This window comes from Trichocoleus sp. FACHB-591 (genome assembly GCF_014695845.1).
Classification (GTDB): Bacteria; Cyanobacteriota; Cyanobacteriia; order FACHB-46; family FACHB-46; genus Trichocoleus.
In genome coordinates, this window is sequence record NZ_JACJPA010000121.1 from 1 (window position 1) to 230,686 (window position 230,686).

192 protein-coding genes, 3 tRNA genes and 1 pseudogene (1 of these 196 cut by a window edge) are annotated in these 230,686 nt (G+C 49.1%); 123 read left to right on the forward strand and 73 right to left on the reverse strand.

The features are described from left to right. Positions 1–113 (reverse strand): annotated as a pseudogene (locus tag H6F90_RS27780) (photosystem II D2 protein (photosystem q(a) protein)); the annotation flags it as partial. A 350-nt stretch (positions 114–463) separates the two neighbouring features. Between H6F90_RS27780 and H6F90_RS27785 the strand changes: the two are divergent. From H6F90_RS27785 to H6F90_RS27805, 5 genes are all read left to right on the forward strand, one after another. After that, on the forward strand, positions 464–727 hold the full coding sequence (locus H6F90_RS27785) for a hypothetical protein (protein ID WP_190437869.1): 264 nt from the start codon (positions 464–466) through the stop codon (positions 725–727). Continuing rightward, a complete protein-coding gene (locus tag H6F90_RS27790) occupies positions 724–1,446 on the forward strand; it encodes an energy-coupling factor ABC transporter ATP-binding protein (RefSeq protein WP_190437872.1) in 723 nt (240 codons plus the stop codon). The genes H6F90_RS27785 and H6F90_RS27790 overlap by 4 nt, the downstream gene beginning before the upstream one ends. A 140-nt stretch (positions 1,447–1,586) precedes the next feature. Continuing rightward, positions 1,587–2,156, forward strand: coding sequence for an NYN domain-containing protein (locus H6F90_RS27795; RefSeq protein ID WP_190555238.1), 570 nt, complete (start codon positions 1,587–1,589; stop codon positions 2,154–2,156). Between the two features lie 80 nt (positions 2,157–2,236). Further along, positions 2,237–2,308 (forward strand) — tRNA-Asn (locus H6F90_RS27800). Between the two features lie 28 nt (positions 2,309–2,336). Beyond that, positions 2,337–3,518 carry an aminotransferase class V-fold PLP-dependent enzyme gene (locus tag H6F90_RS27805; protein ID WP_190555239.1) on the forward strand — a complete coding sequence of 394 codons (1,182 nt, stop codon included), beginning with the start codon at positions 2,337–2,339 and terminating at the stop codon, positions 3,516–3,518. A 30-nt stretch (positions 3,519–3,548) separates the two neighbouring features. On the opposite strand, the gene H6F90_RS27810 is transcribed toward H6F90_RS27805, so the two are convergent. Then, positions 3,549–4,754 (reverse strand): glycosyltransferase family 2 protein, encoded by a 1,206-nt coding sequence (locus H6F90_RS27810; protein ID WP_190555240.1) that lies wholly within the window; start codon positions 4,752–4,754, stop codon positions 3,549–3,551. 263 nt (positions 4,755–5,017) lie between these two features. Between H6F90_RS27810 and H6F90_RS27815 the strand changes: the two genes are divergently transcribed. Beyond that, complete coding sequence (locus H6F90_RS27815) at positions 5,018–5,758, forward strand: response regulator transcription factor (RefSeq protein ID WP_190555432.1); 741 nt, start codon at positions 5,018–5,020, stop codon at positions 5,756–5,758. Positions 5,759–5,863: 105 nt separating this feature from the next. On the opposite strand, the gene H6F90_RS30940 is transcribed toward H6F90_RS27815, so the two are convergent. Both H6F90_RS30940 and chlP read right to left on the reverse strand, forming a co-directional pair. Then, positions 5,864–7,234 carry a tetratricopeptide repeat protein gene (locus H6F90_RS30940; RefSeq protein ID WP_190555241.1) on the reverse strand — a complete coding sequence of 457 codons (1,371 nt, stop codon included), beginning with the start codon at positions 7,232–7,234 and terminating at the stop codon, positions 5,864–5,866. 214 nt (positions 7,235–7,448) lie between these two features. Continuing rightward, positions 7,449–8,672 carry a geranylgeranyl reductase gene (chlP, locus tag H6F90_RS27825; protein WP_190437885.1) on the reverse strand — a complete coding sequence of 408 codons (1,224 nt, stop codon included), beginning with the start codon at positions 8,670–8,672 and terminating at the stop codon, positions 7,449–7,451. Between the two features lie 334 nt (positions 8,673–9,006). On the opposite strand from chlP, the gene H6F90_RS27830 reads away from it, so the two are divergent. Both H6F90_RS27830 and H6F90_RS27835 read left to right on the forward strand, forming a co-directional pair. Continuing rightward, positions 9,007–10,023 carry a sulfate/molybdate ABC transporter ATP-binding protein gene (locus H6F90_RS27830; RefSeq protein ID WP_190555242.1) on the forward strand — a complete coding sequence of 339 codons (1,017 nt, stop codon included), beginning with the start codon at positions 9,007–9,009 and terminating at the stop codon, positions 10,021–10,023. Between the two features lie 287 nt (positions 10,024–10,310). Beyond that, positions 10,311–11,960 (forward strand): ABC transporter substrate-binding protein, encoded by a 1,650-nt coding sequence (locus H6F90_RS27835; protein WP_190555243.1) that lies wholly within the window; start codon positions 10,311–10,313, stop codon positions 11,958–11,960. Between the two features lie 45 nt (positions 11,961–12,005). Here H6F90_RS27835 and H6F90_RS27840 read toward each other — a convergent pair whose 3' ends face one another. Further along, positions 12,006–12,800, reverse strand: a complete 795-nt coding sequence (locus H6F90_RS27840; RefSeq protein WP_190555244.1) for a glycosyltransferase family 2 protein — start codon at positions 12,798–12,800, stop codon at positions 12,006–12,008. 196 nt (positions 12,801–12,996) lie between these two features. On the opposite strand from H6F90_RS27840, the gene H6F90_RS27845 reads away from it, so the two are divergent. Continuing rightward, the gene (locus tag H6F90_RS27845) at positions 12,997–14,022 is read left to right on the forward strand and encodes an ABC transporter permease (protein ID WP_190555245.1); all 1,026 of its coding nucleotides are present in this window, start codon (positions 12,997–12,999) and stop codon (positions 14,020–14,022) included. A 201-nt stretch (positions 14,023–14,223) separates the two neighbouring features. Then, positions 14,224–14,670, forward strand: a complete 447-nt coding sequence (locus H6F90_RS27850; RefSeq protein ID WP_190437897.1) for a pentapeptide repeat-containing protein — start codon at positions 14,224–14,226, stop codon at positions 14,668–14,670. Between the two features lie 55 nt (positions 14,671–14,725). On the opposite strand, the gene H6F90_RS27855 is transcribed toward H6F90_RS27850, so the two are convergent. Further along, a complete protein-coding gene (locus H6F90_RS27855; protein ID WP_190555246.1) occupies positions 14,726–16,030 on the reverse strand; it encodes a tetratricopeptide repeat protein in 1,305 nt (434 codons plus the stop codon). Between the two features lie 425 nt (positions 16,031–16,455). On the opposite strand from H6F90_RS27855, the gene purD reads away from it, so the two are divergent. Together purD and nblS are read left to right on the forward strand one after the other, a co-directional pair. After that, positions 16,456–17,748 (forward strand): phosphoribosylamine--glycine ligase, encoded by a 1,293-nt coding sequence (purD, locus tag H6F90_RS27860; RefSeq protein WP_190555247.1) that lies wholly within the window; start codon positions 16,456–16,458, stop codon positions 17,746–17,748. A gap of 217 nt (positions 17,749–17,965) precedes the next feature. After that, positions 17,966–19,921: a two-component system sensor histidine kinase NblS gene (gene nblS, locus H6F90_RS27865; protein ID WP_370588113.1), complete on the forward strand. Its 1,956-nt coding sequence runs from the start codon at positions 17,966–17,968 to the stop codon at positions 19,919–19,921. Positions 19,922–19,984: 63 nt separating this feature from the next. On the opposite strand, the gene H6F90_RS27870 is transcribed toward nblS, so the two are convergent. Together H6F90_RS27870 and H6F90_RS27875 are read right to left on the reverse strand one after the other, a co-directional pair. Then, positions 19,985–20,350, reverse strand: coding sequence for a zinc ribbon domain-containing protein (locus H6F90_RS27870; RefSeq protein ID WP_190555248.1), 366 nt, complete (start codon positions 20,348–20,350; stop codon positions 19,985–19,987). A gap of 82 nt (positions 20,351–20,432) precedes the next feature. After that, complete coding sequence (locus H6F90_RS27875; RefSeq protein WP_190555249.1) at positions 20,433–20,741, reverse strand: TIGR03792 family protein; 309 nt, start codon at positions 20,739–20,741, stop codon at positions 20,433–20,435. A 285-nt stretch (positions 20,742–21,026) separates the two neighbouring features. On the opposite strand from H6F90_RS27875, the gene H6F90_RS27880 reads away from it, so the two are divergent. Both H6F90_RS27880 and H6F90_RS27885 read left to right on the forward strand, forming a co-directional pair. After that, a complete protein-coding gene (locus H6F90_RS27880) occupies positions 21,027–21,350 on the forward strand; it encodes a phasin family protein (protein ID WP_190437905.1) in 324 nt (107 codons plus the stop codon). A gap of 119 nt (positions 21,351–21,469) precedes the next feature. Continuing rightward, a complete protein-coding gene (locus H6F90_RS27885; RefSeq protein WP_190437907.1) occupies positions 21,470–22,033 on the forward strand; it encodes an FKBP-type peptidyl-prolyl cis-trans isomerase in 564 nt (187 codons plus the stop codon). A gap of 124 nt (positions 22,034–22,157) precedes the next feature. Here the strand turns inward: H6F90_RS27885 and H6F90_RS27890 are convergent, their stop codons facing one another. After that, positions 22,158–23,339, reverse strand: coding sequence for a glycosyltransferase family 4 protein (locus tag H6F90_RS27890; RefSeq protein ID WP_199296233.1), 1,182 nt, complete (start codon positions 23,337–23,339; stop codon positions 22,158–22,160). A gap of 40 nt (positions 23,340–23,379) precedes the next feature. Next, complete coding sequence (locus tag H6F90_RS27895) at positions 23,380–23,586, reverse strand: hypothetical protein (RefSeq protein ID WP_190555250.1); 207 nt, start codon at positions 23,584–23,586, stop codon at positions 23,380–23,382. Positions 23,587–23,847: 261 nt separating this feature from the next. On the opposite strand from H6F90_RS27895, the gene gloB reads away from it, so the two are divergent. The 3 genes from gloB to dnaB all read left to right on the forward strand — a co-directional run bounded on the left by gloB (position 23,848) and on the right by dnaB (position 26,795). Continuing rightward, positions 23,848–24,621: a hydroxyacylglutathione hydrolase gene (gene gloB / locus H6F90_RS27900; protein ID WP_190555251.1), complete on the forward strand. Its 774-nt coding sequence runs from the start codon at positions 23,848–23,850 to the stop codon at positions 24,619–24,621. Between the two features lie 182 nt (positions 24,622–24,803). After that, complete coding sequence (gene rplI, locus H6F90_RS27905) at positions 24,804–25,262, forward strand: 50S ribosomal protein L9 (protein WP_190437916.1); 459 nt, start codon at positions 24,804–24,806, stop codon at positions 25,260–25,262. 177 nt (positions 25,263–25,439) lie between these two features. Further along, entirely contained in the window at positions 25,440–26,795 is a 1,356-nt protein-coding gene (dnaB, locus tag H6F90_RS27910; RefSeq protein ID WP_190555252.1) for a replicative DNA helicase, read from the forward strand. Positions 26,796–26,815: 20 nt separating this feature from the next. On the opposite strand, the gene H6F90_RS27915 is transcribed toward dnaB, so the two are convergent. From H6F90_RS27915 to H6F90_RS30950, 4 genes are all read right to left on the reverse strand, one after another. After that, positions 26,816–27,808 carry a pentapeptide repeat-containing protein gene (locus H6F90_RS27915; RefSeq protein ID WP_190555253.1) on the reverse strand — a complete coding sequence of 331 codons (993 nt, stop codon included), beginning with the start codon at positions 27,806–27,808 and terminating at the stop codon, positions 26,816–26,818. A 55-nt stretch (positions 27,809–27,863) separates the two neighbouring features. Next, the gene (locus H6F90_RS27920; RefSeq protein WP_190555254.1) at positions 27,864–29,582 is read right to left on the reverse strand and encodes a hypothetical protein; all 1,719 of its coding nucleotides are present in this window, start codon (positions 29,580–29,582) and stop codon (positions 27,864–27,866) included. A gap of 256 nt (positions 29,583–29,838) precedes the next feature. Further along, positions 29,839–30,111, reverse strand: a complete 273-nt coding sequence (locus H6F90_RS30945) for an amidohydrolase family protein (protein ID WP_242024664.1) — start codon at positions 30,109–30,111, stop codon at positions 29,839–29,841. Positions 30,112–30,229: 118 nt separating this feature from the next. Continuing rightward, complete coding sequence (locus H6F90_RS30950) at positions 30,230–30,619, reverse strand: amidohydrolase family protein (protein WP_242024665.1); 390 nt, start codon at positions 30,617–30,619, stop codon at positions 30,230–30,232. Positions 30,620–30,895: 276 nt separating this feature from the next. Here H6F90_RS30950 and lepB point away from each other — a divergent pair, with 276 nt between their 5' ends. Continuing rightward, positions 30,896–31,498, forward strand: coding sequence for a signal peptidase I (gene lepB, locus H6F90_RS27935; protein WP_190555256.1), 603 nt, complete (start codon positions 30,896–30,898; stop codon positions 31,496–31,498). Positions 31,499–31,502: 4 nt separating this feature from the next. On the opposite strand, the gene H6F90_RS27940 is transcribed toward lepB, so the two are convergent. Beyond that, complete coding sequence (locus H6F90_RS27940; RefSeq protein WP_190555257.1) at positions 31,503–32,768, reverse strand: dihydroorotase; 1,266 nt, start codon at positions 32,766–32,768, stop codon at positions 31,503–31,505. A 13-nt stretch (positions 32,769–32,781) separates the two neighbouring features. Further along, on the reverse strand, positions 32,782–34,155 hold the full coding sequence (locus H6F90_RS27945) for a histidine phosphatase family protein (protein ID WP_370588114.1): 1,374 nt from the start codon (positions 34,153–34,155) through the stop codon (positions 32,782–32,784). 338 nt (positions 34,156–34,493) lie between these two features. Between H6F90_RS27945 and H6F90_RS27950 the strand changes: the two genes are divergently transcribed. The 5 genes from H6F90_RS27950 to H6F90_RS27970 all read left to right on the forward strand — a co-directional run bounded on the left by H6F90_RS27950 (position 34,494) and on the right by H6F90_RS27970 (position 40,508). Next, the gene (locus H6F90_RS27950; RefSeq protein WP_190555258.1) at positions 34,494–36,110 is read left to right on the forward strand and encodes a CPBP family intramembrane glutamic endopeptidase; all 1,617 of its coding nucleotides are present in this window, start codon (positions 34,494–34,496) and stop codon (positions 36,108–36,110) included. A gap of 152 nt (positions 36,111–36,262) precedes the next feature. Further along, positions 36,263–38,740 (forward strand): cation-translocating P-type ATPase, encoded by a 2,478-nt coding sequence (locus H6F90_RS27955; protein ID WP_190555259.1) that lies wholly within the window; start codon positions 36,263–36,265, stop codon positions 38,738–38,740. Between the two features lie 194 nt (positions 38,741–38,934). Then, positions 38,935–39,375 carry an FHA domain-containing protein gene (locus tag H6F90_RS27960; protein WP_190437935.1) on the forward strand — a complete coding sequence of 147 codons (441 nt, stop codon included), beginning with the start codon at positions 38,935–38,937 and terminating at the stop codon, positions 39,373–39,375. A 94-nt stretch (positions 39,376–39,469) separates the two neighbouring features. Then, positions 39,470–39,910: an FHA domain-containing protein gene (locus tag H6F90_RS27965; protein ID WP_190555260.1), complete on the forward strand. Its 441-nt coding sequence runs from the start codon at positions 39,470–39,472 to the stop codon at positions 39,908–39,910. Between the two features lie 169 nt (positions 39,911–40,079). Beyond that, positions 40,080–40,508 carry an FHA domain-containing protein gene (locus tag H6F90_RS27970; RefSeq protein WP_190437940.1) on the forward strand — a complete coding sequence of 143 codons (429 nt, stop codon included), beginning with the start codon at positions 40,080–40,082 and terminating at the stop codon, positions 40,506–40,508. Between the two features lie 66 nt (positions 40,509–40,574). Here the strand turns inward: H6F90_RS27970 and H6F90_RS27975 are convergent, their stop codons facing one another. Further along, the gene (locus H6F90_RS27975) at positions 40,575–40,922 is read right to left on the reverse strand and encodes a hypothetical protein (protein ID WP_190437942.1); all 348 of its coding nucleotides are present in this window, start codon (positions 40,920–40,922) and stop codon (positions 40,575–40,577) included. A 432-nt stretch (positions 40,923–41,354) separates the two neighbouring features. On the opposite strand from H6F90_RS27975, the gene tmk reads away from it, so the two are divergent. Both tmk and H6F90_RS27985 read left to right on the forward strand, forming a co-directional pair. After that, entirely contained in the window at positions 41,355–42,035 is a 681-nt protein-coding gene (gene tmk, locus H6F90_RS27980; protein ID WP_190555261.1) for a dTMP kinase, read from the forward strand. Beyond that, positions 42,008–42,961: a DNA polymerase III subunit delta' gene (locus H6F90_RS27985; RefSeq protein ID WP_190555262.1), complete on the forward strand. Its 954-nt coding sequence runs from the start codon at positions 42,008–42,010 to the stop codon at positions 42,959–42,961. Before tmk ends, H6F90_RS27985 begins: the two co-directional genes overlap by 28 nt. A gap of 42 nt (positions 42,962–43,003) precedes the next feature. On the opposite strand, the gene H6F90_RS27990 is transcribed toward H6F90_RS27985, so the two are convergent. After that, positions 43,004–43,720: a hypothetical protein gene (locus tag H6F90_RS27990; RefSeq protein ID WP_190555263.1), complete on the reverse strand. Its 717-nt coding sequence runs from the start codon at positions 43,718–43,720 to the stop codon at positions 43,004–43,006. An 11-nt stretch (positions 43,721–43,731) separates the two neighbouring features. Further along, on the reverse strand, positions 43,732–44,883 hold the full coding sequence (locus H6F90_RS27995) for a quinone-dependent dihydroorotate dehydrogenase (RefSeq protein ID WP_190555264.1): 1,152 nt from the start codon (positions 44,881–44,883) through the stop codon (positions 43,732–43,734). A 402-nt stretch (positions 44,884–45,285) separates the two neighbouring features. Between H6F90_RS27995 and H6F90_RS28000 the strand changes: the two genes are divergently transcribed. Continuing rightward, positions 45,286–48,111 (forward strand): GAF domain-containing sensor histidine kinase, encoded by a 2,826-nt coding sequence (locus H6F90_RS28000; RefSeq protein WP_190555265.1) that lies wholly within the window; start codon positions 45,286–45,288, stop codon positions 48,109–48,111. A gap of 97 nt (positions 48,112–48,208) precedes the next feature. On the opposite strand, the gene secA is transcribed toward H6F90_RS28000, so the two are convergent. Together secA and H6F90_RS28010 are read right to left on the reverse strand one after the other, a co-directional pair. Further along, complete coding sequence (gene secA, locus H6F90_RS28005) at positions 48,209–51,001, reverse strand: preprotein translocase subunit SecA (RefSeq protein WP_190555266.1); 2,793 nt, start codon at positions 50,999–51,001, stop codon at positions 48,209–48,211. Between the two features lie 308 nt (positions 51,002–51,309). Further along, complete coding sequence (locus tag H6F90_RS28010) at positions 51,310–51,942, reverse strand: diheme cytochrome C (protein ID WP_190555267.1); 633 nt, start codon at positions 51,940–51,942, stop codon at positions 51,310–51,312. Between the two features lie 512 nt (positions 51,943–52,454). Between H6F90_RS28010 and H6F90_RS28015 the strand changes: the two genes are divergently transcribed. Next, a complete protein-coding gene (locus H6F90_RS28015; protein ID WP_190555436.1) occupies positions 52,455–52,919 on the forward strand; it encodes a GNAT family N-acetyltransferase in 465 nt (154 codons plus the stop codon). A gap of 37 nt (positions 52,920–52,956) precedes the next feature. On the opposite strand, the gene H6F90_RS28020 is transcribed toward H6F90_RS28015, so the two are convergent. From H6F90_RS28020 to H6F90_RS28035, 4 genes are read right to left on the reverse strand one after another with little or no spacing between them, the layout of a single operon-like run. Then, on the reverse strand, positions 52,957–53,790 hold the full coding sequence (locus tag H6F90_RS28020) for a sensor histidine kinase (RefSeq protein WP_190555268.1): 834 nt from the start codon (positions 53,788–53,790) through the stop codon (positions 52,957–52,959). A 21-nt stretch (positions 53,791–53,811) separates the two neighbouring features. After that, positions 53,812–54,441, reverse strand: coding sequence for an L-threonylcarbamoyladenylate synthase (locus H6F90_RS28025; protein WP_190555269.1), 630 nt, complete (start codon positions 54,439–54,441; stop codon positions 53,812–53,814). Positions 54,442–54,489: 48 nt separating this feature from the next. Continuing rightward, on the reverse strand, positions 54,490–55,407 hold the full coding sequence (prmC, locus tag H6F90_RS28030) for a peptide chain release factor N(5)-glutamine methyltransferase (RefSeq protein ID WP_190555270.1): 918 nt from the start codon (positions 55,405–55,407) through the stop codon (positions 54,490–54,492). A 50-nt stretch (positions 55,408–55,457) separates the two neighbouring features. Further along, positions 55,458–56,237 (reverse strand): Tic22 family protein, encoded by a 780-nt coding sequence (locus tag H6F90_RS28035; RefSeq protein ID WP_190555271.1) that lies wholly within the window; start codon positions 56,235–56,237, stop codon positions 55,458–55,460. A 619-nt stretch (positions 56,238–56,856) separates the two neighbouring features. Here H6F90_RS28035 and H6F90_RS28040 point away from each other — a divergent pair. Continuing rightward, positions 56,857–58,197 (forward strand): ABC transporter substrate-binding protein, encoded by a 1,341-nt coding sequence (locus H6F90_RS28040; RefSeq protein WP_190555272.1) that lies wholly within the window; start codon positions 56,857–56,859, stop codon positions 58,195–58,197. A gap of 55 nt (positions 58,198–58,252) precedes the next feature. Here H6F90_RS28040 and H6F90_RS28045 read toward each other — a convergent pair. Both H6F90_RS28045 and H6F90_RS28050 read right to left on the reverse strand, forming a co-directional pair. Beyond that, positions 58,253–58,326: transfer RNA gene (locus tag H6F90_RS28045), tRNA-Pro, on the reverse strand. A 145-nt stretch (positions 58,327–58,471) separates the two neighbouring features. Beyond that, the gene (locus H6F90_RS28050) at positions 58,472–59,047 is read right to left on the reverse strand and encodes a GNAT family N-acetyltransferase (protein WP_190555273.1); all 576 of its coding nucleotides are present in this window, start codon (positions 59,045–59,047) and stop codon (positions 58,472–58,474) included. A gap of 252 nt (positions 59,048–59,299) precedes the next feature. Here H6F90_RS28050 and H6F90_RS28055 point away from each other — a divergent pair, with 252 nt between their 5' ends. Together H6F90_RS28055 and H6F90_RS28060 are read left to right on the forward strand one after the other, a co-directional pair. Then, positions 59,300–60,013, forward strand: a complete 714-nt coding sequence (locus tag H6F90_RS28055) for a hypothetical protein (RefSeq protein ID WP_242016986.1) — start codon at positions 59,300–59,302, stop codon at positions 60,011–60,013. A gap of 111 nt (positions 60,014–60,124) precedes the next feature. Continuing rightward, entirely contained in the window at positions 60,125–61,069 is a 945-nt protein-coding gene (locus H6F90_RS28060; RefSeq protein ID WP_190555274.1) for an alpha/beta fold hydrolase, read from the forward strand. A gap of 29 nt (positions 61,070–61,098) precedes the next feature. On the opposite strand, the gene tsaD is transcribed toward H6F90_RS28060, so the two are convergent. Further along, positions 61,099–62,139: a tRNA (adenosine(37)-N6)-threonylcarbamoyltransferase complex transferase subunit TsaD gene (gene tsaD, locus H6F90_RS28065; protein WP_190555275.1), complete on the reverse strand. Its 1,041-nt coding sequence runs from the start codon at positions 62,137–62,139 to the stop codon at positions 61,099–61,101. Between the two features lie 167 nt (positions 62,140–62,306). Between tsaD and H6F90_RS28070 the strand changes: the two genes are divergently transcribed. From H6F90_RS28070 to H6F90_RS28080, 3 genes are all read left to right on the forward strand, one after another. Continuing rightward, entirely contained in the window at positions 62,307–62,855 is a 549-nt protein-coding gene (locus H6F90_RS28070; RefSeq protein ID WP_190437980.1) for a Photosystem I reaction center subunit III, read from the forward strand. 95 nt (positions 62,856–62,950) lie between these two features. Continuing rightward, positions 62,951–63,076 carry a Photosystem I reaction center subunit IX gene (locus H6F90_RS28075; RefSeq protein WP_190437982.1) on the forward strand — a complete coding sequence of 42 codons (126 nt, stop codon included), beginning with the start codon at positions 62,951–62,953 and terminating at the stop codon, positions 63,074–63,076. A 248-nt stretch (positions 63,077–63,324) separates the two neighbouring features. Further along, entirely contained in the window at positions 63,325–63,846 is a 522-nt protein-coding gene (locus H6F90_RS28080; protein WP_190437983.1) for a photosystem I reaction center subunit XI, read from the forward strand. Positions 63,847–63,998: 152 nt separating this feature from the next. On the opposite strand, the gene gmk is transcribed toward H6F90_RS28080, so the two are convergent. Together gmk and remA are read right to left on the reverse strand one after the other, a co-directional pair. Beyond that, positions 63,999–64,571: a guanylate kinase gene (gene gmk, locus H6F90_RS28085; protein WP_190555276.1), complete on the reverse strand. Its 573-nt coding sequence runs from the start codon at positions 64,569–64,571 to the stop codon at positions 63,999–64,001. A 121-nt stretch (positions 64,572–64,692) separates the two neighbouring features. Continuing rightward, complete coding sequence (gene remA / locus H6F90_RS28090; protein WP_190437987.1) at positions 64,693–64,959, reverse strand: extracellular matrix/biofilm regulator RemA; 267 nt, start codon at positions 64,957–64,959, stop codon at positions 64,693–64,695. A gap of 235 nt (positions 64,960–65,194) precedes the next feature. Here remA and H6F90_RS28095 point away from each other — a divergent pair, with 235 nt between their 5' ends. Together H6F90_RS28095 and H6F90_RS28100 are read left to right on the forward strand one after the other, a co-directional pair. Continuing rightward, positions 65,195–66,949 carry an NFACT family protein gene (locus tag H6F90_RS28095; RefSeq protein ID WP_190555277.1) on the forward strand — a complete coding sequence of 585 codons (1,755 nt, stop codon included), beginning with the start codon at positions 65,195–65,197 and terminating at the stop codon, positions 66,947–66,949. Between the two features lie 302 nt (positions 66,950–67,251). Continuing rightward, on the forward strand, positions 67,252–68,127 hold the full coding sequence (locus H6F90_RS28100) for an oxygenase MpaB family protein (RefSeq protein WP_190555278.1): 876 nt from the start codon (positions 67,252–67,254) through the stop codon (positions 68,125–68,127). A 44-nt stretch (positions 68,128–68,171) separates the two neighbouring features. Here the strand turns inward: H6F90_RS28100 and H6F90_RS28105 are convergent, their stop codons facing one another. After that, the gene (locus tag H6F90_RS28105; RefSeq protein WP_370588115.1) at positions 68,172–69,146 is read right to left on the reverse strand and encodes a methylenetetrahydrofolate reductase; all 975 of its coding nucleotides are present in this window, start codon (positions 69,144–69,146) and stop codon (positions 68,172–68,174) included. A gap of 78 nt (positions 69,147–69,224) precedes the next feature. Further along, complete coding sequence (gene trpS / locus H6F90_RS28110) at positions 69,225–70,235, reverse strand: tryptophan--tRNA ligase (protein ID WP_190555279.1); 1,011 nt, start codon at positions 70,233–70,235, stop codon at positions 69,225–69,227. 344 nt (positions 70,236–70,579) lie between these two features. Here trpS and H6F90_RS28115 point away from each other — a divergent pair, with 344 nt between their 5' ends. From H6F90_RS28115 to H6F90_RS28135, 5 genes are all read left to right on the forward strand, one after another. Continuing rightward, positions 70,580–71,473, forward strand: a complete 894-nt coding sequence (locus H6F90_RS28115; RefSeq protein ID WP_242024666.1) for a metal ABC transporter permease — start codon at positions 70,580–70,582, stop codon at positions 71,471–71,473. A gap of 283 nt (positions 71,474–71,756) precedes the next feature. Next, positions 71,757–72,935, forward strand: coding sequence for a glycosyltransferase (locus tag H6F90_RS28120; protein WP_190555280.1), 1,179 nt, complete (start codon positions 71,757–71,759; stop codon positions 72,933–72,935). A gap of 64 nt (positions 72,936–72,999) precedes the next feature. Next, the gene (locus tag H6F90_RS28125) at positions 73,000–73,704 is read left to right on the forward strand and encodes a sugar transferase (protein WP_190555281.1); all 705 of its coding nucleotides are present in this window, start codon (positions 73,000–73,002) and stop codon (positions 73,702–73,704) included. A gap of 361 nt (positions 73,705–74,065) precedes the next feature. Then, the gene (gene gmd, locus H6F90_RS28130; protein WP_190437997.1) at positions 74,066–75,139 is read left to right on the forward strand and encodes a GDP-mannose 4,6-dehydratase; all 1,074 of its coding nucleotides are present in this window, start codon (positions 74,066–74,068) and stop codon (positions 75,137–75,139) included. Positions 75,140–75,182: 43 nt separating this feature from the next. Beyond that, positions 75,183–76,124, forward strand: a complete 942-nt coding sequence (locus H6F90_RS28135; protein ID WP_190555282.1) for a GDP-L-fucose synthase — start codon at positions 75,183–75,185, stop codon at positions 76,122–76,124. A gap of 199 nt (positions 76,125–76,323) precedes the next feature. On the opposite strand, the gene H6F90_RS28140 is transcribed toward H6F90_RS28135, so the two are convergent. Further along, a complete protein-coding gene (locus tag H6F90_RS28140) occupies positions 76,324–77,613 on the reverse strand; it encodes a Glu/Leu/Phe/Val dehydrogenase (RefSeq protein ID WP_190555283.1) in 1,290 nt (429 codons plus the stop codon). Positions 77,614–77,822: 209 nt separating this feature from the next. Between H6F90_RS28140 and H6F90_RS28145 the strand changes: the two genes are divergently transcribed. The 3 genes from H6F90_RS28145 to H6F90_RS28155 all read left to right on the forward strand — a co-directional run bounded on the left by H6F90_RS28145 (position 77,823) and on the right by H6F90_RS28155 (position 81,496). Beyond that, positions 77,823–78,398, forward strand: coding sequence for a DUF924 family protein (locus H6F90_RS28145; protein WP_190555284.1), 576 nt, complete (start codon positions 77,823–77,825; stop codon positions 78,396–78,398). A 49-nt stretch (positions 78,399–78,447) separates the two neighbouring features. Further along, positions 78,448–80,685 carry an ATP-dependent RecD-like DNA helicase gene (locus H6F90_RS28150; RefSeq protein WP_190555285.1) on the forward strand — a complete coding sequence of 746 codons (2,238 nt, stop codon included), beginning with the start codon at positions 78,448–78,450 and terminating at the stop codon, positions 80,683–80,685. A gap of 214 nt (positions 80,686–80,899) precedes the next feature. Further along, positions 80,900–81,496: a DUF4126 domain-containing protein gene (locus H6F90_RS28155; RefSeq protein ID WP_190555286.1), complete on the forward strand. Its 597-nt coding sequence runs from the start codon at positions 80,900–80,902 to the stop codon at positions 81,494–81,496. Between the two features lie 76 nt (positions 81,497–81,572). On the opposite strand, the gene hemH is transcribed toward H6F90_RS28155, so the two are convergent. Next, on the reverse strand, positions 81,573–82,736 hold the full coding sequence (hemH, locus tag H6F90_RS28160; RefSeq protein ID WP_190438006.1) for a ferrochelatase: 1,164 nt from the start codon (positions 82,734–82,736) through the stop codon (positions 81,573–81,575). 242 nt (positions 82,737–82,978) lie between these two features. Between hemH and H6F90_RS28165 the strand changes: the two genes are divergently transcribed. After that, positions 82,979–84,157, forward strand: a complete 1,179-nt coding sequence (locus tag H6F90_RS28165; protein ID WP_190555287.1) for a site-specific integrase — start codon at positions 82,979–82,981, stop codon at positions 84,155–84,157. A gap of 16 nt (positions 84,158–84,173) precedes the next feature. On the opposite strand, the gene argJ is transcribed toward H6F90_RS28165, so the two are convergent. From argJ to H6F90_RS28185, 4 genes are all read right to left on the reverse strand, one after another. Further along, on the reverse strand, positions 84,174–85,514 hold the full coding sequence (argJ, locus tag H6F90_RS28170) for a bifunctional ornithine acetyltransferase/N-acetylglutamate synthase (protein WP_190555288.1): 1,341 nt from the start codon (positions 85,512–85,514) through the stop codon (positions 84,174–84,176). 322 nt (positions 85,515–85,836) lie between these two features. Next, the gene (gatB, locus tag H6F90_RS28175; protein ID WP_190555289.1) at positions 85,837–87,321 is read right to left on the reverse strand and encodes an Asp-tRNA(Asn)/Glu-tRNA(Gln) amidotransferase subunit GatB; all 1,485 of its coding nucleotides are present in this window, start codon (positions 87,319–87,321) and stop codon (positions 85,837–85,839) included. Between the two features lie 249 nt (positions 87,322–87,570). Then, positions 87,571–87,999 (reverse strand): peptidylprolyl isomerase, encoded by a 429-nt coding sequence (locus tag H6F90_RS28180; RefSeq protein WP_190438017.1) that lies wholly within the window; start codon positions 87,997–87,999, stop codon positions 87,571–87,573. A gap of 565 nt (positions 88,000–88,564) precedes the next feature. Then, on the reverse strand, positions 88,565–92,116 hold the full coding sequence (locus H6F90_RS28185) for a PAS domain S-box protein (RefSeq protein ID WP_190555290.1): 3,552 nt from the start codon (positions 92,114–92,116) through the stop codon (positions 88,565–88,567). Positions 92,117–92,756: 640 nt separating this feature from the next. On the opposite strand from H6F90_RS28185, the gene H6F90_RS28190 reads away from it, so the two are divergent. The 3 genes from H6F90_RS28190 (at position 92,757) to H6F90_RS28200 (ending at position 97,765) form a co-directional block, all read left to right on the forward strand. Continuing rightward, positions 92,757–95,255 (forward strand): protein phosphatase 2C domain-containing protein, encoded by a 2,499-nt coding sequence (locus H6F90_RS28190; RefSeq protein WP_190555291.1) that lies wholly within the window; start codon positions 92,757–92,759, stop codon positions 95,253–95,255. Positions 95,256–95,350: 95 nt separating this feature from the next. Next, positions 95,351–97,063 (forward strand): CHAT domain-containing protein, encoded by a 1,713-nt coding sequence (locus H6F90_RS28195; RefSeq protein ID WP_190555292.1) that lies wholly within the window; start codon positions 95,351–95,353, stop codon positions 97,061–97,063. A gap of 87 nt (positions 97,064–97,150) precedes the next feature. Next, positions 97,151–97,765, forward strand: coding sequence for a hypothetical protein (locus H6F90_RS28200; protein ID WP_190555293.1), 615 nt, complete (start codon positions 97,151–97,153; stop codon positions 97,763–97,765). A 127-nt stretch (positions 97,766–97,892) separates the two neighbouring features. On the opposite strand, the gene H6F90_RS28205 is transcribed toward H6F90_RS28200, so the two are convergent. The 5 genes from H6F90_RS28205 to H6F90_RS28225 form a co-directional block, all read right to left on the reverse strand. Then, positions 97,893–99,275, reverse strand: a complete 1,383-nt coding sequence (locus tag H6F90_RS28205) for a PrsW family glutamic-type intramembrane protease (protein WP_190555294.1) — start codon at positions 99,273–99,275, stop codon at positions 97,893–97,895. A gap of 47 nt (positions 99,276–99,322) precedes the next feature. Beyond that, positions 99,323–99,517 (reverse strand): hypothetical protein, encoded by a 195-nt coding sequence (locus tag H6F90_RS28210; protein ID WP_199296234.1) that lies wholly within the window; start codon positions 99,515–99,517, stop codon positions 99,323–99,325. A gap of 253 nt (positions 99,518–99,770) precedes the next feature. Next, a complete protein-coding gene (gene def / locus H6F90_RS28215) occupies positions 99,771–100,334 on the reverse strand; it encodes a peptide deformylase (protein ID WP_190438033.1) in 564 nt (187 codons plus the stop codon). Between the two features lie 245 nt (positions 100,335–100,579). Continuing rightward, on the reverse strand, positions 100,580–104,719 hold the full coding sequence (locus H6F90_RS28220) for a cadherin-like domain-containing protein (protein WP_190555295.1): 4,140 nt from the start codon (positions 104,717–104,719) through the stop codon (positions 100,580–100,582). A gap of 195 nt (positions 104,720–104,914) precedes the next feature. Next, positions 104,915–112,762: a tandem-95 repeat protein gene (locus H6F90_RS28225; protein ID WP_190555296.1), complete on the reverse strand. Its 7,848-nt coding sequence runs from the start codon at positions 112,760–112,762 to the stop codon at positions 104,915–104,917. 250 nt (positions 112,763–113,012) lie between these two features. On the opposite strand from H6F90_RS28225, the gene H6F90_RS28230 reads away from it, so the two are divergent. Both H6F90_RS28230 and H6F90_RS28235 read left to right on the forward strand, forming a co-directional pair. Then, a complete protein-coding gene (locus H6F90_RS28230; RefSeq protein ID WP_199296235.1) occupies positions 113,013–113,843 on the forward strand; it encodes an ABC transporter permease in 831 nt (276 codons plus the stop codon). Between the two features lie 8 nt (positions 113,844–113,851). After that, positions 113,852–114,712: a DUF3598 family protein gene (locus H6F90_RS28235; protein WP_190555298.1), complete on the forward strand. Its 861-nt coding sequence runs from the start codon at positions 113,852–113,854 to the stop codon at positions 114,710–114,712. A 10-nt stretch (positions 114,713–114,722) separates the two neighbouring features. On the opposite strand, the gene H6F90_RS28240 is transcribed toward H6F90_RS28235, so the two are convergent. After that, entirely contained in the window at positions 114,723–116,432 is a 1,710-nt protein-coding gene (locus H6F90_RS28240) for an ATP-binding protein (protein WP_190555299.1), read from the reverse strand. Positions 116,433–116,720: 288 nt separating this feature from the next. On the opposite strand from H6F90_RS28240, the gene H6F90_RS28245 reads away from it, so the two are divergent. Continuing rightward, positions 116,721–118,871 carry a GAF domain-containing sensor histidine kinase gene (locus H6F90_RS28245; RefSeq protein ID WP_190555300.1) on the forward strand — a complete coding sequence of 717 codons (2,151 nt, stop codon included), beginning with the start codon at positions 116,721–116,723 and terminating at the stop codon, positions 118,869–118,871. Between the two features lie 35 nt (positions 118,872–118,906). Further along, positions 118,907–119,506: an SRPBCC family protein gene (locus H6F90_RS28250; protein ID WP_370588116.1), complete on the forward strand. Its 600-nt coding sequence runs from the start codon at positions 118,907–118,909 to the stop codon at positions 119,504–119,506. On the opposite strand, the gene H6F90_RS28255 is transcribed toward H6F90_RS28250, so the two are convergent. Then, positions 119,495–120,373 carry an S-methyl-5'-thioadenosine phosphorylase gene (locus H6F90_RS28255; protein ID WP_190555301.1) on the reverse strand — a complete coding sequence of 293 codons (879 nt, stop codon included), beginning with the start codon at positions 120,371–120,373 and terminating at the stop codon, positions 119,495–119,497. The two genes, H6F90_RS28250 and H6F90_RS28255, sit on opposite strands and share 12 nt — an antisense overlap. 498 nt (positions 120,374–120,871) lie before the next feature. Between H6F90_RS28255 and H6F90_RS28260 the strand changes: the two genes are divergently transcribed. From H6F90_RS28260 to H6F90_RS28305, 10 genes are all read left to right on the forward strand, one after another. After that, positions 120,872–121,648: an RNA polymerase sigma factor SigF gene (locus tag H6F90_RS28260; RefSeq protein WP_190438057.1), complete on the forward strand. Its 777-nt coding sequence runs from the start codon at positions 120,872–120,874 to the stop codon at positions 121,646–121,648. A 512-nt stretch (positions 121,649–122,160) separates the two neighbouring features. Further along, a complete protein-coding gene (locus H6F90_RS28265; RefSeq protein WP_190555302.1) occupies positions 122,161–123,093 on the forward strand; it encodes a hypothetical protein in 933 nt (310 codons plus the stop codon). A 403-nt stretch (positions 123,094–123,496) separates the two neighbouring features. After that, a complete protein-coding gene (locus H6F90_RS28270) occupies positions 123,497–124,012 on the forward strand; it encodes a DUF6391 domain-containing protein (protein ID WP_242024667.1) in 516 nt (171 codons plus the stop codon). A 104-nt stretch (positions 124,013–124,116) separates the two neighbouring features. Continuing rightward, a complete protein-coding gene (locus tag H6F90_RS28275) occupies positions 124,117–124,491 on the forward strand; it encodes a photosystem I reaction center subunit IV (RefSeq protein ID WP_190438065.1) in 375 nt (124 codons plus the stop codon). 26 nt (positions 124,492–124,517) lie between these two features. Further along, positions 124,518–125,411, forward strand: coding sequence for a DNA-formamidopyrimidine glycosylase (locus H6F90_RS28280; RefSeq protein ID WP_190555304.1), 894 nt, complete (start codon positions 124,518–124,520; stop codon positions 125,409–125,411). Positions 125,412–125,516: 105 nt separating this feature from the next. Then, positions 125,517–125,732 (forward strand): NAD(P)H-quinone oxidoreductase subunit O, encoded by a 216-nt coding sequence (locus tag H6F90_RS28285; RefSeq protein ID WP_190438071.1) that lies wholly within the window; start codon positions 125,517–125,519, stop codon positions 125,730–125,732. A gap of 76 nt (positions 125,733–125,808) precedes the next feature. Continuing rightward, positions 125,809–126,780, forward strand: coding sequence for a malate dehydrogenase (gene mdh / locus H6F90_RS28290; RefSeq protein WP_190555305.1), 972 nt, complete (start codon positions 125,809–125,811; stop codon positions 126,778–126,780). 66 nt (positions 126,781–126,846) lie between these two features. Continuing rightward, positions 126,847–128,442: an apolipoprotein N-acyltransferase gene (lnt, locus tag H6F90_RS28295; protein ID WP_190555306.1), complete on the forward strand. Its 1,596-nt coding sequence runs from the start codon at positions 126,847–126,849 to the stop codon at positions 128,440–128,442. 363 nt (positions 128,443–128,805) lie between these two features. Further along, a complete protein-coding gene (locus H6F90_RS28300) occupies positions 128,806–130,623 on the forward strand; it encodes a hypothetical protein (RefSeq protein ID WP_190555307.1) in 1,818 nt (605 codons plus the stop codon). 264 nt (positions 130,624–130,887) lie between these two features. Further along, positions 130,888–131,760, forward strand: coding sequence for an alpha/beta fold hydrolase (locus H6F90_RS28305; RefSeq protein ID WP_190555308.1), 873 nt, complete (start codon positions 130,888–130,890; stop codon positions 131,758–131,760). A gap of 97 nt (positions 131,761–131,857) precedes the next feature. Here the strand turns inward: H6F90_RS28305 and H6F90_RS28310 are convergent, their stop codons facing one another. After that, positions 131,858–132,781 (reverse strand): histone deacetylase, encoded by a 924-nt coding sequence (locus H6F90_RS28310; RefSeq protein ID WP_190555309.1) that lies wholly within the window; start codon positions 132,779–132,781, stop codon positions 131,858–131,860. A gap of 281 nt (positions 132,782–133,062) precedes the next feature. Between H6F90_RS28310 and gyrA the strand changes: the two genes are divergently transcribed. Beyond that, complete coding sequence (gene gyrA / locus H6F90_RS28315; protein WP_190555310.1) at positions 133,063–135,630, forward strand: DNA topoisomerase (ATP-hydrolyzing) subunit A; 2,568 nt, start codon at positions 133,063–133,065, stop codon at positions 135,628–135,630. Between the two features lie 63 nt (positions 135,631–135,693). Here the strand turns inward: gyrA and tsaE are convergent, their stop codons facing one another. After that, the gene (tsaE, locus tag H6F90_RS28320; protein ID WP_190555311.1) at positions 135,694–136,215 is read right to left on the reverse strand and encodes a tRNA (adenosine(37)-N6)-threonylcarbamoyltransferase complex ATPase subunit type 1 TsaE; all 522 of its coding nucleotides are present in this window, start codon (positions 136,213–136,215) and stop codon (positions 135,694–135,696) included. Positions 136,216–136,238: 23 nt separating this feature from the next. Next, the gene (gene yvcK, locus H6F90_RS28325) at positions 136,239–137,606 is read right to left on the reverse strand and encodes a gluconeogenesis factor YvcK family protein (protein ID WP_190438105.1); all 1,368 of its coding nucleotides are present in this window, start codon (positions 137,604–137,606) and stop codon (positions 136,239–136,241) included. 481 nt (positions 137,607–138,087) lie between these two features. On the opposite strand from yvcK, the gene H6F90_RS28330 reads away from it, so the two are divergent. The 3 genes from H6F90_RS28330 to H6F90_RS28340 all read left to right on the forward strand — a co-directional run bounded on the left by H6F90_RS28330 (position 138,088) and on the right by H6F90_RS28340 (position 140,981). Further along, positions 138,088–138,918 (forward strand): ABC transporter ATP-binding protein, encoded by an 831-nt coding sequence (locus H6F90_RS28330; RefSeq protein ID WP_370588117.1) that lies wholly within the window; start codon positions 138,088–138,090, stop codon positions 138,916–138,918. Between the two features lie 66 nt (positions 138,919–138,984). Beyond that, positions 138,985–140,298, forward strand: a complete 1,314-nt coding sequence (locus H6F90_RS28335) for an MlaD family protein (RefSeq protein WP_190555312.1) — start codon at positions 138,985–138,987, stop codon at positions 140,296–140,298. Continuing rightward, entirely contained in the window at positions 140,295–140,981 is a 687-nt protein-coding gene (locus tag H6F90_RS28340; RefSeq protein WP_370588118.1) for a cadmium resistance transporter, read from the forward strand. Before H6F90_RS28335 ends, H6F90_RS28340 begins: the two co-directional genes overlap by 4 nt. A gap of 39 nt (positions 140,982–141,020) precedes the next feature. Here the strand turns inward: H6F90_RS28340 and H6F90_RS28345 are convergent, their stop codons facing one another. Next, on the reverse strand, positions 141,021–141,314 hold the full coding sequence (locus H6F90_RS28345) for a DUF3288 family protein (RefSeq protein ID WP_190555313.1): 294 nt from the start codon (positions 141,312–141,314) through the stop codon (positions 141,021–141,023). Positions 141,315–141,730: 416 nt separating this feature from the next. On the opposite strand from H6F90_RS28345, the gene H6F90_RS28350 reads away from it, so the two are divergent. Both H6F90_RS28350 and H6F90_RS28355 read left to right on the forward strand, forming a co-directional pair. Then, positions 141,731–142,276, forward strand: coding sequence for a hypothetical protein (locus tag H6F90_RS28350; RefSeq protein ID WP_190555314.1), 546 nt, complete (start codon positions 141,731–141,733; stop codon positions 142,274–142,276). Between the two features lie 54 nt (positions 142,277–142,330). After that, positions 142,331–144,262 carry a penicillin-binding protein 2 gene (locus H6F90_RS28355; protein WP_190555315.1) on the forward strand — a complete coding sequence of 644 codons (1,932 nt, stop codon included), beginning with the start codon at positions 142,331–142,333 and terminating at the stop codon, positions 144,260–144,262. Between the two features lie 151 nt (positions 144,263–144,413). Here the strand turns inward: H6F90_RS28355 and H6F90_RS28360 are convergent, their stop codons facing one another. Further along, positions 144,414–146,489: a thioredoxin domain-containing protein gene (locus H6F90_RS28360; protein WP_190555316.1), complete on the reverse strand. Its 2,076-nt coding sequence runs from the start codon at positions 146,487–146,489 to the stop codon at positions 144,414–144,416. Positions 146,490–146,634: 145 nt separating this feature from the next. Here H6F90_RS28360 and clpP point away from each other — a divergent pair, with 145 nt between their 5' ends. Then, positions 146,635–147,264, forward strand: a complete 630-nt coding sequence (gene clpP, locus H6F90_RS28365) for an ATP-dependent Clp endopeptidase proteolytic subunit ClpP (RefSeq protein WP_190555317.1) — start codon at positions 146,635–146,637, stop codon at positions 147,262–147,264. Between the two features lie 98 nt (positions 147,265–147,362). Here the strand turns inward: clpP and H6F90_RS28370 are convergent, their stop codons facing one another. Next, positions 147,363–148,484, reverse strand: a complete 1,122-nt coding sequence (locus tag H6F90_RS28370; RefSeq protein ID WP_190555318.1) for a hypothetical protein — start codon at positions 148,482–148,484, stop codon at positions 147,363–147,365. Positions 148,485–148,701: 217 nt separating this feature from the next. Between H6F90_RS28370 and H6F90_RS28375 the strand changes: the two genes are divergently transcribed. From H6F90_RS28375 to H6F90_RS28405, 7 genes are all read left to right on the forward strand, one after another. Further along, positions 148,702–149,436 carry a TerC family protein gene (locus H6F90_RS28375; RefSeq protein WP_190555319.1) on the forward strand — a complete coding sequence of 245 codons (735 nt, stop codon included), beginning with the start codon at positions 148,702–148,704 and terminating at the stop codon, positions 149,434–149,436. Positions 149,437–149,616: 180 nt separating this feature from the next. Then, positions 149,617–150,795: a sulfate adenylyltransferase gene (sat, locus tag H6F90_RS28380; protein WP_190555320.1), complete on the forward strand. Its 1,179-nt coding sequence runs from the start codon at positions 149,617–149,619 to the stop codon at positions 150,793–150,795. Positions 150,796–150,976: 181 nt separating this feature from the next. Next, positions 150,977–153,448 (forward strand): caspase family protein, encoded by a 2,472-nt coding sequence (locus H6F90_RS28385; protein WP_190555321.1) that lies wholly within the window; start codon positions 150,977–150,979, stop codon positions 153,446–153,448. 132 nt (positions 153,449–153,580) lie between these two features. Next, complete coding sequence (locus tag H6F90_RS28390; protein ID WP_190555322.1) at positions 153,581–153,805, forward strand: hypothetical protein; 225 nt, start codon at positions 153,581–153,583, stop codon at positions 153,803–153,805. Between the two features lie 191 nt (positions 153,806–153,996). Further along, positions 153,997–155,028, forward strand: coding sequence for an amino acid ABC transporter substrate-binding protein (locus H6F90_RS28395; RefSeq protein WP_190555323.1), 1,032 nt, complete (start codon positions 153,997–153,999; stop codon positions 155,026–155,028). A 9-nt stretch (positions 155,029–155,037) separates the two neighbouring features. After that, entirely contained in the window at positions 155,038–156,198 is a 1,161-nt protein-coding gene (locus tag H6F90_RS28400) for an amino acid ABC transporter permease (protein WP_190555324.1), read from the forward strand. Between the two features lie 8 nt (positions 156,199–156,206). After that, complete coding sequence (locus H6F90_RS28405; RefSeq protein ID WP_190555325.1) at positions 156,207–157,406, forward strand: amino acid ABC transporter permease; 1,200 nt, start codon at positions 156,207–156,209, stop codon at positions 157,404–157,406. On the opposite strand, the gene psaX is transcribed toward H6F90_RS28405, so the two are convergent. Beyond that, positions 157,403–157,615 (reverse strand): photosystem I protein PsaX, encoded by a 213-nt coding sequence (psaX, locus tag H6F90_RS28410; RefSeq protein ID WP_190438157.1) that lies wholly within the window; start codon positions 157,613–157,615, stop codon positions 157,403–157,405. The two genes, H6F90_RS28405 and psaX, sit on opposite strands and share 4 nt — an antisense overlap. Before the next feature lie 1,299 nt (positions 157,616–158,914). Between psaX and H6F90_RS28415 the strand changes: the two genes are divergently transcribed. Next, positions 158,915–159,637 carry an amino acid ABC transporter ATP-binding protein gene (locus H6F90_RS28415; protein ID WP_190438622.1) on the forward strand — a complete coding sequence of 241 codons (723 nt, stop codon included), beginning with the start codon at positions 158,915–158,917 and terminating at the stop codon, positions 159,635–159,637. 18 nt (positions 159,638–159,655) lie between these two features. On the opposite strand, the gene H6F90_RS28420 is transcribed toward H6F90_RS28415, so the two are convergent. Together H6F90_RS28420 and ribD are read right to left on the reverse strand one after the other, a co-directional pair. Next, on the reverse strand, positions 159,656–160,318 hold the full coding sequence (locus H6F90_RS28420; protein ID WP_190555326.1) for a hypothetical protein: 663 nt from the start codon (positions 160,316–160,318) through the stop codon (positions 159,656–159,658). A 194-nt stretch (positions 160,319–160,512) separates the two neighbouring features. After that, positions 160,513–161,856, reverse strand: coding sequence for a bifunctional diaminohydroxyphosphoribosylaminopyrimidine deaminase/5-amino-6-(5-phosphoribosylamino)uracil reductase RibD (gene ribD, locus H6F90_RS28425; RefSeq protein ID WP_370588119.1), 1,344 nt, complete (start codon positions 161,854–161,856; stop codon positions 160,513–160,515). 40 nt (positions 161,857–161,896) lie between these two features. On the opposite strand from ribD, the gene H6F90_RS28430 reads away from it, so the two are divergent. The 3 genes from H6F90_RS28430 to glgP all read left to right on the forward strand — a co-directional run bounded on the left by H6F90_RS28430 (position 161,897) and on the right by glgP (position 167,013). After that, a complete protein-coding gene (locus H6F90_RS28430) occupies positions 161,897–163,780 on the forward strand; it encodes a mechanosensitive ion channel family protein (RefSeq protein ID WP_190555327.1) in 1,884 nt (627 codons plus the stop codon). Positions 163,781–164,051: 271 nt separating this feature from the next. Continuing rightward, positions 164,052–164,285 carry a hypothetical protein gene (locus H6F90_RS28435; RefSeq protein WP_190438167.1) on the forward strand — a complete coding sequence of 78 codons (234 nt, stop codon included), beginning with the start codon at positions 164,052–164,054 and terminating at the stop codon, positions 164,283–164,285. A 160-nt stretch (positions 164,286–164,445) separates the two neighbouring features. Then, positions 164,446–167,013, forward strand: a complete 2,568-nt coding sequence (glgP, locus tag H6F90_RS28440) for an alpha-glucan family phosphorylase (protein WP_190555328.1) — start codon at positions 164,446–164,448, stop codon at positions 167,011–167,013. On the opposite strand, the gene H6F90_RS28445 is transcribed toward glgP, so the two are convergent. Then, positions 166,967–167,731, reverse strand: a complete 765-nt coding sequence (locus H6F90_RS28445; RefSeq protein WP_242024669.1) for a DUF429 domain-containing protein — start codon at positions 167,729–167,731, stop codon at positions 166,967–166,969. The genes glgP and H6F90_RS28445 overlap by 47 nt on opposite strands. A gap of 170 nt (positions 167,732–167,901) precedes the next feature. On the opposite strand from H6F90_RS28445, the gene H6F90_RS30955 reads away from it, so the two are divergent. Beyond that, positions 167,902–168,528, forward strand: coding sequence for a molecular chaperone DnaJ (locus H6F90_RS30955; RefSeq protein ID WP_242024670.1), 627 nt, complete (start codon positions 167,902–167,904; stop codon positions 168,526–168,528). Between the two features lie 2 nt (positions 168,529–168,530). After that, positions 168,531–169,538, forward strand: coding sequence for a hypothetical protein (locus H6F90_RS28455; RefSeq protein WP_190555329.1), 1,008 nt, complete (start codon positions 168,531–168,533; stop codon positions 169,536–169,538). Positions 169,539–169,566: 28 nt separating this feature from the next. On the opposite strand, the gene H6F90_RS28460 is transcribed toward H6F90_RS28455, so the two are convergent. Next, the gene (locus tag H6F90_RS28460; protein WP_190555330.1) at positions 169,567–170,931 is read right to left on the reverse strand and encodes a cytochrome P450; all 1,365 of its coding nucleotides are present in this window, start codon (positions 170,929–170,931) and stop codon (positions 169,567–169,569) included. 360 nt (positions 170,932–171,291) lie between these two features. On the opposite strand from H6F90_RS28460, the gene H6F90_RS28465 reads away from it, so the two are divergent. Both H6F90_RS28465 and H6F90_RS28470 read left to right on the forward strand, forming a co-directional pair. Beyond that, entirely contained in the window at positions 171,292–171,750 is a 459-nt protein-coding gene (locus H6F90_RS28465; RefSeq protein WP_190555331.1) for an FHA domain-containing protein, read from the forward strand. A 53-nt stretch (positions 171,751–171,803) separates the two neighbouring features. Then, entirely contained in the window at positions 171,804–172,529 is a 726-nt protein-coding gene (locus tag H6F90_RS28470; protein WP_199296236.1) for a glutathione S-transferase, read from the forward strand. 333 nt (positions 172,530–172,862) lie between these two features. Here H6F90_RS28470 and H6F90_RS28475 read toward each other — a convergent pair whose 3' ends face one another. From H6F90_RS28475 to speA, 3 genes are all read right to left on the reverse strand, one after another. Then, positions 172,863–173,744 carry a metal ABC transporter ATP-binding protein gene (locus H6F90_RS28475; protein ID WP_190555332.1) on the reverse strand — a complete coding sequence of 294 codons (882 nt, stop codon included), beginning with the start codon at positions 173,742–173,744 and terminating at the stop codon, positions 172,863–172,865. A gap of 5 nt (positions 173,745–173,749) precedes the next feature. After that, positions 173,750–174,739: a metal ABC transporter substrate-binding protein gene (locus H6F90_RS28480; RefSeq protein WP_242024671.1), complete on the reverse strand. Its 990-nt coding sequence runs from the start codon at positions 174,737–174,739 to the stop codon at positions 173,750–173,752. Between the two features lie 213 nt (positions 174,740–174,952). Then, positions 174,953–176,980 (reverse strand): biosynthetic arginine decarboxylase, encoded by a 2,028-nt coding sequence (gene speA / locus H6F90_RS28485; protein ID WP_242024672.1) that lies wholly within the window; start codon positions 176,978–176,980, stop codon positions 174,953–174,955. Positions 176,981–177,191: 211 nt separating this feature from the next. Here speA and ndk point away from each other — a divergent pair, with 211 nt between their 5' ends. Next, the gene (gene ndk / locus H6F90_RS28490) at positions 177,192–177,641 is read left to right on the forward strand and encodes a nucleoside-diphosphate kinase (protein WP_190438638.1); all 450 of its coding nucleotides are present in this window, start codon (positions 177,192–177,194) and stop codon (positions 177,639–177,641) included. 70 nt (positions 177,642–177,711) lie between these two features. Here ndk and mnmA read toward each other — a convergent pair whose 3' ends face one another. Continuing rightward, complete coding sequence (mnmA, locus tag H6F90_RS28495) at positions 177,712–178,788, reverse strand: tRNA 2-thiouridine(34) synthase MnmA (protein ID WP_190555333.1); 1,077 nt, start codon at positions 178,786–178,788, stop codon at positions 177,712–177,714. Positions 178,789–178,941: 153 nt separating this feature from the next. On the opposite strand from mnmA, the gene H6F90_RS28500 reads away from it, so the two are divergent. After that, the gene (locus H6F90_RS28500) at positions 178,942–179,769 is read left to right on the forward strand and encodes an SPOR domain-containing protein (protein ID WP_190555334.1); all 828 of its coding nucleotides are present in this window, start codon (positions 178,942–178,944) and stop codon (positions 179,767–179,769) included. A gap of 45 nt (positions 179,770–179,814) precedes the next feature. Beyond that, the gene (locus H6F90_RS28505; RefSeq protein WP_190555335.1) at positions 179,815–181,374 is read left to right on the forward strand and encodes an NAD(P)H-hydrate dehydratase; all 1,560 of its coding nucleotides are present in this window, start codon (positions 179,815–179,817) and stop codon (positions 181,372–181,374) included. A 118-nt stretch (positions 181,375–181,492) separates the two neighbouring features. Here the strand turns inward: H6F90_RS28505 and H6F90_RS28510 are convergent, their stop codons facing one another. Next, positions 181,493–182,308 carry a hypothetical protein gene (locus H6F90_RS28510; protein WP_190555336.1) on the reverse strand — a complete coding sequence of 272 codons (816 nt, stop codon included), beginning with the start codon at positions 182,306–182,308 and terminating at the stop codon, positions 181,493–181,495. Next, positions 182,308–182,958 (reverse strand): ParA family protein, encoded by a 651-nt coding sequence (locus tag H6F90_RS28515; RefSeq protein ID WP_190555337.1) that lies wholly within the window; start codon positions 182,956–182,958, stop codon positions 182,308–182,310. Before H6F90_RS28515 ends, H6F90_RS28510 begins: the two co-directional genes overlap by 1 nt. A 287-nt stretch (positions 182,959–183,245) precedes the next feature. On the opposite strand from H6F90_RS28515, the gene H6F90_RS28520 reads away from it, so the two are divergent. Continuing rightward, positions 183,246–185,063, forward strand: coding sequence for an aspartate kinase (locus tag H6F90_RS28520; protein WP_190555338.1), 1,818 nt, complete (start codon positions 183,246–183,248; stop codon positions 185,061–185,063). Positions 185,064–185,126: 63 nt separating this feature from the next. Here the strand turns inward: H6F90_RS28520 and H6F90_RS28525 are convergent, their stop codons facing one another. Then, complete coding sequence (locus H6F90_RS28525; RefSeq protein ID WP_190555339.1) at positions 185,127–185,831, reverse strand: biopolymer transporter ExbD; 705 nt, start codon at positions 185,829–185,831, stop codon at positions 185,127–185,129. 27 nt (positions 185,832–185,858) lie between these two features. After that, positions 185,859–186,575: a MotA/TolQ/ExbB proton channel family protein gene (locus tag H6F90_RS28530; RefSeq protein WP_190555340.1), complete on the reverse strand. Its 717-nt coding sequence runs from the start codon at positions 186,573–186,575 to the stop codon at positions 185,859–185,861. A gap of 217 nt (positions 186,576–186,792) precedes the next feature. Between H6F90_RS28530 and H6F90_RS28535 the strand changes: the two genes are divergently transcribed. The 8 genes from H6F90_RS28535 to H6F90_RS28570 all read left to right on the forward strand — a co-directional run bounded on the left by H6F90_RS28535 (position 186,793) and on the right by H6F90_RS28570 (position 195,026). Next, on the forward strand, positions 186,793–187,122 hold the full coding sequence (locus H6F90_RS28535) for a YkvA family protein (protein ID WP_190438198.1): 330 nt from the start codon (positions 186,793–186,795) through the stop codon (positions 187,120–187,122). A gap of 271 nt (positions 187,123–187,393) precedes the next feature. Continuing rightward, positions 187,394–190,090: an ATP-binding protein gene (locus H6F90_RS28540; protein WP_190555341.1), complete on the forward strand. Its 2,697-nt coding sequence runs from the start codon at positions 187,394–187,396 to the stop codon at positions 190,088–190,090. A gap of 174 nt (positions 190,091–190,264) precedes the next feature. Next, positions 190,265–190,711: a response regulator gene (locus H6F90_RS28545; protein WP_190438204.1), complete on the forward strand. Its 447-nt coding sequence runs from the start codon at positions 190,265–190,267 to the stop codon at positions 190,709–190,711. A gap of 184 nt (positions 190,712–190,895) precedes the next feature. After that, the gene (trxA, locus tag H6F90_RS28550; RefSeq protein ID WP_190438208.1) at positions 190,896–191,219 is read left to right on the forward strand and encodes a thioredoxin; all 324 of its coding nucleotides are present in this window, start codon (positions 190,896–190,898) and stop codon (positions 191,217–191,219) included. A 783-nt stretch (positions 191,220–192,002) separates the two neighbouring features. After that, positions 192,003–192,734, forward strand: a complete 732-nt coding sequence (locus H6F90_RS28555) for a hypothetical protein (protein WP_190555342.1) — start codon at positions 192,003–192,005, stop codon at positions 192,732–192,734. 60 nt (positions 192,735–192,794) lie between these two features. Then, on the forward strand, positions 192,795–193,295 hold the full coding sequence (locus tag H6F90_RS28560; protein WP_190555343.1) for a YtxH domain-containing protein: 501 nt from the start codon (positions 192,795–192,797) through the stop codon (positions 193,293–193,295). Between the two features lie 328 nt (positions 193,296–193,623). Further along, positions 193,624–194,217: a hypothetical protein gene (locus H6F90_RS28565; protein ID WP_190555344.1), complete on the forward strand. Its 594-nt coding sequence runs from the start codon at positions 193,624–193,626 to the stop codon at positions 194,215–194,217. Between the two features lie 242 nt (positions 194,218–194,459). Continuing rightward, positions 194,460–195,026, forward strand: coding sequence for a hypothetical protein (locus H6F90_RS28570; protein ID WP_190555345.1), 567 nt, complete (start codon positions 194,460–194,462; stop codon positions 195,024–195,026). 92 nt (positions 195,027–195,118) lie between these two features. Here the strand turns inward: H6F90_RS28570 and H6F90_RS28575 are convergent. Continuing rightward, positions 195,119–195,191: transfer RNA gene (locus tag H6F90_RS28575), tRNA-His, on the reverse strand. 149 nt (positions 195,192–195,340) lie between these two features. On the opposite strand from H6F90_RS28575, the gene H6F90_RS28580 reads away from it, so the two are divergent. From H6F90_RS28580 to H6F90_RS28660, 17 genes are all read left to right on the forward strand, one after another. After that, a complete protein-coding gene (locus H6F90_RS28580) occupies positions 195,341–195,751 on the forward strand; it encodes a DUF4359 domain-containing protein (RefSeq protein WP_190438220.1) in 411 nt (136 codons plus the stop codon). A gap of 139 nt (positions 195,752–195,890) precedes the next feature. After that, positions 195,891–197,450, forward strand: coding sequence for a serine/threonine-protein kinase (locus H6F90_RS28585; RefSeq protein ID WP_190555346.1), 1,560 nt, complete (start codon positions 195,891–195,893; stop codon positions 197,448–197,450). A 252-nt stretch (positions 197,451–197,702) separates the two neighbouring features. Continuing rightward, entirely contained in the window at positions 197,703–198,263 is a 561-nt protein-coding gene (locus tag H6F90_RS28590) for a Dps family protein (RefSeq protein ID WP_190555347.1), read from the forward strand. Positions 198,264–198,593: 330 nt separating this feature from the next. Continuing rightward, complete coding sequence (locus H6F90_RS28595; RefSeq protein ID WP_190555348.1) at positions 198,594–199,475, forward strand: sirohydrochlorin chelatase; 882 nt, start codon at positions 198,594–198,596, stop codon at positions 199,473–199,475. A gap of 164 nt (positions 199,476–199,639) precedes the next feature. Further along, a complete protein-coding gene (gene cobA / locus H6F90_RS28600) occupies positions 199,640–200,455 on the forward strand; it encodes a uroporphyrinogen-III C-methyltransferase (RefSeq protein WP_190555349.1) in 816 nt (271 codons plus the stop codon). Between the two features lie 136 nt (positions 200,456–200,591). Continuing rightward, on the forward strand, positions 200,592–201,557 hold the full coding sequence (locus H6F90_RS28605; protein WP_190555350.1) for an RluA family pseudouridine synthase: 966 nt from the start codon (positions 200,592–200,594) through the stop codon (positions 201,555–201,557). A gap of 566 nt (positions 201,558–202,123) precedes the next feature. Beyond that, positions 202,124–202,642, forward strand: a complete 519-nt coding sequence (locus H6F90_RS28610) for a phycocyanin subunit beta (RefSeq protein WP_190438236.1) — start codon at positions 202,124–202,126, stop codon at positions 202,640–202,642. Between the two features lie 83 nt (positions 202,643–202,725). After that, positions 202,726–203,214: a phycocyanin subunit alpha gene (gene cpcA, locus H6F90_RS28615; protein WP_190438238.1), complete on the forward strand. Its 489-nt coding sequence runs from the start codon at positions 202,726–202,728 to the stop codon at positions 203,212–203,214. Positions 203,215–203,342: 128 nt separating this feature from the next. Beyond that, complete coding sequence (locus H6F90_RS28620; protein ID WP_190438240.1) at positions 203,343–204,215, forward strand: phycobilisome linker polypeptide; 873 nt, start codon at positions 203,343–203,345, stop codon at positions 204,213–204,215. Positions 204,216–204,341: 126 nt separating this feature from the next. After that, positions 204,342–204,575, forward strand: a complete 234-nt coding sequence (locus H6F90_RS28625; protein WP_190438242.1) for a phycobilisome linker polypeptide — start codon at positions 204,342–204,344, stop codon at positions 204,573–204,575. A 127-nt stretch (positions 204,576–204,702) separates the two neighbouring features. Then, entirely contained in the window at positions 204,703–205,038 is a 336-nt protein-coding gene (locus H6F90_RS28630) for a phycobilisome linker polypeptide (protein ID WP_190555351.1), read from the forward strand. 50 nt (positions 205,039–205,088) lie between these two features. Beyond that, the gene (locus H6F90_RS28635) at positions 205,089–205,943 is read left to right on the forward strand and encodes a HEAT repeat domain-containing protein (RefSeq protein ID WP_190555352.1); all 855 of its coding nucleotides are present in this window, start codon (positions 205,089–205,091) and stop codon (positions 205,941–205,943) included. A gap of 86 nt (positions 205,944–206,029) precedes the next feature. Beyond that, positions 206,030–206,698 (forward strand): HEAT repeat domain-containing protein, encoded by a 669-nt coding sequence (locus tag H6F90_RS28640; RefSeq protein WP_190555353.1) that lies wholly within the window; start codon positions 206,030–206,032, stop codon positions 206,696–206,698. A 62-nt stretch (positions 206,699–206,760) separates the two neighbouring features. Then, positions 206,761–207,606, forward strand: a complete 846-nt coding sequence (locus H6F90_RS28645; RefSeq protein ID WP_190555354.1) for a phycobilisome rod-core linker polypeptide — start codon at positions 206,761–206,763, stop codon at positions 207,604–207,606. Positions 207,607–207,671: 65 nt separating this feature from the next. Continuing rightward, positions 207,672–208,415: a phycobilisome rod-core linker polypeptide gene (locus tag H6F90_RS28650; RefSeq protein WP_190438257.1), complete on the forward strand. Its 744-nt coding sequence runs from the start codon at positions 207,672–207,674 to the stop codon at positions 208,413–208,415. Between the two features lie 125 nt (positions 208,416–208,540). Further along, positions 208,541–209,299 carry a phycobilisome rod-core linker polypeptide gene (locus H6F90_RS28655; RefSeq protein ID WP_190555355.1) on the forward strand — a complete coding sequence of 253 codons (759 nt, stop codon included), beginning with the start codon at positions 208,541–208,543 and terminating at the stop codon, positions 209,297–209,299. Between the two features lie 197 nt (positions 209,300–209,496). Then, positions 209,497–210,492 carry a CBASS cGAMP-activated phospholipase gene (locus H6F90_RS28660; protein WP_190555356.1) on the forward strand — a complete coding sequence of 332 codons (996 nt, stop codon included), beginning with the start codon at positions 209,497–209,499 and terminating at the stop codon, positions 210,490–210,492. 48 nt (positions 210,493–210,540) lie between these two features. Here H6F90_RS28660 and psb29 read toward each other — a convergent pair whose 3' ends face one another. The 3 genes from psb29 to hemF form a co-directional block, all read right to left on the reverse strand. Then, positions 210,541–211,263, reverse strand: coding sequence for a photosystem II biogenesis protein Psp29 (psb29, locus tag H6F90_RS28665; RefSeq protein WP_190555357.1), 723 nt, complete (start codon positions 211,261–211,263; stop codon positions 210,541–210,543). Positions 211,264–211,526: 263 nt separating this feature from the next. Further along, positions 211,527–211,886 (reverse strand): STAS domain-containing protein, encoded by a 360-nt coding sequence (locus tag H6F90_RS28670; protein ID WP_190438263.1) that lies wholly within the window; start codon positions 211,884–211,886, stop codon positions 211,527–211,529. Positions 211,887–212,154: 268 nt separating this feature from the next. Next, positions 212,155–213,201: an oxygen-dependent coproporphyrinogen oxidase gene (gene hemF, locus H6F90_RS28675; RefSeq protein ID WP_190555358.1), complete on the reverse strand. Its 1,047-nt coding sequence runs from the start codon at positions 213,199–213,201 to the stop codon at positions 212,155–212,157. A gap of 587 nt (positions 213,202–213,788) precedes the next feature. On the opposite strand from hemF, the gene H6F90_RS28680 reads away from it, so the two are divergent. The 6 genes from H6F90_RS28680 to H6F90_RS28705 all read left to right on the forward strand — a co-directional run bounded on the left by H6F90_RS28680 (position 213,789) and on the right by H6F90_RS28705 (position 220,074). Further along, positions 213,789–214,259 carry an SRPBCC family protein gene (locus tag H6F90_RS28680; RefSeq protein WP_313930222.1) on the forward strand — a complete coding sequence of 157 codons (471 nt, stop codon included), beginning with the start codon at positions 213,789–213,791 and terminating at the stop codon, positions 214,257–214,259. 132 nt (positions 214,260–214,391) lie between these two features. Beyond that, on the forward strand, positions 214,392–215,459 hold the full coding sequence (locus H6F90_RS28685; RefSeq protein ID WP_190555359.1) for an Mrp/NBP35 family ATP-binding protein: 1,068 nt from the start codon (positions 214,392–214,394) through the stop codon (positions 215,457–215,459). A 77-nt stretch (positions 215,460–215,536) separates the two neighbouring features. Then, positions 215,537–216,805, forward strand: a complete 1,269-nt coding sequence (gene rodA / locus H6F90_RS28690; RefSeq protein WP_190555360.1) for a rod shape-determining protein RodA — start codon at positions 215,537–215,539, stop codon at positions 216,803–216,805. A gap of 169 nt (positions 216,806–216,974) precedes the next feature. Then, positions 216,975–217,172 carry an NAD(P)H dehydrogenase subunit NdhS gene (locus tag H6F90_RS28695; RefSeq protein WP_190438286.1) on the forward strand — a complete coding sequence of 66 codons (198 nt, stop codon included), beginning with the start codon at positions 216,975–216,977 and terminating at the stop codon, positions 217,170–217,172. A gap of 5 nt (positions 217,173–217,177) precedes the next feature. Beyond that, positions 217,178–217,846: an HAS-barrel domain-containing protein gene (locus tag H6F90_RS28700; protein WP_190438288.1), complete on the forward strand. Its 669-nt coding sequence runs from the start codon at positions 217,178–217,180 to the stop codon at positions 217,844–217,846. 125 nt (positions 217,847–217,971) lie between these two features. After that, a complete protein-coding gene (locus tag H6F90_RS28705; protein WP_190555361.1) occupies positions 217,972–220,074 on the forward strand; it encodes a cation:proton antiporter in 2,103 nt (700 codons plus the stop codon). On the opposite strand, the gene H6F90_RS28710 is transcribed toward H6F90_RS28705, so the two are convergent. After that, positions 220,071–220,448 (reverse strand): hypothetical protein, encoded by a 378-nt coding sequence (locus tag H6F90_RS28710; protein ID WP_190555362.1) that lies wholly within the window; start codon positions 220,446–220,448, stop codon positions 220,071–220,073. The genes H6F90_RS28705 and H6F90_RS28710 overlap by 4 nt on opposite strands. 217 nt (positions 220,449–220,665) lie before the next feature. Then, the gene (locus tag H6F90_RS28715) at positions 220,666–221,235 is read right to left on the reverse strand and encodes an NUDIX hydrolase (RefSeq protein ID WP_190555363.1); all 570 of its coding nucleotides are present in this window, start codon (positions 221,233–221,235) and stop codon (positions 220,666–220,668) included. 291 nt (positions 221,236–221,526) lie between these two features. On the opposite strand from H6F90_RS28715, the gene H6F90_RS28720 reads away from it, so the two are divergent. From H6F90_RS28720 to H6F90_RS28730, 3 genes are all read left to right on the forward strand, one after another. Then, complete coding sequence (locus H6F90_RS28720; protein ID WP_370588120.1) at positions 221,527–223,647, forward strand: FAD-dependent oxidoreductase; 2,121 nt, start codon at positions 221,527–221,529, stop codon at positions 223,645–223,647. 94 nt (positions 223,648–223,741) lie between these two features. Then, positions 223,742–224,068, forward strand: coding sequence for an ATP-dependent Clp protease adapter ClpS (gene clpS / locus H6F90_RS28725; protein WP_190438295.1), 327 nt, complete (start codon positions 223,742–223,744; stop codon positions 224,066–224,068). An 85-nt stretch (positions 224,069–224,153) separates the two neighbouring features. Further along, on the forward strand, positions 224,154–224,447 hold the full coding sequence (locus H6F90_RS28730) for a DUF2103 domain-containing protein (RefSeq protein WP_190555364.1): 294 nt from the start codon (positions 224,154–224,156) through the stop codon (positions 224,445–224,447). Positions 224,448–224,483: 36 nt separating this feature from the next. On the opposite strand, the gene H6F90_RS28735 is transcribed toward H6F90_RS28730, so the two are convergent. Beyond that, positions 224,484–224,807 carry a hypothetical protein gene (locus H6F90_RS28735; protein ID WP_242016994.1) on the reverse strand — a complete coding sequence of 108 codons (324 nt, stop codon included), beginning with the start codon at positions 224,805–224,807 and terminating at the stop codon, positions 224,484–224,486. Positions 224,808–225,027: 220 nt separating this feature from the next. On the opposite strand from H6F90_RS28735, the gene H6F90_RS28740 reads away from it, so the two are divergent. Continuing rightward, entirely contained in the window at positions 225,028–226,167 is a 1,140-nt protein-coding gene (locus H6F90_RS28740; RefSeq protein ID WP_190555365.1) for a tRNA (guanine-N1)-methyltransferase, read from the forward strand. A gap of 147 nt (positions 226,168–226,314) precedes the next feature. On the opposite strand, the gene H6F90_RS28745 is transcribed toward H6F90_RS28740, so the two are convergent. Together H6F90_RS28745 and H6F90_RS28750 are read right to left on the reverse strand one after the other, a co-directional pair. Beyond that, on the reverse strand, positions 226,315–226,818 hold the full coding sequence (locus tag H6F90_RS28745) for a molybdenum cofactor biosynthesis protein MoaE (protein WP_370588121.1): 504 nt from the start codon (positions 226,816–226,818) through the stop codon (positions 226,315–226,317). Positions 226,819–226,927: 109 nt separating this feature from the next. Next, positions 226,928–227,917 carry an aspartate carbamoyltransferase catalytic subunit gene (locus tag H6F90_RS28750; protein WP_190438303.1) on the reverse strand — a complete coding sequence of 330 codons (990 nt, stop codon included), beginning with the start codon at positions 227,915–227,917 and terminating at the stop codon, positions 226,928–226,930. Positions 227,918–228,323: 406 nt separating this feature from the next. On the opposite strand from H6F90_RS28750, the gene H6F90_RS30960 reads away from it, so the two are divergent. Further along, a protein-coding gene (locus tag H6F90_RS30960) for a PAS domain S-box protein (protein WP_242024673.1) crosses the window boundary here: on the forward strand, positions 228,324–230,686 show its 5' portion. The gene runs 1,174 nt beyond the window's last position; the window shows 2,363 of its 3,537 coding nt (coding positions 1–2,363); the start codon lies at positions 228,324–228,326; its stop codon lies beyond the right edge, outside the window.

Below are 230,686 nucleotides of genomic sequence, written 5' to 3' on the forward strand. Positions count from 1 at the left end.
AACAGCAGCAAGCCGGACCAGCCAACGAAGACGAAGCGATCGCGTTTCAGCCAGTCGTCGAGGGCGTCGAACCACCCCCGCTCTGCCTGCGCGCGTCCCATTGCTATGGTCATAGCGCAAATCTCCAAAGATTAAGTTATGAGTACTTAAAGAAAGCACTTTACTAACAAATCAACAGTTCCTATCTAAAAAATGAAAGCAGCAACGTTGAAATGTGAGTAGAGTTTACTTTTCTTTACTATGCATTTCATTATATGAGTAACTTTTTGAAATTTCATCCCCCTGTTGCTGAGAGCTGATCCCCATTTTTCTTAAATCCGGACTCTATTCATCCCGGATGGCCCTAAATCTAGTCTCTAAGAAAATCTAGGCAAAAGCTGTAATTGCCCTGATATCTCACCTAATCCGGAATCTGTCTATAGTTGAGATACTGAAGTCAACTTTCCATTAAATTCTGAATTACATGTTCATCATCGATTTGATTCTGAAAAACACACCCCTAACGCTGTCCATCCAGCGTAAGTCAAGCGAGGATGCTGAGACTACTTACCGACAGGTCCTGGACGCAATTAAATCTGGGAGTGGTCAAGTGCTGGAATTGTCTTGCGATCGCCAGCCAGATAAAAAGATTGCTGTGCTCAGCAGCGAAATCTCCGGTGTCCAGATTTCGGAAAAATCCGGTGCAGGTTCGGGTAAAACCCCTGGTTTCTTTGCGATCGCTGAATGAACGCAGCTACTCAGCCCGAAACAACGGATGCAGCCGTAGTTGTTGAGCAGCTCGTCTTCAAATGGCCGAAAGGGGATACGGTGCTACAAGGTTGCTCGCTAGCAGTACCTGAAGGCGAATTTTGGATGCTTTTGGGTACCAATGGCAGTGGAAAATCGACCTTGCTGAGATTGCTGGCAGGTCTACTCAGCCCTCAGTCAGGCGAGATTCGCACCGCACAACCTGTGGGCTTTGTGTTTCAAAATCCTGACCATCAGTTGGTAATGCCAACGGTTGGAGCTGATGTTGCCTTCGGCTTAGTAGAAGAAAGGCTTTCGCCGATGCAGGTGCGTCAACGGGTGGAAGAGGCCTTGACCGCGGTTAATTTGTTGGCGTTCCAGCGCCGCCCCATCTATGCCTTGAGTGGTGGACAAAAACAAAGGGTTGCCATTGCAGGCGCGATCGCCCGGCATTGTGAAGTGTTGCTACTCGACGAACCAACGGCATTACTCGATCCAGATAGTCAACTGGATTTAGTCATTCAAGTGCAACGCTTGGTCAAAAGTCGAGGGCTAACGGCTTTGTGGGTGACGCATCGTCTAGATGAATTGAATTATTGCGATGGTGCCTTTCTGCTGGACCAAGGCAGCGTGATTGATGCGGGTGAGCCGGAGCGCCTCAAGCAGCGTCTAATGCAAATTCAGGAAGTTGCCTCTGAAAGCAACCGAGTCAGCAATTAGTTTTGCTGGTCAAATATGAATCAATAGTCAGCGGCGATAGAAGTGATTCTGTCGCCGTTTTTGCAACAGAACGCAACAAAAAATGCCATGATTGGCAGTACGGACTATATATTTATGCAAACCTAAAACTTTTTTCAACAATGCCCCGCTCTTTGCTGCAGGCTGTTTTATTAGTGGATGGCTACAACGTAGTCGGAACTTGGCCTGAGCTGAAACAAGCGCGTGATTGTGATGGCTTAGAGGCGGCCAGATGGAAACTGATTGAAGCTTTAACGAACTACAGCGCTTTTCAGGGCTACGACACCCAAGTTGTCTTCGACGCTCAATATCGCGATACCGCCAGTAACTGCGAAATTGTCACCCAAAATTTATCTGTTCACTACACAGATTTTGGTCAGACCGCAGATACTTTTATCGAAAGAGCCTGTGCTTTGTTTCGCCATGATATTCGTAAATTTCATAGTCGGCTGATTGTGGCGACTTCTGATCGGGCTCAACAGTTGACAGTGGTTGGGTATGGAGCGGAATGGATGTCGTCGCAACAGTTAGCTTTTGAGGTGGAGACGGCTGCCCGTCGCATTCATCGCAAGCAACGTAACACGCAGCGATCGCCTCAGCGGTTTTTGGCTAATTCCCTCGATCCCGCTGCTCAACAGCGTTTAGCGGAGCTACGCATGGGTGTGAAACCGAAAAAATTCAGAAAATTCTAAATTTTCCCAAAAAAAGTTTTCAAAAGGGGTTGCAAAGATAGGAACAGTCTGGTTATTATAGGTTTCGCGCGCTGAAACGTTCCTCAGTAGCTCAGTGGTAGAGCGGTCGGCTGTTAACCGATTGGTCGCAGGTTCGAGTCCTGCCTGGGGAGTTTAATCAAAGATAGGACATATATCTAGGTGAGACCTGAGCCTGACAAAGATTGGTCTAAGTTCTGGTGGTTGGAACCGGATGTTACCTTTCTGAATCATGGAGCCTTTGGAGCTTGCCCTAAACCAGTCTTAGAAGTCCAACAGCAATTTCGCTTGAGCCTGGAGCAACAGCCGTTGCGGTTTCTGGCTCAAGATCTAGAAGGTTTATTGGATTCGGCTCGGCAGGTATTAGCTGAGTTTGTTGGCGCAGACCCGTTAGATCTGGTGTTTGTGCCGAACGCTACGACAGGCATCAACACAGTTTTGCGATCGCTTCATTTCACGCCTGACGATGAGCTGCTAACGACAAACCATGAGTACAATGCTTGCCGTAATGCCTTAGATTTTGTCGCAGCTCGTTCTGGCGCTCAGGTAGTAGTGGCAGAAATTCCTTTGCCCATCGAATCACCGCAGCAAGTGATTGAAGCAGTTGTCGCTAAGATTTCGCCTAAAACTCGGCTAGCGCTACTAGATCATGTGACCAGTCAAACAGGCTTGGTGATGCCGATTCAGGCATTAGTAGAAGAATTAAGCAAACGGGGAATCGATACGCTCATAGACGGGGCGCATGCGCCAGGAACCATACCACTGAGTTTGCCCACAATTGGGGCTACGTACTACACCGGAAATTGCCATAAATGGTTGTGTGCGCCCAAGGGAGCCGCATTTCTCTATGTACAGCGCGATCGCCAAGTTCAAATTCGCCCCCTGACCATTAGTCATGGAGCCAACTCTTCCCGCACCGATCGATCGCGGTTTCGTTTGGAATTTGACTGGCCTGGTACCTACGATCCGAGTGCCTATCTGTCTGTACCTACAGCGATCGAATTCCTGGGGGGATTGCTGCCTGGAGGATGGCCAGAATTGATGGCTTGCAATCGGGCAAAGGCTCTGGCAGCGAGAAAGATTCTATGTGAAGCCCTAAATGTCTTGCCACCCTGCCCAGATGAAATGATTGCGGCTTTAGCTGTGGTGCCGCTACCGGATGGCTCTTACCAGGCGTTGCAAATCTCTCTCCTTAACCAATACGGCATCGAAGTGCCCATTGTGCCTTGGCCTGGGGGACAAAAGCGCTTAGTCCGGGTAGCTGCGCAGATTTACAATACAGTGTCGCAATATGAATATTTGGCTCAGGCGCTAGTAAAGTTGCTAGCAGCAGAAGCAGGATAAAAGGACAGCAGCCTTTGGCAAAGGAAAAGTTTAAGAAATAGGTTCTTCGGGCAACTGCAATACGCGACCTCGCCAGGTCCAGCCCCAGCCTGTTTCGGTCTTAATAATTGAGCCAATGGCGATCGCGGCCACTAAAGCACCGCCCACCCCGCTCAGCCACCAATACTGGGTCGAGCTGCCCGACACTTGGCTACCAATGCGCCGTAACTGATACTGGAGCGCAATGATGATGAGGGCTAAACCAATGTCTACATAAGGCAGCCAAGTGTAGGGGGTACTCCAGGCTTGGTAAAGGGCGATCGCGAGTCCTAGCCAGGGTAGCGAATAAACTACTAGAACAATCAAAGCCAGATACAGCATCAACCCAACGCTACGGTGTGCTCCTAAATACAAATTCTTGGTCCAGCCTTCCCACAAAGCGGCCCAAGAGCGATACATCCGCACTTTGACGATATTGGTACCAATCACATATTGCAGCTTCAGCCCACTTCGTTTGGTCAGACGAGCCAGCTCCACATCCTCAACGATTTGATTCGCCACGGCTCGATGGCCACCAAGCTGCTCGTAAGCCGTGCGACGAAACAACATGAATGGCCCCGCTGCAAATGCTGCTGTTGCGGCTGGATCGTTGACCTCGGCGAAGTTAAAAGCAGCAATGAGTTGGTTAAACATTAAGGGTTGCACCAGCCACTCTGCCAAGCAACCACAGATTAAACCAGGACCACAACTTAACAAGTCAGTCTGCTCTTGAACTGCGGCTTGGAGGGCTGTCTCGATGCCGTTTGGCTGCAAGCGAGTATCAGCATCAATGAATAATAAGAAGTCTCCGCTTGCCTGCTCAACGCCTTGAGTGCAAGCCCAGTTTTTGCCAGCCCACACTTCCCCATTTGGCCGAGGCTGCCCCGCTAAAACTTTGAGCCGGGGATCGCCCAAACCCTGCAACTGAGCTTGGGCGATCGCAAGCGTATTATCGGAAGATTGGTCATCTACCACCCAGAGTTCAAATTGCTCTAGGGGCATCTGAGTGCTGCTTAGCACTGCCGTAACGCAATCCTGGATGTTTTCTGCCTCGTTATAGGCAGGGATGATGACTGAGAGGCGCGGTAGTTGCTCAGTAGCGATCGCGTCGGTTGGTAGAACTGAGAGCTTTGGCGCAGCCTCAATTGATTGCCGAAATTTTGATGAAAAAAGAATAATTCCTACCAAAGATAGGACTAGCAGCGCTGACAATATCAATGTTTTACCTTCCTAAAAGGCGCTCACCTATCATTTCATCTTAGTTATCGCGAATTTAAGGAAAATTTAGGATTAAGCCGCGCCGAGCTGAGATATGCAGCTAAATTGCGAAGTTCACTCTAGAAATAATTGTTGAGAAGAACTTACATCATCCTTTAGGAAGGATTTAGAATCCTTGCTTATAATCTGTACAGGAATCTTCGCATTCCTCAAGTGGTTCGTATGGAACCTTAAAAAATCACTGTAGAGAAGACTTCTTAATGATGCCCCGGATACTTGTTATTGATGACGATCCTGCGATTTCAGAGCTAGTGGCAGTCAACCTAGAAATGGCTGGGTATGACGTCAGCCAAGCGCCGGATGGCATTAAAGGTCAAGCTTTAGCTCTGCAATTGCAGCCAGATTTAATCATGCTGGACCTGATGCTACCTAAGGTAGACGGGTTTACAGTGTGTCAGCGGTTGCGCCGAGATGAACGCACTGCTGATATTCCAGTGCTGATGCTGACTGCTTTGAGCCAAACTCAGGATAAGGTAGAAGGCTTTAATGCAGGGGCTGATGATTACCTGACGAAGCCATTTGAGCTAGAAGAAATGCTGGCAAGGGTGCGGGCCTTGCTCCGCCGGACCGATCGCATTCCCCAAGCTGCTAAGCACAGTGAGATTCTTAACTACGGCCCTCTTACGCTTGTACCGGAGCGGTTTGAGGCGATTTGGTTTGACCACACCGTCAAGTTAACTCATTTAGAATTTGAACTATTACATTGTTTGTTGCAGCGTCACGGCCAGACGGTTTCTCCCAGCGAAATCCTCAAGGAAGTTTGGGGCTATGACCCGGATGATGACATTGAAACAATTCGGGTGCATGTGAGACATCTGAGAACCAAACTGGAACCCGACCCTCGCCATCCGCGCTATATCAAAACTGTCTATGGCGCAGGCTATTGCTTAGAGCTACCCGGTAATGAAAAGTCAGAAAATTCAGAGGAACTGTTGGTGGAGTAATTCCCGGCAGTTCTGAAAATTATTCTGCCACTGATAACAGCTCAGCCTGCAATCGCTCCTCACTCAATGCAGGCTAGCTTTTGTTTGGTGTTGCGACTGCTATTCTTACTCATGATTTCTAGCCCACTCACACTGGTTCCAGCGTTGATGAAGTGCTTCTTGGCTAGGTTTGTAAGTTGTAGCTGAAGGAAGGCGCAACTTTTTCTGATGCAGATCGCTATAGCTGCTTTGGCGAAGGCTAGGGTGAAGCAATACTGTATGAGTTTCTGGCTCTATGGCAATTAAGTTGAGGTCAAAAAGCGTGTGTAAATCACCTCTTAGCAATAGTCCATTCACAATTTGATTGCTGCCATTATCGCTATAAGGAATAATGTGAGCTGCTTCTAAAGCCTCTTCTACATCACAGTTTGTTATGGCACATCGGCTGTCATATACATCAATCAAATTTTGTCGAAATAGAGACTGCCCTTGCCGTCGAATAATAGAAACAAGAATTTTTCTTTTAGCCTCTTGAAGATTCTTGGCTACCCCAGGAGCATCGATAATATGCTTTCTTATACGAGAAAGCTCACTAACTTCCAGCGTTTTACTAGAAGCTAATATCTTAATTTTCTCCCCTGCGTTTTTAGAGTTAACTAAATCTGATTTGTCCAGAAATAGTTTTTGAGCTACGGTAAAATCTTCTATAGCTTTTTGTTTGTTGCCTAACTCAGCATGAATAATTCCTCGTTGGTAATAAGCAACTGAATTATCAGCAGGCTCTATTTGAGTTGCTTCAGTGTAGTTTTGCAATGCTTCATGCTGTTTTCCTAGCTTTTGATATGCATTGCCTCGACCGATATATGCTTTGGTTAGGTTAGGGTTGACGTGAATTGCTTGCGAGAATTTGTCAATAGCTTCTACATATAGTTTTTGGTTGATACTATCTTGTCCTGCTCTGTAGAGGGCTTCTGCTAAATGCACCCCAAATCCTTGCCTTGACAGATTTAAAGCATGTTTTTCCCAATACTCATTTAATAAGGTGATGCATTCTTCTCTAAAACTTCCTCCAGACCCCTGAAAATGGAAGTTGGCTTTTGAAAACTGTGGATCTTGCTTGAGCCGTTTGATTTCTAGAGGTTGGTTGTAATCAACAACTGAGTACCATTCATGAGCAACAGCTAAAATTACATTTCCTTCCTCGTCATAGCATGCTTGATATGCTTCACTGACATTGCTGTAGTCTTTTTCTAAAAGCCTGAGTTGATACTCTTTTTCAGCAGCAACAATGCGTCCGTATGCAAAGAAGCCTAGAGGTTCACTGCCTACTCTTTTGAAGTAAGCGGCATCATTGACTTCTATGGACTTAACACTGCCACAAGTCCATACACCTCGATGAACTTTACCTCTGGACAATAATTCTTTTGCTTCTTTTATTTCATCCTCAACACCGTGATACCAGGTTTCTCTATTACACAAAAATACTCTCGTTGGCATCCAGATCTCCTAGCTGATATTTCTCTGTCTCACAAAATAGTTTTCCCAATTGTTACAATTTTTAGTGGTTAGATTTTGTGAAGGTAAGTTTTGAACTTAATTTCACAAAATCTAAGAAATATTTTTAATTAGCATAAAAAACGATCGCCCAACTATTAAGTCAAGCGATCGCGATTGGAGTAATTGCGAATTGAGAAACTTAGCGCTAAATCAGTTAGGGAGCGAGGGCGTTACCGCGCAGCAAGCTACCAATCGTTTTAGCCGTGATTTTGAGTTGTACCAAGGGATTAGCAGGCACAACGGTTTTGTAGAGGTAGCTGTCGAATGTGAGCTTCTGCACATCCATGTCGGCGCACATTTCTACAAACGCTTCGCGGGTTGCATCCGAGCGATAGAAGACAGATTGTAAAATGTCCAACACCTTATAGGTGAGGCCGTACATTTTATCCCAACGCTTGATGTACACCTTCAAATCAGCTTCCGTGGGAATCCGTTGGCCCTGGTTAGAAAATTCCACAATGGCTTCAGCGCACATCCGAGCTGACTTCGCCGCGAAGTAGATTCCTTCACCCGAAGACTTGGTGACAGTACCCGCAGCATCCCCAACCAGAGCCACACGACCAACGACCCGGCGAGGTCTGGGGTGCTCAGGAATGGGGTGAGCTTCTACCTTGATGATTTCACCACCTTCGAGACGCTTAGCAGCACGGGCGCGAATCCCTGCTTGCAGCTTCTTGATGTCAGCTTTGTTCACGTGCATTGTGCCCGTGCCCACGGCTACGTGGTCGTATTTGGGGAAAACCCAAGCGTAGAAATCGGTAGAAACGTCGTCACCGACATACATTTCTGCTAGGTCTTGGTAGTAAGCCATTTTGTCTTCCGGCAAGCGAATCCGCTCTTGGAAGGCGATCGCATAGTTGTAGTCTCCTGCGTCAATGGCTTTGGCAATCCGGGAGTTGGCCCCATCTGCCCCCACGACCAAGTCAACTTGCAAAGTCTTAGCAGTGCCTTCTAAGCTGCCATCCGAGTGGTCAGCATAGTGCAGTGTGTAAGGGTCCTTGTTGTTGCTGGGAATCTCAAGTTTATGAACAGTGCCATTAATTAGCTTCGCGCCTAGCTTTTCAGCGCGATCGCGCATGAAACCATCGAGGACTTCCCGACGGCACATGCCAATGTATTCGCCTTCCTTAAGCGTGCTGCCAATGCTGACCTCAACGTTAGACGGTGAGATCATTTTCATTTTTCTCACCTGCCGATCAATGATGTTGAGAGGCAGGTCAAATTCCTCCACCATGCAGAGGGGAATGGCTCCACCGCAGGGTTTGGCGTTATCTAATTTGCGCTCGAATAAATAAGTTTCGATACCAGCTTTTGCTAATGTCTCAGCAGCGGAAGAACCTGCTGGACCGCCTCCAACAACAGCAACCCTTAGTGCCAAAGGTCTTTCTCCCAATCTCTTCTACGGCTACAAGAGGAGATGGTATCACGGACTTTTTCTCTCCAGCAGACTCAGCAGAAGAGATATGACTGAAATGCAACAGACCTTAATATACCGACATGAATTTGAGTGGTTTGACTCATGTCCTGAAGCACTTTTGCAAAAGCTTAGTTCGTAACAGACTTATCTGTAATCTGCGGAATTTAAGTACAGAATTTAAGTGAATTAGATACAGTTCATGGTATAAAACTACAGTAATCTCATCGGTGAACCGGGATTTTAAGCGCGACGCATCGCTGATCCTGTCGCTTTCACCCTTCCTAGGTCAGTAGCAATGGGCATTGTAGTCGAAAACGTATCTAAGCAGTTCGGTAGCTTTCAAGCGGTAGATCAGGTGAGCTTGGAAGTAAAAACTGGCTCATTGGTGGCTTTGCTGGGGCCATCAGGGTCAGGCAAGTCCACGCTACTGCGCTTGATAGCAGGGTTAGAAACGCCAGACAGCGGAAAAATTCTGCTAACGGGTAGAGACGCGACCTATCAAAGTGTCCAAGACCGCAATATTGGCTTCGTGTTTCAGCACTATGCCTTGTTCAAGCATCTGACCGTCCGGAAAAATATTGCTTTCTCTTTAGAGATTCGCAAAACTCCCAAGTCAAAGATTACAAATCGGGTTGAGGAGCTGCTAGAGCTAGTTCAACTCAGAGGGCTAGGCGATCGCTATCCGTCACAACTCTCTGGGGGCCAACGGCAGCGGGTTGCTTTGGCAAGGGCGTTAGCGGTGGAGCCGCAAGTGCTACTGCTAGATGAACCTTTTGGGGCGCTAGACGCCAAGGTGCGGAAAGATTTACGAGCCTGGCTGCGGCGACTGCACGATGAAGTGCATGTGACGACAGTATTTGTCACCCATGACCAAGAAGAGGCAATGGAGGTCTCAGATGAGATCGTAGTGATGAATAAGGGCCGTGTTGAGCAAATGGGCTCACCCGCCGAGATTTACGATCATCCTGCTAGCGCCTTTGTCATGAGTTTTATTGGTCCGGTCAATGTGCTGCCCAGTAGTTCTCGGATTTTCCAAGACAATGGTTTCGACTCAGCTCACCCAGAAGTATTCCTGCGGCCTCAGGATGTGCTGATTGAAACGTCCCCGAATGGCGTGACGGCAGCTGCCAGAGTCAGTCGCTTAATTCACTTGGGTTGGGAAGTTCAAGCCGAGCTGACCTTGGATGATGGCCAAGTGGTGACGGCGCACCTAACACGAGAGCGCTTCAATGAATTGAACCTGGAACCTGAGCAACGGGTCTACGTGAAGCCTAAGGAAGCAAAATCGTTCCCCATTTACTACTCCATCTAAATTTTGCGGTTGTAAGGCTTTGAGTTTGCACAAGTAATTGCTCAAGTGATTGCCTAAGTAATTGCCTAAGTAATTGCTCTGAACTGAGCTTAAGTTCAATCAGTCAACCTATCCGAAACTTTCCTGATTCACTGTGGCGATCGCGAAGGGATGCAGTGGTGGTCCTCAGTACCTCACCTGATGGTCCTACTTTCGGCTTTAATCTAAGAGGGCTAATAGTGATTGCTACTAGAGAGTGGCAGTGCTAGGGTGCCTATCCTACGCCTCATAACTTGGAATCGTACGCTATGAACTGGTTGAGTTTGTCCGTCCGGCAGTGGCGATCGCTGGGCAAGTTTTTGGGTTTGTTCAGTTTGTGTTGCTTTCTCGCCATCAGTTGTGCTTCCCGACAAGCCACTCAGCCAACTGGTTCTCCTGCGGCCAATAGCACTGGCGATCGCATCGTTTTAGGGACGACTGCTAAAGTGCGGACCCTCGACCCAGCCGATGCTTACGATATTTGGGCGGGCAATTTACTCTACAACTTAGGCGATCGCCTCTATACCTATGAAGCGGGGACGACCAACCTGAAGCCGCAACTGGCAACTGCCCTGCCTCAAGTGAGTGAAGATGGCCTGACCTACAAGATTCCTTTGCGGCAAGGCGTGGTTTTCCACGATGGCACCCCTTTTAACGCCGAAGCGATGGCTTTCTCGCTGCGTCGCTTTATTGAGAATGGGGGACAGCCTTCCTTTTTACTCAGTGACACGGTGGAGTCAGTCACAGCCACAGGAGAAAGTGAGCTAACCATTCAACTGAAGAAGCCTTTTGCTGCTTTTCCTAATTTACTTGCCTTCTCAGGGACGGTGGCTGTATCCCCAAAAGCTTACGAGGTCGGCCAAGGCAAATTTAAGCCAGCCACTTTTGTCGGGACTGGACCTTATAAATTGGCTCAGTACGGCACCGATTCCTTAAAGCTGGATGTATTTGACCAATATTGGGGTGAAAAGCCTGCGAATCAAGGCGTAGATATTCAGAATCTTTCGAGCCCAGCCAATTTATATAACGCCTTTCAGACAGGATCGGTGGATGTTGCTTACCAAAACCTGGACTTAGATCAGGTCCGGAGTTTGCAACAGGGGGCACAGCGATCGGGTTGGCAGGTGATTGAAGGCCGAGGTGATGGCATTTACTACCTAACTTTGAACTTGCAAGATAAACCGCTGGATCAAGCCTTGGTCAGACAAGCGATCGCTGCCCTAATTGATCGCCCGCTTTTGCAACAACGGGTGTTTCAAGGCCAGGTGGAGCCACTTTACAGTTTGATTCCTACCACCTTAGATTCCTACAGCCCTGTGTTTCAACAGGCTTATGGGGATGGCAATATTGCAAAAGTTCAGGAGTTGTTGACAAAAGCAGGCTACTCCAAAGACAAGCCGCTGCAACTAGAACTTTGGTATCGTTCTAACCTGACCAGCAACGAGTTGGTTGCTACCACCCTCAAGGCTTTAGCCGCCCAAAAACTGGGTGGAGTCATGACGATTGAGCTAAAAAGTGTCGAGTCGGCAACTGCTTACCAAAACCTGGATAAAGGCGCTTATCCGATGTTTATTTTGGACTGGGCTCCTGACTTTTTGGATGCAGATAACTATATTCAGCCCTTCTTAGCTTGTGCTAAAGGCTCAGAAACCACAGGTTGCCAAGAGGGTGCTAGCAAGGGCCAAGGCTCTTTCTACTACAGCGATCGCATCAATCAACTAATTGACCAAGAGCGCCAAGAACGAAATCCCCAGGCCCGCCAAAAAATCTTTGGAGAAATTCAAGAGCTTTTGGTGAAGGACGTACCCTTTATTCCCCTTTGGCAAAATAAAGAGTACCTATTTGTTCAAAAAGGCATCTCAGGAGCCCGTCTAGAAGCAACCCAAAAAGTTCCGTTTAGCTCCCTTAAAAAAGGGTAATTCCGTTAGTTAATTGTTTTACCCTAGTTCAAGCTACTAGCAAGACTAATGGATTGGATACAAACCAAATTCGTCGCGAATTGAGTTTGTTAACAATTGAGATGCTAGTAGCTTGCCTGCTCGCTTGGTACTACGTAGGAAGAAGCTATCGGAATTATGAGCTTTTCTAGGATTGTTGGGATCGCTTAGATTTTTCTGATAATAAATGTTTTCTCCATTGAAAACATTGTAGATTGCTCCAGAAAACGGTAAAGGATCAATAGGCATATCTCTTTTTTTCATAGATTTCTCTACATTTCTATGCCCAATCCAATAGGCCTGCTCTTTAGCGTCTCCAGAGAGTTTTGATGGCTTATAGGCGCTGTATTTAATGATATTTGAAGTGCCACATTTAAGATGAAAGCTGCTGCGATTTCGATAGATTAATCGGCTCCCATTTTCATACTCGTAACCTTGATTGATAAACCAGCCGTTAGCTTGAGGATTCTGGCTCACAAAAGCTGATAAGTGCTTGCTCACACAATCATCAGCATCTACAAGCATGGTGTGTGAGGGGTCAAATTTCTCAGCGTAGGTCAACCCAAATGAAACCTTTTGTAGCTTATCTCGAAGTTTGTCATCCAAAACATCCAATCTGGGTGGATCAAAGCTTACTGGCACATATTCAATGCTACTATGGCTAAACTTAATGTCAGGAATCTCATGGCAAGCAATCACCACTTTGAAGTTGGGTGATGTTTGGTTGCAGATTGATTTTATACATCTTTCAAAAAGATGGGAAACTCTTTCCCACGAATTAGAAACGCTTGAACTTTTGAGAGGAACAACAAAAACAAGCATAAGAACTTAGTTTTCTAAGTGGCATCTCTTAAAACCAGCACCCGGTGTCAGCTTTCTGCTTGTTAACTGTAGTTTTTAGGCAGCGATACTGATTATTAAAGAGCAAACCATTTAAAAAGTTTAGTTGCCCTTGTTACATTCTCGATTTATGTTCAGTATCAACCCACAAAACTCTGGTACCTAGTACTAAATCTCTATGTCTCGCTCGAAAGCGCTGCAATATTACGTTGCTGCTCGTTTGTTTTTAGCTCCTTTGATGCTCTGGACCATCACTACAGTTGTGTTTCTGTTGCTACGGGCTACTCCTGGTGATGCCGTAGATGTGATTTTGGGGCCGAGAGCACCAGAGGCCGCAAAAGTAGCCTTACGGCAACAGTTAGGGTTGGATTTGCCTCTTTGGCAGCAGTATCTCAACTACTTAGGCGATTTGCTACGTCTAGATCTGGGCACTTCGTTAACCGTCCGAGGCCAATCGGTATGGGAAATTATTCAAGCTTATTTCCCCGCCACTGTAGAGCTGGCGGTCTTTAGCATGGCGATCGCGTTGCTAGTTGGCGTCAGCGTTGGCATTCTCTCAGCTTCCAAGCCGGATACTGTGTTTGATGCGGGTGGGCGGCTCTTCGGCATCATTACCTATTCGGTGCCCCTGTTCTGGGCAGGCATGTTGTTGCAACTTATTTTTGCAGTGCAACTCCGTTGGTTTCCGATTGGAAGCCGTTTTCCAATCACGGTTCAAGTACCACAAGGGCCAACTGGGCTCTACACGGTGGACAGTCTTCTCAGCGGCAACCTCGCGCAGTTTGGAGTTGCGCTTTACTATCTCACTTTGCCTTGCCTCACCTTAGGAATTTTACTCAGTGGCATTTTTGAGCGGATGGTGCGAGTAAATCTCAAGCAAACTCTGAAGGCGGATTATGTGGAAGCTGCCAGAGCTAGAGGGATTTCTGAAGGCAAAGTTTTGTGGTCACATGCCCTCAAAAATGCCTTGATTCCTGTGATTACGGTCTTAGGATTGACTCTTGCTGCGATGCTGGGAGGTGCCATTTTGACAGAAGTGACGTTCTCTTGGCCAGGGTTAGCCAACCGCTTGTACGAGGCGATCAATCAGCGAGATTATCCTACGGTGCAGGGCATTGTGGTATTTTTTGCGGCGATCGTCGTCTTGGCTAGTATCGCGATCGATCTCTTGAATGCCTATGTTGATCCTCGGATTCGCTACTAGGGTTTGTCTGAGTTAAGAATCTCCGTCAAAGGGCTGAACTGAGTCGAATTAGATTTACAACTAAGGTAGGTAGGAAGATCATTCTGCCAGGTCGAGACCGCAGTAATTTCACCCTTGCAGCTCGTCCTGTTGCAGGAGGCAAGAGTTTAGCAGTTAAGCGAGATTAGATATAGAGCCAAGCGTTCCTTGGAGGCAAGGAATATGAAACGAGAACTGTTAGCAGCCACTGCATTATTGACAACTTTGTGGATGGCTATGCCAGCGCAAGCTGAAGACCCTGACCATGTTAAGCAACTCCTAAGCACCAAAGTTTGCAGTGGGTGTAATCTCACAGGTGCTGACTTGAGAGGCGCTAATTTGACAGGCGCTCATCTACTAGGCGCTGATCTAAGAGGTGCAAACTTACAAGGGGCATTGCTGAACCGTGCCAATTTGGAAGGGTCTGACCTCACAGGCGCTAATTTGCAAGGAGCTAACTTGGCAGGAGCCTTTGCTAGTGATGCTGTCTTTGACCAAGCGAATCTGAATCTCGCGAACCTTGCCAGTGCTCAGCTCCATCACGCCAACATGCAAGGTGCCACGATTAATGGAGCCAACTTAGCGGGTACGCAGCTCTTTGGCACCAACCTCAACATTGGTGGTGAATAAGGCAAACCTCAATCAGGTTAGTCGTTTGCCAACCCTAGTTCCTCATGCCTTAGCCTTACGGATTCGTTTGTGATTCAGGTTGAGGCTGATTAGCTAGCTCGATTTGTTTAGTGAAATAATCTTGCTGGTGGTTAAGTTGCTGAGCTAGGGTGAGACCTTGCTGGAAGGCCGCAACTGCTTGGGCGTATTCTTTACGAGCTGTGTGAATTTGGCCCAGCTTGTCGTAAGCATTCATTCTGCCGTAGACATTGTAGGATTGGGCTTCTACATCTACTAAAAACCCGTAGATACGTAGGGCTTTGTCTAGCTGATTTTGCGCTTGGTAAAGTTCACCCAAACGTTTCAGAGCTTCGCTGGCATGAGCGAATTGTTGTAGGGATTGGGCTAGAAGATAAGTGGCTTGATAGTTTTCTATGGCTTGATTAAGTTGCCCTAGAGCTTGATAATTGGCAGCGATCGCCAGCTTTAACCTGGGTACTTGAGTGGCATCTTGAGCTTGGTAGAGATTAATCAGTTCTTGCTGAACAGCGATCGCAGGCTCTGGTTGTTTGCCTTGTTCGTAGATGTAGGCAAGCTGCTGGAGCAGGCTAGTTTCAGTTAAGTTTTTGTTGGGAGTGGCTCCTGGGAGGGTTCCTCGATTGCGAACCAAAGTCAGGAGTTGTTGATAGGTAGTAGCTGCATTGTTGTAGGAAAACCAGTTGACGTGAAGCTGACCAATAGTATCGAGGGTACTAGCTTCTGCCGCTAAGTCTTGCTGCTGGCGCACGATCGCCAAAGTTTGTTCGTACACAATCACAGCTAAATCTTTTGCTCGCAGCTGCTGATAAGCTTGCCCCAGCGATCGCAAAAGCTCCAAATTGTTAGAAGATTGAGCTTGCTGTTGAATGGCTTGCAGTCGCTCAGAAATTTGTCTGACATCGGTGGTGCGGTTCTCCTCCCAAGCAATGCTACCCACTCGGCTCAATGCTGCCACTTCTTCCGATAGGCCCAATGCTCGTCGCAGCCGTAACTCTCGGTACCAGATTTCAAAAGCGCTTTCTAGTTGTCCTGAGCGGAACTGCGCGGCAGCTTGAGCGTTAAGTTCATCCAGGGCCGTCCTTAGGGTTTGCTGTTCCTGAGCCGTCAGGGGGCGATCGCTCGTGGCTGCTGGTAACAAAGGATCAGCAAGTTTCAGTTCCAAAGGATTCGGCGGAAATTCATCAGGCTGGGTCGCTTTCTTGGCGGCGCCACTGGGGGCATAGCTACTCAGACCAAGCACAACTAGAGCTGCAATGATGCTGCCACGCTGCAATAGTTTGGGCGATCGCAGCCATACAGTAAGGCTGGCTAACCGCTTGAGGGAACCGAAGGGTAAAGTCATGGCTGAATTGTGTTGCCGCATCCTAAGTTAAAGCACGCATCTATATAAAGAGCAGAATCTAATTTTGGCCTGAAAGTTTCAGCTTTGGCACTTGATTCAATCCGGAGACAGCTAAATTTAGCGTGGTTAAGTTCAGCTATCTTTAGGTAAGCTGTAGGAATTTTTAACAAAACGCCTTAAAGTGCTGGAATGGCATGGGATAATGGGCACTTATTCGTGCTACAGGTCATGCTATTTCCTGAAGAGTTGAAATCCTTGACACCCTAATCGCTGAGGACTACGACTCAAAGACCTGGATAGATAATCCACGAATGCAGATATAGTTACCATCCGTAAAGGTAGTTGTCAGCGCTCTAGGACGGGTGCTTGACTTAAACCCTGAAAATTTTGGTTGCACACATACAAGCGTGGCGAGTGAGGATAGCGTGAAGATTTTGATTGTTGGCAATGGGGGGCGTGAGCATGCCTTAGCCTGGAAACTCTTGCAATCTGACCGTGTGAAGCAGATTGTTTGTGTTCCCGGAAATGGTGGTACTGCGACCTTAAATCGTTGTCAAAATCTGCCCTTGCAAGTAGAGGACTTTGCGGGGATGGCTCGCTTTGCGCTAGTTCATAATATTTCTCTGGTGGTAGTGGGTCCTGAACTGCCCTTATCTTTAGGAATTACAGATTATCTACGACAACAAAATATAAAGGTATTTGGGCCGACTCAGGCAGGAGCCCAAATTGAATCGAGTAAAGCTTGGGCCAAAGATTTGATGGCCGAGGCAGGCATTCCAACCGCGCAGGCGGCTGTATTTACGGAAGCAGAACCTGCCCAGGCCTATGTGGCGGCTCAAGGTGCCCCGATTGTGGTCAAGGCAGATGGTTTGGCAGCAGGGAAAGGAGTCACGGTAGCCATGACTGTCGAGGAGGCTCAAGCCGCGATCGCCGCAGCCTTTGATGGTCAGTTTGGCGCGGCGGGTCATCGCGTCGTGATTGAAGAATTTATGACAGGGCAAGAAGTCTCTGTGTTGGCCTTAACCGATGGCTTGACGATTCGGCCCCTGCTCCCGGCGCAAGACCATAAGCGCATTGGGGATGGTGACACTGGAGCGAATACCGGAGGCATGGGAGCCTACGCCCCAGCGCCAATTATGACTCCAGAATTGATGCGCCGAGTTCAGCAAGAAGTTTTGGAGCCTGCGATCGCCACTCTGCGGCAACGAGGCATTGACTACCGAGGTGTGCTCTATGCGGGGTTGATGATTACCCCTGAAGGCGAACCTAAGGTGGTGGAATTTAATTGCCGCTTTGGTGATCCAGAAACTCAAACGATTCTGCCACTGTTAGAAACTCCCCTAGAAGATCTGCTGATGGCTTGTGCTCAGCAACGCCTGCGAGAGATGCCTCCGATCGCTTGGAAGTCTGGTGCTTCGGCCTGTGTCGTGATGGCGGCGGGGGGTTATCCGGGTACCTATCAAAAAGGCCAAGTGATTACTGGAATGGATGACGCCGAAAGCATCGGAGCCGTGGTCTTCCATGCAGGTACCCAACTCAAGCACCAAAAAATCTTGAGTGATGGGGGTCGGGTCTTGGGGGTGACGGCGATTGGGGACACCTTTGATCAAGCGATCGCGAATGCCTACGAAGCGGTAGAGCGGATTCAATTTGAAGGAGCTTACTACCGTCGCGATATCGGGCATCGGGTCCGCACAGCTAGCTCTTCACTGAGCTAATAATTTCCCCAATTTCAGTCTGAGAAATCTGGCTGGGGGCAGAGCTACCTTGAGAAACAGATCTCCTCAAGGAACATGTATAAAATATAGGTACTTGAGCGCTTTTATTAGAACTGTAGCTGTGAAGACAGGAGGTTCTGGGAAGCCTTAAAGAGTGCTACTGTCCTCGTTGCGTAGATTAACCTTGCTAGCGCTTTGTAAAACGATTAGAGAAGTCTTGGCTCGCTGGTGGTCTGAGTTCACGCTCCAGACCAAACTGATGGCGGCGGCTACCTTGGTGGTGTCACTGATTATGAGTGGCCTCACCTTCTGGGCAGTAAATACCATTCAGCAAGATGCCCGGTTGAATGATACTCGCTTTGGTCGGGATTTAGGGCTATTACTGGCAGCCAACGTTGCGCCTCTAATTGCAGACGATAACCGGACAGAGCTGGCTCGCTTCACTCATCGCTTCTACAGCAGCACTTCTAGCATTCGCTACATGCTCTACGCCGACGAGGATGGCAATATCTTCTTTGGCATTCCCTTTTCTGAATCGGAAGTGCAAAATTCGCTGACCATTCGGCGACGCATTCAGTTACCCGATAACTATGCTGAACACTCGGAACTTCCAATGGTGCGTCAACACCTCACCCCTGACGGGGAAGTGACCGATGTCTTTGTGCCGCTGTTGCATGAAGGCAAATATCTGGGAGTTTTAGCGATCGGCATTAACCCTAACCCAACCGTAGTGGTTTCTTCCAATCTGACTCGCGACGTGACGATCGCGGTCTTTGTCTCGATTTGGGTCATGGTGATTTTGGGAGCGGTTTTTAATGCCCTCACCATTACAAAACCCATTAAAGAATTGCTAGTGGGTGTCAAAAATATTGCAGCTGGCAACTTTAGGCAGCGAATTGATTTGCCTCTAGGCGGGGAGCTGGGTGAATTAATTCTCAGCTTCAACGACATGGCAGAGCGCTTAGAGTGCTATGAAGAACAGAATATTGAGGAGCTGACAGCCGAAAAAGCGAAACTGGAAACCCTAGTTTCAACCATTGCCGATGGCGCGGTTCTGCTCGATTCCAGTATGCATGTCGTCCTAGTGAACCCTACAGCTCGGCGCATTTTTGGTTGGGACAGCAAAAATTTGATTGGGGCCAATGTGCTGCACCATTTACCAGCGTCGGTGCAAGTTGAGTTAAATCGGCCTTTGTATCAGTTGACGGCAGGCGATCGCGAAGGAGCAGAATTCCGCATTACCCTACTAGAGCCAACTAGCCGTACCGTTCGGATTTTGCTTACGACTGTCTTTGATCAATATCGTGAGACTGTCAAAGGGGTAGCGATCACGGTTCAAGACATTACCCGTGAAGTGGAGCTGAATGAAGCTAAGAGCCAGTTCATCAGCAACGTTTCTCACGAATTGAGAACCCCCCTATTCAACATCAAATCGTTTATTGAAACCTTGCATGAGTACGGGGAAGAACTCACCGAGGAAGAGCGGTGCGAGTTCTTAGAAACTGCTAATCGAGAAACCGATCGCCTGACTCGTTTGGTCAACGATGTGTTGGATTTATCGCGTCTAGAATCTTGTAAACGCTATCACTTCGAGGCTGTAGATGTCAGTCAACCCATTGAGCAGACCCTACGAACTTATCAGCTCAATGCCAGAGACAAAGGCATCGAACTCAGCCACGAAATTGAACCAGACCTGCCAGCAGTTGTGGGTAACTACGATTTACTGCTGCAAGTGTTTGCCAATCTAGTTGGTAATGCACTGAAGTTTACTGAATCTGGTGGCAAAGTCGCGATTCGGGCTTATGTGCTTCAGCCGCAGTTCCGGTTGAAATCAGTCGCCTTACAAAACCAACCTCGGACTGTTCGGATTGAAATATCTGATACGGGAATTGGCATTGATCAAGAAGATCAAGAGGCAATTTTCGACCGTTTCTTCCGGGTTGAAAACCGAGTTCACACTCTAGAAGGGACAGGTTTAGGGCTGTCGATTGTGCGAAATATTATTGAAAAACACTACAGCGCCGTACATTTGGTGAGTGAAGTCGGGGTGGGGACGACCTTCTGGTTTGACTTAGCTGTTTTTCAAGAAGCAGCCTCGTTACTTGAAAGCTTACCGGCGATGGACCACGCGACTGATGCAAATGTGGCATCTGTACCGGCGACTCTACCTTAAACTCCGTCCTGGGGCTACGATAAGCGTGCTGTCCGTAGAAACATGAATTCAATCTTGAATCACCTACAAAGCCAGGAGCAAGCTAACCACCACTAAACCAACGAGTGCTAACCAGCCAGCATTGCGCTTGATCCAAGTTTTGAGCTGGCTGAAACCAGAGGTTTGATTGGTATAGCCTTTACCTGCGCTCAGATTGGCATAGCTCTGGGCGCGATCTTGATAGAGTGTGCACTCTTTCGCATAGGGTCGTTGAGGAAAATTGCAAGTGTCATCGTCGTGATAAGTGCAAGTGCCACATAAATAAGTAGCTTCATCAGCTCGATATAACGGAATCCCAGGATGTCCGTGAGCTTTCAACGCCAGGTGGCATTGAGGACAGGTGATAGCTTGTGAACTAACAGTTTGATGACAGCGAGGGCATTCAGGCATTAGAGCAGAGAAGGTTCGGGTCTTCTTCGTATGCTAGCCTAAGCGCTACAGCGCCTTGAGGGAATTCGAAGGAGATCGTCTCTTATGACTGCGGAAATTTCCGCACCTGATACTCCCCCGCTTCAATGATGGGGTAGCTGCCAGCTAGTTGTTGGGCGAATTGCTGCTCTATGGCTGCTAAGCGATCGCTAGGCACAGATTTCCAAGCCTCTCTATTAGCCCAGCGGATCACCAAAATAACTTCGGTAGAGTTATCTGGATTAATCCAAACTTCCTTGCCTAAAAACCCAGGATACTCAGAGAGGAATGCAGTCCAAATTTCGGCATCTTTTTGGATGTACTGCTCTCGCATTTCAGGAGCAACCTTGATTTTGAGCCACTCGATCACCATAAACACGCCAGTCTAATGTTTCCTGTAGAGTAATTCAACCAATTTAAGTTGTCGTTGATGGCCACAAAGTAACGAGTGAGTCTAGCAAACCCAAGTACCATAACCCATGCCTACAGACGGCAAGTAGTTTTTTGTTGGCCAAAGCAGGTTAGGAACGCTTTAGATTTGACAGAATAAAGCTGTAGGCTGGGTTCAGTCAGGTTTGAAGAATAACACTAAAACTTCATTAATTACACTAAAGCCTACATTTACGACTGTTGCAATCGCACAACTCTGAGAAATCGCATGGACAACAATAATTTCATTAAGCAACTACTGATGATTGGAGTAGGTACAACCTCTCTAGTAGCAGAAAAACTAAGGGAGGTCAGCGATGAATGGGTGAGAACAGGACAACTCAATCCTGAACAAGCCAAGAGGTTTGCAGATGACTTGATGACTCATCTCAAGTCGGAGCAGGGCAATTTAGACGCTCAGATGCAGCGACAGCTTCGTAACGTTTTACAGGATCTGGGTGTGCCCAAGCAATCCGAAATGGATGAGCTACGGGGGCGGCTTGATCGCTTGGAGCGGCAAGTGCGGGATTTAGAAAATAAGTCGTGGCGCTAAAACGGGCGATCGCAGTATTCAACTCAGAGCTTAAACTGAAAAGCATACGCTAACCTGAAACAGCACTGGATGCTGGCTGTAAAGTTAGTTGTATTTTCGATGCTAGGAGGAATTGAATTTTGCGAGAGATTTTAATTAGCTTGGGACTGATGCTAGCTTGCTGTGTACTGCTAGTCGTCACGCAGATTAGTGGTCGCAGTTCCGCGATCGCTGGGGAGTTGCAAAACACTCAACCCCAACCAGCAGTATCACAAACAGTGAGCAGCAGCTTAATTGCGCAGAACCCCCTATCTAACAACGCAGAGAAGTCCGAAAATACTGAGGTGGTAATGGATAGTAATGATGTCGTCACAACTCCTTCAGGGTTGCAGTACACCGAAATAGAAGCAGGAACTGGAGCAACTCCTCAGACTGGACAAACTGTCGTAGTGCACTACACAGGCACTTTAGAAGACGGCACAAAATTTGATAGCTCTCGCGATCGCGGTCAACCCTTCCGCTTCAAAATTGGAGTTGGTCAAGTAATCAAGGGTTGGGATGAAGGCGTAGGCACCATGAAGGTCGGTGGCCGTCGCAAACTCGTGATTCCCGCTGAACTAGGTTATGGTGCTCGTGGTGCTGGCGGCGTGATTCCTCCTAATGCCACCTTGATTTTTGATGTTGAGCTGCTGAAAATCAGCTAATTCTTGGCAAGTTTTTTCATTTGAGCTGACCTCTTCCCAAATCTCCCTCAAGCTGAAAAGCGTGTCGAGCCTAGGGGAGGGGTCGGGGGTTAGGTTTTAGGTTTCGAGGAACTGTCGGCCTCCATCACTTCAGCTGTCCAAGCAATTTCTCTAGAGTAGATGCCATTGCATCGGTGCTGTAGTGTTCTACGCATTTTTGCCGCGCCTTCAAACCTAATTGGCAAGCTGACTCCCAGTCCTGAAAGATGGCTCGAAGTTGCTCAGCAATTTGTTCTGGAGAATTAGGCTCAACTAGGTATCCGACTCCAGCCAAAATAGTCGGAATATCACCAACCTTGGTAGACAAAATTGGCTTTGCCATTGCCATACCGTCGGTTAGCTTGAGTGGGAATTGCGCCTTTGCCGTTGGTGTATCCCGCTGTGGCACCACTACTACATGAGCTGCCGCAACAATTTCAGGCATTTGCTCAACTGGGTATCTCGGCAATTGAATAATCCATTGTCCCCAGCGCTCAACCAGTTGGCGATCGTAGTCGTCTGGTCTACGGCCACCCACCATCACGAGTCTTAGATCTGGCTCGTTCAACTTCTCTAAAGCCAGCAGAACATCCTCCAAACCTTTGTGAGGACGGGGTGTTCCAGGAAACATCAACACTCGGTAACCTGACAGACCGTAGCGCTCCCGGCTCGTCTCAGGGTCAAATTTTTCGGGATTAAATAAAGCCGTCTCTTTCCCATTGGGTAGGTAGGTGCCGCCAAACCGATTTTGGAGAAATTGAGTGTCTACAGTAATGGCATTCGCCCGACTGACCAGATTCTCGCTCCACTTCAAATACAAGGGGTGTTCTGGCTGTCTTAATGCCCCTTCCGGTTTCAACACATCCCTCGCTAACTGTTTCACCGTAGGACGGTAGGCCCATTTGTCACCGCCATACCAGCTTAGCTCCCAGTCATCAATATCTAAGACGACTGGACGCTTAGAAAATAATTGCTTCAATAAAGCCATACCAAAGCTGGTGGGCCTGGGCTTGACGGCGTAAATAATATCCCCATTCACCTGATCAAGCAGTTGCTTGGCTGGACTCAGTAGCCTTGGATAATTACAGCCAGGAAATGCATGAACTGGGAGGCCAATGGGTGGATTGGGGTAGATGGATGGACCAAAGAGAAACCCAACAACTTCTACGTCATAATCAAGTTTTTGTAGAACTTGGCTCAACAAATAAGCCCTTGTCACTCCACCCCCTGATAGGTCGGGTGTAATGACAGAAATTTTCTGGCGATTTTTAGCGGGTTGGGGGCTCAAGAGTGTAGAAGGATGGAATACAGTGATGCTACCAGAAGATTTAGTCGGCTAGTTTGAGGCGACCCGTTTGCAGATAATCAAAAATTAAGTTAATCTGCCGTCGGTCTTCAGAAGAAAGCTTAGAGTCGGAAAGAATTACAGAAGTTAATTGCAAATGCTCTCGGCGGCTCAGCTGTCCAGCTTGAATAATTTGCTCTGTAATTGTTTTTATGCTTAGGCTTGATTTACTTTGCGCTGTCCACACCATGAGTATGACTTGTCCTGATACGTCTAATAACGTTTGGCTGAGGCAGTCCTCATAAAGCTATTGTCATAGCTTTATCTCAGCGGTTTGGCAAAGCTGCAATGAGCACACAATGAAGACTTAGTGAATTTGTGTAAATCTCTCTCATCAAGGTGTGAGTTGATTGCCGCCCATCGCTAAGTAGTCAAATTCCTTGAGTCGCTTGAGGGAGACTTAAGCCTAAAGTGTCGTTCAATTCTGGGAAACCAATGAGAAAATGGACTGATGCAAGTTTATCGACTCCCAGCCCTCTCCGATAATTATATTTTTGTCCTGCATGCTCCTGCCCAGGGGATAGCAGCAGTGGTAGATCCAGCAGAGTCGCAGCCAGTTTTAAAGTGCTTGGCTCAGCTTGGTGCAGAATTAGTAGCGATTTTTAATACTCACCATCACGGGGATCATGTGGGTGGAAATGCAGAACTGCTACGCAAATTTCCCACCTTAACCGTGTATGGGGGGGAGGGCGATCGCGGACGCATTCCAGGACAACACAAGTTTCTGCAAGAAGGCGATCGCGTTCCATTTGGAGACCAAGAAGCAGAAGTGTTGTTTGTGCCAGGGCATACCCGCGCCCACATCGCCTATTACTTTCCACCTACCAACCCCGAGGACGCAGGAGAGCTATTTTGTGGGGATACACTTTTTGCAGGCGGTTGTGGTCGCTTGTTTGAGGGGACTCCGGCGCAAATGGTGCAATCTTTAAGCAAGTTGCGAGCTTTGCCAGACAACACCAGGGTTTGGTGCGCCCATGAATATACCCTAAAGAATTTACAGTTTGCCTTAAGCGTGGAGAGCGCTAACTTAGATTTGCAAACCCGCTTAGCTGAGGTCGAAGCAATGCGTCAGCGTTCAGAAGCGACTGTACCCTCAAATTTGGGTTTGGAAAAACGCACAAATCCTTTCCTGCGCTGGGATGTGCCCCGTATTCAACAAGCCGTCAAGATGGCTGAGCAAGTGGAAACTTTTGCGCGTTTACGGCAACTTAAGGAGCAGTTTTAGAGAATAGTGGCACCTGTACTAAAGGTGACTGGGCAAAACGAAATGTGAGGGGATGCTAGGAGTTGACAGAAATTAGATGGTCGCTAAACTTGCGATCGCTCCTCACATTTCGATACGATAAAGTGTTCTGACGACAGCGACAACACCTCCCAAGGTACGCACAGTTAATCACAGGAAAGATCATGGCGAAACGTGTTCAGTTAGTTTTAAATCGGGATGTTAGCAAGCTAGGGAGAACAGGTGATCTGGTAGAAGTCGCTCCCGGCTACGCCCGCAATTACTTGATTCCTCAAGGCTTTGCTGTTAAGACCAACCCTGGCATTCTTAAGCAAGTAGAGCGTCGTAAAGAGAAAGAGCGTGTGCTATTGCTGGAACAAAAGCAGCAAGCTGAAACGCAAAAAGCAGTTCTAGAGAAGGCAACTCGCCTCACCATTCAGAAGCAGGTGGGTGAAGGCGATGCCATCTTCGGTACGGTTACAGCTCGTGAAGTCGTAGAAGCAATTCAGGCAGCGACAGGTGAAGATGTCGATCGCCGCGAAATTTCTCTACCCGACATTAATAAAGTTGGAACTTACAGAGCAGAAATCAAACTGCATCCTGATGTGAGCGCTGTAGTAGAGATTGAAGTCGTTGCTAGCTAATTCTGGTTAGTTAATTCTTGCCGCTTGGCGTCGGTAGAATTCTGATATACATAACAGGCTAGTGTGTGAGGCCCCATAGAGGCTGCAACTGACCAGTTTTGTTCTTCAGTGTAGGACGGGTGAGTCAGCTACTCATCCGTCTCATTTGATCCAAACCTTTTTACAGTTGTCCCTGTTATGGTTCACGACTTAAGTTTCCAACCGCTGAGCGATCGCCTGCCCCCGCAAAACATTGATGCGGAAGAAGCCATCTTAGGTGGTATCTTGCTCGACCCAGAAGCTATCAATCGAGTGATTGATATTCTGCGGCCTGAGGCGTTCTACATTAGTGCGCATCAAGAAATCTATCGAACAGCGGTCACGCTCCATAGCCAAGGTAAGCCGACTGACCTCATGAGCCTCACAAGTTGGCTGCAAGATCACAGCCTGCTAGAAAAAGTGGGTGGGCAAAGCCGACTCGCTCAACTAGTAGATCGCACGATCAGCGCCGTCAACATTGACCAGTATGCCTCGCTGGTCATGGATAAGTATTTGCGCCGTAAGCTGATTCAGGTTGGCACTGAGATCGCCCAGCTTGGTTATGAAACCAACAGTGAACTAGTGAAGATCCTCGATCAATCTGAGCAAAAAGTTTTCAGCATTACTCAAGACCGTCCGCAAGAAGGTCTAGTCCCCACTTCGGATATTCTCACAGACACCTTTTCCGACATTGAAAGCCGCTCTTTAGGCATGGTGATGCCAGGGATCGCCTGCGGCTTCTATGATCTGGATGCCATGACCCAAGGTTTCCAGCGATCGGATTTGGTGATTGTGGCGGGTCGTCCGTCAATGGGAAAAACCAGCTTTGTTTTGAACATTGCTCGGAACATCTCGGCATTTCACAAGTTACCCGTAGCAGTTTTTAGCTTGGAGATGTCTAAGGAGCAGTTGGTTTACCGCTTACTTTCTAGCGAGTCTCGCATTGAGAGTGGTCGCCTACGCTCTGGACGGATCAGCCAGACCGAATGGGAACCTCTGGGACACGCTATCAGCACGTTGTCACAGCTAAATGTTTATATCGACGATACGCCGGACATCAGTGTGACCGAGATGCGCTCCAAGGCCCGTCGCTTGCAAGCAGAGAACGGAAAACCTTTGGGACTCATCTTGATCGATTACTTACAGTTAATGGAGGGCAGCGGCTCAGACAACCGAGTTCAAGAGTTGTCGAAAGTAACTCGTGGCCTGAAAGGTTTAGCACGGGAACTCGGTGTTCCAGTGATTGCGCTGTCGCAGTTAAGTCGGGGCGTAGAGTCTCGGACTAACAAGCGACCCATGATGTCCGACCTGAGGGAGTCGGGGTCGATTGAGCAGGACGCGGATTTGATTATGATGATTTACCGGGATGAGTACTATAACCCAGATACGCCCGATCGCGGAATTGCTGAGGTGATTATTACCAAGCATCGTAATGGTCCGGTGGGAACTGTAAAGCTGTTGTTTGAGCCGCAGTTTACCTGTTTTCGTAACTTGGCTTCACCAAACCGCCCGTAAGGACAACTATTCTAGTTAAGTTAGCTATTAACTTTGCCGTCAGGCATTTTAGCTCCCTTGAGGTTGGCATTCATTAAATTGGTGCTACTGAGCTCGGCTCGGACCAAGTTGGCATCAGTCAGATTGGCGTAACTCAAATCGGCTCTCGCTAAATAGGCATCAATCAAGTTAGCGTCAGTCAAGTTAGCATGGCGAAGGTTGGTACGGCTTAAGTCGGCTCGACTCAACTTCGCAGCAGTGAGATTAGCTTGCTCTAATTTAGCCTTGCTCAACTTGGTATCAGGCAAGATGGCGTTGTGTAAATTCGCGCCTGTTAGATCAACGTCGCATAATGTAGCTCGCTCCAGTTTGGCGTTGACCAAGTTTGCTCCGACTAGAATGGCACCGCTGAGTTGAGCTTCTGTGAGAAAAGCGCCACTAAGAATAGCACCTGTGAGATCTGCTTCACTCAGATCAACGTCTCTTAACATAGCCTCGCTCAAGTTTGCGCCGCGCAGGTTCACTCTTGCTAGGTCAGCACCTGTTAAATTAACACCTCTCAGATCGGTTTTAGCTAAGTTTGCGCCTCTCAGATTAGCAACATATTGACGGTTCTCTTGGCGAAAATTAGCTCCTCGTAAACAGGCACCTGTGAGATTCGCACCGCTTAAGTTGGCATTGCGTAGATCCGCGTCGATTAGATTGGCATCGAGTAAATTAGCCAAAGTAATGTCAGCACTGCGTAGATCCGCAGCTTGCAAGCTAGCACCATGCAGATCAGTATCATGAAGGTTGGCGCGGTGTAGATCTGCTTGATTGAGGTTAGTCCCACTCAGCTTTGTACCTATTAAGTTGGCTTGACTTAAATTAGCTCGACTGAGGTAGGCAAAAATGAACGATGCACCCTGTAAATCACTTTTAGAGAGGTTGATTCCAATTAAATCAGCTCCGTTTAAGTTAATGCCGCTCAGACTCAAGGTGTCAAAGTCAATCTCACCAGCAGCATATCGCCCAATTAATTCATCTGCATTCATAGAAGTTACTTGTAATTATTTATGCTAAAGCCTCATCTTAATCAGCAATTTTATTTCAGCTTTGAGCTGATATTTTGGGAGTTAATATAGACGATAGTTCGCAGGTTTGGTCTAAGTCATCCAGCGATCGCGCTTCATCCTTAAAAACGGGTTTCGCAGTAGAACCAAACTGGCAAGTCTGCTCGGTCTCCACCTCGATATCGATACCAGCATGGCCAGAAGTTAAGAGGGTTTCTTCAAAATTGAACTTAATCCTGGTTTGCTCAGGGGAGAAATGCTCTGAGTAAATTGGTGATGATATAGACGCAGCTAAACTAAGTTTCGGCTGGCGTTGTATGAGTGGATAAAAGGGTTTAACGCACTGAATGATGACTCCCGCTGCCTGATTGTACTCATAGGGATCTTCTAAACAGCTGGCAATGATTTCTAGCCGAGATTCAAGGGTGGACAGGGTTTCACACTGTTCAAATAGTTGTTGTAGTAAATAATCAAATTCACAAGCTTTGAGAGCTGACCAATCAGAAGCGCTAAAAGAGAACTTATGCTGAAGTACTGAAAAGAGCAAAATTTTGGCTCGAAGAGGATTGGTATATTTCATGATTTCGAGCCGTAGTTCAAAAGGAGCATACGCACTTTGCGCTAGCTCTGTCTCTATTCCTGACGATCGCGCTACCTGAGAAGCTGAATGTTGATCTATCGGTTGGGTGAAACTAGCTTCAGCTTGGTTACTTGAGGGCAGAGCTACTGGGAATGAATTAATGGATTGGCAGTAGAGAGCTTCAAGAGACTGAGTGATTGTATCGGCAATTAAAAAGTATTCTGCTTTCCGGTTTAAGGTATTAACAACATTGCTTAAAAGTAGTTTTAGATCAGTGATAGTTGTAGCGATCGCATATAGCTCGGCAATTAAAATTTCTAGGGGTATTGCTTGTAGCTTGCTTGGATCATTCTCCCAATAATTCCTACAGACGCAAAGAATTAGCTTTTTGATCCGAATCTTCTCCGGTTGAGCTTCTAGATGGGAGGAAACTTGTGTGTAACAAGTTAACTCTGTGGAATAAGCTTTTTGAGTTGGTTGAGGCTCAACCACTAAATTTGTCTGCTCAGTGTGAATAACTATTTGTGTATCGCCGTTGTCACTCATTAACTGAGTTGAAGCTGACTTCTCAGGATATAAAGTACTGAAACAATTAATAATACTACTCGCAACCAGAGAATATTCGGTTTGGCGATTAAGGGTTCTTACAATACTGTTAAGTACTAGCTCTAGATTCTCTAGAGTTGGTGCTAGCTCCAAAGACTCTTCGATTAACTCTTGCCAGTGGTATTGCTGGAGCTGATCTAAGTTATTCTCCCAGATATTTTTGCAAATATAAGTGAGGATTTTTTTGATTCTAATTGAGTTTTTGTCTTGAGCAAGCCTTTCAGCGACTCTAAGTGCCTCTTGCTGCTTTGAGGTAATATTTGACTCTAATGAAATCTCAGAATAAAGACTTTTGATTTTTTGAAAAATAAGATTGGCAATTAAACTGTACTCTGCTGGTTTGCTCAAACCTTGAGCGACCCTGTTTAGATGAGAATTGAGAACGCTGGAAGTCGGATGAAGGCTAACTAATTCTTGAATGAGATTTTTTAGAGAATGAGAGTTGATAATATCTAAATTGTTTTCCCAAACATTTTTGCAAATATAAAAAATTAGCTTTTTAATCCGAATTGAGTTTGGATGCTGTTCTAGGTCATGGGCGATCGAATGTAGCAGCTCTGTATTTGCCATGATTTCTGTTTGGAAAAATGCACCTAAGCGAGCCGAGACAGCTCAAGGGAAAACTTTAACGGAATTCTTTACCTTAAGCATGCCCAGTTACTTAGATGAACTTGGTACGTCACCAATAGGAGTTTATCTGGAATTAACTCCAGCTTTAGCAGTTGCAGTTTGACTACACCATCTCTTTAAAGTTTCCAGGGTTGTGCAAACCGCAACTACTGAATTTGTGGCTTCCTGTCCTGAGTTTAGACTGTTAGTGAATTCTTCAAGTTTCGCTGAAGGTCAATGCTTGACCCCGGACTTCTGTGTTCAGCTTCCCGTGGTCATAAACCACTTGGCCTCCCACAATAGTCGTTACAGGCCAGCCTGTTAACTCCCAACCTTCAAAGGGACTCCAGCGACACTTGGTTTGAAGGGTTTCACGCCGTACTGGAGCGTAGTTTTCGAGGTCAACAAGTACGAGGTCAGCATCGTACCCTGGAGCGATCGCGCCTTTTTCGGAATGCCATAAGCCTTGGCAACGGCTGTGGACATCCAATGAGCCACTTGAGCCACGGTGCAACGTCCCGCTTTAGCTTGAGTCAACATCAGAGGCAGCGAGGTTTCAACTCCTGGCATGCCTGAAGGTGTGTTGGGGTAGGTTTGAGCTTTTTCTTCTAAGGTGTGCGGGGCGTGGTCAGTAGTAAATCTGTGAGGTTGTCACCCGTTGCCCCGATAAAAAAGCCGTAATTCACCAAACACTTTTCCGCCGCTCGGCGCAGTTTATCGTCTAGCGCGGCTTGGTTGGTGGTTAGTGGGCGGGTGTTGGGCATTTCCAAGAAAGAAGTAACGCCTCCCTGGGCACAGGCACAACTGGCGGTAAATAAATCTTCCTTGTGCTCCAAACCTGGTTCGAGGAAGTGAACCTGCGGGTCAATCACTCCTGGCAACAAAGTGAGTCCTTGAGCGTCTATTATTTCCTGGCTGACTGAGCTATTGGTCGTATCGGAGAGGTCGGGTGCAACCTGAACAATAGTCCCTCCCTCGATTTGTACATCTCCTACCATGAGTTCACCACTGGGTAGGAGCTACTTGGGCCTGACGAATGAGTAGATGAGAGGCAGAATGCATGGCGCTAACCGTTTGTGAGATAAGCAACTGGCTAAGATAACGTAAATTGATGCGTGTCTAAATATCGATTTTTATGTCAGAGTTTTACAAGCTCCCCATCGTTACATGGCAGTATCAAACCCATTTGTTGGATTGAATTGATAGGCTGGTAGTCTGAGTAACGCTTATAACTCTGAATTGATACCGCTCTTTTCCTTGGTAAGTAAACACCTATGACTCGTGTGCAGAATCAAGCGTCTGACGAAAATACCCAACCACAAGTTGAAAATCCTTGGTTAGAGGGACTCAAAACCATTGGGCTGAGTGTCATTTTAGCTTTGGGAATTCGCACTTTCGTCGCTGAAGCGCGCTATATCCCATCCGGGTCAATGCTACCAACGCTACAAATCAACGATCGCTTGATTGTAGATAAATTAAGCTACCACTTCCATAGCTTAGAGCGAGGCGATATTGTCGTGTTCTCTCCAACTCAAACCTTAAAAGACCAAGGCTTTAAGGATGCATTCATCAAACGGGTGATTGGTCTACCGGGTGAGAAGGTAGAAGTTAAGGGAGGGCGAGTCTATATCAATGACCAACCGTTGCGAGAAGAGTACATTGACGAGAAACCCAGCTATCAGTGGGGACCAGTGCAGGTAGCGTCTGACTCTTATTTAGTGCTGGGCGATAACCGCAATAACAGCTATGACAGCCACTACTGGGGGTTTGTCCCTCGCGATCGCATCATTGGTCGAGCTGTAGTGCGTTTCTGGCCTCCTAACCGAGTTGGAGAGTTAGGCCAAGAGCCAGCTTACGAACTTAAGTCTGTTCAGTAATTCTTTAAAGACTAGGACACCAGGTTTTCACAATCTGACCAAGCAGCTCTTGACCCAACCAAGGTGTGTTAATAGATAAAGACTTAAGAGACTGCCCGTTCACCACCCAAGGCTGGCTGGGGTCAAACAAAGCCAGTTCAGCAGGTTGGCCAGGTGCGACTGTGGCGACAGGCTGTTGCAGACATTTGGCTGGATTGCTGCTGAGTACGCGCCAAAGCTCTAACGCTGTCCATTCACCACTAGCGACAAAGCGCTGCCATAACAGAGGAAGTGCTAACTCTAATCCGATCGCCCCTGGAGGAGCCTCGGCAAAAGCCACTGTTTTTTCTTCGTAGGCGTAAGGAGTGTGATCGATCGCGATCGCATCTAACACGCCTTGCTTCACCCCATCGATTAGAGCGGCCTGATCCGTTGGGTTGCCTAGCGGAGGTTCGAGCCGTAAGTTGGGGTCGTAGCTTTGAATCGCCTGACTATTGAGCAACAAATGCATCCAGGTGGTGCTAGCCGTAATGAGCAGACCCCGTTCCTTAGCTGCTTGAATTAGTTCGATGCTACGGGCCGTCGAGACTCGCATGATATGCACAGGCGTACCGATCGCTGCAACGAGTTCGAGGAGAGCCGCGATCGCAGTGGTTTCAGCGATCGCAGGACTTCCAGGCAAGCCAAAGCGAATTGATTCCGGTCCCTCTCGCATCACCCCATTCCCTGTTAGCTTGGGATCGCAAGGCCATAGGGCCACAGGTTTTTGCAATGGCTGGAGATATTCCAAAAGTCGCCGCAGGAGTCCATAACTGGATAAAGCTCGACCATCAGCAAAACCCACGACACCCGCAGCTGCTAGTTCAGCTAGCTCGGTCATTTGTTGTCCTTGCACCCCCAGGGTTAAAGCGCCCCATGCCTGCACTTGGACTGGAAGCTGAAATTGCCGTTTGTCTTGCAACCAGGCGAGTCCAGCAGGATTATCTAAGGCGGGAGTCGTGTCAGGCAGGATATTTAGGCGCGTGAAGCCACCCGCGATCGCGGCCTGCTGTAAAGAACGTAGGGTTTCCCTGTCCTCAAACCCGGGTTCGCCAGAGTGGCTATACAAATCGACTAACCCTGGCCCTAAGATCATGCCTCGGCTATCTCGGACCTGAGTATTGGCGGGCCACTCAGAGATAGAGTCTGCGATCGCCTCAATCTTGCCATCGACAATCAAGACATCGGCCACGCGATCGGTCATCGCCGCAGGATCTAAGACCCGGACTTGTTGGAGCAGTTCATTAGTCATGATGCCTTCGTACTTACAAAGCTCCTGCTGCCGTTTTGTCTAAAACTCCACCTGCTAGGTGAGACGTAATATTCATCGCTTGCAAGACAGGTTGCCCTGCTGGGCCTTTGGGGTAGTCAATCACGCTCACCGCACCATTTCCTTGCTTGAAGTTCCAGAAGTTTTCTGGCCCTAAACCCGTCACATGACACAAAATGGCTTTGTTGATGGCATCATGAGCCACCACCAATACGGTCTGGGGGGTGGGGGATGCAGCCGCTGTTTCGACAATGGCGTTCCAAGCTGCGATCGCCCGATACCAAACCTGTTGCAGGTTCTCACCCTCAGGCATCTGTACGGCTTCTGGAGTAGCTTGCCAGCGTTGCAACTCACCCGGAAACTCTGCCTCAATCTCTGACTCTAGCTTGCCTTCCCACAAACCATGACTGATTTCTTGCAAGGTATCGTCGAGCTTTAATTCAATAGCGGGGTGGTGTTGCAGAATAATTTCTGCTGTTTCTTTGGGCCGCTGCATTGAGCTACTCACTGCCGCATCAATGCTAATGGAGCGCAAAAACTCTGCTGCTTGTCGAGCTTGCTCGCGCCCATTGTCGTTGAGTGGGACATCAATTTGACCTTGGAAGCGCTTCTGCCGATTCCATTCTGTCTCTCCGTGTCGCACTAGCAAGAGGCGGGGTCCCTTTTGTCCAGAGCGACGCTTTGGCAACGGTTCGCCAAAGTGAGCTGTCAAGTTCAAAGACTCTACCTGCACAGGCGCGTCTAAGCCACCTGCAAAATTCAAGACTGTAATGCCGCAGTTAGATTGCTGCAAAGATTGGTAGCGATCGCAATCTAGACCAATGGCAGTGCTGATCAAAGCTCGATTAATACCGCTGTGAGCGACGACCAGAATGGTTTGGTCCCCATGCCGAGGTAAAACTTCTTGCCAAAACTGTCGAGCTTGTTCGTAAAGCGCTGGGACTGGAAAGAAATCAACTGTGCCGTTCGGTCCAGGGATTTCCATCCGTAGTTTATGCGGTTGGTCTCGCCACAACTGGATATCCTCGGGGAATTTGGCTTCGACCTCATCAAACAATATGCCTTCCCAGAGCACCAGATTAATTTCCTTGAGGTTGTCGGTTAGCTGGATTTCGGGAGGATAATGAGTAGCCGTCGGAAAGCAGGAAAGCGCTAGCTGAGCTGTTTCTTTCGCTCGTTTCAGCGGACTGCTATACACTGCATCGAAGGTGAGGCCACTCAAAGCTGCCCCAACTTTTTGAGCCGCAGCACGACCTGCTTCAGTTAAGGTTGATTGGTCACAGTGACCCTGAACACGGCGCTCAACGTTATAGCTACTCTCACCGTGGCGCACAAGAATGACACGAGTACTCAGGGCTTTATCCTCCAATCAAATCAGGGCAGGGGTGTCAGAAATAGAGCGAACGATCGCCAATAATGCAGAGTCTTTATAAAGACCCATACAAAAGAGACCAGAAGAATTTTACCCCGTCGAGGAGACGCGCTGGATCACGAAAGATACGGTCTATGCTGCTGTTTGTACTAGCCGCGATCGCCTATCTCTCCTGAGAAGCTGATGGCTCTAACTGCTGATAGGCCACCGAGCAGGACTAGCAATGAGATAATGCCTTTGAGGCTGATTAACATTGCACTCACATTGATCGAGCTGAACGGGTTCATCACTCCAAATTTGGGGTGAAATCACTGTACTTGCTGCTGGGGAAGGGAATGAAACTGAAGCAATTGATTTTAGGGGTCCTGACGATTATTGCGATCGCTTTTATTGGCTTATCTTTAGTCCAAAGCTGGAGCCAGCCTCAAGTTCAGAGCCGTCTAGAACTCTATCAAACCAATCTGTTGCTGCACGCTTCCGAGTGGCAAGGCGATGCCAATAGCGATGTGGATCTCAAACGCGCACGGGATAAATTGATTGGGGATGAACCCGTCAAAGCCGCTTTGAAACAGTACCAAGAAGCTCGGCAATCGGTGGCAGGCACTTTAGATAAGTTGGTAACGCGATCGCAGCCTACATTAGAAGACCGCCCATTAGCCCGCACCTTGAAGCCAGAAACGCAGCCTAAAGTTGCTCCAGCCACAGAAACACCCGCTCCCAAAACCCAGGCCCAACAAAGCCAAGAACCCATCACTCAGATGACTCGCCTCATTCATGAGCTGGACTTGCGGTTAGGGGTTTTGCAAGCTCAGCAGGGACAGACTGATGCAGCTCTAGCAACTTGGAACCAGTTGATTGACACGACTCAACCTAGTAGCCAATTCAGCAGTCTAGGTAAGACAGCAACGGCTTTAGTAGGTTTGTGGAGTACTCCTTCCAGCCTTCTACCCGATGCTGAACTGCAAATCAAACAAGAATTAGATGGCTGGTTTCGCTACCAAGCCCTGACGCGATTGTACAAACTGCAACAACGCCAAACGAGTCTCAGCGAATTGCAAACTACCGAACAAGACCTGGCTCAGCAAGCTGCTTTGAAGTTGTTACTCATTGCTGGGATTCCAGTGTTTGGCTTTTTGATTGGCATTGGCATTTTGGTCTATTTAGTTGTGCAATGGCTCGTGAAAGGTAAGCAAGCCTTGTTAGTGCAAAATGGAACCTTGAGTTGGCCGACTTCTTGGGGTGGCGAAACTATTTGGCAAGTTTTAGTCCTCTTTTTCGTAGGGCAATTTTTTGTCGGTCAAATTGCCTTGCCCTTGGGGTTGCAACTTTTAGGCATCAACCCTGCTAGCTTTGACAGTCGGACGCAAGCCATTTATATTCTGGCTGTGTATGCCTTGCTGGTAACTGTCGGACTTCTGGTTCTCTACAGCTCTTTGAAGCCATTCTTACCCTTGCCTGATGAAGACTACGAAGACTGGTTTCGCATCAATGGCGGAGGCAACTGGTTTTGGTGGGGGTTGGGCGGTTATTTCATGGCTCTACCTCTAGTAATTTTGGTGTCGTTGATCAACCAACAGTTTTGGCAAGGACAGGGAGGTAGCAATCCCATTTTGCCGATTGTGTTAGAGGGCCGAGATAATGTGGCCTTGGTAATCTTTTTCCTGACCGCCTCGGTCGCGGCTCCTTTGTTTGAAGAAGTGATGTTCCGGGGCTTCCTGCTGCCATCCTTGACCCGCTACGTGCCTGTCTGGGGAGCGATTACTATCAGTGCTTTTCTATTTGCCTTGGCTCACCTAAGCCTGTCAGAAATATTACCGCTAATGGTTTTGGGGATGGTGTTGGGGTTTGTCTACACGCGATCGCGCAATCTCCTTGCTCCCATGCTGATGCACAGCCTTTGGAATAGCGGCACTTTGCTGAGTCTCTTTATTCTGGGCAGTGGCTCAACTTAGGCTGAAGCATGCGGCTGAGCAATTAAAATTCCCAATTTGGGCTTGAGAGCAAAAAACTTAGCGGCTTTACGGCAATTTTTGGAGTCTTCGCCTACCCTCAAAGAAGAGATGCCCATTTAGGTATCCCGTGATGGCGGTAGATCGAAAAGCTTATGCAACTGACTCCAGACCAAATTGTTGCAACTCCAAACTCCTCAGAAATTGTAACTTTAGAAGTTGAGGGGATGAAGTGTGCAGGCTGCGTCCGAACGGTAGAACAGCAACTTAGCCAACACCCTGGAGTGATTTCTGCCTCAGTCAACTTAGTAACTGAAGTCGCAACAGTTGAGTGTGCAGCAGGCATTGCTGATCCTGCTATTTTGGCTCAAGCAGTGACCGAGGCAGGCTTCCCGACACAACCGAGATTTGTAGCCGCAGAGAATGATGCTACTCCCGGGGTTGGTTCTACCTCGACAAGCTTTAGAGAACGACATCAACTCGAAATTCAACAACAAACCCGCCGAACTGCGATCGCAGGTTTACTCCTACTGCTGTCTGGGTTAGGCCACGTTGGACAGTGGGGCTGGTTAACCCTTCCCATCCTCAGCAATATTTGGTTCCATTGGGGACTGGCAACAATAGCACTGGTAGGGCCAGGGCGGTTCATTTTGGTCGAAGGCTGGCGAGGGCTACGACGCAACGCCCCCAACATGAATACGCTCGTTGGTTTGGGCACCTTCACTGCTTACACCGCTAGTTGTATTGCTCTGTTCTTTCCCAGCTTGGGCTGGGAGTGTTTCTTTGATGAACCCGTGATGTTAGTGGGGTTTATCTTGTTAGGCCGTACGCTGGAACAGCGAGCTAGAGGCCGAGCCGTTGCCGCTTTTGAGGCTTTGATCGCGCTTCAACCGCGCGTTGCTCGCCTGATCCCCCAACCCACCATTGATCCGGGCAATCAAACTGCGATCGCCTCACAGACCTGTGTAGAGATTCCGGCGGAGCGAGTGCGCGTAGGGGAGTGGCTGCAAGTGCTACCGGGAGAAAAGATGCCTGTAGACGGCAAATTGGTGGCTGGGCAAACCACAGTCGATGAATCGATGCTGACCGGAGAAGCTTTACCCGTGCTCAAACAGCCTGGGGAGCTGGTCGCAGCAGGCACCCTGAATCAATCAGGGGCGATCGCCATCCAAGCCACGCGCACAGGCAAGGACACGACGCTGGCGCAAATCATTGCTCTGGTAGAAACGGCTCAAACTCGCAAAGCCCCGATCCAGCATTTAGCTGACACTGTGGCTGGGTATTTTACCTATACAGTCATGGCGATCGCGGCTGTCACCTTTGTCTTTTGGTACGGGATTGGCACTCACGTTTGGCCTGAAGTGCTAAGCCACCACATCGCGATCGCGTCCCTCACGACTCATGCTCATCTGATGCAGCAGAGCCACTTAGCAGACTTGCCGGCTCAAACCTCACCGTTACTATTAAGCCTCAAATTAGCGATCGCCGTGTTGGTCGTTGCCTGTCCTTGTGCTTTAGGTTTGGCAACTCCAACCGCGATCTTGGTAGGTTCTAGCTTGGGCGCTGAGCAAGGGCTGTTGATTCGTGGCGGAGATGTTTTGGAGCAAGTCCATCACCTCGACACCATCGTGTTTGATAAAACTGGGACTCTGACTGCGGGTCAGCCGACTGTTACTGATTGCTTACCTCTAGTTACTGCTAACGCCAATCTTGAACCGCTCTCTCCTCAAGATTTATTACAGTTCGCTGCCACTGTGGAAAGTGGAGCCCGTCATCCCTTAGCTGCCGCAATCTTGCAACAAGCCCAAACTCAGAAGTTAGATCTTTTACCCGCTAAAGATTTCTACACGGAGCCAGGACGGGGAGTTTCGGCTTTAGTCAGCGATCGCTTAGTGGTGTTGGGTAATGCCGATTGGCTGAGACACCAAGGGATTGTGGTGAGTGACGTTGCTCAGGCTCAAGCAGAAGTATTAGCGCAAGCTGGCAAAACTGTGGTCTATGTTGCGATCGCAGGCACACTAGTTGGCTTAATTGCTGCTGTTGATCCTCTGCGGCCTGATGCCCATGCCACTGTCAAACAGCTACAACAAATGGGCTTGCGGGTTCACCTCTTAAGTGGCGATCGCCCCGAGGTTGCGGCTCTGATTGCTAAATCTGTGGGCATTGCTGCGGAAAACGTACAGTCTGGAATTCAGCCTGCGGAAAAAGCTGCCGCGATCGCTCAATTACAAAAACTCGGCCATCAAGTTGCAATGGTAGGCGATGGCATCAACGATGCTCCGGCACTGGCCCAAGCTGATATCGGTATTTCTTTGTATTCCGGTACAGATGTGGCTGTCGAGACCGCCGAAATTGTGCTGATGCGCGATCGCCTGATGGACGTTGTAAAATCAATTCGACTGAGTCGCGCCACCTTTAAAAAAATTCGTCAGAACTTGTTCTGGGCTTTTGCCTACAACATCCTAGGGATTCCCCTCGCTGCGGGTACTTTCCTAGTGGTAACAGGATTTGTTCTGAGCCCAGCGGCGGCGGGAGCAATGATGGCTTTTAGTTCTGTCAGTGTGGTGACAAATTCACTTCTACTTCGTTACACCCAGTCTCCCCTTAAGAATGAAACGGGTGGCAAAGCTTAATTGAATTCTGATATTACAAGCGATTGTTAAAAACCTGAAATGTTTGTTTAAGAGCCATCAACCTCTATCTATTGATTCAAATGGGTAAACTAATTAAGACATGGCTACTATGAGTAATTTTTAGGCACAAACCTCTCAAACTTTCGTCAGGCTCTGCATTATAAGTTTTTTCTAGTTATTTGAAATTCAGCGTTATGGCTTCAGAACCTAAGCAAAATCATCTTTTGATTATTGAAGACGACAAGGGACAAAGACACTTCACCCTTGATGGCTCGGTATACACGATTGGCAGAGATGTTAAATGTGACATCTGTCTTGCTTCACTATTTGTATCTCGACGGCACGCCACCTTAGTAAAGCTGCCAAAGGAAAATGGTAGCTACTTCTATCGGATTCAGGATGGCAGTCTTAAAGGCAAGCCTAGCGTAAATGGGTTGTTGGTCAATGGCCATAAGTTACAGGGACACGACCTGCAAAACAAAGACGTAGTGGTGTTTGGTCCTTCGGTTCGGATCATTTACTTTGTTTTGGAAGAAGATGCACTAGCCAACTTAGACCCTGACGATCTAGAGATCCCGGAATTTGACGTGACGCTGATTGATCCTAGGATGGTAGGCGTTGCTTCTGAAGATTGACGGCTAACTCCAAACCCTGCCACTTTGAATGGACCTGGCGTCATTTGCCAGTTATAACTGAAATAAGTTCGCCCACTGCACCCACAACTTGGCGATGGCACCAGAACCGATCCAAAATCACTTATTAATCATTGAAGACGGCAAAGGTCGGCGCAAGTTTGTTCTTGGTAAATCTCTTTATTCAATTGGTCGAGATGTCGGGTGTGATATCCGTCTCTCTTCCTTATTTGTAGGCCGTCATCATGCGAACTTGATTCAAAAATCCCATGAGGATGGAAGCTATTACTATCGAATCGTAGATGGTGATTTTGACGGTAAGCCTAGTGTGAATGGATTGCTGATCAACGGCCACAAGCTTCAAGGCCATGACCTAAAAAACGAAGATGTGGTTGTTTTTGGCCCTTGCGTCCGTGTAATCTACTTCATCCTAGAAGACAGCACGATCAACACTTTTGATCCCGATACTTGGGACATCCCTGAATTTGATATCACTTTAATTGATCCCAAAATGGTGGGTGTTGCTCCTGAAGATTGAGAGGCGATCGCTGCTGTAGCTCGCATAAATTGGCTGCGGTGACTCGTTATAGTTGCAGCATGCTTAAAGACCTATTACGACTCAATTAGGTCGATAATTAGGGAAAATAGGCTAGGATACAGGCACAATCCTGACTTATTCACTTGTTCACGGCACCACTTACTTGGCAATGGCACCAGAACCGCCCCAAAATCATTTATTAATTATTGATGACGACAAAGGCCGCCGAGAGTTTGTTCTTAATAATCCCATTTATTCAATTGGTCGAGATGCTAAGTGTGACATTCGCTTGATTTCGCAGTTTGTCTCTCGTCGTCACGCCACTTTGGTGCAGCTACCCCATGAAGATGGCACTTATTATTATCGAGTGGTTGATGGCAACCTTAAAGGCAAACCAAGCGCCAATGGTCTCTTAATTAATGGTCGTAAGCTACAAGCTCATGATTTGCGAAATGAAGATGAGATCGTATTTGGGCCACAAGTCAAAGCCGTTTATTACCTACTGAAGCAAGATGGGATGTCAACTGTGCCCCCCGATGAGTTTGACATTACACTGATTAGTCCTGGCATGATCGGTGAACCAGAAGAGCTGACTTAGAGCCGAGTCTAAGTTGTAATGGACTAATCAGGGCGTTTAATTTGGGGTTGGCCGCTCTAAGAAAAGCTACCCAGCAACGGCTTCAATTAACTGCCAATGCCGATTTTCCGCTACAGCTCGGCTGACAAGCTCATACATTTGGTGGCAGTGATTGTCGAGGTGCAAGGGTAGTTCTTCGTTCTTGATCACAAAATTCAGGCGAATTTCTCGCTCGGCAGCGACCGACTTATCAATTAGAACTTCTACCGTTACTAATTTAGAGAAGGAAACATGACCAGGGACTTCACGAGCCATCATGTAATCCCCAGTGTCATAAATGATGTCAAGATTGCAGGATTCCAGAATCTCAATCAGCAGATGCTGGAGATTGTTAACAGGAACTTCAACGGTAAACAGACAAGTATAGCGAGCCATAGGCAACCCCAGGCGTGGCAGTTTTAAGACCTTCTTATCATAACGTTCGCTAAGCATGGCTAAGTCATACTTAGGTTAGTAGCTATAACAAGACTCAAGCATAAAGGCCAATCGGGCTATTCAGATTTCAGGCTGCGTAAAAGCGAGAAGCTTTGTAGTGAGCCCAAATGTGAATTGGTTTGGCCTTTACCAGCTTCTAGCATACCAGCCTCCGATCCGGACAGAATGGTTCTAATTCAGAAAGTCGAGGTTAGGCGAAGCAACATCAAATCAATTTTTTCTGATGGAATGATCTTGCGTGCGCTGTCGGTCCCCAATTTCTGTTAGAGTGCGTCGGGGCAAGAATCAATGAATCAATTCGTGGAGTGGTCCTGCCAGTAACACTTCGAGCGGAATCTGGGTGCGGAGTCAGGAGTCGTTCAATAGCAGCTTATGCAAGGTCGATTAATTGTTTTTGAAGGAGTTGAAGGCAGTGGAAAAACCACTCAAATGCTGCGATCGCAAGCATGGCTGCTGGAGAATCAATGTTTCCAGTCACTCAAAGAAGATTTAGCTCCACCCATACTGGTAACGCGGGAGCCAGGAGGGACAGAGCTGGGATTAGAGTTGCGGCAGTTATTGCTGGGCTATCAAGGTCAAGAAGCAATCCAAAATCGAGCCGAGTTGCTGCTGTATGCCGCCGATCGCGCTCAGCATGTAGATGGCTATTTAAGGCCGCAGTTGGCTCAAGGAGCCGTGATCTTATGCGATCGCTATACCGACTCCACGAGCGCGTATCAAGGGTACGGGCGAGGGTTGGATTTAGCTTTAATTGACCAACTCAACCAAGCTGCAACGGGTGGACTGGAGAGTGATTTGACTTTATGGTTGGATGTGGATGCCGAACTAGGCTTGGCTCGGATGCGACAGCGAGGTAAAGCCGACCGGATGGAGCAAGCTGATTTAGCCTTTCATCAGCGGGTGCAGCAGGGCTTTCAGGCTTTACATCAGCAGTACCCAGAGCGGATTGTTCGCATTGATGCTAGTCAGAGTGAACAGGCAGTCGCCCACCAGATTCAACAGGTTCTCAGTCAGCGCTTAACGCAATGGTATCAACCGCTTTTGCACCCCTAATTGGACAATCGCAGGCTATAGAATTGCTGCATCAAGCGGTGCTCCAGCAGCGAGTCGCTCCTGCTTACTTGTTTTCAGGCCCTTCGGGCGTGGGGCGCAGCTTAGCGGCTCGGTGTTTTCTGGAGTCGTTGTTAGCGCTAGATGTACTCCCCGCTAAAAAACAAGGCTTGCAAAATCGGCTAGAACAAGGGAATCATCCTGATTTACTCTGGGTGCAGCCAACTTATCTGCATCAGGGAAAATTGTTGTCAGCAGCGGAAGCCGCCGCAGCAGGGCTGAAACGCAAAGCCCCTCCTCAAATTCGCCTCGATCAAGTGCGTCAGCTGGCTCAATTTTTGGGGCGTCCGCCGATGGAATCAGCTCGCTCGGTTGTGGTGATTGAGCAGGCAGAAACGATGGCAGAAGCAGCGGCAAATGGCTTGCTGAAAACGCTAGAAGAACCAGGGCCAGCGACGCTGATTTTGATTGCGCCGGGAGCCGAAGCGCTATTGCCGACGTTGGTTTCTCGTTGCCAGCGGATTCCCTTTTACCGGCTGAGCCCGAAAGCACTAGCGCAAGTATTAGAACAGGCGGGCTATGCCGAGATTTTGCAGCATCCAGAATTATTGGAGATTGCCCAAGGAAGCCCTGGAGAAGCGATCGCCAGTTGGCAGCAGTTGCAAGCGATTCCTCCAGACCTGCTAGCCACCCTGACTCAACCCCTGCGCGCAGCACGTGAAGCTTTAGAGTTGGCTCGGCGTTTGGATAAAGCCTTAGATACAGAGGCGCAACTCTGGTTGATAGACTATTTGCAACATGCGCTTTGGCGATCGCGGCGGCAACCCCAACTGTTGCAACATTTAGAGAAAGCTCGTCAAGCTCTCCTCAGTTATGCTCAGCCTCGCTTGGTTTGGGAAGTAACCCTAATGGCGATCGCGCAAGCGTAAGATTGAGTCGATGTAAAAGTTTGCCTGAAAAAATACAGGGAGCTAACTAAGTTTTTTAGCTTGCAGGTTGAAGTAATGATGACGTTGCTTCAGTAGAAATAAAACCAAGCCTTGCAACGCAATACTCTCTCCTAATAGTTCTGAAGACTCTTCCACTGTATTTTTTAGAGTTGAGAAAGTGGCGCGATCGCCCCGCCCCATGTGCCAAAGTAGCGGCTGTAAGATTTGATGGTTAAAAATTTCAGTACCGAGACCTCCAACTATAAACAAAGCAATGCCTAGGCAAATCATTAATGCCCCTTGAGGGTAAAAACGCCAAAGCTTGGTAAGGTCGCGAAAGCCAACAGTAACAATGAGTAACTGGATGAATAAGTAAAAAAGTATCCAGGCTCCCCCTCCTGCGGGGAGGCTTGGCATCCAATCGGGAAGCTGCAACAGATGATGAAATTTGAATAGCTTGTCTGTTGAGAGATACAAAAATCCTGCTCCCATGGTTAGCAGGAGATAGCGAGAGGAGCGCTGAAATAAGCAATATTTCCAAAGAGCTGAGGTGACTAAACAGCAGCCGATCAAAAATAGCTTAATAGCGGCATAGACAACCGGAATCGTAAATTTCTGCTCAAAGCTAAATAAAGGCAGTGCCTGATTCTGAAGCAGGCTACTAACCAGGTAAATTAAGGTGAAACCAACATCTGCCGTTGCTAAGTAAAGTAAGAGCCAGTAGGGGTGACTAGCGATCGCTTTAGGTAGAAACGGCATTTTTCACATCTCTAGGCTTCTTGTCCAACTGCATCTGCTAGAGTAGCTAGTCCGTGTTGCTCTAGCTTTTGCCCCAACCCTGTCAAAATTCGCCGTACCATCCACGGGCCTTCATAAATCCAGCCTGTGTAAACCTGCACCAAACTAGCTCCGGCGGTAATTTTCTCCCAAGCATCCTCTGCGGTAAAAATGCCCCCCACCCCAATGATGGGCAACTGACCTTGAGTTTGCTGATAGATAAAGCGAATCACTTCTGTAGAGCGTTGCCTGACTGGAGCACCACTAATGCCGCCTGCTTCGTCTTGCACTGATTTACCTGTAGCTTCCAGCACTTCTGTCTTGAGGCCCTCCCGGCGGATGGTGGTGTTGGTGGCAATGATCCCAGCTAAGTGATGTTTTTGTGCCAAAGCGATCACATCCGCGATCGCCTCCCATTCCAGGTCAGGCGCAATCTTGATCAACATCGGCTTTTGTTGCTGGTTTTCTTGCTGCAAAGCCGCCAAAATCGGTTCTAGTTGCTCGGTAGCTTGGAGCGATCGCAAGCCTGGAGTATTTGGGGAGCTGACATTAACCACAAAATAGTCACCCCAATCCTTGAGCAACCGGAAACTGCCTAAATAATCTGCGGCTGCTTCCTCCAAGGGCGTAATTTTAGACTTGCCCAGATTGATGCCGATAGGAATTTTGAGCTGAGAAGCGCCTGGCTTTTGTGTTTGTCGCTGACTTCTCGCCTTAAACATTGCCGCCATCGCCGCTGCGCCTTGGTTATTGAAACCCATCCGGTTTAAGGCCGCCTGATCTAGAGGTAAGCGAAACAAACGCGGCTGAGGATTTCCAGGCTGAGCCTGAAACGTCACAGTGCCAACTTCGGCAAACCCAAAACCCAAACTAGGCCAAACGCCGGCGGCCACACCATCTTTATCAAAACCGGCGGCCAACCCAACAGGATTAGGGAAGCTTAACCCCCACAGCGATCGCGCTAGTCGAGAATCCGAGAAGCCACAAGATTGCTGCAATCGAGCTTGAACCCAACTAGCAGGTGGACGGTTGCCCGTATGGTCTAGCCAATCCAGAAGTTGAAGCGCTTGCCGATGCAACTGTTCCGGATCTGCTTTCAGTCCAGAGAAAAGAAGGGGACGTAAACCAACTTGATAGATATCCAATTTTGGGTGCAATTGTCAGGGATCGAACGACAAAAATAAATAGGGACGAGTAAAATTGCCAGCTTAGGAGCGAACGCAAACACTCATTAATATTATGGGCATCCTAGATATTACAGGCTCTCTTGAATAACTGGTTGAGTAGATCTATGAGGAAAAGGGGCATCACCAGATAGAATTTTGAGAGCTTGAGAAAATAATTCTTTTTGTTGTCTACCAACTGGCTCGTTGTCAGCCATCGATCTTATCGACCATGGGTTGACTATCCGTCGCAACGTGATAAATGAGTTAGAAATATGGTGATCCAGGCTGCAAATACCCTTTTAGGTCTAAAGGTGCCTAGGATCTCTCTTCCCATCCTTTGTGCAAAAAGCATAAGCTGCCCGGAACCGGAGTCCAAATAACATGGGTCAGCAGAAAGAGCCGACAACCTACGAAAAACAATTAGTTGCTTTAGGTCGTGTCCTCCAGACCCTGCGGGAAGAGGAAAGCGTCGATGTTTTAATTGAAACCACGCTCAATTATCTACAAGATGAATTCGACTATAGCTTGATTTGGATTGGGCTTTACGATCGCTTAGAGCATCGTCTGTTCGGTAAAGGCGGTGTCATGCCCAATGGCGACAGTTCGTTTCTACGGCAACGCTTCGTGCTGTCTCCTGGCGATCTTTTGGAGCAGGTGGTGATTCAGCAACGTCCCGTAGGCGTGCCAGATTTGCGGGAAGAAACAAGAGCCGGAGAGTGGCGGAAGGCGGCTCAGAAATTCAATATTCAAGGCACGATGCTCTTTCCGATTCGCTATAAAGATCGCTGCTTTGGCGTGTCTTTATTAGGGTCAACGCTTTGGGGGGTTTCTCCTCGCTCCGACGAAAAAGCGCGACTCTCAATGATTTTTGGCGGATTGGCCGCAGCGCTTTATCAAATCGAAGCAGATTGGCAGCGACAGCAAACTAAGCGTCCAGAACAGCCATTGTTGACCCTCCTGTCTAAGTTGCGGCAGTTGCCAACTTTGGGACAACGCCTAGAAGCAATGGTGGAAGAAACCCATCAATTTATTGGCCCTTCCCGCACAAATATTTACTGGTTTGAGCGAGAACGGCGCTATTTTTGGCGGCGAATCAGTAACCGTCAGAAAACAGCAGGGTTTAGTGATGCGAATCAAATCGCTTCTGGCATCACGGTTCAAGAGATTAGTGGTTTTTATCAAGCCCTGGCAGCCGATCAACTGGTGTCGATTGGGGAAGCTCACAGCTCACTTAAAGCCGATACGACGAGTCGATTGATGCAGCAAATCAAGGCGCGCTCGCTCTTGGCAGCACCAATCCTATTCCAAAATGAACTGATGGGTTTCCTCGCGGTAGAAGGCAATGAAGCGCGAATTTGGGAGGAGGAAGAAAAAAGTTATGTGCGAGGCGCAGCCCAACTAATTGCTTTGACAGCTCCTCTAGAAGAGATGGAGGAGATTATTCAGCAGACGCGATTGGATCAAGCACTCACCGCTGAAATCACCCATGCCATCTACAGCGATGAAGATTGGAAGAGTACGTTAAAAAATTGTGCAGATAAGCTCTGCCAACGGTTGCGAGCGGAGCGTTTCCTAGTTTTGCTCTACGACAAAGACCAAGAGAAGTTTGAAATTTGCTACCAAAGTCAACCAGCGAATCGTCGGCCTGCAACCACACCGCTAAATATGCTGAACGATGTTGATTGGCAAATGCTGGAGCGCAGCACTGAGGCGGTGGGCATCGAGAACTTAGAAGAAGACTTAAAGCTGATGGCTTGGCAGGATGTCTTCCTGGAAATTGGCGTGCGATCGCTGCTCATGTGCAGTACTTCGATTGGCCATCCTTTAGAAGGTTTAGTGGTGATTTGCCATGAAGCCACTCGTACCTGGAGCCGTCCAGAGCGAGAGATTCTCCGCGTGGTGAGCCAACAAATTGGTTTGATTTTGCACCAATGGCAACTCCAGCGACAAACCGAACAGCAACAGAAAATCTCTCAAACGATTCAGTGGGGCCTCACCACCATCCAGCAAACCTACCAACCAGACCGACTGGAGCGCTCAGCTTTACAACATATTGCCCAAATTCTTCAAGTACCTTTTGCCATGATGGTAACTTGGCTACCAGGGCGACGAGGCGGGCGGATTGTGGCTCCAGTGATGGCGAACAGTCAGTTCATGCTCAACACAGAAATAGTTGTGCCTGTGCAGACAGATACGCTGGTGCAATGGGCGCTTCAAGCCGACGGGCTGTTGCCTTTGATGGTGGATGACCTGACCGCAGAAACTCGGCAGTGGCTCTCTGGATCTGGAATCGGTCAAATTTTAGTCATAGCATTGCGTACAGCTCCAGAGCATGAACCCACCGGGATTGTGATTGTTGCGGATGAGCGATCGCGGCATTGGCCAGAGCGGCACTTGAATGCTTTGGGTACCCTGGTCAGCCAGTTAGCCTGGTCACGCCGTAACTTGTTACTCACTGATAGCTTGAAAGCCCAGCGCGAAAGCTTAGAGCGACTCAACTGGTACAAACAGCGCCGCATTGAAGAACTGTATCGTTCGCTCAACTTGACCCTTAAGCGCTTGAGTGAACTCTCGACGCAGAAAGATCCCTTGGTGAGCACTCGCTTGCAACAAAACCTCCGCCAGATGGGAGATGCCCTTAATACTGTCGGTCAACTGATTAAAGATGAACCGTGGCGGTTACGGGCCTATTACGAAACAGTGCCTCTGGCTACCCTGCTTAAGCGATCGTTAGAGCGGGTTGATTACTTAATCAAGCAACGCCAGCTTTGGTCGCAGGTACATAACAACGAAGGCAACCTCACGATCGCTGGAGATATCACCAAAATTGAGGCAATTTTGTATGAATTACTGGTGACGGCTTGCTATCGCTGTCAACCTAGTGGGCGCATTGATATCTGGTGCCGCACTTTAGAGGAGCGTTGGCTAGAGCTATCAATTACCGATAATGGTGTAATTGAGCCGAGGTTGGTGGCAGAGTTGCAAACCGGACGCTCTGTAGACCTACTGGCTCCCTCGACGCTCGATCAGCCCCCTGGCTTACATTTGCTAGTTTGCCAATCTTTGATCAAACAAATGGGGGGTGAATTCAACCTCTACAAGCTGGAGGATGGTCGCGTTTTGAGTCGTTTGGTCATTCCCCTTGCGGCTGCGACGCCCACAGATAAAACCTACGCTAGCCGAGGCAATACCACTGGTTTCTTCTAAAACAGAATCCTCCAAGCAGCTCTAAAAGTTAAGGGACAGGTGTTTAAACCTGTCCCTTAACTTTTAGTCCAGTGATGTAATGGTTTAACCCATTGCTTTAAACCATTTCGGTAGGTGCCTCAACCGCAGGTTGAACTTGCGGTTGGAATTGGAATAGAGAGTAAACCACGTTACGGCGAATATCGGTCATCATTTCCAAGAAGAGTTCATAGCCTTCGCTCTTGTACTCGATCAAGGGGTCTTTCTGACCGTAGCCACGCAGTCCCACAGATTCTCGCAATGCGTCCATCTGCTGGAGGTGTTCCCGCCATAGGGTATCAATTTGCTGCAAGATAAAGAAGCGCTCAGCTTGCCGCATCAAACCGGGTTGAATTTGATCGACTTGGGCTTCTTTTAAGTCGTAGGCAATCCGCACCTGTTCGTGAAGAAAAGTTTTGATTTCCCCAATGTTTAGGTCGATCAACTGGTCAGGCTCTAAGTCAGACAGCAGGTTGACGAACTCCTTCACCTTGCTCACCATGCTGCCAAGATCCCACTCTTCAGAAGGAAGATCAGGGTTGACGTAAGCTTCCACAATGTCATCCATCGTGCGCTCGGCGTACTTAATCACCTGTTCTTTCAGGTCTTGCCCTTCGAGAACGCGGCGTCTTTCGGCATAGATCGCTCGACGCTGGTTGTTCATCACCTCGTCGTATTCGAAGACCTGCTTCCGAATGTCGTAGTAGTAGGTTTCAACTTTCTTCTGTGCCCCTTCTAGCGATCGCGTCAGGAGGCCAGATTCAATCGGCATGTCTTCTTCGACGCGGAAGGCGTTCATCAAACCTGCCACGCGATCGCCACCAAAGATCCGCAGCAAGTTGTCTTGCAAGCTGAGGAAGAACTTGGTAGAGCCAGGGTCACCTTGCCGTCCTGCCCGACCACGCAATTGGTTGTCAATCCGGCGAGACTCGTGACGCTCGGTACCAATTACATGCAGACCACCCAAACGAATTACTTCTTCGTGTTCGCGTTCGGTGAATTGTTCATATTCTTTGCGGATTAAGTTGTAAACTTCCCGCAGTCGCTGAATCGCTGGGTTGTCAGTGGGCGCTTTCTCAGACGCCACCGCAACCAGATCTTCTGCTTCTAGTTCTGGCAGCGATCGCTCCCCATACTGCTGCACCGCAAAGTCAACTGCGGCTCGCAGCTTTTGCTCGGCTTCCTTCGACAGTTGGGTGGGGAAAATTTGTGGTGAAGCCTTCCAGGTTTTGACTTTCTTGCCTGGGACAAAGCCTTGGCCGCCGCCTCGACTCTCACTCGCACCTGCAACTCTGGTGACATCAAAAGTATCTTCATCCTCAGGCTGCACAATCCGGGGCATGAAGTACTCACGTACTTTCAGACGGGCCATGTAGTCCGCGTTACCACCCAAGATGATGTCTGTGCCTCGACCTGCCATGTTAGTGGCAATAGTCAGGGCTCCCTTGCGACCCGCTTGCGCAACAATTTCTGATTCTCGCTCGACGTTTTCTGGCTTCGCATTCAGGAGGTTGTGAGGAATGCCCTGCTGATGCAACAGATGAGACAAAACTTCTGATTTTTCTACGCTGGTCGTACCAACCAGGATTGGACGACCTAACTGGTGGATTTCGGCACATTCAGCCGCAACCGCCTTCCACTTTGCTTCTTCAGTTTTGTAGACTACATCAGAGACGTCAGCCCGACCCGTTCTACGGTTGGTGGGAACGATCGTGACTTCGAGTTTGTAAATCTTTTCAAATTCCACTTCTTCCGTCTTGGCGGTGCCAGTCATGCCTGCCAGCTTGGGATAAAGCAAGAAGAAGTTTTGATAGGTAATTGTGGCGAGGGTCTGAGTTTCGGGCTGAATTTCGACGTGCTCTTTAGCTTCGATCGCTTGGTGCAAGCCGTCACTCCAGCGACGACCCATCATAATCCGTCCCGTAAACTCATCCACAATCACGATTTCGTCATCGCGGACGATGTAGTTTACATCTTTAATAAAGAGTTCTTTAGCTTTAATGGCATTGAAGATATAGTGCGCCCAAGGATCTTTGGGGTCAAACAAATCCTGAACCCCTAAGGCTTTTTCTGCTTCAATAAAGCCTTCGTCGCTTAATAGGACGTTGCGGGCTTTTTCATCTACTTCATAGTGGGTCTCTGTTTCCAACCGAGTGGCCACTTCAGCCGCCCGAATATACTTTTCACTGGGTCGTTCTACTTGACCCGAAATGATCAGGGGAGTACGAGCTTCATCGACTAGCACCGAGTCCACTTCATCAATGACGCAATATTGGAATGGCCGCTGCACGACATCAACCATTGAGGTGGCCATGTTATCGCGCAGATAATCAAAGCCCAACTCACTGTTGGTGGCGTAGGTGATGTCGCAGTCATAGTTGCGTTTCCGCTCGTTGGGGGTCATGGTCTGCTGAATCAGACCGACACTCAAGCCCAAGAACCGGTGTACCTGCCCCATCCACTCTGCGTCCCGACGAGCCAGGTAGTCGTTAACGGTGACGACGTGAACACCTCTACCCAGGAGAGCGTTTAGGTAAGCTGGCAATGTAGAAACCAGGGTCTTACCTTCCCCAGTTTTCATCTCGGCAATCTGGCCGTCGTGGAGAATCATGCCGCCCAAGAGCTGGACATCGAAGTGGCGCATCCCTAGCACACGCTTACCAGACTCTCGAACAACGGCGAAGGCTTCTGGTAGAAGGTCGTCAAGGGATTCCCCTTTTTCAACCCGCTGTTTAAACTCTGCTGTCTTACCACGCAACTCTTGGTCAGAGAGCCCTTGGATTTCTTCTTCGAGCAGATTGATCTCGGTAATAATGGGTTGATATTTTTTGAGCTTGCGTGCGTTGGGATCGCCTAGCAGATTCTTAAGCATGGCAGGAGGGAGAGATATTTCCTTGAAAGCGCTTTGTTAACGAGATAAAAGTCCAATGTAACAAAGCTAGGTCTGGGAGTTTCAACCAACCTGTAAGTTAACGGCTGATTGAGTGAATAGAAGCAGCAGAACTATGCAGCTAAGCAACCGATGTGCTTATAGACTCAGATTGCCGACCCAAATCATTATTTATCGTATCATTTTGGCCCTGCCTGAGGCGGGATAGCATGGCGCGATCGCCGTCTGATTTGGTGGTAATCTCAACCCTTTATCAACTAGTCCGCGTTTAGAGATGATTTCCTGAGAAATTAGGGCGAATTTTCCCACTCTGGCGTCAGGCGGCGGAAGTTGAACTGAGCGGCAGCAGGGTGGCAACTGGCACAACTAGCCATCGTCAGCGATCGCGGCAACTGGACTCGCGGATGCAAAGCCTTGAAGTAGCGGGAGTCAGCGATGCGATAAGGTGTTTCCTCTTCTCGATCTTGGACTCTAGAAAAGGTACGTAAGTAGTCCCAAACCAAGAGACGGGGCGGGTCAACGAGGGGTTTAATCTGCTGGCCGTAGTGTTGGCGGTCTTGCAATATTTGCCGCCAAGTTTCTGTGGGCAGAACCGCAGGGGACAAGCCAATATGGCAGGTAGCGCAGTTTTCTAGATAGAGTTCTTGGCCGAGTTGGTATTTGGCGGGTACTGGGTCTACCGTACCCACGGGAGTTGCGGCAGGCGTGAGCCTTTCGACGCTAGGGGTAAATTGAGCGAGTTGAGCCGCTTGGGGCGTTTCTGTTGCTTGGGCTAAACCCCATCCCAATGCCACGCTCCACAATAGAACTAACACCAAGAGAATCACGGGCGATCGCCTGCGGAGTCGTTGCTTGGAGTTTGGCTTCTCCTCCAGAGTGGGATGAGATTCTCTGGCATCGGTTGGTTGAGAAGGGCGGGACATGCTTATGAACTCACTACCAAGAACTTCAGGATGTTAACAGTTGTCGTGACGTTATCTTTAACTCACAGGTGCCTAGACTGCCTCAGCCCGGAACCTCAATTAGAGTAATGTGGCGGGCTAGAGAAGGAAATGATCTCTGCTATCGGCCTGAAAACTAACCTACCAAAAGGCCGGGATGATTTCTACCGAGAGCTATAGATAGCTTAAGCAGAGCGATCGCTAAAATTAAATGCAAAACTTAATAAAGTGGCCGTCAAATTAGGGCCACCAAATTAGGGCCGTCAAATTAGCGCAGCACGATTGGCTTGTCAGCATTTCTCCACGGAATTAGGAATCGCCCCGCATCAGATTGGGGAAATAGGCATTATCTTTTTGATTAAGCATTCGTGCTTAAGTCAGCAAGGTGTCTGCCTTGTTCAGCAGTCGTACCCAAGCAGCGGAGGCCACTACCGTTCTTGCAGGCGCTACAGAACCACTACTTATTTCCCTAAGGGAGAGGAAATTTAGTTGTGATGGATTGTCGTCATATTCAGTTTTGCCATCAGCGGTCTCGCATTGATTTGCATCAACTCCAAGCATTGTTTCAAGCCGCAGCTTTCTGGGCCAAGGACCGACGGGTTGAAGAGCTAGAGATCGCGATCGCCAACAGTGACCCCGTGATTAGTGTTTGGGATCAAGACCAAATGGTCGGCTTTGCTCGTGCCACCTCTGATGGCATTTACCGCGCCACGATTTGGGATGTGGTGATTCATCCTGACTATCAAGGAGCAGGCTTGGGTCGGAAGTTAGTCGAAACTGTCTTAACTCATCCCCGGATGAATCGGGTGGAGCGAGTGTACTTGATGACAACCCATCAACAGCAGTTTTACGAGCGGATTGGATTTCAGCTCAATGCCACTACCACAATGGTTTTGTGCAATCAGCCCATGGAGCAACCGCCTACTCCTGCAGTTGTAGAAATGCCTCAAACCTCGTAAGTGCTTGATCTCTGGATCTATATGCTCTGATGAGCAATTAGGCTAAATCAGTTTCTGGCATCACCAGGGGCATCAGGCATTGAATACGAGTAGATTCAGTCGCGTCTGTCGGATTTGCGTTGCTGTCTGGTTCACTGGGCAAAGCGATGATTTCCAAACGACCTTGCATGCGCTCAATCACGCTTTGGTGCATCAAGAGAGCAAGACCGGGTGACAAAGCTGCTGGGGTATTGGGCGCTGTTGGTAAAGCCTGATTCGATAAAAGCTGGGCAGGTTCACTCCAGAGGCTTACAGCGTAAGGAGCCTCAATGCAAATCGTAACCTGCTCTGTTTCTGGCTGGACTGTCGCTGACAGCGAAATGGTGCCTTCAGGCGTTAAACGAATGGAAGTGTCCAGCAAACTCACTAATGTTTGCTGCAACCACTTGGGATCAGCCTGGACATAAATGTCTTCCTGAATTGGCAAGAGCTTCAAGCGAATATTGCGATCGCGTGCTTGCAAATGAGTCAGGTTGTAAACTTCTTGGAGGATTTGACCTAGTTTTAGCGGCTGAAGCTGTATCTGCCGAGAGCCATGCTCTAATCGAGCCACATCCAAGATTAAGTCCAGTAGCTGCATCAGGTTTAGGGCAGACTGATTTGCTTGGCCAAGGAAGTCTCTTTCTTCCGCTGGGTCATCGCAGAGGTCAGACAGGATCAGTTGATGCATGCCAATTAAGCCGTTGAGGGGCGATCGCAGTTCATGGGAGACTCTAGCCAAAAATCCAGACTTAAACTGGTGCATCTCTACTGCCATTTGATAGGCCAGTCGTGTTTGCTCCAGTTCTTGTTGCAATGCTGCAATTGTTTGGCTACTCTCTTGGTTTGCCATCGACGTGCCCTGCTGACTGACTTAAAGTTCTAGCTTAACCGCTCCAGAGCGAAGAACTTGCCAGGTCGAATCACTCCACTTGATGACGGTGGAAGGGACGCCAGAAGCTGATTCGCTCCAGTGGTTCGCGGCAGCCTCGCCCGTTGGGATCAGGTGGGCCAGTTCCTCCGGTGAGAGCAGCAGCACTTCTGGAAACTGAGCGGCGATCGCGTTCATGGTTTCTAGAGGAGGCTGACCCGATAAATTAGCGCTGGTTGTCGCCAAGGGACCCGTTTGGGCCAAAATCGCTTGGGCGACTGGATGGTTAGGTACTCGCAGGCCAATACTCGTCGAGTCCTGAGGATGGATGGCGCTGGGAACGCGATCGCTGGCAGGCAAAACGAGCGTTAAGGCTCCAGGCCAATATCGGGTGGCTACTTCTTGCCAAATTTGCTGCGCCTCTGCCTCACCCTCAACGAACGGCCATAAATCATTTGGTGTTGCTGCCATCAAAATCAGTGGTTTCTCTTGACTCCGTTGTTTAGCGGCAAAGATTAAATCAGCACGGTCTGGACGAACGGCTAAAGCTGGCACTGTATCGGTCGGAAAGCTAATCACGCGATCGCCCGCTTTGGCACGGTCTACTAAAGCGGTTAAGGAAACTTGAGGCATGTCGTGGAGGGGTGGGCTACGAGGAACCCTGAATTACAATGAGTGACATTAGCGACGATGAGCTAAGACAAAGCGATCGATTCCTGCCAAGTCAGCATGAACTTGAATGCGATCGTAGTCGCCCTGCCTTTCTAATAATTCCACGACTTGCTCTGCCTGTCCTGCCATCATCTCGATTAGCCAAATTCCACCTGGCTTGAGATAAGGGGGGGCTGTTGCTACCAAATGGCGAATGCAGTCTAACCCATCCTCCCCGCCGTCTAAAGCCAAATGCGGTTCATGCCAAGCCACTTCTGGTTGCAGACTAGACACCATCGCACTGGGAATATAGGGAGGGTTTGACACCATACCCCGCAACTGACCTTCTAAGCCAGCCAGAGGTTGGAACCAAGCACCTTGGCGAAACTGCACGCGATCGCTCAATCCGAGATCAGTTGCATTTTGTTGGGCCACAGCGATCGCGTCAGGACTACAATCTACGGCATAGACCGTCGCTTTTGGAAACGCGGTTGCTAGACCAATCGCGATCGCACCGCTACCTGTGCCTAGGTCAGCCCAAATCTCTGCTGCCGAACTGCCAAGCTCAGGACTAAAGGACTGGGCTGCAACAACTGCTAAGTCAATAATTAGTTCTGTCTCTGGGCGTGGAATTAGAACCGCTGGAGACACTGTTAAATTGAACTGTCGCCAAGGTGCAGTTCCAGCCAAATATTGAACTGGAACGCGAGCCTCAATTCGCTTCTGCCACAGTTCTGTGAGTTCTGGTAAAGATAGCCGCAATTGAACTTGTGGCCAATGCTTGAAAGACTCTAGACGCAAGGTTAAACGATCTAACCCAGCCAACTCTTGCAGCAGCCAGTCTACTTCGGCAGACGAAATTGCCGCAGCGTGAGCTGCGGCACAAGCTTCATCCCGCCATTGCCAAAGTTCCTGCCCTGAAACCGCCCAAGTCTTGGGGGAATACATGCTTGTCACGGAACAATCACAATCGAGGGAAGGGTGTTGAGATTGAGAGGTTATTTAGCTTTGGGCCTAGCTTGACCCTGGGCTGGCTGGAGCGATCGCAAAAATTCAATTGACTCTTGCGGTGCCACAATAGCGATTTCTTCCAGCTCCTTGTTATTGCTATCTGTCAGAGTCTGGATCACACCTTCAAGGTTGACCACCTGAATATCCACGCTGGATGCCAAGTCAGGTTGCTGTTGCTTGAGGCGCTGCACCATATTTTGCAATTCCTCTTTTTTGAGGAACAGAGGAATAATCTGTTGATTACCCCGCTTGACAGTCAAATATCCTTTGTTTTTCCCGCCTCTAGCAATAAAGACAGGCACGCCATTAAAGCGCTCTACCTTTTGGCCACTCTGCTTCAAGAGGGCCACGGCTGAGGCAACTTGCTGTTGAGTGGGTACAAAGGCAAAGTTGAGGCCATTAGGCTTATTTTTGTTGGCTAGACCCAATTCATAAACTTCTGCCAACGAAACGGGCATCACCTTCACATTCTTAGCTAGCTCAGGATTCTTGCTTTTCAATCGGTCCAAAAAAGCTTGAGCATCTTGCTGGCTGACAAAAACCCCTGCCACAGGCGCATTCTTTTGACCATTCGCAGCATTGGGGGGAGAAGCAACTAGGGGTGCTCCCTGAGCGTCAGCGATCGTGAACATGGGCACTGCACTAAGTTTTTTCAAAACTTGGTCTTTAGGCAGTGCTAGGGCTTGCATATTTCCTGCAATAGAGGGGCCCAGTAATGCACCTCCAACTAGACTCAGGATTGCACTCCAACGGACAAAAGACTTCATTAGTTGCTCCTGGAAAAAGATTGTAAAGGAGTTAATATTTACGCTTTTAAGTAGCGTTTGCGAGTGAGAAATCGAGATGCGGCTTATAGTTTGCTCACTTACCAATTGTCATGAATTAGTTTGCTAGCTGTTTACTAATTATGCAATTGCAAGTTCACTGAATCTGGGGTGTCTTTTATCACTGGCACCACCCAAATTTCAAGCTAGAGATCGGGCAAAGTTATCGTTTCTCAGTTAGCTTCACAGATTAGTTCTACACTAATTCACTCCATGAGAAGAAATGGTTGAACCGGAAGCATTGATGAATGATCCGCGTGGTCCTAATGTCATTTACAGGTGACTTCGCCTTAGAGAAAATGGTTCCAGGGGAAGTAAGGAAACGGCTCTATCGGTTCAATAAGCCTTTTTCTTGGTACGAGCCAGCGGGCTTGTAGGATACTAACACAAACTGAGTTAGGTCTTTGACTTGGTTAAACGTCTAACTTAACTTATGTAGTGTGATGTTTGATCAGTGCACACTTGTTAAATACATAACTTTCGTTTAGTACTACTGTACAGTTTGAATTCTAATTGGGGTTAGCAATTAAATTTTTACCAACACAAACCTCAGATTAACCCTATGAATTTTACCTGGTTAAGCTTTGAGCGCTCCTATCGCAAGAAGTCTAAAATTAGGCGGGTCGCAGATGAGATACGACATGGGTCTGTAAGCAGAATTATACAAGCCCAATTTGCGATCGCTCTATTGCTGACTTTATCGAGTTGTCAGTCTCCCACTCAATCCAGCAACGGTCTGAAACTGGGCACGTTGCTACCAATTACAGGGGACTTGGCCCAGTATGGTTCACCTATGCAAGACAGTGCTCGGTTGCTGGTGAAGACGGTCAACAACTGTGGTGGAGTCTTAGGCCAGCCAGTAGAGCTGATCTCAGAAGATGACCAAACTGAACCTGCGGCTGGTGCTTCAGCCATGACTAAATTGGCCGAAGTCGATCGAGTGGCTGGTGTCGTGGGAGGCGCATCAAGTGCTGTTTCGAGTGCAGCAGTTGATATTGCTGTTCGGAATCAAGTGACACAAATCTCGCCTGCTAGCACGAGTCCTGTTTTCACGGAACGAGCTAAAAACGGTGACTTTCAGGGGTTTTGGTTTCGTACGGCTCCACCCGATACCTTTCAGGGGCAAGCACTAGCCAAATTGGCGAAAGATCAAGGGTTCCAAACGGTGTCGATTTTAGCCATTAATAATGACTACGGCAATGGCTTGGTGGCATCCTTCATTCCAGCTTTTGAGGCGTTGGGCGGCAAAGTAGTCTCAGGCAAACCCACGCGCTATCCGCCTGATGCCGCCACCTTCGAGTCGGAAGTGGGCGCTGCATTTAGTAGTAATCCAGATGCAGTCTTGTTGATTGCTTATCCAGAGACAGGCAGCCTCATCTTGAAATCCGCTTATCAGCAGGGGTTGTTGAACAAGAAGACGAAAGTGCTGGCGACCGATGGCCTGAAAGATCCCGCGATCGCTAACCTAGTCGGCAAAAATCAGGCAGGCGAATTTATTGCCAATGGATTAATTGGGACGGCTGCCAGTGCCGGAGGACCTGCGATCGCCACCTTTCGTCAGCTTTACAACGCTGAGTACAAGCGTCAGCCTAGTGTGTATGATCCCAACACCTGGGATGCTACAGCTTTAATGGTTTTAGCCGCCGAATCCGCTAAAGCAGCCACAGGTCCTGCCGTTAAAGACAAGATTCGAGAAGTGGCAAGCGCACCGGGGCAAGAAGTCACCGATATTTGCCAAGCCTTAGACCTCGTCCGCCAAGGGAAAGATGTGAACTACCAAGGTGCTAGTGGCACACTAGAACTAGATGCCCAAGGCGATGTTGTCGGTAGCTACGATATCTGGACTATTCAAGAAAACGGCGAGTTAGCAGTTAAAGGTCAGCTCAGCGTTGGCGGCTCATAAAATGCCAAAAGCTCAGAGCCCGAAAGTTCTGAGCTTAAGTAAAAATTTGTTTGAATCGGGATGACAGGATTCGAACCTGCGACATCCTGCTCCCAAAGCAGGCGCGCTACCAAGCTGCGCTACATCCCGTTAACGTCACTTAGCTAGTATACCCTACTCTCAAGCATCCGTGAGCAAAAAATTTAGCTTTGCGTCAACAAACCTAGAAGCAAGGTAAGGACTGCTTCAGAGTTGGGGAATACTGCTTAGAGAAAGTGCGAGGTGCTAGCTTCGGTTAGTCGGGATACCAGAACATGCCCTTAATGCCTTCTGGGTCAGCCATAAAGCCCAAGTTCTGATAAAAGTTCACCACTTGAGGATCAGCGAATAGGGTAATGTTGCTGATATCTTCACTCCGCAATTTCTTGATCACGTGTTTCATGAGAGCCTTCCCGAATCCTTTACCCTGGAAGTCTGGATGAACCACAACGTCCCAAAGCGTGGCGTTAAAGGCATGATCAGAGGTGGCTCGGGCAAAGCCAATTAGGCGTCGCTGTACACCTCGCTGCTCCCACATAGTAACGACGAGAAAGCTGTGCTGGATTGCTTTCTTGACCTTGCGTAGAGGTCGCCGCGACCAACCCACCGCATCGCACAGTTCCTCTAGTTCGTAGAGGTCAATGTCTCGATCGGTGCTAAAGAAAACGCGAGAACTACTGCGGCTTCGGGCCGCTGAGCTACTTAAGCTAGGATCGCGTGGTGCCTCAGTGGGTAGGCTGTTTTCATCCTCAGCAATATATCCCTCAACAGCAGTGGGCTTAGAGCTGGGGGTAGTGTCAGAACCACTAAATAAACTTTTCCAGAAACCCATGTAGGCGTGGTTAAGGTAAGTAGGAGTTAGAAGACAGTACTAGCTAGTATATCTTCCGAACTTGATTCTCATCGTTGCACTTATTCATCAGATTGATCGAGTTATTGGGAAAATCATCTGAGGAAATAAAAGTTGAACAATGAAAATTTGTGAGAAATTGACCTAAGGTTGAGTTTTGCACCTTGGCGATCGCTCTCTCGTCTAGGCTTCCGTTGTAGCAAGTGAGTTGTACTCCCCGTTATGGCCTCGGGTTTGAAATCGTCCACACTAGAACTGCTGAAGCGCTTCAACCGAGCGTTTCCCCAGTTTTATGAGCAATTTGTCAGTAGCGAAATTCAGTTACAAAACCTGAGGCTGGCTTACCAGCTTTATAAAACCAAGCAAGCGGTGATTGAACTGAAACCGGAAGGTAGTAAGAGCGCGCTACATTTTGCCTACCGTAATCAGTCTTTTTTGCTCAGCGATATTTTTGGAGTTTTAGCAGCTTACGGGCTAACCATTCATAGCCTCAGCTTGTATGGGCAGATTTATCCACCCATGCTGGTTTTCATCAAGCTGGTTGTATCACGAGGCGGCAAGACTTTAACCGAGAAAACTGCGGAGAATGTCTGTCGGGCAGTGCGAGAGGCATTGGCAGGACGATTTGAAGTGGAAGAAATGCTGGCAGTAGAGTTTAATCTAGACGCTGGCTTGGAGCAGGTAGAGACGGAGTTTTATGTAGACCCAGTGTTTCACCTGCCAGCCTTGCTAATTGAGGCCGACAACCAACCTGGCTTGTTTTACAAAGTCATGTACGCCATTTGGCAAGAAGATTTGCTAGTGGTCAATGCCAATCTTTTGGTGTGGCGAGGCCGAACCCGGTTAATTTTGTACTTGCTCGGCCCTAACGAGAATTTGATTCCAGAGTATCTTGGTCAGAAAATTGCTGAGGGAGTCCGACAGCGGTTGTTAGGACGACGACACTAAATTCAGCTTAGAGAGTGACTCGATGCCCAAGACCTGTTGCTGTAAGGTCGGCTGCAATGTCGGCTGAGGCCCCTAGGGCGTTTCGGTTGAACTTCGGGCTAGGATAAAAGTATGACCAGCATTAATGTCCTAGGAGTTCCGCACGCCTACGATTTGACGGCGGCTACTGCATCTCCCTCTGTCCTTGTTTTTATTCATGGTTGGCTCTTGAGCCGTCGATATTGGCAACCGTTAATTGAGCGGTTGTCGCCGGATTATCAGTGCTTGTCCTATGATTTGCGTGGGTTTGGCGAGTCGCAATGTTCTAGCTCCTATCACCAGCCCAGTTTGTCTACTGCGACTGCGGAGTTGAGGGATAGCGCGATCGCTCCACCTAAAGCTTCAAGATATACACCTGCTGCCTACGCTCAAGATCTAGCCGTTTTATTGAAACAGCTGAATATTTCTAACGCTTGGTTGGTGGGTCATTCTCTGGGTGGCAGTATTGCGCTCTGGGCAGGCCATCAGCTACCCGACGCTGTGAAGGGCGTGATTTGCTTGAATGCGGGGGGTGGCATTTACCTCAAAGAGGAATTTGAACAGTTTCGCTCGGCAGGAACCAAGATCCTAAAATTTCGGCCCCGCTGGTTTGCACAACTGCCATTGATTGATTTGCTGTTTAGTCGTGCCACTGTCGCTCGTCCGATTGAGCGGTTTTGGGGACGACAGCGCGTGATTGATTTTGTCGTGGCCAATCCTCAAGCCGCTTTAGGAGCCTTGCTGGATTCGACCACCGAAGCAGAAGTGCACCATCTCCCTCATGTGGTCTCCCGTTTGCAGCAACCCGTGTATTTTATGGCTGGGGCGGAAGATACGGTGATGGAACCCAAGTATGTGCGGCACTTAGCCAGTTTTCACCCAACTTTTCGAGTCTGTGGCGATAACGTGATTGAGATTCCCAATTGTGGGCACATGGCGATGGTGGAGCAACCTGATACCGTGGTGGCTCAACTGCGTGCGATTGTCGCTCGACACGAAGTTCAGGAGCAAGTAACTCCCCGCACGGCGACTGGGTGATTGGAGAATTTAATCGGTACTTTCAGGCGTTATTGATAAAGCTGCATGACGTTGGCGATCGCTAGCCGTGACTGTGCCCCTAGTGTGAGGGGTGACGTATGACCCTGGTTGAGATGATCGGCGGCAGCACAGCCAATCATGGCCGCATTATCGGTGCAAAACTTCAGGGGTGGAAACAGCACCCGGAGATTATGCGTTTCGGCAGCGGTTTGTAAGTGACGGCGTAGGCTGCTGTTGGCGGCAACTCCTCCCCCAATCGCGATTGTGGTGAGGCCATAATCGCGGGCACAGGCGATCGCCCGCCGAGTCAGCGATCGCGCCACAGTTTCTTGGAAGCTGGCAGCGAGGTCGGCAACGGGTAGTTGGTTGCTTTCTTGTTGAAGCTTTTGGGTTAAGCGCAGCACGGCAGTTTTTAGGCCACTGAAGCTGGAGTCGTAAGGATGATGACCCCCTTCGAGCCGCGAAACATTGCCTTCGGGCAAGGGAAAGGCTTGAGGATTGCCTTGAGTGGCAAGGCGATCGATCGCTGGACCACCGGGATAACCCAAGTCGAGCAAACGAGCTACTTTGTCAAAGGCTTCTCCTGCGGCATCATCGCGAGTTTGGCCTAAAGTTTCGTAGTGGCCACAAGCTTTGACGTAAATCAGACTGGTATGCCCACCTGAAACCAGCAAACAGAGAAAAGGTGGCTCTAGCGATGGTTCGGTGAGGTAAGAAGCGTAAATATGGCCTTCTAGGTGATGAATGCCAATAAAGGGCTTTTGATGCACTAGGGCCAAGGTTTTAGCGGCTGTGAGACCGACAAGTAGGGCACCCACTAACCCAGGGGCACAAGTAGCGGCAATGCCATCAATCGCAGACCAATCGAGCGATGCTTCCTGAAACGCTTGAGCGATCGCTAGATTAATCATCTCTACATGATGACGGGAGGCAACTTCTGGTACAACGCCTCCATATTGTTGATGAATATCAATCTGAGAAGAAACAATACTACTTAAAACTTGACGATTTTTAACAATCGCGACCGCTGTTTCATCACAACTTGTTTCAAGTGCTAAAACCGTTGCCATTCGCTGGTAATTTTTTGAATGAATGAGCTACTTCTAGTAACTTAAAACTTTACTGGGTCTACTCGGAAGAGTATGATTGCTTCCAAGTTCAGCAAACTTTCCTGTACAAATAGCGTAATCTTTTTGTACAACAAACTTTGAGTTTTGTAACAAAAGGAAATGATTCCATGCAACGACTGTTTGCTTTAGTTCTCATTGTTTGCCTCTGGCTAGGCATGGCCCCCCCTGCCTCAGCAGATGTAGCTGGGTTAGTTCCCTGCGGTGAGACTCCTGCTTTTCAGCAACGTCTAAATAACACTGTGAGAAGCCAAGAGGCTCGCTTACAAAAATATGATCCCAACAGCGATTCTGCTGCAATTATCAAAGGCAGAATTGATCGGGCTCGGGAACGGTTTGCACGCTATGAAGGGATGCTTTGCGGCCCTGAAGGTCTGCCCCGTTTGATCACCGATGGTCGCCCTAGCCACTGGGGTGATTTCCAATATCCTGGGCTGCTTTTCTTGTATCTAGCTGGCTGGTTAGGTTGGTCTGGCCGTAGCTATATCAGGACTGTGAAAAAGAGCGAATATCCAGAATACAGCGAAATTCAAATCAATGTACCTCTGGCGATTCAATGCTTTATTGGTGGGTTGCTGTGGCCTTTGGCAGCAATAAAAGAATTGATTAGTGGAGAGCTAGTTGAAAAAGAGGAAAACATCCCTGTTTCTCCTCGCTAAAACAGTCCTCTAAACTCCATTGCAAGAGTTTAGGTGATTCTCTCTTCGCTTTCCTTTTCGTAATTTCTCCTTTAGCTTGTTCTTAGGAGTTTGGTATGAACGATTTTGTCAAGTATCTGTCTAATGCTCCTGTGTTAGCAGTGTTGTTCGTGAGTGGTGCCCTGACAGCGTTTATTCTGATCAATAAAACGTTTCCAGACGGTCTTTTTCTGTCTCCTTAGGCTGCACTAAGAATTTCTTTTTCCTAGAATTCTTGCTTTGCTAAAGTTAGGCAGCCTTGGTTCTAGAAAGATCAAGGTTTTTAACTTGAGAAACTCGCGATCGCCCTTTTGAAGTCGCGAGTTTCCTAGCCGAACCAAGGGTGACCGAAGTGTAAAATTAATTTTTTTTAAGTGCACTTTGGTCCCAGGAGTGAGAATAAATTTCTCACCTAAAATAGGGCTACAACGTTATTAACTAAAAGAGCAATATGGTACCCGTAGACGCGATAGATAGATCAAAAGATCGCTTAGGCGATCCGAGAAACCGGGAAGTCGTTCGTCCAGCAGGCGGCGACCCTCAAACTGGTAATTTGGAAACCCCAATTAACGCCTCAGGTTTCACAGAAGCTTTCATTAATAACCTACCTGCTTATCGCCGTGGTCTTTCTCCATTACGGCGTGGTCTAGAAGTGGGGATGGCTCATGGTTACTGGCTCATTGGCCCCTTTGCCAAGCTAGGCCCCTTGAGAGATACAGATGTGGCAAACTTAGCTGGTTTGCTGTCCACAGTTGGCTTAGTTGTTATCTCAACTATTGCCCTGTCCTTGTACGCAAACAGCTGCCCTCCTGATCCAACCAAAACCATTACTACTCCAAATCCTCCAGCGGCTTTGACTACCGCAGAAGGATGGAATGAGTATGCTAGTGGCTTCCTGATTGGTGGAATTGGCGGAGCAGCTTTTGCTTACGCCTTACTCGCCAATATCCAGCTGCTACAAAATCTGTTCTAGTAATTCTTGACCAGAATCTAGAATTATTCCTAAGGCAGTCAATCGTTCACTTCTAGTCTCCAAAGTTGCCAGCTTGATAATTTACTTCGCTGGTACCTTTAGTAGGAATGGAAGTGTGATTGACTGCCTTAATTTATGGCTTTAACTGCAAGCTAGGCGCTATAGCAGTGAACGGGGGCAAGCAAAGCCGCCTCAATCTCAGTTAAAGCTTTTTCAAAATCGTCGTTGATGATTTGAATATCGAACTCGCTGGCGGCATCGATTTCGGCTCGTGCCCTCTGCAACCGTCGAGCGATCGCGTCTTCTGAGTCTTGCCCGCGATTACGAATGCGAAACTCTAGTTCATTCAAGGAAGGTGGCAGGATAAAGATACGAAAGGCGGTTGGAAAGGTTTGCCGAACTTGTCTAGCTCCTTCCAGCTCGATTTCTAAAATCACGCACTTGCCTTGCTGAACTTGTTGCTCTACAGCTAGGCGGGGCGTGCCATAATAATTTCCCGCAAATTCTGCCCACTCTAAAAGTTCACCACCAGCGACCATGCGCTCAAATTCGGTGCGATTCACAAAGTAGTAATGCTGCCCATCCACTTCATCAGGACGGGGAGCACGAGTCGTGACTGAAATAGAAACATAAAGATCTGGATGGCGTTGTAGAAGCGATCGCAGTAAGGTGCCTTTTCCAACTCCACTCGGCCCAGTCAATACAACCAACTTGCCTGCTTGCATGCTCCTACTACCCGTTCGACTTACGTTGCTTAAACCTCTTAGGGTAGCACTATCTATAGGCGATCGATTCAACGGTTTGAGCCGCAGGGATTAGGATTGTAGCGGGAGCTTGACATGCTTGCTATTCGTCGTTGCCCGCTCCGTCTTTACTGACAATGAAGCGGTTGGCAACAGTCTCAGGCTGAATGGCAGAAAGGATAATATGGCCTGAATCGGTGATGATGACCGCTCTGGTGCGCCGCCCATAGGTTGCGTCAATCAGTTGCCCCCGGTCTCTAGCATCCGTAATGATTCGTTTGATGGGTGCGGACTCTGGGCTGACAATGGCAACCACTCGGTTGGCAGACACAATATTGCCAAAACCGATATTGATCAGCTTAATATCCATACTGAACGGCGGCTTGACCGCGTGAGGGGTTCATAAGTATTTAATTTCAATGGTATCTACAAAAATTTGGACTAACAAGGCTAAAATTCGCAGCATAACAGAGTTTTTTGGCTTGCTAAGAAGCTTTCTATCTTTGGGTATAGATCTGACTCATTAATCCCTTAGCTCGGTGATCGATCCGGTGCAATTAGCGTTAGACTGGGCAGCGATCCTGTGACTTGTACGATTTCTCACTTTGCAACCTGTTGACTTTACTACGCTAACTGCTGCCTGCTGTGAACTTCGAGCTGATTGGCTGCCATCCCGACTGGAGCAGGTCTATCAGCGCGATCGCTTTACCCTTGCCATTGCCTTGCGAACTCTGAAGCACCGGAGTTGGCTAACTATTTCCTGGCACCCGCAAGCCGCTCGGCTTTGTATTGGCGATCCCCCACCCCGCACCCCTGACACATTTACCTTTAGCCAACAACTGCAACATCAGCTAGGAGGCTTGGCCCTAGTTGCCATCGAGGCGATCGCCCCTTGGGAGCGGGCTTTGGATTTGCAGTTTGCTCGACGACCTGGAGACCCTCCGTTGTGGCACTTGTATGTCGAAATCATGGGCAAGTACAGCAATGTGATTTTGGCGAACCAGGAGAACTTGATTGTCACAGCGGCTCATCAGGTTAGTGCCCAGCAATCTAGCGTTCGCCCGATTCTGACCGGACAACCTTATGAGTTACCGCCTGCTCTTACCGATCCCGCTCCCAGTTTAAGTGAGTCTTATGAGCGCTGGCGAGAACGGATTAGCTTAGTGCCTGGGGCTTTACGCCGTACCTTAATCAAGAATTATCGTGGCTTAAGCTCAGCCTTAGTGTTGTCAATGTTGCAGGCCATCGAACTTGACCCAGAGCAATCAACAGAGGAGCTAAGCGAGTCAGAGTGGCAGCGGTTGTTTGCAACTTGGCAAACTTGGTTGCGATCGCTAGAAAGTTGTGAGCTGAATCCAGGCTGGACTCAGCAGGGATATACCGTTTTGGGCTGGGGCAAAACGCAAGCGGTAGAGAGCGTACAAATCTTGCTCAACCAGTACTACACCGCGCAACTGAATCGCCAAGAGTTTGTCCAGCTCCACCATCAATTGACCCAAAAAGTCAATAATGTTTTGGCGAAAGTGCGCCTCAAGGCTGACTTGTTTCGGCAGCGCTTAGCCCAATCGGACCAAGCCGATCAATACCGGGAGCAAGCAGACTTGCTGATGGCCCATTTGCAAGAGTGGCAACCCGGAATGAAAGTCATGACCCTGGCAGATTTCCATACTGAGCAACCTGTAGCGATCGCCCTCGATCCAGAAAAAAATGCGGTACAGAATGCTCAGTCTCTCTACAAAAAACACCAGAAACTCAAGCGAGCCCGTCTGGCAGTAGAGCCATTGCTGGCCGAGGTGCAAGTGGAAGTGGATTATCTGGAGCAAGTAGAAGCGGCCTTAGTGCAAATGGCTAGCTACCAAGCACCCGCAGACCTAATCGCTTTAGAAGAAATTCGTGATGAGTTGATTCAGCAGCAATATTTGGAGTCGCTGGAGTATCGCAGCCGCCCGGAGAGCAAAGCTAGTACAGAATTTTACCGCTTTCAAACGCCCAGCGGGTTTGAGCTGCTGATCGGTCGCAACAATCGCCAAAACGATCAGTTAACCTTCCGACTCGCGGGCGATTATGACCTGTGGTTTCACACCCAAGAAATTCCCGGCAGCCATGTCCTCTTGCGTCTAGATCCAGGAAAAGTGCCAGAAAAATCAGACCTGGAATTTACGGCTGACTTAGCTGCCTATTACAGTCGTGCTCGTCAGAGTGAGCAAGTTCCTGTGGTCTACACCGAGCCAAAACATGTCTATAAGCCCAAGGGGGCAAAGCCAGGAATGGCGATTTATAAGCAAGAGCAAGTGATTTGGGGGCAGCCTCAGCGAGCCTGTCTTTATTTATCTGCGTCGAACGAATTAAGCAGGCAATGAATGGTAATATATCATCCTGCTTTAGCGCACGAATGATGCAGATGCTGAAAAACTGCTGTAAACATTCATGACGAAAAGTTTGTGTATCTTGTTACAATACTTTCGGAGTAGGGAACAATAACCCTATACCCGCTGCAAGTGTGGGAACGCGCAGCTTGGGTTCCTCCAAAGTGAGAAGACAACGTCATTAAAAATTAATAGTAGCCAGCTATGGGAGCTGGCTTTTTTTGTGCCTAATGTTGGCGGATTTGGTGCCGTACAGGTTAATAGTTTCTGTAGAACTTAAGTTACAGCAGGGATGTATGAAGCGCCACCAGAATCTACATCAAATTCAGCAATTGGACCCTATCCAGGATCATCAGGAAATTTGCCGCCTCATGGCAGGCTACGAATTTCCGTGGGATATTAATCGAGCTCTAGAAATTGCGCTGTTTCGGACGTTTTGTGTGCCAAGTATTTCAGCCCTGCTCGACAAAACTGGAGAGTTTCATCAGCGCCCGCAAAAACGTTATGACGATACAGCTCTGACTGTGGCTGAAATTTTGAAATGGGGGTATGACAGCGATCGCGGTCAAGAAGTCATTCGCCGCATGAATCACATGCATAGGTGCTTTCAGATCAGCAATGCCGATTTCTTGTACGTGCTTTCTACATTCATCTATGAGCCTGTACGTTGGCTCGACCGTTTCGGCTGGCGACCTATGTCTGAGAACGAACGCTTGGCTTCCTTCTATTTCTGGCAGGCAGTGGGTCAGCGAATGCAGATTCAAAATATTCCTGACACCTACGAAGCCTTTGAGCGCTACAACGTTGAATATGAGCAACAGCACTTCCGCTATGCCACAACGAATCGCTTGGTAGGTGACTCCACGCAAAACTTGATGCTGAGTTGGTTTCCGAACTGGTTGCGACCTTTAGTAAGACCGAGCGTTCACAGTTTCTTAGATGAGCGAATGCTAGAAGCTTATGGATTCACCGCTCCACCTGCTTTCCTGCGACAGGCGATCGCGTACAGCTTGACATTGAGAGGCCGGGTTCTCCGCTGGCTGCCACCCCGGAAACAACCAAAGTTCTACACCGATGCTGATCACCGGAGCTATCCCAACGGTTACCAGCTTACGCAGCTTGGCCCGCCGCAGATGCTGGAGTCACTCAATCACGGTACGAAGTCTGAATAGGCTTTTTGACCCAAGCCCTGCTGAACTAAATTGAGCGATCGCCCTTAGCTTCCCGCAGGCTGAAAGGCAGGAGCGGCTTGCGTGATGGGCGGAATCCCAGCTAAATCGAGAATTTGGGGAATTAAGTCTTCTCGGCGCACAGCCATCATATGCACGCCTTGGCAAAGTTCTCGCGCCAACTTGACTTGCTCAGCCGCGATCGTAATGCCTTCCTGTAACGGATCTGCGGCTCGCTCTAAACGCTGAATGATTTCATCTGGGATGGAAACGCCTGGTACATTGCGGTTAATGAATTGAGCATTTTTAGCTGACTTAAGCAGAAAAATTCCTGCTAGAACGGGCTTATTGCTGCCTACCGCAATCTGGGTCATGAACTTTTCTAGCCGCTCAAAGTCGCAGATTAACTGACTTTGAAAAAATTGCGCCCCAGCCGCTAACTTACGATCAAAGCGCCGCTGCAAACCTGACCAGCTATTGAGTTGCGGGTCAACCGCTGCACCCACCAGCAAATCGGTGGGGCCATCAGGCATCAGTTTGTCGTTGCAGTCGAAGCCTTGATTCAACTTGGAGATCAGTTGCAGCAGCCGTACCGACTCTAAATCAAATACGGCACGGGCATCCGGGTGATCGCCCGCTTTGACGGGGTCTCCGGTTAAAGCCAAAATATTACGGACGCCTAAGGCATGGGCTCCCATCAAATCAGCTTGTAAGCCAATGCGGTTGCGATCGCGGCAAGCCACCTGGCAAATTGGCTCAATGCCATGCTGAAGCAGAATGATTGAGGCTGCTAGCGAACTCATGCGCAGCACAGCTCGACTGCCATCAGTGATATTGACGGCATGCACTCGATCTTTGAGTACTAGGGCCATTTGCAGCATGTGAGCCGCATTGCCCCCTTTGGGCGGAGCCACTTCAGCCGTCACTAAAAACTCACCTGACTGAAGCGCCTGACGAAAGCAAGAAGGAGATGGAAATAGAGATGAATTAAGCATCGCGAGATTGTTTTGACCGTTATCCATCACCTAATTAACCTCACCATCGTCACTTCATCTGGCATTCCATATTCCTGCTGAGCAATGAGCTGTGGAGTATCCGTTTTATAAAGGCAAGGCATAGCCCAAGGCTGATTTCGCCTGGTGCAGAGTTTGGTTGGCGATCGCGGCAGCGGCTTCCTGTCCTTGGCGCAGCACCGATTCCAAATAGCCCTTGTCCGCCATGATGTCGTTGTATTTGTCTTGGATAGGCTTGAGAGCGCTGATCGTAGTTTCAGTCAATAAAGGCTTGAACTGACCCCAACCCATATCCTGACACTCTGCCGCTACCTCAGCCTTAGTTTTGCCTGACAACAGCATATAGAGCGTCAGCAAGTTGTTGCACTCAGGCCGTTCTGGGTTGTCAAACTCCAACCCTCTGACCGGGTCAGTTTTGCAGCGTTTGATCTTGTTTTGGATCTGCTCAGGGGCATCTAAAACATTGATCCGACTCAAGTCTGAAGGATCAGATTTAGACATTTTGCGAGTGCCGTCGGTCAAGCTCATGACTCGCGCACCTGCCGCCCGAATCAATGGCTCTGGTAGCTTAAAGGTCGGAGATTTGTCTTTGCAAAACTGATGATTAAACCGTGCAGCAATATCACGAGTTAGCTCTAGGTGCTGCTTTTGGTCTTCTCCCACCGGAACTTTGTCAGCTTGGTAGAGCAAAATATCGGCAGCCATCAGCACGGGGTAGTCAAGCAAACCCACATTCACATTCTCGCCTTGCCGCACCGCTTTTTCCTTGAACTGAATCATGTCTTCGAGCCAGTTCAGGGGTGTGATGCAGTTCAGTAGCCAAGTTAACTCACTGTGAGCGGGAACGTGGGACTGCACGAAGATGTGGGCGTGCTGCAAGTCGATGCCACAAGCCAAATAGATAGCTGCGATCGCGTAGGTGTCAGCCGCTAGCGTAGCTGGATTGTGGGGTGCAGTAATGGCATGGAGATCGACGACACAGAAAAAATTTTCGTATTGGCTTTGGCCTTCCACCCAATTGCGAATGGCTCCCAAGTAGTTACCTAAGTGGAGATTGCCCGTTGGTTGAATGCCAGAAAGAACCCGCTGCTTAGCCATAATTTTCAAATGATCACATGCCAAAGCTGTCCTAGAGCGCAAGCAAGGCCCAATTGCTGCTGTTAGTCACAGTTGCCTATGTCAAAAGCAGGGACAGTCTAAAACCAGAGTAAAGCTTTACGATGCAAAGATTAACTTTTCTTTATGTAAAATCAAGAACGATTACAAAGCCTGGGTTCTGAAATCATCGAAGTTATTTATCTCTAAGCCTTTTCAGCCTTTCCCAATTATGGCGCAGTCTGATCAGAATCCGGTGGGCCAACTCAAGGCTTGCCTGTCTCTTTCCTACGGCCTCCCCAATAAGCGCAGTAGAGAACAGTAGCAGCAGGTTGTACAGTCTATTCATGCTTTTTACCTTCATCATGCTCCTAGACTGTCTACCTTGGCTTCAGGTTGACCAGTTTGCGGTCACGCAACCCCAACAACTCTTTGACCTCCTACAATTTCCCTTCATGCAACGGGCGATCGCAGGTGGGATTCTCATGGGTGTGTTGGGTGGGCTACTGGGTTGCTTTGTCACACTGCGGCAGTTGTCGTTCTTTAGCCACGCTGTCGGTCATGCGGCTTTGGTCGGAGTCGCTCTAGGCGTTCTGCTACAGCTCAACCCCACTTGGATGCTGCTCCCTTTTACCCTGCTGTTTGGTCTAGCAGTGCTCTACCTGATTGACCAAACCGATTTGTGGAGTGACAACATCCTCAGCATTGTGCTCTCAGGCGCTTTAGCGATCGGGGTGATTTTGACTAGCTTTATTCAAGGCTACCGAGGCAACTTAATGGGGGTGTTGTTTGGTGACATCCTGGCCATCAACCGTACCGACCTACTGCTGACGCTGTTGTTGTTGATTGTCAGTGCTGTTTTTTTACTATCGACGCTACGACAACAAATTTTGCTAACTCTGAATCAAGCAGTGGCGCAAGTGCAAGGGATTCCAGTCCAACTGCATCGCTATTTGTTTGTAGTCTTGCTGTCTTTGGCAGTTGCCGTTTCCATCAAAGCGATCGGGATTTTGCTAGTGAATGCCTTTCTGGTCATTCCAGCCTCAACTGCCAAACTGCTGAGTCAAAGATTCACTCGCTTCTTGCTGCTATCGGTAGCGATCGGAGCACTGAGCAGCATTTTGGGCATGTTGGTATCTGGAGCACTGAATTTTGCTTCTGGCCCTAGTATTGTGTTAGTTCAGTTTGTGCTCTTTCTGCTTGTGCTGAGCTTGACCAAGCTGAAAGCATTACCAACCTAAGTTGTAGCGTTTTCTAGCCTAAGGATTATGCAGCAATTTCCTGATTGTGACCTGAGGAATCGTAAAGATCTAAAAGTGTTTGAGATTTAGCGAGATCGAATTTCTTTCAGCCTCAAAGGCTTGGTGAGCGGGGTGCATGTTTTACTTTTCCCCGCATTTTGACTAAAGAAGAGTTGGGGTTAGAAAATAATTCATATTTTCATCAACTTTTTATCCCAGAGTGTGACAAACTCGGCGATAACGTCCTTAAGCACCTCTAATCTCCCTAATCTCTAAACTGACTGTGCAATTAAAGTACGCGCTGGTTCATGAATGGTTGACGCCAAAAGCAACAGGTGGCTCGGAACTAGTCGTGCAGGAGATTTTGCAGCATATCGATGCAGATCCCTACGCCCTAATTGATTTCGAATCCACAAATCCAGAGAGCTATTTGTTTCAGCGTCAGATTGGCACGACTTTTTTGCAGTATTTTCCAGGTGCTCGCGGGGGTGTGCAGAAATATTTGCCCTTGTTGCCTTTGGCGATCGAGCAACTAGATTTACGCCCGTATGATGTGATTCTTTCTTCTTCCCACGCGGTGGCTAAAGGAGTCCTGACTGGCCCCCATCAGTTGCACATTTGTTACTGCCATACTCCTATGCGCTATGCCTGGGATTTAACCTTTGACTACTTACGCAGCAGTGCCTTGGGGCGTGGGGTCCTAGGCTGGGCAACACGTTGGCTGCTGCACTATCTGCGACAATGGGATGTTTTATCTGCGAATCGGGTAGATTATTTCATCGCCAATTCGCAAAATACAGCCCGTCGCATTTGGCGCTACTATCGGCGACCCGCCACGGTAATTTATCCGCCTGTGCATACGGAGCGATTTCCTTTTCAAGCTCAGAAGCAAGACTTTTACCTCACAGTTTCTCGCTTGGTGAGCTACAAAAAAACCTCGCTGATTGTGCGTGCTTTTAATCAGTCAGGGCGATCGCTGGTGGTGATTGGCAGCGGTCCAGAACTGCAAGAGCTACGCAAAATCGCTAAACCAAATATCCAAATACTGGGATGGCAACCAGATACCGTGGTGGCAAAATATATGGCTGAAGCTAAAGCATTTGTTTACGCAGCCCATGAAGATTTTGGTATCGCTCCCGTAGAAGCTCAAGCCTGTGGTACTCCTGTGATTGCTTATGGAGCCGGAGGAGCTTTAGAAACGGTGCGAGATGTGCGTCAGTACTCGGATACTGCCACAGGAGTTTTGTTCTCAACTCAATCGGAGGTGGCTTTAATTGAAGCAGTGGAGTATTTTGAAACTCATGCCCAAGCGTTTAATCCTGAGGTGGTGCGATCGCATGCCTTAACCTTTGACGCTAAAGCGTTTGCGCGACAATATCTCAGTTTTGTGGAACACTGCTGCCAAGAATTTAGGTCTAGCGATCCCAGTGAAGTACTGGCTTTTAGGCCTAAATTGCTGTAGAAGCTGTTTCTGGCTTTATGATCAGGACTGTGTGTGGTGTGAGTTTGTGAGTTGAAGGAGTACAATGACTGCCGAAAGTCAACTTATCTCCGGCAAGACAATTCGGGCTATTTTCAAGCGGGGCTTGCCGCCAGTCACGTTAGTTAGTCTAGACGGAGAGTTTTCCAAGCGGTTGTTTGATATTGGATTTTCGCTTGCGGTTTTGATTTTGTTCTCTCCGGTTTATTTGCTCCTGGTCCTGTTGATTGCCTTTAGCTCTCCAGGACCGATTTTTTATGTGCAAGAACGGATTGGCAAAAATCGTCAACCTTTTGGTTGCATCAAATTCAGAACGATGGTCGAAAACGCTGACGAAGTACTACTTAAGTTGTTGGAAACCTCCCCTGATGCCCGGCAAGAATTTGAAGAAAACTTCAAACTGAAATACGATCCTCGGATTACCTGGATTGGTCGGTTCTTGCGAGTCACCAGCTTAGATGAGTTTCCCCAATTTTGGAATGTGCTTAAAGGTGACATGAGCGTCGTAGGTCCTCGGCCTCTTGTAGAGGAAGAATTGCCAAGGTACGGCAGATATATGGACCGGATTTTGACGATTCAACCTGGAATCACAGGCTTGTGGCAAGTTTCTGGACGCAATGATATTCCTTACCATCGACGGGTCTTGATGGACCTTTACTACGTTAACTGCCGCAGTTTTTCGATGGACCTATGGTTGATTGTTAAAACAATCGGCGTTGTGGTCTTTCCAAGTAAAAATGGTGCTTATTGAAGCTTCTCTCTCACTTATAGAGGGGAAACTTCATTTGTTTTTGTGTCCAATTATACGGTATTGGCTGATTGGCGTCTTCTGGAAGCGCTAGCTGCAATCTTTGACAAAAATATACAGAGGCTACCAATTCTTTGCAGACACTACATAGTTTTTTGATGTTTTGTTGAGAGTTTCAGGCTAACGTATGGATTGACTCTTAACAAAAATGGGATGTATAGAGGTGTAGCGGCTAGGCACAAGCTTGAAATTGCATCTGTCTGCTCCAGACTCTCAGGGGAATTGCTTGGAGTTGTGACTAGCTTAAACCGCTAAAACTTATGTTTCCCCAGCCCCCATGTCAGCCACAGAAGGAACTTTTCAAATGACCCAACGGAAGCGAGCGCTAATCACAGGTATTACAGGTCAAGATGGCTCTTACCTCAGCGAATTGCTGTTAGAAAAGGGTTATGAAGTTCATGGCATTATCCGACGAACTTCAACTTTTAATACAGACCGCATTGACCATGTATACGAAGACCCTCATAAAGAGGGAGCGCGTTTGTTTCTGCACTACGGCGACTTGACGGATGGGACAACGTTGCGCCGCATCCTAGAAGAAGTGCAGCCGCAAGAAATTTATAACTTGGGGGCTCAGTCGCATGTGCGAGTCAGTTTTGACTCACCTGAGTACACCGCAGATGCAGTAGGGATGGGCACACTCAGACTGCTGGAAGCTATTCGTGACTACCAACATCGAACTGGCTTAGAAGTGCGGTTTTACCAGGCAGGTTCCTCAGAGATGTTTGGCAAGGTGCAGGAAGTACCTCAAACCGAAACCACACCCTTCTATCCTCGTAGTCCTTATGCCTGCGCTAAGGTCTATGCTCATTGGCAGACTGTAAACTACCGTGAATCTTACGGTATGTTTGCGTCCAACGGAATTTTGTTCAACCATGAGTCTCCGCGTCGAGGTGAAACCTTCGTCACTCGCAAAATTACCCGAGCGATCGCGCGAATTGTGGCAGGCAAGCAGAAGAAGATCTACTTGGGCAACTTAGATTCCAAGCGGGACTGGGGATACGCCAAAGATTATGTGCGGGCAATGTGGTTGATGCTGCAACAAGATCAACCCGATGACTATGTAGTGGCAACGGGTGAAACGCACTCAATCAGTGAGTTTCTAGATTTGTCCTTTAAGTGTGTCAACCTGGATTGGAACGACTACGTTGAGTTTGACGAGCGTTACCTACGTCCCGCAGAAGTTGATCTGCTGATTGGAGATCCTGCTAAAGCCAAGCAGAAGCTGGGTTGGGAACCCTCTGTGACTTTTGAGCAGCTTGTCGCCATCATGGTGGAAGCTGATTTGCAAGCCTTGGGACTTACTATGGAAAATGGTAGAGGTGCGTCTTTGGAACACGCTACCATTCGCCACGAAGTCAGCAATGTAATGAGCTAATCTCTGAGCATTTCTGATTTATTTCAACAGAGATAAAAAAGCCATGACAACGCTGGATCTCAGAGATAAACGGATTTTGGTGACGGGAGGTGCTGGCTTCCTGGGGCGTCAAGTGATCGACCAGCTCCAACGGGCAGGTGCTGATTCCCAAAAGATTACGGTGGTGCGATCGCGGGATTATGACCTACGTTTCCTCGATCACTGCCAACGAGCGGTTGATCAGCAGGATGTGGTGATTCACTTAGCGGCCCATGTGGGTGGGATCGGGCTGAACCGAGAAAAACCAGCCGAACTGTTCTACGACAACTTAATGATGGGTACGCAGTTGATTCATGCGGCCTATCAAGCGGGGGTCCAGAAGTTTGTCTGTGTGGGTACCATTTGTGCTTACCCTAAGTTCACCCCGGTGCCGTTCAAGGAAGAAAATCTTTGGGATGGCTACCCTGAGGAGACTAATGCCCCTTATGGCGTGGCTAAGAAAGCTCTGTTGGTCCAGCTGCAATCCTATCGCCAGCAGTATGGCTTCAATGGCATCTACTTATTGCCAGTGAACTTGTATGGGCCTGAGGATAACTTCGATCCTCGCAGTTCCCACGTCATCCCAGCGTTGATTCGTAAGGTTTACGAAGCTCAGCAACGGGGAGACCAGCAACTCCCTGTCTGGGGTGATGGCAGTCCGACTCGTGAGTTTCTCTATTCTGAGGATGCGGCCCGTGGCATTGTGATGGGCACCCAGTCCTACAACGATTCTGAGCCTGTGAATCTGGGGACTGGCTACGAAATCACAATTCACGATCTGGTAACTCTGATTTGTGAGCTGATGGGCTTTGAAGGCGAGATTGTTTGGGAAACCGACAAACCTAATGGTCAGCCACGCCGCTGCTTGGATACAGAACGAGCCAAGCAGTTTGGCTTTACGGCTCAAATGGAATTTAGGCAAGGGCTGAAAAACACAATTGAGTGGTACAAACAGCACGCTAGCTAAGCCACAACTTAGACATCATCTGTAGGGGCGGGTTTTGTAGTTCAGGTATCGCGATAATGCGAATCCTGCTACTAAACCCGCCCCTATGTCCATTGCGACTCCTATAACAATGAGAGACAAGAAGCGATCGCCATCTTCTCTTCAATTCAGGCAATGGCGATCGCTAAAACCTCAATCCTCAAATAGTGGGGATAGAGAATTAGGGATAGAGACCGCGATCGCTGACAGCTTGGGCCACACGACCCACAGCCAGAGTATAGGCTGCTAAGCGGAGTGGAACTTGGCGATTTTGTGATTGCTGCAAGACACGCTGGAAGGCATGCACCATCAAGCTTTCCATTTCGCGGTTTACTCGTTCTTCGTCCCAGAAGACATAGGAAAGCCCCTGCACCCATTCCAGGTAACTCACGACGACTCCACCTGCGTTAGCGAGAATATCAGGAAATACCGTAACACCTCTCGCTTCCAGGGCTTGGTCTGCGGCTAATGTCACTGGGCCATTGGCTGCTTCTACGATGATCTGAGCCTTGATTTGAGCGACATTAGCTTCAGTAATTTGGTTTTCTAAAGCGGCTGGAATCAAGACATCGCAGGGAAGGAGCAAGAGATCGTCATTGCTAATCGGCGTGGAACCGGGAAATCCAACTAAGCTCTTATGGTTTTCGGCGGCATAGGTTAGCAAGGCTGGAATATCCAGGCCAGCGTCAGCAAACAGACCGTTGGTACTGGTGGAGACCGCTAGAATTCTAGCGCCAGCTTCGTATAGCAACTGGGCGGCGGATCGGCCAACATTACCAAATCCTTGGATGACAATCCGGGCACCTGCCAAAGACTTGCCCTGAGCTGCTAGTGCCTCCCGGACCGTGATCATTACGCCTCGACCTGTAGCCATTTCTCGTCCGAGAGAACCACCAATTGAGATCGGTTTACCTGTCACTACTCCGGGGACAGCGTGGCCTACGTTCATGGAGTAGGTGTCCATCATCCAGGCCATTTCCCGCGCGGAGGTGCCAACATCGGGCGCAGGAATATCTACAGAGGGTCCAATATCTTTGATTAACTCGTTGGTGTAGCGGCGAGTAATTCGTTCTAGCTCGCTGACACTGTAATCGTTAGGATTAATGGCAATTCCCCCTTTCGCACCTCCATAAGGAATGCCTAAGAGTGCGCACTTCCAGGTCATTAGCATGGCTAGAGCCGAAACTTCCCGTAAAGTCACGGCGGGATGATAGCGTGTACCGCCTTTATAGGGACCGAGGACATCACAGTGCTGAACTCGGTGCCCCGCCAGAACTTGTACAGTACCGTTATCCAGTTTGATGGGGATGGAAACGGTGACGACTTTACGAGGATGGCTCAAGATAGCTTGTAAACCAGCATCTAGTTGAAGTTCTCTAGCGGCTTCGTCCAGATAGCTACAGGTTTGATCTAAGGGACAAATGTGGGCAGGTGAAGCAGGTTCTAGAGGCAGGAGTGATGGTGAACCCATAACATTACTCTCACAATCGCAGTCTCTCTGCGAACTGGGTATCTATCCGTAGCCTAGCCTTCTGAATGGGGATCACTCTGGATTTTGGTAAAATTCGTTACATTTTCCCTGGAGCAAAAGTGATAGGTGGTGGCTACCAAAACATAGGTGGTAGCGATCGCTAGAATTTTGATTAGGGCAAGTTTGGGTAAGCCACAAAAGTAGGCAGCATGTTACGCATTGAGCAAATCCTAAATTTCTGGTTTGGCAGTCCAGAATCAAGTAGTTATGGCAAGAGCCGCAAGATTTGGTTCGCAAAGGATCCAAATTTTGATCGAGACATCAGCGATCGCTTTCTATCCAACTACGAAGCAGCGGTGGCTGGTCACTACAATGGTTGGACAGCTTCCCCTGATGGTTGTTTGGCCTTGATATTGTTGTTCGATCAGTTTCCGCGCCATATCTTTCGGGGCGATCGCCGAGCTTATGCTACGGATGCTCAAGCTTTAATCACCGCTCAGCAAGCGATCGCGCAGGACTTTGACCAAGCTTTGTTGCCTGTGCAGAGGATGTTTATTTACTTACCCTTTGAGCACAGTGAGAATTTAGAACACCAGCGCTTATCAGTAGAACTGTTTCGGCAGTTGAGTGACGATCCAGATGCTGGTGATATGTTTCCCTATGCGGTTCGCCATAAAGAAATTATTGAAGGATTTGGGCGCTTTCCCCATCGCAATCAAATTTTGGGCCGTACAACAACTCCTGAAGAAGCGGAGTTCTTGAAGCAACCGGGTTCATCGTTTTAAGTGTTTGAAATTTTGATTTGGTAGCTGTTGACAAGGTTATCGGGTTACTATGTCCACTCCTTCACCATCCTATGGCCCAGCGAATGCCGCCCCATCGGCTCAGACCGAGCAATTGCAAGGAGTGGTAGAGCGCCTGACCTTTCATTCTGAAGAGTCAGGTTACACAATCGCTCGACTCAAGGCACCGCGAGCCAGAGACCTAGTCACAATTGTCGGTAACTTCTCCAGTATTCAAGCGGGCCAAACACTTCAAATGCAAGGGATCTGGCGAGAGCATCCCAAGTTTGGGCCGCAGTTTGAGGTGACTTATTACCGAGAAACTAAACCTGCAACCCTGACAGGCATTGAAAAGTATCTAGGGAGTGGCCTAATTAAGGGGATTGGTCCTGTAACTGCCAAGCGGATTGTGGCGCACTTTGGCCTAGAAACCTTAGAGGTAATCGAAAATCAGTGCGATCGCCTAGGAGAAGTGCCCGGAATTGCCAAGAAGCGGGTCAAAATGATCCAGGCGGCTTGGGAAACTCAGAAGGCGATCAAAGAGGTGATGCTGTTTCTGCAAAGTCACGGCGTTTCTACCACTTATGCCGTCAAAATCTATAAGCAGTATGGCGCAGAAGCGATCGCCACAGTCACCAACAACCCTTACCAACTGGCAACCGATGTGTATGGCATTGGTTTCGTGACGGCAGATGCGATCGCCCGAAATCTCGGCATTGCCCCAGATTCAGAATTTCGCTACCGCTGCGGCTTGTTGCATGTTTTGTCGGAGGCGAGCGAGGAAGGCCATTGCTTTTTACCCCAGCCAGAGTTGGTAGAGCGAACGGTGCAGCGCTTAGCCTTGAGCGATCATGAGCCAGATCCAGAGCAAATTTCGGCGATCATGACCCAAATGGGTTTAGAAGATCAATTGGTGATGCAAGGTGGCTCTGGCGAGTTACAAGGTCAATTCATTTGCTATAAGCCTGCCTTTTTCCAAGCAGAGACCAATATGGCAGAGCGGTTGCGGCAATGGTTGCAGCGTCCAGTCACAGTGGATTTGCCCAGAGTCCAAGCCTGGATCGACCGCTTTACAGCCAAAACTGGATTGGCACTTTCCGAGCAACAACGCCAAGCCGTAGAAATGGCAGCCACTCAGCGGGTATTGATTCTGACTGGAGGCCCAGGTTGCGGCAAAACCTTTACGACTCGGACCATTGTGGCGCTGTGGAGAGCAATGGGAAAGGCGATCGCGCTGGCTGCCCCCACCGGACGGGCCGCGCAACGACTGAGTGAGATGACTGGACAGGAAGCCAAAACGCTACATCGCTTGTTGGAGTTTGACCCGAAGACCTTTGGCTTTAAGCGCGGCTACGACAATCCTCTAGAAACCCAGGCTGTGATCGTAGACGAATCCTCAATGTTGGATTTGTTTCTTGCCAATTCCTTGATCAAAGCTGTGCCACTGGAGGCCCAGATGTTGCTAGTCGGCGATATCGATCAGCTACCCAGTGTCGGCCCAGGCAATGTGCTGCGGGACTTGATTCGATCTGGACAAGTCCCGGTAATTCGGCTAACTAAGGTGTTTCGGCAAGCTCAGGCGAGTTACATTGTGCAAAATGCTCACCGGATTAATCAAGGACAGGTGCCACAACTCGAACCCGTTTCTGCTGTGCCTCAAACCGATTGTCTCTGGTTAGGAGCACCGCAACCAGAAGACGGTGTTCAGGCAATTCATGACCTGATTAACGACTTAATTCCACAGTTGGGTTTTGTCCCTGCCCAGGATGTGCAAGTCCTATGTCCCATGACGCGCGGCGAAGTAGGGACTCGGAATCTCAACACCGTGTTGCAACAGTTAATCAACCCTCCCTACAGCGGCAAAACCGAGATTGCCAGAGGCGGCATGACTTTACGAGTTGGCGATCGCGTGATTCAACAAGTCAATGACTACGACCGGGAAGTGTTTAACGGGGACTTAGGAGTCATTGCCGCGATCGACCCAGAAGAGCAAGAAGTAACGGTGCGATTCGGCGATCGCCTCGTCAACTACGATCGCGCTGACTTAAATGAAATTACGCTGGCGTGGGCTGTCACAATTCATAAAGCCCAAGGCAGTGAGTATCCGGTGGTGATCTTGCCCTTATATTTGCAGCACTACATGATGCTCAGCCGCAACTTGCTTTATACCGGACTGACTCGGGCCAAGCAACTTGCCTTTCTAGTCGGACCGAAAAAGGCGATCGCGATCGCCGTTAATCAAGTTAAGGACCAACAACGTTACACAGCCTTAGCGCGTCGTTTAAGGTAGTAGCAAGGCTCAATTCGCTGAACTGGTTTTTCTAAGGACTAGAGAAACTAAATTGCCGTAAAAACTTCCGGTCTGAGAAAACTCTCAAGGAAAATTATTTAGAGACAGAGTCAAAAACATGTCAATCTGATTACAAGGCTCTGACTACAAATCTCCTAAACTAAAAAACGAACCTTGAGGGCTGTTAGGTTTTAGTGCAGGCTAATTTGTCATTATGATTGAGATTCTAGCCGCGCTCTCCGCTTCTTCAGCGGCAGGTTTAAGAATTGCTTTGCCGCTATTGATTATTGGGTTGCTGCAAGGCGAAGACTTGTGGTCTCGTGTACCAATCTTGTCTCAGGTGCCGCCGCCTGTCGTGATTGGCGTGTTGGTGAGCTGGTCGCTATTAGAAGTCTCGATTTCGAAGCGACAGTTAGGGCAGCGGGCTTTACAAATTATTCAAGTGATTTTTAGCCCCATTGTCGGAGCCTTGATGGGGATGGCGATCGCTCGCGTGGCCGCAATGTCGCCTTGGTTGGTAGGGCTGATTGGTGTCGTGGGTGGTCTGTTAGCGTTAGTTTTACAGTTAGTGCAAATCGGCTGGTTTTACCGCCTCCGCAAACTGCCGCTTTGGATGATTTTTGCCCAAGATAGTTTGTGCATTATTCTGGTCTTTTTTGCTTTTGATGCGCCTCGCCAAGGTGGACTCATCGCCTTACTGCTGCTGTGGCTAGCCATCCGGAGTTCTAAAGAATGGCGACGCTGGTATGCCGAGCAAGCACATCCTCGCGATTGCCAGCAACCCCGGCGGCATAAGCAAGAACCAGATTGACAAGACTCGCTAGATAAAAGCGCGAGAGCCTAATGAGTCAGGTTATCCCGCGCTTCCACACTCGCTTAAAGCCAACTTATAGCAATCCCACAAAGTGCAGCGGCCCACGACCGCTGAGCAGTTCGATCATCAGCGCAATAAAGCCCAGCATGGCGATTCGGCCATTCCAAACTTCCGCCGCAGTCGTCATACCCCACTCCCACCGCTCTTGGGGGTACATCTTCACCATCTTCTTCATTTGGGTGACTTGAGACAAGGCGATCGGGGGAGCTTCCAATGCCTCAACGACGAGATCGGCCAAGTCCTCAATAAAACCAGGATGGGTATCGAGAGCGGGAACCCGCTGAAAATGATGAATTCCGGATTCTTCTGCTAACTCGCGGTACTCAATATCAATTTCTTGCAAGGTTTCAATATGTTCTGAAACGAAGCTGATGGGAACGATGGCTAAATCTTGAACACCTTGAGATCCTAATTCTGCGAGCGCATCCTCTGTATAGGGCTTTAGCCACTCTACTGGACCCACTCGGCTTTGGTAGGCCAGTGTATGAGCGTTGGGCCGATTGAGGGTTTGCATGATCAGCGCCGTGCATTCCTCAATCTCTTTCTGGTACGGATCGCCCGCTTCTTCGACATAGCTGACAGGAACGCCGTGAGCACTGAAGAAGATATGCACCTGGTCAGGGTTAGGAAATTTATCCAGTTCCTGAGCAATTAACTGGGCCATTGCCTGGAGGTAACCAGGGCGGTTGTACCAGGACGCTACCGTTGTATATTCAACCTGGTTGAGAGCAGGGTCTTCTTGCCAAAGCTTCTCGAGTAAACGGAAGCTAGAGCCACTGGTACTAATGGAAAACTGAGGGTATAGGGGCAGGATTACTAGCTTTTCAATTTGGTCGCGCTTAATCCGGGCGATCGCTTCCTCGGTGAAAGGATGCCAGTAGCGCATGCCAATGTAGACCGAGGCATCATGGCCTTTTTGCCGCAAGGAAGCTTGAATTGCTTGGGCCTGAGCTTCTGTAATACGTCGTAGAGGGGAGCCACCACCAATCTGACGATAGTTTTCCTGAGATTTCTTGGCTCGGCTCGTGGCGATAATCCAGGCTAGCGGCTTCTGCAGCCAAGGAAATGGTAGACGAATGATTTCTGGATCAGAGAATAGGTTAAACAGGAAGGGACGGACGTCCTCCAGTTGATCAGGCCCACCTAAATTGAGCAATAGAACGCCAGTACGACCCATTGTGGTCACGATCCCCCTACCCTCTCATGTTTGTTACTGATTTTAACAATTAATTTCCTAAATCCGTTTGACATCATGGTGCTAAATACCCAACTTTAATTACTAAAGTTATGTATGGCGATCCCCAATGGGTTGTGAAAGATGCACCTCTCACAAGCCGCCAGTTTCATAAATTATTTAGGACTGCTATATATTTCAAGTTCTTAAAAGATTTAAAACTCCTGTTAACTATTAAGTTTGCCATGACTGATGCCAATCAAGCGCTTGATGCGAAAATTCTTCAAGTAAATCAACGCCTCAAAGCGGCAAAGTTGGGACTGCAAATTGAGCGGCGGGGACAGAAGTTAAATTTGCGGGGCACTCTGCCACCTCGACCGGATAGTTCACGTCTGCGTCCTCACCAACAACGACTGGTTTTGGGACTATCCGCTACCCCAAGCGGGTTGAAGCAGGCAGAACAGGAAGTTAAGGTGATCGCGGCTCAACTCATTCAAAAGACGTTTGATTGGCGGCACTATTTAGCTGTCTCCGGTGGAGGCCGATTGTATGACCTAGATTTGCCAGAACAAATTCAGGTCTTTGAAGAACATTTTTTGATGCAGCCGCAGCGAATAAAAAACTCAGCCTCCGCCAAGACTACCTGGCGCTTCACTTATGCGCCGTACCTGCGAAAATTAGTTGCGATCGCCCAAGAGCATCCCAAATTTAGTTTGGCCGAAGCGATTTACGCTACGGTGCGCTCAACCGATGACCAGTCTCGCAGTCGTCAAGCTTGCTGTACCGCACTAAGTGCCTTGGCAGAGTTTCTCAACTTAGAGTTGCCCATTGACCTAAAATCCCTCTGGGGCAGCTATAGCCCGAATCAAACTCAAGCGCGAGAACTCCCGTCTGATGAGCTGATCGTCAAAACGTTTGAGCAAATTCCCAACCCAGCGTGGCGATTTGTCTATGGCATTATGGCGACCTATGGGTTACGAAACCATGAAGTATTTTTCTCTGATTATTCCGGTTTAAGCCAAGGGGATGCAGCGAGCACGATTCAAGTCTTGTCTACGACCAAGACTGGAAGTCATGAAGTCTGGCCGTTTTTCCCTGAATGGATCGAGCAATTCGATCTCCGCAGCATTTGCTTGCCTCCCGTAGACACTAACCTCAACCGCACGACACTGCAACGAGTTGGGCAACAAGTGACGACCCAATTTCGCCGCTATCAAGTGCCCTTCTCACCCTACGATTTGCGCCACGCCTGGGCGGTCAGAACAATCCACTTTGGTCTGCCAGATACTGTCGCAGCTCGGATGATGGGGCACTCCGTCACGGTACACACCCGTACCTACCATCAGTGGCTGACGCGACGTGACCAACAGCAAGCGGTAGAAGCAGCCCTCAGCCGTACTCAGCTCAAAGCGCCACTACGTTAATTCCCCCACTCAACAGTTAGGTGGTGTACTCGGCGTTGATCTTCACGTAATCGTAACTGAGGTCGCACCCCCAAGCGGTGCCAGCGCCAGATTCATTGCCGATGCTGACGGCGATTGTGACGACGTTTTGAGCTTGGCTTTCGCTGGTAGTCATGCGGCGAAAGGGAACTAGCTCGCCATTTTTCATCACCATCAAGTCATTACTTAACTCGGTGCTGACCACATCGGGCGGTAGTATCTCTTTGGCTGTTGCTTGTTTCAGGTAAGCACTCGCAGCCGCGCGATCGAACTTCAGCGGCTGGCCTTGCTCCATCAGCAAAAAGTCACCTAACTTGATTTGCAGATTTTCCTGACCAAAAGAAACTCCCGCACGACCTGCAGCAGCAGCAATGCGGCCCCAGTTCGGGTCATGGCCGAAAATAGCTGATTTCACTAAGGAAGAACCGGCGATCGTGCGAGCGATTTGCCGAGCCGAGCTGTCGTCAGGCGCACCGGAGACTTGCACCTCCATTAAGCAAGTCGCTCCTTCCCCATCGCGGGCGATCGCCTTAGCCAAATAGACACAAACCTCGGTCAACATGGCTTCTAGCTTGTCCGCATCGGGGCCAGGTTCGGTAATGGCAGGTGTGCGCGACTGACCGTTGGCCAGCGCTAAGAGCGTATCGTTGGTGCTGGTGTCGCCATCAACTGTGATTTGGTTGAAGCTGCGATCGGCGGCGCGACTCAGCATGTCTTGCCAAAGGGGTGGGGAAACAGCAGCATCACAGGTAACGAACGCCAACATCGTCGCCATGTTGGGGTGAATCATGCCAGAACCTTTGGCAATACCCCCGATCCGTACCGGACGACCGTGCAGGGTCGTTTCTAGGGCGATCGATTTAGTCACAAGATCGGTCGTAGCGATCGCTTGAGCCGCATGGTCCGAGCCTTGATCGGAAGCAGCAGCGATCAGATGCGGAATCGCGGCTTTCAAGGCTGCCATGGGGATGCGCTGACCGATCACCCCAGTTGAAGCTAACAAGATCGAGTCTGAAGAAATATTTAGGGCTTGGGCTAAACTTTGGGCACTCTCGATCGCGTCAATCCAACCTTGGGAGCCAGTAGCGGCATTCGCTTGACCTGCATTACAGAGAATGGCTTGGGCACTTCCCTTCACTTGTAAGCGCTCTCGGCAGTAATCCACACAGGCGGCTCGAACTTGAGTTGTAGTAAAAACGCCTGCCGCGATCGCCTCCGCCTCCGACAAAATCAAAGCTAGGTCGGGCAGGCCAGAAGGTTTCAATCCAGCGGCTATTCCCGCAGCCCGATAGCCTCGCGGCGCTGTGATTCCACCGGGAATTTTTCGCCAATCTGACATTGTTCCTCCTCCCACCACTGAGACGCTTGAAAGGGGATTATATCAACTGGCCGCTATTACTTCACTACATTCGGCAGGTGCAGAACTTGTCTGCTAGGGTGCAAAATTCAGTGCGATCGCCCCTAAATGGTTAACAATGACAAATTGCTTAAGAAAAAGGGAGAGTCTGTAGCGACTCTCCCCGCCATCAGGGTGCATCTACTTATCACATTATGCCATCAAGGGGGTGCGGGGTGACACCCCTCATCAAAATTTCATCCAAAAAAACACCAGGGTCTAATCCGACGCGGACGATCCCTGGTGAGTTCCGTTGAACAGAGGGTTATGGGTTCAGCTTTTGAGCGAGCAACTGATTAGTTAGTTTAGGGTTGGCCCGTCCACTCGTCTTCTTGAGCACCTGACCCACGAAGAAGCCTAACAGCTTGGTCTTACCACCCCGGTATTGCTCTAGTTCTTTGGGGTTGGAAGCAATCACTTCATCAATAATGGCCGCGATCGCATCAGGGTCAGAGAGTTGAGCTAAGCCGCGCTCCTCGACAATTTTGGCGGGAGAACCCCCATTAGCCAGTAGGTCGGGCAGAATTTCCTTCCCGGCGTTGTTACTGATGGTGTTGTCTTCAATCAGCTTGACGAGTTCTGCCAGGGCCTCTGGTTTAAAGCCAATTTCGGTAATGCTGAGCTTGTTGGCATTGAGGTAGGCGGCAATATCGCCCATGATCCAGTTGGCCGTTGGTTTGGGACTGGCCTGAGCGGCGATCGCGGTTTCAAAATATTCAGCCACGCTGCGATCGTCGGTCAGAACTCGTGCGTCGTAGGCAGACAAGCCCAACTCGGTTTCGTAGCGATGCCGCTTTTGAGCAGGCAGTTCTGGCAGTTCTGAGCGCCATTGCTCTAGCTGTTCCGTGGTGACTTGGATCCCAGTCAGATCGGGTTCGGGGAAATAGCGGTAGTCGCTGGAGCCTTCTTTGACGCGCATACTAATGGTGCGCTGAGAGCCTTCTTCCCAGAGACGCGTTTCTTGAACAATTCGCTCTCCAGTGGCTAGCGCTTCAGTTTGCCGTTCAATTTCGTACTCAATCGCCTTTTGAATGGCACTGAAAGAGTTCATGTTCTTGATCTCGACCTTGGTGCCGAACGCTTCCTGCCCTACTGGACGGATGGAAACGTTGACATCGCAACGCAGGGAGCCTTCCTGCATATTGCCGTCACCCACGCCGAGATAACGAATAATGCGGCGGAGCTCTTGAGCGTATTCAGCCGCTTCTTGGCCTGTGCGTAAATCTGGCTCAGAAACAATTTCTAGGAGAGGAACTCCGGTGCGGTTGTAGTCAACCAAGGAGAAACTAGAACCCGCCAGGCGATCGCTGCCGCCGTGGACCAGTTTACCCGCGTCTTCTTCCATGTGCAGTCGGGTAATGCCGATGCGCTTACGGGCTGGGTTGCCGTCTGAGTCTACCAGCTCAATTTCTAGCCAACCATGCTCAGCGATTGGTAAATCGAACTGAGAGATTTGGTAGTTTTTGGGCAAGTCAGGATAGAAATACTGCTTGCGATCGAATTTGCTAAAGGGAGCAATTTGGCAGTTGAGCGCCGTGCCTGTCTTAACCGCGTACTCCAGCACTTTCTGGTTCAGTACTGGTAGCACCCCTGGCATACCCATGCAAATTGGACAAATTTGGCTATTGGGGTCACCGCCAAATTCGGTGGAGCAGTTGCAAAAGATCTTCGTGTCAGTTTTGAGTTGACAGTGGGTTTCAAGGCCAATAATCGCTTCGTACTGAGTTTTAACCGGAGCAGCAGTCGTCATGGGATACAGATTGCAGCGATGCAACAATTTGGCTCTATTGTAGCCCCGCAGCGCCTCACTCGGCGTTTTGCCAGAGCTTTTGTCCTAGATCAATGGTCGTGCAGACCTCTCCCCAAACCTCTCTCCGGAGCAGAGAGGGACTTTGAATCTAGCTCCCCTTCCCTCGAGGGAAGGGGTTGGGGGTTAGGTCTCTTGTCTAAAGAGCAGGAAGGGCGAGGGAAGTCTGTCTAAACCATTAGGATGACGAGCTTAGGCAATATTTACCAGTTGAATATCGAAAGTTAACTCCTCGCCCGCCAGAGGGTGATTAGCATCTAGAGTCACAGTGCCGTCGTTGACATCTGTAATCACTACTGGAATCACACCCCCGGTTTCTTCGCGAACTTGCAACTGTTGACCCACCTCAGGCTCTAAATCTTCCGGCATCTGCTGGCGATCGATCTCTACGACCATTTCTTCGCGGTAAGGGCCATAAGCTTGCTCGACTGGAATTTTCTCGGTTTTAGATTCTCCGGGGGCCATGCCAACAACGGCTTTCTCGAAACCAGGAATTAGATCGCCCTGACCAAGGGTGAATTGTAGTGGATCACGATTAGTCGAGGAATCAAATACAGTGCCATCATCTAGACGACCTGTGTAGTGAACAGTTACGGTATCACCAATTTTTGCTTGTGTCATTTTTTAATCTCGCGTTTCTAGTCTTGCAGTGCCAATAAGGAGGGGCTAACACTGTTTTTATCCAGGCTGGAACTTTGCTCCTTGGGCTTAATTTCCAACGTTAGCGGATGGAGTGGTTAATCGGCTTCATTTTAGGGTCAATTTAATAATTAAATCGGTACTTTTTAAGAGCCGAGGTTGCTGAATCCGTTTCGGATCAAATCGCAGCCTAAGCTAAAGAAATTTTGTCAGAATTGATTGATTTGTGTTACTAGGTGCCGTTTTACTCAGGTGGCCCAGAATTTTTTGGTTCCTTTTATGTCGTGGCAACCTCTTGGGAAGCTATCTTGAGTGTGTATAAAAGCTACTTGTCGCAACTAAAGCTCAAAAAGTTGATTTACAGTTTAGCTTGTTATTAAAGTTACAAAGAAATACAGGGATTTTGATTTCTCAAAGAGGAATTGCTGGGGCACAATCTATTTAATAATTTAGATATTTCACTGCGATCGCTGCCTTAAGTACCTATCAAGATTTCTATCAATTCTTGGGTGGCTTCAGCCTGGTTTCAGAGACTTAGCAAATTGACTCAAGACGTGACAGTTCGACCGAGTAGATTCGCGAGAGCGCTAACGAGAGAAGTTGGCTCTACAGGCTTAGCAAAATGCATTTGAAATCCCGCACTCAATGCCTGAGCCTGGTCTTCTTCTCTGGCGTAAGCGGTTAAGGCGATCGCAGGCATCGGTTTGACTGGGTGATGTTCCAGGGTCTTGACTCTATGAATCAGGGCATAGCCATCTTCCCCTGGCATGGCAATGTCACTAATCAGAATGTCCGGTTGGAGATTTTCGTAAGCGGCGATCGCTTCGGCGACAGAAGCAACAGCAGTCACATTGGCTCCAGATTGCTCCAAGATCGTTTGTAGCAGTTCTCTGGCATCATTCTCATCATCAACGACTAAGACACTCACGCCTTTTAGCAGGGAAGACTCCAAGGCATTGGCGATGCCCTCCAGCAAACAGTGCGTGGAAGGCGGAAGTTCTGGGTCGGAGGCTGACAGAACTAGAGGCGGCAGCTTGACTGTAAAAGTTGCGCCTTGTCCTTCTCCAGGGCTTGCAGCGCTGACTGTTCCTCCCTGCAACTCGACCAGGTGCCGCACGATCGCCAAACCCAAGCCTAAACCGCCATGCGATCGCGTACTGGTACTGTCTGCTTGTCGAAAGCGATCGAAGACGTGGGGCAAAAATTCCGCCGGAATACCTTGACCTGTATCTTGGACCCGAATTTGAATGCAGGAGTCTATCAGCTCCAGACTAATCTCTACCTGACCACCCCTGGGAGTGAACTTAATTGCATTGGCCAACAGATTCCAGACAATTTGTTGCAGGCGATCGGGGTCTCCTAACACTTGAGTTGCCGCCTCGTTTAGCTTTGGCTCCAAGCTGATGCCTTTAGCCTCTGCTGCGGGACGCACTGCATCAGTCGCCGCCGTGATGACTGTGATTAACTCTACAGGGCGAACCTGTAGTTGTAGCTTGCCTTGCACAATCCGCGAAACGTCCAGAATATCTTCAATTAGTTGAGCTTGAGATTTGGCATTGCGCTCAATGGTTTCCAAGGCTTTCGCTGTAGTGACTTCATCAAATTTGCGGCTTCCCAGTAACCGGGACCAACCCAAAATCGAGTTCAACGGAGTGCGTAACTCGTGAGAAAGCGTGGCGAGAAACTCGTCTTTCATCCGGTTCGCATCTTGAGCCTCTTGATAAAGTCTGGCGTTGTCCACGGCTAAGGCTGCCCGCCGAGCTAAGTCTTCCGCCAGGGTGAGGTCAACCGAGTTATAGTGTCGCTGAGATTCGGAAATGGTGAAAGAAATGACCCCAATGGTGCGCCCAGCCGCGATCAAGGGCACAATCATGACCGACTTGGGGTGCAAGGAGCGGATCAGCCGTAGGTAATCAGCATCGGTGGTGGAATCAGCGATCGCCGCTTCCGACACCTCAGCCAGTAGTTGAGATTCTCCCGTCTGTAGAGCTTGGAGCACAGGGCGCAAGTGGCTGAGCCGCAGCGGATAATATTGCTGGAGTTGGCGAGCTAAATCTTCTTTGGCAGGGTCAATGTGAGCCACCGTCAGAGGCCGCAGCGACTCCCCATCCTCCACCATGTCGATGACACACAAATCGGCTAGATAAGGCACTGCCAACCGAGCTAGGCTGATCAGCGTGGCTTCGTAATCCAAGGAGGCAGATAGGACCGCGCTGGCCTCGGCTAAAAATGTCGAGCGTTGTTCTGAGGCTTCGGCTACGGCGCGGGCTGCTTGCTCACAAATCAGTTGGGCTCGTTCTTCCTCGGCTTGCTTGCGTTCCGTAACATCCTGAATCTGAGCAATAAAATGTACAGGTTCGCCTTGGGAATTATGCACCAGCGAAACGTTCAGTAATACCCAAACAACGCGTCCCTGCTTGTGGAGATACCGCTTCTCCATCTCATAAGCCTGAATCTCTCCAGTCAGCATCTGACAGACAAAAATTAAGGTTCTGTCTAAGTCGTCTGGGTGGGTGACGGCTTGAAAGTTGGTATTGAGCAATTCTGAGTCTGAATAGCCCAGCATTTGGCAAAGGGAACGATTCACTTGCAAGAAGCGACCATCTGTGGCGATCAGGGCCATTCCTACCGCCGAATCGTGGAAGGCTCCCTTAAAGCGCTCTTCACTTTCACGCAGGGCAGCTAGCGCGGTCGTGTGTTCTACCACCATCGCTTGGCGGGCTTCAAACTCAGCGGCATGCATTACTGCTGCTGCAATAAAGCCTGCCATCAGGCGGAGCGTGTGGGTATCTTGCTCACTAAAAGCATTGACGTTAGGAGATAGAACCTTCAGTACCCCGGCAATTCGGCGTTCGTAGCGCAAAGGGACTGCAATCATCGAGCGAGCTCCTACCCGCCGATAAACCTCTGGACTGATTCGGGGATCAGTTTCAGCGTCATCACATCGTAGAATTTCTCCGGTGTGAAAACATTGCCCAGAAAAGCAGGTGTCAGCTTTAACGCGCAAGCCCACGTAAGGCGCTGCCGTTCCACTGGCAACTCGATAGACCATGTCTTCGCCGTTGGGTAGCAAAATGACCGCGCCTGTAGCTGAGGTAATCTTTTGCGTTCGCTCGGCAATTAAGTTCATGACGCGCAGTAAATCTAGCTCTGCGGTGGCGATGTCATGTTGGGTATCAATAATGGCTGTCAGCCGCTCAGCGTCATCGCGCAACCAAGCTTCTGTGCGTAAGCGCTCTGAAATTTGCTCTTTTAGGGCTGAGTTAGCAGTGGAAAGTTCAGCCGTTCGTTTAATTACTTCGGCTTCTAGCTGGTCGTGGGCTGCCTGAAGGGCTTCCTCGGTGCGTTTACGCTCGGTCATGTCGCGCATCAGTTTCGAGAAGCCCCGTAAGCGCCCAAAGCGATCGCGTAAGGCCGTAGTAATGCCACTGGCATAAAAACGGCTACCATCTTTTCGCACATGCCAGCGTTCGTCTTCGGCTCGGTCTTCGGCGATCGCTTGCTTAATCTCTTGGTCTGGCTTGCCCTGCTGCACATCCTCAGCCGTAAAAAAGCAAGAAAAATGCTGCTCTAGAATTTCAGCTTCCTTGTAGCCTAAGATCCGCTCGGCTCCTGGATTCCAGCTCGTAACTCGGCCCCGCGTATCCAGCATGAAAATGGCATAATCTTTGACATTTTCGATTAGCAGCCGATACCGTTCCTCGCTACGGCGCAGGGTTTCCTGGTGCTGCTTCGATCTCAGCCAAAAAACTTCTGTGCCCTTCTGGGCTTTGTGGAGAGCGGCGCTCAGTAGGCTAATTAAAACTCCCTCCACCGCAAAGAGCCCCAGCGCAAAAGCCTGCTCTGAAGACGGCGATGTCAAGGAATCAAACGGGGCAACGTAAAAATAAGCGCAGCCCAAGGTAGCTAGCAGAGTGGCGACCATTCCAGGACCGAAGCCACCATACCAAGCGCTGGCTATGACAGCGCTAAATAGTAATAAAAATGGAACTTGGGATTCTAATAAATCAGCTAGGGGAGATTGCAGAAGTAGAGCCAATGCTACTCCTAGGACAGCAATCCCATAGCGCAGGAATAGTGAACGGTAGACTGGCAGCATGGTTCTGTACAGGCGGTAGCAGGGGAAGTTGAATCATTCCAGAAGCACCTTCAAAGGTATAGACGATTTGTGAGGTCACAAAAGTCATAAAAGGTTGACCACTGCTCTATAAGACAAGCCAATTAGAGTTAGAGCTAATCTCTCAAACTCTCCTGATCCAGCCTTTAAGGTGGAGTCAGCTCAGGATTGAATAGAAATAGCTCAGGGCGCTAACTAGATTGGCTGTAGAGTTGTCAGCGATGGAAGTAAATTCGTTGCTACCAGTTAAGCCAGTCAGTCAGTTGGTTGTTCATTGTCTTTAATTAATGAGTTATTCATCATGTTTTTAATATCTAAGTAACAAGGTATAAACTGAGGCGGGCCTTGTCTTCTGTCTTTAGTGAAGTCCTATGGAACTTAACTCTCATCCGCTAGTTCATACGTAGTCAGGGTTTCTACCCAGATTGTTTAGCACTAACGCCTCAACAGGTAAGCTCATTTAAGCTCACTCCCTCTTGATCCGGGCAAGATGGTGAGATGACAGCGCTGTTCGCATCCCTGAACCAGCTAATGTAGTGAACAGCAAACGTTACAATCCATAGCAACAGTTAGCCTCGCAAATTATGGCTGCGCCCCTTTGGTGGCTCTGGTAGGACCATTCATGAATCATGTTACGGCACCCATTTATTGCCCCATTTGTCAGACGCTCAATACGGAGGCGTACAACTTTTGTCAGCAATGCCGCTCCTCGCTGCCCAAACGGTATCTCTGGGCTGTCGGGGCAGGAGTTGATGCCTATCAAATCGGAGATGTCTTAGGCGATCGCTATGTCTTAAAAAGCCGCCGAGTTTTGTTCGACACTAAACCAGGGCTGCTCCCCGATCTACCCAGTGATATTTCCGACGCGATCGCCCCTTATCTAAGGTTGTTTCCGTATCAACTGCATATTCCCCAGGTATATGGGCAAGTGCAAACGGAAAAGGGCGCTCCAGTGGTGCTGCTAGAGCAAGTTCCGCTAGAGACGAGGCGTTGGAGCCAGAGTGCAGCCGAATTATCGCATCCCCTCTTCCCTGCCTTGGCTGATGTGTGGCCAGAGGCCCCAGCAATCCGACAACTGAATTGGTTATGGCAAATCTCGCAGTTATGGCAGCCGTTTAGTAGTGAAAGGGTAGCAACTAGCTTAGTCGAGCCGCAACTGTTGCGAGTGGAAGGGCCACTGGTGCGCCTGCTGGAACTACAGAGCGATCGCAAATCCGCTCCTACTTTGAGGGAACTCGGACAGTTATGGTTGCAGTGGGCACCGACGGCCCAGCCTGAAATTGCGCGTTTTCTAGCAGCCTTGTGTCATCAAATGATTCAAGGGCAGATTCGTACGCCCGAACAACTGACTGCTCAACTAGACCGAGGCTTGGTTGTTTGTGGGCGATCGCAAGCTCGTTTGGCCCAGATTGCTACGCGCACCGACCAAGGCCCCAGCCGCCAACGCAATGAAGATGCCTGCTACCCGGCGAGCGGTACTACTTTTTCAGTGCCATTGCATCCTGGGGAAACGCCCAAAACCCTGACCTTGGTTTGTGATGGCATCGGTGGTCATGAGGGAGGGGACGTTGCTTCTAACCTTGCGATCGCTGCCGTTCAGGAACGAATTCAGGCTCTAGAACTGGACGTAGCTCTGCAACACCCAGATAGCTTAATGGCAGAACTGGAGCAGGCTGTCTGTCTTGCCAATGATTTAATTTGTCAGCGCAACGACCAAGAGCGACGGCTAGAGCGCCAACGCATGGGCACCACTTTAGTCATGGCGTTGGCCCGTGGTCATGAAGCTTATATCACTCATATTGGCGATAGCCGCGTCTATTGGATTACCCGAACTGGTTGTTATCAGCTCACAGTAGATGACGATGTCGCTTCGCGGGAAGTGCGCTTGGGCTATGCCTTATACCGAGATGCGGTACAGCAACCAGTTGCAGGTTCGCTGGTGCAAGCTCTAGGCATGAGTAGTTCAGCTACGCTGCATCCGACTGTGCAGCGTTTGATTCTGGATGAAGCGGGTGTCTTCTTACTTTGTTCGGACGGCTTGACTGAGAACGATCGCGTTGAGGAATGCTGGGAGACCGAAATTCTGCCAATTTTGGACGGTAAGGTGGATGTGGCCACTGCTTGCCAACGCCTGGTCGAAATTGGCAACATGCGGAATGGGCATGACAACGTTACTGTCGGTCTGCTCTACTACCAAGTGACGCATACCGAAGCGATCGCAGAATTGCCAGCGTCTCTGTTGACGGAGTCACCGGATCTAGACCTCCTTCCAACTAGGCAGCCCACGGCGATCGTGACTGACACACCCACTCAGGTGCTGAATGCAGCTCCGTCCACCCTAAAAACTCAAATCTTACCGCCACGACGTTCTCCGAATGGAGCCCTACTGCTGCTAGGCATTCTGTTGTTGGTTGGTCTAGGTGGCGTTCTTGCTTATCTGCTTTTGCCTGGGGTTAGTCGTCGCATCGATCCACTACTGGGTCGAGCTCCCCAACCAGATGGAGCGCAAGTAAACCCTGGTACGCCTATTTCTACCCTGCCTTCACCGAATCCCTCGCCCCTTGTCTCGTCGCTCACCTTGGCCCCAGGGACTTTGATTCAAATTCGTCAACCCACTTCAGGGCTTGCTAGCGATCGTGAAACCGGATCAATTCAATTGCAACCTCAGCCGGGCAGTTCTACAACTGCACCTGCTCCCGAATCAGGCGTTGCATCCAGTCTTGCATCAGGCGATCGCACTCCTAAGGCTGCAACGGCTCAGTTAGTTCCCGCAGGGGGACTACTGCAAGTCTTGAGCAAGCAAGTCATTCCCGCTCAAGGCAGTTGGGTCAAATTAAAAGTTTGCTCCATTCCTAGTGGCACGAACGCTCAGGAATCACCGTCTCCAAGAACCACAACTCCCACTCCTACCGCCTCGCCTTCCAACCGCGCGGCAACCCCGTCACTCAGCGATCGCTTTTTGCAACCTGGAGCGAGTGGCTGGATTGAAGAAGCAGTTTTAATGCCCTTGATTGAGCCTGATTCGCCCTCGCCAAATCAATTAGGAGCTTGTAGCAATCCCCCATTAACTCCGACACCCACGCCTACCACTGCACCCAGCCAATCACCAGCTCCAGAATAATTGGGCTCTGCTGTCAGAACTCAACTCTTCCAAGACCAGATAGACTGATAGGAAAACTAGCGATCGCTCAGATTCTTACAACTTACGGTTTTTGAATGCCTGTGTCAGAAACTCCTTGCCTTAGCCTGTCCATTCAGCGTTTGGCAGCTTCAGGAACAAATCGATATGTAATCTGGGTTATCAATGCCCCCTACCCGAGTGGGTACGTCTTACACGATTGCGTTTGGCCTGACACGCTAACGCAAGCTTGGCAAGCTTGGCAGGAAATGTTTTCTCTGCGCGGTCTGCCGCAAGTGCCTCATGTCTCTTCGGTGCCACCAGCGACATCGCCTCCAGCCTCTACACCAGAACCCAACGCCCTACCCTATGGGGCTCGCTTGATGCAGAACTTAGGTGTCAACTTGTGGCAATGGCTATTTGACGGCCCGGTAGAAGCTAGCATCAATCGTAGCCAAGGTATGGCTTTTGGGCTAGGCACACCGCTGCGATTGCGTTTAGAGATTCGCGACCCTGAATTGATTGCCTTGCCTTGGGAAATCATGCAATCCCAGATGGGCCGATCAGTGATTTCGATCGCTAGTGATCAGATTTTGTTTAGCCGCACGACCAGTGAGGTAGAGTCGCTGCCAGCTTTACGGATGGAGCAATCCCTCAAGGTGCTTTTGGTTTTAGGACAAGGCATAGATACAGCCTCTAATCAGTCTGAAAATGTTGGGGCTGGGGCTGCATCCCCGCAACCAGCAACGCTGAATCTAGAACAAGAAGCTGCTGCATTAGAAGAAATTCTGACCAATCATGAGGTTTCAGATACAGGCAACCAGCAAACAGTAGCAGTGCGTTCCCAAGTAGACACTCTGATCCAGCCCACTCCCGCACAGCTAATTGAGCATCTAGAAACAGGAAAATACAACATTTTCTTTTACGCAGGGCATGGTGTACCTGCACCTGATGGTGGCTTGCTCTTGTTGGGTCCGGGAAACGCGCTTAATGGCACCGAATTAGCTCAAGTTTTGACTCGTTGCCGCGTTACTCTCGCAGTATTTAATGCTTGCTGGGGTGCTCAGCCAGATCACACTAATGACCAACCAATTCCACGCAGCAGTCTGGCAGAAGTCCTAATTCATCATGGAGTTCCTGCGGTTCTGGGCATGCGCGATTCCATTACAGACCAAGAAGCGTTGAGTTTTATCCGCTCCTTCGCCCAAGCCTTGAGAAAAAGTGAACCGATCGATCGGGCAGTAGCTTTGGCAAGACAGCATCTTTTAATGCTGTACAAATTTAATCAGCCTGCTTGGACCTTGCCAGTTCTCTATATGCATCCACAATTTGATGGTCGATTGATCCACACGGAGGGTGGTATCCAGTTTGGGCAGGACATTAAAGAAGATAAAGGCAACAACACCATGCTGCCGCCAGAAGGATTTCCTAGCGACATCAGACCGCGAATTCCAATGGCTTCTTTACGCTTAACCGGACTTCCACCTAAAGCTTGGCCAATTCGAGACGGAGTAATTCGGGTGGGTAGCCAAGGAGATAATGATTTGGTTTTACCAGAAGCTGGAGTTTCTCGGTACCATGCCAAAATTTTCTATAGAAATGCTTCAGATCAGCCAGATAACCAGCCAGCTTACATCCTGCAAGATGTGTCTCGATATGGAACTTTCATTTTAGGGTCAAATGGCTGGCGAAGAATCCACCAACAGGAAGTCTCTTTGCACTCTGGAGTTCAGCTAAAATTTGGCAATCCTAATGGGCAAGCGTTAGAGTTTTTGATCGAGCGCCCAACTTCTGAGGAAAACCACATCTAAGCCAATTGGCCTAAATTTCAATTGCTTGCGGAACTTCCAAAAATCGGCGTGTAGCTACCCACGTCAAATGCAATCAGGAGTAGCACGATGAGAAACGGAACTATGCACTCAGACTATTTCGAGCACTCTCAATTCCAAGTTGAACTAGATGATTTACTAGAGGCTACTCTGAGCATCGATACTCCTTACCCTTGGAACATCGCAGACCCGGAAGCAGCGTCCTATCTGGAAAAGCTAGAGCAAGGATTTTCTCTAGATAACTGGCCTGAGGATGAAGTAGCAGCGCGATCGCAGGACTTCTTCGCTCGCCTAGATGGAATTTGGGCACAAAATTCTCTATCGCAGCGTTTTGCTACCTGGGCTCCTCAAAGTGTTTTAAACGCGATTGTGCAGCAAGCTCAAAAGGTGGTTGCTAGCAATTTGTCTCTCGCTGAGCAGCTAGTTCAGTGCGTGCAGCAAAGCTTACCTAATTGGGATGCTGATGACCTGCAAGTCTTAGCACGTCCGCTGGCTTATGCGATGCGGGGTGTAGAAGCAGAAACCACTGAAGTTGTGGAATCTACGCTTAAGGCAGTGCGACCCGTAAGTTGGGAAGAGCTATCAGAACTGGAGCAGGCCCGTCTGAGCCTGTCGATCGCCCGTTGTGCTTTGGCTCAGCTGCATCAAACTGACAGCGCTCAAACTGATGAGAGTTGTGAATGATGAGCTAGGCATTGATAGTCTCCGTTGAGTTTTAGGTATAAAAGATTGCTTTCAATGATTCTATTCAAGCATCCTCTGAGAACTGCATCATCGCCCAACTGGGCGAACTGAGCTAAAAGTTCAAAGGCTAAGGAGACTTGGAAAGCCGCGTAGCAAAGTTTTGAGAGCGTGTCGGTGACAGTTGTCGAGCCTTGAGGATTGCTGCTGCCAAAAAAGCATAAGAGACAACTCCAACAATCATCAGTAGTAGAGCGTTAATGGTACCAGCTGCATTCCATAAAGCATGCAGGATCGCTGCGGTAAGATAGCCGATGCTGAGAATGAACCAACGTTTTCTAGGCTTGAGCACAGTGAGGCCCACAAAATAACCTAAGTAGCCACTGTAAGCAATATGACCAGCCACAGAGCCCAGAACTCGTGGAATTAAGAGCTGGAGTCCTTCTAGGGAACTAGACTGCTGCTCAATATCTGGAACGTATTGTCCCAAAGTTTCTACTAGCGTAAATCCAGCGGCGGCAGCGGTGCCCAGCAAAATGCCATCTAGAGGTTCCCAAACGCCAATTTGTTCTCGCCAGGGCGATCGCAGACAGCGACCGAGCCAGTAAGCTAGCAGGACGGGCAGAGCTTTTAGCAGCTCCTCCATCAAGCCAGCCCCAAAGAACATGCTAGTGATGAGCCTGAGAAAACTAGTAGACTCATCTGGAATTGGTAAATGACCGGGAAGCACTTGGCGAAACAGCACAATGAAAGTCGATAGAATGGGACTCCGCAAAATGAGCACCATGACGCCTAGAGCCCCTAGTAGTACCCACCACGGCTTTCTTTTACCGCAGAGCTGATAAACGAGATAGTAAGCTCCCCCGACTAGATAGGTAGCAAGCAGCAGATTAAAGGCGACTGGCTGACCCACAGCGGCAAACATGAGCACGACAAAGCCGACTGTGACGATACCAGGAACTAAGTAGGCTTTGTGCGCTAGCTCTCTTCCAGTCGAAAGAATAGGAAATAGTTGCGTTAAAGTGACCGAATCTGGTGCTACTAACCGAGGGCTTCTTAATGGCGGCACGGTGGCAGCAGACTGGAAGGGCACGGCATGGCTAGGCTGTGGCACCACTGCTAAATGGAAAGCGGCTGAAGGCTCGACTAAATGACACTCAAAAATAAATTCTGGGCCGTTACCACCGAGCACAATGCGATCGCCGATCTGCAAAACTTGGCACCCCTGTAAACGTTGTCCATTTAAGTAAGTGCCATTGGCGCTATTAAGGTCGCAAATTTCCCAGAGCGGTTCTTGAACTTGAGTTTTGAAGTTGAGGATGGGACGGATTTGAGCATGCCGTCGTGACACCATCCCAAACAAATTTGAGTCTAAGACAATCTGGCAGTAAGTATCTCGTCCAACCGTTATTGATTGGGTGCGCGACAACGGGTAGCAAGGAGAATTCCGTTCTATAGAAGTTGAAGAAGGAACTTGCCAGAGGAAGGCGACGTAAGGAGCCTGATCCGTCATCGTCACGAAGGCTGGATTTTAAAAGCTAGGCTTATCTTGCCACACTTTCACTGGTTTGCCCTGGCATCTCGAACCGCTGCCAAGAAAAAGATCACAGTCAACGGGATGCTAATGGCCAGAATAATTCCGGTGACTAGTCCACCTAGATCTGGTTTTCCAGAAGATAGCTCAAATACAGAGCCAACCGCAGCGATCGCGGCTACACAAGAACCGCCCAAGAATACACCACTTTTCGGGGTCAATGCTATTCAACCTTTAATCAAGCAACAATAGTAAAGAATAGATGCAATCAGTCACTAATGCTTAAAGAATGTAGGGCTGATCTATAAATAGCCCTTCAAATAGCCCTTCGGTCAATCACTAACTCAGCAACACTCTGGGCTTGGTCCTGTGATTACGATTAACCTCTATGAGAGATTTGCAGGTTCACGTACAAGCTCACGTAGAAAACTCTCATAGAGGCTACAGCGTCATTTCCGAATTTAGCCAATCGCCCTAAGCAACAGGCTTCACAGCCTGAGCCGAAAACCCATACTTAGCCAACTCTTGATTGAGTGCTAGGCCATTCTCGACTCGGTCTACAAATAACACACCGTTTAAGTGGTCCATTTCATGCTGAATCGCCCGAGAGAGTAGTCCAGTTGCAGTTAGTTTCTGTGGCCGTCCATACTCGTCTTTATAAGACACCTCGACTGCCGCAGGCCGTTTGACATCTAGATAAACCCCCGGAATGCTGAGGCAGCCTTCTTGAGCTACACAAATATCGCGGCCCATGTGCTTGACACTGGGATTGATCAAGATCAGTGGTTGATTAGTGGGGTCATCTGGTTCGCAATCTATAACAATCAGCTGTTTCTGCACCGCTACTTGGGGGGCAGCTAACCCAATGCCATCGGCGCTGTACATGGTTTGGAGCATTTCACGTACTAAATCGCGGATTTCTGCATCCACTTTATTAATTCGCTTTGCTGGCTGACGTAAGACGCGATCGCCAAGATGGTGAATTTCCAGAGGCGGATTATCTAACTTTTTCTTTTCGACAAGAACCTCAGAAGTCATGAACGTATGCTCGCAATTAGGGCTAAATTCCGGAATGATTCCGCTTTACATTCATCTTATCAACCCTTGCTCTGGATTGCCTGGGTAGAAAATGCCTAATTTGCGATCGCACCCGGCTGAACTAGGATTGCTTTAAAGACAAAAGAGGTGTGGTAGGCCACACCTCTTCTCAATTAAAACTAGTTGTCCATTCAACCTTTACTCAAGAGCAGGTTGAAATCAGCTTGGTTTCCAGTGGCCTCGCTCTAAACTGTGAAATGGTTTTCGATGGAAACATTGAGCGTGTAACTATCATTCGCCGTGAGCGGTGTACCCGTGATTCCGCTGCCAATGGTGTTGGTTGACTCAACCTTGGCAACTCCAATAACGTAACGCCCTGGGGCATTAAAGTTATAGGTCAGATATGAATCATTCAAGGACGAACTACCAGCATCAGGGCTACCAGCATCATCATTTGTTGCTAAGAGAGTCCCCCTGTTGTCAAAGAGGAATATCTCGGTATCCAAAGCCGCAGTACCACCCTGATCGGCAAAGTCAATATCAAAGATACCTTGGACAGAACCTTGCCCTGAGGCACTACCAATAATAAACGAGTAGTAGTCAAAAGAGCCATCTCCCCTAACTGAGACAGAGGTGTGTGGAATGGTGGTAGCAGCAGTGATGTTTTCGTTGGCGGCTAAGGAGAAATTAGAATCAATGCTCTGAGCCACGATCAGATTTACTGTAGCTGTCGCATTGCCGCCTGCACCATCAGTTACCGTGTAAGTGAAGCTATCACTGCCATTAGCGCCACTAGTAGCGTTATAGACATAGGTACCATCAGGTCTAGCCTCCAAGCTACCACGGGTTGGCTGGGTGGTACTGGCGATCGTTAGGGTTCCCTCAACATCCGTATCATTGGCTAACAAGATACTAGGAGTGATGGTGGTTGAAGTCGTAGCATCTACTACTAATAGGTCAGCCGAAGCTTTGGGCAGGTCGTTGACAGCAGCGACCGTGATATTGACTGTGGCAGAAGCAGTTCCCCCATTGCCATCACTGATGGTGTAGGTGAAGCTATCAGAGCCGTTGAAGTTGGTCGTCGGGGTATAGCGGAAGGTACCGTTGTTGCTGATAACGGAGCCGTTCGCAGGATTGGTATTTCCGGTAATTGACAGAGTGTTGCCCTCAACATCAGTGTCATTCGCTAGGGCTGCGATCGTGACTACTGTGTCTTCGTTAGTTGTGACCGTATCACTGTTGGCAATCGGAGCATCATTGACTGGGGTGATGGTGACATTGACCGTCGCCGAGGCAGAACCGCCATTGCCATCACTGATGGTGTAGGTGAAGCTGTCTGTGCCATTCGCATTCGCATTGGGCGTGTAAGTGAAGACGCCGTTGTTGTTGACCACAGAGCCACGGGTGGGATTGACAGAGACCCCTGTAATCGAAAGGGGATTGCCTTCTACATCGGTGTCATTGGTCAGGACAGGAATGTTGACCTGTGTGTCTTCAGGGGTGCTTGCCGTATCGCTGATGGCAATCGGAGCATCGTTGACTGGGGTGATGGTGACATTGACCGTCGCCGAGGCAGAGCCGCCATTGCCATCACTGATGGTGTAGGTGAAGCTATCTGTGCCATTCGCATTTGCATTGGGCGTGTAAGTGAAGACGCCGTTGTTTTGGCTCAGGCTGCCTTTGGCCGCCAGCGAGAAATTACTAACACTCAGAACATCGTTTTCTGCATCGGTGTCATTGGTCAGGACAGGGATGTTGACCTGTGTGTCTTCAGTGGTGCTTGCTGTATCGCTGATGGCAATCGGAGCATCATTGACCGCGTTAACCGTGATGTTGACTGTGGCAGAAGCAGAGCCACCGTTGCTATCAGTAATAGTGTAGGTAAAGCTATCTGTGCCGTTGAAATTGGTGTTTGGGGTGTAGCGGAAAGTGCCATTTCCCTGATCAATTAGTTGACCATTCGTAGCTGAGGTACTGCTGCTGAGGAAAAAGGTATCACCCTCAATGTCACTGTCGTTGGCTAGGACATTGACAATTGTGACTTGTGTATCTTCATTAGCACTGGCCGTATCGCTATTGGCAATGGGCAGGTCGTTCACCGCGTTAACCGTGATGTTGACGACGCCAGTAGTACTGCCTCCCCTGCCATCACTAATGGTGTAGGTGAAGCTATCAGACCCGTTGAAGTTAGGATTGGGTATGTAATTAAACGAACCGTTGTTGCGGCTGTCTACTGTACCGCTACTAGGCTGAGTGAAGCTGATAATTGCGATCGCGTCTTGGTCTGCATCTCTATCGTTGGCGAGTACATTAGTGATTAAAACCAACGAATCTTCATTCGTGGTCACTGCGTCACTACTCGCAACAGGAATATCGTTAACTGACGTAACATTGACGTTGACCGTAGCAGTTGCGGTTCCACCACTACCATCTGTAATGGTGTAGGTGAAGCTATCAGAACCGTTAAAGTTAGGGTTTGGAGTGTAAGTAAAGGTTTGATTGCCGTTATCTCTGATAGCGCCATTTAATGCTGGACCAAAGCTATTGATTAGCAGTTGCTGTTGGTCTGCATCACTATCGTTTCTCAGGAGCTCATTAGGAGTAATGAGTAACTCTGTGTCTTCACTGGTCGTGAATGCATCATTGTTGGCAACAGGAATATCCTGAACTGAGTTGACGACTAGGGTGACAGTAGCAGTCGTAGAACTACCTTTGCCATCAGTAACGACATAAGTAAAGCTATCACTGCCACTAAAGTTGGCGATAGGTGTGTATGTAAGACTCCCATTACTACTCGCTAGTACTCCCCGTCCCGGTTGGGAGAAGCTAGTAATTAATGGGGTATCTTGGTCAGCATCGCTGTCATTAAGTAACAGATTGGCCTGAGTAAAGGTAACCGATGTATCTTCGTTTGTCGTAATAATATCGTTACCCGCGATCGGTGCGTCGTTGATCGCGTTAACGTTCAGAGTTACAACAGCAGTTGTATTACCACCGCGACCATCTGTAATGGTGTAAGTGAAGGTATCTGTGCCGTTGAAGTTGGACTTGGGGGTATAGATATAGGAGCCGCCAAGATCAACGAGCCTACCGTTTAGAGGCTGAGTAAAGCCTGTAATTAAGATAGGATTGCCATCAGCATCCGTGTCATTGCTTAACAGCGTAGCTCGACTGAAACTGACTTCCGTGTCTTCGTTGGTACTGAAAGTATCGTTGCCCGCTATGGGGACATCGTTGACGGAACGAACAGTGAGGTTGACGGTGCCAGCGACTGTAGTACCATTACCATCTGTAATGGTGTAAGTGAAGCTATCTGTGCCGTTGAAGTTGGACTTGGGATTGTAGATAAAGGTGCCGTTGCCCAAGCCCTCGACCGTGCCATTGGCAGGTTGCACGAAGTTATCGAAGAAGAAGGTGTCTCCCTCAGGATCAAAATCGTTCCTCAGTAGCTCGGTGCTAGTGAAGCTAAGCGCAGTGTCTTCGTTGGTAGTAAACGCGTCATTACCTGCGACCGGAGTATCTGGGCTGGGATTAATGGTAATGGTGACAGTACTACTCGCTACACCACCATAACCATCACTCACTGTGTAGGTGAAGCTATCAGTTCCCTCATAGTTAAGCTCTGGGGTGTAGGAGAATGTCCCATCCGTATTAGTCGTCAGCGACCCATGAGCAGGACTAGTGAAACCTGCAATGACCAATGGATCGCCATCGCGATCGCTGTCATTGGCCAAGAGACTAGGGAGGAGTGTAAGAGTATCTTCATCGACAGTAAAGCTCTCACTACCAGCAACCGGAGGCGTATTTATCGCAGTTCGTCCCTCCTTAATCCCGAAAAAGACGAAATGTCGGAAGCCACTGGCAAAAGAGCCACTCGCAACAGCTGCCGCGACGTCTGAGTTGTGTTCTAGATAGAATCGCTCGTTATAAAAAATACTTGGATTGCGAGTCTGAGTAGTATCAGCCTCGAACTGACCAAAACGAATAAAGTGCTCGAAGCCACTATTAAAGACGCTTGCCTTAACTGCTGAGAGGACATCTGGGTTATTGGCCAGATAATATGCTTCATCAAACAGAAAACTGGGAGAACGAGTTGGACTGTTCCCAAGCTCAAACTGACCAAACTGAATGAAGTGCTGAAACCCGTTAGGAAAGAAGCCTTGCCGAACAGCCTCTGCTACATCTGGGTTATTGGTTAGATAAAACGCCTCATCGAATAAAGGGCTAGGGTTGCGGCTAGGGCTGTTGACAACTTCAAACTGACCAAATTGAATAAAGTGTTCAAAACCGCTGCTAAAAAAACCTTGCCGGACAGCCTCTGCTACGTCCGGATTATTCACGAGATAGAAGCTCTCATCAAATAGGTCGCTAATACTCAAACTCATGCAATTTACCTACTGAAGCGTGAAGTGAAGACGAAGCGCTCCATCAAACTCTAGCGATAGTTGGAATTTGCGATGGAGCGCCAGAAATGCTAGTTCGCGATCCGGATGAATGACGTAACTAGCTAGGAAACACTGCCCCTTCCGCGATCGCAGTTGAGGCAGTGTTACAGCTATAGAGTGATAGCCTCCAGATTATTAGACAAACGGATGACCTTCAACAGAAACTTGCAGGGTATAAGTTTGCCCAGGATTTGGCGGATTACCAAATAACTGACCACCAGAGAAGCCAGCTCCAGATTGGCTAACCCCCACAATGTAGACTTGGTTCGCAGTCAGGTTAGTTGCTTTGATGTAAGCATCGGCTCCAGAGGCACTACCAAGGCCACCATTACTGGTTGACGCATTGTCATTCTGTACTACTAAAGCTCCTGTCTGATCAAAGAGGAAGAGTTGTGTATCGATTGACCCTGTTGCTTTCACACCAAAGTCAATGTCCAGAATCGCGGTCGGACCTCCTGCTGTAAATGAGTAGTAATCAAATGTCCCATCTCCTGTAGCAGAGACGGTTGCGTGAGGAATTGTCGTCGAATTCTCGATATTGTTATCGGAACTCTTCGAGAAGATGAACGGGCTATCTAGGTTGCGAGCTACCACAAGATTGACAGTACCCGTAGCAGTACCACCCTGAGGATCGCGAACGATGTAGCTAAAGCTATCGTTGCCGTTGAAGCCTGACCTTGGTGTGTAATTGAACCCACCATTCCCACGAGTGATAGTGCCGTTCACAGGTGAGCTAGCGAGACCAACAATCCTCAAGCTGCTTTGTAGATCATCATCATCAAAGTCATTGGCTAGGAGATTCGTATCGCTGAGCGTACGCGACGCACCTTCTCCCACTACAAAGTAGTCAGTACTCGTAATCGGCAAGTCATTCACAGGCGCGATCGCGACATTGACTGTGGCAGTCGCCGAGCCACCACGACCATCCGAGACCGTGTAGGTGAAGCTATCTGTGCCACTGAAGTTGGGATTGGGATTGTAGCTAAAGGTGCCATCGCCGTTGTCAGTAACAGCGCCGTTGCTGCCCTGTGTAGAACCAGCGATCGTGAGGAAATCACCGTCTACATCCGTGTCGTTTGCTAATACGTTAACGGTGACAGCCGCATCCTCATTAGTCGTAACAGCATCGTTCACCGCGATCGGTAGATCGTTAACTGGGCTAATAGTGATGTTGACCGTAGCCGCCGCAGTACCACCGTTGGCATCATTCACCACATAAGTGAAGCTATCGGAGCCGTTGGCATTGGCATTCGGAGTGTAAGTGAAACTGCCATTCCCTGCACTTGTGATACTCCCCTTACCAGGGTCAGTGAAGTTAATCACAATGAGCGAATCACCATCGGCATCAGTGTCATTAGTAAACACATTAAATGTCGCCGGGGTGTCCTCATTAGTGGTCACACTGTCGTTGCCCGCGAGCGGAGCGTCATTCACAGGATTAATCGTGACATTCACAGTACCGGTTGATGTGCCACCTCTGCCATCTGTAATGCTGTAGGTAAAGCTATCTGTACCGTTAGCATTGGGATTTGGTGTGTATGTAATGGTGCCGTTGTTATTGCGCACCACACCCCGACTAGCTGGACCAAAATTGAACAGCGTGATTGGGTCACCGTCAGCATCCGTGTCATTGGTAATGACATTGATCGTGCCAGAAGCATCCTCATTGACGGTCAAGACATCGTTGACAGCCACTGGTAAATCGTTGACAGAGGCGATGTTGATCGTGACCGTGGCAGAAGCAGAGCCACCATTGCCATCATCAACGACGTAGGTGAAGCTGTCGCTGCCGTTAGCATTCGGGCTCGGCTGATAGCTAAAGGCGCCGTTGTTGAACGTCAATGCTCCCTTGGTGGTCTCCGTGAAGCTAATCACCGTCAGCGTATCCCCATCAGCATCTGTGTCATTGGCCAGGATATTGATAGGAGTAGCCGCAGCATCTTCATTGAGGCTGAGGGTGTCATTGCGAGCAATAGGAGCATCGTTAACCGAGTTGACCCCGACGCTGACCGTGGCCGTGGCAGTGGCACCAGCAGCATCACGAATGGTGTAGGTGAAGCTGTCAGAGCCGTTGAAGTTGGTCAGCGGCTGATAGGAGAAGTTGCCGTTGCCGAGGTTCCTCACCGTACCGCGACCCGCTTGAGTGAAGCTGAGGACGCTAAAGGTGCTGTCAGCATCCGTGTCATTGGCAATGACGTTGATTCTGCCTAGGGTGTCTTCGTCCAGCGTCAAGCTGTCGTTCACCGCGAGCGGAGCGTCATTGAGGGAGCGAATGACAATGTTGACCGTGGCAGAAGCAGAGCCGCCTTGACCATCATCAACGATGTAGGTGAAGCTGTCGCTGCCGTTGGCATTCGGACTCGGCTGATAGGTGAAGGTGCCGTTGGCGTTGTCGGTGAGCGTTCCTCGGGTGGCATCTGTGAAGCTGACGATGGTGAGGGGGTCGCGGTCTACATCGGTGTCATTGGCAATGACATTGATGAGAATCGCTGCGTTGTCCTCGTTGATTGTCTGACTGTCATTGCGAGCAATGGGAGCATCGTTAATCGAGTTGACTCCAACACTGACCGTGGCCGTGGCAGTGGCACCAGCAGCATCACGAATGGTGTAGGTGAAGCTGTCAGAGCCGTTGAAGTTGGTCAGCGGCTGATAGGAGAAGTTGCCGTTGCCGAGGTTCCTCACCGTACCGCGACCCGCTTGAGTGAAGCTGAGGACGCTAAAGGTGCTGTCAGCATCCGTGTCATTGGCAATGACGTTGATTCTGCCTAGGGTGTCTTCGTCTAGGGTTAGCTCATCATTGACGGCCAGAGGAGCGTCATTGAGGGAACGAATGACGATGTTGACCGTGGCACTCGCAGAGCCGCCTTGCCCATCATCGATGACGTAGGTAAAGCTGTCAGAGCCGTTAGCATTGGGATTCGGCTGGTAGCTGAAGGTACCATTGTCGACGAGTAGCGTCCCCTTGGTGGTCTCTGTGAAATTAATCACAGTCAGCGCGTCCCCATCAGCATCGGTGTCATTGACCAGGATGTTGATAGGAGTAGCCGCAGCGTCTTCGTTAATCGTCAGGGTGTCATTGCGGGCAATGGGAGCATCGTTAACCGAGTCGACAGTGACATTCACTGTGCTTGTGGCAGTAGCGCCTCTGCTATCACGAATGGTGTAGGTGAAGCTGTCAGAGCCGTTGAAGTTAGTCAGTGGTTGGTAGGAGAAGTTACCATTGCCGAGGTTTCTCACCGTGCCACGGCCCGCTTGAGTAAAGGTGAGAACACCAAATGTATCGTTATCAACGTCGCTATCATTAGCTAGGACGTTGATGGTGCCTAGGGTATCTTCGTTGGTAACTAGGTCATCACTAATGGCTGTTGGAGCGTCATTGCCAGGCCGAATGGTGAGATTGACAGTTGCTGTGGCTGTGCCTCCGCGACCATCATCAATGACATAGGTGAAGCTATCAGAGCCATTGAAGTTTTCATTGGCTTGATAAGTGAAGGTGCCATCAGCATTGGGTGTCAGGGTACCATTGGCAACTTCAGTAAACTCAGCTACATTGAGCGGATCACGTTCAAGGTCAGTGTCGTTAGCTATCACATTAAAGGTGAACGCTGTGTCTTCATTACCTGTGAACCTGTCATTTCTAGCAACTGGTGCGTCGTTGACGTCCTCTACGGTAATGTTAACGGTGGCTAGAGCGGTGCCGCCTCTGCCGTCATTGACTCGGTAGGTAAAGCTATCGCTGCCGAAGAAGTTGAGCCTTGGTGTGTAAGTAAAGACGCCGTTGTTGTTGTTGACAACGGTACCATTTCTAGGATTAGTCCCTACAGAGAATGCTAGTGAGTCACCATCGACATCGCTGGCATTATCTAGCAGGTTAATGGCGATCGCGGTTTCTTCACCAGTGCTGACATCTTCATTTGTTGCGACAGGCCGATCATTAACAGGTGTGACTGTTAGCAGAACCGTTGCTTCAGCTGTACCCCCTTGCCCATCATCAACTACATAAGTGAAGCTGTCAGTGCCGCTAAAGTTAGTAGTTGGTGTGTACGAGAACGTACCGTCACCGTTATTAACAACAGTGCCGTTAGTTGGGTCAGTGTTGCTTGATACGGAGAGGGGGTCACGATCAACGTCACTGTCGTTGGCTAATACATTTGGAATCGTGACAGATCCAAGGACTGGGTCTTCACTGGTGGTGAAGCTATCATTCCGGCCTACTGGAGCATCGTTGACATTATCAACAGTAATTGAAACCCTAGAAGTAGCCGTTCCTCCCCTACCATCGCTGACCGTGTAGGTGAAGCTATCACTGCCAAAGAAGTTAACATTTGGTGTGTAGTTAAAAGTTCCATCACCGTTGTTAGTAACCGCTCCATTTCTAGGATTGGTTGCAGTAGCAAACGTGAGAACATCTCCATCAACATCACTGGCGTTATCAGTGAGGTCAATTGTGATTGCTTCTTCCTCATTCGTGGTAACTGCATCAGGCGTTGCTGTAGGCCGATCATTAATTGGGTTGACCGTCATGATGACCGTAGCTGAACTGATGGCACCGGTTGGATCAGCAACGGTATAGGTAAAGCTATCTGTCCCACTAAAGTCAGTGGGAGCCTGGTAAGTGAAGCTGCCATTGTTATTGACAACGACAGTTCCGCCTTGGGCGCTGTTAGTGTCAGAAACACTAACAATCAGGCGATCGCCATCAATATCAGTGTCGTTTCTGAGGACGCCATTCGTAGCAGTGATCGAGAGCCGAGTGTCTTCATTAACGGTGTAGGCGTCATTCCGCGCTGTAGGAGCATCGTTAACGGGCGCGATCGTAAGATTAACAACGCCATTTGCGGTACCACCTCGACCATCACTAATCGTGTAGGTAAAGCTATCTGTCCCACTGATGTTGGCATTTGGTGTGTAGAGATAGGTGCCATCTCCTTGATCTACCAGTGAGCCCCGACCTGGTTGAGCAAAGCTGGTAATAAACGGGATGTCTCCGTCTGGATCAGAATCATTACCGAGCAACGTCGGATCAATCGTGATCAGAGTTTGAGTGTCTTCATTGACAGCGATCGCATCGTTGCCTGCAATGGGAGCATCATTAGTCGAATTGACAACAATGTTAACCGTTGCGCTAGCTGTGCCGCCGTTAGCGTTATCTCTAATTGTGTAGGTAAAGCTATCACTACCGTTAAAGTTGGCATTAGGCGTGTATGTGAACGTCCCACTGCCATTACGGCTTAGACTGCCTTGGGTAGGTTGGCTAAACGTATTGATGCTAAACGGATCGCCGTCACCATCATTGTCATTCGCCGTAAGAAGATTACTGCCGAAACTGAGTTGTGCATCCTCATTAGTTGCGATCGTATCGTTATTGGCAACCAGAGGATCTTGAATAGAGTTGACGATGATGCGAACAGTCGTTGAAGCTACGCCACCGTTGCCATCACTGATGGTGTAGCTGAAGCTATCCGAGCCATTGAAGTTAGCCCTAGGCGTATAAACAAACGTGCCATCACCTGCGCTAGTTAGTGATCCATTGGCTGGCTGCGTGTTACTAAGCAGCGTAATTAGATCACCCTCAGTATCGGTGTCGTTGGCAAGTACGTTAAAGCTAGCGCTAGCTGTATCTTCATCCGTCGTGACACTATCAGCATTAGCAACCGGAGGTCCATCGTTAACTGAATTAATAGTCAGATTAACGACTCCCAAGGCAGTACCACCGTTGCCGTCGCTGACAACGTAGGTAAAGCTATCCGTGCCGTTGACATTGGCGTTCGGTGTGTAGGTAAAGGTGCCGTTGTTGTTGGTTAGCGACCCCCTAGAGGGCAAACCTACGCTTGTAATCGAGAGGATATCACCTGGGTCTGGATCGCTGTCATTTCTCAGAAGCGCCGCACCGCTGATCAGAACTGCTGTGTCTTCGTTCGTGGTAAAGGCGTCATTACCAGGTACGGGAGGTCCATCATTAACTGGAGCAACTGTAAGGTTGACTGTGGCACTAGCAGTACCACCTTTACCGTCGGTGATGGTGTAGGTAAAGCTATCCGTACCACTGTAATTAGGGCTAGGCGTATAGGTCAGGAATCCATTGCCGTTGTCAATAACTCGACCGTTCCCTGCTTGCGAAAATCCAGTAATGATCTTTGGATCTCCATCGGCATCGGAATCATTCGCTAATAAATTAGCAGTGCTAATGGCGAATGCCGTATCTTCAGTCGCACTAACAGCATCATTGGTTGCTACAGGGACGTCGTTAATGGAATTAACGATTAGCCTAACTGTGGCGGTTGCACTGCCACCTGCACTATCCTGAATCCTGTAAGTAAAGCTATCAGTGCCGTTAAAGTTAGGTCCAGGGTTGTAAGTGAAGGTCCCATCCCCATTGCCAACGACGCTGCCTCGGCTAGGTTGAGTAAAGCCGTTTAGGAAGATTTGATCGCCATCTGGATCAGTATCATTCCTCGTTAAGTCAGTAAACCTGAATGGGAATGGTGTGTCTTCATTAGTAGTGATTGCATCATTAACTGCGATCGGTGCGTCTTGGATTGAGTTGACAGTAATATTGACTGTGGCAGTCGCTGTTCCTGTGCGCCCATCGCTAACGACATAAGTAAAGCTATCGTTGCCGCTAGTATTAGCGTTCGGTGTGTAAGTTAGGGTGCCGCCGTTGTTAGTAACAGTACCTTTGCTAGGTTGACCAAAACTAACCAGGGTCAGTGGATTACCATCTGGGTCACTGTCATTGGCCAAGGGATTGACTGTGCCCGGCGTATCTTCGTTGATCGTCAGCGCATCATTGTTTGCGACTGGGTCTAGGTTAACTAAGTTAACGGTTAAGTTAACGGTGGCAGCGGCGGTTCCTCCTTTCCCATCACTGACGAGATAGGTAAAACTATCAGTACCAAAAAATCTGGCTGTAGGGTTGTAAGTAAAAGCACCATTGTTGCTAGTGATCGTGCCGTTACTAGGCTGACGACCGACCCCTGTTACTAAGAGAGTATCCCCATCCCCATCACTGTCATTGATGAGTAAGTTAGCAAAGCTAAGAATGAGAGGTGTATCTTCATTCCCTGTGGCAGTATCGTTTCCAGCAGTAGGAACATCATTGACTGGATTGACTGTGAGGGTGACTGTACTGCTCGCTACTCCACCAAAACCATCACTGACTGTGTAGGTAAAGAAATCAGTGCCGCTGAAGTTGGGGCTAGGAGTGTAGGTAAATGTGCCATCTCGGTTGTCAACCAACGTCCCATTAGCAGGGAGCGTGAAACCTGCGATCGCAAGTGCGTCTCCATCGCGATCGCCATCGTTTGCTACCAGGACAGGCGTGATCGTGACACTATCTTCGTTTGCAGTAAAACTATCCCCATTAGCAACTGGCGGCGTATTAATAGCAGCGCGACCTTCTCGCCGACCAAATAGGATGTAATGCCGGAAGCCACTCTCAAAGAATCCACTTGTAACCGCATTGGCTACATCTGGGTTGTGGGCTAAATAGAACTGCTCATTGTAGAGAAGACTAGGATCGCGGGTGCCGACTGTATCAGTCTCGAACTGACCGAAGCGAACAAAATGTTCGTATCCACTACTGAATTGCCCGCCTTGAACCCCTGAGGTGACATCTGTGTTATTGGCTTGGTAGAAAGCCTCATTAAATATAGGACTGGGAGAGCGCGTGGAGGGAGCTTCTACTGATCCAGGATTTTGGCCCAACTCAGATTGCCCAAACTGAATGAAGTGCTGAAACCCACTCCTAAACACTCCTGCTTGAACAGCTGCTGCAATATCTGGATTGTTGGCTAGATAATAACCTTCATCATAGAGAGGGCTAGGAGCACGACTAGGGCTGCTACTTAACTCAAACTGGCCAAACTGAATGAAGTGCTCAAAACCACTGCTAAAAAATCCTTGGCGAACGGCTTCTGCGACATCTGGATTGTTGAAGAGGTAATAACTCTCCTCGAACAGGTCGCTGATACTCAGGGTCATGCAATTTACCTACTACTGAAGCGCGAAGTTAAGATGAAAAGCTGAAATACAAAAAAACTGAAAATTTTTAAAGAGGCACCAATATGAATCAGGATGGACAGAATTGGTGTCAAAATTAACACTGTGACGATCTAAAAATTATTTCGAATTGTCAGTAACTCCAAAGGCGTAGGGAAATGTGTTTCGATTTCTAACGAAGTTGGACTATTTATTGCGAGAGACACTGCTTGGCCTTCGTCGGGGAGGGTGGATGAACTGGGCTGCGGTCAGCACAGTAACGGTGTTGCTCTTCCTGTTTGGCATTAGCTTACAAGCTTCCTGGCAATTGGAAGGCCTGTTGGGTCAATTTGGTAGCCAGTTAGAGGTGTCGGTTTACCTGAATACAGGGGTAGAGGCAACAACACTGGAACCTATTGTGGAGGCACTGCCAGAAGTAATTGCTGTAAAAGCAATTTCTAAAGAGGAGGCTTGGGCCGCGTTAGTCAAAGAAATGGGAATCTCAGACATTGCAGGTGCAACGCAGCAGTTAAACGGCAATCCCCTTGTAGATGAACTCAAGGTGAAAGCCCGCACCTCTGAGGGCGTACCAACTTTAGCCGAGCAATTGAGAAAATTGCAAGGTGTTGAAGAAGTTCGATACGTGGATGAAGCCGTTAAGCGTATTGCTCAACTCAATCAGGGATTGAATTGGATTAGCTTCACGATTACAAGCGTATTAACACTGACTGCGATCGCCGTAATTACAACCACGATCCGCCTAATTGTGATGGCAAGGCGACGGGAGATCGAGATCATGCAGTTGGTAGGAGCCACTACAGCCTGGATTTATCTACCCTTTATCTTGCAAGGGATTACTTTTGGCATTGCTGGTGCAGTTGTGGCTTGGGGTTTGATTAGCGCTGTTCAGCATTTCCTTGGAAACCTGTTAGCTCAACAACCCGACCTGATCCAGTTTCTGACAGGTGGCGTACAACTCAGCCCTATTAAGCTGCTCTTATTGCCGCTAGTCCTCCTCAGCTTCGGCGGGTTAGTTGGTCTCATGGGTAGTTTATTTGCGGTGCGTCGCTTTGCTGTTCGCTAAGGGTGAAGATGAAGTCTCAGTGGGAATGCTTGCTAGAAAATCTAGGGGAGTGGCAGGGATCATTTACCCAGCTTGGGCCTGATGGAGAAATCTTAGCGAATACGCCTACCCTGGTTGCCTTTGAAGGGATTAACAATAATCAAACGATGCGGCAATTGGTGCGTCGTTTTCTGCCAAGTCAAGACGCTTCTGGAAAGCCAGAAATCCAGGACAAGATTTTAGAATACAGCTCTCTCAACCGAGGGACCCTCTTCTTTGAGAATGGTGCTTTCTCCCAAGGCTCCATGCAGTTCGGGCCGTTGGCTGAGTTTGGTGCTGAGTTAGGTCTAATTGCTGGGGACCGACGATTGCGTCTGGTGCAGTTATTTAACCGAGATGCAAATTTCCATCAGTTAACTCTGATTCGAGAAACCCGAGCTGGAACGGAGGTGGTTGAGCGGCCTCTGCTACAGTTGCCTGAGCTGTTGGGGGAATGGCAAGGAGAGGCTGTGACCATTTATCCGGATTGGCGATCGCCTGATACCTATCCCACTCGCTTAAAACTGCATCAAGAGAGTCCTAAGCAACTAGTACAGCAATTAACTTTTGGGGTAGGAGATACAGCTCGTACCATCACCTCAACAGCAAGGATTGATGGGTCTATCCTTCATTTTGACCAAAGTGCTCAGGCAGTAAGGGTTTTGTTGTTATCTAATGGGGCTTCTTCTAATTGTCCTCAGCACCTGCAAGTAGGGCAGCCGTTTGTCCTAGAGGTTGGCTGGTTAATTGAGCCTGATTTGCGTCAACGCATGGTCCGTCGCTACGATGCCCAGGGAGGTTGGAGCAGCCTCACCTTAGTGACTGAGAAAAAAATTTCGGCTACCAACTGACTTGGCTGAATCAGTCGATACTGACGCCTCTAAAGGTTGTTGGGCGTTTGCGTCCTACCACAGGCGCAACCTCAACTTCACGCTCTTGAACTCGATGGGGCTGGAAGTACTTTTGCCACATATCGGGAGCATTCAAAGTTTCTCCACCGTGAGATGTGAGGCGTTGCCGCACTTTACAGAGTACTGGCGTATTGATGCAAGCTCCTGAAATAATCACTTGTCCCTTAGTCAGGGCAGGTAACTCCTTAAGTAAGTCTCGGCCTGCTGCTTCAACGCCGTACTTCAAACTTTCCTGATCTACTGGGTTGACAATCCGCATCAGAAACTGACTCATACATTGAGACAGAACGTCAGCATCCAACTTGCCAGGACGCTGCGTGATCAGCCCTACCCCTAAGCCAAACTTGCGCCCCTCGCTCAAAATTGTGCGCAAGACAGCTTTACAACGAGAAGGCTCGTGAGCTGGAGCAAAGCGATGAGCCTCTTCGATCAAAATAAACACAGGGTAGGGCAAATAATTTTCGTCTTCAGGTGTCAACAGTTCCTTCTGCGTGTTCATGCGAGCATGATTAGCTTGACGTAAGACAGCCGCACAAATCACCTGTTGTTCTTCTTGGCTAATCTCGTTCATTTGCAACACAGTGACTTGTCCGGGGGCAAACAAATCTTTAGGAGTCAGGTGCTCGAAGGCATGAAAATAGGGCGATCGCTCTAGTCGCTCTAACTTCCACTCCAGAGCAGGGGCTGAAGAACCTGCTTTCTCATTTCCTTCTTCATCGGTTTGTTTATCTGCTTCGTAGACCGCAGCAATCAAGTCTTGTACATCCCAGCGGTACTCCCCGCGTTTATGCCGTTTGACTAAGTTGAAAGCTTTGTTCAAAATTGACTGCTGGCGATCGCTCATCTCTGGCAACAACATCAAAATGTCGTAATAGTCCAAAGAAGAAATGCGAATTCGGATACTATCGGGCCGTAAAATCTTCACTTCAGGTGAGTAGCCATCGGCAGCAAAGGCAGGATGGCCGCGCATTTGCTCCAGTGTGCTGTATTCACCGTGAGGATCGAAAATCAGTACCGCTGCTCGATTATAGGGCCGCAACAATTCCTCAACGAGCACCCCAGCAGTGTAGGACTTACCAGATCCTGTACCCGCTAGAATCGCCATGTGCGTGCTCACCAACTCTTTCACATCTAGCACGATCGGCACCGCTTCACCTTCGCGCAGCAAAATTGAGCCGATCTGGGCTGCTCCAATGTCATCAGGCTGCTTTTTGTTGAGAATTGTTTGAAGTAGTGCGTCGCTGGCTAAATGAACTTTGGCCCCTGGATCAGGGCTTTTACGAGGATTCATGAACCCCAGATTACGATCGAAGTAACCAATGACTTCGACAGTTACCTCGTAAATCTCGGGATTGGGATAGGCAAAGCCCACCAAAGCTGCGATCGCGTCTGGACTAATTTCTGTATCGGCAAAAATGCGATCTGGTAGGTGGTCAATCAATCGCAGAGCAGCAATTTTGCCCAAAATTTGAAGCGTGATTTGTGCCTTATCCCCGGCTGCTTTAAGTGTGGTCTCATAGTAGACAAACTCACCAATCTTGACCTGCTGATTATCCGTAGTGATAAACACGTACTGATTCCCATTCTCCCCTGGCCCTTTTACTGTTCCAATTACGTTGGGGATAGGCTGCATAGCCGAAGAAAGTTGTTGTGAGTTCATACGGAGTCTCTACAGCAAGAGCAGTTCTTATGTATCAACATAACGGTAAAGCTGGCAATATTTGCCTCTAATCAAAAATCGCCGCGAAATCACGGTTACTTTTACCACTGAGGCCAGGGTAATCTGAGCGAGCGGAATATTAAGAACAAGCAAAGAATAAGCCCGAAAAACAACTCCTGACTTGCTCTAAATTAATCAAGCCAACCTGCTAGAGACTAAGTGCAGATGGGAACCTTAACCTTAAGCGGGGTGGCTACGTAGGTAAAGCTAGCTGAGAATTTGTAGTTCATGATGGACTCCCAGGAAACAAGAGAATTCGCCGCGCAGCACTCAGCAAGTGTTTCCAAGCATCATGGAACTCAAAGCCAACTCCGGCATGCTCCACCTTTAGAAACGTTACTACCTGTAGAATCGCAAGTTCTTGCTAATAGAACAGGTGCTTTGCGATCGCCTGATTCAACGAACCTGGTTTTGGCGCAGGACACCCTGTCTCTATCCATGCCCCATGTTGTAAGCTACGTTCCCCTTCTGCAAAAGCTAAGTCATATTTTGGTGACTGCCGCTGAACCAGAAGTGATTTTACAGAAAATTACCCAAACTTTAGGTCAAGCATTTGAGGCAGATTGTTATCTGGCTGTTTGTCCCAATAGCCAATTCTTGCCTCACTCCATTTATTGGTGGCAGGCAGCAGAGGACATAGTTGTCTACCAGCCTCAAGCTCGGCTGGCTAAACATCCAGCGCTAAAGACTATTCTTGGCAGTAGCTCCACTGAGTTATGTAATATTTCTGATTTAGCAGCCATTCCATGTGAGACGGGTGCCAAGAATCAATGGGATGGCCCATCAGTTCGGGCTCTTTTAGGCAGTACAACTCAATTTCACGGTCAGCAAAATGGGGTGATTGGTTTAGTTCGATCGCAAGCTCACCATTGGACAGCTACAGAAATGGCGAATTTGAATGGCGTGTTACCCCAAGTCGCGATCGCTATTTCCCAATTTTATACTCAACATCAAATTCAACAGCAAAACTGTCGGCAAGCCTTGATTGAGCAGTTGACTGTAGCCGTTCGCAATGCTCTAGAACTAAATCAAATTCTAAAGTTAGCTACTGAGGGAGCTGCCCAAGCTCTACAGGTAGACCGCAGCTTGCTATTAATGCTCAAATACTCTGACCCAATGGTCAAAAGCCGATCCCTAGAGCGATCGCTCAGAGTTAAAGCTTCAGTTGTGTGTGAGTGGCTGAACCCTACTCCAAACAGTCATAATCAGTCACCTGGTTTAGCTCCAGTACTGAATGAAGGATTCTGGATTCCGGAATGTGCCCTGAGCCAGCAAGCATTTTCCGATCCCAGCAAGCTAGTAGTAGTAACCAACGGATACGAATCTTACCTCACAGCTCCTCCAGAGGCCGTGGCTTCAGTTTTTGCCCCAGAGACCTTCCCTGCTCTCGTGATGGTGCCTTTGGAAAGCCAAGGAACGATTTTGGGATTTTTGGTTTTACAGCATAGCCAACCTCGTAATTGGGAACCCGAAGAATTAAAATTGCTGGAGTTGGTCGGGGCGCAAGTGAGCACCGCCATTATTCAATCTCAGACTCTGCGACAAGTACAAGCTTTAGTAGAAGAGCGCACTGCGCAATTAAAGCGGAGTCTAGAGGTTCAAGCGAAACTTTATGAGCGAACTCGCAAACAGATTGACCAACTGCGCCAGCTCAATCAGCTTAAGGATGAATTTTTGAGCACCATGAGCCATGAGCTGCTCACTCCTTTAACCAGCATGACTTTAGCAATTCGGATGTTGCGGCAAGCAGAGCTGTCGCCGGAGCGCCAAAATAAATACCTTGATATTCTGGAGCAGCAATGTAACCAAGAAACAAACTTGATCAATGACCTGCTAGCCTTGCAAAAACTAGAGTCTAATCAAGCTTCTGTTTATCTGCAAAAAGTTGACTTCAAAAGTTTGATTGGTGAACTAGTAGAATCCTTTGAAGAAAGGTTGGCAAGTAAAGGCTTAACCCTCACTACTGACTTACCGAAGCGATCGCTAATCTTACAAACCGATTACGACAGCTTAAACCGTATCTTAGTAGAACTGCTAACCAACGCTGGCAAGTACGCAGAGCCTAACAGCATCATTCATCTAGTTGTCGCCCATCCATCTGAGTCGTCAAACAACCAAATAGTCTTAACCTTGTGCAACACAGGTCCTGGAATTGCAGAGGAAGAACTGCCCTACATTTTTGATAAGTTCCGTCGAGGCCAAGGCGTAACCCAACGGGCAGTCCAGGGGACAGGCTTGGGGCTTGCTTTGGTGAAATGTCTAGTCCAACATTTGAATGGTGCGATCGCAGTCGCCAGTCATCCTCTGCCCGCAACAGACAGTTGCGAAACTTGCTTTACATTAACTTTGCCGCACACTTTCAATAGTGCTAATCCCTAATCTTCTCAAACTTGTAGTTTTGATCGGAAAAACTTGTGATTAATGAATTCACTTCCAACTTAGATCCTGACTTATCAGCAAATGCTGAAGTTCAAGCAGCAATGCTGAACCTGACCACCGAAGTTGTTGACCTAGCACTGCTTCAAGCCGTAGAAGTTAAGACTGAGCAAGTTGAAGGAAGAAAGCGAAGAATCTCTGCCAAAATATCCATTCCTCGTCAAGTGGAACAAGTTTGGCAAGTTCTGACTGACTATGAAGCCTTGGCTGAATTCATTCCTAATCTAGGTAAAAGTGAGCGCTTAAAGCATCCTCAAGGCGGAATTCGCTTAGAACAGATCGGTACTCAACGTCTGCTACGGGTTAACTTCTCAGCTCGGGTTGTCTTAGATATTGAAGAAGTATTTCTGCAAGCAATTCACTTCAATATGGTTGAAGGAGACTTTAACGCATATTCAGGCTGTTGGCGGCTGGAACCTGAAACGAAAGAAGATGGGTCAGGTACCAGCCTTAGCTATACCGTATTAGTCTGGCCTAAACGGACAATGCCGATTGTCTTTTTAGAGCGCTGCTTACAGCACGATTTGCCGTTAAATCTCTTAGCTATTCGTCAGCGAGTTGAAGAGTTATTTAGCTAAGTACTTGCAGAGCAATAAATCAAGCTTACTTTTAGCAGCTTCTGAAATTTTATCTAGAGGTGTGAGAATGGCATACCTCAAGGCTGAGTGGGCGTCAGAAGTTGGTGGATTTTCACTAAGACGACGTACCGTTTCCTGAATCACTCGCTGAGCGTTAACTGCATTGCGTTGCAAGTTAGCAATGACCATATCTACCGTCACACTGTCGTGATCTGAGTGCCAACAATCATAATCTGTAACCAGCGCTAGGGTCGCGTAAGCAATCTCTGCTTCTCTCGCCAACTTTGCTTCTGGCAAGTTGGTCATCCCAATGACAGTAGCATCCCAGCTGCGGTACAAATGCGATTCAGCTTTGGTAGAGAATGCGGGCCCTTCCATACAGACGTAGGTGCCGCCTTGGTGTAGGGTTACATCTGGCAAATTCAAGCTATTGACACCATCTGCTAAAACTTGAGCAAGGCGCAGACAAACTGGGTCGCCAAAGGCAATATGAGCCACGATGCCATCGCCAAAAAAGGTAGAAATACGGTTTTTAGTGCGGTCAATAAACTGGTCGGGCACCACCATATCTAGCGGTTTGACTTCTGCCTTTAAGGAACCAACAGCGGAAGCTGAGATTAAATACTCTACGCCCAAGCTTTTCATGGCGTAGATGTTGGCTCGAAATGGGAGTTCCGATGGTAGAAGATGATGGTTTCGGCCATGACGCGCCAGGAATGCAACGCGAGTTCCTTCTAAGCTTCCTAAAATGAGTGCGTCTGAAGGCGGGCCAAATGGTGTTTCTATATGTAACTCTTCTACATCCTTCAAAGCTTCCATCTTGTAGAGGCCGCTTCCACCAATGATGCCGATCTTTGCCTGAGCCATTTTTATTTCCCTGTATTTCCCAAGTAGCATCGCCAAGCTATTCTACTGGCAAGAGGGACATTCACTATATAAGTACAGCCTATGTTTTTAGGTGAAATCATAAAACGATTTTATGAAACGTTCTGATTCCTGCTAAGTTTGTGGTGCATCAAGATAATTCTTATGAGCATGTCTAGTGACCCAAAATCAGGTTCCGTAGAAATGCAGTTGTTGGGGATTCAGGATAAAGAATAACTTTAATGTGCAACTGTAATAGCCCAACCAAAAGACAAAAGTTATATAGATTGACTCACGAATAGAATAATTTGTTTTGAGCTAAATCTAGTTTCTCTGCCCTGTACAAGCTTTTAGTCTTTTACCTCAATGATGGAAAACTATCGCAAGGGTCGCAGTTAAATATGCTACATATCACAGCCCTAGCTGCGAGGGGCTGGTAAGACTAAAGAAGACTTTATCTGGTGCTTATCAAGTTCACTGCTCTACCACCTGAATCTCGTCATGCAAACTACCGCCACCAATGAACTCAAGAGTGAAAGCTTACAACTGTTGCGAGAGTACCAGAAAAACCCCTCCGCGAAACTTCGGAACCAACTAGTTCAACTCAATTTAGGACTTGTTAGGAGAGAAGCACATCATTGGATTAACCAATGTACAGAAAACTATGAGGACTTACTTCAAGTTGGCTCTATCGGTTTAATTCGGGCGATCGAGCGATTTGATATGTCAAAGGGGCATGCGTTTAGTTCCTTTGCTATTCCTTACATTCGAGGTGAGATTCAACATTATCTGAGAGATCGGGGTTCTTCGGTGAGAATTCCTCGTCGTTGGCAAGCATTACAAAAACAAGCGGCTTGGGCAATTCAGAATCTGCAAACTCAACTTAACCGCCAACCAAGCGATGCAGAGGTGGCTACAGAATTAGAGATTTCAGTATCAGAGTGGCAGGAAATTAAATTAGCTCTAAAAAACCGTGCACCTCTAAGCCTTGATGCACCTGTACGGGACGAAGATGAAGGGTCTGCCTCTCTAGGAGAACTCGTTCCTGATAATCGTTACCGCAGCTTCCAACTGGCTCAGGAAGATCAAATTCGCCTACATCAAGCTTTGTTCCAATTAGAAAGTAGAACTCGTGAGATTTTAGAGTTTGTTTTCTTGTATGACTTGACTCAAAAAGAAACTGCTGAGCGTTTAGGAATCAGTGCTGTTACGGTTTCTCGGCGAGTCAAGAAAGGACTGCACTTACTTAAAGAATCAATGGCTACTGTGGAAGAGTAAGTTGGCTTCAATCTATTGATTGTTTCTTTGCTTTGGGTTGGTTTAGGAATATGAAACTGTAGGCCAATCGCTGATTTTCAGAGCTTGCCTTTGATGGGGTTGACTCGTAAATCGTGTTAGTAAGCGGTAGTTAATCCAAAAGATTAAATTGGCGATCGCCGAGTAGTTTCATTAACCAAACCATACGCATTCTCAAATAATGAAATTTGAGCTTCTACTACAAAAAGCATCTGTCGAACGAGAGCTTTAGGGTTGAAGAAACTTTCAAATAGCAAGTTATTTAGTGCTGTTGCCGAGCTTACCCATTTTCTCGCTGGATCTTACTCTCTTCTTGAAACTTTACGTTAAAAACGGACAAGTTGATTGGCTACTAGGCGGAAAGTAATCAACAGTAGGTAGTGTTCAAAGATCTTAGCAAAAGTAACATTATTTCTAGTATGATTTCAGTCGAATCCTTAGCACAAAACAGTGCAAGTAAGGCTATTCTGTAAGAAAGTTTTGGGGAATTGGCGATGCGTCAAGTTAAAGTGATTGCATTTACAGGGATGCTGGCTCTTTTAATGAGTGGGTGTGCCGGAGAGGGAGGTGACGAGCAAGCTGCTTCGCCGACCCCTTCTGTTGCCCCTACAGTAGTGACACAAGCTCCTGCCAAACCCTCCCCCAAAGCACAGCCTTTCTCAGCTAAGAAACCACCGTTAATTGCGCAAAAGCCGAGAACTGGCACTGCTGCCCCTGCTTTGATTCAGTCAACTAATCCTGATGAACGGGCTCGTCAGGTACAGCAGGGTCGTCAAGATCCGTTTGCTTTGTTGCCGCTCCCCCCAGTTCCGGTTATTTCTCCAAATGCAACTACACCGACTGCTGCTCCACGCGCCGTTCCTCAGGTCCGAACCCTCCCAGGAGCCTCTCCAGTAGCCTCAAGGCCCAATACAACTAATCCAACTAATAGATCTCCTGGTGCTACTCGTAGGTCTCCAGGAACGACTGCTGGTGCAGGAAGCCCTGGAAGAACAAACACGGCAGGAGCCCGGCCAGGCAGCAGGCCTACAGTGGCAGGAGCGACACCCATTCGGCCAGGAACTTTGCCTCGGTCGATACCTCCTGCAATTGCGGCTTTGCCACCATTACCGCAGCCAGCTCTAGCTCAGGCAGTTGAGGTTTCAGGGGTGGTTCAAGTTGGTGAACAAGCTCAGGCAATTATTAAGGCACCTAACGAAAATACTAGTCGTTACGTCAGCGTGGGGCAGCGACTCGCTAACGGTCAAGTGTTAGTGAAGCGGATTGAAATGAATGAAGGCTCTGATCCAATTGTGATTTTTGAGCAATACGGAATTGAAGTTGCTAAAAGAGTTGGAGAGAGAGTGCAACCCGCAACCGGCACGCCAACAGCAGCTATTTTCAATGCTCCTTGGCTCAGTAATGGCGGGAGCGCTGCTATCTCGTAGCCCTATCACTCAGATCGGAAAGAATCTACCCCAACACGTTGAAAATCTTCAGTGGAGAAGCTAGGCGATCGCTCTGCTTCTCTATTTGTTTTGTATAGCTAGAGTGTGCTCTTCAGCTTTGCTTGACTGGATAGCGCTGATCACGAATTGCTTTCTAGGGTCATGGTTTCTAACTAGGCAACAACAAAATTTTTAACTCTTTCTAGGTAGGAACGTTAGAGTTGAAGGAGACTGCTATTGCTAAATTGGTCAGTTAAGTTGGGGTGTTATGGCCGCCTTTGCTTCTGAAAAGAATAGCGAATCTCTGAGCTTTTGGAACCCTGAACTCCTGCATCCAAGCCAAAGTCAAGATACTGATCTCCTAAAACAACTTAGCTTCATTCCTGCTCTCAAAGAGCTTTTGATGTTGCGACAAGTTCATGCGTTGGAGCATGCAACGGTTTGGGTTTTAAGTGAGTCTTCTCATAGCGTTAATGCTGGGACAGTTTCTAGATCCCTATCCACAGACAATGAATTGTTGGGAGGGATGTCTACGGATCAGGGGTTTTATCTTTATGGTCAAGTGGATACAGTATATCTACGGTGGTCAGTGCATCAGGCTTTGCAGCGAATTACGGAGGGGGAGTGGAACTTAGCGGTTCATCCTCGTTGCGGCACTAATCTATCGGTCAATATGCTACTCACGGCAGGATTAGCCCTTGGTATCCACTTGCTTCTGCCTAAAGGCCCAATTGAACAGCTGCTAGGCCTTGGATTAGCTGCTACCACAGCAGCTCACTTGGCACCTGACTTAGGGAGCGTGGCCCAGCAGTATGTTACGACCGCGATTCCCTTCAATTTAGCGATCGCAGGGGTAACCGCAATTCGGGATGATTGGGGACGACCAGCCCACTTTGTGCGGGTTAGCTGGATTGAGTAGAAATAAAACTTAAAGAGCAGAACGAACCGAGAGGCCTTCTGGAGTAGTACTCTGAGGATCGATTAGCCATATGTGTTGAAAATTAGTTAAGGAAAAAGACACTCATGGTTCAACGTGGTTCTAAAGTCCGTATCCTCCGTAAAGAATCTTTCTGGTTTCAAGATGTAGGCACTGTTGCCTCGATTGACCAGAGTGGTATTAAGTATCCAGTTATTGTTCGCTTTGATAAGGTTAACTACGCTGGTGTCAATACCAACAACTTTGCGACCGAGGAAGTCGTAGAGATCGAAGCTCCGAAAGCTAAGGCGAAGCAAGGAGTACCTGCTGCGCCCGGTGGTGGAAACACGACTCTCGACGCTGCTAAGCGTAGAACTGGACAAGACACCAAGACTAACGCGAAGCAAACTGCTAAGCCGGAAGCTGGTGAAGCGAATGCGACTGTGGAAGGTGGAGCTAACCAGGGAACGGATTCCCGTTAGGGTAAACCGAATTCTAAGGTTAGATTGTGCCTGAACTGCCTGAAGTTGAAACAGTTCGTCGGGGTCTCCAACAGGTGACCCTGAACAGAACTATTCTGGGTGGTAATGTGTTGCTGGATCGCGCCATTGCCCACCCAGTTTCTAGTATTGATTTTTTAACTGGCTTGAGGGGAAGTGCGATCGCGGCTTGGCAGCGCCGAGGGAAGTACTTGTTGGCAAAACTTGAACGCTCTACCGAATGCTTTACCCCTACAGAAGCGCAATCCCCACAACCTGGAGGTTGGCTAGGCGTTCACTTGCGGATGACGGGGCAGTTACTTTGGTTTGATCCGAGCGAGCCGTTGCAAAAGCACACACGAGTGCGACTATTTTTTGCGGGCGATCGAGAACTCAGATTTGTAGACCAGCGGACCTTCGGCCATATGTGGTGGGTGCCACCCGGACAGCAGCCTGAAAGTGTGATGACAGGATTACAAACACTCGGCCCTGAACCCTTCTCAGACGAGTTTTCGGTAGAATACCTAGCGCAGCAGTTGCGTAATGGGCGACGTCCCATCAAAAATGCTTTGCTAGACCAAACCCTAGTGGCAGGGGTTGGCAATATTTATGCAGACGAAGCTTTATTTCTCAGCAATATTCATCCGCAAACGCTCTGTACAGACTTAACGCCAGTGCAAATTGGCCGAGTCCACAAGTTCGTAATCCAAGTCCTAGAGACAAGCATTGATGCTGGAGGGACAACCTTCAGCAACTTCCTCAACGTCCAAGGCGTGAATGGCAACTATGGCCGAGCGGCTTGGGTTTATAACCGGACGGGCACGGCTTGTCGAGTTTGTGACAATCCGATCGAGCGATTAAAGTTGGCAGGTCGCTCTGCTCACTTTTGTTCGCAATGCCAACCCCATACCAAGTCAGAATAAATTAGAGAGCATTTGTCTTACTGAGGCTAGAGTTGCTGTAGGCGATCGCACTTAAGCTCTACAATGAATGCTGAAGAGGAGTCTAGAGATGCGGTAGGGTAAGCTATGGCAGTGAAAAAAGGTGATCTGGTCCGTGCCATTCGAGAAAAATTGGAAAACAGTTTAGAAGCTCAAGCTAGCGATACTCGCTTTCCCCCCTATCTATTTGAGACGAAAGGAGAGGTTGTGGATATGCGAGGTGATTATGCCTTGGTAAAATTTGGCCAAGTTCCAACCCCCAATATTTGGTTGCGGGCTGATCAACTGGAGACTGTTAAGTAACCGCATCAAATCACCCCAGTCAGGGTATGCAGTAAGCTAGGCTGGCAGCATAGCGCTTGTCTTTGGGGGCTTTCCTATGACTGTTTGTCGTCCAACTCGCGTATCCATCATTGGGGCTGGTAACGTCGGTAGTACCTTGGCACAGCGAATTGCCGAAAAAAATCTAGCTGATGTGGTGCTGTTAGACGTTTTGGAAGGTCGTCCTCAAGGCATTGCGCTTGACTTGATGGAAGCGCGAGGTATCGAGCAGCACGATCGCGAGATTGTGGGTACCAATAATTATGCCGACACTGTTAATTCGGATGTGGTTGTAATCACGGCTGGCATTCCCCGCAAGCCAGGAATGAGCCGAGAAGACTTACTCAAAATTAACGCCAAAATTGTGTTGGATGTCACTCGTCAAGTGGTTACCTATTCACCGGGTACGGTGATGATTGTGGTGACGAACCCGTTAGATGTGATGACCTACTTAGCTTGGCAGGCCAGTGGTTTACCACCGGCTCAGGTCATGGGAATGGCAGGAATTCTGGACTCAGCACGGTTTCAAACCTTTATTGCGATGGAATCGGGTCTTTCTACTGCCGATGTCAAGGCGACAGTTCTGGGTAGTCATGGAGATTTGATGGTGCCACTGCCGCGTTACTCCACAGTCAATGGTGTGCCGATTACAGAACTCATGGACGCGCCGACGATCGATCGCCTGATCGAACGGACTCGGAATGGTGGAGCCGAAATTGTTGAACTGATGAAAACGGGTAGTGCCTACTTTGCACCTGCTTCGGCGGCCTGTTTGATGGTAGAAGCTGTGTTATTGAATCAATCGCGGCTGCTTCCGGTTGCCGCTTACTTGCAGGGAGAATACGGCTTAGAAGATATTTTTATTGGTGTCCCCTGTCGCTTGGGCTGCACTGGAGTAGAAGAGGTCCTACAACTCAGCCTCACCGATGCGGAGCGAACCGCTTTACAAGCCTCTGCTCGCTCGGTACGCGATAGTATCAATCAGGCTCAAACTCTGCTAGAAACTAGTCCTAGCCCAATTCCTTCTTAAGTTCAAAAAATAAAGTTAATCTCCCGTTTGACTCAATGGTAAGGACTAGTTCGTACCAAATTTGCCATGCCTAAATTTTTCAATATCGAACTCAAGCCTCCCCAACTGCGGCGGTTGAGCATAGCGCTGGGAGGAGGCCTTCTGATGGGTTTAACGCCTGCCCCGCTGAATGCTTGGCCGCTAGCCTGGATTGCGTTGGTCCCTTTGTGGGCTATGACTTTACAAGTTGCTAGAGGCAACTATCGGGAACGATCGCTCTTGGGTTTGGCTTGGGGCATTGGTTATCATGGCCTAGCAGTGAGTTGGATTACAGGTGTCCACCCGATGACTTGGATGGGTGTACCTTGGCTAGCAAGCTTAGCGATCGCCCTGTTTTGTTGGACATTCCTTACTTTGTGGGGAGCTGTTCTGGTTGCGGTTTGGGCTGGCTGCTGGGGATGGCTGGTTCAAAGAGCTAAACTGCCGACTGGCATTCGGTTATTGGCTGGAGTAGCGCTTTGGTGTGGTTTGGAATCCTTTTGGAGTTGGGGGCCTTTGTGGTGGACTTCGGTGTCCTATACCCAAAGCCCTCACAACTTAGCCATTTTGCACTTAGGGCAATTGTCTGGTCCCATGATGATTACGGCTGCCATTGTAGCTGTCAACGGTTTACTCGCCGAAGCTTGGATTACCTATCGGCAATCGCGCCAAGGTCAGCCGACGGAGAACCGAGTCCGAAAGCTGGCGATCGCTCCATTGGTCACAGCAAGCGTTCTGTTCGTAGGACTGCATCTCCTAGGCTGGAACTTGTCCAACCGGGTTTTAGTATCACCGCCAGACACAGCCTTAAAGATTGGCATTATTCAAGGTAATATTCCCAACGAAATTAAGCTGGACGTGCAAGGTTGGCGGCAGGCTTTGACTGGCTATACTACTGGGTACAATCAGCTTACCGATCAGGGTGTAGCAGCAGTACTCACACCCGAAGGGGCGTTGCCGTTTCTGTGGACTGGAGCCAACTTGACGCAAAGCTCTTTTTATCAAGCGGTGCGCGATCGCGGAGTTGTGGCTTGGGTCGGAGCCTTTGGGCAAAAAGGCGGCAGCATTACGAATAGTCTATTTACAGTGCTAGGCAACGGAGAGATTTTTAGTCAGTACGACAAAATCAGATTGGTGCCTTTAGGCGAATACATCCCGTTTGAGGATGTTTTAGGGCGCTTAATCGATCGCCTATCACCCTTAGATGCTCATATGATTCCTGGGCAGGTAGGCCAGATCTTTGAAACTCCTTTTGGCAGAGCGATCGCTGGCATTTGTTATGAATCTGCTTTCGCTGAGCACTTCCGGATACAAGCAGCCCAAGGCGGGCAATTCATTCTGAGTTCCTCCAACGATGCTCACTACAGCCCGTCTATGACGGCACAACATCATGCTCAGGATGTGATGCGAGCGATTGAAACGGATCGTTGGGTTGCTCGTGCCACTAACACAGGGTACTCTGGCATCATTGATCCCCACGGTAAAACCCAGTGGCTATCAGGACTAAACATCTACCAGCTTCATAGCGACACCATCTACCGTCGCCAGACTCAAACCCTTTTTGTGCGTTGGGGAGATTGGCTGACCCCACTCATAGTCATGTTGGCAATTGTCTTGACTCTGCATAGCTGGTACCGCCATTAGCGACTGGGTGGTAACTCAGAAGTCTTGAGTTAGCGAGAGTATGACTTATCACAAAGAAAATTGAAACCGCTGAGAGTTTATAGGATGACTTTAATCTAAAACCAGCAAAAACTTAGTTATTAATACTCGTATTTGTACGTAGTTACTGAGACTGAATTAGCTATAGTTTAAAGATTCAGCGAAGATTGCCAGTAGGAAAGACAAGAAGTTAGATCAGAAGCGTTAAATTACTAACTGTGTAGGATGTGACTGAAAACTACTCCGTCATACTACTGGCCTGATGCTGATCCAAATGTAGCTATTGAAGTGTCTGTCGATGTAGCTGGATCACTCCATCTAAGCTTCACTGTGCAGGTGGCTTCCATGACCCTGTCGATTTTTGACCTGTTTGATGAATCGTTTTACCTCGCTCATAACCCCGATGTTGCTACAGCAGTTGCTAGAAGAGAGTTAACCAGCGGATTTGATCACTTTAAGCGCTTTGGTGACCGTGAGGGACGTGATCCCAGCGCTTGGTTTAGCAATAGCAATTACCTGACTCAATATCCCGATGTAGCGGGTGCGATCGCCAAAGGAATCGTGGGCAGCGGTTTAGCGCACTTCCTCAGCCACGGTCAGTTTGAAGGGCGATCGCCGATTGCATTGTTTAACCCTCAACACTATTTATCGAAATATGCCGATATCGCTCAGGCGGTGAAAGCAGGCATGTTTGCCAGTGGCTTTGAGCACTTCTTCAGATATGGGCATAGCGAAGGCCGATCTCCAAGCTCCCAATTTGATAACAACTACTACTTATTGAGGTATCCTGACGTTGCTCAGGCTGTTGCGGCAGGTATGTTTCGAGACGGCTTCGAGCATTTCCTTGCGTTCGGACAGGAGGAGAAGCGAATGGGTGCCCCACCAAGCTTCCAAATTCAATTTGATTATCGGTTTGATACCAACGGTTTTTTTGCCAATCCAGAACGTCGAGCGACTCTAGAAGCTGCTGCTGACCATTGGGAGGCAGTGATTCAAGATGAGTTTGCCAATCTGCCATCTGGGGTAAAATTTCGGGTGCAAAACCCCCAAACAGGTCAGTTAGAAACAGTAGTTCTGGACACTGAAAGTGACGATCTACTAATTTTTGTCGGAGCGCAAACCCTGCCTTTTGGTAGTGCCGAGGGCGCGCTGGCCGCAGGCGGACCTGACGGCTTAGACATTGCTGGCAGTATTTTTAGCAACCGCTATACTGGCTCCAATTTTGAGCCTTGGGTTGGCAGCATCTCCTTCAGTTCAGCTCCGACTTTTTCTAATGGAGCACCTGCCCCTTGGTTTTTTGACCAAACGCCCAACACTACTAACGATATTCCTTGGAACCAAACAGACTTTCTGAGTACGGCCTTGCATGAGATTGGCCATGTGCTGGGGATTGGTACTGCTCCAGTGTTTAAAGCCACAGGTCAGGGTGCTGCTTTTAGTGGTCCTAATGCTAGAGATGTGAATGGAGGATTGCCGATCCCTCTTGATCCGGATTTAGGCCATATCCAGGATGGCTTTTTGAGCGGAGGCCAGCCTGTACTGATGGGAGCGACAAATCCAGGAGTACGCCAAACTATCACCCGCTTAGATGCAGCGATGTTGGCGGATATTGGCTATCAAGTTGCTGGATTCCAGACTCAGGGCTTCACGCCTGCGATCGCGACTCCGGGAGCAGACCTCGTCTTCGGCACCGTTTTAGCTGATACTCTTGATGGCTTAGAAGGCAATGATCGAATTCAAGGTGATGCTGGTAGTGACTTCCTGAGCGGTGGATCTGGGGATGATATTCTTTTTGGCCAAGCAGATCATGACACTTTAGTCGGTCAAACTGGCAATGATCAGTTAGTAGGTGGAGCAGGTGACGATTTTCTCCTAGGTGAGTTGGGGAATGACACTCTGTTTGGAGGAGTAGGCAGAGATATCTTTAGGTTTGGAGCGGCCAATGGAGCTGATGTGATCGGAGATTTCGTGGCTGCTGCTGACACGCTACAAATAGCCGTGGGCTTAGGGTTTACTACAGGTAGTGATGTCCTACGTGCTATTAGCAGCAGTGGTAACACCGCCACGGGTGAATTGTTCTCGATTATTGCGCTGAGTCCTGGCAATACGGTCACTGTGTTTCATGATGCGCCTCTCACAGCTCAGAATGTCGTCATTGCCTAGATAGCACTCGCTCCTGGCAAGTCTAAAAGCTCGTCTCTAAAAGCGATCGCTAACGCCCAGAAATCAAAACTTCGCGATCGCTCGTGCTTTGTCGCTGGTTTAACAGTTGTTGCTAGGCTATCGAGCTAGAGAACAAGAAATAATCTTTGTAAACGAAATTACAGGCTTATCACTTAGACTCAAGTTTAGAAAGACTGGAGAAGGCGGATTAATCAACTCCAGCAACAATTCACTACAGCAAAATGAGCAGTTGAGGGAATGCACATGTTTGCTCAATTTCAGCGGCTACAAATGCAGACTAGTAGCGCGACTATCAACTTGCTGAAAAGTGGCAATGGTTATCCCATTTTGTTACTACATGGCTACCCGCAAACTCATGTGATGTGGCATAAAGTGGCTCCCCAACTGGCTCAAGACTTTACCGTTGTGGTGAGTGATTTAAGAGGTTATGGAGATAGCTCTAAACCGGAAGCAGAGGCTAACCATGCCAGCTATGCCAAGCGAGTCATGGCCCAAGACCAGGTTGAGATGATGCAGCAGTTAGGCTATCAAGAGTTTTATGTGGTAGGGCACGATCGCGGGGCCAGAGTGGCACACCGCATGGCCTTAGACTATCCTCAGCGCATTAAGAAGTTGGCAGTATTAGATGTTGTTCCGACTTACGAACTGTACACTACGACCGATCAAGAATTTGCTACAGCCTACTATCACTGGTTTTTTCTGATTCAACCTTACCCCTTACCAGAAACTTTAATCGGTGCCAATCCTGAATATTTTCTTCGCACTTGTTTGGAAAGCTGGAGCAAGAATTTTTCGGCGTTTACACCTGAAGCTTTAGCCGAATATATTCGTTGCTTTAGTCAGCCTGAAACGATTCACGCAACCTGTGAAGACTATCGCGCTGCGGCTTCGATTGATTTAGTCCATGATCAAGCCGATTTAGACCAAAAAATTATGTGTCCTCTCCTCGCTTTGTGGGGTAACCAAGGCATTATTGGGCGCAAATACAATGTTATTAAAACCTGGCGAACCAGAGCCGAGAATGTAATAGGTGAAGCGATCGCCTCAGGCCATTTTCTACCTGAAGAAGCCCCAGAAGTAACTTATCAAGCTTTACACAAATTTCTAAAACCCTAAGAGAACCAGGCCTCTAAAGTGGCATCCTTGTGGGGGTGAAGCATTCGGTCATAATTCTGACTAATCAAGCAAGTATTATCTGCCGAATGCTTCACCCCTACGGTCTAAATAGGCAACTCTTGATGGTTTCTACGACAGACTGTGAAAGGGTAGGCAAATCATATCCACCTTCTAACCCAAAAATAATTTTTGAAGTTACTTCTAAACAGTATTGTGTGAAGATGCCGTAGTCTTCTGGCTTAAGTGAAATGCCAGATAAGGGATCAGCATGGTTGGCATCGTAACCAGCACTGACAATTAGCAAATCAGGCTGAAAACTGCCGAGAAACGGCAGAACTTTTTCCTCGAACAACGGTTGGTAGCTTGCCATTGTGCTACCCATCGGCATCGGCAAATTCAATACATTATTATGCAAACCGCGTTCCGTCGCTAAGCCTGTACCAGGGTAATTGGGAGACTCATGCAGCGAACAATAAGCAATTTGAGGATGCTTTTCCACGATCGCCTGAGTGCCGTTGCCGTGATGCACATCCCAATCCAAAATCGCCACGCGATTGATACCTGGTTGCTCTAGGGCGTAATAAGCCGCGATCGCCGCATTGGAAAACAAACAAAAACCCATCCCACAATCACTCAAGGCGTGGTGTCCTGGTGGACGAGCTAGCACAAACGCAGGATTGCCAGTTTGCAGCACTTGATCTACGCCATCCAACCAAGCGCTGACGGCAAGTAAAGCCACATCATAGCTGCGTGGGGAAACCGGAGTATCGGGGTCTAAGTACCCGCCGCCTCGTTGGGCTAATTGCTGAATTTGCTCAATGTAAGTGGGCGGATGCACTCGACCTAAATCAGTCATGATCGGGCGTTGGTTAACAGGGGTGGGCGATCGCCACTGCAACTGGTCGGCCCAAGTTGCTGCCTTGAGCGCAGCCACTATACTCGTTAATCGTTCCGGTCGCTCTGGATGGAAACGCCCTGTTTTGTGTTCCAAAAACTCATCTGAGTAAATTACCGCCAGCATCTTCACCCCACCGCACGCTACTTCCCGATTTTACTGAATCAGGATTTGGCCGATGGAAGCCGCTGTGATTTCTTGTTCCTTTCCTGCTGGGAGAGCACTGGGGAGAGGGCGATCGCAAGCCTAACTGGGGTCATGCTCACATATCACAGAAACCAGGAAACATCAAGATGTGTTAAAATTTAGAGAGTATTTGGCAGTTATTGAGCAGTCTATCGGCATTTTTTGGGCTTTTTTTCTCTTTAATTGCCAAAATTCTGCATTTTTGGAGTTTTTTTCACTGTATGAGCACCTCCCCAGAGCGGATTGTTCCAACGGATCTGCGGAACGAAATGTCCCGGTCCTACCTGGAATACGCAATGAGCGTGATTGTAGGTCGGGCACTGCCAGATGCGAGGGATGGTCTGAAACCCGTTCATCGTCGAATTCTCTATGCCATGCATGAGCTGGGGCTAACCGCAGACCGCCCCTTCCGTAAATGTGCTCGTGTGGTTGGGGAAGTGCTAGGTAAGTACCACCCTCACGGCGATACAGCCGTTTACGATGCCCTAGTTCGCATGGCCCAAGACTTTTCCATGCGTGCTCCCCTGATTAACGGGCACGGCAACTTTGGCTCTATCGACAACGACCCCCCCGCAGCCATGCGATACACCGAGTGTCGCTTGCAATCGCTCACGATGAATGCCCTCCTGCGGGACATTGAGTCGGACACCGTTGACTTTGGTGATAACTTCGATGGCTCCCAGCAAGAACCCTTGGTCTTGCCAGCGCAGATTCCCCAACTGCTGCTGAATGGCTCTTCTGGCATCGCGGTTGGAATGGCAACTAACATTCCTCCCCACAACCTCGGAGAGCTAATTGATGGCTTAACCGCCTTAATTCAAAATCCCGAGTTGAGCGATGCCGAACTCATCCGCCTGATTCCTGGCCCCGACTTCCCCACGGGAGGGCAAGTCCTAGGAACAACGGGGATTCGCGAAGCTTACATGACAGGTCGTGGCTCCATCACCATGCGGGGTGTGGCCAGCATTGAGACGATTGAGCATCGAGGTCGTCCCGATCGCGAAGCAATTATTATTACCGAACTGCCCTACCAAACCAACAAGGCAGCGCTGATCGAAAAGATCGCGGAAATGGTTAACGAAAAGCGCTTGGAAGGCATTTCTGACATTCGAGATGAGAGCGATCGCGATGGCATGCGAATCGTGATCGAACTCAAGCGCGATGCTTATCCTCGTGTCGTGCTGAACAACCTCTACAAGCAAACGCCAATCCAGGCGAACTTTGGGGTGAACACACTGGCGCTGGTGAATGGTGAACCCCAAACCCTATCCCTGAAGCAGTGTCTCCAAGTCTTCCTCGACTTCCGGATTGAGACGATTATTCGGCGCACTCGCTATGAGTTGCGGAAGGCAGAAGAGCGTGATCATTTGTTGCAAGGTCTCTTGATTGCGCTGACCAATCTAGATGCCATTATTAACTTGATTCGGCATGCGGCAGATGCGCCCACCGCAAAGCAAGAGTTGATCAACATCTACGGTCTCTCCGAAGCGCAATCGGATGCCATCTTGCAAATGCAACTGCGTCGCTTAACGGCGCTAGAAGCAGAAAAAATTCAGCAAGAGCATGATGATTTGCAAGCACAAATTGCCAACTTGCAAGATATTCTGGCTCGGCGAGAACGAATTTTAGAAATTATTTGCACTGAAGTCACTCAGCTTAAAGCGACTCATGCAACACCTCGCCGCACTGTGATTGAGCAGGCAGAAGGTGAAATTGGGGATATAGACCTGATTGCCAACGAAAAAGCTCTGATTCTGCTCACTGAACAGGGCTACATCAAACGCATGCCCATCAACACTTTTGAAGCTCAAAGCCGAGCCACCAGAGGTAAAGCAGGCACCCGGATGAAGGAAGATGATGGCGTGGAGCACTTCATCACCTGCTGCGACCACGATAGCGTCTTGTTCTTTAGCGATCGCGGCGTGGTTTATTGCCTCAAGGCTTACCAAATCCCAATTGGGTCGCGAACTTCTCGCGGGATGCCCGTGGTGCAAATGCTGCCCATTCCCAGAAACGAGAAGATCACCTCTATCGTCCCAGTTTCGGAATTTAGCAGCGATGAATACTTGGTGATGCTAACTTGTGGCGGCTTCGTCAAGAAGACAGCACTCTCTGCCTTCAGCAACATTCGCACCAATGGCTTAATTGCTATTTCCCTAGAAGAAGGCGATCAACTGCGTTGGGTACGCCGTGCCCGCGTGGAAGACAGCATCATTATCGGCTCTAGCCAAGGCATGGCGATTCACTTCCGAGCTGACAATGACCAACTGCGTCCGTTGGGCCGAGCTACCCGTGGAGTCAAATCTATGAATCTACGCTCTGGTGATCAGCTGATCAGTATGGACATCTTGCCTGCTAGTGTCGTTGCCAATATTGCTTCCGGCCCTGAAGTGGAGGAAGAAGAGGAACTAGAAGCAGAAGAGGCAGTCCTCGCAGAAACCCAAGGTCCGTGGGTGCTCGTAGTGACTAGTTCAGGCTACGGCAAGCGGGTGCCTGTATCTCAGTTCCGATTGCAAAATCGAGCAGGCAAAGGCACGATCGCGACGAAGTTTAAGTCTCGTCGTGCGGCTGACAAACTGGTGGCCCTACGGGTCGTCAACGAAGAAGACGAACTGATGATTATTACCAGCCGTGGCATCATCATTCGCCAAGCGATCAAGGCTATTTCTTCGCAGTCACGGGCAGCCACAGGAGTGCGAGTGCAGCGACTAGATGAAGATGACGCGATCGCCGCAGTGGCCTTAGTACCCCCTTCGGCTGAAGGCACGGATGAAGAAATCGAAGAGTAAATCCTGACAGCAGGAAGTATTCAATTTTTCATTAGTAGGGGCGGGTCTTGGACCTGCCCTTCTTTATTGCTTGGCTGATATATCTTGCAAGAAATCTAGGCTAAACCCGCCCACTCCCACTAATTCAACGTAACGACCAGCCAACTCGGGTTGATTAGCGATCGCCTCATCACCCCCAGCCTCCCCTGGATAGCGCAAATGCACCTGTAAATAACGCTCTGGCAGATAAGGCAACCGCTCGGCCCACTCGATCGCCATGATACCTAGAGGGTAATCGGCCCCCTCCCAGTAACTCTCCAAATTGAGCTCGGTAACCTCGGTCGGCTGCAAACGGTACAAATCCAAGTGGTAGAGCGGCAACCGACCTTCCATGTACTCGTTAATCAGGGTAAAGGTAGGACTATCAATGGCTTCTAGAATCCCTAACCCTGCTCCTAAACCTTGGACCAAAGTCGTCTTGCCGCTGCCTAGATCACCTTCTAAGAGGAGAGTGCTACCAGCAGGCAAGGTTTGCCCTAGCATCAGACCAAGCGATCGCGTGGCTGCGGCATCTGGAAGGATTAACGTCAGAGACTCAACTGCCATGAGAACCCACTCACTTCAAAGCGCTACAAACTGTGAGTGCGAGTGTACCAACGAAACAGGATTTGAGCCAATCGTTGAGAGTTATGCCGCACGAGTCCAGTGCGTTCATCTTCGTCCATGACATTGGCCAGGACAATGCGACAGCCCAGCAGTTTTACAGTTTGGCGATCGAGTTCAACCGGATTCGAGTCTTCTTGAGCGTAGCGAATCAGGGCTTTAGCCGAAGGAATCTTGCTTTGCACCAGCACCGCATCAAACAGCCGTTGTCCGCAAGCCGCATCAATCGCCTGAATGTGATCGGATACGCTGTAACCCTGTGTTTCACCCGGTTGCGTCATGATGTTGCAGACATAAATCCGGGGGACTTTGCGTTGAGCGATCGCCTCAGCAATTTCAGGAACCAGCAAATTGGGAATGACGCTGGTGTAGAGGCTACCCGGTCCAATAATGATGTAGTCTGCTTCCCGAATGGCTTGCAATACGCGGGGTAAAGCGGGAGGATTTTCTGGCGTGCAGCCGATTTTGACGATGCTGCCTTGAGCGGCGGTAATGCTAGATTCGCCCTCAATGCGGCGACCATCGGCTAACTCAGCCCATAGGCGCACATCACTCAGAGTGGCAGGCAAGACTCGGCCCCGTACTGCCAAAACTTCAGAACTAGCAGCGATCGCTTGCTCTAAGTTCCCCGTGATGTCATTCATCGCCGTTAAGAACAGGTTGCCAAAGCTGTGTCCTGTTAACCCATCGCCAGCCCGAAACCGATACTGAAATAGCTCCGTCACCAATCGTTCTTCATCGGCTAAAGCAGCAAGGCAATTGCGAATATCGCCAGGAGGCAACACCCCAATTTCCCGGCGCAACCGTCCGGAGGAACCGCCATCATCAGCCACAGTCACGATCGCAGTAATATTGGCGCTGTAAGTTTTCAAGCCTCGCAAAAGCGTCGAGAGACCTGTACCGCCCCCTACTGTAACAATCTTTGGACCGCGATTAAGACGACGGTGATTGAGCAGTACATCGACTAACTCTTCATCGCCATCTGGCATCAATACCTCGGTAATGGAGCCAAGGGTGCGGGTTTGGCCCCACAAAATCAGCAATAGACCAAAGATGATTACCAGCGGCCCGCTAATGTAGCTCGGAATAATTTCTGTAATAAATTCCAGAAAGCTCTGGACTAGCTGAATCAAGGTAAAAATTGGGGTTAGCTTAATCCAAATTGCTAAGCCCAAGCTGGTTAGTAAGACACCTCCGGCACTCAGCAGTAACCAGCGTTTCACGAGTAATCCAGGTGCCAACCACTTAAACCAACGGCTAACTCGCAAAGGCGTGCGCTGGCGCGATTCCTGCGTGAGGGCATTTAGGGCTTGTTTTAATAAACCAATTGTCATTACTGAGCGAGGAGGTAAAACATCTGGATAGGTAAATATGCAGCAACCGCTTCTGACTCTAACAGCACAACTACACTTCTAGAAGCGATTTGACTGTAGGTAGGTCCCGAAAGTTGCTACTTTGTCTTATAAGAATGGCCGCTGCAAAATCTGGTAGCCCTGAGTGGAACAAAATTAAAAAATGACTCGCTCTAGGTAGTGGAGACCGTAAGCCTGCATCAACTTGAAAACTCATACCGTTAATGCCCATAGTAGAGGCTGAACTTACAACCCCAAGGCATCGTCAATGAATCGTCGTGAAACCAATCTAAAATGCCAATTTAGGGCGCTCGCAACTTGACCTAGCCTGGAATCAAGGGGCAGGAGTTGGCTAAAGTAGAAATCTGGATTACTGAGATTGGGGTTGAAGTTAAAGGTACAAACGGCAACACGGACTTGAGCAACGCGACTAATTTTACTGACAGAACTTCCATGTGATCCTATGGCTGAGCCTCTGACAGAACTCCAAGACATCTCTAACGCGCACCCTATGGCTGAGCCATTGATTGAACTGAAAGGAGTGTCTAAAACATTTGGCAAAAATGCGGTGTTGGATAATGCAGATCTAACCATTCATCGCGGAGAAGCCCTAGCAGTGATTGGGCCTTCTGGAACTGGTAAGTCTACAATCCTCCGGATTATTGCTGGGTTGTTGGCACCGGATGCAGGGGAAATTTATGTGCAGGGGCAACGGCGAAAAGGTTTGATTGAAGACAGTGCTGACCCAATTAGTATTGGCATGGTATTTCAACAAGCAGCTTTGTTTGACTCCCTCACCGTGGAGGAGAATGTCGGGTTCTTGCTGTATGAGCATTCCAATTTGCCGCGACGCCGCATTCGGGAATTGGTCAATCAAAAACTAGAAATGGTGGGATTGGCCGGAATTGGCAGTCGCTTGCCTGCTGAGCTTTCTGGAGGCATGCGCAAGCGGGTGAGTTTTGCCCGTGCCATTATGGCAAATCCTGACAACCCGGATGGGTCGCCAGAAGTGTTGCTCTACGACGAACCCACAGCGGGACTGGACCCGATCGCCTCAACCGTGATTGAAGATTTGGTGCGTCAACTACAGTCGGTCCAAGGAGGTTGTAGCTCTTATGTCATGGTGACTCACCAAGACAGCACCATTCGCCGTACCGCTGATCGGATTGTGTTTCTCTACCAAGGTAAAGTGCAGTGGCAAGGCACCGTCAATGATATTGATACTACAGAGCACCCTTTAGTTCGACAATTTTTTAGTGGCAGTGTAGAAGGACCAATCCAAGTGATTGGTTAAGCGTTCCGAAGTGAAAATTGCTCAGGTCTACACCGATTCGATCGCAGTACCAACGAGGCATGAGGCATGCGTACCAGAACCGTTCGAGAAGGCTCAGTCGGCTTATTAATTTTGTTAGGACTGGGTCTATTTGGAGCGTTGATTCTTTGGCTCCGAGGTCTCAGTGTGGGCAATCGCACCTATCAAGTAATTGTCGAGTTTGCCAATGTAGCAGGCTTGCAGGAAGGAGCTCCGGTGCGGTATCGAGGTGTGGTAATTGGCAAAATTGAGGCGGTGCGCCCAGGACCCAATGGTGTGGATGTCTTTCTAGAGATTTCTTCATCTGATTTAGTGATTCCCAGCGACGTGATTGTCGAGGCGAATCAATCTGGCTTAATTAGTGAAACGTCAATTGATTTATCACCCCGCAAAGTTCTACCCCAAGGCGCGATCGCTGCCAAACCATTAGCCTCTAACTGCGATCCAGCGGTGATCGTCTGTGATGGCTCTCGGCTCAAAGGTCAGATTGGCATTAGCGTTGACGAACTGATTCGGGCCAGCATCCGCTTTGCTGCTTTGTACAGTGACCCCACGTTCTTTAGAAACGTCAATGCTGCTGCCAAAAATACCGCTGAAGCTGCGGTAGCGGTTTCACAGTTGTCCAAAGAAATTGCTACTTTAAGCCAATCTACCCAGCAAAACCTGAATACAGTTTCTTCCTCAGCCGTAGTTACTGCTGATGCCTTGAGCCAAGCCGCCACTCAAGTAGGCTTGACCGCAAATCAGGTCAGTGGCCTAGTCACGACCAATCGCAATACGTTAGCCGAAACTTTAGGTACGATTCGGCAGACCAGTGAGCAACTCCAGGTGGCGGTGCAAGGCTTTACGCCAGTATTGAGTCGAGTTGAGCAAAGCACTTTGTTAAACAATCTAGAGGCACTCTCCGCGAACGCGGCCCAAGCTTCGGTAAATTTGCGCGATGTTTCTCAATCTCTCAACAATCCCACCAATACACTCGTCCTCCAGCAAACCTTAGATTCGGCGCGAGCCACCTTTCAGAACGCCCAAAAAATCACCTCCGACTTGGATGAGTTAACGGGAGACCCCACCTTCCGCAACAATCTGCGAAATTTAGTCAATGGGTTGAGCGGTTTGGTGTCTTCTACCGAGCAACTTCAGCAGCAAGCCCAGCTGGCTCAGGTTTTAGCGCCTCTTTCTACCAAGGCAGATGCGCCCAGCCGACTTCATCTAGAATCTATGGCGACTGTTTCTAATGAACTTGAAGAAGATTTAAGGCGGCTGACTCAAAGTCCCGCCACGGCGCAAGAGACAGCCAAGGCTTTAGATCAAGTTGCCCTTCCCCTGGTCACTACTCCTCAGACTAAGTCGAAAGCACCGTGACTCAACATGGAATTTGGGCTGTAGCTACTTCGGGGGTGATGGCGTTTGTTGCCACTAATATAGATGACCTACTGCTACTGACCATATTTTTCTCGCAGGTTAACTCAACGTTTCGCAAGCGCCACGTGGTTTTGGGGCAGTACCTAGGTTTTACGGTGCTGATTTTAGCGAGCTTACCTGGTTTCTTAGGTGGATTGGTAATCTCCCCAGCTTGGATTGGGTTATTGGGCCTAGTGCCGATTGGCTTGGGGATCAACCAGCTTTGTCATCGTGAATCTACAGCTAGTGATGTCCAAGCGGTTAACGAGGGAGGGCTTAGCCCAAGTGATAGTCCTACTGCTGCTTCACCCGAGATAGCGGTTCCAGGAATTTGGCGGAGTTTGTTTAACCCACAAATTTATGCTGTAGCAATGACGACGATCGCGAATGGGGGTGACAACATTGGCATCTACGTACCCTTATTTGCCAGTAGCGATCGCAACCGTTTGGGGATCACACTTTTAATCTTTTTTGGCCTAATAGGACTTTGGTGTTTAATCGCACAACAGTTAACTCGTCACCCGACAATTACGAGATTAATCACCCGTTATGGTAATACATTTGTTCCAATTGTCTTGATTGGTTTGGGCATTTTTATCATGTTTGAAAGTGGCACCTTCAACTTATTTTTGCCCAATCTCTAAGTTGTGAATCGGCGGTTGATTGATGTCGAAACTCAGCAATTAACTCCAATCATCGCGTTGGGAGCCACGTCCCTTATAAACTTGAGCGATGGCATGAATATCTCTGGTTTTGGCAAACAACTCACTCTCGCTCAATTGCCACTGGGCCAAGGCTTTGTCGAGGTCTGCTTGGATATCTCGGGCACCAGGGAAGCCTTTGTAGCGGATGCGCAGCCGCGCTAGCTCTACCAAGTTATAGTCGTTGGCTTCTGCTCCTAGGAGGCTGTTGATCAGTTGGCGATCGCGACCCCATAGGGGGTGTTGCTGGTCTTTGTTTTCTGAGGATGACGCCATAAGGTTGTGAAGTGGATTGCGAAGAGCTTTAACGGATACTCTGAAAATCTTCCTTGAGATTTATTTGAAATTCCAATTAAAGAGTAGACTGAGCAATTGCATATTTATACTTCGTAATTTTGTTGACTTTAGAAGCCAAACTGAAAAGTGGGAAAACTAAAACCGTTCTAGTGAATTGATGGGAAGTAATGAGGCTAAGATAACAGCAATTCTGTTGCTAAGCCCTAATTCAGAACTCTACTAAGAATCTATCCGAAAACCTCTGGTTTTAGATTGTTAAACCTGGATAGCGGTGGCGGACAGGTCCTAAGAGGTCAGTAGAGTTCTGATGGCTGATGAGTGTGAGTGTATGAATTTAATTTGGCGGTACGAAACTGCTCAAATTTTGCCGCGTTGCTGCTTTAGGAGTGAGGTCTATGGCTGTTGGTCTAAAATCTAGAATTCCCCCTCGGCGTTTGCCCCCCAGTCAAATCAGTCAAACTAGTCAAACCGCGATTTATTCGAGCGGGACAAAAGTTACCCCGATTACGAAACTACAGCCAACCGTTGCTCCTCGTCGGGTTCAGTCTACTAATGTTAAGCGCCTACCCAACAATCGCCAGCTACCTCTGTGGTTGCGATCGCTGATTGGAGCCCAGCGCAGTTTGTCAATTTTGACTGGAACCCTCTCGATTGCTGTGCTCTCTGTGTATGGCCAAACAGTATACTCGCAGCAACTTTGGAGTCAGGAATACCGTAACCTAGAAAACTTGCAGCGTAATGAGCGCCAGTTGACAGCAGCTAGCGAAGTACTGAAAAATCAAATTGCCCAACAGGCAGAAACGACTAGAGCAGGACTAGTACCTTCTAACCCAGCGAATACTATCTTCTTGCAACCTGCGCCTCAGCGGCCTGCCCCTGCCCCTACGCCGATCGCGCCAGCGGATGCAAAGCCTACAACATTTTCGCCGCTGGGCTATTAGCAGCGATTTGTAGCCTCTTCCCTGACTGTGCTGTCCTGCTAATGTGTTGGATTTATGGCCTCTTCTGTTCCTCCTTCCACCCCCAACTCTCCTCAAGCTCGCCCTTTGAAAGCGGTAGATGAGTCTTGGCAAAATGAAGTAGGTGCTTTAGGTCCTCTTCCCCCTATTCATGCCCAGCCGTCTCCCTGGCGTTTGGTGCTGGTGTGGATTGTGTTGATGACGGGTGGCTTGGGGTTAGTCGCAAATCTATTTCGCCTCCAGGTGGTTGAGGCTGAGAAGCTGAAGGTTCGGGCGCAAGATCAACAAATGATTTATTTGCGGCCCTTTGTGCCTCGTCGTCCCATTGTGGATCGCGGTGGTAATGTCTTAGCGATCGACCAACCGGTTTACACGCTCTACGCCCATCCCCGCTTATTTAGTGAGACCAAAGAGGCGATCGCTGCCAAGTTGTCTCCTTTACTCAAGCGATCGACGGCTAAATTAATTCAACAATTCAATCGAGCTGATAGCGGCATCCAGGTAGAGTACTCCCTGACTGAAGATATCGCCGATCAGATTAAAGATTTGCAGATTGATGGCGTTGAGATGATTCGTCACCAGCAGCGGCTCTATCCGCAACAGAACTTATTTGCTGATGTGGTTGGCTATGTCAATCTCGATCGCAAGGGTCAAGCGGGGGTGGAATATAGTCAGCAAAAATTATTGGAGCGCTCTGTCCAAGCTGTTCGCCTTAGCCGCACTGGGAGCGGAGCTTTAATTCCTGACCAAGTCCCTGGCGGTTTTCTCCATGTTGATGATCTGCGGCTGCAACTTACTCTAGATAGTCGCTTGCAGCGTGCCGCTCGGTTTGCGCTTCAGCAGCAAATCAAGCAGTTTAATGGCAAGCGGGGCAGCGTCATTGTCATGGATGCGCGGGATGGCTCTTTACTCTCGTTTGTCTCTGAGCCTTCCTATGACCCCAACCAGTACTTCAAGTTCAATGTAGAGCTGTTTAAGAACTGGGCGCTGACCGACCTGTACGAACCTGGGTCTACCTTCAAACCGTTGAATGTGGCGATCGCCTTAGAATCAGGGGCGATTCAACCCAACAGTGTATTTAATGACGAAGGCCAAATTTATGTGGATGGTTGGCCGATCGCGGACTATGACTTCGACTATGTGGGAGCAAGAGGGCCACTGTCGATCGCGCAAATTCTGCAACACTCCAGCAACGTGGGCATGGTGCATATTGTGCAGCAGATGCCACCGGATGTTTACTATAGCTGGTTGCAGCGCTTAGGTTTGGGACAAACCGTTGGCATTGATTTACCGTTTGAAATTGCGGGATCTCTGAAGAAGCGATCGCAGTTTGTTAGCTCACCGATTGAGCCAGCCACGACTTCTTTTGGTCAAGGATTTTCTCTCACTCCCATCCAGTTAGTACAGCTACACGGAGCCTTGGCTAACGGTGGCAAATTAGTCACTCCTCACCTAGTGCGTGGCTTGTTCAACACGGATGGACAACCTTATTGGCAACCCTCTTTACCTCCACCGCAGCAAATCTTCTCGCCCCAAACGACGCGATCGGTACTAGCCATGATGGAGTCGGTAGTGGCTCAGGGCACGGGTAAATCTGCTCAGATTCCTGGTTATCGCATTGCAGGTAAGACAGGAACCGCGCAAAAAGCGAATCCAAACGGTGGCTATCATGAGTACGCTAAAATCACTAGCTTTGTAGGCATTTTTCCCGTCGAAGCCCCACGCTATGTGGTTGTAGCTGTGATCGATGAACCGCAGGGGGATGATGCTTTTGGCTCGACGGTGGCAGCGCCTATCGTAAAAGCAGTGATGGAAGCCTTGATTACCATTGAACGGATTCCGCCCAGTCAGCCTGTGGCGAATCAGCCTTGGAATACACCGAGCGCGCCAACATCGCCAGCCACTCCTCCCGCCTGGAACACGCCTACTCCTCCCAGTCCCGCTATCCCGCCGCAACCAACTCGCTAGTCAGAGGTTTTGTAGCCTTACCTTGGCACTTCAGAGCATAGTGTTTTCTTCGTTGGGAAGGGCGCTGTGGGAGTGCTTGCTCTTTCTGTAAGCGGGAGTTTGTAAGCTCTCCACACAGCGATCGCCCCTGATCTGAGTCACCTTTTACGGATTAAACTGTGGTTCGCATTTGGCTTTGCTGGAGTTGTTCCCAAAGTTGCTCGAAGCTGGTTGCAGGCTCTTTGCAACTCAACCCCTGACACACCAAGCCAATGGTGGCTGCGGGTAAATTGGCTTCCGGTAGATAAACGGCTGTGGGTAGATACTGGAGGGCAAGCTGATCCAGCCGATCGCTTGTGGTTCGCACTAAGGTTTGGTTGCGGTACCAGTCGAGGGCGACAAACAAACTGGGGCAAGCTTGAGGAGCACTTTCCATAATGCTGCTAAAGGCTTGTAGTCCTTGCTCAGCCCGATCCAGATACGTCAAGTTTTCAGTTAATAGCGCGAGGCGAATCAGGTTAGCGATCGCCATACCGTTGGCCGCAGGCGTAGCATTGTCGGCGTAACTGCGCTCTCGCACCAACAGGTCTTGGCTGGCATCGCTGGCTGTGTTGTAATAGCCACCTAGTTCGCTACTCCAGAGGCGATCATCAAATTCTTGCTGCACTTGCACAGCAGCTTCTAACCAACCCTGAGGATCATGGCTTGGTGTTGCCTCACTGAGATGCGCTTGATGGAGGTCTAGCAACGCCTTGATAAAGAGGGCATAGTCCTCCGCTTGAGCAGGGACATGAGGTTGCCCGTCGTAGTTGAGGCGATGGAAGCGTCCTTCGGCCCATTGCTGTTGGCGAATAAAATTGGCTGCCTGAGTTGCCAGTTGCAAATATTCGGGTTGATTAAACACCGTGGCTGCACGCGCTAATCCTGAAATCATCAAGCTGTTCCAAGCGGCGATCATCTTGGTATCGGTGACCGCAGGAATTCGACCGGGCCAGTCCTGGATTTTGGCTTCCTGGTTATTGCGGGCGGGCCGAAAGGTGGTGAGCGATCGCGGATCGGCTCCGTAGCGTACTTGAAACAGTTTGACGAGAGCGGCTTCTACCGTGTCGCTTAGTGCTCCGGGTTGGCGACGCTGCAACACATTCTGGCCCTCGAAGTTCCCGTTGCGTGTCACGGTAAACTGCTGAGTTAGTTCAGCAAGTTCCTCCGCGCTCAGGAGTTGTTCTAGTTCGTTGTAGCTCCACACATAGAACGCGCCTTCTTCGGGTTCCACCTCATCTGGGGTAGTAAAGCTATCGGCATCCTGAGCCGCATAGAAGTAACCTTGAGGTGCGGTCATTTCTCGCTTCAACCATTGCACTGTGCCCGCGATCGCCCGTTCAAAGGCAGGCTCGTGCATCCCCGCACTCCATAAATTCGCCAAATATTCCACGATTTGCCCGTTGTCGTAGAGCATCTTTTCAAAGTGAGGTACAGTCCATGTGGGGTCCACGGTGTAGCGATGGAAGCCACCCCCGACATGGTCATAAATCCCACCGAGAGCTAAGTTCAAACCGCGCTTGGTGCAACTTTCGGTGGCGTCGTACTTCAAGTGGTCTTGAAACCGCACGGCGTGCAGTGCCATATCCGCATAAGGAATCATTGGGAAGCTGGGGCCGTGTCCCTCCGAAGTGAGGACACCTGTGTTGTACTCCAAACCTTGCTGCAATAACTCGTCATTCAATTCTTGCCCTGGATTCAACAAGGCAGAACTTTGCAGATGCCCCAATAGTTCTTCTTTGAGCGATCGCACCTTCTCCGGTTCGTGGTCGTAGTAACGACGGATCGCTTGCAACACTTGCATAAATCCCGGTCGTCCATAGCGCGCTTCGAGGGGGAAGTAGGTGCCACCATAAAAGGGGATGAGGTCGTCGGGAGCCAGAAACACATTTAGGGGCCAGCCGCCTTGCCCAGTCATCATCTGCACCGTTTGCATATAGATGCTGTCGAGGTCTGGGCGTTCCTCGCGATCGACCTTGATCGGCAAGAAATTCACATTCATGTAGTCCGCGATCGCCTGGTCCGAAAAGGCTTCTCCTTCCATGACGGTGCACCAGTGGCAACTGGAGTAACCAACCGACAAAAAGATGGGTTTGTTGCCTCGCCTTGCTGTTTCCAAGGCTTCATCACACCAAGGCCACCAATCAATCGGGTTCTCAGCATGTTTCCGCAAGTAGAGGCTTTGCGCTTGAGCCAGGCGATTGGTCATAGGGGATGATTCTAGAACTCAGTAGGGGCATACCTTCGACAGTTTATCGCGCCCAAGCTGAGACGGGCTGTACCCTGCGGGCGATCGCCCGCTTAAACCGACCGTAACCCCACCAAAATCAGTTGAATCGGTAGAATGGGAAAAAATGCGTGGACAGGCAAACTGCATGATTCCTACCGTTATTGAACCCTCTGGACGTGGCGATCGCGCCTTTGACATCTACTCTCGGCTACTACGGGATCGGATCATCTTCTTGGGCACTGCCATCGACTCTGATGTTGCCAACCTAATCGTGGCTCAGTTGCTCCTGTTGGACGCAGAAGACCCAGAAAAAGACATTTACCTCTACGTCAACTCCCCCGGTGGTTCCGTTACTGCTGGTATGGGCATTTACGACACCATCAAGCACATCCGGGCCGATGTTTCTACCATCTGTCTGGGCTTGGCTGCTAGTATGGGCGCGTTTCTCCTCAGTGCAGGCACCAAGGGTAAGCGGGTCAGCCTCCCCCACTCCCGGATCATGATTCACCAACCCCTCGGTGGTGCTCAAGGTCAAGCCACTGACATCGAAATTCAGGCTAAGGAAATTCTCTACCACAAGCAACGCCTGAACGAAATGCTAGCCGAGCACACCGGACAACCCCTAGAAAAGATCATGGAAGACACCGAGCGTGACTTCTTTATGTCAGCGCAAGAGTCCAAAGAGTACGGCTTGATTGACCAAGTAATCGAGCGTCGCCCTTCTGCCCAAAGCCCGATCGCTGCGGTGAACTAACAGTGACTCTGTAGGGGCGCAACGCCTTTTGGCTGTGGCTTAAATGCTGCATTGAGCGGATGGCTATCCGCCCCTACAAAGCTTCTGCCAACTAGGAATCAAAACGGAGATTCGTTGGGGGAAGGTTGCGATCGCAAGTATTCCAGAAATTCCAACAACTCTTCATCGGTCAAATGCTGGCGCGATCGCTTGCCATAGGTCCGTTGCAGATGGGTGCGACCTTGCACGTCAGTCCAGCCCAAGCGCTTAATCTCCACACTGGTTTGGGCGATCGCTTCCGACAAATCCATCGGTTCTCGGCTAGGCTCGCGGGGTGCTGGTTCTTGAACTACCTCACGAGCTTTGACCGCACTCTTGCCATTGCGACCATTATTCAGGCTTGTAGGCTGGGCTTCCGAATGGTTAGGAATTACAGGTTCAGCGATCGCCGCCGTATCTATATCAATATCCGTATAAGAGTCAGTGTAGGTGTGATTGAATAGCTCACCGGAAAAGTCACCTGAGAAGGTGGAAGCAGGTTCCGGAACGATCGCCGGCATTTCCAGTGCTGTGCTTGCCACAGATAAAGGTCTTTGTTGCTGGGCGGAAAGCTGTTTAACCTCTTGATGGTTGCCTACATTAGCTAAACGAGTTTGGGGCGAAACCTCTGCTTCACTTTGGTGGTTCGTCATTAATTGAACCTGCACTTCATAAGCCGAAGAAGCAGTTGGTTGTGGAGGCTGCGGCGCTTGGATGCCCAACACTTCTAAAGCACGGAGTCGGGCGCGGTCTTCTGCCGCCTCAATGCTGGTAGCTACCGCCATTCCTGTGGCTAAAACATTGCCTCCCACCTGAACCGAGGCTTTGACGATGTAGTTGTCTCCGCGAATGTCTAGTAAGTCAGCCGTCAAACTTCCCATCGGGTAGCGAGCTTGAAACTGGGCCAAGGCTAATGGCTGACCACGCTGCTCAACTAGCGGTGCACCATTAGGTTGATTAACATGGCTAAGTTCAAAGCGTGGGGAATTTGCCGAACCGCTTCCATTTTTATCCCTGGGGTCATGCATCGCAGCACCGGGAGTCTGATATCGCAGGGCTAAATTAACCCCAAACACGTCCATTTTATGCGTGGTTTGCCTCAATTGCACCTTAACTTTATCTGGGTAAACTAAGTGAGTGGGTTGATTAACGTCAGGGGTTTTCTGGGAGAACTTTTGACTTGCGATTTCGATCGCACCCATTCACCGATCTGTCTGGGTGGTTTAGTGTAACCTGCCAGAGGGATGGCTGAATAGAGGGTGGTGGGTGGAACCAAATCTTTAACCCAACTGGATTACGACAGCAGATCGAGTTAAGCGCTAAGCTAAAAGAATAAGCAATAATTCTTAATAACCTGTTTTAATAGCTTGGCTTTGGCCGCAAGTATCCTTAACTGCACACTTTTGCAAAAATCTGTTAATGCTAGACCACTTGTTAGACACTCCGATGAACTTTGGGTACGATACCCTCTTGCTCCTGCCAGTCTTGGTGGCGCTAGAAGCAGTCCTCTCAGCAGATAACGCGATCGCTCTAGCTGCGATCGCCCAAGGACTAGAGGGGAGTACCCTGCAACGTCGAGCGCTTAACCTGGGTTTGGTCTGTGCCTTTGTGTTGCGGGTTGTTCTGATTCTGACGGCAACCTGGGTAACCAAGTACTGGCAATTCGAGCTGGCGGGTGCGGCTTATCTGTTGTGGCTGGTGTTTCAGTACTTCAGCGCTCAAGAAGATAGTGACAATCCCCATCATGGCCCCCGCTTTGCCACGCTCTGGCAAGCGATCCCGGTGATTGCCTTCACCGATTTAGCTTTCTCTTTAGATAGCGTGACCACAGCGATCGCTATTTCTAAAGAAACCTGGTTGGTGATTACTGGCGGGTTAATTGGGGTGATTGCCCTGCGGTTTATGGCTGGCTTGTTTATTCGCTGGTTAGACGAATTTACGCATCTGGAAGATGCAGGCTACGTCACCGTGGCTTTGGTGGGTCTGCGATTGCTGCTGCGAGTAATTAATGATGGTTTGGTACCGCCAGAGTGGCTGATGGTTTCTTTGATCGGCTTGCTGTTCCTGTGGGGATTTTCAGAGCGAGCGGAGCTAGAAGTGGAAGCAAATAGCAAGTTGAGTGAAGTGCGTGAACCCAGCGAAGCCAAGAAATAGCTTGGGATGGAAATCTGCTGAAAATGCTTTAAACTTGCATCTCCAAGTTGAGTTGAACGAATGCGCGATCGCCGGAATAACAATTGCCTAAATTTCCACAGAGGTACCGAGGAAAGGTAGGATAAAAATTAGAAAAAATTAACAATCTTCTGTTCACGCTATCAGAAAGAGGGAGTTACCTTGAGTCACCATTCAGACGGCATTGCACCCCACGGCGGCCAACTGATCAATCGCATCGTTACGCCAGAGCAAAAACAAACCTTTCTAGACAAAGCGGAACTTCTGCCTCGCGTTCAGCTTGATGAGCGAGCCACCTCTGATCTGGAATTGATTGCCATTGGTGGTTTTAGCCCTCTGACTGGTTTCATGGAACAGGCAGACTACATCAATGTGGTCGAGAACATGCGCCTTGCGAATGGGCTGCCTTGGTCTATTCCAGTGACTCTGTCTGTCACAGAAGCAGTCGCAGAGCCTCTGAGAGAAGGCAGTTTGGTACGCCTAGACAACCCTCAGGGGCAGTTCATTGGTGTGTTGGAGCTGACGCAGAAGTATCAATACGACAAAGCCCACGAAGCGATCAACGTCTACCGCACCGACGACGAAAAGCATCCTGGCGTGAAGGTGGTTTACAACCAAGGGCCAGTTAATTTGGCAGGTCCAGTTTGGTTGCTGCAACGACAGTCTCATCCGCTTTTCCCCCAGTATCAGATTGACCCCGCTGCATCGCGGGCCATGTTTAAGGAAAAGGGTTGGAAAACCATCGTTGGGTTCCAAACCCGTAACCCCATCCACCGGGCCCACGAATATATTCAAAAGTGCGCGATGGAAACTGTGGATGGTCTATTTCTCCATCCCCTCGTCGGCGCAACCAAGGAAGATGACATCGCCGCAGATGTGCGGATGCGCTGCTACGAAATTATTCTGGAGCACTACTACCCTCAAGATCGGGTGATTCTAGCAATCAACCCAGCGGCTATGCGTTATGCTGGCCCCCGCGAGGCAATTTTCCATGCTCTGCTGCGGAAGAACTATGGTTGCACCCATTTTATTGTGGGTCGCGATCATGCTGGAGTTGGTGACTACTACGGCACCTACGACGCTCAGCATATCTTCGATGAGTTTGAACCTGGTGAATTGGGCATCACTCCCATGAAGTTTGAGCATGCTTTCTACTGCACTCGCACGCAGGGCATGGCTACGACTAAAACCAGCCCCAGCAGCCCCGCCGAGCGAATTCACCTCTCTGGCACCAAAGTTCGAGAAATGCTGCGTCGCGGTGAATTGCCACCTCCAGAGTTCTCTCGTCCCGAAGTGGCGGCTGAGCTAGCACGAGCGATGCGAGTCCTGGTCGAAGCGTAAGTTTTTTAGAGCGATTTATACATCCTGTGTAGGGGCGGACAACGGTGCGTCCCTATTTTTCGTCTATACTGGCAGTCGTTAAGGCTGGATTTTCTCAGCTACAGCCAACGTTAACCGCGAGGCTGCGGAGTTGAGTGCCTAGAAATTTCAGATCTAGATAGCCGTAGGGGAAAGCAAAGGCATGGGACTGAAGCGGCGAGCTTTTTTGCAACAAGCTAGCTTGACCTTGGCGGCCTTAGGCATGAGTGAAGCAGGGTTGTTGCGCCTGAGCGATCGCTACTCTCGAGTCTTGGCCGCACCCACCACCCGAAAACTAGCTTTGCTGGTGGGCATTAACCAATATCCCGACAGCATGTTTCACCGAACTGCCACTCGCAGCTCTGCCTTGGCGGGATGTGTAACTGATGTGGAGTTGCAGCGCGAATTACTCATCCATCGGTTTGGGTTTAGCGATCGCGACATTCTGACGCTGAGCGATCGCCAAGCCACTCGCCAAGCCATTGAGTCGGCCTTTCTAGAGCATCTAACCGAGCAAGCACGGCCAGGAGATGTAGTGGTGTTCCATTTCAGCGGCTATGGTAGTCGAGTGCAGCTAGGGGGTGCCGCTGAAGCCCTACAAAGCAGCCTAGTCCCAGTCGATGGTGTTTTATCAAGCGATGATGCCGAGGGTGTTGTCAACGACTTGCTAGAAGAAACCCTGCTGTTGCTGCTGCGATCGCTGGCAACCGACCGAGTGACCACAATTTTAGATACGAGCTATCTTTACCCCGGCAGTTCCTTACAGGGAAACTTGCGGCTGCGGGCTAGACCCAAACCTAAGTTGGGCAAACCCGGCCCAGAGGAATTGGCATTTCAAGACCAACTCCTGAGCCGCATCCAGGCATCGCGAGAGCAGGTGGGCGTGCAACGACGCTCTAGGCAGATTCCTGGGGTGGTTTTGGCCGCAGCTAGTTTAGACGAATTAGCTAGTTCGACAATTCCTGGTTCTGCTCAAGAGTCAGCCTTTGAAACACAGTGGGGCGGCTTTAGTGCTGGCTTACTGACCTACGCCTTGACTCAATATCTTTGGTCGGCGGCTCCTGCTCCTACTATTCAAGTCAGCTTCAATCGCGCGACCGCCAGTGTGGCTCAGTGGGTGGGCAAGGAGCAGCCCACTTTGATGGGGTTGCAAAGCCGATCGCAAGCTTTACTCACTTACTACACAGCACCCAGCGATCGCCTGGGAGCTCAAGGGATTGTGATCAGCGTGGATGAGGATAGTAGATCAGGTCAGCTTTGGCTCGGCGGGTTGTTTAACCCGGGTCTGGAAGCCTACGGTTTGAATTCTGTGCTCAGCGTGGTCTCACTGCCCAACAATACAGATTTGGCAGCTACCTCTTCAAATATTGAGTCAAACGCGATCGCTGGTATCTCTGAAACTGCTAACGCCTCGGAGACTGCTATCACCACTCAACCCCTACAAGTGCAGATTTACGCTCGCAATGGCCTGACTGCGAAAGCTCGCATTTCTACAGTGGGTGAGGCGGCGGCGAGCCTCAAGCTTCAGGTGGGGCAACTGCTACAAGAAACCATCCGGGTGATCCCGCGCCATCTTAACTTAGCGATCGCTCTGGACCCGACGCTAGAGCGGATCGAACGAGTGGATGCGACCAGCGCATTTTCTGCCTCACCTTATATCACCGTGGTTACGGCAGGGGAGCAACCTGCTGATACCTTATTGGGGCGAGTCAGTGAAGCCGTCCGTCCTACCACTGTAGCTACAGCAACGGCTGAGGTGGCTACAACCGAGGCTAGCAGCAGTCGCAGCAATGAATCCAGTGTCACCCCGCGCAGCTATGGCTTGTTTTCAGCCAGTCGAGAGTTAATTCCGAACAGCTTGGGAGAAGGTGGAGAAGCGGTCAAGTCAGCAATTCAGCGGCTCCTGCCTCACCTGAAAACGCGCTTAGCTGCCAAATTTTTGCGACTAACAGCCAACGAAGCATCTTCGCACTTGGGTGTTAAAGCAGCTTTAGAACTCGTCACTCCTGAACCTGCGATTCTCCTCACCCGATCCACGCTGCGGGCGAATGGTACCCCCTCAGGCAGCCGGGTGACTCCCACCCCGCCTACGGAGTTAGGCGTTCCTACTTTACCAATGGGTAGCCAGATTCGTTACCAAGTTTCCAACTATAGCGATCGCCCCATTTATTTCGTCGCCGTAAGTTTAGACAGCAGCGGCAGCTTAATTGCGCTTTACTCTAGCCAAGCCACCACTCCTACAGAAGGGAGCGAAACCAAATCTAGTTTGAAGCAGGAAGCGATCGCGCCTGGGGAAACCTTGAGCGTGCCGCAAGTGAAAAACTCCCTGCAATGGATTGTGAGAGGGCCAGCGGGTTTTGCCGAAACCCATCTGATTTTTAGCGATGCACCTTTTACTCAAACTTTAGCGGTTCTAGAAGCTGCAATGCGGCCCATGGGTGAAGTGCAGCGATTGGGTGCCCCTGCTAATCCTTTAGAAATTGCTGAAGCTATCTGGCAAGATCTGCATCAAGCCAGTGCAGTGCCGACGCAAACGTTGAGCATTCCCACTGACATGTGGGCGCTAGATGTTAGGCATTGGGCCACGCTCAGCTTTTTATATCAAGTGGTCGAAAAACCGAATAAGCAATTGTGAAAAGCAAATCAACTTATAAATCGCTTTATTAAGTGTTTTGTAACTCTTGTGTCTTCTTGTGTGGGCCGAAGTTTGGTATTTACAGATCAAGATATGGTTGAAAAGTGAAAAGACAATTAAGGAAGAGAACGTATGACTCCTTTAATGCTACGCCAGCTATGGGCGGTGGTTGAGTCAGCTCAAGCTCAAATATTGCTAAATTTGGACGATTCTAGCTTAGCCCAGTGGCTGCTACGGCAATTAAAAGCTCAGCGATCGCTAGATTCTGATGAAACTAACATGTTGAATGCCTATATTCACACCAAAATGCCTCTTATCCGTGACTTGGCCGAAGAGCGCTTGGTGCCTCATTCTTAATGGCTGAACTTCTCGAAACTCTCTGTAGTAATTGCGGAACTTAGTATCGTAGTGTCAGCCATAGACTCTTTGAAGCCTGTAAGATAAAACTCGATCGAAGGCTTGAGGCCAGAGCCAGACGTAGTACCTTGCATTTCTGGTGGCACCTCTTGTCTCCTTGGAGCCTATTCAAAGAGAGTAAAGCTGCATTTATGCGTCAATGGCATTCTTTCATCGTGACAACCGTGTTGATGGGTCTTTCCCTAGTAGGGTGTAGCCAACAACAGCGGCAAAGCCAACTAGACACCATCATCAGTCGGGGTAATGTCGTCTGTGGTGTCAGTGGCGAACTCCCAGGATTTAGTTTTGTAGGGCAAGACGGTAAGTATTCCGGACTCGATGTAGATGTGTGTCGAGCGATTGCCGCTGCTCTGTTTGATAACCCAGAGGCTGTAGAATTCCGTAACCTCAACGCTAAGGAACGCTTTACCGCCGTTCAGACGGGCGAAGTAGATGTGCTCAGCCGCAACACTACCTGGACAATGAGCCGGGATACTTCCGTCGGCCTAGAATTTGCCCCCACAGTGTTTTATGACGGGCAAGGGGTGATGGTGAAACAAAATGGTGGCATCAAATCCTTGGCTGACCTGAAAGGCCGCTCTATTTGCACCCAAACCGGAACCACCAACGAGCAAAATCTGGCAGATGAAATGCGGAAGCGCAACATCAGCTACACTCCGGTGGTGTTTGAAGATGTCAACATTGTGTTTGCCACTTACCAAGAAGGCCGTTGTGATGCAGTGACGTCCGATCGCTCACAGTTGCTTTCTCGGCGTAGCGCTTTACCCAAGCCCGAAGAGCATGTGATTTTGACCGACGTAGTTTCCAAGGAACCCCTTGCTCCTGCTGTAGCGGCGGGAGATGCTAAGTGGAATGATGCGGTGCGCTGGACGATCTACACCTTGATTAATGCTGAAGAAATGGGGATTAACTCCAAAAATGTCACGCAACTCGCTAGTAGCAGCAAAGATCCGGGAGTGCGTCGCTTTTTAGGAGCAGAAGGCAACTTAGGTGAAGGTGCAGGCTTGCCCAACGACTTTACGGTGCGAATTATTAAGCATGTGGGCAATTACGGCGAGATTTACGATCGCAACTTGGGGCCAAAAACGAAACTAAATTTGCCACGCGGCCAAAATCAATTGTGGAATCAGGGGGGGCTGCTCTATGCTCCACCATTCCGGTAAGGCGATCGCATGAAAACGCAACGCTCCGTTCCGCTCTGGCGAGATGTGCGATTTTGGTGGGTCGTTGGGCAAGTGCTAGTCGTGCTCCTGACCGCGATCGCGATCGCCATTTTCTGGAGCAACCTCAGCCGCAACTTACAACAGTTGGGAATTCAATTTGGCTTCGGTTTTCTCAACTCGCAAGCTGCTTTTGATATTGGTGAAACCCCAATTTCTTACCGCCCTTCAGATAACTACGCACGAGCGTTACAAGTTGGGCTGGCGAATTCTTTGCGAGTCACGGTTTTTGGCATCGTCTTGGCAACAGTTGTAGGAGTGACTGCTGGCATTGCCCGTCTCTCGGACAACTGGCTAGTGCGGCAACTCGCTTTGGTGTATGTAGAAACGCTACGCAACACACCTTTGCTTCTGCAACTGTTTTTCTGGTACTTTGCGGTTTTTCTGGGTTTTCCGCGTCTACCAGCTCATATTCAGTTGCCAGGACCAATCTATTTAACTCAGCAGACTGTGGCGTTGCCGTGGTTTCACGTCACCCGCGATACGGATGTCTGGCTCTTGCTGTTGGCAACCAATTTGCTGCTGGTATGGGCTTGGCATTGGTGGGGTAGTAGAGCCGCCGCCCCTACAGTCCCTTTATTGCTGAAGCTGTTAGGCACCCTGGCTGTGACTGTCGCGATCGCCCTGATTATCTTTGAAACCGAGATTCTGGGTTGGGATGCGCCTCGGATTGTTGCCGACAGCATTGAAGGTGGCCTGCAACTCTCACCTGAATTTGCCGCTTTGTTGGCAGGCTTGAGTTTATACACCGCCACCTTTATCGCTGAGATTGTCCGAGGTGGAGTGCAATCGGTGTCCCAAGGACAATGGGAAGCAGCTCGCGCCTTAGGCCTGAGGCCTAGCTATATTCTGCGTCTCGTGATTTTTCCGCAAGCGCTGCGATCGATCGTGCCGTCTTTGGGCAACCAATACCTCAACCTTGCTAAAAACTCCAGCTTAGCGATCGCGATTGGCTATTCAGATCTGTATGCGGTCGCTTCGACTACCTACAACCAAACGGGTCGCGCCGTGGAAGTGATGGTGTTGATCTCAGTGACTTATCTTTCTATCAGCCTGGTCATTTCTGGCTTGATTAATTGGTATAACCGCACAGTGCAACTGGTGGAGCGCTAAACAAAACTATGACGCTAGATGATGCTCTACCACCCGTTTTATCCATCACCCCGTGGCAATGGCTACGCCGTAATTTATTCAACACTTGGTACAACAGCCTGCTGACGCTGGTTTGTCTGTGGCTGCTCTTCCAAGTGTTGCAAGCGGTTCTGGGATGGGTGTTTACACAAGCTCAGTGGACGGTGGTGCAAACCAACTTACGCCTCTTCTTCATTGGCCGCTATCCACCCAACTTGGCTTGGCGGTTATGGCTGGTGTTGGGGATTGTCGTTGGTTTAGCAGGGCTTTCCTGGGGCAGTTTGGCACCTGCGCGATCGCCTTGGTTCAAGCGAGGAGTCACCATCGTTACGGCGATCGCCCTAGGCGTAACTATACTGTTGCCCTTGCCACTACCGCCTCGCCTCTGGTTAGGCGCGATCGCGCTACTTTTATTTGGCAGCTTTTGGTTAGGAAGACGTTTCGCAACTCTACTGAAACCTCAGCTCGTTTGGGCTTGGCTAGGCGCTTTTCCGATATTGCTATGGCTAATTGGCGGTGGGCTGGGACTGAGATCTGTCAGCACGAATTTCTGGAATGGTCTGTTGCTGACGATGTTGCTGGCAACTACCAGTATTGTGCTGGCTTTTCCCTTTAGTGTGTTGCTAGCGCTGGGGCGACAGAGTAATTTACCTGTGGTGCGGTGGTTTTGCACCCTATTTGTGGAAATCGTGCGCGGTCTACCTCTGATCGGCATTCTGTTTCTAGCCCAGGTGATGTTGCCCCTAATCTTGCCTGTCGAGTTACGGCTAGACCGATTGTTACGAGCGATCGCCGGACTCGTGCTCTTTAATGCGGCTTACCTGGCAGAAAACGTCCGGGCGGGTCTTCAAGCAGTGCCCAGAGGACAGAGTGAAGCGGCTCGTGCTTTGGGGCTCAACCCCCTGTGGGTGTTATGGCTGATTGTGTTACCGCAAGCCTTACGAGTGGTGATTCCCGCGATCGTTGGGCAGTTTATCTCCCTGTTTAAGGACACCTCTTTGCTCTCAATCTTTGCCCTAGTAGAACTCACCGGAATTGCGCGATCGATCTTAGCTCAACCCCAATTTCTAGGCCGCTACGCTGAGGTTTATCTTTTTGTCGGTCTCCTTTACTGGATAGTTTGCTATTCCATGTCGATCGCTAGCCGACGCCTAGAGCAGCATCTCGGCGTCGGCCACAAAAGAACTTAAGGATTGATGATGCCGAAGTAGATGGCTGCGACAAAAAAGTTGATCGCTAAAAAGACGGTTCCCAGTGCTAAGCCAAAGGCCCAAGAAGGCTCGGTTTCTTTGGTCATCACGTTGTCAGCAGGTCTGGTAACCTTGGGGCCATCCGCTCCATCGTAGGGCTTGGTCTTATCGATGCGGCTGCTATTGCGTTGCTTGGCTTGAGTACTCATAGGTCTAAGTTTGTTTTGGTAAATTGTTGAGAATTGTTAAGACTGAACTACTGCCTATGTTCGCGTGCTCCTGCAAAGCATGCATCAATCCATTGAACTACGCTAAAAGGTAGTCCTGAGCAGAGCAGAACTGGTTTTGCTGTACTAGCTAATACAAGCTGTGTTTAATTTCTGACATGGCTTAAGTGCAGTCAGAAGCGATCGCTCTACAAAATCTCTCTCAATTTCAGTTAGTTGGATAGTGTGGCTTGAAGTGTTAAAGGCGATCGCTAGCCACAACTTGAAACAGCATTGAAACATCGGTCAAAACGCAACTAGAAAGGGTGGCTATTTCTGATCAAAGTCTGTCACCTCATAACCCCCCAATCGGGGGGAGCGCGTTCGCAAACAGTTTGTAATTAGAGAGTGGAAGGGAGTTCTCGATTAGATATTCCATTGCTCCATTTCTAAATAGGAGCGCGACAGAAAGAAGCTTTTGCTACAGCCAGAAACCTTTAATTTCAATAATGACAAGTAGATGTAACGAACTATTGCAAAAGAGAGAAGTAGTGTGGACATAAACTGATAAACCGCCAGGAATAACGCTGCTGTCCCCCTAGAACACCTTGGGATAAGAACGTAACCATTAAACAAATTAAGCAATAGGATTTGGTTAATAGCATGAGTACAGGTATGGGACGAGAGATTCGAGTGAAGTGCATAGCACTAGACACAATCCTCAAGCTTGTAGCACTTGGAATATTCTTCTCTATAATTCCGTTTTGTATTTTTTCAGGAGTACTTAGCCTCTTTGGCTTCTCAACTGTAATATGGAACGATCAACCCTTAACTGGTTTGTCTGGCTTAGTTGCCTCCCTATTTATTGGTCTATTCATTAGTATAGTTTTTACAGTATTCTTTGGGATTTTTATAAGTTTTGGGCTTTGGTTCTTCTCAAGAATTACTCCAATTTCAATTCGCTACATCGCTATAGAATCTAAAAAGTAAATCAGAAAAAGCTATGTATTGGAAGCGATCGCTCCTTCAGCATGAGAACAACTAAATACCAACGAGTGTTTGTGCTTCCCAAAAGTTTAGTGTTTTATAAATTAGCCTTTCAGCGGCGATGCTCTTCAGCATGGGAGGACAGATAGTTAAGAAATAGGATTAAAAGGACAATTGCGATCGCGTCCCTCGAATTAGCTTAGGAAATGCTATTTTGCTTCTAGTGCGGCAGTCGAAGTTAGAGATAACCTGGCTAACAATGAAAAAGTTAGGAAGTTCTAAGACACACAAGGAGCTGATTCAGAAGTAATGAGCATGATTGTGGCGGAAGGGGTACATAAGTGGTACGGCAAGTTTCATGTGCTGCGGGGCGCTAGCCTGACTGTAGAGCGGGGAGAAGTTGTCGTGATTATGGGGCCTTCTGGCTCTGGAAAATCCACCTTTATCCGCACCTTCAATGCGCTAGAAGACTATCAGAAAGGGCGGATTGAAATTGATGGGATTGAACTGTCCCATGACCTGCGGAATATTGAAACGATTCGGCAGGAAGTAGGGATGGTGTTTCAGCAATTCAATCTGTTTCCACACTTGACTGTGGTGCAGAATATTACGCTAGCTCCGAAATGGGTCCGCAAGTGGCCCAAAGCCAAAGCCGAAGATGTGGCGATGCAACTGTTAGAGCGAGTCGGTATCTTGGAGCAAGCCCATAAGTATCCGGGCCAGCTTTCGGGAGGGCAACAGCAACGAGTCGCGATCGCCCGTGCCTTAGCGATGCAGCCTAAAATCATGCTGTTTGACGAACCTACCTCTGCCCTCGACCCTGAAATGGTGCGCGAAGTGCTGGATGTAATGCGATCGCTGGCCGAGTCTGGCATGACGATGGTAGTGGTCAGTCATGAAGTGGGGTTTGCGCGGGAAGTCGCTGACCGAATTATCTTGATGGATGGCGGCACCTTGATCGAGTCAGGCACTCCCACTGAGTTTTTCCAAAATCCCCGTGAGGAGCGCACTCGTCAATTTCTGGCTCAAATTTTGTAGCGCTTAACTGTCCCTGTCTTAGGGCTGGGACAACAGATCCGAAGGCAACGCCTGTATTCCTGGAACAGCAGTGGCAGCAGGCTTGACAGGTGTTTTAGTAAACCGCATGGACACCAAGGCGTAGCCCAAGTAGGCAGGCAGCAAAATTGCTGTCAGGGCTGCGATCGCGCCAAGCCAAGTGACTGAGTTATGAGTTGGGCCATAGTGACAGCGGTAGGGGTCATAGTTGAGGAATTCTGCTTTGACGATGTCTCGCATGGCGATCGGGCGCTTGAAGCGGACTCGGCGATCGTCCAGTTTTTCTAGCATGATCCAGCCTGATTCCGATTCTTCTTGGCACATCCGTTGAAAGACGGCTGGATCACGAAACAGGTCACGGTTGGCCCGGACAATTTTGAATTCCCACCCCATTAAGCGAGGGTCACGCTGAGCTTCCTTGGCGGCTCCATTAGCGGTTTGACCATTAGCAGTTTGACCATTAGCAGTTTGGCGTGGAGCAGTGGTGTTCCCGTGGCCTGTTTTGGCAATATCTTCTTTCGTCTCGTAGCGGGTCAAAATTTCTTCCTCCTCCTCACTTTGCAGTCCCACAACCACTTGCTGCCAGCGCAACCAATTTCCTAAGAGGGTTGCCTGCGCTCCCAAACTGCCAACAAATAAGCTCAAAATCGTGATTTCCAACATATCTTTATTTCCTACCTGGATTCATTGGTAAATCCGGAATTTGAGCCTGTTTGAAAGCGCTATTGCTGAACTGAGTTAGCGCGAATATAGCAGATATTGCTGAAGTTTAAACCTGTTTTAGATTGCCAGAGAGCGTCAGAGTTTTCTGACATTTGTAATACAGATGGAACCTAGAGCGATCGCCTACTTCATGGTTACGCTAGAGAATCAACCTGGGTTTTTGGCAAATATCCTTCTATTAACAAATCTACTCCTACCGCTCGCCAGCGCAGTTTTTCTAGCGGCAAAGCCTGCGGCATGGTGAGAAAGCCTAAGTCACCGACGGGAGAGGGAGCTGTGCTGCCGCCAACAATTTTGGGCGCAATAAAGGCTAAGACTTTTTGCACCGCACCATCCGCGATCGCCTGCGCTGCCAAGGTACCGCCGCATTCCCATAGCACTGACAAAAAGCCACGATCGTAAAGGTAGGTCATGACTTGGGCAGGCATAAGCGGGGAAAGCTCTACCACCTCTACCCCTAGTTTTCTGAGCAATGATTGAAACTCAGGCTTGACTCCTGGCTCTGTGATTACCAGGGTAGGGGCGGCGGCGGTTTGCCACAGATGAGCTTGTTCTGGCAGATTTAGGGTGCGGCTCATCACAACTCGCAATGGATGAGGGCCATCAACTTGGCGGCTAGTGAGCAGTGGGTTGTCCAGCCGTACAGTATTGCCGCCCACAATCACAGCATCGCAAGTCGCTCGTAGTTGAAACACTGCTGCCCGCGCTGCCTGTCCTGTAATCCAGGCACTATGCCCACTATTGGTAGCGATTTTGCCATCTAGGGTCATGGCGTATTTCAAAATGCCAAAAGGCTGATGGTAAAGAATGCGATGCACAAAAGCTTCGTTTAGCTCCTGACAGGCCGCTGCTTCTACTCCGGTCACCACTTCGATGCCTGCGGCTTGCAAGCGGGCAATGCCACCTCCCGCAACTTTGGGATTGGGGTCTACCATCCCTACAACAACTTTAGCGAGACCCGCTGCTACCACTGCTTCGGAGCAGGGCGGCGTACGTCCGTGATGGTTGCAAGGCTCTAGGTTGACATAAAGGGTGGCTCCTCGCGCGCGATCGCCTGCCTCACGCAAGGCAAATACTTCGGCATGAGGCTGCCCTGCTTGGGGATGAAAACCCTCGCCAATAATTGCACCATCTTTAACAATGACAGCTCCTACTAGAGGATTGGGGGCAGTACGGCCTAACGCGCGTCGAGCTAACTCTAGACATCGCTGCATCATGGCGCGATCGAAGACAGTCCCGATGGTGGCATGGTCGTCTATGGCTGTAACCGAGGCAGACACCTGATCCTGCTGGCCAGTTGAGTCAATCGAGTTGAAACGTCCAGAATCCAAAGCTGCCTCCGAAGCGCGTTCAGTATTCAGGGAAAAATCTTCCCTTAGTTTGACATTGTCCTTACTACCTCTAGGGATAAAGTTCTGGAGCGATCGCGTCGTTAGACTGGGAGAGTCGTATTGTAACCAGTCGTTACAAATTCGCAAACCCTAAATTCTGTTCTGTCCTATTTCAGTCGGTTTCCATATGAGCTTTTTTCAATGGAACATAGATACCAAAGTCCGGGGCTGCCCCCGATCTAGTCATTTCACAGGAGTTGTAGCAGGGGCGATCGCGCTGAGTGTGTTGCCGATCTATTTACTACCTGCCAGAGCTCAGTCTGTTACCGCTCAGCCTGCCACGACTCAACCTGCTACCACTCAACCTACGACTACTCCACTTACCCAAACCCTCAGTCCCAATGTCCAAAAGCTGGATAGTCTCCTCACTCAGCTAGGGACTCAGGGTGACAGCGCTGAGGTGGCGACAAGTGAGGTGCGTTTAGATGGCAGAACCCTCTTCTCTATCGCGCTACCTGTTGTAGGTCAGAAACCAGGACAACCTATTCCGATCAAGCGACGTGGGCAAGACATCGAAACGATTCTGCAACGGATCGCTAATAGTCGGTTTGATCCAAATAAGTTACAAGTCACCAGCGCGATCGACGAACAGAGTGGTTTGCCTGTCATCTATGTCAACGATCAATGGTTGATGACGGTCACCACTTTAGATGCTCAGTTCCAAGGCCGTGACCCAGAACGCTGGGCCAATCGACTGACTGCCATTATTCGCAATGCCCTGATTCAGGCACAGCAAGAACGGCAACCCCAATTTCTCCTGCGGCAAGCTCTCATCGCTGATGGCATTGGGTTTGCGGTAATTATCAGCAGCTACGGTCTAAATCGTCTGCAACGCCGCTTCAGAGCGAAGCAAATTCGATTGCAAGCGCAGATTCCCACCCAAGCAGAGGTGTTGTCAGAAGCAGTGAGTGCGGCTGATCCCACCTCATCGGAAGGCGAGCAGATCGAAACAGTTGCCGCAGTTCAGCACCAATTTGCGACTCGCCAACAACGCAATGTCTATGACATTAAGCACCGACTGGTAGATGCAACTCAAGTCGGTTTGTGGGGTGGCAGTACCTATATTATTTTGGGCTTATTTCCTTATAGCCGCTGGCTGCAACCGTTGCTATTCTCGGCTCCCCTGCAAGTCCTGGGGGTTGGGTTACTGACCTACGTGGTGATCCGCACGAGTGAAGTCTTGATCGATCAGTTTTTTGATGCGATCGCCGAGGGTGAGTTGCTCGCTCCCGAAGCCTCACAGCGTTTAGCTTTACGAGTTTCCACTTTCTCTCGCGTGCTCAAGAGCGTTGCCACCATCGTTTTTACATTCGCGGGTGGGCTGGTTGCGCTCTCAGTGGTTGGGGTTGATTTGGTCCCCCTCTTGGCTGGCGCGGGGATCATCGGTTTAGCCATCTCCTTTGCATCCCAAAGCATTATTAAAGACATGATCAACGGCTTCTTGATTTTGCTAGAAGATCAGTACGCCGTAGGGGACGTGATTACAGTTGGGGAAGTCTCAGGCTTTGTAGAGAACATGAATCTGCGGATCACTCAGTTACGCAACAATGAGGGCCGCTTGATTACCATCCCCAACAGTGCGATCGCCGTTGTGCAGAACCTCTCGAAGGATTGGTCGCGTGTGGATATTGCCATTGATGTCGCTTACGGGACTGACCCCGATCGCGCCCTAGAGGTGATTGGCGAAGTGGGTCAGGAGATGTATCGCGATCGCGACTGGCGAGGGAAGCTGCCTGAACCGCCTGAAGTATTAGGCATTGATGAGCTAGACCACACCGGGATTTTGATTCGAGTTTGGATTAAAACCGAACCGCTGCAACAGTGGAAGGTCGCTAGAGAATTTCGCCGCCGCCTCAAGTACGCCCTGGACGAAGCCAAGATTGAACTCGGTTCGCCCCAGCAAGCCCTGTGGTTTAGAAGCTCCCATGACTTAGCTGATCCAGCTTTTATTGCCACCGATGGCCAACCCCAGCAACTGCAATCTACCGGATCGGGTCGCAATCGGTCCTAATTAAAAGCTAAAGACATTATCTGGCATGAAATTGGCGGGCATCCTTTGGGGTGCCCTTCATTTAACTTAAAACTTTCTCGGTAAAAATCCGGATTCATGAAAGTAGGGTTCGGAATCAGGAAGGGAAGTGCAACCGCTGATTTTCCGGCTGATCCACCGATTCGCTTAGTTGCGATCGCTCCTCGCACTTCATGAACAAAATATAGCGAGTTCCGTCATTTCACGTAGAACGCTAAATTAAGCAACTTTTAGATCAACAGGAATAGAAATCATGAAGACAACAGAGCGCTACAGCCTGATGTTCAAATTGGCCTGCGAAACCGTCAAATACTTCTTTATCAGCTTGTTCGGCTTCTCTATTCTTTGCATTGTCTTGGCAGGGTTAGGGGCTAGCTCGCTCGTTACAGTTTTGTTGGCTGTCGTAGGTCAGTGGTTTTTGCGTGTGGCCGCGATCGCTCTATGCTTTATGGCTAGTGCAATTATCTTTGAGTCGTTGCGGTTCTAAGTGTCCAGACAAACTTCTCAGCCGAATCCCAAAGCTCAAATTCAGGACAAGGAGCGATCGCAACAGATTGTCACCTATCTCAAGAGAGTGTTAAGAGTGCCAGACTTTTAGGGAAACTGGGGAGACAATAGCCCTAGCTGGACTTGGAGTTTGCTCGATCATGCGGCCAATTCGTACTTTCAACGTCTCTCCCTCCTTGCCCCCCCGCTTGGAACCCCTCCGGAAGTTGGCCTACAACCTCCATTGGGATTGGAACTTTGAAACGAAAGATTTATTCCACCGCTTAGACCGAGACCTCTGGGAATCGAGCCGCCATAACCCAGTGCTCATGTTGGGCACCATTAGCCAAGAGCGCTTGCGAGAAGTAGCCGAAGATGAAGGTTTTCTGGCTCACATGGAGCGGGCCGTGCGGCAACTCGATGGCTATTTGGCAGAGCGGACTTGGTATCGCAAGCAAAAAGCCAAAGATCAACAAGCCTGCTACGCTTACTTCTCAGCAGAGTTTGGCCTTACCGATAGCCTACCCATTTATTCAGGCGGTTTGGGTGTTCTCGCAGGAGATCATCTTAAATCTGCGAGTGATCTGGGTTTGCCGCTGGTTGCCGTGGGTTTGCTGTATCAAGAAGGCTACTTTGCCCAATACCTCAATGCGGATGGCTGGCAACAAGAGCGCTATCCCATCAACGACTTTTACAACATGCCGCTGGAACCAGAACGGCATCCAGATGGTTCAGAGATCCGAATTTCTGTAGAATATCCGGGTCGGACGGTCTATGCCAGAGTTTGGCGTGTGCAGGTAGGTACCGTGCCGTTGTATCTGCTCGACACCAACATTGAACCCAACAGCCCCTACGACCATGACATCACCGACGAATTGTATGGTGGTGACATTGATATGCGGATTCACCAGGAAATGATGCTGGGAATTGGTGGCGTCCGCATGCTAGAAGCCTTGGGGCTGAAGCCGACCGTTTATCACATGAATGAGGGACACTCAGCGTTTCTAGCTCTAGAGCGGATTCGCAAGATGATCCAAGAAGATGGCTTGACCTTCACCGAAGCGAGCCAAGTGGCCCAGTCTACTCAGGTGTTTACGACACACACGCCTGTAGCGGCAGGAATCGACTTGTTTCCCCCAGACAAAATCATGCATTACCTGGGGCACTACGCTGGAACTTTTGGCTTCCCTAGAGAAGAATTTTTAGCGCTCGGTCGGGAGAATACAGGCGATTTCTCCTCACCCTTTAGCATGGCGATTCTGGCCATTAAGATGGCGACCTTTATCAATGGCGTCAGTCAATTGCATGGGGAAGTTTCTCGCCACATGTTCCAAAGCTTGTGGTCCAATTTCCCGTTAAATGAAGTGCCCATTACCGCCATTACTAATGGGGTGCATGCCCGTAGTTGTGTCGCTAAATCCACCCAAGAGCTGTACGATCGCTACCTTGGTCCCAATTGGTCGGATGCAGCTCCAGACCATCCGTTGTGGGAACGGGTGGAATCGATTCCTGATGAAGAACTCTGGCGCAACCATGAACGCTGCCGCTCGGCACTGGTGGTGTTTGTGCGCGATCGCCTGCAAAAGAATGTGCGCGATCGCGGTGGCTCTTTGAGCGAGTTGGCGCAAGTCCAAGAGGTGCTTGATCCGACTGTCTTAACCATTGGCTTTGCGCGTCGCTTTGCCACCTACAAGCGTGCCAGTTTATTCCTCCGCAATCTGGAGCGAATCAAAGAAATTCTGCAAGGTGGCTCTAGGCATCGAGCCGTGCAATTCGTGATTGCAGGTAAAGCTCATCCCAGAGATATTCCGGGCAAAGAACTGATTCGGCAAATTGTCCACTTTATTCGTGCAGAAGGCTTGAGCCGCCATGTCGTGTTCATCCCAGACTACGACATCCATGTGGCGCGGTTGATGGTGGCTGGTTGTGATGTCTGGCTGAATACACCTCGACGACCCCGCGAAGCTTCTGGCACTAGCGGCATGAAAGCAGCAATGAATGGTTTGCCCAACTTAAGCATCCTTGATGGTTGGTGGGATGAAGCTGACTACGTGAAAACAGGTTGGCCGATTGGGCATGGGGAAGACTACGAAGACCCCAACTACCAAGATGAGGTAGAAGCCAATGCGCTGTACGACCTGCTAGAGCAACAAATTGTGCCACTGTTCTACGATCGCGATGCCGAAGGATTGCCGCGTGGCTGGATTGCCAAGATGAAACATGCGATCCACCTCAACTGTCCTCGGTTTAACACGGCTCGGATGGTGCGAGATTATGCCATGCAGGCTTACTTCCCCGCTAGCGATCGCTATCAGGCGATGGTCAACAACCAGTACGCGGCTGCCAAGGAGCTATCCCATTGGAAAGCGCATCTGTTTGAGCATTGGTACGACATGAAGATTCAGGATATTGATATCTCTCAACCTGCGGATATTCAAGTCAACGAAACCATTAGTGTTAAAGCCCGCCTCAAACTGGGAGCTTTAACTCCTGCTGATGTGCAGGTAGAACTGTATCAAGGCTCAGTCAATGCCGAAGGTGAGATTGCCGATGGCGTGTCTGTGGAGATGGAATACCAAGGTCAAGACCCGAACCAGCATAGTATCTACACAATCGACATCAGTTACACTAGTAGCGGTCTCCAAGGGCTATCCTTGCGCGTGTTACCCAAAAATGAGTACCTCAGCAGTCCATATGAGCCTGGGTTGATTCTTTGGGCAGAAGCGTAGGGACGACAATGTAGCCTGTCTCGCGATCGCCTAAAACCAAGTTGCGCTCTAGTCCCCAGTACCACCAATGCGCGGCGACATAGGCACAGATTAAAGCATCCAGTTGATCTTCAACGGCTTTCATCTCTGTCCCTTTGGTGGGGATTTCCGGAACTAAGGTTGCGTCTGGAAGAAATAAGCTTGGCTCCAACTGCGTCAAGTCTTGCAGAATGTGCTGACGTAGCTTCAACAGTTCCAATCGGCGATCGCTCAGCTTGCCTTTTTTATACTTTAAAATCTGCGGCAACCCAAACAGATGAATCATCGCTGGATGGGGAAACACCTCAATTTGGTAGCGTCCTGATTGTTGCGCTGCTAGTACTGGCGCATGAGCAAACCCTCGCGCTTCCAAACTTAGACCAAAAGCTACAGTCCGTTCAGCGAACGGCAAACCTAAGTTGGCAGGGTAGCAGCCTGCATGATACCGCCCGAAATATTTGTGAGTGAGGCGATCGGGCAATCGCATCCCCGTTGCGTTGGGAATTAAGGTTGGCGCATCCACCGCGATCACTGCCGACGCTTCAGATGGAGCTGAATAGTCTACCCAAAGCAAAACATCAGCGATCGCTTCTAACCGCTCCAAATTCAACAAATGTAATTTGTCCTCTCGCCATTCAAGACAGCAAAGTCCGGTAGGTTGCGATCGCCATCCCAAATCAATCCCTAAAAACTTCATCATTAAACTGTTGGCACTTTACTCATTTTCTATGTTGCTTGGGAATGATGATTAAGTGACCAGTCGATTGAACCTAAAGAGTTGGTGAACTTTCAAATTCTCAGGGTCTAATCTCATAAAAATTGTTCTAGAACAGAGAAGAAATATTAGGTAGTTCCATATCTTGACAACCTATGCCTAAGGCTGCAGCTAAAACAAAATCAACTAAGAGTAAATCAGCCAAAACATCTAAGGAGCAGGCTTCAGCTCAGCTTAATTCATATTTACAAAATGAAGTTTCTCGTCTTGCAGAGATACACGGAGTTAGTATCTCTGTTTTTGAAGAGTTCGCTTATTTTGTTATTGAAAACTATAAGAAAAAAGAGCCAGTTATTAAGCCGCCGAAAGTTAAACCATTAACTTTGACTCAAATTAAGGCAGCAATCTTTCAAAACTTTTCAGTTAAAAATACCACAGAGCTTAAAAAGTCAGGTGCCTTCAAAATGGCAACCGATGGTATGGATGACTTTAACTTAAGCGTTAAAGAGGATTGGGAAAAGCTATACCGCAAGTTTGTTGGTGTGCTTCCAGGTGAAGAAAATCAGCAGGGTTATGGCTGTATCAATGGCATTAATATCTTCAACTATTTCAAGCCTTGGCAAGTTTTTGCTTTAGATCCTAAAACTGCAACTCGTAAAGATATTCAGAATGCTTATCACAAACTAAGCAAAGTTTATCATCCCGATATTTCTAAAACAGGAGATGCTGCAATTTTTGACAGCCTCACAATTATGTACAAAAGTATCAGTGCAGAGGCATAGGCATGACTAAAAAAACATCAGGTTTTACGATTCGCGGAGCTGAGCTTGCAAGCGCATTGGAAATTGACCCCAAGGAGTTAGACAAAGTAATTACTTTTTTTGACTCTGATCCAAACGATCAATGGGAATTGCGTGAAAACGACCATTTTATTTATCTCAACAAAAGCTTGCAGGAAAGATTGTTTTCTGAACAAGGAGCTTATGCGATCGCTAAATACATGGATGAAAAAGCGACGAAAAGCATTTGGGCACGAATCACAGAGTTTATAACTAGACATAAAGAGAAAATTCGTAATGCTTTTATTAGTCGAAAAATTCAAGAAAATTGTAGCTCTCTAACAGTTAGAAACAACAGACACTTCTTATCTAATAAAGATGTTATTAATATTCTTGGTACCAGCCCTGCACGGTTAAATAAAGCCTTCGATGAGATCCGCAGATCAGACGATCCAATGAAAATTCATGAGGATTTTGATGATTTTGATGAAAAGGAGCATAAAAGCCCGCGTTACTACTCCCTATCAGGCTTTTACAAGCTGTCGCAACATCTGTCAAAGCAACTGACCGCTAAAGACCGTCGTGGCTGGTGTGCAGCAATTGAGGTTGTGGGCAAAAAAACTTTCAAGCTCATTATTGATGAACAAACCGCTTATCAAAAAAGAATTAATTCTGCAATGGATGCTGTTAAGAGGCGCGATGGTAAGCGTTGCCAAGTTACGTATATGAAACGAGACAAATACAACAAGTCAGTCGAAATCGTTGCCCATCATATTTATTCCCAGGAACACTATCCCCACCTAGCGGCATGTCAAGATAATCTCATTAGCTTGACTAAAGAAATCCATATTGATTTTCATACTTGGAATGGTGGTTTTCACAAGCCCTGCACAGTTGATCATCTGATTCATTTTGTAAATGAGCTTCATCCTGAGAATTATGAGGTTGTTTTAAGGCTCAACAAAGTAAAGCAAATGTTGGATGCCCAACAACCTAAATCCAAGGCAGTTTGATGAATGCTTCAATCGAGCATCAAACGTCTTAAGCATTGGTCAAACTGTTTAAGGGGCGATCGCTTTGAAGTATCAGGGGGATACCGCCTTGAGGCGTGAAAGTAGCTCCACGACGGAGAGGCCGAACGGGGCGGTGATCAACCAGGCTGAATTGCCAGCGGGAGAGCAAAGTAGCTAGAACCAGCTTCATTTCGTATTGAGCGAACGCCATCCCAATGCAGCGGCGATTGCCACCACCGAAGGGTAAATACTCGTAGGGCGAAAACTGCCGTTCTAAAAAGCGTTCTGGGCGAAACTGATTGGGTTCTGGGTAGAGATCTGGACGGTGATGAGTCAAATAAATGCAGGGTGAGAGGTAAGTTCCTGGCTCAAACTCGTGCCCCATAATTTTGACTGGAGCCTTGGCTATGCGGAGAAACGTGAACAGCACCACTGGGTAAAGTCGTAGCGTTTCTTGGCAAACTGCATTTAGATAAGGTAGACGAGCGATCGCGCTGGGATCTGCTTCTGGCCCTACCGTTTCTAGTTCTTGTAAGAGGCGATCGTGCACTTCAGGCATAGCATGCACCCAGTAAAGCGCCCAAGACAGTGACGAAGCGGTGGTTTCATGCCCTGCAATTAGCAAAGTCATCAACTCATCTCGCAGTTCCACATCTGTCATCGGTTGGCCTGCTTCATCTTGTGCAGCCATCATCAAACTGAGGATGTCTTCTCTGGTTGCATCTGGTTCAGCTCGGCGTTGCTCAATTTCGGCATAGATGAGTTGATCAATCTTTTGCCGACGGCGGAGAAATTGACCCCAAGGACTCCATGCCCCTAGATCTTGCTGTAGGGCTGGCACAAACACAATGAGAGATTTGAGCGGAGAGTTAAAGCCTTCGAGTAAAGCACCCAAAAGTTGCCGCAGTTGCTCCAGTCTTGGCCCTTCATCCAAGCCAAACACCGCTCGTAAAATTACCCTCAAGGAAACTTCTTGCATTGCCGTCCGAGCCACCACTGTTTCACGAATGGAGTAGTCGCTGATCACTTTTTCTGCCGCATCACAGATCAACTGACCATAGGCCCGCATGCGATCGCCATGAAACGGAGGCGTGAGTAAGCGTCGTTGTCGAGCGTGGCGATCGCCATCTAGCAGAATGAGCGAGTTGTCCCCCAGTGAGGGACGAAATATGTTGTTAGAGCGACCAGAGTCAAATAGCTTGGGATCGGCGGTAAAGATCTCTTGGATGGCTTGGGGATTGCTGAAAACTACAAACGGCGGAAAGCTAGCGAAGCGGGAAGTGAACGGATCACCATAGCGCCGCGCACAATCTTCTAAAAACTCCAAAGGCCACAACACACCTTGCAGCGTCAGAAATAGCTTCGGACCTTTAGGACCATCAGGAAGTTTCATGGCACTCAGCCCTCTCTAAACCAGCGATCGTTAGACCTCTTTCTGTCATAACACTTGAGAAGGGTCTAAACTGTAATGCGCTAAATCGGTTTAGGGAACTAGGTTAATCATGGCAATAGCTAAATAAGTGCTCATCTGCCCCAATACAATCATGTAGCCACAGAAAGGCATGGCTTGCGGAAGGCGATCGCCAACCCAGATCAATTCCTAAAAATTTCATACCATGTGTCTTATAGCACTCGCTTGGGGCTTAAAGAGAGTATGGTGCAAACGTTTTTTCCGCACGTCAAAAAGATACCTGCCCCACACTTACCTTTAATCCGAATCAGGTAATTGATTTTTAAGATGATGAGTGTACGTATGGAAGCACAGTCTTATCATTTGCTGATTGTTGAAGACAATCAAGGGCAACGTGAGGTGATACTTGATAGCCCAATCTACTCAATTGGTACGAATGTGAAGTGTGATATTCACTTGCATACCCAGTTTGCTGCACGCTGCCGTGCCACCCTCGTGAAGTTACCTCATAAACACGGCACAGTGTACTATCGCATCGTAGACGGCAACCTCAAGGGAAAACCTAGTGCAAACGGACTCCTTATTAATGGGCGATCGCTTCAAGCTCATGACTTGCAAAATCAGGATGAGATTGTTTTTGGTGCTGGAGTAAGTGCCCGGTACTATACGGGCATATTGCAACCGCCTCATGAAGATAAACCGCCAAATTCTGAAGCCCACTCTCCTCGTAAGCCAAATCCCCTTACACCTAGCACTGGGGTAGAAGCAATTCCTGATTCAGGCTGGAGTCAGATTCCTTAGAAATTTTTAATCTATAACCGTTCTGCCAAGTATCCCAAGGGCTTAAACAGAGCGTGAATGAATATCGACGTTGCTATACTCAAAGCGAAGTACCGCCATATCGATGCTACATGCTCACCGTTCACCATCTCAACGTCTCTCAGTCCGAGCGAGTAATCTGGCTGCTCGAAGAACTGGAGTTGCCATACGAGCTAAAGGTATACCAACGCGATCTATCTACCCAATTCGCGCCAGAAGAACTGCGATCGATTCATCCGATCGGTAGTGCGCCTGTGCTTTGTGATGGTGAAGTCGTGCTGGCTGAGTCTGGGGCCATCCTTGAGTATGTATTGGCTCGCTACGGAGACGGACGGCTCATAGTACCTGTCACAGCACCTCAATACCCCGGCTATCTGTACTGGTTCCACTACGCCAACGCCAGTCTCATGAATCAGATGAGCCTGCACTGGATCGCGACAATGGCTGCGGGTGCAGATAGTGACTCTCCACTGTTACCCATGCTCCAGGAACGGCGAGATCGCCACCTACAATGGGTTGAAACTCGCCTATCACAAGTACCCTACTTTGCGGGTGACGAATTTACCGCCGCGGACATCATGATGCACTTCCCCTTCGGCACCATGAAAGCCTTTTATAATGTAGGCCTTGACAATCGCCCCAACATTCAAGCGTGGCTTGCGAGAATCAGCCAGCGTGCTGCCTACCAACGAGCCATAAAGGTAGCTGGACACGAGCAAGACCCAGCGCTTGAGTGGAGCGAAACACGAGAGGTATTTTAGAGGAAATTGTTAGCTCTAAATGCTGAGCACCGGAGTAGAACAGGTGGCTGTGCGTTGACCTTCTAAAAGCAGAGGCTGCCCTAGAAGAGGCGAGGTTCCTAGAGAGCGATCGCCTGCGAGTTGCTACCGAAGCGAAAACTAAAAACAATAATTGAAGGACACAGCAAAGCCATGTCCCAGTCATACCCGGCTTAAGGAATTAGGAGCAAACCCTAAGTTTAGGAGTTTGACGTCCACCTATGAGTTCAACAATAAAGGGCCTACAGTCGGTGGGTTGTGATGAATATTACATATTCAAAAGATTCTATTTAGGGGTAGCGATCGCCGGAAAAACTAATGATTATGCTGGTATCGACTGAAAGCGGGTCCATAGGCAGCCAGGAGATTTTGTGGAGATAAGGCGATCTCTGGCTGCCCATGACAGATCAGCCGTTGATTGACACATAACACGCGATCGCAATGGCGACTAACCATATCTAGATCGTGAGACACTTGCAGCACAGTCCACTGTTGTTCTTGCTTGAGTTGGTGTAACAAGGCATAGAAGTCTGCCTCTCCTTGAGCATCTACGCCAGCAAAAGCTTCATCCAAGACTAAAAGTTTGCGAGGCATCACGAGGCAGTAGGCCAGCAACACTCGCTTCAGTTGTCCAGTGCTCAAGGTGCCAATAGGCCGATGGCGTAGGTGATACGCATCCACTCGTTGTAACGCTTGTGCGATCGCGCTTTGTCGTCTTTGATGGCGATCGCCTCTGATCGCTAAAGTTTGCAGGCTCCGCAACCAAGTTTCTATGGGCGTTGCAGTTGGAGCAGTTGGCATTTGCAGATCCACCCAGCCTAACCCGACTAACTCATGCACCGAGATGGGAAAACTGCGATCGAATACAAAGTTTTGAGGCACATAGCCAATTTGATGCCGTAAATTTCCTAAGCGAGATAACGGACGACCAAAAATCTGGATCGTGCCTTGCTTACGGGGTAACAGGCCCAAAATGGCTTGAATTAAAGTGCTCTTCCCTGCCCCATTTGGGCCTACTACAGCCGTATCCGTTCCAGGTTGCAACTCAAAGGAGACATCTTGCACCGCTGGGTGTTGTCCCTGATATACCATCAAGTGCTCAATCTGCAAGATGGGGCCGCTCCAGCTCCCTTCAGCCTGGGACAGCTCTGGGTGATACTGTTGCTCAAAGTCGAAATGAGGTTGATCGGAATTCATCAATACTACTGACATGCAGCTTCGAGAGTTTGGAGATTCTTCTTCATCGCGGTGAAGTAATACTGTGGGTCTAACGAGCCAGCTTCTAGGGAATCGAGGGGCTGCAAAGTGAGATTTAAGTCTTGGGCCAAGCTTTGCAGCAGCTTGTTATCGGTTCCCGGTTCACCAAATAATGCTTTTACTTTGTACTGCTTCACCGTCGCGATCGCGTTTTGCACTTCCCTGGGCGAAAGGTTATCTTCGGGTAACTCCACCACCGCAACTTGCTGCAACTGATACCGCTGTGCCAAGTAGGGATAAGCATTATGAAACGTGACAAAAGTGCAGTTGGGATACTTTTGCAAAGTTCGCTGAAACTCTCCATGCAGAGTATCAAGTTGCTGGAGATAGGCCGCAGCATTGGCTGTGTAGGTGGGTTGATTGGGTGGATCAACCTTAACTAACTGATCGCGAATATTTGTAATTTGCTGCTTTACCAAAACCGGATCAAGCCAAACATGCGGATTACCTTCTGCATGAGCATGGGCGGTTGAGTCTGCTGAGTGTGACTCTCCAGGCTCTGCCTTTGCGTGTCCATGCTCTTCTGTAGCCGCTGCACCAATGGGTTGAATCCCCTGGCTCGCGTCAACCACTACTAGCTTAGAATTCTGAGCACTTTTGATGGTATCTCGTAAGAAAGATTCCAGCCCTAAGCCGTTCTCGACCAGCACATCTGCCTGCGCGATCGCCTGCACATCCCCCGGTTTCGACTGATATTCATGCACTTCAGTCCCAGGAGGAATCAAGACTTTTACATCTGCCGCATCCCCTGTCACTGCCTTGGTAAACAAGTACATGGGCAAGAAAGTGGTCATCACCTGCACCCGATCCGACTGCCCCTCACCTTGGGATAGCTCAGCGCCAGGAGCGCCTGAGGTAGTTTGACTACAGCCCATGAGAACCAACCAAGGCAGCAGCGGCAGAGTTTGTAAAAGCGATCGCATGGTGATATGCAAGACAGCTTCTCCTCAGAGACAGCAGTGATAGAGTAGATAGCCCTAAGAAAATGAGAATCGATCTTATTCTAATTGATTGAGAATGAATCTTATTCTAGTACTTCACTAAATTGGTGTGGGGTTACGTTGGGTAGGCGATCGGCCAAAAGTGAGGACACCCCTAAAGAGTGCCCCATTTCAACTTCTGAAAAAGAATGAGTTAGTTACACCAAACTACGAAGAAAGGTAAGTGTAGCCGCTCAAGCTGCGCTCGTAGTTTTGTAGCAGCAGTTGCGACTCTGCTAAGGTGATGCGCTTTTCTTGCAGGGCGTGTTCGGTTTGCTGGCGAATGTTTTCGATTAAGTCCTCAGCATCGTATTGGACATAGCCCAAAACTTCGTGCATCGTGTCGCCCTTGACCACATGCTCGATCCGGTAGCCTTTGGGTGTGAGGCTGATGTGAACAGCATTGGTGTCGCCGAACAAATTGTGCAGATTACCCATGATTTCTTGGTACGCCCCACCCAAGAACATGGCTAAATAATAGGGCTCCTCTGGTTTGAGGGCGTGTAGCTCCAAAACCGATTTGACATCGCGCAAGTCAATAAACTGGTCAATTTTGCCATCGCTGTCACAAGTCAAATCAGCTAGCGTTGCCCGTCGAGTTGGTTCCTCATTCAATCGATGAACTGGCATGATGGGAAAGAGTTGATCGATCGCCCAACTGTCGGGGGCTGACTGAAACACCGACAAGTTGATGTAATAGATCGAGGCCATGATTTTCTCTAGATCTTCGAGATCATCGGGCACATAATCTTGCTGGCGAGCAACCTCCAAAATCTTTTCGCAGCAGGCCCAGTACAAGCGCTCAGCTCTCGCTCGCTCGGTCAGGCTAACGTAGCCAAAGCCAAACAAGCTCACCGCTTCTTCTTTGAACTGCGTGGCATCGTGGTAAGCCTCTTGGTAATTCTCAGCAGTAATGGCTGAGTAGGTGTCGTAGAGATTGCGAATGATCAAATGCTCATCTTCGCGGGCGGGTTCTGGCGTTTCTGACGGCGGTTCGCTGGTGCCCAAAACATCAAAGACTAAGACAGATTGGTGAGAGGCGATCGCTCGACCACTTTCACTCACAATCGTGGGTACAGGCAGGTTACGTTCGGCACAGGTTTCTTTGATCTCTGCGACTACATCATTGGCATAGTTCTGCATGTTGTAGTTTTTGGAGGCGTAGAAGTTGGTTTTGGACCCGTCATAGTCCACACCCAGACCGCCGCCCACGTCAATATATTTCATGTCGGCTCCGAGCTGCGCCAGTTCCACATAGATTTGGCTGGCTTCACGAATCGCATCCTTGACGACATTGATCGAAGAAATCTGGGAACCGATGTGGAAATGCAGTAGTTGCAGCGAACCCAACATATCAGCGGCTTTTAGTTGCTCAACCGCGTGGAGAATTTCTGGAATGGTGAGGCCAAACTTGGCGCGATCGCCCGCCGAACTGCCCCAGCGTCCAATCCCTTTGGCACTCAGCTTAGCCCGCACGCCCAGAATCGGTTGAATGCCCAGCTTGCGTCCTGCCGCGATCGCCAACGCCACTTCTTCTACTTGCTCCAGCACGATGATCGGAGTTTGGCCCAAGCGCTGCGCCAGAATCGCCGTTTCAATATACTCGCGGTCTTTGTAGCCGTTGCAAATCAGCAAAGCTCCGGGTGTATCCAGGGTTGCCAGGGCAATCATCAGTTCGGGTTTGGAACCTGCCTCCAAGCCAAACTGGTGCGGCTTGCCAAATTTGACCAAGCTCTCAACCAAATGCCGTTGTTGGTTGCACTTGACCGGAAACACCCCCCGGTAAGTACCAGGGTAGTTATACCGCGCGATCGCCCTACCAAAAGCAGCATTAAGGCGCTCAATGCGGTCTTCCAAAATATCAGAAAAGCGAATCAGTAGCGGTAAGCCTAGGTTTCGGAGTTTAAGCGCAGTCACTAACTCAAACAGATCCAGAGAACCGCCGCGATCGCCTTTGGGAGACACCGTAATGTGGCCCGCAGCATTGATGGAAAAATAAGGCTCTCCCCAACCCTGGATGCGATAGAGTTCTTCGCTATCTTCAATCGTCCAGGATTTACGGAGATTCAAAGTTTCTGTTGGCTTCGCTAAACTCAATGATTCTGGTTCAGCGTGGCTTTTGTCTAGCTGAGTTTTGTTAGCGCCATCGTTAGCGGCTTTCCCCATTCCGGATTTTGCTGCTGGCCGTCCACCCATCCTGTCTTACCCTCTGAGTATCCTCCTAGACAAAAGAAAAGCCTGATTTTGACTCGCTGCTGGCAAAATCAGACTTAACTTCGAATGCCAGTCTAGCGCATTCATCTGATGCTAAATGATCATCTAGCGCACTTTCAGCCTCACCTTCTGGCAGAGACTTTCTGGGGTAATCTGGACGTTGTAACAGTTGATGAAATATCAGGAGTACCCCTTGGAACGGACATTTTTGGCGATTAAGCCCGATGGTGTGCAGCGGAAATTAGTCGGTGAAATCATTCGTCGCTTTGAAACCAAAGGCTTTACCTTAGTTGGCCTCAAGATCCTCAATGTGAGCCGCGAGTTGGCCGAGCAGCACTACGATGTCCACAAGGAAAGACCCTTCTTCGCTGGTCTTGTCGAGTTCATCACTTCTGGACCTGTTGTGGCAATGGTGTGGGAAGGCGAAGGCGTAGTTTCCTCTGCTCGGAAGATTATTGGTGCAACCAACCCCCTCGCCGCTGAGCCTGGTACGATTCGCGGTGACTTCGGCATCAACATTGGCCGTAACCTAATCCACGGTTCTGACGCGATCGAAACCGCTCAGCGGGAAATTGCCCTCTGGTTTAAAGAGGAAGAAATTGCCAACTGGGAACCCACGCTGATGGCTTGGACCCGCGAGTAAATCGACCTCTCCGCTGTCCCCTCTCCCGCAGGAGAGGGGAGCCAGAAGACGGGTTGCAGTTGGTAGGACGTTATGAAGTTGGAGCTTCTAGGGGTTCGATGATGCCGCCACCGAGTACCACATCTCCGTCGTACCAAACTGCGGCTTGACCAGGGGTAACGCTGAACTGAGGTTCATCAAACACCAACTTGACGCGATCGCTACCATCCTGATCCAGCGGGATCACCGTCACAGGGACCGCAGGCGATCGATAGCGAATCTGAACTTCTGCACGAATCGGAGTGGCAGGGGCGGCGATCGCAACCCAATTCACCCGCTGCACAGTACATTCTGCATGCTGTGCCTCTGTGCGCTCACCCACAATCACTCGATTTCGTCCTGCATCTAGGCCAATCACGTAGAGGGGTTGAGCCGCAGCAATCCCCAAGCCTTTGCGTTGCCCAATGGTGTAATGATGCACGCCTTCATGCTGGCCCAGTACTCGCCCTGCTTGATCGACAATGTCGCCTTTTTGCGGCGTGATGTACTGATCCAAAAACTTCTGCATAGAACCGTGGGCTTCAATCAGGCAGAGGTCTTGGCTTTCGGGCTTTTCAGCGGTGTAGAGGCCCAGTTCTGCGGCAAGGCGACGAGTTTCAGTTTTAGGATGCTCACCCAGCGGAAACAACACCCCAGCCAGAATTTCTTGGCTGAGGTCGTACAAGAAATAGGTTTGGTCTTTGCTGCGATCGACGGCTCGGCGCAGTTGGTAACGTCCAGTGGCTTCATCAACGGTGATCCGCGCATAGTGCCCTGTGGCAATGCGATCGATGCCGAAGTTCTCGCGGGCGTACTGTAGCATCGGCCCAAACTTCACGGCTTTGTTGCACTGAGAGCAAGGTAGTGGTGTGATTCCAGCGCTGTAACCCGACACCAAGTAATCAATAATGTAGGTTTGGAAGGTGTCTCGGATATCGACGATGTGGTGAGGAATCTCTAATTGTTCGCAAATGCGGGCAGCGTCCACCATGCCTTCAGAGCAGCATTGGCCTTTCCCCTTCATCAGCCATAGGGTCATGCCAACGACTTCGTAGCCTTGCTGGTGGAGGATGGCGGCTGTAACGGAACTATCAACTCCACCGGAGAGTCCTACCACAACTTTATTCATGGACTGCCAATACTGCTGAGAGTAAGCTAACTCTCCTAGGCTAACATTCTCTTGCCCAGAGCTTGTCAAAAGATAGCGCTTTTTCCGTGTTACACTAACCGCAAATTTTTATCGTCAAAAGTATTAGGAAATATCACTAGGGTTGCGATCGCTATGACCATTCATTCAGGCAACAGATCTAAGAAATCTACTCAAGAACTGCGCTTATCTGTGGGTGAATTAAAACCTGGAACCCAACCCCGATGGAGTTGGGCTGCGGCACCTTTAGCAATGTTGTTATGCCAAGGCGCACTAGCACTGGCAGTTAATGGGGCGATCGCGGCTGAACCGAAAGTCAGTGTGTTAGTGGCGCAGGAATTTAACTTTGAGGCACCACCCCCACCCTCTGATCAGTTTCCTTCGGTGATTGTGCCCCGTGATCCTACCCTACCCACCTTAGAGCCAGCCCCCGCTCCTTTTCCAAATAGCGCTGCTCCAGTCAGCGCGCCATCGCCTAGCATCCGGGCGCTGCCCTCAGAAACTTATTTAGTTTTTGTGAATGGCAATAGCCCCTTAATGCTGGACCAAGTGAGACGAGTTGAGCCAGAGGCTTTTCGCAAAGAATATCGAGGCCGTACAGTCATCCAAGTGGGACAATTTATCGACCAATCGAACGCTAGACGGCGAGCCGAGGCATTGCAAGACCAAGGCATTCGCGCTGAAGTTGCCCAGGTTTCTGGCAGTGGTAGTGGTAATTCAGCATCAGCTAAGCCGAAGGGCTATTATGTGGTGGTTCCAGCGGGAAATAGAGAACTTGCCGCCATTCGAGATCAAGTGAAACGGCTAGCAGGCGATCTACGGGTAAACGTGATTCCCCGAGAAAAGCCGAGAGGGCAGCACATTGCGGTGGGACCTTTCACCAATTGGGATGCTGCTAATTCTTGGAACCGTTATGTCAAAGACTTTGGCATTAACAATGCACGGGTTTACTACGGACGTTAAACCCGACTGGCGATCGCTTGAATCGGTGGGTGGGGGAATAGCACTGTGGCTCCAGGACAAAACAGGCTAGAGCAAATTCAGCAGTTTGTCGTGACTGCCGAGCAAATGCGGGCGATCGAGGGACGGGCATTTGCGGCGGGTATGCCTGTGGCTGCACTGATGGAAAAAGTGGCTGGCTTGATCACGCGACGAGTGCAAGCGCTATATCCACTCTCTACTCATCAAAAAGTTGGGGTGCTGGTAGGGCCAGGGCATAATGGCGGAGATGCCCTAGTCGTGGCGCGGGAGCTGCACTTGCAAGGCTATGCAGTGGTCATCTATCGCCCATTTTCCAAGCTAAAAGAGTTAACCCAGCAGCACGCTCAGTATGCCGAGAGTTTGGGCATTGCCCTGGTAAACGAGATAGAAGCTCTGCAATCCTGTGATTGGTTGATTGATGGCCTGTTTGGGTTTGGGCTAGAGCGATCGCTTTCTGACTCCATCGCCGAAGCTGTAAATCAGATCAACCAGTGGTCAGTGCCAGTCGTGAGCATTGATTTACCTTCTGGTCTGCACACCGATACAGGAGCCGCTTTAGGAACGGCGATTCGGGCTACCCAAACGCTGTGTTTGGGGTTATGGAAGCTAGGGTTACTGCAAGACAATGCCTTGGAGTATGTCGGAACTGCGGAGCTAATTGATTTCGGTTTGCCTCTAGTAGATATTGAGGCAGTACTGGCCGATTCTCCCCGTATTCATCGAATTACACCGCAGACCGCGATCGCCAATTTACCGCTACCTCGCTCCGCCACCAGTCACAAATACAAAATGGGGCACTTACTAGCCATCTGCGGCTCTCATCGTTATACAGGCGGAGCGATTCTGACGGCATTAGGAGCACGAGCTAGTGGTGTGGGCATGCTCTCTGTCGCAGTCCCAGAATCAATTAAGCCGTTGCTTTCCGCCCAGTTACCCGAAGCCCTAATCATTGGTTGCTCAGAAACCAGTAGTGGCGCGATCGCTCAGCTCCCTGAAAGCGTAGAACTGAACTCCTACAATGCGATCGCTTGTGGTCCTGGTTTAACAATGGATGCCAGTGATGTAGTTGAGCGAGTTATAGCTAGCGATCGCCCCTTAGTTTTGGATGCCGATGGCTTGAATGTGTTGGCCCAAGCAGGCACCATCCCAACCCTCACTAAACGCCAAGCTCCCACTGTTCTTACGCCACACTTAGGAGAATTTAAGCGGCTATTTCCAGCCATTGCCGAGGAAATGACGAATCGGGCGATCGCAGTCCGAGAAGCAGCCCAACGAACTAGATCTGTGGTGTTGCTGAAAGGGGCAAGGGTGGCGATCGCGAATCCAGATGGCACCGTTTGGATCAACCCAGCCAGCACACCTGCCTTAGCACGGGGTGGCAGTGGTGATGTACTGACAGGCTTAATTGGAGGACTGTTGGTGCAAGATGTGTTGCAGTCAGCTCCAGTCGAGGCAGCGGTGCAAACGGGAGTTTGGTGGCACGCCGAAGCAGGCATTCTCGCGGCTCAGGAACGCACAGAGTTAGGGGTTGATGCGTTTACGCTGACCCAATATTTGATGCCAGCTTTGCGATCGCATTTACACTAGCAAGACCTAACCCCCAGCCCCTCCCCTGTAGGGAAGGGGAGAAATAAATATTCAACAAAAAACGATCGCCCCTTGTCGAGAAGCGATCGCCTGTAATTAACTCAATTGCAAATCAGCTTTAGTCAAACCAACCCAGGTCAGAATCAGAAGTAGTGTTGCTAGGATAGTGCTTGTGCATTGAGTGTTGAGGAATGCGCTCCTGTAGCACAATGCGATGCGATCGGTAGTCTCGGTTGCCTGAATCAGGCGCAGGAGACTGAGGCACCCTTGCCAACTGTACACTTTGGGGTTTAGCAGGTTCCTTCTTCGCTGCTGCCCTATGGGCTGGTACGAGTGCTGCCCTAGCTGCGGTTTCTGACTTAGCTGGGGGTTCTGGCTTAGCGTTGGATTCAGTCAGTTGCAGAATCACCTTCTTGGCTTCCTCCAGCTCAGACTCCAGCTTCTTGCTGTGCTTCACTTCGGTCTGCAACTTATGAGACAACGACTTCTGCTCATCCAAATCTGTTTGGATGGCAGTAATTTTGTCTAATAAGGACTTTTCAGTTTTCCGAGCCGCTTCTAAATCTTTGCGTAACTCTGCGATCGTGGCTTCTAAGCTTGAAGTGCTACCTGTAGATGGCTTCGGGCTAGCATCATCACTGTGATTCGCCTTACTAGTAGCCTGCTTTGTAGCAGCAGCTTTAGCAGGGGTAGATTTGCCACCTGCACTAGAACCACGCTTAGATTTAGCCGCCGTATCTTCAGGCTGCTCAGGAGCGGCAACAGGTTGAGCCTTGACATCTACAGTCTGTGCTGAGGCGGGCTCGGCATTATTAGGGGTATCGTGGGACGTTTGCACCAACTCCTGACTCCTTTCAACAGTTCCAACTACTTCTGATTCTAGGGACTTCTGAGCCTCCTCTCGCAGCAAATCGCCCAAGCCTTTCTTCACCATCACTTCCTCCAGTCTCTCTGTATCTCTTCTGCAACTCGACGGTAGTCTGCCTCAGCCTCACGAGCATTTTTGCCCCGCCATTGCATAATGGATGCCCCATCTAAAGCTGCGCGCTCATGAGCTTTATACGCTCGAATGAAAGCATTACAAGCAGGGATGCCTAACTCTAGCAAGGTATTTTGAGCTTCTAGCGCTTCTGCCAAACTGCGCGGATCAACTCTGGTCAACAGCACTCGGTGCATTACGCCCGTGGGTATCACCGCCGTTTTCACTGTTTCAATCAACACCGTTAAATCCATTGGCGCAGGAGGGCTGGGAAGTACAAGATAATCCGCCGCTGGCACCACTGCCGCCAAAGCCTCTGAACCCAGAGCAGGGGGCGTATCCACCACAATTAACTCGTAGCCTTTGGTTTTTCTCAATTCCGACAGGCGAACCGCATCTGTTTCCTGCGCTAGGTCAAAGCCAATGCCCTTCACACTCCGCTGTACCCACCAACTAGCCGAGCCTTGCGGGTCTGAATCCACCAGCAGCACTCGGTATTTGTCCGAAAACGCCGCTGCCAGATTAACTGCTGTAGTCGTCTTGCCAACTCCGCCCTTCCCATTGAGTACAGCGAGGATCTTTTGTGGCGAGGACGCTGACTTCAAAGATGATCTCCTTTCGTGCGGGCTAGAAGTTGGCTAGTTGAATGCTATCAAAGCACCTTTGAGGTCGAATATACATCGTTCCTAAGGGTAAAAATTGCTTGGTTTTGATTCTTATTGGCTACCGTTGCCGAAAAACTTGTAAGGTTTCTTCTCAATCTTGCTGTTTCGGCCTTGTCCATTCTGATAAGTTTATTAGGTTAATTTAATTACTAGTACCTGCCTGCTCCCTGACAGATTTGACGCTACAACTGTTCACAGCAGCGTAGGAGGGTTGTAGGGGAAGGGTCATGGCGCTGATTGTCCAGAAATACGGTGGAACGTCTGTTGGTTCGGTAGAACGCATTCAAGCAGTTGCTCAGCGAGTGGTAAAGGCAGTTAAAACTGGCAACTCCTTGGTGGTAGTAGTTTCAGCAATGGGCAAAACCACTGATGGTTTGGTCAAGCTAGCCCATGAGATTTCGACCCATCCCAATCGGCGGGAGATGGATATGCTGCTCTCGACCGGGGAGCAAGTTTCGATCGCCCTGCTCAGTATGGCGATTCAAGAACTGGGCCAACCTGCTATTTCCATGACGGGGGCACAAGTGGGTATTGTCACCGAAGCCGAACATAGTCGTGCCCGGATTCTACACATTCAGCCCGATCGCGTCCAACGGCAATTAGAAGCAGGAAAAGTTGTGGTTGTGGCAGGGTTCCAAGGGGTTGCTAGTCGCGAAGAACTAGAGATTACCACCTTGGGTCGGGGTGGTTCCGACACCTCAGCGGTGGCATTAGCGGCAGCCCTCCGAGCCGATGTCTGCGAAATTTACACCGATGTCCCTGGCATTTTGACCACCGATCCTCGCTTGGTGCCAGACGCGCAACTGATGTCTGAGATTACCTGCGACGAAATGTTAGAGCTGGCGAGTTTAGGAGCCAAAGTGCTGCATCCTCGCGCGGTAGAGATTGCCCGCAACTATGGCGTGCCCCTAGTTGTACGTTCTAGTTGGACAGAGGAACCTGGCACCAGAGTTGTTTCACCCACACCGCAACCTCGCCCCTTAGAAAACCTGGAACTAGCGCGTCCGGTGGATGGCGTAGAGTTCGATACTGACCAAGCCAAGGTTGCTTTACTACATATTCCCGATCGCCCTGGAGTTGCAGCTCGATTGTTCGGTGAGATTGCTACCCAAGACCTAGATGTAGACCTGATTATTCAATCTATTCATGAGGGCAACTCCAACGACATCGCCTTCACTGTCACCAAGAACTCTTTAAACCGAGCTGAAGCTGTAGCCGCCGCGATCGTACCTGCTTTGGGCGCACAACTAGGCTTGGGGCCAGATGCTGCCGATGTCATGGTGCAACGCCAAATTGCCAAAGTTAGTATCGCTGGGGCAGGGATGATTGGTCGGCCTGGGGTAGCGGCGCAAATGTTTTCTACCTTGGCAGCCGCAGGCGTCAACATCCAGATGATTTCCACCTCAGAAGTGAAGGTAAGCTGCGTCATCGATGCGGAGGATTGCGATCGCGCCATTGCTGCTCTATGTGAAACCTTTGAGGTTCACAGTTCCTCCGCCAAGCTCACCCCAGCCGTAGAAGTTCACACCCCCGATGAACCTCCTGTGCGCGGTGTGGCTCTAGACCTGAATCAAGCGCGTCTCGCCATCCGTCACGTCCCTGATCGCCCTGGGATGGCAGCAAAAATCTTCCAGATCTTGGCTGAGCAAAACATCAGCGTAGACATGATCATCCAATCTCAGCGTTGCCGAGTCGTCAACGGAGCCAGCACCCGCGATATTGCCTGCACTGTGGCGCAAATTGATGCCGAGGCTGCCCGCGCCGTACTCGAAAAAGCTGCGCCTGAGCTAGGTTGTGGTGAGATTGTCGTAGACTCTGCGATCGCCAAAGTCAGCATTGTCGGGACTGGCATGGTGGGCAAACCAGGCATCGCCGCCCAGATGTTTGAGGCGTTATCTCAGCACCAAATCAATATCCAAATGATCGCCACCTCCGAGATCAAAGTCAGTTGTGTTGTGGCTCAAGACCAAGGCACGACTGCTCTCCAAGCCATCCACGCCGCTTTCAATCTCTCCGGCAGCCAAAAAATCCAAGTTCCTGCTTAGAGCACCTAACCGCTCGGTCCCCTTCCTTAGTAGGGAAGGGGAAGCAAAGATGCTTTGGGCGTTTTACTGAGGAGCCGCTTCAGGTGCGATCGGTTGAGTCAAGGTACCTGTTGAATTTGGCCCAGCGCCATTCGCTCCAGTACCGTTGGGTCCAGTACCGTTGGGTCCAGCACCATTTGGCACCTGTCCCGGACTAGGGAATAGCTGCACATTGGGACTAAACGTGGGAGATGGATTAGCTCCTGGAGGCTCTAGATTTAATGGATAGGGTGAGGCACCAGGCAACGGCGCTCCACCGGGAAGTGGAGCAACACCAGGCAAAGTAGGATTGGCAGGGTTTGTCTGATTTCCAGCAGGGTTTGGAGTACCAGGTAAGGTCGCTAAAGCCACGCGATCGCCCCCCACCGAGCGCAGCAAATCCAGCACCCGCACCACATCATCATAAATTGCGGTTTTGGGCGCATACAGCACAATCATGCCGTCAGGATTGGTTTGTTGATAGCCCAAAAGTTGCTGATAAAGTACAGCCTCCGTCACCGGATTTTGGTCGATGTAAGTCTGCCCGACCGAATCGATACTGACCACCAACATCTGACGCATTTGGGTAGCAGCAGTACCCGCTTGGGGTAGGTCCACGTTGATAGCTTGCTGTCGCGTCAGTTGCAGAGCTGCCAAGATGAAAAATGTCAGGATACAGAAGATGACATCAATCAGCGGAATAATCTGGATTTGAACTTCTTCGCTGGGAGACTCCAGGTTAATTTTCATGACCTTGTGAAAATAGGGGCAGCAAACTTAATAGTCAGTCAGGTTAGGAGTATCCGTTCTTGTCTCCGCAGTAGAAGGATAGGTGGGAGTCCCACTACCTACCAAAGGCGAAACTCCTTTTCTTTCCAGCCATTGCTGGCGGTGGAGGAGTTCTAAATCGTTACCAGCTTTTCGAAATAGTTTCACTTGATTAAACAGCAGACCTTGAAATAGTCGATAGAATGCCAACGCCAAAATTGCCACAATTAGGCCAGCGGCTGTACTAATCAACGCTTCACCAATACCACTGGTAACCCCTGCCGTAGAAGCAGTACCAATGTCACCAATCCGAATCGATCGTAGCGATTGGATCAAGCCCACGACTGTCCCTAAAAGTCCTAAGAGCGGAGAGAGCGCAATCACTGCTTCCAACGCTTTGTCACCGCGACGCATGGAGGCCAATTCTTCATCAGCAGAGGCTTCCAACGCCAGCTTAAATAACTCTGGGTCAGGGTTTTGTAGTTTTAGAGGCGCGTAGAGAAAACGCCCAACGGGTTGGTCGTCAGCTCTTCTAGCTAAGTCGGCAGCTTTACCCCAATCATGCGGTGCTGCATCCATCACCCGTTCTACTATTTCTTTCTCTTGGGTCAAGATGCGAGACCAAAACCACAAGCGTTCAATAATGGCACTCAGAGCAATGATCGACAAGACCAGCAACGGCCACATTGCGATTCCGCCCTTCTGAAATAGCTCTGCAATATTCACAGTTATTTCCTGCCTCCGTGCATTCCTCAAGCCAGCATTTTCTCTACAGGGTACCTGCAATTGGTGCCAAGAAGTAGAGAGCGATCGCCCGCTGAAATAGTTTCTAGAAAATTAAAAGAGTTTTTAAGTAGAGCTTGCCGACCGGATGCACCAGATATCCACACCAGAAATTCTATGCAAAATTTGCCAAAATCAAGATAACTTCAAAGGCAAGCTTATGAACTTCTCTATTCAATCCGTTTACAACTGGTACCGCGACACCATCCGGAACCCTAAATATCGTTGGTGGATTATTCTCGGCTCGTTGCTGTACTTATTCAGCCCGATTGATATTGCGCCCGATTTTATCCCCGTGATTGGTTGGATCGACGATACCGTAATTCTGACCCTCCTAATCGGTGAAGTCTCCCAGATGCTAACCGCCCGCTTGAAGTCTGCCTCTAAGCCTACTGAGTCAGATGAAGCTTTCGAGTACACCAATAATGCTTCTGCTACTGGTTCTGGTGGTTCCAGCACAGTTGATGTAGATGCTGTTTCCGTTAAATAGTGCTGCATAGTGCCGCTAAATGATGGGGAAGTCGCGATCGCCCCATGCCATCACTAATACTCCTGCATCACTTACAACTGCATAACTTCTATTGCCCCTCCGGATTGGTGCTCGTTGATGACCAGACTAGAGGGGATTTTGCTGTGCTTTTTGGCTTTGGGGCAGATTTATGGCCTTTTTTTGAGATAAAGAGATCTAGCTGGATTTCTGCTAACTCAGCTAATCTTCATTAGCCTAGTAGGTACATTGCTGTTGATAGCTGTGGTTTTAGATGACTTTTCCTAGCCGCTGGGTTCAATTGAATCCTTCTCGTAGCCTTCAAGCTCGATTGGGGTTAGCAACAGGTGGCATTGTGCTGCTTCTATCAATCTTGCTGAGCTGGTTGGTAGGGTATACCACGAGTGTGCAGCTACAAAATACTCAGGGGCAATCTCTGGCCGAGTTGGCTTATCAAATGGCCGACAAGCTTGATCGCGGCATGTTTGAGCGCTACCGCGAGATCCAAATTTTGGCGGCTCTGCCACCCATTCGAGAGGCAACTTATTCGCAACCAGCTCGGCGATCGCTATTAGAAAAGTTGCAATCCACCTTTTCTGACTACGCCTGGATTGCGCTGATCGATCCTCAGGGCAACGTACTTACAAGTACAGGCGGCATTCTCGAAGGGGTTAGTGTTGCTTCAAGGGATGTGTTTCAGCAGGGACGCAACAAAACTTTTGTGGGCGATGTTCACGATGCCGTCATGCTGGCTAAGCTGCTACCACATCCGAATGGCGAACCTCTAAGATTTCTCGACTTAGCAGCTCCGGTGCTCAGTGAGCAGGGGCAGTTTCAAGGCGTGATTGCAGCGCATCTCAGTTGGGCCTGGGCGGAAGAAGTGAAGAAGTCTTTGCTGGAGCCGCTGGGACAGCATAGCCAAGTCGAAATTTTTGTGCTGAGTACTGACGGCAAAGTCTTACTGGGACCAGATGCTTTGCAAGGCAAAACCCTCACCGTACCGAGTGTGCAGAAGGTGCAAGCGAACCAGAATGACTATCTGCTTGAATCTTGGGCAGGGGAAGGAAAATTTCTAACTGGATTTGCTTGCGCTCAAGGGTATCGAGATTACCCCGGTTTAGATTGGCTTGTGCTAGTGAGGCAAAAAGCAGAGGTGGCGCTAGCCCCTGCTCGCAAACTGCAAAGGCAAATTTTGGGACTGGGTTTAATCTGTGGTGTTGGGTTTGCGCTCCTCAGTTGGCTGAGCGCTAGTCGCATTGTTGATCCGATGTTGGAAATTGCCGCGATCGCCAACCGGATGAGACAAGGAGACCAACGAGTACCAATTCCGCTCTTGGAGGGGCGAGACGAGCTAGCCAAACTATCGCAATCTCTGCGCTACCTGGTTTCAACGCTAAACGGACAACAAGAGGCGTTGTACCAAAGTGAAGAGCAATATCGATTACTCTCAGAAGCGCTACCCCAGTTTGTTTGGCTTTTAGATCCGGAAGGACAAGTTGAATACTGCAATCGCTATTGGTACAACTACACTGGCTTGAGTGAAGCTCAAACTCTAGGCTGCGGCTGGGAAGTAGCGCTACACCCAGAGGATTACGCTCACACGAGACGACAGTGGCGGCAAGCGACCAAAACAGGCGCTCCCTGCGAGATTGAGTACCGAATGCGCTCAGCTACCGGAGAATATCGCTGGTATCTAGCTTCCCTAGGCCCAGCCCATGACCAAGCAGGACGCATTATCAAATGGGTGGGCACGGCTATTGACATAGAAGCTCGTAAGCGAGTGGAGGTGGAACGAACCGAACTACTGAATCGAGAAAAAACCGCCCGCGAACAAGCAGAAACGGCTAACCAGCTCAAAGACGAGTTTCTGGCGGTGTTGTCCCACGAGTTGCGATCGCCCCTGAACCCAATTTTGGGATGGGCCAAGTTACTACGGACTCGCCAATTTGACCCAGAAACAACGGATCAAGCTCTAGAAACGATTGAACGTAACGCTAAGCTACAAGCCCAACTTGTAGAAGATTTGCTCGATGTCTCTCGGATTCTGCAAGGTAAGTTGAGCTTAAATGTCGCCACCGTGAACCTAGCGACAACCATTCAATCGGCGATCGAAACAGTGCGGTTAGCCGCAACGGCAAAGTCGATTCAGATTCACGCGGAGCTAGATCAATGGGTGGGGTTGGTGGCGGGAGATGCCAACCGACTTCAGCAAGTCGTGTGGAACTTACTATCGAATGCGGTCAAGTTTACGCCTGCTGGCGGCAACGTAGAAGTGCGCTTAGAGGCGATCGCGCCTTATGCCCAGATTCAAGTGATCGATACAGGCCGAGGCATTCGTCCAGAATTTCTACCTCATGTTTTCGATCATTTTCGGCAGGCGGACAGTAGCACGACTCGGCAGTTTGGTGGCTTGGGCTTAGGTCTTGCGATCGTGCGTCAAGTCGTTGAGTTGCATGGCGGTACAGTACAAGTAGACAGCCTGGGCGAAGGAATGGGAGCAACTTTCACTGTGCGGCTACCCATGATGCAAGCCGCGACCGAAACAGAGCCTCAGCCATCCTTAGTTTCAGAAGAAACGAGTCTAGAGGGCATTAGAGTTCTAGTGGTAGATGACGAGGCCGATATGAGGACATTAGCCAGCACAGTCCTCAAGCAAGCAGGGGCTGAGGTGAAGCTAGCTGCCTCCGCAAGTGAGGCATTGGCAGTTTTGCGCCAGTCAGGAGCGGACGTGTTGGTGAGTGATATTGGTATGTCTGAAATGGATGGCTATCGGCTGATTCGCCAAGTCAGAACCATTGATCAAGATCTGGAGGAACCCATTCCCGCGATCGCCCTCACCGCCTACGCTGCTGATTCTGACCAAAAACAAGCCCTGTCAGCTGGCTTCCAAAAGCATTTGGCTAAACCTGTGGAACCGGATGAACTCATTCAAGCGATCGCAACCCTGGTAAAACCAAAAGCTTCACGGTAACTGGTCGAACAAGTAGATTGAATCACACAAGCGATGGAAGTGATATATATCACTTTCTAACTTCATGTCATTTCCACTCCTTCGGGGCTTCCTCCGTAACATCGCAATCCATTAATTTAGCAAGAGTTATTCTCATAGCTCCTAATCAGCGTCAGCAGGGGCTTCAGTTCTGCTATGTCCAGATCCGCAGACCAAAAAACAATTGAGCAGCCATTACCGTTAGCAGATTTATGGTTGCTGCTGATAGAAGATGAGCCAGATACTGCTGAGTTGCTAACTTTCGTCCTGGAACAGTATGGGGCTCAAGTCATCACTGTGAAGTCGGGCTACGAAGCGCTCAAAACAATGGAATGCTTTGTTCCCAACGTGCTCATTACTGATATTCGGTTGCCTGATACAGATGGTTGGTCGCTCTTAGCCGAGGTAAGAGCTTTAGGGGACCAAAAAAGGATACAAGCTGTTCCTGCGATCGCCATTACTAATTACAGCACCAAGCTATTAGACCAACAAGTAAACAGCAAAGCGTTAGCTGTCGGGTTTCAGAAGTACTTTTCCAAGCCGCTAGAGTTTAATGAATTTGTGATGGCTGTGGCTGAGTTAGCTCAACGTCAGTCCTACTAGAACCTTAGGCTTACTAATGCGATCGCGTTTTGTCATCGTCTGCCCAAGAACCAAATCACTAAAGCAATCCCCAACCCAATTAAAATTGCCACCAAAATCAGCGTAGACCAAGAAATACCAACCATAGATCAGGTTCGCTTTTCGTAGCGTAACTGTGGGACAATCATATCTTTGCAAGAATCTTATGACTGCTGCGTATATTCAAGGCGAAACTGAGTTCAATACGCTTTTAGAGAGCGAGCCACTGTTGGTAGTAGACTGTACAGCTACTTGGTGCGGTCCTTGTAAACTAGTTGCCCCTTTAGTCGATCAACTGGCAATAGATTATAGCGATCGCGCGAAGGTCTGCAAACTAGATCTTGACTCCAACAAGGATGTAGCTAAGCGGTTTGGCATCCGCAGTATTCCTGCCATCATGATCTTTAAGCAAGGCGAATTAGCAGAAACGCTAGTAGGCGCTAAACCCTATGCAGAGTTCACCAGCGCTCTAGATAAATACCTTGCTTAATCTTAAAAAGATAAGCACTTTTGTGTAACCACAGAAGACGTATTTGGAAGTAGAGGGAAAGCTTAAAACTCTCTACTTCCCTTCATCAAAATGTCATAGAAACTTTTTATTTGAGCAGCGATCGCTTTGCAGGTATCTAAATATAGCTATATTTTAGCGATCGCTTTGGCGCTTGAATTAGCAGATTGAGGAGGAGGTAAGACCTCTCTGCTTTGCTAAGCCGATCCTAATTAAAGTAATTGAAATACTCTTAACTTCAGCTATTGAATATAGCTAAAGATACTCTTTGAGCAGAACTCTAAGAGCAATTTTTCAGTATCTCATCAGAGTAATAGAAGTACTAATAACTATTCTCTAAATTCTATTTACAGATATTCATAGGAGTGAACGGCCGTTCGCCCCTACAGCCAATCATTTGTAGCCTGATTTTCGGGAATTGATTAAGAGCAGCAGGCTAGAAATAATCAAACCTCACTATTAATGGTTACCTACACTAATTTGACAACTTCATTTTGGCTGATTCTAGAACTGAGTTAAGTCAGGCTGCATCGTTAATCACAGTCACTATCTATGCCTGTAGATAGGCTACCGCCCATACTATCTATCCCTGCAGATTAGTTAAGTACTTACTGCTTATTGTTAAATTGTCGCTAACAACGCTTGGTTTAGAAGGTGTAAAAAGTTTTGCTTAAAGCTGTATAAAGCAATGTTTTGGGTGCATCTTCTAGGCAGGCGTTAAACGAATTTTATACAGTTTTTGACACCAAAAAGGAAGCAGTTGTAATGGCAGACAATTATCAATCTGTAATTCAGCCTGAGGAGAATATTTCTTCTGTAGGCACCGCACAACCCTACGCTGGCACAACAGAAAGAAGCGCAGATTATAGAGCCGTTGAAGTACCAAAAGAGCCAGTCACCTATAGCCCTTCCACGGAAGCCAAATCTGTAGATAAAGCAATGAGTCCTGCCTTGTCTAGAGCCTTAGTAGGCGGACTAATTGGTGCCACATTAGGCACATTGGCTGGCGCTCTAGCGGGTAGAAAAACCTCTGAAGGTGTTAATCATGCCATCAAAGGCGTTAGTAATGCTTTTAGGACAATCGGTGAAGGCTTAGGTCAAACTGCGAAAGGCGTAGGAGACGCAGCCAAGAGCGTCGGTGAAGGTGTAACTTATGCTGTGGTTGGTGGTAGTTCCGATGCAGCCAAAGGTATTGTTGAAGGCGCTAAGCAAGCAGGAATGGCGACAGCAAATGTAGTGCAAGCAACAGCAGAAGGCGTTAACGAAACGATTCAACGTGCAGCGCATTCCATTGAAGTTTCTAGTGAATCTGCTAAGCAATCTATTACTGATGTAGCAGAGCAAAGTAAAGAGATGGTTAAGGACAACGCAATATCCACAAGTCAAAAGTTTGACAGCGTTGAAAGTGGATATGTTAGCCCTATTGATCCAGTATTTGACCCCACTGCTAGTTCAGCTGATGCTTTTGATTCCAGCATTAGCTCAACTGGTATTTAGAGCACCTATCTGAGACCTAATAGTAAACCGTTGTAATGAGCAACCAAGGAGGTGATAACAGTGACTAACAGCGATCAGCTTTTAAATGAAGAGGAAGACAACACTAGTAGCTTAGCAAAAGTGATGATTGGAGCCTTAATAGGCGCTACAGTAGGCGGCATTGCTGGTGCTTTAACTAATAAGCGTGTAGTCAGTCGAATTAATCAGACCGTTAAAGATGTTGGCAATGCCGCTAAAGATGCGGCTAGAGGGGTCAACGATACGGTTAAAGGAGTTGGCGATGCCGTGCAGTCAGTTGCTATGGGCGTGAATGATACGGTCAGTGATGTTGGAGGGGCAGTTAAAGATGCGGCTGAGGGTGTGAATGGTACTGTGAAGGACACATTTTATTCTGTCAAAGACACAGCAGCAGATGTTAACACCACCGTCAAAAATACTTTAGACAGTATCAAGCACCAGTCTGAAGACATCATGGAATCTCCCAAAAATAGTATTGATGTGCCAGCTGAGGAAATGCTTTATAAGCTAGTACCCGTTAGCCCAAGCAAACCAGAGTCGTAAGTCTTGAATCTTGCGATTTCTGCCAAATTCCTATTTTGGCTAAAACACTTTTTTGAGCTTTGGCGTTTTAATCCGTTCTAAAAAGACTGCCTACTAACACTAAGTTGGTAGGTAGTTTTTGCAAGGAAAATATACAAAGTTGAATCTGAAAAACCATAAGAAATTGTGATTTTATTCAATCCTAGGATTGATGAATATAGATTTTTTAAATGTTCTAAATGTTTGGTAGAGACATAGCAGTATCACAATAATTATTATGGGCTGGTTACAAAAGCTTTTTCTGAAAAAACAATTTCAAGAGCAAGAACAGCCATCCACTGATTCCAGAATGCGAGATTCTAAGATGGTGCAAGTCGTGGCAGAAGAAGTAATTATGGCTGTAGCACACTGGTTAACCGCTGTCGTGAATCGTAGTTTACAGCCTAAGCCTGCTCCTCAACCCAAAGTTGAAGAACAACCTGTGGTCAATAACACCAGTGAGACAGAGCAATTATTGCTGAAACTTAGCACCTTAGTAGAACGATTGTATGAACGCGATCAAGCAATGGCAGCTTTAGAAAAGCGGATTAATTCGATCGAGCAATACCTGGGAGAAAAAGGTGCTTTGGGACAGCATATGAAAGACTCTCGTCAGGCGATCGCTGCTCTAGAGAGCCGCCTTGATTGTGTGGAAACTTTGACACAACAAATTACACCTTCTTTAGAAAAAGCAGAACTAAATACCCAGCTAATTACAGTTTTAGAAAATCGCACTAAATTAGTGGAAAGCTTATTAGTTAGATTTAGAGTGGTGCCCAGATCGGTAGGAGGAAACTCTCAAGCGATCGCTCTATTAAAAAATCGTGTCGAGGCTTTAGAAGCTGCTCAAGATTTAAACCCGGAAAGCAGCCATAAAAACGTACCTGTCGCCAAAGTTTTCTAAAACATTAAATTCCTAACTTGATGAGTAGAGGTTTCTCAAATTCTAGAGGAGCTTCTATTTTTGTTTAGGTAAAGTTTAGGCAAAACCGGAAGTGGAAATAACAGTGTTAGGTCTGAGCGATCGCCTTACTTTTAGTCTATAACCCTGCAAAAGCTAACTTATTAGGAGCCTATATAACTTATTAGGAGCCTATAATTTAAATTTGGGAATGATAGAAGCATTGTGTCTTTAGAATCATTCGTATGTTTGATGAGCTATTCAAGAATTTGACGGGCTTGATTGGTTCTAAAGTGCAGGAAGCTGCCAAAGAGTTTGAAAAACGTCTCGCTGTTCCTGAACCCGCAGAACCATTTACCCTCATCCGCCAATTCACGATGGCTGACCCAACCAGCACAAAAGGAGGCATTGCGATCGTTGGGGAAAGCTGGCGGGTTGAAGCCTATGACGATAATTCCCTACGCCTAATTGACAACGAGCCTCTGCGAAAGGTCATTTTGTTCGAAATCGTCGAGCCGACTGACCCAGAATGTGTCCTTGCCTGCCGATTTCAAGCAAAGGCACTAAATACCGAAAAAGCAATCACAGTGAAGTTGGGTTTGTGTAAGCAAAGGCAAGTAGGCACATCGGCAAAAGCTTGGTCGACAAGCGTTTCACCAACTGAAGATTTCCATTCTTTTGAAATTCGCGCTCACTTCAAGCAAGACACTACCCCTGCTAAAGTTCAGGTGATTATCGAATTTGAAAGTAGCGGCATTCTTGAGATTAGGAATATCGAACTCCTGCAAGCTCCCGTGAAATTGCAAGCGTAGTCGTCCCAACTAAAAAAGCACCCCTTTAACTTAAAGCAGGTGCTTTTTAGACCAAATCTATATCAGCTATTTACGTTGGTCGCTGAAATAAGGGCGAACGACGGGACTCGAACCCGCGAGTAGTGGAACCACAATCCACTGCCTTAACCTCTTGGCCACGCTCGCCATTGCGTTTCTAAGTATAGCACCCCTTTGAGAAAATTCTCCAGATCTGGGAGCAAAAAAACTGGATTTGCAATCAGTTAATCTGTAATGGGTAAATCGAGCGATTCACTCAGCACAGATCACGGCAGAGCAATTCTTAGCAGGGTTTTATGAAAGGTGTCAGGACAGCCGCATTGTTAACCGGGTTGGTGGCTCTGCTAGGCGTAGGAGTTGGCTCAGCAGTGACCAATCCGAGTGAAGCGGCTTACAACAAGTATGCAGCTGAGCAGCTAGGCGCATACTTAAAAGATAATATTTGCTCTCAAGCTCCCACTGCTTTCGGCTTGCAAAAGCGCTGTCTCTCCTTAGCCGCCAACAATCGTGGCGAGATGGAGCAACTAATCGCTGAAAATACCCAGCGCCAAGACTATATCTTCTTTAGTACTTACCAAACTGATTTATCGATCAATTCACTCCTGCCGCCTTATCTCTCGCTTGGTGGCTCTTTTTTGCCCGCTTACCGTTTCGAGACGGTCGGGGCATTTAATACTTTCTATATTCACAAAGCTCAAAGACGGTAGGGCGATCGCGACTGGTAGCGGGTTGCATTTAACGCTTGTAGGGCTTGGGGGCTGAAGCAATATTCAAGAATTGTGAGAAATTGTTCTAGCAGCTCAGAAATCCTTTAGGTATAGAACATTACCTAATCCGCGATCGCCCATGAGCTACTGCCTGAATCCGGATTGCCAACGACCGACCAACCCCAGTGCTACTCAGTTCTGTCAGCATTGCGGAGGTCGCCTGTTACTCAGAGAGCGTTATCGGCCCCTCCAACCGTTAGGTCGAGGCGGGTTTGGTAGAACCTTTTTAGCAATAGATGAGGATCTCCCCTTCAAGCCGCTTTGCGTTATTAAGCAACTGCATGTGCCGAGACATACAGGCAGCCACTTCACAAAGGCAGTGGAGCTGTTTCACCGGGAAGCAATGCGCTTGCAAGAGTTGGGGGAATATCCTCAAATTCCCAGATTACTCGCCCACTTTGAGCAAGAAAAACGGCTGTACTTAGTCCAAGCCTGGATTAGTGGGCAGACCCTGGCACAGGAACTGCATGAACAAGGCAGATTTAGCGAGGGCAAGATTTGGGAATTGCTGCAAGACTTGCTGCCTGTGTTGCAGTTTATCCATCAGCACCAAGTTATTCATCGAGACATTAAGCCTGCCAATATTATTCGCTACAGCCGGACTCCAACGTTGCCACAAGGGAGCTCAGTCTGGTCTGGTTTATCTGCTTCAGGAATCGATCCAGCAGCTCGATCGTTAGTGGAGTCATTGAGCGATCGCAAATTAGTGTTGATTGATTTTGGCGTGGCAAAATCTCTAGCTAGCCCTACGCCTTGCACTGGCACGATTATTGGCAGCCCAGAGTATATGCCACCGGAGCAAATCAAAGGTAAGGTTGTGCCTGCCAGCGATCTTTACAGTTTGGGAGTCACCTGCATTCATCTGCTGACCCAAGTGCCTGCGTTAGATATGTTCGACATTGCCAACAACCACTGGGCGTGGCGCGATTTTTTGCTCAAGGGAACCAGAATTAGCGATCGCTTGGGGCAGATTCTAGACAAACTTCTCCAGGAGGCTATCAGCCAGCGCTATCAGTCAGTGGATGAAGTGTTGCAAGCTATCAATGCCAGTCAAATCACGAGTCAGCTTACCTCGGTTCAGGCTGGGGCGCTGCATCTATCGCCACTCACCTCGGCCTCAGCGCGATCCTCTGCTGTAACTCCTGCTCATCGCCCTGGTCAGTTAAGCTCAGCCATCGGAGTGGACTATACAAAGTTGCGAGATTTGTTAGCCGCAGCCCATTGGAAAGAAGCTGACCAAGAGACTTGGGCTGTGCTCTGTCAAGCTTTGAGTAAGCCACTGGGTCGCTATTTGCTGCCCGGTGACCTGAGCAAATTGCCCTGTGAAGACTTGCAGTCGATCGATGGCTTGTGGATGAAACACAGCCAGAGGCGGTTTGGTTGGACGGTGCAAGTCCAGGTATATCAAAGTGTCGGTGCAGATTACGGCAGCTTTTGCCAACGAGTCGGCTGGCCTCTGCACAACTCCACTTCTAGCTATAGCAGCCTCAAATTCAACCGTTCGGCGCCGATCGGCCATTTACCTTCACGGGTTTGGGTAGGAGGCTCCTACTGGTGGCGACACATGGAAGCGATCGCGACAAAATTAACTGAATGTAGCCCGCATTCTATGAAGAAAATTGGAGTAAACCCAGCTTGAGATCTACAAGGAAAGTTGTAGAGATTATAAAATTCCAAATTTTATTTATGTGAATTAATCTCACTTAATTGAAGCTGAAGGTCTACGAAAATAAGGGCGATCGCGATCTGAGTAAAGTTTTCTCCAGCAGAATTCCTAAGTGTGTTGACAATCATTCCTAATAGAAATAAATCTCTGTGTTGACTATCAGAATCAGCATGGTAAATTGAGCTTATTCACAGTCTTGAAGACAGTGACACGGGAGGGGAAACGATGTCTGAAACTCAAAACTTATTACGTTCTGTTGACCAGGTTTACGATAATCCAATTTTGCTGGAGCGGAGTGTAACTGTTCCTGTCTGTGAAGGGCTAAACATTGCCCTCGCAAGTTTCCAGGCGCTCTATCTGCAATATCAAAAGCACCATTTTGTCGTTGAAGGTGCAGAATTTTATTCCCTACACGAATTTTTCTCGGAAGGTTACGAAGCTGTCCAAGGCCATGCTCATGATGTGGGCGAACGCTTAGATGGTTTGGGTGGTGTGCCAGTGGCTAGCTTTACCAAGCTGGCAGAACTTTGCTGCTTTACTCCAGAGCCAGATGGGGTTTTCTCTTGCCGTCAAATGGTAGAGAACGACTTGCAAGCGGAGCAAGCCCTAATCAAGCTGTTGCGTCGTCAAGCAGGTCAAGCTGAAAGCCTAGGCGATCGCGCTACTCGCTACCTCTATGAGCAAATCTTGCTGAAGACGGAAGACCGAGCGTTCCACTTGGCTCACTTCCTGACTCACGACAGCCTAACTTTGGCCTTTGTTCAGGCAGCTAATTCGAGTAATTAAAGGTTTTGCCAAAAGGTTGTAAACCCAATTACACTCTTCGCTAAACTTCGCTGAGGTGCCATTAGGCACCTTTCTTTTTGGCCAGAAGCTCTAAATCTAAAAAAGTTGTAACTTTAACCAGAACTTTGTATTTTAGCTTGTTGCTTTCCTTAGCTAATCCATTTCAGGCATAACCCTAAGAAATGGGGCTATGTTGAATCGTCTTGATCACGATCCTATTTGAGTAGCAGAAATCGCAAATTTGTGAGATAAACAGCGACTATTTATACAAAGTATTGAGATTGTAAAGATACAATTTACAAAGAAGACCTCTATCTTTTCGGCGCACTCTTGAACTTACCCTCTGCCTATTTGTTGGTGTTTCATGGTAGCCGTGATCCTCGGCCGGCGATCGCGGTGGAACAGTTAGCGCTATTGGTCAGCAAAGAGATTCAACAGCGCTATCACTTATGGGATGAGGGCCAAGATATGGCACCGCGCTTAAGTTATGTTGGTAGCCCTTACTCAGCAGAAGGCGGGCTGACACCGACTGTTGCTTTAACTCCAGCGACTATTTATAATCCACGGTTGCCCTTAGTTGAGACTGCCTGCCTAGAGCTAGGCCCTCAGCCTCTACATCAACAAATTCAACAATTTGGCGATCGCATTTTGGCCTTAAAGCGGCAGCAAGTGCTTCAGATTGAATCTTCACTCATGCAATTAGTGCCCCTATTTTTGTTGCCTGGGGTGCATGTAATGGAAGACATTCCTACCGAAGTGGAATTGGCTCAAACCGCTCTAGATTCACACCTTAATTTACAGATTTGCCCTTACTTGGGCACGCACCCGAACTTAGTGCAACTCTTAGCAAATCAGATGGCTGCGGCTAGCGTGGATGCTTGGATTTTGCTGTCGCATGGGAGTCGCCGCCCTGAGGCAAATGCGCCTACCGAGGCGATCGCCACGCAACTGAAAGCTGTGCCAGCTTATTGGTCAGTTCCACCCAATCTGGAATCCACTGTGGCTGACTTGGTGCAGATGGGGCATCACCGAGTTGGTATCATGCCCTACTTTTTGTTCGCTGGGGGAATCACAGATGCGATCGCTCAGTTAGTAACTCGGCTGTCTTGGCAATTTCCAGAGATAGAACTCGCGTTGGCCGAGCCAATAGGGACCAGCCCAGCTTTAGCCTCCCTGGTTTTAGACCTTGCCTTGAGTGCTGTCCCCAGCTAGCGATCGCCCTATGCAACTTGCTAGCAAATACCACGTCAAAATTGGGTATTTTTTGTATCAAATCTTTCAGTTTTGTGAAACCAACTCTCTTAGGCTGAAACATTGCCAATTCAGTTGGTGCACGATTTTCGGTTCCTCCTCTCCCCGCTTGCCTCAAAACTTCTATGACTGCTGAAGCTAACCTTGCGCCTGCTCCGACTCGAATCTGCCTCGGTAAAGTGTATCTAGTTGGGGCGGGGCCAGGAGACCCCGGATTGCTGACGGTAAAAGGCAAGACCTTGCTGGAGTGCGCCGATGTCGTCATCTACGATGCGTTGGTTAGTCCGCAGATTTTGGACTTGATTAATCCCCACGCTGAGAAAATCAATGCAGGCAAGCGACGAGGGCGACACTCCTTAGTTCAGGAAGAAACCACCCAACTACTAATTGAGAAAGCTCAAACTCAAGCTGTGATCGTGCGTTTGAAGGGAGGCGACCCGTTTGTGTTCGGGCGTGGCGGCGAAGAAATGGAAGACTTGATCCAGGCAGGAGTGCCTGTAGAAGTGGTGCCAGGGGTAACTTCTGGAATTGCTGCCCCTGCCTACGCTGGAATTCCCCTCACCCATCGATCGCACAGTTCTTCTGTCACCTTTGTCACAGGTCACGAATCTGCTGGCAAGTATCGTCCAGAGGTAAATTGGGCTGCGCTCGCCCACGGCTCAGAAACAATCGTGGTCTATATGGGCATTCACAACTTGCCCCACATCCTGAGCGAGCTGCAAGCGGCTGGACTGGGAGCAGAGACCCCCATCGCCTTAATCCGCTGGGGCACTCGTCCCGACCAAGAAGAGCTGATTGGCACCTTCAGCACCATCGTGGCCCAGATGGAAGCTGCTGAGTTTAGTGCTCCGGCGATCGCGGTGATTGGCTCGGTCGTTAATTTACATGGGCTGCTTTCTGGTTCTCGACCTTCGGAGTTGGGGGTAAGGCGTGAGCAGTAAGGAGGTAGGAGTGAGGAGTGAGGGTGAAAACTTATTTCTCGTTCTAGTAAATAGCAACTGCAAATAGCCTTGGAGCGGCTGCACAACCGACAATGGAAGAAGCGCATCCATGATTCGGTTTTGAGGGCTGGTTACTTTGGCTTTAGAAGTTAATTTACAGGTTGAACAGGCTGGGGAACGGCTCGATCGCTGGCTATCGGAGCAACTGCCTGACTTGTCTCGTTCGCGGTTGCAAAAGCTGATTGAGCAAGGCCAAGTGCATGTGAATGGTCAAGTCTGCACCTCCAAGAAAGCCACGGTGCAGATGGGCGATCGCGTGCAGGTCGAGATTCCTGAAGCGCAACCACTGGAGTTGCAGCCTGAAGCCATTCCCCTGGATATTCTCTACGAAGACGACCATCTACTGATTGTGAATAAGCCTGCTGGGCTAGTGGTCCATCCCGCACCGGGGCATGAATCAGGCACGCTGGTACACGCGCTGCTGGCTCACTGTCAAACTTTGTCTGGATTAAATACTCTGCCTGGAATTGGCGGCGTGCAGCGACCAGGAATTGTCCATCGTCTCGACAAAGATACCAGTGGGGCGATCGCGATCGCTAAAACTGACCAGGCCCATCACCATTTACAAGCCCAACTAAAAGCAAAAACGGCTCGCCGGGAATATCTAGCTGTGGTTTACGGTTCCCCCAACGCCGAAAGTGGCACCATTGACCTGCCCATCGGTCGGCATCCCGTAGATCGTAAAAAAATGGCGATCGTTGCGGAAGCAAAGGGAGGACGCCGAGCTGTGACCCATTGGCGAGTATTGGAGCGCTTGGGGAACTACACGCTGATGCACTTTCAGCTAGAGACTGGCCGCACTCATCAAATTCGGGTCCACAGTGGCCATATAGGTCATCCCATCGTCGGAGATCCGGTTTATAGTTCCCAGCGCCCTATCGGTGTAAACCTGCCCGGTCAAGCGCTACATGCTTGGAAACTCCGATTGCAACACCCTGTCTCAAACGACTGGATCGAAGCGACAGCCCCTCCTCCGCCCGTTTTTAAGACGCTCTTAGAAGTCTTAAAGAAACGAATTGCTTTACCAAACTTAAAGATTTAGTCGAAAATTTGCGTTACACATATCTACACAAGAGCCGAGTTTGCGAGAAACAACTCGAAATTTAGATCCTTTGCTATATCTGGTTTTGAGGTTTTATTAAGAATCTATAAAACTATTAATTGGTAGTGACTAAGTATAAATACTCTAGAAAAATGTAACGAAATGTTTTGAATTTTCTGGTTAATGGTCGGCTGAAGCCTTTGATTGATAAGGATTTGAATTAATCGTTCGCATAGATTCGCTGGTTTTAATAACTTGTAATAAATAAAGCCTTTACCGCGGTGTATAAAAATAACCTGAAGGGTATAAACAACAGGCAAAAGTTGACCAAAGCGCCGAGTTATTGAGTTTTGAGTTCTCTCATACAAATATGAAATTTTCTCAGATTTCTTAAATTGCCTTTACTTTTACCGTCGGTAACGAGTTAGAGGGTGGGAGAGCTAAATAGTTTTGGTTGATGTCTGTTGCAACCTTTCTGGGCTACCTGAGCAGCTTCAAGTGGCTGAACTAACATCCCAGCTCTGAATCCAGATTCAAACTCAAGTCAAAATTAGGAGAAAAAGTCCATGTTAGATGCATTCGCCAAGGTTGTTTCTCAGGCTGATGCTAAGGGTGAATTCCTCAGCACCTCTCAGCTCGATGCTTTGACCAACATGGTTAAAGAAGGCAACAAGCGCCTGGATGTTGTTAACCGCATCACTGGCAACGCTTCCACCATCGTTGCTAATGCAGCTCGCGCTTTGTTCGAAGAACAGCCTCAGTTGATCCAACCCGGCGGTAACGCATACACCAACCGTCGGATGGCTGCTTGCCTCCGCGACATGGAAATCATCTTGCGTTATGTAACCTACGCAACCATCGCTGGTGATTCCAGTGTTCTTGACGATCGCTGCTTGAATGGCCTCCGCGAGACCTACCAAGCTCTAGGTGTACCTGGTGGTTCTGTGGCTTCTGGCGTTCAAAAAATGAAAGATGCTGCGATCGCAGTTGCTAACGACCCCAACGGTATCACCAAGGGCGATTGCAGTGCGTTGGTCTCCGAACTCGCTAGCTACTTCGACCGCGCTGCTGCTGCAGTTGGCTAATTAAGCCTCTGTTTCAACCAAGTCACGGAATACGTTTCTACAAAAACTTTGCAGAACAGGATATTTAGGGAGATACCGTAACTATGAAGACCCCCATTACCGAAGCGATCGCTGCAGCAGATACTCAAGGCCGTTTCCTCAGCAACGCTGAGATGCACCAAGTTTATGGTCGCTATGAGCGTGCCGCTGCTGCTATGGAAGCTGCTCGTGCTTTGACCAGCAATGCTCAAAAATTGGTTGATGGTGCAGCTAATGCTGTTTACCAGAAATTCCCTTACACCACTCAGCAAGCTGGCAATAACATGGCTTCTGATGCTCGTGGTAAGTCCAAGTGTGCTCGTGACATCGGTTACTACGTGCGCATCATCACCTATAGCTTGGTAGCTGGTGGCACAGGTCCTTTGGATGAGTACCTCCTCGCTGGTCTAGATGAAATGCACCGGACCTTCGACCTCTCCAACAGCTGGTACGTTGAAGCTCTGAAGCACATCAAAGCTAACCACGGTATCACCGGACAAGCTGCTGTAGAAGCTAACGCTTACATCGACTACGCGATCAACGCTCTAAGCTAATTGAACGCATGGCCCGGAAAGATATGCAAGTGCTGGCGAGTGTTAGCAGTTGTTTATCTTCCCGGGCATTGTTTTTCTCAATTTGAATATAAGAATCTTCGAAAATCTTTTGTGTTGGGAGGGCATGCATGAGCGGTTTAGCAGCGTCCAATTTGGCGGCAGCAGGGAAGCTCGGTGTTTCTGCTTTTGATGCGACCAGAGTAGAATTGCGTCCAGACTGGTCAGAAGATGATCTTCGGGCCGTAATCCGGGTTGCCTATCGCCAAGTTTTAGGCAATGACTACGTGATGAAGTCTGAGCGCCTCAGTAATAGCGAGTCTCAACTCCGCCAAGGCAACATCACGGTGCGGGAGTTTGTCCGGGCGATCGCGAAGTCCGACCTTTATAAAAACAAATTTCTTTTTCCTAATTCCAATACGCGCTTTATTGAACTGAATTACAAGCACTTACTCGGTCGTGCTCCCTATTCAGAAGACGAAATCAATTTTCACCTTAACCTTTACAACGAAAAAGGTTACGACGCTGAAATCGACTCTTACATCGACAGCGCTGAATACGAAGATAACTTTGGCAACAACGTAGTTCCTTACTACCGTGGCTTTTCGGTTGATCCTGGTGTTAGAACCACGGGCTTTACCCGCATGTTCCGCCTTTACCGGGGTTATGCCAATAGCGATCGCGCTCAAGTTGCAGGTAAAGCTCCTCACGTATTCCGCGAGTTGGCTCAAAACCGCGCTTCTAGCATCGTGAAGCCTACGGGTGAAGGTAGCCGTAGCTTCCATAGCAGCGTTGGTGATGACACTCCCAACAAGGCATTGGGTGGCTCTTGGGGCGAAGGCGGACGGATTTATCGTCTAGAGGTGACAGGAATTCGCAACCCTGGATATCCCAAAGTTCGTCGCAGCAGTGTTGCTTATCTCATTCCCTACGAGCAGATGCTCCCCAAGATGCAGCAGATTCATCGCATGGGCGGCACAATTGTCAGCGTTACGCCTGCTTAAGGCTGCTGATCGCATCTTACTGAATTAAGTCTTTAAGAAAAGACGGTAATGGCAGGCATCAGTTTAATGAGCTTGCCATTACTGCCTGCAATCATCTAGTTCAACTTCATAGGAGCTATTGTAACGATGTTTGGTCAAACTGCTTTAGGAAAAGCTTCTTTAAGCGATTCCGCTAGTCGCATGTTTCGCTTCGAAGTTCAAGGCTTGCGCCAAAACGAAGAAGCTGACAAGCTCAACTACTCGATTCGCCGCAGCGGTAGCACCTATGTCACTGTGCCCTACGGTCGCATGAATGAAGAAATGCAGCGAATTAGCCGTTTGGGCGGCAAGATTGTCAACATCACCTCGGTCTCTGCTTAGTTAGTGCCTATGGCACCAGGGAGTGAAGCTTTTTGCTCCCATTCGATTCACACTGGTTCGATTCACAGTGGATTGATTTCGTCCCAGAGCTAATCTTCTAAGTTTTGATGAGGGAGTTGTTGCAATTATGTTTGGTCAAAGTTCCTTAGGAAGCAATACCTCGGTGGACGATTCTGCTAGCCGCATGTTTCGGGTTGAAGTGCGGGGTTTGCGTCAAACCTATCGTTCTAATAAGCTCAGCTATCCGATTCGCCGTAGTGGCAGCACTTACGTGACTGTGCCTTACGGTCGCATGAGCGAAGAGATGCAGCGGATTAATCGTTTGGGCGGCAAAATTGTCAGCATTCAGCCTTTGACTGCTGATCATCCTCAAGCAAAAGCAGAGGCGACCGCAGCGCATCAGAATATTGAGGCGACCGCAGAAGCTGATAACGTGACAGCCGCACCCGTTGCCAAAGGTTAACTTGGGTGCCATTGTCTGTTCCCTGTTCCTGTGCTGAACCTGTTAGATTCATGTCCGAAACCAGCCTACAGCAGTCTTTTGAATCTGAGTCACAACCCACTGAGTCTTCTGGCAGCGAAGCTTTAACTGTTGAGCAAGCGATCGCCAACCTCACTCATGAGGACTTGAGTCTCCGTTATTATGCTGCTTGGTGGCTGGGAAAGTTTGCCAAAGGCGAACCTGAAGTCGTTGACGCCCTGATTGCCGTCCTAGAGGATGAAGCCGATCGCACTGAGCTAGGAGGCTATCCGCTGCGGCGAAATGCGGTTCGGGCATTGGGGAAACTGGCAGACGCTCGGGCCGTACCAGGATTGTTAGGTTGTCTAGACTGCCCTGACTATTATGTGCGCGAGGCGGCAGCTCAGTCTTTAGGCATGTTGGGCGATCGCACCTGCATTCCGGTTTTGATGTCTTGGCTAGAAGGCGGTGTGGCAGCGGTGCAACTGTTTCCAGGGCGACCTCACCTGACGCAACCTGCTGAGGCAGCAATGGAAACCTTAGAAGCCTTAAAGGTGACAGAGGCGGTGCCGCTGATCGAACCCTTTCTCCAGCATTCGTTGGACCGGGTGCGGCATGGAGCAGCAAGAGCTTTATATGCGCTAACTCAAGATCCGGTTTATGGAGAACGGTTGGTTCAAGAGTTAGCCAATAGCGATCTGAAAATGCGTCGCATGATTTTGCTAGATATTGGCGCGAGTGGCTATTTGTCAGGAGCTGAGGCGATCGCCCAAGCTTCTGTCGAAAATAGCTTTAAAGTAATGGCCCTCAAAAGCTTGCTAGAAAACCATCTTAAGCAGCAGCCAGAGGCTGTCTTGGTTTCACCGTCTACTGAGCGAGTCATGAATTTGCTGGACTCATTGCTGTAGGCGGTTACGGATTTTGAGGTCATCAGCACTTAGTTCATTGATCTCCCTCACAATCCATTGCCCATCTTCTTGAACTTGATACAGCCATGACCCATTCTGCTTGTGCTTCTGATCTGATTTTTGCTATCGAACAAGCGGCTACTCCCGTTAGTTTAGTGGCGGCAGTTCAAGCTTTGGCAGAAGCGCGCCTAGAAGCAGGCATTCCCACACTTATTTCAGCGCTGGGCTACAACAACCCCGAAGCGGCTGTGATTGCAGTGCAAGGACTGGTTGAGTTAGGAGAGGCTGCGGTTCAACCTTTAATTGAGCGGTTAGATGATTACAACTATGGCGCTAGGGCTTACTCATTTAGAGCTTTAGCCGCGATCGCCGACCCTCAAGCTTTAGACGTTCTCATTAATGCCGCAGAAACTGACTTTGCTCCGAGTGTACGTCGGGCAGCGACTAAGGGAATTGGGCAACTTCACTGGTCTCAACTTCCAGATGAACAACGCCGAGCAGCTCAAGATCGGGCATTGCAGTCACTGTTGGCCTTAGTCCAGCATCCAGATTGGGACATTCGTTATGCAGCGGTAGTGGGTCTCCAAGCTTTAGCCTCCTCCGGAGAGGCAACTGAAGTGGAGCTGGCTGTACGAATCTTAGCCCAGTTCAATCACATTGCTCAAACCGATGCCGACTTAGCTGTGCGTGCTAGAGCTGAAATGGCTCAGCAGCAGCTAAACGCATTGAGCAATCAGTTGGCAGCGATCGGCTAGCGATCGGCTGTCATTTTTTGTTACTCGATACCTGTTCCTCGATACAGTGGTAAACGTTACCTATGTCTATTCCACTCCTTGAAGTTACACCCAAAACCCAGAATCAACGGGTTCCTGGTTTCGAGGTGCCCAATGAAGATGCTCCTCAGCCTTACCGCTTTAGGGAACCTGCATCCCAGTCTGATGTGCAAGAGTTGATTTGGGCGTCCTATCGCCAAATCTTCAGTGAGCACTTAATTCTAGAAGAGTATCGTCAACTCGCCTTAGAGTCCCAACTACGCAACCGTCAGCTTTCTGTGCGGGAGTTCATCCGCGCCCTCGGAAAGTCGGATGTCTACCGTCGCGAAGTTGCCGACACCAACTCGAACTATCGCTTGGTTGATATTACCTTCAAGCGCTTCTTAGGGCGGGCTACCTACGGCAAAGATGAGCAAATCGCTTGGTCAATTGTGATTGCCACACGAGGTTTGCACGGCTTCATTGACGCTGTCGTAGATAGCGATGAGTATCAGCAAAACTTTGGTGACTCCATCGTGCCTTATCAGCGCCGACGCATGGAGGGGAGACCCTTCAACTTAGTGACTCCTCGTTACAGCGACTACTGGCGGATTCAGAAGTCTACTTCAGGTAGCAGTAGTGCGTTTGCTCAAGGTCGGCAGTACCAAGCGGGCGATCGCGATATGCAAGTCATTCGCAGAGGGATTCCGGCAAGCTTCTTGAATATGGCTCAAGGTATCTTGGTGCCTCAAATGAACTATCAGCGGACAACTGACCAGGCTCGGGGTGTCGCAGCAGCTTATACATCTGGTCAGACTGCTTCTACCCATGATGTGCCACCGCCCCCCACTGTGAAGCGGACCAATGTAGCACTGCCCTATCGTTACATTCCGACTCAACCCAAGGTCTAACTCAGTCCACATTTCAAACTGATGAATCGGGGCGATCGCTTACAGGACTATTCAGGAGTTTACTGATGGCAATTCCTCTACTAGAGTACAAACCCTCTTCACAAAATCAGCGCGTTGCTGGTTATGAAGTGCCCAACGAAGATAATTCCGATATCTACAAGCTAGATAGTGGTAGCGCCAGTGATGATATTCAAGCAATCATTTGGGCTGCTTATCGTCAGGTGTTTAGTGAGCACGAAACCCTCCGCAACCACCGCCAAACGGCTTTAGAGTCTCAACTGAAAAATCGGGCGATTACAGTCCGCGATTTCATTCGGGGCTTGGCTAAGTCCGATGTGTATTGGCGGCTAGTTGTAGAAACTAATTCCAACTATCGCGTGGTGGAGTTGACCCTCAAGCGCTTGTTGGGCCGTGCTCCCTATAACAAAGATGAAGAAATCGCTTGGTCCATCAAGATTGCGACCCAAGGCTTGAGCGGCTTTGTGGATGCTTTGGTAGATAGCGAAGAATACACCCAAAACTTTGGCGACAACACGGTGCCTTATCAGCGTCGTCGTTATAAAGATCGCCCGTTCAATTTAGTCACGCCACGCTACAACAGCTACTGGCGTGACAAAGAAGAGGGCGATCGCTACAAGTGGGGCGATGTGAATAACTTCTTGGAGATGGCACGCTCACTCAAGCTGCCTCAAGCCAAGTTTGTGACCGTAAAAACCGCTAACATCCAGATTCCGAATACCACTCGCGACGCGCAGCCCACAGGCACCCTCGCTTCGATCAATACATCCGCTGGTTTTCCGATCCGCTAAAAGCGTACAATCCAAGAGAGGCGCGGAATTGGCAAATTCCTCTGGCGACGCAGTTTGCGGGTGACCCAGTTTGCACGCTCTAGGCATTGTAAGTTTTTAACTATTTTCATAAGGGAGATTCTGGCATGGCATTGCCGTTACTTGCATACAAACCAACTGCCCCAAATCACCGGGTTCGTAGCTTTGGTATTTCTGACCAAAACGAGGACACCCCTTACATCTATCGGACGGAGAACGTCAGCTCTCCCGAAGAACTGCGTCAGTTGATTTGGGCGGCTTATCGTCAAGTCTTTAACGAACAGCTGATTCTGAGATTTAACCGTCAAGTGACTTTAGAAACTCGCTTGGCAAACGGCTCCATTACGGTTCGTGACTTCATCCGGGAATTGGCAAAATCAGAGCGCTTCTACACCTTGGTGGTAGGCGTGAATGATAATTACCGCTTGGTAGAAGTTTGCTTAAAGCGCTTGCTAGGTCGTGAACCTTACAACCAAGATGAAAAGATCGCTTGGTCGATCAAGATTGGTACTCTAGGCTTCCACGGCTTCGTTGATGCCTTAGTAGATAGCGAAGAGTACACCCAAAACTTTGGGGACAGCACTGTCCCTTATCAGCGGAAGCGGATGCAGAATCGGCCTTTTACCTTCCTGCCTCGCTACGGCGAAGACTATCAGGAAGTGGCTGGAACTGCTACCACCGACTGGCGCATCACCTTGGAGAAATTCTACACTCGCAAGTTCCAAGATCGGCAGTTGCCTGAAGGCGATCCTCGTCGCTTCCGGGATGTTGCAGCTTCGATCGCACCCAAAGGCAATTATGCACAGCGGATTTCTGCTTTTGACATTGACTACCTGAACAAGGTACCTGTGCGCGGCAGACGCTAATCTTTACAGCCCGCCCCTTGGGGTTGGTAACGAGTAATTATTAACTGGGTCTAGTTACTGTTGACTAAAAACTTGGCGAATCGCGATCGCGGTTCCGTAAGTTCTCTAGATACAACAGTAGGTAGACCCAGTAGTTTTATAAATTCATGGTGTAAAGTGTTGCACTTGTTCGCACTAGTTATTTCTAGGGAAACTCTATGTCTCGCCTGATTAAAGTTTTAGCGATTGATGGCGGTGGTATCCGAGGTGTGATTCCGGCGATGCTCCTAGCCGAAATTGAGAAACGCACAGGCCAAGCGATCGCTGAGCTATTCGATGTCATTGCTGGAACCTCAACCGGTGGCATCCTAGCTTTAGGTTTAACTAAGCCCAACGCTAGCGGCAAATCTGCTTATTCGGCGGCTAATCTCGTACATTTATACGAAGCTGAAGGAGCACGGATTTTCCCCAAGTCTTCGTTGAGTAAAATACGCGGCTTAGTCAATCAAAAATATCCAGCGATCGGCATCGAAGCCGTCCTCAGGCAGTACTTTGGCGACGCCATGCTGAGCCAAGCGCTAAAGACTGTTTTGGTGCCTAGCTACGATACTGAGTTGCGGCGTCCTTATTTTTTCAAAAGTCGCAAAGCGAAGGCAGATAGCGATCGCAATTTCCCTATGGCAACTGTCGCTCGCGCCACCTCTGCGGCCCCAACTTACTTTGAGCCGCTACAAGCTAAATCGAGCCAGGGTTTAGTGCCCTCTACCTTCATTGACGGTGGCGTGTTTGCTAACAATCCCGCCATGTGTGCTTACGTGGAAGCTAGAAAAAATCACCCAGAAGCCCATGATTTTTTGGTGGTTTCACTCGGCACAGGTGAACTAACTACTAGTTTCAACTATGCTCAGATCAAAAATTGGGGCTTACTAGAGTGGGCACGCCCTATTTTTAATATTGTTTCAGATGGTGTTAGTGACACCGTAGACTATCAATTACAAGAGTTGCTAGCTAACGAGGAAACCCCACCGCGCTACTACCGTTTTCAGGCTTCACTGCATGCTCTCGGTAAGCTCGATCGCGGTAACCACATCGATAATGCCAGTCCCGAAAATATTGCTTTCCTCAAGCGAATTGCTCAAAACACGATTCACACCAATGAGCGGGAACTGAACTCATTATGTCAGCAGCTAGTTGCTGGACTAGTCATTAGCTAGCCTGCTTCACCAATCGAACAAGCTAGCTGAGGGTTAGTTGAGGTTGCCTTAAGCGGAGGGAGCTTCGTCTCTAGGAGCATCAGCAATGGCTGCTTCACTCTTGGCCTGTGCTCTTTGCTCACGTTGTTTGCGATCGGCGTTGAGGATATCTTCCATCGCTGCTTGCGCCTGAGCCATTTTCTCCAAATTGCTGCGGTAGAGTTCCAGATCTTTTTGCACTTTATCCTCTGGCAAGTGCAGTGTGGCTCCTACTTGCTTCAGAAACTCAGTGCGCTGCTTTTCATCCTTCACCATTTCTGGGTCAGCCAACTCCAGAATCGTGAATAAGCCAATGGCAAACAAGCGACTATATTTGAACTTAGAACTGGCAGCGATCGCTTGCAGGGTCTCTTGGAGCGCTTGACCACCCTCTAGGCTGCTAAGTTGCCCAGTCGGGGAAATTAACTCTTGGGCCGACACCTGAGTCGCTAAAGTTTTTAATTGTTCAGCATCTTGACGATACTTTTGAGGATCGGCTCCTAAAGCTTGACAAAGGGCATTGAAAATTGAGACTTTATCTTGCTCAGGACGATAGCCTTGCATAAAACGGTCAAAGGAAGACACAACCCCCAACGCGTAAATTGGGTCGTAGTGAAAGTCAACATTGACCGAAAGCAAGTGCATTTCTACCATCAACTCTTCCACCACTCGTCGATAGATCGAGTTGATGGGACGGGTATGAACCGTATAGAAGTTGCGCTTAGTATCGGAGACGGTGCGAACGTTATTCACAGGAAGCATTCAGGGGATCAGTAACTTCATTGTCTCGCTTGGCGGGAGGTTTGCCAAGGCAACAGCACGCCAATCAAGGATGGCTGTCTCTGTATTCTACAATTTGAGATTGCAGAGACTCGCCTACTCTGAAATTTTCACCTGAATGAGTGGCCTTAGCCTACTACCTTGGTGGTGAATTTGAGCACCACGACCCAACGATCGCTGAGGCAACTTGATTTGCGCATCTGCGGTTATGGCAAGGTCCGATTAGAGCAATATATTTAGCTAGCAATGCCCCTAGGTACGCCTTCTAAAGCCTCTTCCTCAGTTTCAAAAATTTCAAAAACTGAGTCCATCATGGTGACTTCAAAGACTAGCTTGGCTTCTGGATGGACGTTACAAATACGGAAGCTGCCTTTGACTTTTTCCGCATCGCGCATCCCTGCAACCAGAGAGGTGAGACCAGAACTGTCAATAAAATTGACCTGGCCTAAGTTCACCACTACATGGCGGCTCAATTTGGAAATACATTCCTGTAACTTTAAGCGAAACTGCCAGGCGGTTGTAATGTCTAAGCGTCCGGTGGGGGTTAAGACAATGACTGTAGTACCGTCTTGGGTTGTGTAAGTTCTCTGCTCCATTGGGATCGCTGATCCTCCCCTAGCAATAATGGGTATTTGGGAAATGAACTGGTGCTGGCAATAACTGAGAAGATCAAGAGCAGCCGCAACTTAAATAAAATTGAGCTACTGATCCGTAGATTAGTGGATACCAGCCATTGTTAAGCCTGTAGACTCCCCGAGTTAGACACGAGTTGCGCCTTATCTATAGTTGGCAGGTGGCAGAGGTTTATAACAGATCGGGCAGAAAAATTTCTGGCGATCGCAGCCCTACCTCCCGTAGTTTACCTCAGCTCTCAGAGGCGGGAGAAAACCAGTTAACCCAGTCTTGCGGCTTGAGAAAGGTTTGGTACAGCTCAGCTTCAGGGGTGTTGGGTTCTGGTTCGTAACCATACTCCCAACGTACGAGGGGCGGGAGAGACATCAAAATTGATTCGGTGCGGCCATTGGTTTGTAGACCAAAAATGGTGCCTCGGTCGTAGACCAAATTGAACTCGACGTAACGACCCCGACGATAAAGCTGGAAATTCCGTTCGCGATCGCCATACTCAGTACCTTGTCTGCGCTCTGCAATGGGCACATAGGCGGGCAAGAAAGCCTGACCGCAGGACTGAATGAAGCCAAAAATTTCCTCCCAGCTACGGCTACCGATCTGACCTACTTGATTGCTATGGAGTGCCGCTGGGCCGTCTGCCGCTGGACCGCGATACAAGTGATTAGTGAGTCCATCTTGATAGTCGAAGAAGATGCCGCCAACCCCTCGCGTTTCTTGGCGATGGTTTAAGTAGAAGTATTCGTCGCACCACAGCTTAAAGGTGGGGTAGTACTCAGGATGGTGAGCATCACAAGCTTGCTTCAGAGTTTGGTGAAAATGCACCACATCTTCAGCAAAAGGATAGTAAGGGGTTAGGTCAATGCCACCACCGAACCACCAAACGGGACCCGCTTCAAAATAACGGTAGTTGAGATGCACCGTGGGGATGTAGGGATTTCGGGGGTGCAGCACCATGGAAGTGCCTGTGGCATAAAACTTGTGACCCGCCGCTTCTGGTCGTTGAACCAGCACCGAGGGGGGGAGATGAGTACCCCAAACTTCGGAGAAGTTCACCCCTCCCTGCTCAAACACTCTGCCTTCTCGCATCACCCGCGATCGCCCACCACCGCCTTCGGGCCGTTCCCAGGCATCTTCTTGAAACGTTGCTTGCCCGTCTAGCTGTTCCAAACCTTGGCAAATTTGGTCTTGCAGGTCTTTCAAGAATTGGCTGACCTGCTGCCGTGAGTCAGTAGGAAGGGTCAGTTTAGATGCAGTTGCCTCAGGAGTGGAAGAAGTAGTCATAACCTTCAGTGCAATACCGTTAAAAATTTTGGCTGGCGTGCTGGAATCTCAACAGAACTTAAAAATGATTGCAAGCCCGAAGTTTAGCTGGGCTTAGTTAGGCTGAGTGAAATGCATCAAGACCCAGTTTCAAGGTCTTCGAGTGCGTAAACTTCTATAGAGTTTTATCGAGAGAATCGCAAAAAGCTTAACAGATAGCCGCACAAAATTGGCGAACTTGATACGTTTTTACAACATTATCTAGCAGTCTAACTTTTCCCTGGATTACTCTGAAACTTATTCTCTGCGGTTGGATTAATGTGGGGGCGCGAAGGTCGTTGATTTTGCCTGCTAGAGCTCAGTTTAAATGGCTTAATAACACACAAAATCTGTGGCGTCGTTGATCTATCTTTAGTGCGATCGCACCTGATTGTGACAATCGCTATGATGGCTGATCCGAGATGAGCGATCGCAATTGTTAGGATCGAGCTAGGCAGCGATCGCGCTATCCCAACCTGTTGAAGTGACTCGATGCGGGAACGAAAATGGCAAAATTTTTAACTAAACTGCGACTTCGGCGTCATCGGATCAGGTTTCAGTATTCTTTGGTGAGAACTTATCAAGCGCTCAGTACGGCTTCTGTAGAAGACCTATGGTGCAAGATTGGTGACCTCACCGATGTGTCTTGGCATCCTTTACTGGCTAGCACTGATGTCCCGCATGGCTTGGTCGTGAAACCAGGGCTAATTTATCGAGCCGTGACGCGCTTGAGTCCGATTCCAGTTCGGATTTTTGTGGAGCGGGTGAATCCAGGAGAATTACTCAGCGTCCGAATTTTAGCAATTCCTGGGGTGGAAGAACGTGTTACCTACCAGGTTGAATCAACGGTTTGTGGAACCCGTGTATCTTACTCAGTGACGTTGCGTGGTTGGCTTTCCCCTTTAATTTGGTCCTTGACTCAACCTTACGCAGCTAGGGTGGCAACAAAATTGGTGCAAGCGGCAGAGCAAGCAGCCCTATCCACAGTGCCAGTTGATGCCAGGACGCGATCGCCCGGAAATAGTTGTTTTGATTTTTGATAGGCGATTCGGCAGTCGCGATCGCCTACAGACACGAATCCACTCTCGGTAACGGTAAGATTGCACTAGAGGACAAAGCCACTTACCTTATATCCTCCCGTTGCAGTTAGGGTGGAGAATTTATAATCTCGTATGCTTAATGCTGATTCAGTTCTAGAAGTTCTACGCCCCGTTCAAGACCCTGAACTTCGCAAGAGTTTGGTGGAGTTGAATATGATTCGCAACGTCGCGATCGCAGATGGCACAGTTAGCTTTACCTTGGTGCTCACAACACCCGCTTGCCCCCTGCGCGAATTTATTGTGGAAGATTGTCAGAGAGCAGTCAAAACCCTACCTGGAGTTCAAGAAGTCAAGGTAGAGGTCACTGCTGAAACTCCACACCAAAAGTCGCTACCCGATCGCACTGGCATTGAAGGTGTGAAAAATATTGTTGCGATTTCCAGCGGTAAGGGTGGTGTTGGCAAAAGCACTGTAGCAGTGAACGTGGCAGTAGCCTTGGCCCAAGCGGGAGCCAAAGTAGGACTGATCGATGCAGATATTTATGGTCCCAACGCTCCGACGATGCTAGGTCTAGCTGATGCTCAAGTGATGGTTTCTAAAGGTCCTCAAGGAGATATTCTGGAGCCTGCCTTTAACCACGGCGTTAAGCTGGTTTCAATGGGCTTTTTGATTGACCCTGACCAGCCTGTAATTTGGCGGGGACCAATGCTGAATGGCATCATTCGGCAGTTTCTCTATCAGACGCAGTGGGGTGACCTAGACTACCTGATTGTGGATATGCCACCTGGGACGGGGGATGCTCAACTGACGCTGGCGCAAGCGGTACCGATGGCTGGCGCGGTGATTGTCACGACCCCGCAAACGGTCGCGCTATTAGACTCCCGCCGAGGCTTAAAGATGTTCCAGCAAATGGGAGTGCCTGTCTTGGGCATTGTAGAGAACATGAGCTACTTTATTCCTCCTGACATGCCCGATCGCCAATATGACATTTTTGGTTCAGAAGGTGGAGCGAAGGCGGCTCAAGAGCTAGGTGTACCTTTGCTAGGATGTGTGCCGCTAGAAATTCCGCTCCGACAAGGAGGCGATCGCGGCCTACCGATTACAGTTGGTGATCCTGATTCAGCCTCAGCCAAAGCTTTAAAGGCAATTGCTCAACAAATTGCGGCAAAAGTTTCTGTCGCCGCGCTGGCATCAGCGTAATAGATGTTTATGGTGATTGGGACAACCCAGTTACCTCCCTAACAGCCTTCGACTTAAACTTGACCATTTGCTAGAACATGTTGCAGAAATCGCTAGCCCGGATTCGCTGGAAATCTTTAATTCAACCTTGGCAAGAGACTGACGGCTGGTTGTTTTTTCTCCCTATTGGTCTCACGTTCCTCGGTGGCGTGATGATTTATAGCACCGAGTTGAATCAAGGCTGGACAGACTGGTGGCAACACTGGCTGATCGGCGGCATTGGGTTAGTGCTGGCGTTAGTAATCTCTAGGTGCCGCTACGAAAACTTATTGCAGTGGCGTTGGGTGATCTACGGCATCACCAATGCATCTCTGCTAGCCGTTATGTTTATCGGCACCACAGCGCTGGGAGCCCAGCGCTGGATTACGATTGCTGGTTTTAACATTCAGCCGTCTGAGTTTGCCAAGTTAGGCATGATTATTACCTTGGCGGCCATGTTGCACGGGCGGACTGCTTCCACCCTGACTGCGGCGATTCAGACTTTAGCAGTGACGGCGCTGCCTTGGGGCTTAGTCTTTTTGCAGCCAGATTTGGGTACGTCGCTGGTCTTTGGGGCAATTACCATTGGTATGCTCTATTGGGGAAACGCCAATCCTGGTTGGCTGGTGCTGCTGATTTCTCCAATTGTTTCGGCCATCCTGTTTAATGTCTTTTTCTCTAGTTGGTTGCTGGGTTTGGAGCTTATCTGGGTGGTGGCGATGGGGGCGATCGCCTGGATGACCTTGCCTTGGCCTAGGCTCGGAGCGCTAGGGGCAGTGGCTGTTAACCTGATCTCTGGAGCGCTAGGGCATGTTCTCTGGGGATTGCTCAAGGATTACCAGAAAGACCGCCTAATTTTGTTCTTAGATCCAGACAAAGACCCCTTGGGCGGCGGCTATCACTTGATTCAATCTCGGATCGCGATCGGAGCGGGCGAGTGGTGGGGCCGAGGGTTCATGAAAGGCACTCAGACGCAGCTCAACTTTATCCCAGAGCAACATACCGACTTTATCTTTTCTGCCATTGGTGAGGAACTTGGTTTTATTGGTTCTTTTCTGGTGTTGCTCGCTTTTTGGTTGGTCTGCCTGCGGCTGATTATGGTGGCGCAGAATGCCAAGGACAACTTCGGTTCGTTGCTAGCAGTGGGTGTGTTTTCCATGCTAGTGTTCCAGGTTGTCGTGAACGTCGGGATGACCATTGGCTTGGCTCCCGTAACTGGAATTCCCCTGCCTTGGATGAGTTATGGGCGATCGGCACTCTTAACCAACTTCGTCGCGATCGGCTTGGTGCAATCGGTGGCAAATTACCGCCAAAGGCTAAAGTTCTAGAGCGGCAGAATTAGGCTAGCTGCTAGTACTTTACTCAATTGGATTTGTTGAGTGGGCCTCGCCTAACCAACAACCAAAACTAACACGGTGAAATACTAGTAAGCTATTTAGAAGAGAAGCGACTCCAGTCACTCCATCCTATTCACTGAACACCTATTCACTGAACACTATGATTTTGCCTGGCTCAGCAGTTCGTGTGACCAGCACCTCTGATATTTACTACGGCTTCCAAGGTCTTGTGCAGCGTGTAACCGATGGCAAGGCAGCCGTCTTGTTTGAAGGAGGTAACTGGGACAAGTTGGTTACGTTTCGTTTATCGCAGTTAGAGTTGGTAGACGCAACTGCGGGCCGCAAGAAAGCGAAGTAGCACTTATGCGGTTGCCCCTACCCCAATTTGCTCACCAAAATCGCCCACCGAATCACATTGCTGAAGTGATTGAGACGGCGACGACGGAGTTTTTGGCGCAGTGCTTGGAACCGGAAGACTTAAGTTTTCCGGTCATGCCGCCTTTTGGCAGTTGGGTACGCTCTATTGATGAAGAGTCGGGGAATCACGTTTATGCTGTGGTGTATCATGCCACGACGAGCCCGATCGATTCAGTGCATCGGGCGCGGGCTTTAGGGTTGTCGTTGCAAGATTTACGCGAGCAGCAACCCCAGATTTTTGCCATGCTGAAAACAGAGTTTCGAGCCGCGATCGTTGGATTTCGGCCTTGCGAAACTGGAGTAGCTGGGACACAACGCCTGAGTGAAACGATTTATCAGCACTTGCCGCCTCGACCGCCGCAAATTCATCAAGCAGTATATGTTTGTGAATCAGAGGAAGTGCTGCACTTTAGTGAAAAGCTAGATTTTTTGCGAGCTTTGCTACAAGTGAATGGAGCTCCAGTCGATGCGTTAACTGCGGCAGCCATTCGAGAGATTTATCAATTACGCCAAGCCGATCGCACCTGGCTAGTGAACGCGGGACGCACTTTGAGTGTGTTACTCAAAGATGATTACGATCGCCTGCGAGTAATCTTGAGTCAGATCCACCTATAGGTATTTACTTCTTCTTCCTTTAGAGCCTTAAGGTTTGGAATGATGCGGACAAGTCAGCACTCAAGCAAGACTTTCCGTGTAATGCCTGAGAGCTGCTGGCACTCATTCACTTTAATGGACGCTCTATGGAATCGATTTTGAAATTTTTTGAGGAACCCATCGTTTCGTTTGCGGTTCTCCTAGCAGTAATTCTGACTGTACCTATCCTAGTAGAGCGGTTCCGGATACCAGGCTTAGTAGGGTTGTTAGCAGCAGGGGTGGTTTTAGGGCCGAATGGCTTGCACTTGCTGCAAAAAGAGTCGGAAACGCTCAGCCTGCTGGCGGAAATTGGGTTGCTCTATTTGATGTTTGTGTCGGGTCTGGAAGTCGATATTGAAGAGTTCCGCCGCAAAAAATATCGTTCGATTGGGTATGGTAGCCTGACTTTTGCCATACCCCTAATATTTGGCACGGTTGTAGGTCGCCTATTTGGGTTTGACTGGAACGCTTCGGTCTTGATCGGTTCGTTGTTTGCTTCTCACACTTTGCTGGCTTACCCAATGGTCAGCCGCTTAGGGGTGGTGTCCAATGAGGCGGTGACGGTGACGATTGGAGCGACTATTTTTACCGATGTCGGGTCACTGTTAGTTCTGGCAATTTGTATTGGGATTAATGCGGGTGATTTTACCGCTACCAAACTAGCAATCTTACTCGGCTCTCTAGCAATTTACTCAGTAGTGGTGCTGTTTGGGTTTGATTGGGCAGGTCGTCAATTCTTTAAACGCACTGGAGATGACGAAGGCAATCAGTTTTTATTCGTCTTGTTAGCCATCTTCCTAGCTTCTCTAGGGGCACAACTCATTGGGGTTGAGAAGATTGTGGGGGCTTTCCTCGCAGGTTTAGCAGTTAATGATGCTGTTGGTCAAAGCCCCGTTAAAGAAAAAGTGGTATTTGTCGGTAGCGTTTTATTTATTCCAATTTTCTTTGTTAACTTAGGTCTGCTGATTGATATTCCTGCTTTCATCGCCAGCATCTCCTCGATTTGGTTAACCCTAGCGATCGTCACTGGCTTAATTATTAGCAAGTTCTTGGCTGCCTATGGCGCAAAACTGTTATATCACTATAACCAAGACGAATTGCTCACGATGTGGTCGATGTCGATGCCTCAAGTAGGGGCAACTTTGGCTGCAACTTTGGTAGGCTATCGAGCTGGCATGTTGACTGAAGGCGTGCTGAATAGCGTCATTGTGTTGATGCTAGTAACTGCTACTTTAGGTCCCTTAATTACGAGTCGGGTTGCTCCCAAGCTGATTACTTCAGACACGACATTGGAGCCTGATACTACGCCCAGTAATTGGGGTGCTGGCACAACCGATCATCCTTTTACGGTGGTGGTTCCGGTTTATAACCCTAAAACCGAGCAGTATTTAATTGAGATGGCAGCGATGCTGGCTCGCTATGAGTCGGGGCGGATTGTCCCTTTAGCGATCGCCACAGCTCAAGCCAACATGGATACTCCCACCATCGGTGCGGCAATGGAGCGCAGTGAAGCCTTGCTAGCCAATGCTAAAGCTGTCAGTCGAGAAATCGGAGTTGAAGCCGAGCCATTATTGCGAATTGATGATGGAATCGCTCAAGGAATTAGCCGTGCTAGCCGAGAACAAGATGCCAGCCTCATTGTGATGGGTTGGGGACGGCGAACTGGGTTCCGGGCTCGTCTATTCGGGAATGTGCTAGACAGCGTGCTTTGGTCGTCCCACTGTCCAGTCGCAATTACCCGCCTGTTAAACTCTCCCAGCACCATGCAGCGCATTTTGGTGCCGGTTGATAACTTGGGATCTACATCTAGCAGAACGGTGCAATTTGCTCAAATGCTAGCCGCCGCCAATCAAGCCACTGTGACGCTGCTCCATATCACCGATCGCCGAGCTTCAGCGGGCAAAAGAGCTTGGACTGAATCACAATTAGCGATGTCCGTAGCGAAATGGGCACCCCAGCTGAAGCCAGAGATTCAGGTGGTGAGTAGTGATAATGTCGTGACGGCCATTTTGCAGGCTGCTAAATCTTGCGATTTGGTGGTGTTGCGATCGCTCCGCCGTCGGACTAACGCTGGACTCGATATTAGTGATGTCACCACCCAAGTCGCTCAACAATTGACCTGTTCCGTGGTGCTGTTAGGAGAACCTCAGCGATCGCAACCTGGTGTACTAGTGAATCCAACTCGGGACCAGTTGGCTACCCAGGCTTAGATCAACACGAGACAACAAGGGCTTAATACAGTCTTGGCCCGCTCGTTGAGAAGTAATTGGCCGTTTTCGCTCACACTGATATCTCTACCGGGCAAAAAGCCTTTACCGATCAGCCGTTGGTAGATCGCAGGAGAGGTGATGCTGCGGATTTCTGCCATCACATCGGCAGGAACTAAGTGTTCGACTGCCCAAAAAAAGGAATCAGTGTCAAAACTAATTAAACGCTCAAAACTGACGAGCAATACTCCTGCTACCTCTACAAGAGTTAATTGGCTTTTGAGATTGGCTATGAGATCTCTACCGACGTGAGTGTTGCGGATCATCATAGCCAAAGCCATTCTTTCGATTTCTTGCTCTAACTTCAAGTCGCTCATGTTGGGCACTAAGTCAATTCTTAAGGAATTGTGATTTTGCCAAGTATACCTGAAGGCAGATAAAAAATAGCTCCCAAGATAGACGCAAATACTAGTATTTTTTAACCAATTTTTATTTCTCTAAAAAAGAAATCTTTAGAAGTAGCTGTTTAGTTTCTAGAAGAATTGCTGAGACTGCTTTTTGGGAAAAATAGCTCAATTTGTAAAGAAATAAAAACTATGGCACCAGTGGAATTGAAACCTTAAGAAATTGCATACCCAAAAATAAAGCGGCGATCGTTCCAGAAACGCAAATTTCTCCACTCCATATCCTTTCTGATAATTCTTCCACCGGGATTAAAACAACTTCAATGGCTTCAGTCATATCAAGGTTTTGTTCAGCAAAAACAAAAGCATTTTGCGCGAGAAATAAGTGAATTTGGTTAGTATCTTTGACGGGGTTGTCGTGGAGCGTTGCCAGCTTTACTAAATGCTCAGCTTTATAACCTGTTTCTTCTTGTAGCTCTCTCTGGGCAGCAACTTCTGGGCTTTCAGTTTCGGGGTCAAACGTGCCCGCTGGGAGTTCTAATAAGATTTCCCCCACCCCGTGGCGATATTGCCGCACAAAGACAACTTTTTGGTTCGGCGTGATCGCAAGCACCAAAGCCACATCAGGTCGAACCACAACAAAATAGTCATCAATTAATTGCTGATTAGCTAGTCTCACGGTGTCTTGGCGGACTCGGCACCATTTGTGCTCAAAGACCATGCGTGAAGTTAAGGTCTGCCATTTGGAAATCGGCTGCATAACTTTAAGGTTTTCTGGTAGTTCTGGAAGGGAAAGAATGTATGCAAAGAGAATAAGCAAATCTAGGCTAGATCTCCTGCTGCCATAAAATCTGCCCCTATTGGCAAGCCATGAATACGCTTGACTCAGTTTCAGGTAAAACCAGAGGCTGCGTCTGAGTGATTAGTATGTCCCTAGTAGAGTTGTAGGGATTCTGCTCAGACTCCGAAACTTAAGGTGTTGCCTTGTAGTCAGGTTTAAGCAGCAGTGGCTTGAGTGTTAGTTGCAAAGCTCGCCTAGATGGGTTGCTAAATGCGCTGGCTGCTGCAAATCACTAACCCCCTACATGTCCCCTACAGTTTTCTCGTGATGCAACGTCGTCTTTCTTCCATTAGTAAAGTTTTAATGGGTGCTACCCTAGCCCTACAACTCTTGCCCCCTTCTGCGATCGCGGCTCCTCCTCGAACCCCTGACCAAACTGTGACCTGCGAAGTGTTAGTTGCAGGAGGTGGCTTGGCGGGTGTAGCAACGGCTTACGAAGCTTTGTTGGCAGGACGCACTGTCTGCATGACCGAGATTACAGATTGGGTCGGCGGGCAAATTTCAGCTCAAGGCACCTCAGCGCTGGATGAACGGCAGACTCAGCGATCGCTCTTGTTTTATCCACGTGGCTACCTCGAACTGCGGCAACGTCTAGAACGCTATTACAAAGGCGATCTGAATCCGGGTGATTGTTGGGTGAGTGAGTCTTGTTTCTTGCCACGGGACGGCCACAAAGTTTTGTTCGATGAGTTGCAGAGTGCTGCTAAGCGTGGCAAGGGGACGCTGAAGTGGTTTCCCGCCACGGTGATTAAAGAGCTAAACACAACTCCTGCCGGAGCTGGGCAACAGATTCAAGGAGCGATCGCCATTCAGCATCGGCCTGCTCCTGGTGCAAGTCCGCTCAATGCCTTGCCCCTTTCCCAAACGATTGAAGATGCCTATCGCTACGAAAACTCAGCCCAGTTTCAAAAAGCGATCGTGCGGTTTGTGCCAGCTCCAGCAAAACCGTCTAAATCTCAAACCACTCAATCCCCGGCTAATGCTCCGCAATGGTATGTGGTAGATGCCACCGAAACCGGGGAACTAGTAGCGCTGGCTGATGTGCCTTATCGCTTAGGTATCGATCCTCGCTCTTATCTAGAACCGTCTTCCTCTAGTGAATCGGGCGACCCCTATTGCACTCAAGGCTTTACCTACACCTTTGCCATGCAGGCCACGGAGCAACCCCAACGGCATACTGAGCCTGCGTTTTACCCCAATTACGCCGGGTACTACAGCTACGAATTGCCCCGATTGGCGAGTTTCCCGCTTGTCTTCACCTATCGCCGGATTCTGAACCAAAACCCCACTCGCCAAGAAGTGAAGGTTCAGTCGAACACTGGCGCGGTTACCCCTGGTGATATTTCCATGCAGAACTGGACCTGGGGGAACGATTATCGCCCTGGCACCGCAACCGATAACTTTGTCTACACCCGCGATCAACTTGCCAGTACGGGGCAATTGCAGCCAGGAGCGTGGATGGGTGGCTTACGAACTGAAAGCCTCCAGCGAGCTGAGGAATTGTCTCAAGGATATTTCCATTGGTTAGTCGCAGGTACGACCGACTCTCAACTCGGAGCAGGCGTAAAACAACCGCAACCCAATCACCGTTACCTGACAGGATTTGATACCCCCATGGGGACTGCTCATGGTCTGTCTAAGTATCCTTACATCCGCGAGGGTCGCCGGATTATTGGGCGTCCATCTTGGGGGCAGCCTCAAGGTTTTACAGTTTGGGAGGTAGATATTTCTCGACAGGATTATTTCAAAGATGAGTACTACCGCAAAACACTATCACCCCAGATGTATCGCAGCTTGCAAGCAACTTTAGCAGGCTTAGAAGCTACGTCTTTTGTAGGTAGCAAATTGCCGTCTGAAAAAGTGACCCGCCGGACGCGATCGACCATTTATCCAGATGCAGTTGGGATTGGGCACTATGCGATCGATTTCCATCCTTGCATGACTCAGAGTCCACCTGAGCAACCTGGCAATACTGAGCGAGCAGGAGAACGACGCGGGGCGGGTAATGCCTACCCCTTCCAAGTGCCGCTACGAGCCATGATTCCACAAAAAATTGACAACATGCTGGTGGCGGGTAAGAGCATTGCCACTAGCCACGTTGCCGCAGCAGCTTATCGGGTGCATTCATTTGAATGGTCTTCGGGTGCAGCAGCAGGCACGACAGCTGCCTTTGCGCTCGAAAAGGGCATCATGCCTTATCAGCTGGTTGACCAATTACCGCGAGCAGAGCCACAACTCGAACTTTTGCAACGTCGGCTGGCGGAAAATGGCAATCCAATTACGTTCCCTGATACTTCGATCTTCAATGAAAAATGGGAGGATTGGAAATAGATTTTTGCCCCGGAGGCCGAAGCGGTGGTAAGTCGCTAGAATTGCACTAGGATAAAATACGTAGTTTTGTTAAAAGTGTTTCCGGTAACGGCCTATGAATCTGGTACTTACGGCAGCTTCCCATTTTGCAGCCGTTGCGCCTACGGTAGCGCCTGAAAAGGCTGGTCAAGTTACCCGTCAAACTTACCCGAATTACAAAATCATTGTGCTGAATGACGACTTCAATACGTTTCAGCATGTCACCGAGTGTTTGATTAAGTACATCCCGTTTATGACTAGCGATCGCGCTTGGGAATTGACCAATCAAATTCACTTTGAAGGTCAGGCAGTGGTTTGGGTAGGGCCGCAAGAGCAGGCGGAACTTTATCACACGCAATTAAGCCGCGCTGGTTTGACGATGGCTCCTCTAGAAGCGGCCTAACTCAAACTCTCCGGTCGCTGCGATTTCCTCTATGCTGAGAAGTGCTTGAATTCGGCGATCGCAGCACACCTCAACTGGCAAAACCATGGGTAACCCCTCTCGCGGCAGGCTTGTTCTCAACCACTCCACCCACATTCCGGGCTTGATTCCGTTGTTGGAACGGCTGCTTCAGCAAGAGGGGATTCAAACGATTACCCCTGGTGTGATTGGTGCCGTACGAGCGCACTCTCCAAAGCTCAGACTTAAGATTTCTGTCCCGATTCGCGGCGGTTTTAAGGTGCTCGCCCGACAAGGTAAGACGGTACAGGAAGTGTTTATTTTGACGAACTTAAGTCAGGAAGTTTTGGAAAGTGCGATCGCTACGGTTTTAGCGAAGTAACAGCCTTAACAAAGCCATTATTCTACTGAGCTAGTACTACTCAACTTGACGCAGTACGACGGCCAAACGATTCAGCGGCAAACTAATCATGCAGGCAAAAGTGAGTAAGTAAGAAATAATTGCCGTGAATTTCAGGCTTAGCAGCAGAACTTCCCAGTCAGGCAAGGCAAATTTCTGCACGCCCAAAGCGACGCAGTGAACAGCCCAGTAGGTAAAAATCATCAGCATCAGCATGCTTTCAGCTTGTTCAAAATCTTCCCCTTGATCTTGAGGCATGCCAACCAGCAAGCCGAGACCAGCCAGACAAGCAAAAAATGATAGCAAAACCAACCAGTCATGCCAGAGGAGCGTTGGCATCATTGTGTCCTTGATTACGCATTGAATCGAAAATTAGTCTAAAAGATTAGAGCTTTTAACTCACGAAAATATTACAAACTGCAATGAATTTGTGCGAGAAAAAATCCTGTTTCGCACTTTTATAATTCCCTATTAACTGCGAGAACTAAAGCAGCTTAAAGCTTTAACCACTCCTTTCTAATTTGGGATTAATTTTTTAGTTAATTAAAGTTAATCAAGAAAAATGAATCAAAATTCACTTTGGCAGCAGGAGGGTAAAGTCAAATTTCAAATCGGCAATACTTTCTATCGCTCTCAGAGCCAAATTGGCCGAGACCTAGGGTTGTTAGCCGCTGCGATTTATAAAGCTGATACTGGAAAACTGCGAGTTCTGGACGTTATGACCGCTTGTGGCGTGCGGTCTCTACGGTATGTGCTAGAGAGCCAAGCAGATTGGGTTTGGGCGAATGATGCCAACCCAGAAGTAAACATAACTTTAAGCCAAAATCTAGCTAGCTATTTAGAGCCAAGTTCTTATCAAATCACCTATCAAGATGCCAATCGCGTCTTTTTTGATTGCTATCAACGGCAAGACTACTACGACTTAGTAGATGTAGATAGTTTTGGCAGTCCTGCGCCCCACTTCAGCACTAGTCTTTGGGCAACAAAAGTTGGTGGATTGCTCTATCTAACGAGTACCGATGGACGCACCAGTTCGGGCCATGAACCTGAAAAAAGCATGCAAGTCTATGGTGCTTACGCCCGCTGGCATCCTGCTTTGCATGAACAGGGATTGCGGCTGTTACTTGGTAGTGTTCTGCAACAAGCCAATAACAAGGGCTTAAGTATTCAACCAATTTTTTCGCTGTTTAATGGTCAGGTTTACCGGGTGATGGTGCGAGTTCTAGCCCATCCTAGTTCTGAGCTAAAACACTATGGATTTCTGGGCTACTGCCATCATTGCGGCCACTATGAAACCGTGTCTTGGCGTCAACTCAGCCGTGCTGTTTGCCACCACCATCCTGCTTCAGAGCCACTCACCCTCAGCGGCCCAATGTGGCTCGGCCCCCTACACGATCGCCCTATGTTGCAGCGGATGGACCAGTTGGCCCAACAGTGGAATTGGCCAGAACGAGTGCAACTGCTACAAACTATGCAGGTTGAAGCAGACCTACCTCCCTACTTTTTTGGCTTGGGAGAAATTGGTCGGCGCGGCAAAATGGACCCGCCTCCTCGCGATCGCCTGATCCAGCTACTTCAGGCTGAGGGCTACCAAGCCAGCCCCACTCACATTAATGCTCAGGCCATCAAAACCAACGCCGCGATCGCCGTTTGTATTGAACTAGCCAGGCAATGCCAATCTGCCACTAGTCCTAGCTCCTAGAATTAAAACAAAATAGATGCGATCGCTTGTTCGCTTCATGCCGATCGCAACTATGCTGCAAGACAGAGAGACAATAAGACCTGTCGGACACGCTGCAATAAAAGGAAAATGCGATCGCCATGCAGTGGACATTAAGAGATGAGTGTTTTAGCAATCTGAGCCAGGTTGTTCACAAGCACCAATACTCACCCAGCTGCTAGAACCATCAGCCCAATGTTCTTTTTTCCAGATGGGGGCGTTGTGCTTCAGCGTGTCGATCGCAAACTGACATGCCTCAAATGCCTCAGTGCGATGCGGACAGCCTACAGCGACAAGAACGCTGATTTCGCCAATTCCTAACTTGCCAGTGCGGTGATGAATCACCACCCGCGTTACGTCTGTCCACTTCTGCCGAATCTGGGTGGCAATTTGCTTAAAAACCTCGATCGCCATTGGCTCATACGCTTGATATTCCAATGCAACGACAGGTTTGCCATCGGTTTGGTTACGGACCATGCCACTCATGACCACGATCGCGCCATTGGCAGCATCGTCCGCTAACTGATACACCTCGTCTAGAGATAACGGTGCAAACGTCATAGCAAAACTGTCTCGCTCGTCTGGGGAAGTGGGGGCGAAAATGGCTAGGGTAGTAGCGGCATCCATTGGCATCAGCTTTGTAGAACGTCCTGCCTCTATTGTGCGGATCTTTGCGTGAAACCGAGGCAATTTTGGATTGAGATTGCAGAATTTCTCCGCCGCTCTCTCAAATCCAAACGTCTTAAGCTTTGCCGCTGCCCATCAAGTACAACAAAGCCATTCGGACAGCCACGCCACTGGTAACTTGTTGCGAAATCAAGCTGAACTCCGGGTCGTCCATCAAGTCGGAGCTAATTTCTACCCCCCGGTTCACAGGGCCAGGATGAAGGACTTTGACATTTGGCTTGCAGAGCTTGAGGCGATCGCGGGTGATACCGAATTGTTGATGGTACTCTCGCAAGCTAGGCAACAAATGCTGGGTCATGCGTTCTTTTTGCAGCCGTAGCGTCATGACAAAATCAGCATCTTGCAAAGCGGGCTCTAGATTCCAGTGCAAAAATAGCTTGCCCGCTCGGTCTTTGCCACAGTCAGCAAACAGTTGGGGCAGAAGCGTCGGAGGTCCAGCCAAATGTACTTCCGCGCCACTGGCCGTCAAGCTCCAGATGTTCGATCGCGCCACCCGTGAATGCAAAATATCTCCGACGATCGCGATTTTTTTGTCAGCCAATAAATCTAAGCGGGGTCGTTCTGGATCGAGCAGGGTACAAATTGTGAATAGATCGAGCAGAGCTTGGGAGGGATGCTCATGTTGGCCATCTCCGGCATTTAGCACCCCAACTAGCGAGGCTAAACGGTCCATCTCATCGGCGATCGCTTGGGGTACTCCTGCCTGCTGATGACGAATCACCATCAAATCCGTACCCATCGCCAAGTAAGTTTTGGCCGTATCGAGAATCGTTTCTCCTTTTGTTAAAGAAGAATTTCCCGGAGTAAAATTAAGAGTATCAGCGGATAAACGTTTGGCCGCAAGTTCAAAACTGCTCCGAGTGCGTGTAGACGGCTCGAAAAACAGGTTAGCAACTACCTGCCCCTGAAGAGTTGGAACTTTCTTGGTTCGCCGAGATAAAACCTCTCGAAAACTGGCAGCAGTTTGTAAGACTGTGTCGTACTCTGCGGGAAAAAAATCAATCAAAGAAATGACGTGACGGCGAGTCCAAGCTGTAGTAGCCATGCTGGTGATTTAGCCCGATAGTCTCAGGTTCCAACTTTAAAACTTTTACGGAACCATTAGACCAATCAGCCGATAAATCAGACTCAATTAAAGTTACTCAAAGTCAACGAGCACAACCTTCCAAATCGGTCCTGTAAGCTTCGAGCTTCGACCATTGCGCTTTAGCGGATTAGATTCAGCCATCTAGCTAAGGTAACTCTCCCCTCAAATGGGCACTATATACGGGTATGTACGGAGTCGCTACAGGTTTAAACCGATGGGTGGCATGCCATTTGTTTAGCCTTCACTGATCCAGGCTGGATAGACAGGTCCGCTAGATATGTTGGCGAGATCTAGAGACTTGTCTCAAGACAACCAATCCCACGGCTTTAGCAAAGCACTACTTCTTCAGGAACCATAAAAATTCATGAAAGCTGCTTGTCCAGATCATGAGACAGAGAGACTACAGTCTCTTCAGCAATATCAGATTTTGGATACAGAATCTGAATCTACTTTTGATGAACTAACTAGCTTAGCTGCCCGCATTTGCAGTACGCCAGTTGCTCTCATTAGTCTCATTGATCGCGATCGCCAGTGGTTTAAGTCAAAGGTTGGTTTGTCCATCAGCGAAACTCCGCGAGATCTGGCATTTTGCGCTCACGCAATTTTGCAAAATGACATCTTGGTCGTCCCCAACGCTTTGTCAGATGTCCGCTTTGCCCAAAATCTTTTAGTGATTACGGAACCCTACATTCGTTTCTACGCTGGGGTGCCGTTAACAACTCCTGAGGGCTTTAACTTAGGAACATTTTGTGTCATTGATTATGTTCCTAGAGAGATAAACGTTGATCAGATCGAAGCCCTGCGGGTTCTGAGCCATCAAGTAGTAGCTCAGCTAGAACTCAGACGTCAGCGCTTAAGTTTGAGTCAGGCCAGTCAACTGCCGCAGGCGAGCGAATCTCTAGGGTTGCGCCCCAGTGAAGACATTCAAACTCATATTCAAACGCAACTAGGCTTTGTACCACCTTTTTTTGGTCCCGCTCAGACCTATCCTCAAGTCCTAGAAAACTTATGGCACCAGACTCAGCTAGCTTATCTAGGTAATCCTTTATCGCCAGTATTTAAAGAAAAGCTTTCTGCCTATCTCTCTCGTTACTGCGCGATTCCTTACTGCATGATCTGCCATAGCTGCTCTTTGCGTCCTTTGGGAGTAGAAGCTCAGGAGGTCTTAGCTTTGTTGGAAGCGCCGCCTCCTACGGAGCTAGAGGTAGACGACCACCTCGCCTTGTTGTCAGCTCATCCCGAAGTACTGAGGGCTCTATCCAAAGGCGACAGGGCTGTAGAAACAAGTTTGCTGTATTGCTCTATCTTTATTTTTCTCAATTCCGAGGAAGCAGAGTTTTGCCGGCAGGAGCTACGTCGGATGTTAGGGCTGGAGATGTACCAGCACTTAATCACCTTTATCGCCTATGTCAAAACCTGCCACATGTGGATGGAGGCCCACCCTGAGGTGGCTTACACCACTGATGCGCGGGTTTTGGGGCATTTTCACGCTCTTTTGGAAGAAGCACCTAACTTAGCAGATTTCTTTGAGCACTACCGAGAACGGGTGCAACAAGAACAACAAAATTGGGTACAGCAGCAAGCGGCGATCGCGGCTCATAAGCAGCAGGAGCAAGCTCTACGCCAAGCAGCGGTCGAAAATTTGCGCTTAGCTAGGGCGATCGCGGCGGTGACTGATGGAGTACTGATTACTGACCCGCATCAAGTAGATAATCCGATCATTTATGTCAACTCTGCTTTCAGTCGCATGACGGGGTATGAACCCGAAGAAGTGATAGGCCAAAACTGTCGGTTTTTGCAAGGTCCAGAGACTGACTTGCAAGAGGTGGCAAAAATTCGTCAGGCGATCGCAGCAGGTAAAGAAGCGCAGACCACTTTGTTGAACTATCGCAAAGATGGACAGCCTTTCTGGAGCGAACTTCGCATCTCGCCCATTTTCTCGGAGTTAGGAGAACTGCTTTACTTCGTGGGGGTTCAAACGGATGTAACACCACGTAAGCAAGCGGAAGAAGAGCGGCGTTGCTTCTTGGCCCGCGAACAGGCAGCGCGAGCAGAAGCAGAAATAGCGCGTGAGCGAATGACCAATATTTTAGAGAGCATTACAGATGCTTTCTTCGCCGTCGATCATGAGTGGCGATTTACTTACATCAACCCGCACGCAGAACGCTTATTGCAAAAAGCTCAACACCAACTATTAGGGCAGCGTTTGTGGGATGAGTTTCCTGAAGCCGTTGATTCAACCTTTCAACAGCAGTATCAGCTAGCAATGACGAGGGGGGTGAGTGTTGAGTTTGAGGGACTCTGCCCCGCTCTAGGTGCCTGGTTTGAGGTGCATGCCTACCCGACTCAAGATGGTTTGTCGGTTTATTTCCAGGACATTACCGCTCGCAAACAAGCCGAGCACAAACTCCGAGAACAGGCAGCATTTTTAGAAGTTGCAACCGATGCCATTTGGGTGCAAGACCTCAACAGTGAAATTTTAGTCTGGAACCGAGGCGCTGAGACTCTGTACGGTTGGACAGCGGCAGAAGCGATAGGACAACCTGCCAACCAGTTCTTGGCTAAAGAGACTTCCTTGCAGCTAGAAACAGCTTGGCAGCAAACCCTAGCGAAGGGGGAGTGGTATGGCGAGCTACACCAGGCTACCCAAGATGGCCCCGAGGTCGTGGTGTCTAGCCGCTGGACTTTATTGCGAGATGAGCAAAGTCAGCCTAAATCGATTTTGGT

What these genes read in the sequence shown, in the direction of transcription:
- H6F90_RS27785 (WP_190437869.1), top strand. Translation starts at nt 464, where the DNA reads ATGTTCATCATCGATTTGATTCTGAAAAACACACCCCTAACGCTGTCC.
- H6F90_RS27790 (WP_190437872.1), top strand. Translation starts at nt 724, where the DNA reads ATGAACGCAGCTACTCAGCCCGAAACAACGGATGCAGCCGTAGTTGTT.
- H6F90_RS27795 (WP_190555238.1), top strand. Translation starts at nt 1,587, where the DNA reads ATGCCCCGCTCTTTGCTGCAGGCTGTTTTATTAGTGGATGGCTACAAC.
- H6F90_RS27815 (WP_190555432.1), top strand. Translation starts at nt 5,018, where the DNA reads ATGCCCCGGATACTTGTTATTGATGACGATCCTGCGATTTCAGAGCTA.
- H6F90_RS30940 (WP_190555241.1), bottom strand. Translation starts at nt 7,234, where the DNA reads ATGCCAACGAGAGTATTTTTGTGTAATAGAGAAACCTGGTATCACGGT.
- H6F90_RS27830 (WP_190555242.1), top strand. Translation starts at nt 9,007, where the DNA reads ATGGGCATTGTAGTCGAAAACGTATCTAAGCAGTTCGGTAGCTTTCAA.
- H6F90_RS27835 (WP_190555243.1), top strand. Translation starts at nt 10,311, where the DNA reads ATGAACTGGTTGAGTTTGTCCGTCCGGCAGTGGCGATCGCTGGGCAAG.
- H6F90_RS27840 (WP_190555244.1), bottom strand. Translation starts at nt 12,800, where the DNA reads ATGCTTGTTTTTGTTGTTCCTCTCAAAAGTTCAAGCGTTTCTAATTCG.
- H6F90_RS27845 (WP_190555245.1), top strand. Translation starts at nt 12,997, where the DNA reads ATGTCTCGCTCGAAAGCGCTGCAATATTACGTTGCTGCTCGTTTGTTT.
- H6F90_RS27850 (WP_190437897.1), top strand. Translation starts at nt 14,224, where the DNA reads ATGAAACGAGAACTGTTAGCAGCCACTGCATTATTGACAACTTTGTGG.
- H6F90_RS27855 (WP_190555246.1), bottom strand. Translation starts at nt 16,030, where the DNA reads ATGACTTTACCCTTCGGTTCCCTCAAGCGGTTAGCCAGCCTTACTGTA.
- H6F90_RS27870 (WP_190555248.1), bottom strand. Translation starts at nt 20,350, where the DNA reads ATGCCTGAATGCCCTCGCTGTCATCAAACTGTTAGTTCACAAGCTATC.
- H6F90_RS27875 (WP_190555249.1), bottom strand. Translation starts at nt 20,741, where the DNA reads ATGGTGATCGAGTGGCTCAAAATCAAGGTTGCTCCTGAAATGCGAGAG.
- H6F90_RS27880 (WP_190437905.1), top strand. Translation starts at nt 21,027, where the DNA reads ATGGACAACAATAATTTCATTAAGCAACTACTGATGATTGGAGTAGGT.
- H6F90_RS27895 (WP_190555250.1), bottom strand. Translation starts at nt 23,586, where the DNA reads ATGGTGTGGACAGCGCAAAGTAAATCAAGCCTAAGCATAAAAACAATT.
- gloB (WP_190555251.1), top strand. Translation starts at nt 23,848, where the DNA reads ATGCAAGTTTATCGACTCCCAGCCCTCTCCGATAATTATATTTTTGTC.
- rplI (WP_190437916.1), top strand. Translation starts at nt 24,804, where the DNA reads ATGGCGAAACGTGTTCAGTTAGTTTTAAATCGGGATGTTAGCAAGCTA.
- dnaB (WP_190555252.1), top strand. Translation starts at nt 25,440, where the DNA reads ATGGTTCACGACTTAAGTTTCCAACCGCTGAGCGATCGCCTGCCCCCG.
- H6F90_RS27915 (WP_190555253.1), bottom strand. Translation starts at nt 27,808, where the DNA reads ATGAATGCAGATGAATTAATTGGGCGATATGCTGCTGGTGAGATTGAC.
- H6F90_RS27920 (WP_190555254.1), bottom strand. Translation starts at nt 29,582, where the DNA reads ATGGCAAATACAGAGCTGCTACATTCGATCGCCCATGACCTAGAACAG.
- H6F90_RS30950 (WP_242024665.1), bottom strand. Translation starts at nt 30,619, where the DNA reads ATGGTAGGAGATGTACAAATCGAGGGAGGGACTATTGTTCAGGTTGCA.
- lepB (WP_190555256.1), top strand. Translation starts at nt 30,896, where the DNA reads ATGACTCGTGTGCAGAATCAAGCGTCTGACGAAAATACCCAACCACAA.
- H6F90_RS27940 (WP_190555257.1), bottom strand. Translation starts at nt 32,768, where the DNA reads ATGACTAATGAACTGCTCCAACAAGTCCGGGTCTTAGATCCTGCGGCG.
- H6F90_RS27950 (WP_190555258.1), top strand. Translation starts at nt 34,494, where the DNA reads ATGAAACTGAAGCAATTGATTTTAGGGGTCCTGACGATTATTGCGATC.
- H6F90_RS27955 (WP_190555259.1), top strand. Translation starts at nt 36,263, where the DNA reads ATGCAACTGACTCCAGACCAAATTGTTGCAACTCCAAACTCCTCAGAA.
- H6F90_RS27960 (WP_190437935.1), top strand. Translation starts at nt 38,935, where the DNA reads ATGGCTTCAGAACCTAAGCAAAATCATCTTTTGATTATTGAAGACGAC.
- H6F90_RS27965 (WP_190555260.1), top strand. Translation starts at nt 39,470, where the DNA reads ATGGCACCAGAACCGATCCAAAATCACTTATTAATCATTGAAGACGGC.
- H6F90_RS27970 (WP_190437940.1), top strand. Translation starts at nt 40,080, where the DNA reads ATGGCACCAGAACCGCCCCAAAATCATTTATTAATTATTGATGACGAC.
- H6F90_RS27975 (WP_190437942.1), bottom strand. Translation starts at nt 40,922, where the DNA reads ATGGCTCGCTATACTTGTCTGTTTACCGTTGAAGTTCCTGTTAACAAT.
- tmk (WP_190555261.1), top strand. Translation starts at nt 41,355, where the DNA reads ATGCAAGGTCGATTAATTGTTTTTGAAGGAGTTGAAGGCAGTGGAAAA.
- H6F90_RS27985 (WP_190555262.1), top strand. Translation starts at nt 42,008, where the DNA reads ATGGTATCAACCGCTTTTGCACCCCTAATTGGACAATCGCAGGCTATA.
- H6F90_RS27990 (WP_190555263.1), bottom strand. Translation starts at nt 43,720, where the DNA reads ATGCCGTTTCTACCTAAAGCGATCGCTAGTCACCCCTACTGGCTCTTA.
- H6F90_RS28000 (WP_190555265.1), top strand. Translation starts at nt 45,286, where the DNA reads ATGGGTCAGCAGAAAGAGCCGACAACCTACGAAAAACAATTAGTTGCT.
- secA (WP_190555266.1), bottom strand. Translation starts at nt 51,001, where the DNA reads ATGCTTAAGAATCTGCTAGGCGATCCCAACGCACGCAAGCTCAAAAAA.
- H6F90_RS28010 (WP_190555267.1), bottom strand. Translation starts at nt 51,942, where the DNA reads ATGTCCCGCCCTTCTCAACCAACCGATGCCAGAGAATCTCATCCCACT.
- H6F90_RS28015 (WP_190555436.1), top strand. Translation starts at nt 52,455, where the DNA reads ATGGATTGTCGTCATATTCAGTTTTGCCATCAGCGGTCTCGCATTGAT.
- H6F90_RS28020 (WP_190555268.1), bottom strand. Translation starts at nt 53,790, where the DNA reads ATGGCAAACCAAGAGAGTAGCCAAACAATTGCAGCATTGCAACAAGAA.
- H6F90_RS28025 (WP_190555269.1), bottom strand. Translation starts at nt 54,441, where the DNA reads ATGCCTCAAGTTTCCTTAACCGCTTTAGTAGACCGTGCCAAAGCGGGC.
- prmC (WP_190555270.1), bottom strand. Translation starts at nt 55,407, where the DNA reads ATGTATTCCCCCAAGACTTGGGCGGTTTCAGGGCAGGAACTTTGGCAA.
- H6F90_RS28035 (WP_190555271.1), bottom strand. Translation starts at nt 56,237, where the DNA reads ATGAAGTCTTTTGTCCGTTGGAGTGCAATCCTGAGTCTAGTTGGAGGT.
- H6F90_RS28040 (WP_190555272.1), top strand. Translation starts at nt 56,857, where the DNA reads ATGAATTTTACCTGGTTAAGCTTTGAGCGCTCCTATCGCAAGAAGTCT.
- H6F90_RS28050 (WP_190555273.1), bottom strand. Translation starts at nt 59,047, where the DNA reads ATGGGTTTCTGGAAAAGTTTATTTAGTGGTTCTGACACTACCCCCAGC.
- H6F90_RS28060 (WP_190555274.1), top strand. Translation starts at nt 60,125, where the DNA reads ATGACCAGCATTAATGTCCTAGGAGTTCCGCACGCCTACGATTTGACG.
- tsaD (WP_190555275.1), bottom strand. Translation starts at nt 62,139, where the DNA reads ATGGCAACGGTTTTAGCACTTGAAACAAGTTGTGATGAAACAGCGGTC.
- H6F90_RS28070 (WP_190437980.1), top strand. Translation starts at nt 62,307, where the DNA reads ATGCAACGACTGTTTGCTTTAGTTCTCATTGTTTGCCTCTGGCTAGGC.
- H6F90_RS28075 (WP_190437982.1), top strand. Translation starts at nt 62,951, where the DNA reads ATGAACGATTTTGTCAAGTATCTGTCTAATGCTCCTGTGTTAGCAGTG.
- H6F90_RS28080 (WP_190437983.1), top strand. Translation starts at nt 63,325, where the DNA reads ATGGTACCCGTAGACGCGATAGATAGATCAAAAGATCGCTTAGGCGAT.
- gmk (WP_190555276.1), bottom strand. Translation starts at nt 64,571, where the DNA reads ATGCAAGCAGGCAAGTTGGTTGTATTGACTGGGCCGAGTGGAGTTGGA.
- remA (WP_190437987.1), bottom strand. Translation starts at nt 64,959, where the DNA reads ATGGATATTAAGCTGATCAATATCGGTTTTGGCAATATTGTGTCTGCC.
- H6F90_RS28100 (WP_190555278.1), top strand. Translation starts at nt 67,252, where the DNA reads ATGAAGCGCCACCAGAATCTACATCAAATTCAGCAATTGGACCCTATC.
- H6F90_RS28105 (WP_370588115.1), bottom strand. Translation starts at nt 69,146, where the DNA reads ATGGATAACGGTCAAAACAATCTCGCGATGCTTAATTCATCTCTATTT.
- trpS (WP_190555279.1), bottom strand. Translation starts at nt 70,235, where the DNA reads ATGGCTAAGCAGCGGGTTCTTTCTGGCATTCAACCAACGGGCAATCTC.
- H6F90_RS28115 (WP_242024666.1), top strand. Translation starts at nt 70,580, where the DNA reads ATGCTTTTTACCTTCATCATGCTCCTAGACTGTCTACCTTGGCTTCAG.
- H6F90_RS28125 (WP_190555281.1), top strand. Translation starts at nt 73,000, where the DNA reads ATGACTGCCGAAAGTCAACTTATCTCCGGCAAGACAATTCGGGCTATT.
- gmd (WP_190437997.1), top strand. Translation starts at nt 74,066, where the DNA reads ATGACCCAACGGAAGCGAGCGCTAATCACAGGTATTACAGGTCAAGAT.
- H6F90_RS28135 (WP_190555282.1), top strand. Translation starts at nt 75,183, where the DNA reads ATGACAACGCTGGATCTCAGAGATAAACGGATTTTGGTGACGGGAGGT.
- H6F90_RS28140 (WP_190555283.1), bottom strand. Translation starts at nt 77,613, where the DNA reads ATGGGTTCACCATCACTCCTGCCTCTAGAACCTGCTTCACCTGCCCAC.
- H6F90_RS28145 (WP_190555284.1), top strand. Translation starts at nt 77,823, where the DNA reads ATGTTACGCATTGAGCAAATCCTAAATTTCTGGTTTGGCAGTCCAGAA.
- H6F90_RS28150 (WP_190555285.1), top strand. Translation starts at nt 78,448, where the DNA reads ATGTCCACTCCTTCACCATCCTATGGCCCAGCGAATGCCGCCCCATCG.
- H6F90_RS28155 (WP_190555286.1), top strand. Translation starts at nt 80,900, where the DNA reads ATGATTGAGATTCTAGCCGCGCTCTCCGCTTCTTCAGCGGCAGGTTTA.
- hemH (WP_190438006.1), bottom strand. Translation starts at nt 82,736, where the DNA reads ATGGGTCGTACTGGCGTTCTATTGCTCAATTTAGGTGGGCCTGATCAA.
- H6F90_RS28165 (WP_190555287.1), top strand. Translation starts at nt 82,979, where the DNA reads ATGACTGATGCCAATCAAGCGCTTGATGCGAAAATTCTTCAAGTAAAT.
- argJ (WP_190555288.1), bottom strand. Translation starts at nt 85,514, where the DNA reads ATGTCAGATTGGCGAAAAATTCCCGGTGGAATCACAGCGCCGCGAGGC.
- gatB (WP_190555289.1), bottom strand. Translation starts at nt 87,321, where the DNA reads ATGACGACTGCTGCTCCGGTTAAAACTCAGTACGAAGCGATTATTGGC.
- H6F90_RS28180 (WP_190438017.1), bottom strand. Translation starts at nt 87,999, where the DNA reads ATGACACAAGCAAAAATTGGTGATACCGTAACTGTTCACTACACAGGT.
- H6F90_RS28185 (WP_190555290.1), bottom strand. Translation starts at nt 92,116, where the DNA reads ATGCTGCCAGTCTACCGTTCACTATTCCTGCGCTATGGGATTGCTGTC.
- H6F90_RS28190 (WP_190555291.1), top strand. Translation starts at nt 92,757, where the DNA reads ATGAATCATGTTACGGCACCCATTTATTGCCCCATTTGTCAGACGCTC.
- H6F90_RS28195 (WP_190555292.1), top strand. Translation starts at nt 95,351, where the DNA reads ATGCCTGTGTCAGAAACTCCTTGCCTTAGCCTGTCCATTCAGCGTTTG.
- H6F90_RS28200 (WP_190555293.1), top strand. Translation starts at nt 97,151, where the DNA reads ATGAGAAACGGAACTATGCACTCAGACTATTTCGAGCACTCTCAATTC.
- H6F90_RS28205 (WP_190555294.1), bottom strand. Translation starts at nt 99,275, where the DNA reads ATGACGGATCAGGCTCCTTACGTCGCCTTCCTCTGGCAAGTTCCTTCT.
- def (WP_190438033.1), bottom strand. Translation starts at nt 100,334, where the DNA reads ATGACTTCTGAGGTTCTTGTCGAAAAGAAAAAGTTAGATAATCCGCCT.
- H6F90_RS28220 (WP_190555295.1), bottom strand. Translation starts at nt 104,719, where the DNA reads ATGAGTTTGAGTATTAGCGACCTATTTGATGAGAGCTTCTATCTCGTG.
- H6F90_RS28225 (WP_190555296.1), bottom strand. Translation starts at nt 112,762, where the DNA reads ATGACCCTGAGTATCAGCGACCTGTTCGAGGAGAGTTATTACCTCTTC.
- H6F90_RS28230 (WP_199296235.1), top strand. Translation starts at nt 113,013, where the DNA reads ATGAACTGGGCTGCGGTCAGCACAGTAACGGTGTTGCTCTTCCTGTTT.
- H6F90_RS28235 (WP_190555298.1), top strand. Translation starts at nt 113,852, where the DNA reads ATGAAGTCTCAGTGGGAATGCTTGCTAGAAAATCTAGGGGAGTGGCAG.
- H6F90_RS28240 (WP_190555299.1), bottom strand. Translation starts at nt 116,432, where the DNA reads ATGAACTCACAACAACTTTCTTCGGCTATGCAGCCTATCCCCAACGTA.
- H6F90_RS28245 (WP_190555300.1), top strand. Translation starts at nt 116,721, where the DNA reads ATGATGGACTCCCAGGAAACAAGAGAATTCGCCGCGCAGCACTCAGCA.
- H6F90_RS28255 (WP_190555301.1), bottom strand. Translation starts at nt 120,373, where the DNA reads ATGGCTCAGGCAAAGATCGGCATCATTGGTGGAAGCGGCCTCTACAAG.
- H6F90_RS28260 (WP_190438057.1), top strand. Translation starts at nt 120,872, where the DNA reads ATGCAAACTACCGCCACCAATGAACTCAAGAGTGAAAGCTTACAACTG.
- H6F90_RS28265 (WP_190555302.1), top strand. Translation starts at nt 122,161, where the DNA reads ATGCGTCAAGTTAAAGTGATTGCATTTACAGGGATGCTGGCTCTTTTA.
- H6F90_RS28270 (WP_242024667.1), top strand. Translation starts at nt 123,497, where the DNA reads ATGTTGCGACAAGTTCATGCGTTGGAGCATGCAACGGTTTGGGTTTTA.
- H6F90_RS28275 (WP_190438065.1), top strand. Translation starts at nt 124,117, where the DNA reads ATGGTTCAACGTGGTTCTAAAGTCCGTATCCTCCGTAAAGAATCTTTC.
- H6F90_RS28285 (WP_190438071.1), top strand. Translation starts at nt 125,517, where the DNA reads ATGGCAGTGAAAAAAGGTGATCTGGTCCGTGCCATTCGAGAAAAATTG.
- mdh (WP_190555305.1), top strand. Translation starts at nt 125,809, where the DNA reads ATGACTGTTTGTCGTCCAACTCGCGTATCCATCATTGGGGCTGGTAAC.
- lnt (WP_190555306.1), top strand. Translation starts at nt 126,847, where the DNA reads ATGCCTAAATTTTTCAATATCGAACTCAAGCCTCCCCAACTGCGGCGG.
- H6F90_RS28300 (WP_190555307.1), top strand. Translation starts at nt 128,806, where the DNA reads ATGACCCTGTCGATTTTTGACCTGTTTGATGAATCGTTTTACCTCGCT.
- H6F90_RS28305 (WP_190555308.1), top strand. Translation starts at nt 130,888, where the DNA reads ATGTTTGCTCAATTTCAGCGGCTACAAATGCAGACTAGTAGCGCGACT.
- H6F90_RS28310 (WP_190555309.1), bottom strand. Translation starts at nt 132,781, where the DNA reads ATGCTGGCGGTAATTTACTCAGATGAGTTTTTGGAACACAAAACAGGG.
- gyrA (WP_190555310.1), top strand. Translation starts at nt 133,063, where the DNA reads ATGAGCACCTCCCCAGAGCGGATTGTTCCAACGGATCTGCGGAACGAA.
- tsaE (WP_190555311.1), bottom strand. Translation starts at nt 136,215, where the DNA reads ATGGCAGTTGAGTCTCTGACGTTAATCCTTCCAGATGCCGCAGCCACG.
- yvcK (WP_190438105.1), bottom strand. Translation starts at nt 137,606, where the DNA reads ATGACAATTGGTTTATTAAAACAAGCCCTAAATGCCCTCACGCAGGAA.
- H6F90_RS28330 (WP_370588117.1), top strand. Translation starts at nt 138,088, where the DNA reads ATGGCTGAGCCTCTGACAGAACTCCAAGACATCTCTAACGCGCACCCT.
- H6F90_RS28335 (WP_190555312.1), top strand. Translation starts at nt 138,985, where the DNA reads ATGCGTACCAGAACCGTTCGAGAAGGCTCAGTCGGCTTATTAATTTTG.
- H6F90_RS28345 (WP_190555313.1), bottom strand. Translation starts at nt 141,314, where the DNA reads ATGGCGTCATCCTCAGAAAACAAAGACCAGCAACACCCCCTATGGGGT.
- H6F90_RS28350 (WP_190555314.1), top strand. Translation starts at nt 141,731, where the DNA reads ATGGCTGTTGGTCTAAAATCTAGAATTCCCCCTCGGCGTTTGCCCCCC.
- H6F90_RS28355 (WP_190555315.1), top strand. Translation starts at nt 142,331, where the DNA reads ATGGCCTCTTCTGTTCCTCCTTCCACCCCCAACTCTCCTCAAGCTCGC.
- H6F90_RS28360 (WP_190555316.1), bottom strand. Translation starts at nt 146,489, where the DNA reads ATGACCAATCGCCTGGCTCAAGCGCAAAGCCTCTACTTGCGGAAACAT.
- clpP (WP_190555317.1), top strand. Translation starts at nt 146,635, where the DNA reads ATGCGTGGACAGGCAAACTGCATGATTCCTACCGTTATTGAACCCTCT.
- H6F90_RS28370 (WP_190555318.1), bottom strand. Translation starts at nt 148,484, where the DNA reads ATGGGTGCGATCGAAATCGCAAGTCAAAAGTTCTCCCAGAAAACCCCT.
- H6F90_RS28375 (WP_190555319.1), top strand. Translation starts at nt 148,702, where the DNA reads ATGCTAGACCACTTGTTAGACACTCCGATGAACTTTGGGTACGATACC.
- H6F90_RS28385 (WP_190555321.1), top strand. Translation starts at nt 150,977, where the DNA reads ATGGGACTGAAGCGGCGAGCTTTTTTGCAACAAGCTAGCTTGACCTTG.
- H6F90_RS28390 (WP_190555322.1), top strand. Translation starts at nt 153,581, where the DNA reads ATGACTCCTTTAATGCTACGCCAGCTATGGGCGGTGGTTGAGTCAGCT.
- H6F90_RS28395 (WP_190555323.1), top strand. Translation starts at nt 153,997, where the DNA reads ATGCGTCAATGGCATTCTTTCATCGTGACAACCGTGTTGATGGGTCTT.
- H6F90_RS28400 (WP_190555324.1), top strand. Translation starts at nt 155,038, where the DNA reads ATGAAAACGCAACGCTCCGTTCCGCTCTGGCGAGATGTGCGATTTTGG.
- H6F90_RS28405 (WP_190555325.1), top strand. Translation starts at nt 156,207, where the DNA reads ATGACGCTAGATGATGCTCTACCACCCGTTTTATCCATCACCCCGTGG.
- psaX (WP_190438157.1), bottom strand. Translation starts at nt 157,615, where the DNA reads ATGAGTACTCAAGCCAAGCAACGCAATAGCAGCCGCATCGATAAGACC.
- H6F90_RS28415 (WP_190438622.1), top strand. Translation starts at nt 158,915, where the DNA reads ATGATTGTGGCGGAAGGGGTACATAAGTGGTACGGCAAGTTTCATGTG.
- H6F90_RS28420 (WP_190555326.1), bottom strand. Translation starts at nt 160,318, where the DNA reads ATGTTGGAAATCACGATTTTGAGCTTATTTGTTGGCAGTTTGGGAGCG.
- H6F90_RS28430 (WP_190555327.1), top strand. Translation starts at nt 161,897, where the DNA reads ATGAGCTTTTTTCAATGGAACATAGATACCAAAGTCCGGGGCTGCCCC.
- H6F90_RS28435 (WP_190438167.1), top strand. Translation starts at nt 164,052, where the DNA reads ATGAAGACAACAGAGCGCTACAGCCTGATGTTCAAATTGGCCTGCGAA.
- glgP (WP_190555328.1), top strand. Translation starts at nt 164,446, where the DNA reads ATGCGGCCAATTCGTACTTTCAACGTCTCTCCCTCCTTGCCCCCCCGC.
- H6F90_RS28445 (WP_242024669.1), bottom strand. Translation starts at nt 167,731, where the DNA reads ATGATGAAGTTTTTAGGGATTGATTTGGGATGGCGATCGCAACCTACC.
- H6F90_RS30955 (WP_242024670.1), top strand. Translation starts at nt 167,902, where the DNA reads ATGCCTAAGGCTGCAGCTAAAACAAAATCAACTAAGAGTAAATCAGCC.
- H6F90_RS28455 (WP_190555329.1), top strand. Translation starts at nt 168,531, where the DNA reads ATGACTAAAAAAACATCAGGTTTTACGATTCGCGGAGCTGAGCTTGCA.
- H6F90_RS28460 (WP_190555330.1), bottom strand. Translation starts at nt 170,931, where the DNA reads ATGAAACTTCCTGATGGTCCTAAAGGTCCGAAGCTATTTCTGACGCTG.
- H6F90_RS28465 (WP_190555331.1), top strand. Translation starts at nt 171,292, where the DNA reads ATGGAAGCACAGTCTTATCATTTGCTGATTGTTGAAGACAATCAAGGG.
- H6F90_RS28475 (WP_190555332.1), bottom strand. Translation starts at nt 173,744, where the DNA reads ATGAATTCCGATCAACCTCATTTCGACTTTGAGCAACAGTATCACCCA.
- speA (WP_242024672.1), bottom strand. Translation starts at nt 176,980, where the DNA reads ATGGGTGGACGGCCAGCAGCAAAATCCGGAATGGGGAAAGCCGCTAAC.
- mnmA (WP_190555333.1), bottom strand. Translation starts at nt 178,788, where the DNA reads ATGAATAAAGTTGTGGTAGGACTCTCCGGTGGAGTTGATAGTTCCGTT.
- H6F90_RS28500 (WP_190555334.1), top strand. Translation starts at nt 178,942, where the DNA reads ATGACCATTCATTCAGGCAACAGATCTAAGAAATCTACTCAAGAACTG.
- H6F90_RS28510 (WP_190555336.1), bottom strand. Translation starts at nt 182,308, where the DNA reads ATGGTGAAGAAAGGCTTGGGCGATTTGCTGCGAGAGGAGGCTCAGAAG.
- H6F90_RS28520 (WP_190555338.1), top strand. Translation starts at nt 183,246, where the DNA reads ATGGCGCTGATTGTCCAGAAATACGGTGGAACGTCTGTTGGTTCGGTA.
- H6F90_RS28525 (WP_190555339.1), bottom strand. Translation starts at nt 185,831, where the DNA reads ATGAAAATTAACCTGGAGTCTCCCAGCGAAGAAGTTCAAATCCAGATT.
- H6F90_RS28535 (WP_190438198.1), top strand. Translation starts at nt 186,793, where the DNA reads ATGAACTTCTCTATTCAATCCGTTTACAACTGGTACCGCGACACCATC.
- H6F90_RS28540 (WP_190555341.1), top strand. Translation starts at nt 187,394, where the DNA reads ATGACTTTTCCTAGCCGCTGGGTTCAATTGAATCCTTCTCGTAGCCTT.
- H6F90_RS28545 (WP_190438204.1), top strand. Translation starts at nt 190,265, where the DNA reads ATGTCCAGATCCGCAGACCAAAAAACAATTGAGCAGCCATTACCGTTA.
- trxA (WP_190438208.1), top strand. Translation starts at nt 190,896, where the DNA reads ATGACTGCTGCGTATATTCAAGGCGAAACTGAGTTCAATACGCTTTTA.
- H6F90_RS28555 (WP_190555342.1), top strand. Translation starts at nt 192,003, where the DNA reads ATGGCAGACAATTATCAATCTGTAATTCAGCCTGAGGAGAATATTTCT.
- H6F90_RS28565 (WP_190555344.1), top strand. Translation starts at nt 193,624, where the DNA reads ATGCGAGATTCTAAGATGGTGCAAGTCGTGGCAGAAGAAGTAATTATG.
- H6F90_RS28570 (WP_190555345.1), top strand. Translation starts at nt 194,460, where the DNA reads ATGTTTGATGAGCTATTCAAGAATTTGACGGGCTTGATTGGTTCTAAA.
- H6F90_RS28580 (WP_190438220.1), top strand. Translation starts at nt 195,341, where the DNA reads ATGAAAGGTGTCAGGACAGCCGCATTGTTAACCGGGTTGGTGGCTCTG.
- H6F90_RS28585 (WP_190555346.1), top strand. Translation starts at nt 195,891, where the DNA reads ATGAGCTACTGCCTGAATCCGGATTGCCAACGACCGACCAACCCCAGT.
- H6F90_RS28590 (WP_190555347.1), top strand. Translation starts at nt 197,703, where the DNA reads ATGTCTGAAACTCAAAACTTATTACGTTCTGTTGACCAGGTTTACGAT.
- cobA (WP_190555349.1), top strand. Translation starts at nt 199,640, where the DNA reads ATGACTGCTGAAGCTAACCTTGCGCCTGCTCCGACTCGAATCTGCCTC.
- H6F90_RS28610 (WP_190438236.1), top strand. Translation starts at nt 202,124, where the DNA reads ATGTTAGATGCATTCGCCAAGGTTGTTTCTCAGGCTGATGCTAAGGGT.
- cpcA (WP_190438238.1), top strand. Translation starts at nt 202,726, where the DNA reads ATGAAGACCCCCATTACCGAAGCGATCGCTGCAGCAGATACTCAAGGC.
- H6F90_RS28620 (WP_190438240.1), top strand. Translation starts at nt 203,343, where the DNA reads ATGAGCGGTTTAGCAGCGTCCAATTTGGCGGCAGCAGGGAAGCTCGGT.
- H6F90_RS28625 (WP_190438242.1), top strand. Translation starts at nt 204,342, where the DNA reads ATGTTTGGTCAAACTGCTTTAGGAAAAGCTTCTTTAAGCGATTCCGCT.
- H6F90_RS28630 (WP_190555351.1), top strand. Translation starts at nt 204,703, where the DNA reads ATGTTTGGTCAAAGTTCCTTAGGAAGCAATACCTCGGTGGACGATTCT.
- H6F90_RS28635 (WP_190555352.1), top strand. Translation starts at nt 205,089, where the DNA reads ATGTCCGAAACCAGCCTACAGCAGTCTTTTGAATCTGAGTCACAACCC.
- H6F90_RS28640 (WP_190555353.1), top strand. Translation starts at nt 206,030, where the DNA reads ATGACCCATTCTGCTTGTGCTTCTGATCTGATTTTTGCTATCGAACAA.
- H6F90_RS28645 (WP_190555354.1), top strand. Translation starts at nt 206,761, where the DNA reads ATGTCTATTCCACTCCTTGAAGTTACACCCAAAACCCAGAATCAACGG.
- H6F90_RS28650 (WP_190438257.1), top strand. Translation starts at nt 207,672, where the DNA reads ATGGCAATTCCTCTACTAGAGTACAAACCCTCTTCACAAAATCAGCGC.
- H6F90_RS28655 (WP_190555355.1), top strand. Translation starts at nt 208,541, where the DNA reads ATGGCATTGCCGTTACTTGCATACAAACCAACTGCCCCAAATCACCGG.
- H6F90_RS28660 (WP_190555356.1), top strand. Translation starts at nt 209,497, where the DNA reads ATGTCTCGCCTGATTAAAGTTTTAGCGATTGATGGCGGTGGTATCCGA.
- H6F90_RS28670 (WP_190438263.1), bottom strand. Translation starts at nt 211,886, where the DNA reads ATGGAGCAGAGAACTTACACAACCCAAGACGGTACTACAGTCATTGTC.
- hemF (WP_190555358.1), bottom strand. Translation starts at nt 213,201, where the DNA reads ATGACTACTTCTTCCACTCCTGAGGCAACTGCATCTAAACTGACCCTT.
- H6F90_RS28685 (WP_190555359.1), top strand. Translation starts at nt 214,392, where the DNA reads ATGCTTAATGCTGATTCAGTTCTAGAAGTTCTACGCCCCGTTCAAGAC.
- rodA (WP_190555360.1), top strand. Translation starts at nt 215,537, where the DNA reads ATGTTGCAGAAATCGCTAGCCCGGATTCGCTGGAAATCTTTAATTCAA.
- H6F90_RS28695 (WP_190438286.1), top strand. Translation starts at nt 216,975, where the DNA reads ATGATTTTGCCTGGCTCAGCAGTTCGTGTGACCAGCACCTCTGATATT.
- H6F90_RS28700 (WP_190438288.1), top strand. Translation starts at nt 217,178, where the DNA reads ATGCGGTTGCCCCTACCCCAATTTGCTCACCAAAATCGCCCACCGAAT.
- H6F90_RS28705 (WP_190555361.1), top strand. Translation starts at nt 217,972, where the DNA reads ATGGAATCGATTTTGAAATTTTTTGAGGAACCCATCGTTTCGTTTGCG.
- H6F90_RS28710 (WP_190555362.1), bottom strand. Translation starts at nt 220,448, where the DNA reads ATGAGCGACTTGAAGTTAGAGCAAGAAATCGAAAGAATGGCTTTGGCT.
- H6F90_RS28715 (WP_190555363.1), bottom strand. Translation starts at nt 221,235, where the DNA reads ATGCAGCCGATTTCCAAATGGCAGACCTTAACTTCACGCATGGTCTTT.
- H6F90_RS28720 (WP_370588120.1), top strand. Translation starts at nt 221,527, where the DNA reads ATGCGCTGGCTGCTGCAAATCACTAACCCCCTACATGTCCCCTACAGT.
- clpS (WP_190438295.1), top strand. Translation starts at nt 223,742, where the DNA reads ATGAATCTGGTACTTACGGCAGCTTCCCATTTTGCAGCCGTTGCGCCT.
- H6F90_RS28730 (WP_190555364.1), top strand. Translation starts at nt 224,154, where the DNA reads ATGGGTAACCCCTCTCGCGGCAGGCTTGTTCTCAACCACTCCACCCAC.
- H6F90_RS28735 (WP_242016994.1), bottom strand. Translation starts at nt 224,807, where the DNA reads ATGATGCCAACGCTCCTCTGGCATGACTGGTTGGTTTTGCTATCATTT.
- H6F90_RS28740 (WP_190555365.1), top strand. Translation starts at nt 225,028, where the DNA reads ATGAATCAAAATTCACTTTGGCAGCAGGAGGGTAAAGTCAAATTTCAA.
- H6F90_RS28745 (WP_370588121.1), bottom strand. Translation starts at nt 226,818, where the DNA reads ATGCCAATGGATGCCGCTACTACCCTAGCCATTTTCGCCCCCACTTCC.
- H6F90_RS28750 (WP_190438303.1), bottom strand. Translation starts at nt 227,917, where the DNA reads ATGGCTACTACAGCTTGGACTCGCCGTCACGTCATTTCTTTGATTGAT.